Below are 227,950 nucleotides of genomic sequence, written 5' to 3' on the forward strand. Positions count from 1 at the left end.
TGCTGGAAATGTTGCAGGCGATGAATACCGGTCATGACGGTTCCATGGCCACGATACACGCGAATACGCCACGGGAATGTCTGCACCGGATAGAGATGCTGGCCGGCTTTGCAGGCTTCCAGGGCAGTGAATCCAGCTTGCGTCGCCAGATTGCCGGTGCGCTTGATTTTATTGTGCAAATCGGGCGCTTATCAAATGGCCGTCGCCGCATTGTCTCCATTACCGAAGTGACCGGAGTCGGCGACAACATCATCACGACTCAGGAACTGTATCGCCATGAAAGTTACAGCGGTCCGGATGGCGAGGAAAAAGATCGCTGGGTTTCTCTGGGTATACAGCCGCATTCACCGAAGCTGCAAAAACGCCGGCCGCAGACGCCTGGTGGCAGCAATTCACAAAAGAGAAATTAATCATGCCTGTGTTCGCTTTATGGATGATTGCTGTGGCGATACTGCTGCTCGCCGGCGGGATTGTCTTATGGCACAACGCTCAATTGCATCAACAACAGGATGCGACATCGGCATTTGTTGATCATCAGATTCGGAGCATGGAGCAGTCGCAGGCAATCACGGCGGAAGACATAGAACAGCAGGCAGGACTGCAGTTTCGTATTGAGTCCAATGTCTGGCGCAAATTTTTATTGCGGGCAGGGGTAGTAGAAACGCCGCTTTTTTACGCGATTCTGGTCGGTCCAGGAATCTTGTTTACGCTACTGGCCGCGTATTTTGGCGGAGTGTTGTCGGTGATCGGCACGATATTTTTATACGTGACCCTGTCCTATTTTCGTCTATGGATGAAAGCAGTTCGTCGGCATCAAAAAATGGTACGGCAATTACCGGCATTTCTGGACACCATGGTTCGCCTGACTATTGTTGGCAACAGTCTGGAGTCGGCTTTTCAGGCAACTGTGCTGACGACGGAAGCGCCTTTGCGCGAATTGCTGGATCGTAGTAACCGCCTGGTGCAGGCTGGTATGGATCTGGAGCATGCGTTGCTGCAAAAGGCACGGGTATTTCAAGTGTTGGAACTTGAGCTGATCGCCGCAGTGATCGGTGTCGCTTTGCGTTTCGGCGGGCGGGCTGACATGGTATTGGAGCGGATGGCTGCGTTTATGCGGGATCGCGAATATGCGCAGAACGAACTCGTTGCCTTATCGGCGGAAACCAGGCTTTCTGGCTGGGTGTTGGGCTTGCTGCCTATCGGTTTAGGTGTCTTTATGGTGATTTTCAACAACCAGATGTTCGTCACGATGCTGGAGGATCCGATAGGTAAAAATCTTTTGATTTTTGCCGCGACCCTGGAAGTGCTTGGTGCCTACTGGTTATATCGTTTAGCTAAATCGGTGTGAGAGAAAAATGAGCCAGCATGTCCTGCAGATTCTATCCATCTTGCTATTTGCGGCAGCGGCTTTGTTGGTCGGCAGTGTTTTGCTACGTCAACTTTGGCAATTCATGCGTAGTGAAAAAATGCTGGAAGAAATGATTGATGTGCAAGAGCATCCAGGGCAGGAAAAGTTGCCGCAAGGACCATTGCTGCGGCGCTGGCTGGATGGCTTCCTCGCATACATGGCGCACTGGGTCGATACCCCATTAGGCAAGCAACTGGTGGCGCAAGAGGACAGAACATTATTGGATCAGTGTGGTGTCAATGATAGTCGTGGAAAAACACTATTTTTTGCGACCCGGGTATTACTCGGCATCGGCTTGCCGATTCTTGCATGGATCATTTTTTCTGATAAATCAAGAACGATCTGGCTGATTGCCGGTTTCATGGGATTTGCGCTTGGTTATATGGGATTTGCGCTTGGTTATATGGGGCCGAAATGGGTGATGCAAATCAGGGCGAAAGAACGGAGGCAGAAAGCGGCGGAAGAGCTGCCGCTACTGATCGATCTTTTGCGCTTGCTGCAAGGGGTAGGGATGTCTATCGATCAGAGTTTGCATGTGGTGGAGAACGAGTTCTCCCGCTCACTTCCGATATTAAGCAAGGAGCTGCAAATGGCAGCGCAGCAGTATATGAACGGACGCACACGCGAACAATCATTACGTCGTTTTTCGACCGTTTTTGAAAACGAAGATATGAGTGCCGTAGCACGCCTGATTGCTCAGGTTGATCGTTATGGCGGCGCAGTCCAGCAGCCGTTGCAACAGTTTAGCGACAGGTTGAGGGAGCAGCGCAAACTGGATATGAAAGAAAAAGTAGGCAAGCTGACGGTCAAGATGACTGGTGTGATGGTGCTGGCTTTGTTGCCTGCTTTATTAATAATTACAGGCGGCGCGGGTTTCCTGGCGATCGTTCGTGTTTTGTCAAAAATGGGAGGCGCCACATGAAAAATAGATTGCACCAAGGCGTGTTCTGCGCGTTGATCGTTCTGCTGTCGTGTAATGGTTGCGCCAGTTTCAACGCTTCTTCCAATGAATATGCGATGCGCAATGAGGAAGCCTCGCAGCGACAACAGGTTGAGCTGGACAGACCTGCTTTGGACAATAAACAGGTCTATCTGGATATGATCAAAAAAATGCAGGAACGCTCCTTGTATTTTGCTTCTATCGCGCACATAGATTCCTATCAAAAAACCTACGGCACTTCGCCTGAAGTGCAGCGCCTTTATGCTGACGCTTTGCGCGCAACAGGACAGGATGACTCTGCCGAGAAGCAGTACAGAGCGCTGCTGAATGGAACGGAAGCTGCGGCTGCATGGCACGGTCTGGGACTATTGGAGGCGCAACGAGGCAGTTCTGCCAAGGCAATTTCAAACTTGCGCGTATCGAGTCGGCTCGATCCGACCAATGCGCTGGTATTGAGCGATTTGAGTTATGCCTTGCTGGCTGACGGAGACAACAATGCTGCACGCATACCTTTGATGCAAGCAGTTGAGCTTGCGCCTGGCAACCGTAAGGTCATCAGTAATCTGGCTCTGTTCTTTATGTTGTCAGGGGATGAGGCGAAAGCGGAAGCCTTGATGAAAGAAGCGAAGATGTCATCAGAGGTTCGGGCTGAAATACTTAAGCGTCAGGAATCGATAACAAAAGGCAAGCCGAAATCAGCCAGCACACAGGATGCCAGGAGCCGCATTATGCCGGTAGTCGCCAGCGGAAGCGGGATGCAATTACAGCTGCAAATGCAGCTTCTGTCGCCACAGTCCGGCGTATCCGCTCGCAGCGAGTAATCAGGGGGATTTATGAAACAACCTTTCTTGAAACAGGCACCAGTTACGCGGTGTATTGCATTGACAGTATTTGTATCGGTCAATCTTGGATCACTGTGTCACGCGCAGAATCCCGTAGTCTCGCAAGAACCCGTCATACAAGAAAGAGTTGCTTCCCGTCAGATAGGGGACGCTACCTCTTCCTTATTGCAGATGCAGGTCAGCGGCAGCATGGCCGGTCCTGCGCTGCCTATGTTGGGGGCGACCAGCTCACTCAGTTGGGAGCGCTACAAGGATAGTTTTAAACACAAAATCCCGGAGTCATTTGAGAGAGCTGTCAGTAAAAGTAATACTGGCGGCCAGTAAGTAACGTTGATCGGCGATGTATGAAAATCCTATTGCGATCTTTCTCTCGAAGCGAGGCCGCGCATACTGGCGGAGTGGCGGCATCGACCCAGCGCGGGTCGATTGTCGTCGTCGCCGCAATCGTCATCTCTACAGTCGTTATTGCATTAGCTTCCGTCGATATCGGTTATCTGTTTTTTCAGAAGCGTGATTTACAAAAAGTTGCGGACCTGGCGGCACTGGCGGGTGCGCAGCAATTAGCCAGATCTTCAGCTGCGCCGAATCCCTGCGCATTAGCACTAAGCTCTGCTAAGTCGAATGCGGACATGCAGGTTACGCAAGGTTTTACGACAACAGAATTTGTGGCTTCCTGTGGCAGATGGGATCCGGCGGTGGTTGCTGACGCGCCGCATTATGAGGCGTATGCGGGGGGAGTGGCGCCGGCTGGCCGGCCGGCCGCAACAGCTGTAAATGTCTGGATTACCCGTTCCTTCCGCACCTTCTTTGGAGGTACGCGGGAGGTTGCTGCGATGGCAGTTGCAACGGCTGAGGCGCAGATTGCCGTGTTTTCGGTGGGTTCCAGATTGCTGCGGGTAAATGGTGGCGTGGTGCCAGGCATATTGAGCCGGCTGGGGGTTGATATCAGTGGCACTGCATTGGTTTCTTATAATGGTCTGGCCAATGTCAACGTGACGCCAGGTGGATTGTTGGCGCAGCTAGGCTTCCCGATTCCAGTCAATGCTGACGTCGGCACGATCAAGCAAGCCGTGATGGCAGACGTAAGTGGTTGCAACAATGGAGTTTGCACACTGGAGGCTTTAATTGGTGCCGTTTCCATCGTCGCGGGGCAGCAGAATCTGCTCAGTGCGCTTGGTCTGAGCGCGACGCAATTGAAGTTGCCCGTGCAACTCTTTTCCGACGCGACTGGACGTGGCGGCATATTTGCTTTGGTGAATACGGCGAGTGGGCAGGCGGCGTTGACGGCCAACGTGAATGCACTCGAGTTGCTGACCGCGATGATAGGTGTGGCCAATGGTCACCGCTTTGCTGATGTGCCCTTGAGCGCAAGTGTTCCCGGTGTGCTTAACTCGCAGATAAAAGTGGGCATAGTGGAACCTCCTTCTATAGGTATCGGTGGCGTAGGAGCGACTGCATTTACTTCCCAGGTGCGCCTGTTCAGCCGGATCCAGGCGCCGGCACCGCCGGTTTCTGCTGCGCTCTCTAGTTTGCTGAGTGTCGATTTACCGATGGCGATTGATGTCGTCAATGGCCAGGGCACTATCACGGCGATGTGCAACGGACCGGATGCGAGTGGAAACCAGACTGCAACGATCGCGGTGACTGCACCTATCTTGCAGGCTTGTATCGGCAATATCGACGCTGCCACGGCCTTTTCTACGAACACATCTTGCGAGGTGGGTTTGCAGAACAAACAGATGCTGAGCATCCTGGGCGGTGCATTAAGCATCAACGATCAGGTCGTGCTCAGGGCATTGGATAGCAACGGCAGCGTTACCCTAAGCAAGGGACAGACGGCGACCGTAGGCAATAACAATCTGCCGATCGGGACGACTGTCACCAACTTAACGAATGCAATATTGGTCACCTTACTTGGAAAATTGCTAAACAATAAGCAAGGTCCTGTTAACGACAATAATCTCGCAACAGCCCTTTTGAGTGCGGATGGAAACGTGTTGCAGACGACACTGAACACGCTCAAGGGTTCTTTGTCTTCGCTGCAGACTTTTGTCAACAGCCTGAATACTGACGTCAAGACGATAGCCGGTGGTTCATTGGGTTCAGGCGTGGTGAATCTGCTGGGTAGTGTAGGTGGACTGGTGAATGGACTGCTGACCGGTGTGGGCAACTTGCTGAACAGTGTCGTCGGTGGTTTGTTGAATCTGCTCTTCTGTAACTCTCATTGCCAGGTGCAGAACCAGTTAAGCGGCAATAGCAGCAATTCTGCTGTTAGCAATGTATTGCTGGCCTTGCTTGGATTAGTGGAAAAATTGCTGGAGCCCGTCCTGAACGGTCTTGGTTCCCAGATCGCCAGTTTGCTCAATAATTTATTGGGCATAGGCCTGGGGCAGGTCGATGTCACCTTGATCGATTTGAAATGTGGCGGCGGTGATAACGTCAGACTGGCTCACTAAATGTCTTACAACGACTCTCGATATTTGCCCATGAAAAATAAATCCTCGTTTGGAAAGTGGTTCGGCTATCTCGGTTTTGATCATTTCATTGCGCCGTTTCTGATCAAGCTGATCTATTGGGTAGGTGTACTCGTCATCGTGAGTGCGGGCATCGGCGGTTTCTTCGCTACGTTTGATATGCCGCAGCGTGGGCTGGGCGGTGTGCTGCTGGCCTTGATTGCGACGGTGCTGTCCTTATTGCTCTGGCGCCTGATGTGCGAGTTGTTGATACTGGCTTTTAATATTTATGCGCGGCTGGTCGAGATACGCAATTTGCTATCGAGTCGGCAGGAACGTATGGATGCATACCGCAAAGTGCCGAACGTGCGTGCCTTGAATAACGAATGACGGAAACTGTGTAAGCAAAGAATGCTAAAAAATAAAGCACCGCAAGAAAATATCGACATTTACGTGTGGGAAGGTAAATCGGATATTTACGATCGTATCGTCCGCTGTCTGGTGAGTTCAGAAGTGGATGTGATGCGTGCCGATCATATGGATTTGATGTCGGATCAGTCGAGGGTGTCGCCAGCGATCGCGATTATTTCCGTGACCATGATAGATAGCGGTCGCTTCAATGCCGATGACTGGCAGAAGGCGCATGGTATGCCTGTCATCTGGGTCGCCGAAGCACCGCGTGCTTTCGATTCGCGCGTCTACCCGCCTGAGTATTCTCACATTCTGATGCTGGACTTCACGTGTGCCGAATTACGTCGCTTGGTGTTTGGTTTGGCGGGTGAGTTGAATGGTGGGATCAAGTCCACGCAGGAACGTGATCCGCTGATTGCCGAATCTGATGTGATGAAGACCTTGCTCAAGGAGACCGTGGCTTTTGCCGATTGCGATTCGAATGTATTGATAGCCGGTGAAACCGGTGTCGGCAAAGAGCGCATCGCGCGCTTGTTACATGAGAATAATCAACGGTATAGCAAGGGGCCGTTTGTCGCCGTCAACTGTGGTGCGATCCCGGACGGTTTGTTTGAGTCGCATTTCTTTGGTCATGCAAAGGGGGCGTTTACCGGGGCGATGCTGGCGCACAAAGGCTACTTCGAGCAGGCAGATAACGGCACTTTGTTCCTGGATGAGATCGGCGATCTGCCTTTGTATCAACAGGTCAAATTGTTGCGCGTGCTGGAGCAAAGCAAGGTGACGCGGCTCGGTTCCGCTGTCGAGATCGATGTTGAGTTCCGCCTGGTCGCGGCGACCAATCGTAATTTGCGCGAGTTGGTAAAGCAGGAAATGTTTCGTTCCGATCTGTATTACCGGATGGCGGTAATAGAGCTGCGCGTGCCTAGTCTGGAGGAGCGCGGTGAGGTTGATAAGATTGCGATCTTCAGTGGCATCGTGAATCAGATCTTCAAAAGTGCTGCGCGCGATTCTGCGCCATTGCCGGAAGTTCCGGAATGGCTATTACGCCTGGTGGCGAATACGCGCTTCCGCGGTAATGTAAGGGAGCTGCGCAATATTGCCGAGCGCATCACGATTATTCATCGTCAGCTTGGCGACTGGGACCGGGGAGCGATAGATCGTGTGTTCCATGCCTTGCAGGAATTGAAAGTGGACGTCGAGCATGAAGATCAGACCGGCGTGCGCAAGAAATGGGATGCGGCTGATCGCAATCGCATTATTGAGGCGCTGGATGCGCATAACTGGCGCAGGCAGGATACGGCGAATCATTTGAAGATGAGTCGTAAGGTCTTATGGGAAAAAATGCGCAAGTTCCAGATCATAGATGGTGATCCGGAACCGGGCGAGATAGAGCCTTGAAGAAAAAAGCCATGCCGGATTAACCGGCATGGCTGCTTACCCCTACATATTCAACTACTTTTATTCAGCACGCGCGGGGATTTGCGCAAAGCGTCCACTGTTGAAGTCGTCTATCGCTTGCACGATTTCTTCATGGGTATTCATGACAAACGGACCATGGCCAACGATAGCTTCCTCGATGGGTTCGCCAGCGATCAGCAACACGACGGCATCGTTGTTGGCTTCTATGGTGATGCCACTGCCTGCGCGATCCAGCAATACCATTTGCGCATCACGTGCGATCGCATCACCATTCACCGAAACCGTACCGCGCAGCACGATGAGGGCGGCATTCCAGCCGTCCGGTACCGGCAATTCGCTGATGCTGCCCTGATTCAGCCGTACATCCAATACGTGCATAGGCGTAAAGGTATGCGCTGGTCCGGTATGGCCCAGATACTCGCCGGCAATCACACGCACCGTGCCCGCACCGTCCGGCATCGCGACCGCAGGTATGTCATGGTCGACGATGGCCTGATAGCCCGGCGCAGTCATTTTGTCCCTGGCTGGCAGGTTGACCCAAAGTTGCACCATTTCCAGCGCGCCGCCGGAGCGGGTGAATGCTTCCGAGTGGAATTCTTCATGCAGGATGCCGGCCCCGGCCGTCATCCATTGCACGTCGCCGGGGCCGATCACGCCGCCCTGGCCGGTCGAATCCCGATGCTCAACCTCACCTTTGTAGACGATGGTGACGGTTTCAAAGCCGCGATGCGGATGCGAGCCGACGCCAGGCGGACGTTGTGCCGGGCTGAATTCAGCAGGGCCAGCATAGTCCAGCAGCAGGAAGGGGCTGAGTTGCTTGCCATGGCTTTGATACGAAAACATGGAGCGCACAGGAAAGCCGTCGCCTACCCAATGCGGGCGAGGAGCGCTGTAGACGCCAATGATGTTTTTCATGATTGCTTCCTTTCGGGTGCGAGATTATTTAACAGGATTAAGGATAGTGCAGGGACGATGGCTTGAGTAGGCAGTAAAATCGGCCATGAGTGTCCTATTTGGTGAACGATGGAGCTGCAATGCAGGATTTGAATGACCTTTATTTTTTCGTCCAGGTGGTCGATCACGGCGGCTTTGCGCCGGCCGGACGTGCTTTGGGCATCCCGAAATCCAAACTGAGCCGTCGCATTGCGCTATTGGAAGAAAGATTGGGCGTGCGCCTGATTCAGCGCACAACGCGGCAATTCTCGGTGACAGAGATAGGGCAAACCTATTACGAGCACTGCAAGGCCATGCTGGTAGAGGCGGAGGCGGCGCAGGATGTGATCGATGTGACACGGGCAGAGCCGCGCGGCGTGGTGCGGCTGTCCTGTCCGATTACCTTGCTGCATGCGCATGTCAGCGGCATGCTGGCCGATTTCATGGCTTTAAATCCGCATGTGACCGTGCATCTGGAGGCAACCAACAGGCGTGTCGATGTGGTGGCGGAAGCGATGGATATCGCGATTCGGGTGCGGCCACCGCCGATCCAGGATAGTGACCTGGTCATGCGGGTGCTGTCTGATCGCGGGCAATGCCTGGTCGGCAGTCCGGCTTTGTTTAATAAGCAGGAGCGGCCACATTCGCCGGCCGATATCGCGGACTGGCCGAGCCTGGCTCTGGGTTCGCCGCAGCAGACGCATGTGTGGAATTTGTTCGGGCCGGACGGCGCGCATGTCTCGCTGCATCATCACCCGCGATTTGTGACTGGCGACATGATGGCTCTGCGTGATGCAGCGCTCGCCGGGGTCGGTATTGTGCAGTTGCCGCGCATGATGATACGGGAGCAACTGGCTGCCGGAACCTTGATTAGTTTGCTGCCGGATTGGGCGCCACGGCGCGAAATCGTTCACGCGGTATTTCCTTCGCGACGTGGTGTATTGCCATCGGTGCGGGCGTTGATCGACTATCTGGCCGAGCGTTTTCAGGCTCTGAATGAAGATTGACAGGTTTTTTTCGCACGAATATGTACGTAAATGAGGTCAATACAGTCTCGAATGACGGAAGTGTTGTTTGCAAGCTAAGGAATATGCCGGGCATGGCGTTTTGGTGACGGGTGTTATCTTGTTCGTAACGGATGCCGAAAAGAGTTAAAAACCACGAATTCTGGGGATAACGTGTATTTCCTTGAGGGGCGTTGTTGACACTTGAAAAACGTACTATTTGCGAAAAATCATTAAATGCACATTTTTGTTTTTTTGCTGCAATCTTTTCTATTCTTTTCGTTTTCGCTGCATTAAGATTTGAGAGTTACGTTTTGATGTTTTTACATTTCCACGCAGAAAATTTACATTTTGTCAGCGCGGAGTTGGAATAAATTGTCATAAAAATAACCGGGGCTGTTTTTAAAGCGATCCAGTCCCGGCCCATTAATACTCTAGCCGTTCAAGCATGTCCCTAAAGCGTAACGATTCATCCGATAACCAGCTATCCAGCTTGATGGAGATTGCTGGTGAGCTTGTGCTGCGACTTAATACGCGCGGAGAGATTCTCCACGTCAGCAAACGTACCGACGCCTTGATCGGTCACGGGTCGCCATTGGCCGGGATGAAACTGTTTGAATTGGTGCGCTTATCTGACAGGCATGCAATCGAAGCAGCATTAAGACAGGCGATTGCCTCGCGCGAGGTGACGCGCGTCAGTGTGCAAATGGCTACGCGTGCCGTATTGCGCTGGTATGAGCTGCAAATGATTGCCTACGATGACGACACCGAAGCCGCCGTGCTGGTGGTCGGTCACGATATTTCAGGTCAGCAAGCCACAGAAGAGCGCTTGCGCCATATGGCGACGCACGATGAATTAACCGGCTTGCCGAACCGCTCCTTGTTGTCAGATCGTTTGCGCATGGCGATTGCGCAGTCGCGTCGCACCGACCGCGGCTTTGCAGTGGTGGCACTGGATCTCGACGGTTTCAAAAAAGTAAACGATGCACTTGGCCATCCGGTCGGCGATGCCTTGTTGCGTGTAGCGGCTGCACGTTTGCGCGAAACCTTGCGCGACGTTGATACGCTGGCTCGCGTTGGTGGTGATGAATTCGTTGCCGTCTTGCATGGCGCGGTAGACGAAGTAGAGATACACAATGTGGCGCGCAGGATGATTGCGGCCATCCAGTTGCCGTTTGAAATTGATGGCAATGCGCTCTATGTCAGCACTTCAATCGGCGTTGCGATTTATCCGGCGCATGGTGAGACCGATGTTAAATTGCTGGCGCACGCCGATAGCGCTATGTATCGCGCGAAAGAAACCGGTAAAGCGCGCTGCATCATATATAACCACCTGAGTTTCAATCAGGTCGAGCACGATGTGACGATGGAAGCGGCGATGTTTGAGGCGGTGCGGAATGGTGAATTCCTGCTGCACTACCAGCCTATCGTCGATGCACATACGCGCCAGATCATGGGCTTTGAAGCGCTGATGCGCTGGATGCGCCCGGATATCGGCCTGGTGCCGCCGAATCAATTCATCCCGATGGCAGAAAATAACGGCCTCATCAATTTGCTGGGTGCCTGGGCGCTGAAGTCTGCGTGCGTGCAATTGAAAAGGTTTGAAGAGGCTGCCGGACGCCAGCTATACGTCTCGGTTAACGTTAGCCCACGCCAGTTCCGCAGTGATCAGTTCATCAGCATGATGGATGATGCGCTCAAGTTGTCCGGCCTGGAAGGCGATCAGTTAATGCTGGAAATTACCGAAGGCATCCTGATGTCTGATCCTGAGCATGCGGAAGCCGTACTTGCCAAGATCACTGCACGTGGTGTGCGCATTGCGATTGATGATTTCGGTACCGGTTATTCGTCACTGGTTTACCTCAAGCGCTTTCCGATTGCTGCGCTCAAAATTGATCGTACCTTCATCAAGGATTTACCAGACTCCATCAAGGATGCGGCGATTTGTAACGTGGTTCTCAGCCTGGCCAATCACCTTAGTCTGATGACGGTGGCAGAAGGCGTGGAGAATGAGCGACAAATGGAATTTTTATCTGCACAGGGTTGTTCACTGATCCAGGGCTTCCATACCGGCTTCCCATTACTGCCGGATGCACTGATCGATATACTGAAAGCAGATGCCTTGGCTCTGCAAAATTAACCCGCCAAGTCAAAAGACATCGATTCATGACGAACCAAATTAGCCCAGCAATTAATCCTGAAAGAACACTGGATTTACTGTGGACACGCGTACGCCAGCGCGGTGATTTACCCGGGTTCTCAAAAGTAGTGACCGCCATCGTCGGCGCCATGCAAGGTGAAGACGACCGTGAATTCAATATGACACGGACAGTCTTGTCCGATCCGACGCTGACGCAGCGTGTACTGCGCCTCGCCAATAGTGCGATGTATTCCGCGTTCGGACAAAGTATCAATACCGTTTCCAAAGCAGTCATCGTTCTTGGTACCGAAACCATAGGTCATCTGGCATTGGGTTTGAAGCTGATAGATGGCTTATCGGCGGCTTCGCTTGGTAGTTCCGATACGCGCAGCGAAATGGAACGTGCCGTGATGGCGGGGCAGATTGCACGCCAGGTCGCATCGTCGACCACGCGGCGCGATACCGAAGAAGTGGTCGTGTGTTCCATCCTACATTCGCTGGGGCGCCTGATGGTGTCCTTCTACCTGCCGGAGCAATGGGCGGAAGTGCAGATGCGTGCCATCAGTAACGATATTTCAGAGAATGAAGCCGCGCGTGACGTGCTGGGACTGGAGCTGGACGAAATCGGTCGCCTCATCGGTAAGCGCTGGGGTTTGCCGAGTGGTCTGGTTGCGAGCCTGAAGGAAATGCCGCCACGTATAGATAGCGACGCCAGTCACGAGCCACTCGAACACTCGGAATGGCTGGCTGCTGTCTCTACCATGTCGACACGCTGTGCCGGGGTCTTGTGTGAAGATGATGCGGCATCTGCTGAAGTGGATCTGGCTGAAATTGCCGAAAACTACGCGGAAATGCTGGGGCTGGATTCTGCAGTGGTGCTGTCTGCGGTGGATGCTGCACAAAAGGCTTCGGAAGATGAATCGCTGGCGCACCATGGTAAGCAAGCCGACGAGCCGGAAGCGCAAATGTCCTTGCCGCTGGGGAAACCGTTGGATTCGGTCAATATTCTTAAGCGCGGCGTCGGCGATATGCATGACGAAGTGGCGACTGCCAGTACCGGGCAGGTGATGACAGTGGCGCTGGAAACAGTCTATCAGGGCCTGGGTCTGAGTCGTGCGGTGGCCTTCCTGCGCAATCACGACGAAGGTAAATATGTTGCGCGCATGTGTTTCGGTGAGTGCACCGAAGAAATGCTGGCGCGTTTGAATTTCAAGGATGCGTATCAGCCGGACGTGTTCCATGCCGCACTCGCAAACGACAAAATGATCTTCGTCGAAGATGCGCAAGCGCCTGCTTTCCTCAGCAAATTGCCGCGCTGGTGGCGCGACGAATTATCGACGGCACGCAGCTTTGTCATCCTGCCGCTGATGCTGAATTTCCATCCGGTCGGTTTCATGTATGGTGACTGGGATGCTTCGGTGCCGCCGTCCAAAATTTCGCAGCAGGAAGTGGTCTTGCTGGATGAATTGCGCGCGCTGGTGGTCAAAGCGATCGGTTATCGGAATAAAAGCGACGAACCTTCCTGGACACGTACCATGCGTTGATGATGTGTCCTTGCCGGTACGGCAGGGGTATAGAAATGCTGTAATTGGGGTCAGAGTTGATTTAATATGCAATAAATCAACTGGAGTGCAAAGCCATGGCCCGACTTCCCAGGCTGGTTGTTCCCAATCAGCCCCATCACATTACCCAGAGCGGCAATGACCGCCAACTGGTGTTCCGCGAAACTGCCGACTATCTGGAATTCCTGGCGCGCCTGCGCGAGGCGGCCAGGCAGTTCAAGGTGTCCATCCACGCCTATGTGCTCATGCCCGATCACTTGCATTTGCTGGCGACGCCGGTCGATCAGGACGGTTTATCACGCATGGTGCAATGGCTGGGCCGCCATTACGTACCTTATTTCAACCGCAAATATGAACGTAGCGGCACCTTATGGCAGGGACGCTATAAGGCAACCGTGGTGGATGCCGAGGGCTACCTGATGACTTGCTGTCGCTATATCGAAACCAATCCGGTGCGTACTGGCCTGGTGGCTGCTGCGGGAGATTACCCCTGGTCCAGTTATCCGCATCATATCGGTCTGAAATCCGACCCTATTATCACCGACCATCCGTTGTACTGGGCTTTGGGCAATACCCCGTTTGAGCGGGAGGCGGCGTACAAGGCATGGATCGAACAGGGTTTGAGTGCTGCTGAAGTAGCGGCCGTCAGCGACGCCACCATGAAAGGCTGGGCCTTGGGTAGTGAGCAGTATAAGTTGTCATTGGAGAAACAAACTCAACGTCGTATACGCCAGGTTAAGCGAGGCAGACCAGCGCGCCAAAATGCGGAGTCGCGCACTAAAAGCTCTTGATTTTAATGCGCTTTTGAACCATTTTGGTGCAAAAAGGAATTACTCTGTCCCCATTTAAAATTTGACACAAGAGTAGGGAAAATTTAATTGACACTGACCCTATTTTTTGAGGTTGAAATTGAGATTGCTCTGCACTATCCTTCAGGCTCATTGAAAAGTAGTGGAGAAGGCTATGCATGCGCAAGGTTTGTACGATCCGGCTAATGAACATGATGCTTGTGGCGTAGGTTTTGTCGCCCACATCAAAGGCAAGAAGAGCCATTCTATCGTTGAGCAAGGTTTGCTCATCCTCAAAAATATCGACCATCGCGGCGCTGTAGGTGCTGACAAGCTGATGGGCGACGGTGCCGGTATTCTGATTCAGATCCCGGACCAGTACTACCGCGAAGAAATGGCCAAGCAAGGCGTAACCCTGCCACCAGCAGGGGAATACGGCGTCGGCATGGTCTTCCTGCCTAAGGAAAACGCTTCCCGCATCGCGTGCGAACAGGAACTGGAACGCTCGGTTCTGGCTGAAGGCCAGGTCGTGCTGGGCTGGCGCGATGTGCTGGTCGACAAAGAGATGCCTATGTCGCCGACCGTGCGTGACAAAGAACCAGTGATCCGTCAGATTTTCATCGGCCGCGGCCAGGACATCATGGTGACCGACGCGCTGGAACGCAAACTGTACGTCATCCGCAAGGCTTCCGGTCACGCGATTCAGGCACTGCACCTGTTGCACGGCCAGGAATTCTTCGTGCCGTCGATGTCGGCACGTACCGTGGTCTACAAAGGCCTGCTGCTGGCTGATCAGGTCGGTGAGTACTATAAAGACCTGCAGGATCCACGTTGCGTCTCCGCACTGGCGCTGGTGCATCAACGCTTCTCGACCAACACCTTCCCTGAATGGCCGCTGGCTCACCCGTACCGCCTGCTGGCGCACAACGGCGAGATCAACACAGTTAAAGGCAACTTCAACTGGATGCGCGCACGCGAAGGCGTGATGAAATCGGCCGTGCTGGGCGATGACCTGAAAAAACTGTTCCCGCTGATCTATGAAGGTCAGTCGGATACCGCATGCTTCGACAACGCGCTCGAACTGCTGGTCATGGCTGGTTACCCGATCGCACAAGCGATGATGATGATGATTCCGGAAGCGTGGGAAAACCACACCACCATGGATGACAACCGTCGTGCGTTCTACGAATACCATGCTGCAATGATGGAGCCATGGGATGGCCCGGCAGCAATGGCATTTACCGATGGTCGCCATATCGGCGGTACTCTGGATCGTAACGGCTTGCGTCCAGCACGTTACATCGTGACCGACGACGACCTGGTCGTCATGGCATCGGAATCCGGTGTCTTGCCTATCCCTGAATCCAAGATCATCCAGAAATGGCGCCTGCAACCAGGCAAAATGTTCCTGATCGATCTGGATGCAGGTCGCATCATCGACGACAAAGAACTGAAAGATACCTACGCTAACGCCAAGCCATACAAACAATGGATTGAGTCGGTACGTATCAAACTGAACGAACTGAACAAAGAAGCAGCGGAAGCCAAATCGGCTACTGCGTTGCTCGATTTGCAGCAGGCATTCGGCTACACCCAGGAAGATTTGAAATTCCTGATGTCGCCTATGGCAACCACCGCGGAAGAAGCGACCGGCTCCATGGGTAACGATTCGCCGCTGGCTGTCATGTCGAATAAAGACAAGACGCTGTACAACTACTTCCGTCAGTTGTTTGCGCAAGTCACCAACCCGCCTATCGATCCGATTCGTGAAGCAATGGTGATGTCGCTGGTGTCCTTCATTGGTCCTAAGCCTAACCTGCTCGACACCAACAACATCAACCCGCCTATGCGTCTTGAAGTGTCGCAGCCTGTGCTCGACTATGCGGATATCGCAAAGTTGCGCAACATCGGTGCACACACCGGCGGCAAGTTCAAATCGCATGAGCTGAACATTTGCTATCCGACCGCATGGGGCAAGGAAGGCATAGAAGCGCGTCTGGCTTCGCTGTGCGCGCAGGCAGTGGATGCGGTGCAATCCGGCCACAACATCCTGATCATCTCCGATCGCAAGATCGATGAAAACCACGTTGCCATTCCAGCGCTGCTGGCGACTTCGGCTATCCACTTGCACCTGGTCAGCAAAGGTATGCGTACCTCGACCGGTCTGGTTGTGGAAACCGGTTCGGCACGTGAGACACATCACTTCGCTCTGCTCGCAGGTTACGGTGCGGAAGCGATCCATCCATACCTCGCGATGGATACCGTCAGCGAAATGGCGAAAGGCTTGCCAGGTGATTTGTCGCCAGAAAAAGCAATCGCCAACTTCCAGAAGGCAGTCGGCAAAGGCTTGATGAAAGTCATGTCGAAAATGGGTATCTCTACCTATATGTCGTACTGCGGCGCGCAGATTTTTGAAGCCATCGGCCTCAACAAATCGCTGATCCAGAAATACTTCAAAGGTACTTCGTCCAACGTGGAAGGTATCGGCGTATTTGAAGTGGCGGAAGAGGCACTGCGTTTGCACCGTGCAGCATTCAGCGCTGACCCGGTGCTGGCGCACGCGCTCGACGCTGGTGGTGAGTACGCATACCGTACCCGCGGTGAAGAACACATGTGGACACCGGACGCGATTGCTAAATTGCAGCACTCGACCCGTGCCAACAACTTCAGCACCTATAAAGAATACGCGCAGATCATCAACGATCAATCGAAGCGTCACATGACACTGCGTGGCTTGTTCGAATTCAAATTCGATCCGGCCAGCGCGATTCCACTGGATGAAGTTGAGCCAGCCAAGGAAATCGTCAAACGTTTCGCTACCGGCGCGATGTCGCTGGGTTCGATCTCGACCGAAGCGCACGCAACCCTCGCGATTGCGATGAACCGCATCGGCGGTAAATCGAACACCGGTGAAGGCGGCGAAGATACCAAGCGTTATCGCTCGGAACTGCGCGGCATTCCTATCAAGGATGGTTCGACCCTGTCGTCGGTCATCGGTAAAGACGTGGTTGAAGTCGACATGCCTTTGATGCCAGGCGATTCGCTGCGCTCGAAGATCAAGCAAGTTGCTTCGGGTCGTTTCGGTGTCACCACCGAATACCTGACTTCGGCAGAGCAAATCCAGATCAAAATGGCGCAAGGTGCGAAACCAGGCGAAGGCGGTCAGTTGCCGGGCCATAAAGTATCCGAGTACATCGCACGCCTGCGTTTCTCGGTGCCTGGCGTAGGTTTGATCTCGCCACCACCGCATCACGATATTTACTCGATCGAAGATCTGGCACAGCTGATCCATGATCTGAAAAACGTCAATCCAAGCGCATCGATCTCGGTCAAGCTGGTAGCGGAAGTCGGCGTCGGTACAGTTGCTACCGGTGTTGCCAAAGCGAAGGCTGATCACGTTGTGATCGCAGGCCATGACGGCGGCACCGGCGCATCGCCATTGTCGTCGGTTAAATTCGCTGGTTCGCCATGGGAACTGGGTCTGGCTGAAACACAGCAAACCCTGATCCTGAACGGCTTGCGTACACGTATCCGCGTACAGGCTGACGGTCAGATGAAAACCGGCCGTGACGTCGTCATCGCTGCTTTGCTGGGCGCAGATGAAATGGGCTTCTCGACTGCACCACTGGTGGTTGAGGGTTGCATCATGATGCGTAAGTGCCATCTGAATACCTGCCCGGTCGGCGTTGCGACACAAGATCCGGTCTTGCGTGCCAAGTTCTCCGGCAAGCCAGAACACGTGGTTAACTACTTCTTCTTCATCGCAGAAGAAGCACGTCAAATCATGGCGCAACTGGGTATCCGTACATTCGACGAACTGATCGGACGTGCTGACCTGCTCGACAAATCGAAAGCAATCTCGCACTGGAAAGCCAAGGGTCTGGATTTCAGCCGCATGTTCTACCAACCTGCAGTCGCGGAAGGCGTTGCTCGCTACCACGTTGAAGGCCAGGATCATGCGCTGGAAAAAGCACTGGATAACAAGTTGATCGCGCAAGCCAAAGCGGCAATCGAGAACGGTGAGAAAGTCTCGTTCATCTCGACCATCAAGAACGTCAACCGTACCGTCGGTGCAATGTTGTCGGGTCAGGTCGCGAAGAAATACGGCCATGAAGGTTTGCCTGACGACACCATCCATATCCAGTTGCAAGGTACCGCAGGCCAATCGGCTGGCGCCTTCCTCGCACACGGCATCACGCTGGATCTGGTCGGCGAAGGTAACGATTACGTCGGTAAAGGTTTGTCGGGTGGTCGCATCATCGTGCGTCCTAACACCGAATTCCGCGGTCGCGCAGTAGAGAACATCATTAGCGGCAACACCTTGCTGTACGGTGCGGTGGCTGGTGAGGCGTTCTTCAACGGCGTAGCGGGCGAACGTTTCGCAGTGCGTAACTCGGGTGCGATTGCAGTGGTCGAAGGTACTGGTGATCACGGTTGCGAATACATGACCGGCGGTACCGTGGTTGTGCTGGGTGATACCGGCCGTAACTTTGCTGCCGGTATGTCGGGTGGTATTGCTTATGTCTACGATCCTAAAGGTGATTTCGCCAGCAAGTGCAATATGGCGATGGTTGCCTTGCACTCTGTGGAATCGGCTTCTGAACAGGAAAACAAGGCTGAACACGCTTCCTGGCATAGCCATGTGCGCGGCGCGGATGCGCAAACCGATGAGGCTATCCTCAAAGGTTTGATCGAGCGTCACTTCAAATACACCGGCAGCACACGTGCACGTGCCTTGCTGGATGAGTGGAGCACCGCACGCAGCAAGTTCGTTAAGGTATTCCCGTCGGAATACAAACGCGCATTGGCCGAGATGCACGCAGCCAAAGCTGAGCAGTCCGTGTCAACCAAGGTCGCGGTTTAACAGTTGCTGATAGGGCTGTAAGCAGCACTGTCCACAAACGATGTCATGGCCCGATCATCAGATGATCGGGCCGAAACGAATGGTTTAGAAGGCGAGAGAAACATGGGAAAGATTACCGGCTTTATGGAATTCCAGCGTTTGCGCGAAGCAAGCGAGGAGCCGCAAAAACGTACCGCGCATTACAAAGAATTCACCATGCATCTGAGCGATGCAGATTCCAAAGTACAGGCAGCACGCTGCATGGATTGCGGTATCCCGTTTTGCAATAACGGTTGCCCGGTCAACAACATCATTCCTGACTGGAATGATCTGGTATATAGCGGCGCTTACAAGCAAGCGCTCGATACCCTGCACTCAACCAACAACTTCCCGGAATTCACGGGTCGTATTTGCCCGGCGCCATGCGAATCCGCATGCACACTGGGTATCAATGAAGATCCGGTCGGTATCAAATCGATTGAGCACTTCATCATCGACAAGGGTTGGGATAACGGCTGGGTCGTGCCACAAGTGCCTGGCGTCAAAACCGGAAAAAAAATCGCGGTAGTCGGCTCCGGTCCTGCCGGTATGGCAGCAGCGCAGCAATTGGCGCGCGTCGGTCACGATGTCACCGTGTTTGAAAAAAATGATCGCGTCGGCGGTTTGCTGCGTTATGGCATCCCTGACTTCAAAATGGAAAAAAACCACATCGATTTGCGCGTCAAGCAAATGGAAGCAGAAGGCGTGACCTTCCGCACCGGCGTGCTGGTTGGTAAGGATTTCCCTGCGAACATCATCAACTGGGCGAAAGAAACCATCTCGCCTGAGCAAATCAATCAAGACTTCGATGCAGTCATCATCGCTGGTGGTGCAGAACAGCCACGCGACCTGCCTGTCCCTGGCCGTGAATTGAAGGGCGTGCATTTCGCAATGGAATTCCTGCCTTTGCAAAACAAGGTCAATGCAGGCGACAAGGTCAAAGACCAGTTGATGGCAACCGGCAAGCACGTGGTTGTGATCGGCGGCGGTGATACCGGTTCCGATTGTGTCGGTACCTCGAACCGTCACGGTGCCGCATCGGTAGCGCAGTTTGAGTTGTTGCCGCAACCACCGGAAGAAGAAAACAAGCCGCTGGTGTGGCCTTACTGGCCAACCAAGCTGCGCACCTCTTCGTCGCACGAAGAAGGCTGTGAGCGTGACTGGGCGGTTGCAACCAAGCGCCTGGAAGGCAAAAACGGCAAAGTCGAGAAACTGATCGCTGCCCGCGTTGAGTGGAAAGACGGCCGCATGCAAGAAGTGCCAAACTCGGAATTCGAAATGAAAGCCGACCTGGTGCTGCTGGCCATGGGCTTTGTTTCGCCAGTACAGCAAGTGCTGGACGCCTTCGGCGTCGACAAGGATGCACGTGGTAATGCCAAGGCGACTACCGATGGTGAAGGCTGCTACCGTACTTCGGTCGATAAAGTGTTTGCCGCTGGCGATATGCGTCGTGGTCAGTCGCTGGTGGTCTGGGCGATCCGTGAAGGCCGTCAGTGCGCACGCGAGGTTGATGCGTTCCTGATGGGCGAATCGGTCCTGCCGCGCTAAGCAAAAAAGTTTCTATACAGAAAACCCACCGAGTCGCAAGACCGGTGGGTTTTTTTACAACGTTTGGTGTATGTAAGCTGCTCAAAAGAAATGGCCTTGGGAGAGATTTCGTTTTCTGCACTACAATTATGACATTGCAAAAGAAATACTCCCCTAGTGCCTAATCTTGTAGAAATCCGCGATCTCCATTTTGGTTATGGTGAGCGTCCGATCCTGTCGGGGCTCAACATGGACTTCCCGCGTGGCAAAGTCATTGCCGTTATGGGTGGTTCCGGCTCAGGTAAAACCACGGTTTTACGCCTGATAGGTGGGCAGTTGAGTCCGCAAGCAGGGCATGTCGCAGTTGACGGTCAGGTAGTGCATCAGCTCGACACCAAGGCTTTATATAAATTGCGTCGCAAGATGGGAATGCTGTTTCAGCACGGCGCCTTGTTCACTGATATCTCGGTGTTCGAGAACGTTGCCTTCCCGTTGCGCGAACATACAGACTTATCCGAAGAGTTAATCCGCGACTTAGTGTTGATGAAGCTGCACACTGTCGGCTTGCGTAACGCAGCCCAGTTGATGCCTTCGGAAATTTCCGGTGGGATGGCGCGACGTGTTGCGCTGGCGCGTTCGATTGCGCTTGATCCGCAACTGATTATGTATGACGAGCCGTTTGCCGGCCTCGATCCGATTTCGATGGGCATGACGGCCAACCTGATCCGCAAGCTGAATGATGCGCTCGGTTCGACCACCATCCTGGTTTCGCACGACGTGCACGAATCGTTTTCCATCGCCGACTATGTGTATTTCCTGTCCAAAGGCAGCATCGTTGCGCAAGGTACGCCGGCCGAGATGATGGCTTCCAGCGATCCGTACGTGAAACAGTTCGTGAATGCCGAGCCGGATGGCCCTGTTCCTTTCCATTATCCGGGTAAGTCGCTGGCTGATGATTTGGGGCTGGAGGCGCGCTCATGATCTGGTTGTTGGAGACGCTGGGACGCCTGGTTCGCGAGTTCGTAGTCAATATCGGTTTTGCTACCCGTACATTTTTCGGCATCATCGGCGCGTCCGGTGGCTTGTGGCGTCGTTTTCGCCTGATCACCAGCCAGATCCACTTCATCGGCAATTATTCGCTGGTGCTGATTGCGGTGTCCGGTTTGTTTGTCGGCTTTGTGCTGGGTTTGCAGGGTTATTACACACTCAATAAGTACGGCTCCGAACAGGCGCTGGGCTTGCTGGTCGCCTTGTCGCTCACGCGTGAATTAGGTCCTGTGGTGACAGCATTGCTGTTTGCCGGACGCGCCGGGACTTCACTGACGGCCGAAATCGGCCTGATGAAAGCCGGTGAGCAATTGTCTGCGATGGAAATGATGGCGGTGAATCCGCTGCAACGCGTGCTGGCACCGCGTTTCTGGGCCGGCGTGATTGCGATGCCTATTCTTGCTGCGATCTTTAGCGCGGTCGGTATTCTCGGCGGCTACATCGTCGGCGTGCAATTGATAGGTGTCGATGAAGGCGCTTTCTGGTCGCAGATGCAGGGCGGCGTGGATGTCTGGAACGACATCGTCAACGGCGTCATTAAAAGTATTGTGTTTGGCTTCGCAGTAACCTTCGTGGCCTTGTATCAGGGTTATGAAGCCCAGCCGACGCCGGAAGGCGTGGCACGCGCAACGACGCGCACGGTGGTGATTGCGTCCTTGTCCGTGTTGTGGCTGGATTTCCTGTTGACGGCGCTGATGTTCAGCTAAGTTTCAAATAAAGGGGCGCGGAGCGGCGCATGCACTTTTGGATTAAAATGTGCGCCCCTCCGACGCTTTGTTCGTTTGATGGATGAGACACTATTTTTGATAAATAGCGATTTCTCCCATATTTGAGGTATCTGTTTATGCAACGAAAATCATTAGACTTATGGGTTGGCCTGTTTGTGCTGCTGGGCGCTGCCGCACTGTTCTTTTTGGCGATGAAAGCCGGGAACATGGGATCGGTGATGTCCTTCGAACAGGTTTATCCGGTCGTGACAAGATTCGATAATATTGGCGGACTGAAGCCGCGCGCACCGGTCAAGAGCGCTGGCGTGGTGGTGGGACGCGTAGCCGATATCTCCTTCGACGATAAAAGCTATCAGGCGACTGTTACCCTGAATATTGAAAGTCGTTATGTTTTCCCGAAAGACTCGTCGGCCAAGATTTTGACCTCGGGCTTGCTGGGTGAGCAATATATAGGTTTGGAACCAGGTGGCGATAGCGTCAACCTGGTAGCAGGTGACAGAATTACAATGACACAATCGGCCATGGTGCTGGAGAACTTGATCAGTCAATTTCTCTTTAGCAAAGCAACCGAAGGGAAAGAAGACCAAAAATGAAAAATACCAGCAAAACGCTCCTGTTAGCTTCTGCATTGTTGCTTGGCGGATGCGCCAGCAGCACCGCCACCAATCAGTCGGACCCGCTCGAAGGCTTTAATCGTGCGATGTTCAGCTTCAACGATACAGTTGATCGTGTTGCACTGAAACCAGCCGCGACTGCTTACCAGGACGTACTGCCTTCATTTGTACAGACCGGCGTCAGTAACTTCTTCGGCAACATTGGCGACGTCTGGACCATGGTCAATAATTTCCTGCAAGGAAAAGGCGAAGCGGGTCTGTCCGACGTGATGCGCGTTGCAGTCAATAGCACATTCGGTTTCGGCGGCATCCTGGATATCGCATCTGAAGCAGGTATTCAGAAGCACAAGGAAGATTTTGGCCAGACCCTGGGTAAATGGGGTGTAGGTTCCGGCCCGTACGTGGTTCTGCCTATGTTCGGTCCTTCGACCTTGCGTGATACCGCCGCCTTGCCAGTTGATATCTACGGCGACCTGTGGACTTATGCGACGCCTGTTGATGTGCGTAACGTAGGTGCAGTGGTGCGTGTCATCGACATGCGTGCGTCGGCATTGAACGCAACCAACTTGCTCGAAGACGTCGCGCTGGATCGTTACACCTTCATCCGCGGTGCTTATTTGCAACGTCGTGAAAGCCAGGTGCGCGACGGTGCGGATGCCAAGCCGACCAATGAAAAGGCAATTGGCCCGCAAAGTTAAGTAGCCGGTTGCGTCCTGTTACAGATTCGTTGACAGATGCAAGCACCATGGTTGAACCACATGTGCTGAAAACAGTCGAATCGCATGCAAACGAGCCGGTTGCACGCATGATGGTGTAATCCGGTGATCGCGGCATGTGTTTATTCCTGGTAATGCGCCATGTCGCTCAACCGGTCAGAAATTGAGTTAGGGAAATATGAATATATTGAAGAAATTATCGCTCGCTGTTGCCGCTCTGTTGTTCGCCGGCTATGCCGCAGCACAGGAAGCTCCGGACGTATTGATCAAGCGCATCAGCGAAGATGTGATGGCGACTGCCAAGTCCGACAAGGAAATCCAGGGCGGTAATCCACGTCGCATCCAGCAAGTTGTTGATGAAAAAATCCTGCCGTATGTTGATTTTCAACGTATGACATCGCTGGCTGCCGGCCGCTACTGGCGTGATGCAACGCCGGATCAGCAAAAACAGCTGACCCATGAATTCCGCAGCTTGCTGATGTACACCTATTCGGGTGCGATCTCGCAAATCCGCGACCAGAAACTCGAATATCGCCCACTGCGTGCGGATCCTGCTGACACCGAAGTAATTGTGAATACGCAAGTTATTCAACAACGTGGTGAGCCTATCCAGCTGAGCTATCGTTTGGCTAAATCGCCAGCTGGCTGGAAGATTTATGACGTTAATGTACTCGGCGCATGGCTGGTCGAAACCTACAAAGGTAGCTTTGCGGCAGAAATCAGCAAATCCGGTATCGACGGCCTGATCAAGACCCTGGCCGACAAAAACAAGAAGCTTGCCGCCAGCACGGCAAAAACAGCCAAGGCTTCCTGATAATGTTCCAGCCCGGTACATCGCTCACTTTCGACAATGCTAAAACGGCATTGAGCGCTGGTTTGCAGGCGATTGCTGCCGGGCAGACGGAATTTGATTTTGCCAAAGTGGAAACTGTTGATTCAGCGGCAGTTGCCACCATGCTGGCCTGGCGTCGTAGCGCCAGTGCCCGCGCAGTTTCCCTCAGTTTCAACAACTTGCCGGGGAATCTGCGCAGCCTGATTTCCCTCTATGACGTGGCCGAATTGATCGGTTCCAGCTCCGCGCGCACCGATTTGCCCCATCATTGACCCCGTCGTCAATTTCCTGCGTACTACGTTTCACAGCCCCTCGTGCAGGGGTTCAAGGTGAAAATCCAATATAATCAAAGGTTTTCGCATCCGGTAGCGTGAAATGCGCGGCCGTCAGCGTTCCATTCTTGCGTAAAGTGTTCTGAGCCACCATGGCTGCAATTCAAATTAATAACGTCGAAAAAAGCTATCGCACGCTAAAAGCGTTGAATGGCGTTTCACTTTCTATCGAAGAAGGGGAATTTTTCGGCTTGCTCGGCCCGAACGGGGCGGGTAAAACCACGCTCATTTCCATCATCGCCGGCCTGAATCGTGCCGACTCAGGTAACGTCACCATTCAGGGACACGATGTCGTCAGCGATTACCGCAAGGCGCGTCAGTTGCTCGGCGTAGTGCCGCAGGAATTGGTGTTCGATCCCTTCTTTACCGTGCGTGAGACTTTGCGCATGCAGTCCGGTTACTACGGCCTGAAAAATAACGATGCATGGATAGATGAAGTCATGCATAACCTGGACCTGACTAACAAGGCCGACGCGAACATGCGCGCACTGTCCGGCGGCATGAAGCGTCGCGTGCTGGTCGCGCAGGCGCTGGTGCACAAACCACCGGTGATCGTGCTGGATGAGCCGACCGCCGGCGTCGATGTCGAGTTGCGCCAAACCTTGTGGAAATTCATTTCACGCCTGAATCGTGAAGGTCACACCGTCGTGCTGACCACGCACTACCTGGAAGAAGCGCAGGCGCTGTGCAATCGCGTTGCCATGTTGAAGGGCGGGCAGGTTGTCGCGCTGGATACAACATCCACGCTGATCAAGCGTATCTCCGGTTCGCAACTGGTGGTGAAGCTGGCTACGGGCAGTTTGCCGGACGAACTGAAGGAATTGGTCTCGCATCCGGAAGAGCTGGCCTTTGGTAACAAGTACACTTTGCGCGTCAACGATTACAACGATGTCGAGCCGATACTGGCGAAGCTGCGTCAGGCCGGTGTGACGATAGAGGATATGCAATTGCAGCAGGCCGATCTGGAAGATGTTTTCATACAGATCATGGAAGGTGAGAAATGATAGGCTTCCAGACACTGTTTTATAAAGAAATGCTGCGTTTCTGGAAGGTGGCGACGCAGACCGTGGCGGCACCTATCCTGACGGCAGTCTTGTATCTGTTGATCTTCGGCCACGTGCTGGAAGACCATGTGCAGGTTTATCCCGGCGTGAAATACACGGCCTTCCTGATCCCTGGCCTGGTCATGATGAGCGTCTTGCAAAATGCATTCGCCAATTCATCGTCGTCGCTGATCCAGTCCAAAATTACCGGCAATCTGGTTTTTGTCCTGTTGCCACCGTTGTCGCACTGGGAGTTGTTCAGTGCGTACGTCATGGCGGCTGTCGTGCGCGGGCTGGTGGTTGGTAGTGGCGTGTTTATCGTGACAGCCTGGTTTGCCGATATGTCTTTCGTCGCGCCATGGTGGATCGTGATCTTTGCTGTGCTGGGCGCGGCTATGCTGGGCACCATGGGCTTGATTGCGGGGATCTGGGCGGAGAAGTTTGACCAGCTCGCGGCATTCCAGAACTTCCTGATCATGCCCGCTACTTTCTTGTCCGGCGTATTCTATTCGGTGCATTCCTTGCCGCCGTTCTGGCAAACCGTGTCGCATATGAACCCGTTCTTTTACATGATAGACGGCTTCCGTTATGGCTTCTTTGGTCAGTCAGATGTGAACCCTCTGGTCAGCTCTACCGTTGTTGCATTTTTCCTGGTGCTGTTGGCAGGCGTTGGCATGTCGCTGCTGAAGAGCGGTTATAAGTTGCGCCATTAATAGTCCGGACTGACACGCATACACCTTATTTATTCATCCCATCATCACCATATTAGATAAAGGCAGAATCATGTTGCCCACACCAGAATTAGTTAAAAGTTATATCGCAGCAGGCTTGAATTGTTCGCACCTGGAAGTCAGCGGCGATGGCGCGCATTTCGAAGCAGTGATTGTGTCGGAAGCATTTGCAGGCAAGCGCCTGATCCAGCGTCATCAAATAGTGTATGCAGCATTGGGCGATCGCATGCGTGAAGAAATCCATGCCTTGTCGATGAAGACACTGACGCCTGAAGAGTTCCAGAAGTAAGCAACGCTATATTTGAACGGCCCAACTTTGATTGGGCTAGCTATGAAATGGATAAACTTTTAAATGGATAAGCTTTTAATTCGGGGCGGGAATCGTCTCTCCGGCGAGATCACTGTTTCCGGTGCAAAGAATGCAGCGCTGCCTATCTTGTGCGCGGGCTTGCTGACAGCCGATACGGTGCAACTGAGCAATGTGCCTAATCTGCAGGACGTAACGACCATCTTGCGCCTGCTGCGCCAGATGGGTTTGCAGGCAGAGCAGGACGGCGACAAAGTCACTCTCAATGGCAGCGCCATCGATAAGCTGGAAGCGCCGTACGAAATGGTGAAAACCATGCGTGCATCCATCCTGGTGCTGGGACCTTTGCTGGCACGCTTCGGCGAAGCCCGGGTCTCCTTGCCCGGCGGTTGCGCGATCGGTTCGCGCCCGGTAGACCAGCATATCAAGGGTTTGCAGGCGATGGGTGCCGAGGTCACGATAGAGGCCGGTTACATTCATGCCAAAGCCAAGAAGCTCAAAGGTACGCGTATCGTGACCGATATGATTACCGTCACCGGTACCGAAAACCTGCTGATGGCAGCGACGCTGGCAGAAGGCGAAACCATACTCGAAAACGCGGCACGCGAACCGGAAGTGACCGACCTGGCCAATCTGCTGGTGGCGATGGGTGCGAAGATCGAGGGCATAGGCACTGATCGCCTGGTGATTCAGGGTGTTGAGAGTCTGCACGGTGCCAGCCATGCGGTGATCGCGGATCGTATCGAGACCGCGACCTTTATGTGCGCGGTGGCGACTGTCGGTGGCGATGTCACCTTGCGTAATGTCCGTACAGACACGCTGGATGTGGCTTTCGACAAACTGCGTGAAGCAGGCGCGATCCTGACGTCTGGTGACGACTGGATACGTGTCCAAATGGCTTCGCGTCCGAAAGCCGTCAGTTTCCGTACTACCGAATACCCGGGTTTTCCGACCGACATGCAGGCGCAATTCATGGCGATGAACTGTGTCGCTGAAGGCAGCAGCCGTGTAATCGAAACAATTTTCGAAAATCGCTTCATGCACGTGCAGGAAATGAACCGCCTCGGCGCTGCGATTACCATCGAAGGCCATACCGCGATCATCAATGGCGTGGATAAACTGGTCGGCGCACCGGTCATGGCAACTGATTTGCGCGCTTCAGCTTCGCTGGTCATTGCAGCACTGGCAGCAGAAGGTGAAACACTGATAGATCGCATTTACCACCTGGATCGCGGTTACGATCGTATGGAAGTCAAACTGTCCGCCGTCGGCGCAGACATACAGCGAGTGAAATAATGACGCAAGAGACCCAACAACTGACGCTGGCGCTTTCCAAAGGCCGCATTTTCGAAGAAACCCTGCCGCTGCTGGAAGCTGCCGGCATCAAGGTCACCGAAGATCCGGAAACTTCGCGCAAGCTGATCCTGCAAACCAATGATGCGAATGTGCGCGTGATCATCGTGCGCGCATCCGATGTGCCGACCTATGTGCAATACGGCGCTGCCGACTTTGGCGTGGCGGGTAAAGATGTTTTGCTCGAGCATGGCGGCGAAGGCCTGTACCAGCCTATCGATCTGAACATAGCGAATTGCCGCATGTCGGTCGCAGTCAAGGATGGCTTCGATTACGAAAGCGCTGTGCAACAAGGTGCACGCCTGCGTGTCGTGACCAAGTATGTACAGACTGCACGTGAACACTTTGCTGCCAAAGGCGTGCACGTAGATCTGATCAAGCTATATGGTTCGATGGAACTGGGCCCCTTGGTAGGCCTGGCTGACGCCATCGTCGATCTGGTCAGCACCGGTAGCACCCTGCGCGCCAATCATCTGGTTGAAGTGGAACGCATCATGGACATCTCATCGCGCCTGGTCGTCAACAAGGCAGCGCTGAAGCTGAAACGTGAGCGCCTGCAACCGATATTGGAAGCGTTTGAACAAGCGTCGAAACGTCAGTCTTGATGTCGGCAGTATTTCATTCCTACATGGCCTGATTGAGGAAAATGATGTCCATACAGATACGCAAATTTGATTCCACCCATCCCGACTTCAAGCAGCAGCTTGCGGATGTACTGGCTTTCGAGGCCAGTGAAGATGAAGCGATTGATCGGTCCGTGCAGCGCATCCTGGAGGATGTGAAGAAGCGCGGCGATGTCGCGGTACTTGAATACACCAAACAGTTCGACCATGTCGAAGCTGGCAGCATGCAGGCGCTGGAAATCAGCAGCGATGCATTGCAAGCAGCGCTGGCGCAATTGTCGCCGGTACGCCGTGCTGCCTTGCAGACCGCAGCGGATCGTGTGCGCGTGTATCACGAACGGCAAAAAGCCGAGATCGGTTCCAGCGGCTTCAGCTACACCGAAGCGGATGGCACCATCCTCGGGCAAAAAGTAACACCGCTGGATCGCGTCGGCATTTATGTGCCGGGCGGTAAAGCAGCGTATCCATCATCGGTATTGATGAATGCGATTCCTGCCAAGGTTGCAGGTGTGCAGGAAGTCATCATGGTGGTGCCGACCCCGAACGGCGTGAAGAATGAGCTGGTACTGGCTGCTGCTGCGATGTCCGGTGTGGACCGTGTATTCACCATCGGCGGTGCACAAGCTGTGGCCGCGCTGGCATATGGCACGGCGACTATCCCGCAGGTAGACAAGATCGTGGGGCCGGGCAACGCCTATGTTGCTGCCGCCAAGCGTCGCGTGTTCGGTACCGTGGGTATCGATATGATCGCGGGCCCGTCGGAAATCCTGGTGGTATGCGACGGTACGACCGATCCGGACTGGATCGCGATGGACTTGTTCTCACAAGCCGAGCATGACGAACTGGCGCAATCCATCCTGATCTGCCCGGACGCGGCTTATCTGGATGCGGTGGCGGCAAGTATCAACCGTCAATTGGCAGACATGCCGCGCAAGGAAGTGATCACTACTTCGCTGACTAATCGCGGTGCGATGATCAAAGTGCGTGATATGGATGAAGCGTGCGAGATCGCCAATATGATTGCAGCCGAACACCTGGAAATCTCAACCGAGAATCCGCAGCAATGGGCGGACAAAATTCGCCACGCCGGCGCGATGTTCCTCGGTCGCTTTTCTTCCGAGTCGCTGGGTGATTATTGCGCCGGTCCTAACCACGTGCTGCCGACTTCGCGTACGGCGCGTTTCTCTTCGCCGCTGGGTGTGTATGACTTCCAGAAGCGTTCCAGCATGCTGCAGGTCAGCCAGGGCGGGGCGCAGACGCTTGGCAAGGTTGCCGCTGAACTGGCGTACGGCGAAGGTTTGCAAGCCCATGCCCGTTCTGCAGAATATCGCCTGAAATGAGATTGTTCCAGGCTCAGTCATGACGGATTGGCGTGATCGCATATTCTGTGAAGATGCGCTGGCTGGGCTGGCGCGGATACCTGATGGCGCGATTGACCTGATCATTGCCGATCCGCCGTATGGGCTGGGCAAGGACTACGGCAACGATTCCGACAAGCTGGATGCCGATGCTTACCTGCACTGGATGGAGCAGTGGATAGATGCCGCATTGCCCAAGCTCAAGTCGAATGGCTGCCTGTATATTTTTCTGACCTGGCGTTATTCGCCGGAAGTATTCGTCATGCTGAAGAAGCGCATGACGATGCTCAATGAAATTATCTGGGACCGGCGTGTGCCCTCCATGGGCGGCGGTACCCGCAAGTTTTCATCGGTGCATGACACCATCGGTTTCTTTGCCAAAGCCAGGGATTACTATTTTGATCTGGACGCGGTGCGTATTCCTTACGACGCGGAAACCAAGAAAGCACGTTCGCGTTCTATTTTCGTCGGCGCCAAATGGCTGGAGATGGGCTACAACCCGAAAGATGTCTGGAGCGTGTCGCGCTTGCACAAAGAGCATCGCGAGCGGGCCGACCATCCAACCCAGAAGCCGCTGGAAGTGATCGAACGCATGTTGAAGGCATCGTGTCCGCCGGGCGGTGTGGTGCTGGATCCTTTTATGGGCAGTGGCACCACGGCAGCAGCGGCCAAACGCTGCGGGCGCCATTTCGTTGGTTTTGAGCTGAATGCCGAATATTGCGAAATGATAGAAAAGCGTCTGCGGTTGCTGACGCCGCAGGAAGACGCGGCAAGTCCGGTTGCAAGCGGGCACGAGCAAAAATCGGCTTCGGAAGAAATCTGATTAATTTCGATGTGGAATTGGCAAGCATTCCTGCTTTTGTACGGATTTCTTCGATTCCCGGGCTAAAAAGGCGTGTATCTGGTGATTCAGGTGCCCGAAGCTAAAGTCCTCATTGAAAATATGGGTAAAATGGATGTATTGCCATAAACTTGGCCAGGCTTTGCCTCTGAAGTGGCAAAGTGATTTAAATCTCGATGCTGTACGAGCATCACTCTCTTCGTCATAACTGGTTGTTAATTGAATATGTCTACGCCACGCACTGCAGAAATCACGCGCAATACCAACGAGACGCAAATCCGCGTTGCGATCAATATCGATGGTACCGGTCAGCAAAAACTGAATACCGGCGTGCCTTTCCTTGACCATATGCTGGATCAGATCGCCCGTCACGGCCTGATCGATCTGGATATCGAAGCCAAAGGTGATCTGCATATCGATGCCCACCATACGGTGGAAGACGTCGGCATCACACTGGGCCAGGCTTTTGCCAAAGCGATAGGCGACAAAAAAGGCATCCGTCGTTACGGTCACTCCTATGTGCCGCTGGATGAAGCATTGTCGCGCGTCGTCATCGACTTCTCGGGTCGTCCGGGACTGGAATTCCATGTCCCGTTTACCCGTTCGATGATAGGCACGTTTGATGTCGATCTGACACATGAATTCTTCCAGGGCTTTGTTAATCACGCGCTGGTATCTTTGCATATCGACAATTTGCGTGGTGCGAATGCCCACCATCAGTGCGAAACCGTATTCAAGGCCTTCGGCCGTGCATTGCGCATGGCAGCAGAACTGGATCCGCGTTCCGTTGGTACGATTCCATCGACCAAAGGCAGCCTGTAAGCTGCTCGCGGCCTGCAAGAGAATTTCAATACACTGAAATCTGAATCAACCGGTATGAACAAAATTGTTGTAGTGGATTACGGCGTGGGCAACCTGCGCTCGGTCGCCCAGGCTTTGCGTAAAGTGGCTCCGGAAGCGGATGTTCGCATTTCGGGTGAGCTAAATGATATCCATACGGCGGACCGTCTGGTCTTGCCGGGGCAGGGTGCGATCCCGGATTGCATGCGTTCCCTGCAGGAATCCGGTTTGCAGGAAGCCCTGCTCAATGCCGCGCGTAACAAGCCTTTATTCGGCGTCTGTGTCGGCGAGCAACTGATGTTCGACTGGAGCGAAGAAGGCGATACGGCCGGCCTCGGCTTGTTCCCCGGCAAGGTCATCAAATTCCGCCTCGACCAGCAATTGCAGGAAGACGGTTCGCGCTTTAAAGTCCCGCAAATGGGCTGGAACCGTGTGCGTCAGGCGCAGTCACACCCGCTGTGGAACGAGATTGCTGACGACAGCTACTTCTATTTCGTGCATAGTTATTACGCGGTCCCGGCTGATCTCGCCCATATGGTAGGTGAAACACCCTACGGCGCGCCGTTCTGCAGCGCGATTGCACGCGATAACATCTTTGCGACGCAGTTCCATCCGGAGAAAAGCGCTACGGCCGGACTGCAGCTATACAAGAACTTTGTTCACTGGAATCCGTAAGCCTTATTCTTTATCGCTTTCTTTTCTACTTACAACCTCACACTCCAATCGTATCCATGCTGCTAATACCTGCCATCGATCTCAAAGACGGTCACTGCGTTCGCCTGAAACAAGGCGATATGGACCAGGCCACTGTATTTTCCGAAGACCCTGCCGAAATGGCGCGTCACTGGTTACTGCAAGGTGCGCGCCGACTGCATCTGGTTGATTTGAACGGCGCGTTTGCCGGCAAGCCGAAGAATGAGTCGGCCGTCAAATCGATTTTGCAGGCAGTGCGTGAATACGCTGAGCAAAACGGCATCGAAGAAATCCCGGTGCAACTGGGCGGCGGGATTCGCGATCTCGATACGATAGAGCGCTATCTGGATGACGGCCTGAGCTACATCATTATTGGCACAGCTGCGGTCAAGAACCCAGGATTCCTGCACGACGCTTGTAGCGCCTTCCCGGGGCAGATCATCGTTGGTCTGGACGCCAAGGACGGCAAAGTCGCAACCGATGGCTGGAGCAAGCTGAGCGGTCACGAAGTGATCGACCTGGCGAAGAAATTCGAAGATTACGGCTGTGAATCCATCATTTACACCGACATCGGCCGCGACGGCATGATGGGCGGCGTGAATATCGAGGCAACGGTCAAGCTGGCGCAAAGCATGACGATCCCGGTGATCGCATCCGGCGGCGTGCACAACATCAAGGATGTGGAAGCACTGTGCGCGGTACAGGATGAAGGTATCGAAGGCGTGATTTGCGGCCGCTCGATTTACGAAGGTACGCTGGACTTGCGCTCGGCGCAGGACAGAGCGGATGAATTGACGGACGAAGCACCGGAAGCGGACGCATGACACTGGCAAAACGCATTATTCCCTGTCTTGATGTGACCGCCGGTCGCGTTGTGAAGGGTGTTAATTTTCTCGAGTTGCGCGATGCCGGCGACCCGATAGAAATCGCGCGCCGTTATGACGAGCAGGGTGCAGACGAAATTACGTTTCTCGACATCACCGCGACTTCGGATGGTCGTGACCTGATTCTCGACATTATCGAGTCGGTCGCTTCACAAGTATTTATTCCATTGACGGTAGGCGGTGGTGTGCGCGCGGTGGACGATGTGCGCCGTTTGCTCAATGCCGGTGCGGACAAGGTTGGTATCAACAGCTCGGCCATCAGCAACCCGCAACTGGTCTTCGATGCGTCGCAGAAGTACGGCTCGCAATGCATAGTTGTGGCCATTGATGCGAAGAAGGCATCCGATGGTCGCTGGGAAGTATATACACACGGTGGTCGCAAGGCGACCGGGCTGGATGCAGTCGAGTGGGCGAAGAAAATGCAAAGTCTGGGTGCCGGTGAAATCCTGCTGACCAGCATGGATAGAGACGGTACCAAGATAGGTTTCGATCTGGACCTGACGCGTGCGGTCTCGGATGCAATCAGCATCCCGGTGATCGCATCCGGCGGTGTCGGTGGTTTGCAGGATCTGGCCGATGGCGTCAAAGTCGGCCGTGCCGATGCGGTACTGGCGGCCAGCATCTTCCACTATGGCCAGCATACGGTGCAGGAAGCCAAGCGTTTCATGTCAGATCAAGGTATTCCAATGAGGTTGGTATGAGCAGCAATGCAAAATGGCTGAATAAAGTGAAGTGGGATGAGCACGGCCTGGTGCCGGTCATCGCACAGGAAGTCGGCACCAATGATGTGCTGATGTTTGCGTGGATGAACCGTGATGCGCTGGCCAAGACCATCGAGTCGGGCGAAGCGATCTACTGGAGCCGCTCGCGCAAAAAACTATGGCACAAGGGCGAAGAGTCCGGTCATACGCAAAAAGTGCACGAAGTACGACTCGATTGCGATGAAGACGTGGTCTTGCTCAAGGTTGAGCAAGTCGGCGCGATCGCCTGCCATACCGGACGTCATTCCTGCTTCTTCCAGAAGTTTGAGGGTGGCGCCAAGGACGGCGACTGGGAAACGGTCGAGCCTGTGTTGAAGAATCCGGAAACGATTTACAAATAAAGGCAGAGTCGCATGAGTGAAACCCTGAAGCGCCTGGCGGCTGTGATTGAATCACGTAAACCGGCGAATGGCGGCGATCCTGAGAAATCGTATGTGGCGCGGTTGTTCAAGAAGGGCGACGACGCGATTTTGAAAAAAATCGGCGAAGAAGCGACTGAGCTCGTGATGGCAGCCAAGGATGCGCGCGTCAGTGCCGATAAATCCAAGGTGCTGTACGAGTGTGCCGACCTGTGGTTCCACTCTGCGGTCTTGCTGGCGCAATTCGATTTGACCCCGCAGGATGTGCTGAATGAATTGGCGCGGCGCGAGGGCATTTCCGGAATTGAAGAAAAAGCTGCGCGCAAAGCAGACTAATTATCACCACATCTGATACGCTGGCGTTGAGAACCAACCACGATGGAGTTTCATTTGGATAATTGTATTTTTTGTAAAATTGCCGCGAAACAAATTCCCGCGCAGATTATTTATGAAGATGACGATCTGCTCGCATTCAACGATATCAATCCTGCTGCGCCAGTCCATTTCCTGATCGTTCCAAAAAAACATGTGGCGACCCTGGCTGATTGCACGGCTGAGGACGCTGCGTTGTTGGGTAAAATATCTTTGCTCGCGCCGAAGCTGGCGCAAGAGCAGGGCGTTGGTTACCAGGCAGATGGTAATGGCCCGGGTACGGGTGGTTTTAAAACGCTGTTCAATACCGGGCCGGATGGTGGGCAAGAGGTGTACCATCTGCATATGCACGTGATAGGCGGACCGCGTCCGTGGCGCAGATCACTGGCTTAAAACAATAATTCTAGAATTAGGGCGGCGACGCTTAACAAGGAGAAAATGATGGGTTCATTTAGCATCTGGCACTGGTTGATTGTACTGGTCATCGTGATGCTGGTATTCGGCACCAAGAAACTCGGCAATATGGGTTCGGACGTCGGCAAGGCAGTCAAAGGTTTTAAAGACGGCATGAAGGGCGAAGACGACAAACCTGCTGCCCAGAACGCTGCGCCATCGCAGGTTGCTGACAAAGGCACCGTCGATGTTGAAGTGAAAGAAAAGTCGAACAGCTGATCATCTTGCGGGCAAGGCGGCCATCCGGCCTGAGCTTGCTCGCACTATGTACAGCCTATCGCTAATCATATGATCGATATCGCCTTCTCCAAGCTCGCGATCATTGGTGTTGCGGCACTGGTTTTCATCGGCCCGGAAAAATTGCCGAAAGTGGCGCGCATGGCCGGTACTTTGTTCGGCCGTGCGCAGCGCTATATCAATGACGTCAAATCTGAAGTGAGCCGCGAGATGGAGCTCGACGAGTTGCGCAAGATGCACCAGGAGGTGCAGTCTGCTGCCAGCGATGTCGAACGTTCGATTACGCAGGGCGTGTCGCATGCCGAAAGCTCCCTCAACTCGGCATGGGACGACGTGGCGTCGGCTGATATGGAGCTCAATCCGTTGATGGAGCCGCCGACCTACGACGAGACCGCGGCCAAATCCAAAACTTTCCGTAAAAAGAAACTCGCGCATACCTCGGCGATCCCGTCCTGGTACAAGCGTCAAAGCGGCCAAAAATCGCGCGTTATTTCCGGCGCAGCCCGCATGGCGAAGCATACGCCTGCGCATGCCCGTAAATCATCGCCTTTCTTTCATTAATGACCGGGCCAAATGCGCAACTGAGTGCAGCGGTTTTGATGCCTCCCCGGATACCTGAGATGAATGCCGTCGCGCCATAATGAATGAAGAAAAGAAAATGACTGGTACCGAAGACTCATTCATTTCGCATCTGATCGAACTGCGCAGCAGGCTGATGAAGGCTTCGCTCGTGGTGATCGTGATTTTCCTGTGTCTGATGCCATGGGCCGGCGATATTTACGATGTGCTGGCCCGTCCTATGATGCTGGCGCTGCCGGAAGGCAGCAAGATGATTGCAACAGGCGTCATCACGCCGTTCCTGATCCCGGTCAAGGTAACCATGCTGGTCGCCTTCCTGCTGTCGCTGCCGTGGGTCTTGTACCAATTGTGGGCGTTCATCGCACCTGGCCTGTATGCGCATGAAAAGAAACTGATCGCACCATTAGTCATCTCGTCATCGGCGCTGTTTGTGGTCGGTGTGGCGTTCTGTTACTTCTTTGTATTCGGCGTGATTTTCCACTTCATCAATAACTTCGCGCCTAAATCGATTTCGGTTGCGCCGGATATCGATAGCTACTTCGGCTTTGTCATGACCATGTTCATCGCGTTCGGCCTGACCTTCGAGGTGCCGGTGATCGTTATTGTGCTGGTGCGTATGGGCCTGGTTACTGTCGAGAAGCTCAAGCAAATCCGTCCGTATGTGATCGTAGGCGCGTTTGTAATTGCGGCCATCGTTACGCCGCCGGACGTCATGAGCCAGTTGCTGCTGGCGGTGCCACTGTGCTTGCTGTACGAGGTGGGTTTGTTGCTGGCGCCGCTGTTCGTAAAAATTACGCAGGCACCAAAAGAATTTGAATCGATGTAATTCCGCGCAGGCACTCAGCCTGCGCCTGATGTGATGCCTTAAGCCTGGCGTAGCCAGGTAATCAGTGGGTAAGCATCCTTGAAGTCAGATGCCAGCATTTTCCCCAGATCTGCTACTTTCCTGACCTCGACTTCATGCCAGACGATGAAGTTCTTCAGCTTGATGTATTCCAGATGCGGTACATCGGCGTCAAAGCCCTTAGGTGGGCGGCTCAGTTTGCCTTCTTCCTGTAACTCACCGTAAGTCTCTTTCAACTTCTTGTTCTTCAGCAGTTTGGTGAAACCGGCTGCATCGTTAATCACGTGCTGGCGGATCGCGCGCAGGCGGTCCGGTGGCGGCATCCATTCACCGGCTGCGATCAGCAAGGTGCCGGTTTCGTTGATATGGAAGTAGTAGGTCGGGCCGCCACCCTGATGCGGTCTTTTCAGGCCGCTGGCATTGATCGCTGCGGAAAAATGCGTTTTGTACGGGATTTTTTCTTTGGAAAAGCGCATGTCGCGGTTAATGCGAAACAGCGCTTTCTTCGGATTACAGCCAGCAACCGCAGGATCGAACTTGCTGAGGTCTGTAATTAACTGCGTTACCAGTTCCAGGAACTCTGCGCGCAGGATGTCGTAGCGCGGTTTGTTCATGACGAACCATGCACGATTATTGTTCTCGGACAGCTCGGCCAGAAATTGGGTGAGATCGCGTATATGCATGGTCGTCTTGCCTGTTGTTACTCGGAGCGTTGTGCTGCTCTCGGTCGTTTGCCGACCGTGATATTCAAATTGGTTTCCTGGTTGCGGCGCAATACCACTACCTTGGCTTTGGTGCCTGGCGAGAGTTGTGCGATCTGGTTCAGCATGTCGGCCATATCGGTGATGTTTTTGCCTTCTACCGATACCAGGATGTCGCCAGGCTGCATGCCGGCCTTATCTGCCGGGCCGCCTTTCAATACGCCGGCAATGATGGCGCCGGTGCTTTTCTTCAGGCCGAAGCTCTCGGCCAGTTCAGGTGTGATGTCCTGTGGCTCAACGCCGATATAGCCGCGCACCACGTGACCGTTTTTGATAATGCCATCCATCACGGATTTGACGGTTGTCACCGGAATCGCGAAACCGATGCCCAGCGAGCCGCCGCTGCGTGAATAGATAGCCGTGTTGATACCCAGCAGGTTACCGTTGGCATCGATCAATGCACCGCCGGAGTTGCCCGGATTGATCGCAGCATCGGTCTGGATGAAGTTTTCGAATGCGTCCAGGATGCCGAGGTGGTTACGCCCCAGAGCGGAGATGATGCCCATGGTCACGGTCTGGCCGACGCCGAACGGATTGCCGATCGCCAGCACGACGTCGCCGACGCGTGCTTCCTCAACCCGGCCCAGGGTGATCGCAGGCAGGTTGTCGAGATTGATTTTAATCACGGCCAGATCGGTTTCCGGATCGGAGCCGACTACCTTCGCAATTGCTTTGCGGCCGTCTGTCAGTGCCACTTCAATTTCATCCGCGGCTTCGACTACGTGGTTATTGGTGAGGATGTAGCCTTCAGCGCTGACAATGACGCCGGAGCCGAGGCTGACTTGTTTTTCCTGTTGCTCATCGAAGCGGTCACCGAAGAACTTCCGGAAAAACGGATCGTCCATGAACGGATTTTGTGATGGGGTGGCGGTTTTGCTGGTGAAGATATTCACGACTGACGGCATCGCAAGTTTGGCTGCATCGCGGAATGAGCCTTGCGTCGGCGCCGTATTGGGCGGTGCTTCCAGCATGGAAACCGAGGTCGAGCTGCGCACCTTTTGCGCGCCGCCCAGTACGCCGCTCGCCCATTCAGGCTTCAAGGTCGTTACAATGAATAAAATTGCCAAACCGACGGTTACGGTTTGTGCAAACAACAGCCAAAGACGTCGCATAAAAGGTAGGAAAAATGGGTCAGGGAACGATAGATAGGGATGAATTAGCCAAATATCTAGCGAGAACGCTTGATATTACCCGTTTTCGAGATTTTTGCCCAAACGGCTTGCAAGTCGAAGGGCGCAAACAAATCAAAACATTGGTTAGTGGTGTCACCGCCAGCATGGCCTTGCTGCAAGCGGCAGTGGAAAAAGATGCGGATGCCATTCTCGTGCATCACGGTTATTTCTGGCGTGGCGAAGACATGCGCGTGATCGGGCAAAAGCATCAACGCCTGAAAACTTTGCTGACACATGATGTGAATTTATTTGCCTATCACCTGCCGCTGGATATGCATGCAGAGTTCGGCAATAACGCGCAACTGGCGGCACGTCTCGGGCTGCAAGCCGAATCACGTTTTGCGGAAGATGATCTGGGCTGGTTGGGCAAGAGCACGAATCCTGCTGTAACGACAGTCGGCGAGCTCGCGCTGGAAATCGAAAAGCGCTTGCAACGCAAACCTTTGCTGATCGGTGATCCGGCGCAAAAGCTGGGCGCGATAGGCTGGTGTACCGGCGCGGCGCAAGGCTTCCTCGGCGATGCGATTGCCGCCGGTGCGCAAGTTTATCTGAGCGGCGAAATTTCTGAGCCTACCGTGCACCTGGCGCGCGAAAGTGGCGTCGCCTACCTTGCGTGCGGACATCATGCGACCGAACGCTATGGCGTGCAGGCTTTGGGTGCACACATCGCGCGCACCTTTGGTATCGAGCATCATTTCATCGATATCGATAATCCCGTCTGATGCATTTTCAGAATTTGCATGCAGACATATATGCATGTCATGCGTAATCATGCTGCATGGCAATTTGCTACTATGGTATAACTACAAATATTGGCAAAAAATACAGGCGCGTTTTTGTTCGCGTGTCGGGCACGGAGAGGAGTACGGATCAATGCAGGAACCGGTAGCCGATGGGCCGATTACAGTCTTAGTCGTCGAGGATGATGCGCTTACGCGCCGCACCTTGGGTCTTGCAATTGAGAAGGCGCCGTCGCTGAAGTTGCTGGCGGCGCTCAGCGATGTCAAATCCGCGTTGGACTGGCTGGAACAGCAGTCGGTGGAACTCTTGCTGGTCGACCTGGGTTTGCCGGATGGTTCCGGTATCGACGTCATCCGTTATTGTGCGCATCGCCATCCTGCCTGCAACATCATGGTCATCACGACGTCCAGTGATCAGGATAATGTGCTCGACAGCATAGAAGCCGGCGCTTCCGGTTATGTGCTGAAAGATGCTGATCGTCTCGATATCGTTAGTGCCTTGCTGGACTTGCATGCTGGTGGTTCGCCTATGAGTCCTTCGATTGCGCGCAAGGTATTGGGGCGCATACGTTACGGTAAGCGATCGGTTGATGCAGCCGCGGCCGAGGAGGCGGCGGAACAAGTGGCGCTGACCAAGCGCGAATCGACTATTCTGGATTTGATTGCGCGTGGCGATAGCTATGGTGAAGTGGCGCGACAGCTGTCTTTGTCGGTCGGTACCATACAGACGCATATCAAAAACATCTACGATAAGTTATCCGTACACTCGCGCGGTGAGGCCGTGTATGAAGCGAATCGCCGCGGCTTGCTTCAGATGGATCAGTTGAAGTCCAAGCGCTAAGGAATACGTAGTTGCAAATAAAAAAGGCCGCCTGATGGGCGGCCTTTTTGTTTATTTTTTCAGCGAATCGCGAATTTCACGCAAGAGCACGATGTCTTCCGGTGTTGCTGCTTCCGGTTCCGGAGCGGCTGGTCCGGTTCTTTTCAGTTTGTTCAGCAGACGGACCATTTGGAAAATGATGAAGGCAAGTATGATGAAGTTAAGCGCAATTGTGATGAAATTGCCGTAGGCGAGGACTGCGCCCAGTTTTTTTGCCTCGATCAGGGTCAGATGCGGGTCCTGGTTGTTCAGTGCAATATAGTAATTGCTGAAGTCCAGACCGCCGAAGACCTTGCCGACTACCGGCATGATGACATCCTGCACCAGCGAATCGACGATCTTGCCGAAAGCCGCGCCAATAATGACGGCGACCGCTAAATCGACCACATTCCCCTTGACCGCAAATTCCTTGAATTCCTGCATCATGCCCATGGCAATCCTCCGTTTAACTTGTTTGTAAAAATGCAATGCGCCAACGTATCCTAGTTATAGGCGCAAAAAACGTCAAATTAAATTTCCTCAAATTTTGTCAATTTCGATGGATAATGCGTCCCAAATAAAATAATTACATGTTGCCGTATTGCTCAAAAGTTCCGCAAAATTATCTTGAAGCATGCTATTTGCTTTAAAACAAACGTTGGCTCCGTTATAATCTAAGGTTGCTAGAAGTTTCGTACAGATTTCGCATTTTGACTGATTGGGGTTGGTATGAGTAACGAAAAGCAGGTCGATTCCGGTCGGCGAGGCTTGCTCGTCGCCACATGTGCGGCGGGTGGCGTAGCTGGCTTAGCCACAACTGGAGTATTAGTCTCTACGTTTCAGCCATCGGAGCGCGCAAAAGCCGCTGGTGCGCCTGTCGAAGTCGATATTTCTAGCCTCGTTCCAGGCGAGATGAAAACCGTCGAATGGCGCGGCAATCCAGTCTGGATTCTGAAGCGCACACCGGAGCAGGTCGCTGCTCTGGGCAAGTCGGATAATGAACTTGCCGATCCTGCTTCTTCCCGTACTCAATTCTCTACCACCCCGGAATACGCCATGAATGAATGGCGTTCCCGACAAAAAGACCTGTTGGTCGTGGTCGGTATCTGTCCTCACCTGGGTTGCTCCCCGACCGCCAAATTCCAGACCGGTGCACAGCCATCGTTACCGGATGACTGGCACGGCGGTTTCCTGTGCCCATGCCATGGTTCCACTTTCGATCTGGCCGGTCGGGTTTATAAAAACAAGCCTTCGCCAGACAACCTGCAGGTCCCGCCGTATATGTTCGAGGGCGACACCAAACTGGTCATCGGTAAAGATGAGAAAGGCGAGGCGTAATCATGGCATTCCACGAAAAGCAGCTCCCTGCCGATGCACCTATCGCTGACAAGGCACTGAACTGGGTTGACGCCCGTTTCCCGCTGTCATCGACCTGGAAGGCACATCTCTCCGAATACTACGCTCCAAAGAATTTCAACTTCCTCTACGTTTTTGGCTCGCTCGCACTGCTGGTGCTGGTGATCCAGATCGTGACCGGCATTTTCCTCGTCATGCATTACAAACCGGACGCAAACCTGGCGTTTGCTTCGGTGGAGTACATCATGCGCGATGTGCCTTGGGGCTGGCTGGTGCGTTATATGCACTCGACCGGCGCTTCGGCATTCTTCGTCGTGGTCTACATCCATATGCTGCGTGGCCTGCTGTACGGTTCGTATCGCAAACCGCGTGAACTGGTCTGGTTGTTCGGCGTTGCGATTTTCCTGTGTCTGATGGCGGAAGCCTTCTTTGGCTACCTGCTGCCATGGGGCCAGATGTCGTACTGGGGCGCACAAGTTATCGTGAATCTGTTCGGCGCGATTCCATTCATCGGCCCTGATCTGTCGTTGTGGATCCGTGGCGATTATGTGGTTTCCGATGCAACCCTGAACCGCTTCTTTGCATTCCACGTCATTGCGATTCCGCTGGTTCTGATCGGCCTGGTCGTCGCGCATATCGTTGCGTTGCACGAAGTGGGCTCGAGCAATCCGGACGGTGTTGAAATCAAGGAAAAAGTCGATGAAAAAGGCGTCCCGCTGGACGGCATTCCTTTCCATCCTTACTACTCGGTACACGATATTTTCATCGTGACCATCTTCCTGTTCGTGTTCACCGCAGTGGTGTTCTTCGCGCCGGAAATGGGTGGCTACTTCCTCGAGTACAACAACTTCATTCCGGCTGATCCGCTGAAAACACCGCCGCACATTGCGCCGGTCTGGTACTTCACGCCGTTCTATTCGATTCTGCGTGCAACCACTTCGGATTTCATGATCTGGCTGGCAGCGGGTGTTGCGGCTTATGTCGCGCTGATCATCCTGAAGACCCGCCTTGCCAGCAAGTTCAAGATCGCTGCTGCAGTGATCGGTCTGGCAGCTATCGCCGGCATGTTCGTTTTTGATGCGAAATTCTGGGGTGTAGTGTTGATGGGTGTGTCCGTCATGATCATGTTTGGCCTGCCATGGCTGGACGTGTCGCCGGTCAAATCGATACGCTATCGTCCTAGCTGGCACAAATACGTGTACATGCTGTTTTGTTTCGTTTTTGTCGTTCTCGGTTATCTGGGTGTGCAGCCGCCGACCGCAGTCGGTACTGCAATCGCACAGGTAGGTACCTTCATCTACTTCGGCTTCTTCCTCCTGATGCCTTGGTGGAGTTCCATGGGTACCTTCAAGCCTGTACCGGATCGTGTTGTTTTCCATCCGCACTAAGCCAAGGGATAACAGAATCATGACATTGCTGAAAAAACTGATTGCGTCACTGGTGCTGTTGCCAGGCCTGGTACTGGCGGCAGAAAGTAATTTCCCGCTGGACCATGCGCCTGACCGTACCAAAGACCTGGCATCCCTGCAAAATGGTGCGCGCCTGTTCGTGAACTACTGCCTGAGCTGCCACGCTGCTTCATCGCTGCGCTACAACAAGTTGCAAGATCTCGGCCTGACCGAAGAGCAGATCAAGAACAACCTGCTGTTCACTTCGGACAAGGTCGGCGGCATGATGACCATCGCGATGGCGCCGAAAGATGCGAAAGACTGGTTTGGTTCTGTGCCGCCAGACTTGTCTGTCATCGCCCGAGCCAAAGCATCCGGCGCGGGTAGTGGTCCCGACTGGTTGTATACTTACCTGCGTTCGTACTACAAGGACGACACCCGGGCGACCGGCTGGAACAATATGGTCTTCCCTAACGTCGGCATGCCGCACGTGTTGTGGGAGTTGCAAGGCATCCGCGATGCCAAGTTTGTTGACGAAAAAGATCCGCATGACGCTAGCAAGGTCGTGCACAAGTTTGCTGGCTTTGAACAAGTTACTCCTGGTCTTCTGACCCCGCTGGAGTACGACAAAGCTGTTGCCGATTTGGTGTCATTCATGACCTGGATGGCCGAACCGGCGCAAAATACCCGTAAACGCCTAGGCGTTTGGGTATTGCTGTTCCTGGGTGTATTCATCGTAATCACCTGGCGCTTGAATGCTTCCTATTGGAAAGATATCAAGTAATTTTCTTGCCCGCAGTGTGCGGGGTTTGTTTTAGGGTGAGCCGTAAAACGTCTCACCCTTTTGTTTCTAAGGAACTATAAAAATGATGGTTCTCTATTCGGGTACAACCTGCCCATTCTCTCAACGTTGCCGTCTGGTTCTGTTTGAAAAAGGCATGGACTTTGAAGTCCGCGATGTAGATTTGTTTAACAAGCCGGAAGATATTTCGACTATGAATCCGTACGGCCAGGTACCTATCCTGGTTGAGCGCGATCTGATTTTGTATGAATCGAACATCATCAACGAATACATCGATGAGCGCTTCCCGCATCCGCAATTGATGCCGGCAGATCCGTTGATGCGCGCGCGTGCGCGTCTGATGCTCTTCAATTTTGAAAAAGAATTGTTCATCCACGTACACACGCTGGAAAACGACAAAGGTCGCAGCGGTGAAAAGGTCCAGGAAAAAGCACGGAATGAAATCCGTGACCGCCTGACCACGCTGGCTCCGTTGTTCCTCAAGAACAAATACATGCTGGGCGATGAATTCTCGATGCTGGACGTAGCAATTGCTCCGTTGTTGTGGCGTCTGGATCATTACGGCATCGAGTTGTCGAAAACCGCTGCACCGCTGATGAAATACGCTGAACGCATCTTCTCGCGTCCTGCCTATATCGAAGCACTGACGCCTTCTGAAAAGGTCATGCGCCGTTAAAAAACTGCGCTGTGGGGTTCCCGGTCGTGTCCTTGTATGAAACCTTATGTTTCAATCAACGACATCGCCGGGGTTTCATGGCACACTTTTTAGCCGTGTAGAGCTGATCGCCATCATGTCTGAAACTTCAACCAAACCATATTTGCTGCGTGCCATTTACGAGTGGTGCACTGACAACGGCTATACCCCTTATATGGCTGCCGTCGTCGACGGTGCCACACGGGTCCCGATGGAATTCGTCAAAAACGGCGAAATCGTTCTGAACATCAGCTTCAGCGCCACCAGTGGCCTGAAGATGGAAAATGATCTGATCCGCTTCAGTGCCCGCTTCGGCGGGGTTTCCCGCGATATCACGGTACCTGTCGATAATGTGGTCGCCATCTATGCGCGTGAGAACGGGCAGGGCATGGCTTTCGAAGCCACGAACAAGGCCGATGCGGAAGCAGCAGAGGAGGAAGGCGAGGATACAACTGCGGAAGATGTGGCGCCAGCCCATACTGCGCCTGCGTTAAGCTCGGTTCCGACGGCACCGCACAAGCCTGAAGATCGTGATGCAGATGGTGACGGGAATGACGATGTGCCGGATCCGCCGAAAAAAGGTGGAAGACCTACACTCACACGCATCAAATAGAGTATAATACTGCTCTGCAAAAGTTTAGCCGACTTAGCTCATTTGGTAGAGCAGTTGATTTGTAATCATCAGGTGGCCAGTTCGAAACCGGCAGTCGGCACCAAATAAAAACCCCTTATAGCCTCGCTATGAGGGGTTTTTTCTTATATGTTCGCTTTTCATCCATGCTCAGTAGTTTTGCATGGTTCAGTCCCGGCACTATCTGCGGCTAGAATGGGGGCTATTCATCTCACCTTTCTTTTCTCAGTAGTTTTGCATGGTTCAGTCCCGGCACTATCTGCGGCTAGAATGGGGGCTATTCATCTCACCTTTCTTTTTAGTGCCCATGAAATCTAGTTCTTTCTTCATTGCTCCCTTGTTGGTTTCTGCCGCTACGCTGGTTCAGGCGCAGGACGTACAGACCGTCAAAATAGGTCTGGCCGCGCCGCTGACCGGACCGCAGGCTTTTTACGGCAAGGACAGCCAGAATGGTGCGCGCCTGGCCATAGATGAACTGAACGAAAAGAAAATCATCGTCGGTGGCAAGCAACTGCGATTTGAGCTGTTGTCCGAAGACGATGCTGCAGATCCGAAACAGGGGGCGGCAGTTGCGCAGCGCTTTTGCGATTTGCATGTGAACGCAGTGATCGGCCATACCAACTCCGGTACGGCAATACCAGCTGCGCGGATTTACCATCAGTGCGGCTTGCCTAACCTGTCGCCATCGGCCACCAGCCCCGAGCTGACGAAGTCTGCCTACAACACCACTTTCCGCATGCTGGCGAATGACAGCACGCTGGCGCAGGCCCTCGCTGCATATACGGTGAATGTGCTGAAGCTAAAGACGATAGCCGTGGTCGATGACCGCAGCGCGTATGGGCAGGGACTGGCCGACGCATTCCGGACAGCGCTGCGCAACACGCCGGTGACAGTCGTCACCCAGCAATATACCAATGACAAAGCAGTCGATTTCAGCGCGATCCTGACTGCGATCAAGGGACGCAATCCGGATGCTGTCTTCTTCGGCGGCATGGACCCGCAAGGCAGTGCGATGTTGCGTCAGATGGAGCAGCTCGGTCTGACGCGCCAGAAATTTATCGGCGGTGACGGCATTTGTACACAGGGTATGGAGCAGCGTACTGAGGGTATGAAGATACAGGACAACCTGGTGTGCGCGCATAGCGGCATCGCGCTTGATCGCACCGCAGCCAGCCGTGCCTGGAAGAAGCGCTATGACGATAAATTCCCTGGCCAGTTCCAGATGCATGGCCCGTACTCGTATGACGCAGTGCTGGCAGTCGCCAAGGCCATGCAGAGCGCCAACAGCATAGAGCCGCAGAAATATTTGCCGGCGATGGCTAAAGTGCATTTTGCGGGGGTGATGTCGAACGTGCAGTTCGACCAGCGCGGCGAGATCAAGAATCCGACCATTTCTATCTACACCTACCAGGACGGCAAACGACGTCTGGCGAACTGAGCGGGTAGAACGGATTTAGTCTTTCAAGCCATTCCAGCGCGGCGTCAGGCTGTGCTGGATATCAAACAAATCCAGTACGCGACCTGTCGTGTGGTCGACCATCTCTGCGATTGAAGCAGGGCGGTGATAAAAGCCGGGTAGCGGCGGGAAGATGATGCCGCCCATTTCGGTAACAGCTGTCATATTGCGCAGATGCGCGAGATTGAATGGCGTTTCACGCACCATCAGCACCAGGCGGCGACGTTCTTTCAGTACTACATCGGCAGCGCGTGAAATCAGATTGTCGGAGAAGCCGTGTGCCACGGCCGCCAGCGTTTTCATCGAGCAAGGCGCAATGACCATGCCGTCGGATTGAAACGAGCCGCTCGCAATCGCAGCGCCCACATCGCGCACGTTATGCACGACATCAGCCAGCGCTTCGACATCCTTGCGCTTCATATCAAGTTCTTGATGGAGATTCAGCACACCTGCTTCGGATATCAGCAAGTGTGTTTCCACACTTGCGATATCGCGTAGTACTTGCAGCAGGCGTATGCCGTAGATGACGCCGGTAGCACCGGTGATGGCGATAATTAATCGCTTCCGATGCGGCGTCGGAGTAGCGTCAGCAGACGCTGTCACATCAGGCTTTCAGCAATGTTTGCAGTTCGCCGGATTCAAACATCTCATTCATGATGTCGGAGCCGCCGATGAACTCGCCTTTAACGTACAACTGCGGTACGGTTGGCCAATTCGAGAAGTCCTTGATGCCCTGGCGTACTTCAGCATCGTCCAGCACGTTAACCGTGACCAGATCCTGCACGCCACTTTCTTTTAGCAATTGAATTGCCTTGCCGGAAAAGCCGCACTGTGGAAATTGTGCTGTGCCTTTCATGAATAAAACGACTGGATTTTGGGTTACGGTTTCCTTGATCCAGGATTGTACGTCGTCGCTCATTGCCGCCTCACTATGGGTTAATCTGACATTATAAGAAAATCCGGGAAAACTTGCTGCTTATCCCTTCAGTTTGGCGAACGCTGCTGCCATCGCGCTGCCGGCATCCGGCTGGCGGCTTTGCTGGTTTTGGTGCTGCGAGAGGCGACGGCTGTCATTACGGTCACCGCGCTGCTCCGGTTTGCTGCCGGCGACCGGTGCAGAGTCAGACAAACGCATTGTCAAAGCGATACGTTTGCGCTTTTCATCGACTTCCAGCACTTTCACTTTGACAACTTGTCCGGCCTTGACCACGGTGTGCGGATCCTTGACGAAGGTGTTGGACAGCGCGGAAATGTGTACCAGGCCATCCTGGTGTACACCGATGTCAACAAACGCGCCAAAGGCGGCGACGTTGGTGACTACGCCTTCGAGAATCATGTCCGGACGCAAGTCCTTGATTTCCTCGACACCATCCTTGAAGGTTGCGGTGGTGAATTCCGGACGCGGATCGCGGCCGGGTTTTTCCAGTTCTTTCAGGATGTCGGTGATGGTCGGGATACCGAATTTTTCATCTGCGTACTTGGCCGGGCTCAGCGATTTCAGGACTTTTTCATCGCCAATGATGCTTTTCACATCCTTTTTGATATCAGCCAGGATTTTCTCCACCAGCGGATAGGATTCAGGATGGACCGCCGACGCATCCAGCGGGTTCTCGCCGGACATCACGCGCAGGAAGCCTGCCGCTTGTTCAAAGGTCTTGTCGCCCAGGCGCGGTACCGCGCGCAGATCGGCGCGTGAGGTGAACATGCCCTTCATATCGCGATAGCTGACGATGCTTTGTGCGACGCTGTTGTTGAGGCCGGAGACACGTGCCAGCAGCGGTGCAGAGGCGGTGTTGACGTCGACGCCTACCGCATTCACGCAATCCTCGACCACGGCGTCCAGCGAGCGCGCCAATTGGGACTGGCCGACATCATGCTGATACTGACCAACGCCGATGGATTTCGGATCGATCTTCACCAGTTCGGCCAAAGGATCTTGCAAACGACGTGCGATGGAGACCGCGCCACGGATGGAGACGTCCATATCCGGTAATTCGCGCGAAGCGAATTCGGATGCCGAGTAGACCGATGCGCCTGCTTCAGACACGACGATCTTGGTCAGTTTCAGTTCAGGACGCATCTTGATCAGGTCTTGCGCCAGCTTGTCTGTTTCACGTGAGGCGGTGCCGTTGCCGATGGAGATCAGTGCGACTTGGTGTTTCTCTGCCAGTTGCGCCAGCGTATGCAGTGTGCCGTCCCAGTCGTTACGTGGTTGATGCGGATAAACGGTGGCGGTATCGACTACCTTCCCGGTCGCGTCAACGACTGCAACCTTGACGCCGGTACGCAAGCCCGGATCCAGACCCATGGTGGCGCGTGGGCCGGCTGGTGCTGCCAGCAACAGGGCTTTCAGGTTCAGTGCAAAGACATTGATCGCTTCAACTTCGGCTTTTTCGCGCAGATTGGTCATCAGCTCTGTTTCCAGATGCATGAAGACTTTGACGCGCCAGGTCCAGCGTACGGTATCGAATAACCATTTGTCCGCCGGACGACCCTGGTTGCTGATGCCGAAGCGCGATGCGATACGGCCTTCGCATGGGTTATGCGGAGCATCCCATTTCGGTTTTTCTTCTTCGCTGTCGAGGCGCAGATTGACGTTCAGCATCTCTTCACGGCGACCGCGGAACATGGCCAGTGCGCGGTGCGACGGGATAGTGCCTATGGTTTCCGAGTAGTCGAAGTAATCGGCGAACTTCGCACCTGCATCTTCCTTGCCTTCAACGACCTTGGATTCAACAATGCCGTGTTCTGTCAGGTATTCGCGCAATGCTTGCAGCAGGGTCGCATCTTCAGCGAAGCGTTCCATCAGGATTTGACGTGCGCCATCTAGCGCGGCTTTTGTGTCCGCTACACCCGGATTCTCCACACCTTCTACGGTGAAAGCGGGCTTCAGGTATTTGGCGGCTTCTTCTTCCGGATTCAGTGCCGGGTTTTCCAGCAATGCATCTGCCAGTGGCGTGAGTCCTGCTTCGACCGCGATTTGTGCCTTGGTGCGGCGTTTTTGTTTATACGGCAGGTATAAATCTTCCAGACGGGTCTTGTCTTCTGCATGCATGATTGCTTCGAGCAAGGCTGGCGTCATTTTCTTTTGCTCTTCAATCGAAGCGACGATAGCGGCGCGACGGTCTTCGAGTTCGCGCAGATAGCGCAGGCGCTCTTCCAGCAGGCGCAATTGCGTATCGTCCAGGCCGCCGGTCACTTCCTTACGGTAGCGGGCGATAAACGGGACGGTTGCGCCTTCATCCAGCAAGGCGACAGCAGCAGCGATTTGGTTGGGTTTGGCGACGAGTTCGGCGGCGAGACGTTGTTCGATTGAAGGCAGCATGAATGATCAGAATGAAAAATGAGTGCAACGAGCGGTAGATGATACGCAATTAATGCGAATGCGCCAGTCTTGACAGCAGAGAAAAATGCCCGCGCATAGCCGGATGTTTTCTCTCTTGCAACTGTTGCGGTGGAATGCCTGCGATGCTTACTCAGCATCGCAGGCGTGGTTGGAATTTACTTCAATGAAAAATCTACCCGGCTGGCTTTAGCGCTGGCAGTTCCTTCTTTTGCAGCACCAGCACCGGATTTGGAGGCCAGGATGAAGAGGCGGTCTTCCGGGACTTTGCCGGTTTGCAGCAGCCAGTCCTTGACCACTTGTGCGCGACGATTCGCCAATGCGGTCAGGTCATCGTCGCTGACGGTGGTATTGGTCACCATCAGTTTTTCCATTTCGTCGACTGGCAAATCTTTTTGCAGACCGATCATATTGCGTGGTTTCGGAAACTTCTCTGCACTGTAGACACGCTTCAACAAGGCCGGATATTCCTGCGGTGTAATCGTCAGGCTGTCGAGGTCGCCGGATTGTCCGCGCGACACCATATCTTTCAGTTTCAGTGCGCGTACTTTGCGATCGATCGACGCCTGTTTCAAACCTTCACGATCAGTTTCAGGATCGCTGCGGCCAGTGATTTCCAGTTTCAGTGCAGGGCGATCGGTCAGCATCTTCGCCATGCTTTTGAGTTTGCTTTCTCCGGTGTCGTCGATATTCGCCCGGCCAACGGCGAACTCCAGGTTCGAGAGTTCTTCGCCGCCACCAAACAGTGAGCCGATCAGCGCGAATGGCGCAGTCACCGCTTTGGTAATCAGATTGACGATGACCTTGACGATGATGCCGCCTATCGAGAATTGCAGATCATCGAGCGAGCCACCGATAGGCAGATTGATGTCGATCACGCCGTTGCGATCACGCAGCAAGGCCAGCGCAAAGTTGACTGGCAGGTCGCCTGCGGTTGAATTCTCTATCTTGTTGCCTAGTGTCAGCTGTTCCAGGATCAGACGATTTTGCGCGCTGAGTACGCGATCCTGAATTTTGTAGGCGACTTCAAAGGACAGCTTGCCCTTCTCTATGCCGTAACCGATGTAGCGGCCGGAGTATGGTGACAGCGGTGCCAGTTCCATGCCGTGTACTTCTGCTTTCAAGTCCAGCGTCAGGTCACCTTTCAGCGGATTGACGCTGCCGGCGATAGCGAGTGGCGCGCTGTTGACCTGGCCTTTCAGGTCGACATTCGCATTGCTATTCGGATCTGATGACAAGCCGCTGACGGTGCCGCCGAATTTCATCAGGTTGGCAGTGTAGTTTGGTTTGATGAAGTTATCGGTAAAACGTATCTGCCCGCCTTGCAGCGTCAGTTTTTTAATCTTGATCGGCGGTATGTCGCTGGCCGCTTTGGTCGGCGGTGGCAGTACCACCGTTTTGGATGAGGCTAGCGGCGGGTTCGGCGTCGCTGGCTTGGTTTCTTCGGTCACGCTTTTCTGGCCGACGGTCTCACTGCGTTTGACGTCTTGCAGATTGATACGGCCGGTCGGGTCGATGATGATACGTGCGAAGAAGTCACTCAGCGAGACTTGATCGATGCTCAGTGCAAACGGTGCGAGGCGCACATCCATGCCGCCAAAATAAAGCGATTTCCAGCGCAGGAAGTCGTTGCTGCTCAGCTTGTCTATGGTGGCGAGATTGCCTACCGTCAGATCACCCTTGAAGCCACCGATCAATGCATCACCCTTACCCTGATCGATCTGTAGCTTGCCTTTGCCGGATACATCGGCGCGGGTCAGCAGGATGTTAACCTGATCAGTGAAGTAAGGCTGCAGTTGCATGATATCGACGCTCTTGAAGTCGAGCGCGAGATCAGTGTGTAAAGGCGTCATGCCGACACTGCCGTTGACTGAGAGTTGGCCGTTTTTGTTGACGGCTGCTTTCAAGTCAAGCTGACCACGTGCATTCGCTTTGGTCGAGAGGTTTTGCAGCGAGAGCGTCAAAGGATCAATGGTGGTGATCGCTGTTTTTGGCAGGCTGCGATCTTCCAGACGTGCCGACCAGTTGCTGATAGCGATCTTGCTGATGTCTACCGTGTACGGTGCATCGTTGGCTTTGCTTGCGGCTTTGGCCGGTGTGTCGGTACCGGTGGTTTTCTTTGCAGGCGCTGCATTGCTGCGTGGCTTGCCTTGCTGCAAATCGAAACCGGCCTGGTTGGATGACACTTCCTCAATCGTGACTGCTTTCTTGCCGGTGTCGACTTCGACTTTGCTGACGGCCAGATTGAATTTTTCTATGCTGGCGTTCACCGGACGTTCGCCTTGCGCGTCGCTATAGCGTAGTGCAGCGTCGTTGATGGTGAGTTCGCCCAGTGCCAGTGTAAATGCCGCTGGTGTTTTGGGCTGTGTTTTGGCAGGTGCCGCTGCGCTCGCTGTCGTTGAATCTGGTGCTGGTGTGCTAGCGGCAGCTTTTTCTGTTGTCTCTGTCGATGCCGGGACTGGTGCGGCAGGTGCACTGTCAGGCTTATTGGCTGCTGCAGTTTTGGACGGCGCAGGTGGTGTCAGCAAATTGTCGAAGTTGAACTGGCCGTTTGCATTACGCGCAATGTCGGCTTCCACGCCATTGATTTCCAGTTTGGCGATTTCAAAGCGTTCGCTCAGAACCTTGGCTTCGTTCAGGGTAACGGCCAGCTCCGGTAACTTGACTATTGATTTGTCGTTCTGATCGTTGAGTTGCAGTGCTTTCAGTTTGATGCTGCCGCTGATCAGCAAGGCCGGGGCTTTTTCCTTTTCCTGCCGGAAGTCGGCGGTCAGGTGTACATCGAGCTTGGCGCTCGGCAGTTTGAAGTGCGGTGTACCCGGTACGTACTTAAGGTAATCGGTCAGGTCTACATCATCCAGGTTCAGGTCGACCACGGCGTTGACCGGATCGGCAAACGGATGCGCCTTGCCTTTGATCAGCATAGGCGAGCCGTTGACGTTCGCACTCAGCAAGGGTTCTACATAGACTTCTACTTGTGATGGCAGCGACGAGATGAACGGTACACCCAGTTTCAGATCGGTGATTTCATGTTTGGTTTGTGCCGTCTTGTCATCGAGCTCGATGTGTCCTTTATCGATTTCGATATTGAAGGCCGAGAAACGGGCAGGTTCCGGTGAAGGCGGCTGGCTGCTGATCAGTTCGATGATGTCATCGATGTTGGTGCTGGCCGCATCCTTGCGTACCAGGTGCACGTACGGTGTGCTGAGCTGGACTTGTTCGATGACAGGTGCAAAGCGCAGCAGCGATTTGTACGAAACATTGACCATCAGCTTTTCAAAGCTGGCAAAGGTAACGTCGCCTTCCGGCTCCATCAGCTTCATGTCATGTATGGTCAGTCGCATCGCGTACGGATTGACCTCGACTTTGCCGATGGTGGTCTGGCGGTGCAACTTTTCCGTAATGATTTGTTCTGCCTGCGATTTGATGATGCCCGGCAACGCAAAGAAGCCGAACAAGCCAAGCAGGACGATGAATGCAAGCAAGCCGATCAGGGTGCGTCGCACGACAGGTTTGCCCGAGAATGTGCGAACGGATTGCGTCAGCTGCTCAGTGCGGAGGTTAGCCATGGGAGTTCAGCATAAGCCGGGAGTGGTGGGTAGTTAATTCTACCAGCGGCCAGATAGCAATGTTGCTGATTTGAATACGTAATTATGTGAGTTTATGCAAACGCCGGAACGGTGTTAACACAGCGTTAACACTGGTGGTTGACGACTGTAAAGCAGCAGGGGAAGCAGGGAGCCGGGTGCAGTGCGCACCCGGGCGGAAGGAGGGCCTACTCTTTTTCCGGAAAGGTGTAGACCGCGCCGGCATCGGCTCCGGCATTACGCTTGCCGGCACGCAGGTCGCGGTAGACGGCGGCGCGCATGATGAGCATGGCGACCACTGGTGCCGTCATCAGGATGAAGGCCGAGATGATCAGTTCATGGATCACCAGGCGCGATTGCAGCACGGTGAAGTACAGCATGGACGCCAGCAGCAGACAGCCGGCTCCCAATGTCACCGTAATGGCCGGACCGTGGATGCGCTGGTAGAAGCTGGGCAGGCGCAGCAGGCCAAGTGCGCCGATCAGAATGACAGCGCCGCCTATGATCAGCAATATTGCCACCGGCAATGCGGCCCAGGCTGGCAAGGTTTCAAATCCGTTCATTCTATGATCTCCCCGCGCATCAGGAATTTGGTGAGGGCGATGGTCGAAACGAAGCCCAGCAGGGCTATCATCATCGCCGCTTCAAAGTAAATCAGGTCGCCGAAGCGTATGCCCAGCATCAGGGCCAGCAGCATCGCGCACATCCACAAGGTATCCAGCGCCAGCACACGATCATGCGCGGTCGGGCCTATCAGCAGGCGTATCGTGCAGCACAGCATCGCCAGGATGATGCAGAGGAAGGCGAACTTGACTGACAGTTCCAGCAGTAGCGTCATGTCACATTCTCCTGTTCAAAAACTTCTATCAAGGGACGCTCATACTGCGTCTTGATGGTGTCTATCCACCATTGCTCGTCGTGCAGATCGAATACGTGCAGCGCGAGTTCATGCGTGTCCGGCAGGATCTCGACCCATACTGTACCCGGTGTGGAATTGATCAGGCAGGACAGCATTGCGAGGCCGTAGGGATTACGGATATCCAGCGGGATGCGGATGAACTGCGAATTCAGTTTGCTGCGCGGAGTAAACAAAATCAGACGGCTCACGTTGATGCAGGAGCGCACGATTTCGATCAGCGCCATGCCGAGCAAACGGAACAGAGTCAGCGGCTTGGAAATGCGCGGGAAGCCCAGCGGCTGCAAAGGTTGCGTCAGCAGCGGTATCGCAATTGCCAGGATCGCGCCCAGCAGCAAAGCAGATGCTTCCAGGCTTTCATTGAGCAACAGCCAGAACAGCAGCAGGATGAAGGACATCAGCGGTGAGGGTAGCCAGCGCTTCATGGGCGACCTCCGGATACAGATGCATTCGGTACCGCAGGCTCGGAAATAACCCGGTCTATATATTGCGATGGTCTATGCAGATCATGGCTGGTGCGTTCCAGATAGGCGAATACCGGTCCTGCTTGCAGAGTCAGGATTACGCACAGCAGGAGCAGCGCGCTGATCGGCAGTACTTCGCTCAGGTGCAGGCGTGGCGATGCAATCGCGCCGGACGCCCAGAATGTACGCACACCAAAACGCATGAGGGAAATAATCGCCGCGAGGCCGGACAGCACGATCAGCGTCATCAGGGCCCAGGTGGTCGAGCTGATGAGGATGTTGCTGGCGTCCGGATGCAGCAGCGCGTGGAACAGGCCGAATTTGGCGACAAAACCGGACAGCGGCGGCAAGCCGGCAATGATCAGCGCACAACCGGCAAAAGCGAGGCCGAGGAATGCCAGTGCGCCCGGGATGCCGACACCCGCGGTTTCTTCAGGCTTCTCTTCAATTGCAAACGCTTCCATCGTCAGTGCCAGCATGTTGGCGCCCGGTGAGCGTATCCGTTCCACCAGTTCGATCAGCAGCACAAAGGCCGCCATCGCCATGGTCGAGCCGAGCAGGTAATACAAGCCTGCCGTGACCAGCGAAGCCTGGCCGTAACCGATCACGGCCAGCAAGGTACCGGATGACACGATAGCGCCGTATCCGGCCATGCGGCCGAGACCTTCACTGGCGAGCATGCCTGCTGCGCCGAATACGATGGTCGCCATACCGCCCCACAGCAGCGCGTCATAGCCATAACCTGCTACCGCACCGGCGTCCGGCGAGAAGATTAACAGCCACAAACGCAGGATGACGTAAGCACCTACTTTGGTCATCAGCACCAGCATCGCAGCGACTGGTGGCGAGGCGGCAGAGTAAGTAGTCGGCAGCCAGAAGCCGAGCGGCCACATCGCACTCTTCACGAGGAAAGCGATGGCGAGCACGGCGACACCGATTTTCAGGAACACCAGATCATTTGCGCCGACCTGCGGTATGCGAGCCGCGAGATCGGCCATGTTCAGCGTACCTGTGCTGGCGTAGATCAGTGCGACACCAATCAGGAACAAGAGCGATGCTGCCAGGTTGATGGCGATGTATTGCATGCCGGCGCGGATGCGCGCGGTATTGTAGCCGTGCAGTACCAGGCCGTAGGAAGCGGCCAGCATGACTTCGAAGAACACAAACAGATTGAACAGATCGTGCGTCAGGAAAGCACCGTTAATCCCCATCAGCAGGAACTGGAACAAGGTGTGGAAGTGCACACCGATACGGCTCCAGCGCATCATCGAGTACAGCAAGGCTGCGGTTGCGAGTATTGCGGTCAGCAAGAGCATCATTGCAGCCAGGCGATCTGCGACCAGTGCAATACCGAAAGGTGCTGACCAGTTGGCGGCGAGGTACACGCCTATGCCATCCATCCAGTCGCCGTTGTCGGTCAGCCTGATGAGGACGATCGCCAGTGCGAGTTGCAGCAAGACAGAAGTCAGGTTCACGAAGAACTTGAATTGATGTCGGCTTTCATTCACCAGTATCAGCAGCGCGCCGCACAGCAGCGGCAGCAGTACCGGCAGAACGATCAAATGTTGTATCCACTCCAGCTTCATCAATCGGTCTCCTCGCCGTCTACGTGATCGGTGCCGGTCAGGCCGCGCGAACCAATCATGACAACCAGGTAGAGTGCTGTGGTCGCAAAGCCGATCACGATCGCGGTCAGCACCAGTGCTTGCGGCACCGGATCGGTGAACTGTGCCGGATCAGGAATGGCGTCACCCAGGGTCAGCGGCGGACGATTGACCCACAACCGGCCCATGATGAAGATGAAAAGATTGACCGCATAAGACATCAGCATCAGACCGGTCAACACCTGGAAACTACGCGGGCGTAGTATCAGCCAGATGCCGGAGCCAAACAGGACACCGATGGCGAGAGAGATAACAATTTCCATCAGACGATCCCTCGCTTGTTGGTGGTAGACGCTTCGGCAGTGCTACCTTGTTGCGGACGACGACTACGTATCGATTGGTGGGCCAGTGCAACCAGGATCAGCATGGTGGCACCGACCACGACGACGAATACGCCGAGGTCAAAGAAGAAGGCACTCGGGACATGGACTTCGCCGAGTACAGGCAAATGCAGGTGTGCCGTGTGGCTGGTCAGGAACGGGTAGCCGAGCAGGAAGGCGCCCAGGCCGGTCAGGCAGGCGGTCACCAGGCCGAACGATAGCCAGCGCAGTGGTCGCAGGTGCAAATGGGTTTCCACCCAGGTGGTACCTGCCAGCATGTATTGCACGATGATGGCCACCGCAAAGATCAGGCCTGCGACAAAGCCGCCACCCGGCAGGTTATGGCCGCGCATGAAGAAGTACACCACGATCATCGCCATGAAAGGCAGCAGGAAGCGCAAGTAAACGCCTGGCACCATCAGGTAACCAACCTCGACTTGTTCGGCCGGGGTTTGCCGTGCCGCCAGGTCGATATTGCTGATTTGCTGTTCCGGTGGTGCCATGCTTTCCGGTGCCGGACGGAAGCGACGCAGCAGTGCGTAGACCGTCAGTGCGACGATGGCGAGCACTGTGATTTCACCCATGGTATCGAAGCCGCGGAAGTCGACCAGCAAGACATTCACCACGTTTGAACCGCCACCTTCGGACAAGGCGCGCAACAGGAAGAAGTCGCCGATGCTGGCTGGTTGCGGATGGGTCAGTACCGCATAGCTGACTGCTGCGATGCTGACGCCGCCGATGATGGCCAGAACCAAATCGCGGGAACGACGCAGCCAGACCGTGCGCGGGATTTGCATATTCAGTTCGCGCGGTACCAGGCGACGCGGCAACCAGCGCAAGCCGAGCAGGATCAGCACGGCGGTCACGGTTTCCACCATCATTTGCGTCAGCGCCAGATCAGGTGCCGACAGCCACAGGAAGGTCATGCTGACGACCACACCGGTGCCGCCGACCAGGATCAATGCTGCCAGGCGGTGATACTTCGCCTGCCATGCACCCGCGAGTGCACAGACGCAACCGATGACCCACATCAGGGCAAACAACGGATCAACGTTGGCAAAGGAGGCGGCATTCAGTACCGGCAATGGCCTGACCATCAATAACGGCACGCCTATCATGGCGACCATCATCAGGAATAGTTGCGGTTGCAAACGACGTGTACCCAGCCATTTCACCAGCAGCGCAGCGCTGGCCGAGATGCGCAACATCGTTGATTCATACGCTTGTGCGCCGCTCAGTCTATGCAGGATAGGCACGTTTTCGCGCGATGCTAGGTAGAAGTAACGACGCAGAATGATGTAGAAAACGATGCCGCCGGCGAGGGCGATAAAACTCATCAGCAGCGGCAGATTGAAACCATGCCACATGCCCAGATCGTATTCCGGGGTTTGTGTGCCCAGTACCGACACCACAGCGCTGCCGAGAAAGGGTTTGACGCTGAGGCCCGGGGCTATGCCGACGATCAGGCACAACAGGACCAGAAGTTCGACTGGAAAGCGCATCCAGCGTGGCGGCTCATGCGGTGTCTTGGGTAGGTCTTTCGGCAACTGACCGAAGAAGACGCTGATGAAACGCAGCGAGTAAGCGACGCTGAATATACCCATCGCCACCGCCGCATACGACATCCACCAGTTCTCGGTGCCACCCACATGCAAGGTTTCGGCGAAGAACATTTCCTTGGACAGGAAGCCGTTGAGCAAGGGGACGCCTGCCATCGACGCACTGGCGACGATCGCCAGCGTTGCGGTAATCGGGATCGCATGGCGCAGGCCGCGCAGCACGCGCATGTCGCGGGTGCCGGTTTCATGGTCGATGATGCCTGCAGCCATGAACAGCGATGCTTTGAAAATTGCGTGATTCAGCGTGTGGAAAATGGCTGCGACCACGCCCAGCGGCGAGCCTATGCCCAGCAACACGGTGATCAGGCCCAGATGGCTGATGGTGGAGTAAGCCAGCAAACCCTTCAGGTCATGCTGGAAAATCGCGATGAAGGAACCGATCAGCAAGGTACATACGCCCGCACCTGCGATCAGCCAGGTCCATTCTTCGGTGCCGGATAAGGCAGGCCAGAAGCGGATCAGCAGGAATACCCCGGCTTTCACCATCGTGGCCGAGTGCAGGTAGGACGAAACCGGGGTTGGCGCCGCCATCGCATGTGGCAGCCAGAAGTGGAAAGGGAATTGCGCGCTCTTGGTCAGTGCGCCCAGTGCGACCAGTACCAATGCTGCGACATACCAGTGATGGGCGCGGATTTTGTCGCCAGCTGCTAACACGATGTCCATATCGTAGCTGCCGACGATATGACCGAGAATCAGCACGCCGCACAGCAGGCACAAGCCACCGGCAGCGGTGACGGTAAACGCCATACGCGCGCCGCGACGGGCGTCAATGCGATGGTGCCAGTAACCGATGAGCAGAAATGAAGTGAGGCTGGTCAGCTCCCAGAATACGACCAGCTGGATCAGATTGCCGGAGAGGACGACGCCCAGCATCGAGCCCATAAAGGCGAGCAGAAAGGCGAAGAAACGCGGGACCGGATCTTCCGGTGACATGTAATAACGTGCATACAACACCACCAGCAAACCGACGCCCAGTACCAGCATGACAAACAACCACGCCAGTCCATCCATCCTGAGTACAAAGTCCACGCCCTGCATAGGCAGCCACGCTGCCTGGTAGCGCACGATTTCACCGGAGCCGACTTCTTGATAAAGGAATGCAGAGACCAACAGGCCATACAGGGCGACACCGCCAGCCAGCAAGGATTCGCGGTTACGCGCATTTGCAGGCATACAGGCGGCGATTACGCAGCCTATGAAGGGAACGATGACGAGGGAGAGTAACAGTAAGGATTCTGGAATAAGTCTATACATGCGCAGGAAAACAATCAGGAGAAATGGCGAGTCGGGTTACATCAGCGACCGTCGACCGGATGAGTTCAGGATGTGTATGTCATAGAGGTGTATTCCTTTAGTTTGATAAAAAATCAGTGTCTCAATCTGCACCTTGCTGCCGAGTGCCGACCGAAGTCGCTCAGACCTCCATCCTCTGGCGCAAATTGACATGTCACTTGCGCGTCAATTCGCCCGGCACGGGAACGCAAGCGGAAATTGAAAGTTTCATTTTCAGCTCGCACCCGGTCACACCATCTATATAGAAGACGAACGGGCTTATCAAAATTCAATGCAAAAGAAAGGCATCGCGTACTTGCTGCATTAGCAAAATTCCTGCCCGCTATTGCAGCGCACACCGCCGGCTCAGCCTCGCACGCTTGCAGCGAGCAAGTGCAGCTTGTATTTCTTCCTTGAACATCCTGAACGTATCTGGATACACATGGCGTTGTACCGACGGATGGTCGCCATTGGCCCATCTGGTACTGACCGGAGGTCAGCATGTCTAAACGTGCGCGCGCATGTTGCGCACTGCTTATAAAATCCTGTTGCCGATTTTTTCAGCCCGTCAATAATAACAGACTTGCTTTGTATGCTCGCCTGCAACTTTTTAAAATTGATGCGAACGCTTTATTTTGGCCGTGTTACGGGGAGTTGATGCGGAATATATTTGTCAGATGAGGAAGGCTTGCTGCCCGCGTAGCGGTGCTGCTCGCGAAAATGACAATTCATGTATGCTGTACGGCATGGAATACTTCTGTTGCAGAAACATTCCATGCGCGGACTGAGTTATTTACAGCAGCATAGGTCCCAGCGTACCGATGACTATCGTCACCAATCCGAGTATCAAGTTGATTCCCACCAGTTTGCGGATAGTCGCCATCGCGGCACCGCCGACTTTCCATTCCTGTGCTGCAACTGCACGCAGCAGACGACGGTAGGGTGCGAAGAAGATATGTCCAAAAATCAGCATCATGATGATGCCGATGACAGACATCAGGGTGACGTACATCGGCGGTTTGCCCATCAGGGCCATCATATACAGCCCGCTGCCCAGTATCAGTGCGACCGAGATCCAGACCCAGACGAAGAATTTGCTGAATACCCCCGCCAGCAAAGTCAGGCGTTGCGGTGGCTCCAGCACAGTGGCTGCAGTCGGGCGCAGCGCATTGTGCGCGAAAAACATGCCGCCGACCCAGACCGTGAAGCCGAGGATGTGTAGGAGTTTCGCAATGATCATGGGGCGTCCTCTGGGAGAAATGAATAAGAGAGCCATAGGGTAGCCGAAGGTCCGCGGATTACAAAGAAAATTGCATGAAGATCGTCACACGCGCGTTGTGACCTTCGCAGCCTGATCTGATCCGGCTAATTTGGAGAAATGAATGTTTGTCTGGTTTGAAAAATTGTTGCACCCGTATCAGGAAGAGGTGCCTGCTACACCACCAAACGGATTTATCGCCTTTGTCTGGGCGTGTACCAAAGGCGCGCGTCGTTACATCGCGGCCATGACATTGTTGACGGCTGCTATCGGTGTATTCGAAGCACTGCTGTTTGCCATGATGGGGCGCATCGTCGACTGGCTAAGCACAGTGCAGCCGGCGCTGTTATGGACGCAGGAACGTCAGAGCCTGCTCTTGCTGGCCGGGGTGCTGATACTCAGTGTGATCCTGGTTGCCTTGCAAACCTTGTTCAAGCACCAGGCACTGGCAGGTAACTTCCCGATGCAGCTGCGCTGGAACTTCCATCGTCTGATGCTGAACCAGAGCATGGGTTTTTATCAGGATGAATTTGCCGGGCGGGTTGCTGCCAAGGTGATGCAGACCGCACTCGCGGTGCGTGACGTGTGCATGATCATGGGCGACATCCTGGTGTTCGTGCTGATTTACTTCGTCACGCTGGTGAGTGTGGTCGGCACCTTCGATCTGTGGATGCTGGCGCCTTTCATGAGCTGGGCCGCCTTGTATGGGGTCGCCTTGCGTTACTTTGTGCCGCGCCTGAGCAAGGTGTCGCGGCGCCAGGCCGATGCGCGTTCGCTGATGACCGGACGCATCACCGATGCATATACCAACATCGGTACGGTGAAATTGTTTTCGCATGCCGGACGTGAAGCCAGCTATGCGCGCAATGCGATGCAGGAATTCCTGGCGGCAGTGCATAACCAGATGCGCCTGGTCAGCGGCTTTGAAGTCGTTAATCACGCATTGAGCATGTTGCTGATTCTGAGTACTGCAGGCGTCGCGCTGTGGTTGTGGACGCAAGGGCAGGTCGGCATCGGCGCGGTGGCGGCGGCGACTGCGATGGCCTTGCGCCTGAACGGTATTTCGCATTGGGTGATGTGGGAAATGGCCAGCCTGTTCGAGCAAGTCGGTACCGTACAGGACGGCATCAATACTTTGTCGCGTGCGCATACCGTGGTCGATGCGCCGGATGCACTGCCTATACAGGTCGATAAAGGCGAGCTGGTGTTCGAAGGTGTTGGCTTCGCTTACGGTGGTACACGTTCCGTCATAGAAAAGCTGGATCTGACGATACGTCCAGGCGAGAAGGTCGGCCTGGTCGGGCGTTCCGGTGCGGGCAAGTCCACCATCGTGAATCTCTTGCTGCGTTTCTATGACATCGAACGAGGACGCATACTGATAGACGGTCAGGACATTGCACATGTGACGCAAACCAGCTTGCGTGCGCAAGTCGGCATGGTGACGCAGGATACGTCCTTGCTGCATCGTTCGGTGCGCGACAACATCCTGTATGGTCGTCCGGATGCGACTGATGACCAAATGATCGCTGCCGCCAAACGTGCAGAAGCGCATGACTTCATCCTGACCCTGAGCGATGCCAAAGGTCGCACCGGTTACGACGCGCACGTTGGTGAGCGCGGCGTGAAATTGTCCGGCGGCCAGCGCCAGCGGATAGCCATCGCACGCGTGATGTTGAAGGATGCGCCTATCCTGTTGCTGGATGAGGCGACCAGTGCGCTCGACTCCGAAGCGGAAGCAGCGATCCAGACCAGCTTGTATCAACTGATGGAAGGCAAAACCGTGGTCGCGATTGCGCATCGGCTGTCAACGATTGCGGCGATGGACAGGTTGATCGTGCTGGATAAAGGCAATATCGTGGAAGAAGGCACGCATCGCGAACTGCTGGAACGCAATGGTTTGTATGCGCGCCTGTGGGCGCATCAGAGTGGTGGCTTCCTCGGTGAAGAGGATGATGCCGAAGAAAGCTTGCCTGCGTAAGCCATTACACCTCGCATAAAAAAAGTCCGGTCAGCTGATGCTGTACCGGACTTTTTATTTGCAGACAAACCTGATCAGGAATTGCTGCCGGATGGTGTGAGTCCCGATTCTGTCATCGACTTTTGCTTGCCTACCAGCAGCAATGCCAGCAGCGTCAGCACGGTTGCGCCCGACAGGTAGTAACCGACGTAGTGCAAACCATAATTGGTCGCCAGCCAGGTCGCGGCATACGGTGCCAGTGATGCACCGACGATACCGCCGAGATTGAAGGTGAGCGAGACGCCGGTATAACGGATTTCGGTCGGGAACAGTTCCGACAGCATGGTGCCGAGCGGGCCGTAGGTCATGCCCATCAGTGCCAGACCGAGCGACAGGAACATTGTGACGCCGATTGCATCATTCGCGACAAACATAGGCGCGATCAGGAAACCGAACAGTACGATGGCGATCGAGACCAGAATCATGGTGATGCGACGGCCATATTTATCTGCCAGCAGCGCAGAGATCGGGATGGTCAGCGCAAAGAAGACAACTGCAAACAATTGCAGGATGAGGAATTCCTTGCGGGTGTAACCCAGGCCGGTGGTGCCCCAGCTCAGCGCAAACACGGTCATCAGGTAGAACAGTACAAAGGTCGCGGTAGCGATGATGGTACCCAGTACCAGCAGGCGGCTGTGTTCACTGAAGATGGTGGCGATAGGCACTTTGACGCGTTCGTTTTTATCGATCACCTTCTGGAAAACTGGTGTTTCTGTAATTTTCAGACGCACATACAGGCCGACCAGTACCAGCACCGCACTGGCGATGAAAGGAATGCGCCAGCCGTAGCTGAAGAATTGTTCATTGGTCAGGGTTTCGCTCAATAGCAGGAAGATGCCGCCGGAGAGGAAGAAGCCGAGTGGTGCGCCCAGTTGCGGGAAGCAGCCATACCAGGCGATCTTGCCCGGTGGTGCGTTTTCAGTTGCAAGCAATACTGCACCCCCCCATTCACCACCCAGGCCCAGGCCCTGGCCGAAGCGGCATAAAGCCAGCAGCAGCGGAGCGAGTGTGCCGATTGCTTCATAGGTCGGCAGCAAACCAATCACGACCGTAGAAATACCCATGGTCAGCAAAGCGGCGACCAGCGTCGCCTTGCGTCCGATGCGATCACCGTAGTGACCGAACACGGCGGAACCGACAGGGCGGGCAAAGAAGGCAATCGCGAACGTCGCCAGCGATTGCAGCATGCCGGCGGTGGGATTCGATGAAGGGAAGAAGAGGGTGGGAAAAACCAGGACTGCTGCAGTGGCGTAAATATAGAAATCGAAAAATTCGATGGTGGTGCCGATCAGACTGGCGAATAAAACGGTGGCTGGCGAATTTTTCTTTTCGCTACCCGCGTGTCGGTCATTCATTGTTACTGTCCTTCTTCCCTGATATTTAACCGCGTTGCGGGTTGCTGAGTTATTTCGATTTACTTGTTAACGACATCGTTGAGTGCAGTGGTCACGCCATGTGCCTGCTGGTCGGCGTGGTAGGAGCTGCGTACCATTGCGCCGACGGCTGCATGTGCGAAGCCCATTTTGTAGGCTTCTTCTTCATACATTTTGAAGGTGTCAGGGTGCACATAACGGCGCACTGGCAAGTGGTCGCCGCTAGGCATCAGGTACTGGCCGATGGTCAGCATGTCGACATCGTGCGCACGCATATCGCGCATGACTTGCAAGACTTCTTCGTCGGTTTCACCGAGGCCGACCATGATGCCGGATTTGGTAGGGGTGTTCGGATGCTGTGCCTTGAAGCGTTTCAACAAGTTCAGCGAGTATTCGTAATCGGAACCCGGACGTGCTTCCTTGTACAGGCGCGGTGCGGTTTCGAGGTTGTGGTTCATCACATCCGGTGGTGCTGCATTGAGGATTTCCAGCGCACGGTCCATGCGGCCACGGAAGTCCGGTACCAGGATTTCAATACGGGTGCTTGGCGACAGTTCACGCACACGGCGTATGCATTCGGCAAAGTGACCGGCGCCGCCATCGCGCAAATCGTCGCGGTCGACAGATGTAATCACAACGTAATTCAGGCGCAGCGCAGCGATGGTCTTCGCCAGGTTCTCTGGTTCATTGACGTCGAGCGGGTCAGGGCGGCCGTGGCCGACGTCGCAGAACGGGCAGCGACGAGTGCACTTGTCACCCATGATCATGAAGGTCGCGGTGCCTTTGCCGAAGCATTCGCCGATGTTCGGGCAGCTGGCTTCCTCGCATACGGTGACGAGGTTGTTGGCGCGCAGGATGTCTTTGATTTCGTAGAAGCGGGTGGACGGCGAAGCAGCTTTGACACGTATCCAGTCGGGCTTGGGCAGGCGCTCCATGGGTATCACCTTGATCGGGATACGGATGGTTTTGGCGGCCCCCTTTTGTTTTTCGCTAGGGTTGTAGGCAGGCGTTACGGCTGGATTTGTCTCGGTAGTCATCAGGCTGGTCGCTTTATGTCAGTCGCCCTTATGTCAGCGCCGGGTAACAGTGCTGGCTAAGAACGCGTGGCGCCGACGTTCGTCATTGCCACGATGAAAATAATGGTATTACGGGTAGTGCTATTGCTGCCGGTCTATCGTGACAGGCTTTTGCTTAATTTGTCTGCCAGTGCATTTTGCACTTCAGATAATGTCGCCTGCGCGCCCAGGCTTTGCATATCGATGGTAGCCAGGTCTTCATAACCGCAGGGATTGATCCAGGTAAACGGGGTCAGATCCATCGCAACATTGAGCGAGACGCCGTGATACGTGCAACCGTTGCCACGTATCTTCAGGCCCAGTGCAGCGATTTTGGCGCCTTGCGCCGATCCGTCCGACATATAAATGCCGGGCGCGCCGGGTTTGCGCTCGCAGGCAAGATTATACGCCGCCAGCGTATCGATCACAGCCTGTTCGATTTTATTCACCAGTTCCCGGGCAAACAGGCGGGCATCCGCCTTGTGACGACGCAAATCCAGTAGCAAATAGATAACAGCCTGGCCCGGGCCGTGATAGGTGACTTCGCCACCGCGGTCGGTTTCCACAACGGGGATGTTGTGCGGATCCAGCACATGCGAGGGATCAGCGGCCAGGCCGAGGGTAAAGACGGGCGGGTGCTCGACGATCCATAGTTCGTCGGCGGTCGCCGCCGTACGCGCATCGGTAAATGCGCGCATGGCGTCGAATGTGGTCGCGTAAGCTTCCAGCCCGCGTTGCAGGACCAGGGGCTGGCTTGGCACGGACAGATCCACGGTATTACAGGACGTACTTCACCATCGGGTGCGACGACAGGGCGCGATACAGATTGTCGAGTTGTTCACGGCTGGTGGCGCGCACGGTAATCGTCAGCGACAGATAGTTGCCCGCCGAAGAAGGGCGCTGCGTGACGCGGCCTTCGTGGAATTCCGGATCGTGCACGGTGACTACTTCAATAATGGTAGGGACGAACTGATCGTGCGACAGGCCCATGACTTTGATGGGGAAGTCGCTCGGATAGTCGATCAGGTTTTCCATCGGATCGACCGCGTCGCTTGGTTTGTTTGCTTCTGTCATAGTAGGCTGCTTTTGAAAGTTATCATTTGTGCCAGCAGTTCGCTGGCTGCCGGACTGCATGTCAGGTAAATTCAGGCCGATTTGGCGTCCTGATATGCCTTATATAGTTGTTTATAAATGGGGCCGGGCTGCCCGTTTCCAATGGTCTGGCCGTCTATGGAGATGACAGGCAAGACTTCCTTGGACGCCGACGACAAGAGCACTTCGTCAGCAGTAAATACTTCATCACGGCTGATGCGACGCGACGCGAACGGAATGTTGTTCGCTGCACACAACTCTTCCATCAAGCCGTAACGTATGCCTTCCAGGATCAAATTATCCCTGGGCGGACCCGACAGTATACCTTGCCTGACTATCCAGACATTGGATGCCGATCCCTCTGTCAAAAATCCATCGCGGAACTGGATGGATTCATTGGCGTCGTGTTCTGCTGCATTTTGTGCCGCCAATACATTGCCGAGCAGCGAGATGGATTTGATTTCGCAATGCAGCCAGCGTTTATCTTCCATCGAAACACAGGCAACGCCATGTGTGCGGACGTGCTCGGGTGGTGGCGTGAGCGGATTCGCCATGATGAAGACCGTAGGCGTCAACTCCACGTTCGGGAAGGCGTGCGCGCGCTTCGCTACGCCGCGCGTCACCTGTATATACGCCAGTTGATCCGGCACGGCTGCGGCTGCGGCTACGCGCGTCACCAGCTCCAGCCACTCTTGCTCGGTATGTGGATTATTGATGCCGATGGCGGCCAGGCCGCGGAACAGACGGGCCAGATGTTGTTGTGGCCGGAATGGCTTGCGGGCGTAGATCGGAATGACTTCATAGATGCCGTCGCCAAAAATAAAGCCGCGGTCCAATACAGAAATTTTGGCTTCGGAGAGCGGCGTCATACTGCCGTTCAGGTAGACGAGGGGATCGTGGTCCATGTCACCATTCCTTCAGTGGGAGAGTCCCAATTCTGGCACAAAGGCCGGCAGGCTGGTGCGTGTGCTACAGATGTTGACAGGCGGCATCCTTGTACCAAGTAAAAACGGCAGGATCAACCGTAGTTGAGCCTGCCGTTTTTTGTGCGGTGAGCTGGCACCGCGTACTTATATTTCTAGCGGATTAATGTATCCACAAGCGGATCGAGTCCAGCGCACGACCGAAGAGGCCAGCTTGTCCGACTTGTTCCAGCGCGAGGACTGGCAATTCGGAAACTACTTTGCCGTCAGCCGACATTACTTTGATGGTGCCGACCTGGCTGTTTTTGTCGATAGGTGCGACCAGTGGATCTTTACGCGCCAGTACTGGTTTCATCGAGTTGGCTACGCCTTTTGGTACGGTCACATAGACGTCACGGGTGAAACCGATCTTGACGGTGTTTTGTGTGCCTTTCCAGACATTAGGTGTCGCGATAGGTTCGTTCTTCGCATACAGCTTGACGGTGTCGAAGTTCAGGAAGCCCCAGTTCAGCAGCTTTTGGCTTTCCTGTGCACGCGCCTGGTCGGAAACCGTACCGAGCACGACCGAGATCAGGCGACGTTCGCCAGTGCCGTTAGGGCGTTTGGCGGTCGAAATCAGGCAGTAACCAGCGCCCTGGGTGTAACCGGTTTTCATGCCGTCTACGGTCGGGTCCAGCCACAGCAGGCGGTTGCGGTTAGGTTGCTTGATGTTGTTGTAGGTATATTCTTTGGTCGAATAAATTTTATAGAACTCTGGATGATCGCTGATCAGGTGCGATGCCAGTACCGACAGGTCACGTGCGGTCGAGTAATTGCTGGCGCTAGGCAAGCCGTGCGGATTGGCGAAGTGCGTGGACTTCATGCCCATGCGTTCTGCTTCGCGGTTCATCAGTGCGACGAACGCATCTTCGGTACCGGCCACTGCTTCGGCGATCGCTACTGCCGCGTCATTGCCGGATTGCACGATCAGACCGTACAGCAAGTCATTCACTTTGACTGGTACGCGCGGTTCGATAAACATTTTCGAGCTGCTCGGATCGACTTTCCACGCATTGGTGGAAATCGTGATCATTTGGTTCAGGTCCAGTTTTTTGTCCTGGATTGCGGTGAAGGCTACATACGCGGTCATCAATTTGGTCAGCGAAGCCGGTTCGATACGCATATCAGGTTCATTCGATGCCAGTACCTGGTTGCTGGTTGCATCCAGCAGTAACCATGATTTGGCGGCGATGGTAGGCGATGGAACACTTTGGGCAAAAGCGGATGAAAGCGATAGGACGGTAGCAGCGATGGCCGCAAGTAATTTTTTCATTGGACTCTGTGGTGGATGCCCGCGTACTGATGCGGGCGTCGATTTGGAAAAGTTATCGGATTATAGCGCTGCGCGGTGCTGCAGACTGATGAAACAAGATGAATGTTTATCAACGCGGCAGCTTAGCGCGGCCACACTTCGACAACGTGATTCTTGATATGTTGCAGTTTGCGATTAAAAAAATGATCGCAGCCGGGAACCACCAGCACCGGCAGGTCTTGCGGGCGCGCCCACTCGAATACATTCGTCAGCGGGATCGTTTCATCCTGTTCGCCATGGATCAGGATAGTCCCGGCCGGAACCGTAGGCAGCGGCCATTTGCCCGCTGCGGTGCCTACCAGTACCAGGCGCTCGGCTGAGCGGCCTTGCTCTTCCAGGCGTTTTTGCAATTGCGCCTGCACGAAGGTGCCAAAAGAAAAGCCGGACAGCGCAAACGGCAAGTCCGGATATTTTTCTTGTGCATACGCTAACAGTTGTGTCATGTCGTCGGTTTCGCCGGCGCCACCGTCGTGTACGCCGCCGGATGCACCGACGCCGCGGAAATTCATGCGGAAGGCAGCGTAGCCCAGCGTGACGAAAGAACGCACCAGTGTATGCACAACCTTGTTATCCATGGTGCCGCCATACAGCGGGTGTGGATGGGCGACCAGTGCGAAGCCGCGTGGTGTATCGCTGGCAGGCAGGTCAAGTGCGCATTCCAGCGTACCGGCGACGCCTTCCAGGGAGAAATATTGTGTTTGTGCGTTCATGAGGTGGGGCGTATGAATGGGAAGAAGACGGCTGCGCAGATGTCGCGCAGAGCGTCGGGTTTCAGATTTTCAGACGATCAACAACTTTGCCGCCGACCAGATGGACGTCGATGATTTCATCGAGGTCTTCATTATCGACATAGGTGTACCAGGTGCCTTGCGGGTAGATCACGATGACCGGGCCTTCTTCACAGCGACCGAGGCAACCGGCCTGGTTGACGCGGACTTCACCGCTGCGGCTCAGGCCCAGCTCCTTGACGCGTGCCTTCAGGTGTTTTTGCGCAGCGTGCGCACCGCGTTCGGCGCAGCATTCGCGGCCATCATCGCGCTGGTTCATGCAAATGAATAAATGTTGGCCAAAAAACTGTTTATCTTCAGACATGAGGTGAGGGGAAGTTTGATCTGCGTTAAAGACCCAGATGATACACCCGTGTCATTTTCGCTTCACGCGATGGCTGGAATGCAGCAGGAACCACAAGGCGGCAAACGGCCAGAACAGCGACAGGAATTGTGCCGCGCCGTTGAAGTTCAGAAATTTTCCCTGCACCCAGGTTTCCAGCGTGGCAATGAAGTAAGGATTGGCAGGTGCGATATTGACCACGATCAGGCCCGCTATCAGCAAGCCGGCTGCGGCGCGTCGCTGATGGGTACGCGACAGGAAGGCGAGGCCGGTCAGCAGTGCCAGTCCCATCATCAAGCCGCCTTGCGCGCCCGGGGTCATCCAGGCAAAGGCGGCGTCCGGGCTGAAGAAGATGGCGGTAGCGAGCCCCTTGACCGCCAGTGCTGCCAGCAACAGGAGTAGCAGCAGGATCAGGCGCGGCGCCTTGTCGCGCAACATGCAGGCGAGCGCCAGCAAGGCGCCGGCAACACCGCAGGCGGTAATCACGGCTTCGGTCAGCCAGTACTGCTCGACGGTGAGCTGTACGCCGTTGCGCAAAAAGGCGCCGAGGTCGATGGGCGTTGCCAGCCATTCCGACAGCCAGTCGGAAAGGATGGGGAAGAGCTGGCCCTGGCCGAATAAATAGCTTTGCGGATAAATTTGCGCCAGTGGCCACAGCGCAAAAATAGTCAGGCCGCGGCTGGCTTCGGGCGTGAGCCAGCGCTGCCGGATATGGCGCAGGCGACTGCGTTCCAGCACCAGATGGCTGGAGGCGATGCCGATGATGGCGCCTATCAGGGCACCGCAACTATTGGTCAGCAAATCCAGGTTGGAGGCGACGCGGCTGGGCAAATAAGCCTGAGTCGCTTCCATTGCACCTGACAATACGAAGCCGAGCAGGAAAGCGAGCAGCAGCGCGCCGAAGCGACGCACCCGCGGATACAGTGCGTATACCGCCAGGATGCCGAGCGGGATATAGCCGAGGATATTGGTCAGCAGGTCGAACCCGGTCCAGTAACGTGGCGGGATGGTCGCCAGCAAATAGGTTTGCAGCGGTATGCCGACATCCTGCCAGCCGGTGAATGGAAACAGGCTGGCATAAACGATCAGGAATAGATAAGCCAGCAAGCCACCGCGTGAAAACGTCGATGCTTGCGGTAGTGGCTGTTGTGCCTGGATTATTTTTTCGTTGCTACTGTTGATAACCATGCCGCTATTTCATTAATGATTCCATCGCTGGCTGTCGCCAGTGCTGCGGCACCGCCTTGCGCGTTTGGGCTGGCGCTTGGCAATTGCCGGCTGAAGGTTTTTTGTGCCCGCAAAGTGCGGCCGTCAAACAGGGACGCGCGCATCGCAATCGAGATGGTGCTGTGCTGTGCACTGTCAAATGACTGGGAAAAGTCGTCGAGTTCGATACGCAGTATCGGCAAATTAGCCGCGCCATTATCGGCCGGAACCACGATGCCACCCGCTTGCGACAAACGGACTTTCAGTCTTTGTTCGAGTAACTCAGCCGGTGGCATCGCCCATTGGCTGCCTGCGTAGGGACGTGGTTGCTGGCCGTTAGCGTAATTCAGACGATAAAACATCATCGGCGTATCGAGCCAGCTCGGTGCCACTACATCGGCAACGCTGATGGCTGGCAGCTTGGCGTTTTGTGTTGCGTGTGCCGGCAGCGGGCCGAGGTCATACAGCACTGGTGCCGACGCATTGCCGGCGCAACCAGTGAGCACGGCACTACCGGCCAGTGCCAGTGTTAACAGTAGTCTGCGAGTGAGCTTCATCTTGGCTATCCTGGACAGTGATCTTATGGTGCCGGGGCACTGAAACCGGCTTCACCTGGTCCGGGCGGGGTGCGGCCTGGACCAAACAGTATGCCTTGTGGCCGTTGGTTAAATGATTCCAGCGCGCGATTCAGTGAGCGCATCGAGGTGCGTGTTTCATCAATCAGTGGTGACGCCTGGTATTCCACCGTCGAGGCGGCAGAGCCGACCTTGTTAATGGTATCGCTGAAGCTGTCTATCGGGCCATCTTTCGCGTTCAGTTTGGCCGTAATGTGCGAGGCTTCATCAGAGAAGCGATTGATCGAGTTGAGGGCGTTGTCAGCTTTATTTGCGAGTGCCGGTAATTTATCCAGCGTCGGTTGCAACTGTTGCGGGATTTTTTCTATCTTGTTGGCGGCAGCGCTGACATCGCTGAATGCACCGAGTATGGTTTTCTGGTTTTGTTCAGACAGCATCAGATTGACTTTCGATGCCAGCTCTTCGGTTTGTTTCAGGATCGCCAGTCCGCGCAATTGCAGGGTGTCGAGCAGGCTGGCACGCAGGGTGATGCGTGCCACCTTGTTTTTCGATGACGGCAGCAGCACAGGTTGTGAGCCATCGTCATCCAGTTGCACATAAGCCAGGCCGGTGACGCCCTGATAGCTGAGAGTGGCGAAAGTCGAATGGGTGATGGGCGTGTCCTTGGAGACGCTGAAACGGATCAGGATCTGTCCGGGCTTTTGCGGGTCGAACAATACCGCATCGACGCGACCGACATCAAGCCCGCGATAGCGGACGCCGGCTTGCGGGTTCAGGCCGGGCACGGACAGGGTGGTGGCGATTTCGTAAGGTACGCGTTCCACGCGATCACGATTGAACCAGAGTGCGATCAGCACAGCGGCGATCAGCAGGACGATCGTGAAAATGCCGGCCATTAATGCATGCGCTTTATTTTCCATAATTGATCTTTAGAGTGATGACGACTCTCCTCCCTGGTTCTGCCCTGATTTTTCGGGTAATGCTTCAAATGCGCGTTGTCCGCGCTCGCCACGGAAAAATGTTTCGATAAACGGATGCTTGAACTCGACTACTTTATCCGGCCTGCAATAGGCAATGATGTGTTTGTCTGCCAGCACTGCCACGCGTGACGACAACGCAAACAAGGTGTCGAGATCATGCGTCACCATGACCACGGTCAGATGCATCTCGTCGTGTAATTCCCGTATCAGGTTGACGAAACTTTCTGACGCGTTCGGGTCCAGTCCGGCGGTAGGCTCATCCAGGAACAGCAGTTCCGGTTCCAGCGCCAGCGCACGTGCCAGCGCTACGCGCTTGATCATGCCGCCGGATAAATCAGCCGGCATTTTCAGTGCATGTTCCGGACCTATGCCTGCCATTTGCAACTTCAGCAAAGCGGCGTCGCGTATCAATTGTCTGGGTAAGACGCGTAATTCGCGCATAGGTTGCGCGACATTATCAAAAACGGTCAGCGCCGAGAACAATGCACCTTGCTGGAACAGCATACCCCAGCGATTGCGCAATTGCTGCAGATGCTCTGGGGCTATGCGATTAATGTCTTCACCAAACACGCGCACACTGCCGCTGGCTGGCTGATTCAGACCCAGCATCTGGCGCAGCAGCACGGTTTTGCCGGAGCCTGAGCCGCCCACCAGTGAAACGATTTCGCCCTGATTGATTTTCAGGCTCAGGTTTTCGTGCACCACCACATCGCCGAAGCGCGTGCTCAGATTATCGATTTCTATCATCGTTTGCGGATTATCCGCATGGTCGTCGGTGCATGCGGACATGCTGTGGTCTATGTCGGGCAGCATCAGAATCCCACTCCGCTAAAGACAATCGCAAACACGGCATCCGCCAGGATCACAACAGTAATCGCCGTCACTACCGAGATCGTTGTCCCTGCACCCAGGCTTTCCGTATTGGGCTTGATGCGCAAGCCAAAGTGACAGGCCACCAGCGCAATCAGGCTGCCGAAGACGACGCCTTTGCCGAGACCTATCCAGTAATTGGACAGGGGCACGGCATCCGGCAACTCACGTATGAAATATTTGAAAGATAGTCCCAGCTCCGCACTCGCCGCCACCATGCCGCCCAGCAGCGCCATCGCATCGGTCCAGACCACCAGCAATGGCATCGATATCGCGAGCGCGATGACCTTGGGCATGATGAGGCGATAACCATGCGGCAAGCCCATCACCAGCATCGCATCCAGTTCTTCCGTCACCCGCATGACGCCGAGCTGTGCCGTAATCGACGAGCCGGAGCGACCAGCGACCAGGATGGCTGCCAGCAAGGGACCGAGTTCGCGGATGACGCTCATGCCGAGGATGTTGACGAGGAAAATATCACCGCCGAACTGATGCAATTGTTGTGCCGACAAATAAGACAGCACGATGCCGATCAGGAAGCCGACCAGTGCGGTAATACCCAGCGCCTGATAACCGGTATGAAAAATATTGGCCGAGATTTCCTTCCACGGACCGCGTTGCGGTTGTCGCAGGAAGCGCCCGAGGTCCATGACCAGTTGCCCGATCAGCGTGATAAAGCCGAGCATGTGATCTGCCATCCGCAATTTGAATTGCAGATAGGCGGAGAAGGTGTACCAGCGATGTTGTGGCGGTTTCTTTACCTGCAGGGTGCCGGTTTGTTCCAGTCGCTGGAAAAAGGTTTCGTGTTGCGGGGCCAGGGTGAGCCGGGCCGGGCGTTTCTTGCCCCAGGCATTCCACAGCAATTGCGCGCCTATGTAATCGAGGGCTTCGATTTGTGACAAATTCCAGTACGCCTCATCGACCTTGCGCACCCCGCGCAGGGTGGCGCTGATTTTTTCCATCACACCAGGATGCGCCGGATCGGCCAGCGCACGCACCTGCCATGAGCCGGCTGCGATGACAGTGGCCTGATCGTTCTGCGTATAACTCAGGGTGGGTGACGCGTAGTTATGCATGCAGGCAAGTGTAAGGGAGAATAGAATTTGCGTCACGCCGACACTGCAGACGCAGATATGGGTAGCCATCAGTTTCGCCGCGGCAAGCATCCCGCTACAATGCGCACATGACCGCACTCCCATCACCACAACGACTGGCCAGCCTGTGCGCACCCGCTACGCAAGGCATCGCGCTGGAGATCGTGGCGGAAACCGGCTCGACCAATGCCGATTTGCTGGCGCGTGCACCGCAGCTGCAGCAAGCGACATTGTTATGGGCGCAACGACAAACCGCGGGTAAGGGGCGCGCCGGTCGTGCCTGGCACACACCGCCCGGATCTGCACTGACGTTTTCTCTGGCCTGGAAATTCAACTTGCCGCTGCAAGGCTTGCTGGGCTTGCCGCTGGCGGTCGGCGTTGTGATTGCTGAAGCCTTGCGGACTTTCGGTGTCGAAGCGCACCTGAAATGGCCTAACGATATATTAAAAGATGAGGGCAAGCTGGCTGGCATCCTGATCGAAACGGTCGTCGAAAAGTCCGGGCCAACAGCGACATGGGCGGTGATAGGCGTCGGCATTAATATTGCGCAAGCGTCTGCCTTGAGTGCGCAAGCCGGTCGTGCGGTAGTAGCCGCAAGCGAGCTGGCGCATGAGCCTGAGCGCGTCATGGCGGCTTTGCTGGATGGCTTTGCGCAAGCTTTGCCGGTATTCGAGCAGCGCGGTTTTGCCGCGTTTGTCGAGACGTGGAATGCACTGGATGCGTATGCCGGACAGGCGGTGAATATTCTTGATCAGGGCAAAGTACTGCATAGTGGTCAGGCTGCCGGAGTAGATGACAGCGGGCGTTTGTTGCTCGATACCGTGCAGGGGCGCATCACGATAGCTGCAGGCGATGTGTCGTTGCGTATCAGGGAGGATTAAACGATGTTGTTATTGGTCGATGCAGGGAATACACGGATCAAATGGGCGCTGGTGGATCGCTCACTGCCGGCACAGACGCCGGGTAAGTGGCTGCAACATGGCAGCGTTGCGCGTGCCGAAGCCGGTGCTTTGGTCGATGCATGGCGTGGTTTCAGCATAGGTCGGGTCATGTTGTCGAATGTGGCGGGGCATGAATTGCGCGGTGAGCTGGAGCGTGCGGTATTGCACACACTGGGAACCAGGCCGGTGGCATTGGAATGGTTTGCCTCGGCAGCCGAGCTGGGCGGAGTGAAGAATCGTTACCTGAATCCGGCGCAACTGGGCGCTGACCGTTTTGCCGCTGCGATCGGTGCGCATGCCTTGTTTCCTGCAGGGCCGCTGGTGGTCGCCACCTGCGGTACGGCGACTACGGTCGATGCACTGAGTGCTGAAGGTGAATTCATAGGCGGCATGATTTTGCCCGGACTCGGCCTGATGGCCTCGTCGCTGGCGAAGAATACTGCGCAATTGCCGCAAGTCGCATTGCAAAGCACCTTGACGCACCCGTTTGCCGACAACACGGATGCCGCGATAGTCAGTGGTTGCCTGGCGGCGCAGGCGGGTGCGATAGAGCGCGCGGTGGCAGCGCAAATGCGCAGCTATCCGAACTTGCCGGTTCCTTGCATACTGGCAGGCGGTGCGGCAGACTTGATTGCGCCGCACCTTACGATAGATTACACACGCGTCGATAACCTGGTTTTAATCGGTTTGCACACAGTAGCGATACAACATACTTCCCCATGTTAAAAATCCTGTTCGGCTTATTGTTAGTGATCAACGGCGGCTTGTACGCGTTTGAACATGGCTATTTGAATAGCCTGATCCCGCCCAGCCACGATCCTTTGCGCCTGAAGCAGCAATTGAACCCTGATCTGCTGAAACTGGTGCCGCTGGATAAGGAGAAGGCTGAAGCCGGAAAGGCGGAAAAAGTAGCTGCCGTCGAACCGGAAAAGATTCCGCAAGCTGTCGAGCAACCAGTAGAAAAGCCGGTAGAGAAGCCGGCTGAGAAAGCTGCCGAAGTACTGGCTTGCACCGAAATCGGTAATTTTGATGCCGCCGAGGCGAAGAATTTTGAAGCGAAGCTGACTACGCTGGCTTTGGGTGAGCGCCTGTCGCGTCGCCAGATACAGGAAAATGCGCGCTTTATCGTCTACATCCCGCCTCTCGCTAACAAGGAAGTGGCGGATAAAAAGGGCGGTGAGCTGAAGCGCCTGGGTGTCGATGATTTCTTTGTTATCACCGAGCACACTGCTTTGCAATGGGGCATCTCGCTGGGAATTTTTAAATCGGAAGAAGCGGCACGCAACCATCTCGCGGCCTTGAATCAGAAGGGCGTGCGTAGCGCCAGGGTTGGTCCGCATAACAATGTCGCGCCCAAGCTGGCTTTCCAGTTCCGGCGCCTGGATGCAGCGACCAGGGCTAATCTGGATAAGATCCGTGCCACTTTCCCGCGCCAGGAAGCACGCGCCTGCATCTGAGTTGGCTTAAGACTCAGGCGCTGAGTTTGCTGCGGCCAGCCGACGGGCGCGCAAGGCTGACAGGCAATCCGGGCACATACAGGTTTTGGCCTTGCCATCCGCATCACGCACCAGTTCACCTTTGGGCGTAGTGGGCAGTGCGGTACACCAGCATGCTTCTGCCGTCGTTGTGTCCACCATGCCGCAGGAGAAGGTGGCTTCGCATTGCGAACAACTACTCATTTTGATTCCGTTTTCTTTCCCTGGTATTGCCGCGCGACAAATGGCGCGCAGCACGTGTGACAGCTGTCACAGGCCGGCAAATGAGCCCGCATACCCGTCGGTTTTGTCGTTTGGGCAAGACAGCTGCCGAATATTCGTGGCATTTACGGCAAAGAGCCAAGAAATGAATTGGCATTCGCTGTAAAATCGCGGTCATCCATTTTTCAGAACCACTTCTACCCAACTTGACCGATATGAACGCTGATCTTACTGTAGTTTCGCCACAAATACAGGCGCAAATTCTGGCCGAGGCGCTGCCGTATATCCGCAAATTTCACGGCAAGACCATTGTCGTCAAATACGGCGGCAATGCAATGACCGAAGAGCGCCTGAAGCACGGCTTTGCGCGCGACGTGATTTTATTGAAACTGGTCGGCATGAACCCGGTCGTGGTGCACGGTGGCGGTCCGCAAATCGATAACGCGCTGAAAAAAATCGGCAAGCAAGGCACGTTCGTGCAAGGCATGCGTATCACCGATGAAGAAACCATGGAAGTTGTGGAATGGGTGCTGGGCGGTGAAGTGCAGCAGGACATCGTAATGCTGATCAATCACTACGGCGGCCAGGCAGTCGGTCTGACCGGCAAGGATGGCGGCCTGATTCGTGCACGCAAGATGCAGATGCCGGACAAGGAACGTCCGGGCGAATTCCTCGATATCGGTTTTGTCGGCGACATCGAAGCGATCAATCCGGCGGTCGTGAAGGCCTTGCAGGACGATGCTTTCATTCCTATCATTTCGCCTATCGGCTTCGGCGACGATGGGCAGGCTTACAACATCAACGCTGACGTCGTTGCAGGAAAAATCGCCGAAATCCTGAAAGCTGAAAAGCTGATCATGATGACGAATATCGCCGGTGTGCAAGACAAGCAAGGCAATTTGCTGACCGATTTGTCGGCACGTGAAATCGATGAAATGTTTGAAGACGGCACGATCTCCGGCGGTATGTTGCCGAAGATTTCATCGGCACTGGATGCTGCCAAGTCCGGCGTCAACACCGTACACATTATCGATGGCCGTATTGAACACTCATTGTTGCTGGAAGTGCTGACCGAACAAGCTTTCGGAACCATGATCCGTTCACACTGATACAGATTCAGCTCAATAAAAAAGCGTAAGGGCCGGATGGTCCTTACGCTTTTTTTATGTGCGTGACGCGCTTCGGGGGCGTCATATTTGTTTTGTGAACTTATGTAGGGGCGATAAAGTTTGTGGCGGGTATTGGGAGTGCCATTTCTCGAATTCCGCTGCTGGCAGCGGCCGCGAAATCATAAAACCCTGCGCGATATCGCATCCCAGGCCAGCCAGTAATGTATACGCGTTTTGTTCTTCCACGCCTTCGGCGATGGTTCGCATGCCCATCTTGTGCGCCAGCGTGATAGCTGCTTCGACGATATGCACTGCACCCTTGTCATCCGGCAGGCGTCGTACGAAAGACTGGTCGATTTTGATCAGCGAAATGGGCAGTTGATGCAGGTACTGCAGTGACGAGTAACCAGTGCCGAAGTCATCAATGGAAATCGTGATCTTGGCCTCGGCGAGGCGGCTTAACTCAACGATGGTGCGTGCGATGTCGTGCATCAACGCGCCTTCCGTGACCTCCAGCTCCAGTGACTGGCCGCTCACTTCGTAGCGCTGCAATAAGGACAGTACCAGGTCGGAGAAGCCGGGCTGCAGTAAATTGCGTGGGGAGATGTTGACTGCTATCGGCAGGTGTAAGCCTTGCTGGCGCCAGGATACGATTTGCTTCATCGCCTGCTCCAGTGCGAACTCCGTGATCAGATTGATCAGCGTACTTTGTTCGGCGCGCGGAATGAAAATGCCGGGAGGAATATTACCTCGTTCCGGATGGTTCCAGCGCATCAGCGCTTCTACGCTATGTATTGCGCCGGTACGGAAGCAAATTTTGGGCTGGTAGTGCAACGATAACTGACCTTCCTTGATGGCGCTCATCAGGCTGCCGAGTATCGATAGATTTTCTTTTGCGAAGTTGCTGGTTTCCGGACTGTAGGCAACGCAGTCCAGTGCTTCTTCATCGGCGGAGATCAGTGCTGATTCGGCCCGTTGCAGGTAAAAATCGGGTGACTGTATGACGTTGCTGAAGGTCGCATAGCCGAGGCGGGAATCGGCGTGGATGGGAATGTCATTGAACTGGTAGGGCTGTCGTGCGCCCCTGACTAAATCTGCAAGCAGGAAGTTGATGGTTTGGGCATCCCGATCCCGGATCAGGATGCCTAATTGCTCTGGGTCGATACGGTACACCTGAACTTTACCCCGCAGGATGTTGGTGTAGCGGGCAGCCGATTGTTGCGCAACTTCCTTGATGACCTCAAAACCAAATGCCGACTTCAGTTCCATCGCATTTTGCAGTGAGACCACCACCAGCACATGCAGGTTGGCATTACTTTTTACTTTGGGTAATTTCGCCAGTGCGCCGAGCAAAGCACTGCGATTGGGCAATTGGGTGGCCTGATCATGACGGGCGATCCATTGCAGATGCTTCAGGTAGGACCGGACGCTATCACTGGCAACGCCGCAGGCAAATCCGACCAGCATAAAAAATCCGGTGCGGTAGAGCCAATTGAGTGTGGCTTGCTGTTCACCGGTAATGACATCGATGGGCATGACCGGCCCGAGTGCTATGCCGCCGATCAAGCCGACGACCAGGCCGCCACGCATGCCGAAGACAAAGCCGGCCAACATGATGGGCAGATACATCGAATGGGAATATACGAATTTGATGCCGCCGGTCACATAGACCAGCATATAGACAGCACAGACCGAAATGATGAGTGTGGGTACCATGACAATCCGTATCGCACGGATATGCACGCCTAGCCATTCAAACAATCGGGTAGTGTTCATCAGACATTCCTTTGTGAGGCAACATCAGCTGGTACTTAATTTTGCTAGATGGCGCTCACAAGACGAGATGACGAGATGGCTACCCGGGGATAGCGAAGAGCCATTTCATACGTTTTTTTTCATGGGCGATTTCTTGAAAGCATCTTGCCATGGCGCAAAAAAATGCGCAAATAATATTTCCTTTTTGAAATGTTTTGCGGAAAGCAGGGCGTTGAACCGGGTGAAATCTGTGGAATTAATATAGTTTTTGAACCGTATAGCCACGTTGCTGCAATAAGCCCGGTACGCCTTTGGCGCCCAGCAAATGCAGTGCGCCGACGGCGACGAAACTGGTTTTGTCGGTCTTGAGCAATGCTTCCACCTGTTGCGCCATGGCTGGATTACGTCGATCCAGCAAGACTTTCTGCAGGAAGCGATCAGAGGCGTTTTCACCTTTTTGCATTTCCAGCAGGGCGGCATCCAGGGCCTTTGCATCTGCGGTTTGCCAGGCCTTGATCAGATCCAGCGCTTTTTGCATGGCGACGCCGCTGGCCAATTCAGTCAGATTCTCAACCAGATATTCCTCTTGCTCTGCATCGCTCATGCTATCGAATAGTGATAGCTGATAATCCGCCGTTTCCAGTTCCAGCACGGTTTTCTTTTGTTTTTCTGCCAGCGACAGGAAGTGCAGTTCTATGCCCTGTTCGGTCGGGAAGCCCTGGCGTGCCATTTCCTGCACCAGCAAGAGATTGGCCACCATCCACGGTTTCATGCGGGAGATGCTTTCAAATGAGGTGCCGTAGCGACGCAAGGCCTGGCGTAATTGTGCGCTGGCATCTGCCGACAAATGCTGGTTGATGGTTTGTCCGGCGGGATAGATGCCGTGGCGCATAATGGCGAGTCGCATCGCATCGGTGTTGCGGATGTCAACTTCGATGACGAGCTTCTTCGAGGCCGAGAAGGCGCGTGTCACTTCCGGTTCGAGTGGGTAAAATGCAGTCTTGCCGACATGCACGGTACCGAACAGATAGCTGGTATTGCCGCGATACGTGACGCGATACAGCGTGCCGCGCTGGGGTGTGCTTTGTGCGGTGGCGGCGGGTTTGCTTGCGGCCGGGTTGTCAGCTTGTACGCCAGTGTTGAACAAGCCGAATAGCAAGGTGAAAACAAAAACGGTGGTACGACGCATGCAACTCCCTCTATTGATTTAAATACCCGACGAATATAAACGATGCCCAAGCTGACCTGGCTGTTCGACCTGGATAACACGCTGCATAACGCATCGCATGCGATCTTCCCCGCGATACATCTCAATATGAATACCTACATTGCCCAGGTACTGCATCAGGGCGGGCACGCTTCGGATGAGGCGGCGGTGAATGCCGCACGCCTTACTTATTGGCAGCGCTACGGTGCGACTTTGCTCGGTATGGTAAATCATCATCAGGTAAGGCCTGAGGATTTCTTGCGTGAAGCACATCGTTTTGATGACTTGTCGACGATGATACGTGCAGAACGGGGACTGGGGCGCTTGCTGCGTCGCCTGCCGGGACGCAAGATATTGCTGACGAATGCGCCACGTCGTTATTCACGCGACGTATTGCGCCACCTGGGCTTGCATAAGCATTTTGCCCGGCATATTCCGATTGAAGCGATGCGGGTACACGGGCGTTTGCGCCCCAAGCCGTCGAAACAAATGTTACGTCAATTGCTGGCGCGGGAAAAAATCAGTGCCCGGCATTGTGTGCTGGTTGAGGACACAGTGGCGCATCTGAAAGGCGCCAAAGAACTCGGAATGGCAACTGCGTGGATCACGCAATATCTGGCCAGCGATTCGAACAAGCAGGCTTCAACTGGCGAGCGCGCAACAGTCACATACACAAAACGCCCAATTTATGTCGATGTCAAAGTAAAATCCGTAGGGCAACTATTCAGGCAGTTGCACCGATTGCGCTAGTGGAGCTTTGCTTGCCGCTATCCGCAGGTTGAGTTTTAGATTGCTAACTTACCTATAAAAACATTATGGCAACTACAAAACCAGGTGAACGCAAGCTGCAGATACTCCAGACACTGGCCACCATGCTGGAGCAGCCCAAAGGGGAAAAAATTACTACGGCAGCACTGGCGGCACGTCTCGACGTGTCCGAAGCAGCGCTGTACCGGCATTTCGCCAGCAAGGCGCAAATGTTTGAAGGCCTGATCGAATTCATCGAATCGACCGTCTTTGGCCTGATCAATAAAATCACCGAGCAACAAGAGAATGGTTTGTCGCAAGTACAGGCAGTGGTTCTCATGCTGCTCAACTTTGCTGAACGCAATCCCGGCATGACGCGCGTGATGATAGGCGATGCGCTGGTGAACGAGGATGAGCGCCTGCAGACGCGGATGAATCAATTCATAGATAGGATCGAGTTAGCATTGAAGCAATCATTGCGTATTGCGGCGACGCAAGGGCAGGCCAACGAGGCCGAAGTTGCCGTGCGTGCCAACCTGATTGCCAATACCGTGCTCGGACACTGGCAGCGTTATGCCAAGACCGGCTTCAAGCAAAACCCGTCCGAACATGCGTCGGCACAGATAGCGATGCTGCTGGCCTGATAGCGGGGCACTCTTTTGATCGTTCCCGACTGGGCAGGTGGGGCGCAGACAGATTACTCTGAAAAACTCCGGAGCCGCTTGGTCGTACAATAGCGACTTGCCGCGTACTCACGGCCTGACTTACGCCCCTGTTTTATGTCTCTCTTTACCCCTGCTGTTACTGCTGAAGCCTGTTTTGCCCTGCTCGACGATATAGACGCGAGTGCGGCAGATGCACGCTCACGTCTGTACACAGGTTATCTGGGTGTGCTGTCGTGCCAGCACGCGTCGCAACTTCCTGCGCTATTGGATGAGATGCAGCAGGCTCTGAGGCAAGGGAAATTTGCCGTCAGCCTCTTCAGCTATGAACTGGGCGCGGCCTTGCACAACATCGCCCCCCATGCAGGCGAACAGCCTTTGGCTGAAATCCTTTTATTCGAACACTGCGAACACCTGGCATCAGCACAAGTAGAAGCATGGCTGGCAGCACAAGCTTCGTCTGTTGCCGCGGCCGGTATCGCGCAGGTAGTGGCAGATACCGATGAGGGTGCATTCAGTGCAGCGATAGCGCGCATACATGACTACATCGCCGCCGGTGATACCTATCAGGTGAACTACACCTATCGTCTGCGCTTCGATGCCTACGGTTCGGTGCACGCCTTGTATCGCCGTTTGCGTGAACGTCAGCCAGTGCCCTACGGTGCGTTGATCGGTTTGCCTGACGGTCGTGCCGCTCTATCGCTGTCGCCGGAATTGTTCGTGCGTCACGATGATGGCGTGCTGACTGTGCGACCGATGAAGGGCACTGCTGCTGCCAGCGGTGATGCGCAGCAGGATCGGCTTGCCGCGAACGCCCTGGCGGCCGATACCAAGAATCGCGCCGAGAACCTGATGATAGTGGACCTTTTGCGTAATGACCTGGGACGTGTCGCGCAGACGGGCTCGGTCAAGGTTGATAAATTATTCGATGTGCAGCGCTTTAGCAGCGTGCTGCAGATGACTTCCACCGTGCATGCGCAATTGCATGGGGCGGCGGGTTTGCCCGAGATATTTGATGCGCTGTATCCATGTGGTTCGATTACCGGTGCACCCAAGCATCGCACCATGCAAATCATCCGTGAGCTGGAAACCAATCCGCGTGGTTTATACACAGGTGCGATCGGTTACTTTGATCCGCCGCGAGCAGCGCAAGCCCTGGGTAATTTCTGTCTGTCTGTACCGATACGTACCTTGCAATTGCAGGTGCCGAATCAGGATGGCATACGCAAGGGTGAAATGGGTGTGGGCGCCGGGATCGTGCATGACAGCGTAGCGGCAGATGAATATGAAGAGTGCCGCCTGAAGGCGCGTTTCCTGATCGGTATGCAGGCAGAGTTTGAATTATTCGAAACCATGTATGCGACGCGCGCCGATGGCGTGCGCCATCTGGACAGGCACTTGCAACGCCTCGCCGCATCTGCGACTTACTTCAGCTTTTCCTATGACGAAGAAAAAATCCGTGCCGCACTGCATGCGGCATGCGCGACATTCGATGATGCATCAGCACGCAGGTTGCGCTTTGCCCTGAAACAGGATGGCAGTCATACGATACAAAGTGCAGTTCTGACGCCGCTGGTCGAGCCGGTGAAAATACTGCTGGCAGAGCAGGCAGTGGATGCCAGTGATCTCTTCCTGCGGCACAAAACCACGATACGGACTGCCTACGACGCCGCATGGCGTGCAGCAGAACAGCAAGGTGCCTTCGATCAATTGTTTTGCAATACGCTGGGACAGGTGACCGAAGGCGGACGTAGCACGCTCTTCGTCAAATTGCAGGGTCGATGGTATACGCCGCCACTCAGTAGCGGTTTGCTGCCCGGCGTGATGCGTGCAGCTGTGCTGGATGATCCGGTGTGGAGTGCGCAGGAACGCATCCTGACGCTGGAGGACTTACGCAATGCAGAGCAAATTTTTGTTTGCAATGCATTGCGTGGCGTTGTGCCGGCTGTGGTCGTCTGGTCGTAACGAAGGAATCAGATCTTTACGCTGGCAGCGTAACTGTGAAGCAGCTGCCACCACCTGCGCGTCCGCTGCAGACCACTTCACCGCCATGCGCACGCGCTATCTGTTGTACCAGGCTCAGGCCCAGGCCGACGCCGCCTTCACGTTCACTTGCACCCGGCAGACGATAGAACGGCGCGAAGATATTTTCGCGTTCGGCTTCCGGCACACCGGGGCCGCCATCGCATACCTGTAATACGACCTTGTTGCCTGTCTTCTTCAGGCTGACATCTATCGGCGTACCGTTGCCATAGCGTCGTGCGTTCTCCAGCAGGTTACGCACCAGGCGGCGCAGCAAGCGTGCATCACCGGGAGTTTCTACCGATTCGGTTTCCAGTTGCGCATCTATGCGTGCGCATTCCTCTGCGACCAAAGCGGTTAAATCGATCGGTTCAAATACCTGTACCGTATCAGCGGTCGCATCGAGGCGACTGGCGAGCAGGATTTCATCGATCAACTGATCGAGTTCGCCGATATTGCGTTTGAGTTCATTGCGCATCTCCGGCTGTGCATCGGGAGCCATCAATTCGACTGCCATGCGTATGCGCGCCAGTGGCGAACGCAATTCATGCGAGGCATTTGCCAGCAGTGCTTTTTGCGCATCGACCAGGGCTTCGATACGCGCTGCAGAGCGGTTGAAACTGGTCGCGAGGCGTCCGACCTCATCTTTGCCTTCGACCGCGATACGCGTCGATAGCTGGCCTGCGCCCAGTGCTTCGACACTGGTTTGCAGTCGCTCCAGACGACGCGTCAGGCGACGCACGATAGGGTAAGCACCTATACCCATCGCGAGGCCGATGATGACCAGCGTGGTAAAGAAACTGAACGGTGGTTTGCGCCGCCCCGGATGTTGGCCTACCAGCCAGCGGTCATCCGGCAATCTGACTGCGAATACCGGTGGTCCGCCGCCCAGCCAGCCGCTCGTGGTCTGGGTTTCATCCAGCGGTGGCAGTTCGCGGCCTATCGAGGCGATCTTTTCGCGCTTGGCGGAGTACAGCGTGAGGTCGGCGCGCATGCGCTGACGCCAGCGGTTCAATGCTTCCTGCTGTTCCTCATTGCTGGCATCGGCTGGTGGCAAGACGTCGGCAGCAATCGCAGCAAACGATTCCAGGCTAGGCCCGATCTGGCGTGATTCGGTATTAATGCGCCAGGCCGACGCGAACAATATGCCCGCGATCGTCAGGCTGATCAGCATGGCGAGGTAGATGCGGATGTAGAGCCGGTGCGACCAGCTGAAACGTCCTGGTGTTGCTGCGTCAGACATCCTGCGCCTTTGCAAATACATAGCCGGCACCACGCACGGTGATGATGCGTTTCGGCTGTTTGGGGTCATCTTCTATCGCCGCGCGCAAACGACCGATATGTACGTCGATGGAGCGATCAAAAGCCTCTAGCGGCTCGCCTTTGACTACGTCCATTAACTGTTCGCGCGAGAGTACACGTCCGGCGCGATCAGCCATCGCTGCCAGCAAATTGAATTGATACGAGGTGACTGGTTTTTCCTGATCGTCGAGCCGGATTACACGCGCATCCAGATCGATCTCGAGGCGGCCGAAGCGCAAGACGCGCTCATTGTTGGCAGCCACGCCTTGCTGGCGTCGTAATACGGCCCGCAGCCGCGCCAGCAACTCGCGCGGTTCAAACGGTTTTGGTATGTAATCATCTGCGCCAAGTTCCAGCCCCACTACGCGATCCATAGGGTCACCCTTGGCGGTCAGCATGACGATGGGCATCGATGCCAGCGGTTGTGCCTGGCCGCGGATTTGTCGACAGACGTCAAGGCCGTCCGCATCCGGCAGCATCAGGTCGAGCAGCACGATAGAGAAAGCTTGCGTGGCGGCAGCTTGCTGCAATTGCAGCAGACCTTCGCTCGCAGTACCGCTATGCGTGACCTCGAACCCGTTCTGGTTCAGGTAAGTGGCGACCATGCTGGCTAAGCGCTGGTCGTCTTCTATCATCAGTAGGCGTTGTGTCATGGGGCTAGAACTCATTTCATAAATATCCGCGAGTGCGAACGCGGCTATTTGGGAGGTAGTGCAAGGCGTGTCGCGCGGCCAAGGGTGGTCCCCTTGGCAAGCGGCGCAACGCAGCAATACGCCCAAATAGCCCGTTCCCTTCGGGTTCTTACCAAAAGCGGCGCTGGCCGCGTTGCGCTCCTTGCGCATAGGTTACTATGCGACGCGTCGCACGCCTTGCCAGCACCGCTTTTGGTAAGAACGCATCTCACGGATATTTATGAAATGAGTTCTAGTGTAACGCGTAGTGCCCCGCTTTGACTCTCAGTGACGCGCGCTAGCGTCCAAATTAATGGAGGCTGGCGCGGTCATGCTACGTGGTTTAGCTTACTGGGCAGCTGGTGCTGCTGGCGGTGGACCTTTGCGACCGTGGTCGCGGTCATGACCTTCAGGGCCAAAGCGGTGACCGAAACCACCACGGTGTTTGCTCAGTTGTTCAACTGCTTTCACACGTTGTGCCGGGGTCAGTACTTCGGCTGCATCAGCAAATGCCTGGGTCATGCGGCGCGAACGCTGATCAGCCAGTTTTTGCTCGGTCTGACGTACTTGTTCCAGTGCCTTGCGGTCGATTGTTGGTTGCGCCAGCAGTTTCAGGCCTTGTTCATGCGCTGCACGGTTTTGTTCCATGATGGGACGCAGGTCGTTGAAAGCCGACTTGGCGATTGCGCCGAGTTTGGTTTTTTGCTCCGGTGTGGCATCCGGTACTACGCGTTTGAGCATGTGGTCAAAGCGCTTCTCGGCACGTTCAGGATTCATTTTGCCGTGTGGCCCACCTTGTTTCTGTTGCTGGGTAGCTTGTGGCGCCTGGCCTTCTTGTGCGTGGCTGATGCCGACGATGGAGAGGGCGCTGAAGATCGCGGCAGTAGCGCCTACCATCATCAGGCGACGTGCACGACCGGCAGCAGGTACGACGGCTATGGTATTGCGTGTTTGTTGGCTATTCATTCTAAGCTCCTAGTTTGGCTATGGTGCCTGCTGTGTGATGCAGGCATGTTGGTACTTTAGGAGTTCACTGTTGCGGATTCGCTTGTGAGCCGTAAAGTTATGTAAAGGCCTGACAAGGGTGGAGAAAGGCCTGACTTGGTGCATCTGGTCCGGCGCTATTCTGGTGAATAACGCTATTTGCACTGCTTTGGGTTGCGCCAGACACGGATAGCAGGGCGATGCTTGGCATAGCTTTTGCACCATGGCAATGGTGTCTGTGATCACAGATAGCAGCCTGACGATAATAAGGAATAACAATGAAACGGCGCCATTTTCTCCAGGCCAGCTTGCTGGCAACTCCAGCATTGATGCTCGTGTGCCAGACGCAAGCAGCCGATACACGAATTGCGCATATCAACGACGCAATCAATAAATCCGGACGTCAGCGCATGTTGTCGCAACGGCTGGCGAAATGTTATTTACAGATCGGTCAGGCGATTGATATGCCGCGCTCACAAAAGCTATTCAATGCGTCGCTGACAGTATTTGAAAAACAATTGGGCGAGCTGGAATTGTTTGCGCCGAATGCAGAAAATAAGGCAACGCTGGCGAGTCTGAAAAAGACCTGGGGCGCTTATAAAACTGCGTTGCAGGGCAAGATGCCCAACCAGCAAGATGCAAAGGCTGTGATACGACTCAGTGAAGAGGTGCTGGCGCTGGCACATACATCCACGCTGCAACTGGAAAAAATTTCCGATACTGCGGTCGGTCATCTGGTGAATATCGCCGGACGTCAACGCATGTTGTCGCAACGCATGGCGAAGTTTTATCAGGCGATCAATTGGGGAGTGGCGTCATCCGAAGCATTGCCGGGCCTGATCAAGGCGCGTGATGAATTCCTGGCTGCGATGGCGGAGTTGTCATCGTCACCCAAGAATACGACACCTATCAAACAGGACATCCTGCTGGCGCAGCAGCAATGGTTCTTCTTTGATCAGGCCCTGAAGAGCAATGCGATCAACGAAGACACCAGGCTGCGTTTCGCCACCAATGTAGCGACCAGCAGTGAACGCATACTGGAAACGATGGACCGGATTACCGGTATGTATGAACAGCTGGGTTAGTCGTTCAGCATGTGCTTAGTGTGCTTGTCCGCACACCACGCATTTGGCATTGCGTCTGATCTTGATGCTGCTCCATTCCATGGTGCGTGCATCCAGCATTAGCAAACGTCCGGCGAGTGACTCACCGATGCCGACGATGAGCTTCAATGCCTCGGCCGCCTGCATGCTGCCGACGATGCCGACCAGCGGCGCGAAGACACCCATGGTGCCGCAATTCACATCTTCAAATTCCTGGTCTTGCGGGAACAGGCAGGAGTAGCACGGAGCGTGTTCGTCGCGCTGATCGAACACGCTGATCTGCCCGTCGAATTTGATGGCGGCGCCGGATACCAGCGGTACTTTGTTGGCGACGCAGGCGCGATTGACGGCGTGGCGTGTCGCAAAGTTATCGCAGCAGTCGAGCACCACGGTTGCACTGCGTACCAGTTCGTCCAGGCGCTCGCCGGAAACACGTTCCTGCAATGCCACTACTTCGATGGTCGGATTGATTTCTTCCAGTGTCTGTTTGCCGGAAGCAGCTTTGGCCTGTCCGACGCGTTGCGTGGTGTGCAGGATTTGTCGCTGCAGGTTGGTCAGATCTACCGTATCGTCATCAACCAGCGTGATCGTGCCTACACCAGCAGAAGCCAGGTAATAAGCAGCAGGCGAGCCGAGTCCGCCGGCACCTATGATCAGGACGTGGGCCGCCAACAGTTTTTCCTGTCCTTCGATATCGATTTCATCGAGCAGGATGTGGCGTGAGTAGCGCAGTAGTTGCTGGTCGTTCATAAGTAATCCGTATCGCGTGGCACAGCGTAAAAGCCGTCGGGACAATCAAAAAAAGCCGCATCGCTGCGGCCTTTTTTGTTAGCGGTCACGACTATTTTTTGTCGCCGTTTTTCGGTTCTGCTTTAGGGTCTGTCTTGGGCTTGTTGATGCCGGGTTCTTCTTTCTTCGGCTCAGGTTTCGCTTTGGACAGCACCACAGGCAAACCTTTCAGGTGGTTCAGGGCTTGTGCCAACTGGAAGTCATCCTTGCTGCCGAATTCCAGTGGTTTGCGTTTTTTCTCCAGTGCAGCCAGGCGTTGCTCTTCTTCCAGCTCATCGACAGCGGCGTGTACTTCAGGGCCTTTGTCTTTGTCGTTGGTCAAATGCTTTTGCAAGTCTGCTTCGCGCAGGCGCAGGCCGTTCAGGCCGTCACCGTCTGCGGTTTCATCCACCATCAGATCAGGCACGATACCTTTGGCCTGGATCGAGCGACCGTTCGGTGTGTAGTAACGCGCGGTGGTCAGTTTGACTGCGGTATCGGCAGACAATTGACGTATCGTTTGTACTGAGCCTTTACCGAAGGTCTGGGTGCCCATGATGGTGGCGCGCTTGTAATCCTGCAAGGCGCCGGCCACGATTTCAGATGCGGATGCGGAACCGGAGTTGACCAGTACGACCATCGGGATTTTTTTCAATGCTTCCGGCAATTTGGCCAGCGGATCACCGACTGAACGGCTTGCATAGAATTCGCGGCGCGCATAGAAGCTGGCTTTGGAGTCCGGCAATTGACCATTGGTCGAAGTCACGACGACGTCTTTCGGCAGGAAGGCTGCAGAAACACCGATTGCACCCGGCAATACACCGCCCGGATCATTGCGCAGATCCAGTACCAGACCTTTGAGGTTAGGATCTTGTGCATACAGGGCAGCGATTTTCTTCGCCATATCGTCTACGGTCGGCTCCTGGAATTGCGAGACGCGCAGCCATGCATAGCCTGGCTCAACGATTTTTGCCTTGACGCTTTGTACGCGGATTTCCTGGCGCGTGATCGTGACGATGATCGGTTTATCTTCATCCTTGCGCGCGATGGTCAGCGTGATCTTGGTGTTTGGTTCGCCACGCATACGCTTGACTGCTTCGTCCAGCGTCATGCCTTTGACCGGAGTTGAATCCAGACGTGTGATCAGATCGCCTGCCTTGATGCCAGCGCGATATGCAGGGGAATCTTCGATAGGGGAAATGACTTTGACGTAGCCGTCTTCCATTCCGACTTCGATGCCGAGGCCGACAAACTTGCCTTGCGTACCTTCACGCAATTCCTTGAAGGCTTTTTTGTCGAGGTAGGCTGAGTGCGGATCCAGCGATGACACCATGCCGGAAATTGCTTCTGTCAGGAGTTTCTTGTCGTCGACAGGTTCGACGTAGTCCGATTTGATGAGTCCGAATACTTCGGACAATTGGCGCAATTCTTCCAGAGGTAATGGCGTACCGGCAGCATTTTTCTGCGCCATCGCATCCAATTGTGTCCCCATCGCGATCACGCCGGCAACCATGCCTAAACCGACCAGTCCGATATTCTTGAGTTTCGTTCCCATGTTCACCTAATAGTTACCCAACTGAGCGGGTCAAACGCACGGCCTTGGTGCCGCATTTCAAAGTATAAACCTGATTGCTCATTGCCGCCGCTATTACCTGTGCTGGCAATCACATCGCCGGATTTGACGGCGTCGCCAGCGTGTTTTAGCACGGATTGATTATTGCCGTAAATCGTCATGTATTGGCCGCCGTGGTCAACAATGATTAAATTGCCAAATCCGCGCAGCCATTCGGCAAAAACCACGCGGCCAGCCGCCACCGCCTTGACTTCGCTGCCTTCCTCGGCGCGTATGAACAAGCCTTTCCAGCTTGGCCCGTCGCCGCGCTTGCTGCCGAATTTGGCGACCAGATCGCCGCGTACCGGCAGGCGTAAACGCCCGCGCAATGCTGCGAACGCTCCGTCTTGGACGCCGGCATCAGGGGTGAGTTCATTGCGAGCGAGTGTTTTACTTGGTGGTTCGTCGTCCTCAATGGCGTCCGGATTGCTGATTTTGCCATTGGCGGTGCGGTCAGGCGTATTGCGGGTTTTGGCCTGCGCCTGGCGTTTTTCACGTTCTGCCTGGGCGCGTGCGATGCGCTCCTGGCGGCGTTTTTCGGCTGCCGCGGCTTCTGCTTTGCGCTGTTCCTGGATCAGGACCGCCAGTTTGTCGACCAGGCTGGAAAGGCGGCGTTCATCACGTTCGATATTGCCGACTTCCTTGCGCTGCGCCGTCAATTTGCTGGAAAGCTGCGCCAGCAGGGCCGAGCGCTGGGCTTTTTCCTTTTGCAGGATGGCATGCTGTTCACGTGCCTCGGTCGCGATTTCATCCAGTTCCTGCTTGGCGTTCTGCACTTCTGCCTGATTTTCCTCGATCGCAGCCAGATTGGCGCGCAGCGACTCGATCAGGGTTGCCTGCGCACGCGAGACATAGCCCATGTATTGCAGTTCGCGGTTGATGCGGTTCGGGTTATCACCTGAAAGCAGCAATTTGATGCGGTCTTCATTGCCCGCCACGTATTGTTCGCGCAGCAGCTTGGCGAGCTGGCTTTGCTGGGCTTCGACGATTTTCTGCAGGGCGGCTTGCTGTTTCGATAATTCGCCGAGCTTGGCTTCGGTTTGCCTTTGCTCCTGCGCCAGGTCGTTCAGATTGCGTTTGGCGTCGGAAATGGCTTCTTCCGACTGGGCCAGGGCGTCTGCAGCGTAGCTTTTGGCGGTTTCGGTCTTGTCTATGCTGCGTTTTAGCGTACTGAGCTTTTGTCGCAGGTCGGCGCGTTCTGTTTCGGCTATCTTTTTTTGCTTGCTGCGGTCAGTCGTCTTTTGCGCGTAGGCAGAACCCAGCAGGCTGAAAGACAGCACGATAGCGGTGACGGCGGCAAAAACGCGCATGCCCGTGCGGCCTGGCTGGTGCGGGCTGACGGGCATGGCGGGCTTGCTGTTAATGCGTGTTGGCAATGAAATGGGCACTGCGCTTACTTGCTTTGTCCATGACTGGCGGCGGCCTGGACTGCTGCCTGCAGTGATTCCTGGTCGCCAAGGTAGTAATGTCGTATCGGTTTCAGGTTTTCATCCAATTCATAGACGATAGGACGGCCGTTGGGGATACTGAGCGAAACAATGTCCTGATCGCTGATATCGTCCAGAATCTTGATCAGTGCGCGCAGGCTGTTGCCGTGGGCTGAAATAATGATTTGCTTGCCGGCACGTATCGACGGCACGATAGTTTCGTTCCAGTACGGTTCTACGCGCAGCAAAGTGTCTTTCAGGCATTCGCCCAGCGGGATTTGCTCGCGTTGCAGATGGGCGTAGCGCGGATCGTCAAACATGGTACGTGGATCGTCTTGCGCCAGGTGTTTAGGCGGGATGTCGTAGCTGCGACGCCATTGCAAAACCTGATCGGCACCGTATTTTTCAGCTGTTTCGGCCTTGTTCATGCCTTGCAGCGCACCGTAGTGACGTTCGTTCAGATGCCAGTCGCAGACCACAGGTATCCACATCAAATCCATCTCGTCGAGTGCGATCCAGAGAGTGCGAATAGCCCGTTTGAGCACGGAGGAATAGGCCAGATCAAACGTAAAGCCTGCCTCACGCAGCAATTCGCCAGCATGTTTGGCTTCGTTGCGACCTTTTTCCGTCAAATCGACATCGGCCCAGCCGGTGAAGCGGTTATCGAGGTTCCATGTGGACTCGCCGTGGCGCATCAATACGATTTTGTACATGGTTCAATTAGATAATTAATGGTTTTTTGATGCAAAATGCCGAATCCGAATTGTATTCGGTCTTCTATTTTATAATGCGAACACTCTTTCAACTAATTGGATCACCGTGAAATTCTTCCTTGATAACATTTTCCTCATCGGTATTATCATTTTGTCCGGCGGCGCTTTGGTCATGCACACTCTGCAACGTGTAGGCGCAAAAGTTACTGCATTGCAAGCAACCCAGATCATTAATCAGGGAAAAACGCTGATTCTTGACGTGCGTCCCGCAGCTGATTTTGCTGCTGGCCACATCCGCGACGCGAAAAATATCCCATTGAAAGAATTGAAAGGCCGTGTGGCGGAATTGGAAAAATTCAAGGACCGCCCGGTAATCGTCGTTTGCAACAAGGGCTTGCAATCGAACAAAGCAACCACACTTTTGAAAAAAGAGGGTTACACCGAAGCCGTTAGTTTACTCGGTGGGCAGGATGCTTGGCAATCGCAAGGCCTGCCGGTCACAAAGTAAGAAGGAATATTTATGACTGCGCATGTAGTGATGTATAGCACAGGGGTTTGTCCTTATTGCACGATGGCAGAGCGTCTGCTGACGGCCAAAGGCATCTCCAATATCGAAAAAATCCGTGTTGACCTCGATCCGGCGCAACGTGCTGCGATGATGGAAAAGACCGGACGCCGTACGGTGCCGCAAATTTATGTGGGGACAACCCATGTTGGCGGTTTTGACGATTTGAACGCGCTGGAGCGCCAAGGCAAGCTGGATGCCTTGCTGCAAAGCGCGTAAGCGTATAAATTCTTTTATTTGCAAGTAAGCAGGAGGGCAGTGCCCTCCTTATCCAATCTTATTGAAAGTGCTTCATGGCTGACGAAAATCTGCAACCTTTATTCCAGATCCAACGTGTTTACCTGAAAGATCTGTCGCTCGAACAACCGAATTCCCCAGCCATCTTCCTGGAACAGGAACAGCCAAATATTGAAGTCGCCGTAGATGTAGGCGCACAGCCGCTGGCCGAAGGCATCTTCGAGTCGACCGTGACGATTACCGTTACCGCGAAAATTGCAGACAAGACCGCATTCCTGGTTGAAGGCAAACAAGCTGGTATTTTCGAAATCCGCAACATCCCTGACGAACAACTGGATCCGCTGCTCGGCATCGGTTGCCCGAACGTGATCTACCCGTACCTGCGTGCGAATATCGCTGATGTGATTACCCGTGCCGGTTTCCCGCCAGTACACCTGAGCGAAATCAATTTCGAAGCGTTTTACCAGCAACGTCTGGAAGCCCTGGCCAAGCAACAAGCTGAAAGCAGCCCTGGCATCGTAATGGCAGACGGTTCGGCAGCAAGACACTAAGTTTTCAATCTGCCTGCAGTGTGCGTTGCCGAACGCGCCTGCAGCGCGTCAGACTATCCCTAAGGTGATTTATGAAATGGTCCGCCCCGTTTATTCCTGTTTTGCTGGTGACCATGCTGGGTACAAGCGCCGCGCATGCGGTTGAGTACAAATCCGTAGGGAGTAATCCCGCCGTGTTGTACAACGCCCCGACCGAGAAAGGCCGCAAGGTATTTGTCGCACCGCGTGGCATGCCGGTAGAAGTGGTGTTGACGCAGACCGGCTGGAGCAAGGTGCGTGATGTTGCCGGCGATCTGGCCTGGATAGAAGCCAAGGCCTTGAGTGCGAAACGCAATGTCATCGTAACCGCTGCCAATATCAAGCTGCATACGACGGCAGAAGATGCGTCGGCCGTGGTTGCCACCGCTGATAAGGGCGTGTTGCTGGAACTGGTGGCCCCACCTGCTGCCGGCTGGGTCAAGCTGAAGCATCGCGATGGCCAGACCGGCTATGCCAAATCCAGTGAAGTGTGGGGCGAGTAAGCGTCACAACTGTTGGTCGCTGCACGATAGCTTGAGCGCGGCCTGATCGCGCTGTAGTGTAGCCTGTTAGTATTCTCTCCATCTTCTACACACATCCACCGCATGAATATTTCTATACTAGGCGCAGGCGCATGGGGTACGGCTTTGGCGATGTCGCTGGCCGAACGTCACAGCGTCATGCTGTGGGGCCGTGATGCAAACGTGATGCAGGCGGCGCAACAGGCGCGTGAGAATGCGGCTTATCTGCCCGGCTTTCGTTTCCCTGACAGTCTCTTGCTCAGCTCCGATCTGGATGCGGCGATTCAGCATGTAGGCAGCGACGGCCTGTTGATCGTTGCCACTTCGCTGGCCGGCTTGCGACCGCTGACTACACAACTGCAGGCGTATGCAATTCCGAACCTGGTCTGGTTGTGCAAGGGTTTCGAAGAAAAAACACATTTATTGCCGCATCAAATCGTGCATGAAATCCTCGGTGATGCGATTCCTGCTGGTGCCTTGTCCGGCCCTTCGTTTGCGCAGGAAGTGGCGCGCGGTTTGCCGTGCGCACTGGCGATTGCATCGGACAGCGCAGCCTTGCGTGAGCGCGTGGTGAATGTGGTGCATGGCCCGGCGATACGCATATACGCGACCGATGATTTGACAGGCGTCGAAGTCGGTGGCGCAGTAAAGAATATCCTGGCAATTGCCACCGGTATTATCGATGGTCTCGGTCTTGGCCTGAATGCACGGGCGGCTTTGATCACCCGCGGTTTGGCGGAAATCACGCGCCTCGGTGTGGCGCTGGGCGGAAGAGCCGAAACGTTTAATGGCCTGGCCGGAATGGGCGATTTAATCCTGACCTGTACCGGTGATTTATCGCGCAATCGTAAAGTTGGTCTTGGCCTTGCCGAGGGCAAGAAGCTGGCGCAGATCGTGACGGAGCTTGGTCATGTGGCAGAGGGTGTCCGTTGTGCGCAGGCAGTGCGTGAACTGGCACTTGAACACAGCGTTGATATGCCGATAGCGGATGCGGTCGCCGCCGTACTGTTTGATGGTGACTCACCGCGTGATACGGTCAAGCGTTTGCTGTCCCGCGATCCACGCGATGAAGTAGCCTGAGAGTGTAGTTAATCCTGCGGCAGTGCCGTCCGGCGCTGCCCGCTTGCCATCAATGCTGCAATAGCAGCGTCAATAAAACCGACGAGTCTTCCAGCGCGTGCAGCGAATGTTTCTCGCCGCCTGCCAGGTACACCAGTTCACCGGCGCGCAGGGTTTGCGTGGATTGATGTGCGTGCAGTTCAATCGCACCTTCCAGGCATTGAATCGTGACAGCACCGGGCACTGAATGCTCGGGCATGCCTTTGCCGCATGGCAGAACCAGGCGCATCAATTCAAGTTGCGGGGTTTTGAACAAGGCGTTCGAGACGGAGCTGGAGATGCGTGTGCCGAGTGGGCGTATGTCGATCAACTGGCCGGATGTTGCATGCGGTAGAGCCATTATGTTCTCCTCTAGCTGTTGTCACGTGCACTACGAGTAACGAGCGTCCCGCATTTGTTATAACAAACAAAACGGGCAGGAGCAATCGGCAATGCGATTGTCGATAAATTCAGTCGGGTATTTGGTGCTGCCGGCGGATGGTTGCCTGCTTACTTCTCTTCCGGTTCTGACAACTTGGTTTTCAGCAAACGTTTCAATTCTTGTCGTTGTCCGGAAACGGATTTTTGATGTGCACCACCGACACGTTGTTTGGCGGCGAGCGCGACGTAATTGCGCGGCTTCAGCGCTTTTTGCGAAGGCTCTATGCGTATCGTGAGCTTTTGTCGTTTAGCGAGTGCTTTATTGGCCATGATCTGAATAAGACCCGCATGGTCAGACCATGCGGGTCGTCAACTTACAAGACGTAACGTGACAGATCCTCATTCACTGACAAGGCGCCTAGTCTTTCGTCGACATAGGCAGCATTGATCGCCAGCGTTTGTTCCGGGCTGTCGGTCGCGGAAAACGAAATTTCTTCCAGTAATTTTTCCATGACGGTGTACAGGCGGCGTGCGCCTATGTTTTCCGTTTTTTCGTTAACCGAGTAGGCGATTTCTGCCATGCGCTTGATGCCGTCCGGTGCGAATTCTATCTTCACGCCTTCGGTGCCGAGCAATGCTTCGTACTGCTTGGTCAGGCAGGCATCGGTGCTGGTCAGGATACGTTCAAAGTCGGCGATCGACAACGATTCCAGTTCGACGCGGATAGGAAAACGTCCCTGCAGTTCAGGGATCAGGTCCGATGGTTTGGCCAGATGGAATGCGCCGGAAGCGATGAACAGTATGTGATCGGTTTTGATCATGCCGTACTTGGTGTTGACCGTCGTGCCTTCGACCAGCGGCAGCAAGTCGCGCTGCACACCGGCACGCGAAACATCCGCGCCGCCGCTTTCCGAACGGGTCGCGATCTTGTCGATTTCATCAAGGAAGACGATGCCGTTTTGTTCAACGTTGGTGATGGCTTTTTGCTTGAGCTCATCTTCGTTGACCAGCTTGCCGGCTTCTTCTTCAATCAGCAGCTTCATTGCTTCCTTGATTTTGACCTTGCGCGCTTTTTTGCGCGTGCCGCCTACACCGGAAAACATGGATTTGATTTGCTCCGTCATTTCTTCCATGCCCGGTGGCGCCATGATTTCCATGCTGGGGCCAGCTTCGGCCAGCTCAATTTCGATCTCGGTATCGTCCAGCGTGCCTTCACGCAAGCGCTTGCGGAAAGTCTGGCGGGTAGCGTTGCCGCTGGCATTGCTGTCCGGTGTGCTGCCCGACGACGGGTGAAAGCCAAAGTCGCGTGCCGGCGGTACCAAAATATCGATGATGCGGTCTTCCGCGGCATCTTCGGCGCGTGCGCGTACCTTGCGGGTTTCTGCTTCGCGGGTTTGCTTGATGCCGATGTCGATCAGGTCGCGGATGATGGTGTCCACGTCGCGGCCGACATAACCGACTTCAGTGAATTTGGTCGCTTCGATTTTGATGAAAGGCGCATCGGCCAGTTTGGCCAGGCGGCGCGCGATTTCAGTTTTACCGACGCCGGTCGGGCCTATCATCAGGATATTTTTTGGGGTGATTTCGTGACGCAAAGGCTCGGCAACCTGTTGGCGACGCCAGCGGTTACGCAGTGCGATAGCAACGGCGCGCTTGGCGCGGCCTTGTCCGACTACATGTTTGTCGAGCTCTGAAACGATTTCCTTCGGTGTCATATTCATGATGTTCTTCGCAAAATTTACAGGGTGCGTATTAAGGCAGGCGCTATGCAGTGCGGCTATTCATCCAGCGTTTCGATGATGTGCGACAGATTGGTGTAGATGCAGAGTTCACCAGCGATGGTCAGTGATTTTTTGACGATGTCTGCTGGCGACAAGTCGGTGTTTTCCTGCAAGGCCTTGGCGGCCGATTGTGCGTAAGTACCGCCGGAGCCGATCGCGCCTATGCCGTCGTTCGGTTCGAGCACGTCGCCATTGCCGGTGATGATCAGGGTGGTTTCTTTATCGGCAACCAGCAGCATTGCTTCCAGTCGGCGCAGCATGCGATCAGTACGCCAGTCTTTGGCCAGTTCAACCGAGGCGCGCATCAGGTGGCCCTGATGCTTTTCCAGCTTGCTTTCAAAGCGTTCCAGCAGGGTGAAGGCATCTGCCGTGCCGCCGGCGAAGCCGACCAGTACTTTGCCGTTATAGACCTTGCGCACTTTGCGCGCAGTGCCTTTCATGACGATATTGCCTAATGTGACCTGGCCATCGCCGCCGAGTGCAACAATGTTGCCGCGACGTACTGACAGGATGGTGGTGCCGTGAAATTGTTCCATGCTTGCCTCTGAAGTGAAGTGCCGAGCTGATGAATAATCGCGCCTGGCGCGGAGATTCATGAAAAAGTGGGGGCGGCCTGAGCGATTACAAGTCGAAATTGTGCCGCATGCGGACACGGATTTCAGTTTTTACGGGGGACGATGCGTACGCTGTCGGTCATGCCCATGACATTACACAATGCAACGATGAAGTGATTCGGGCTATGCAATTCTATGGTTTTGCCGCTGCTGATCAGTGGCATCAGGTCACCGAACAGGCGTCCGGCGGCATTGAAATCCATGCGCGTCAGCTGGGAGCAGTCGAGGATAACCGGATTATGCGTATGTGCATAAGCGGCAATATTTTGTCCCAATGTATCGCTGCGGGCATCGATCAGTATCGGCATCATGAAGTGATCGGCATCGGTCTCGTCTGTCGTTGCAGATTCTTCGTGATCCGTTGTCACTTTGTCTTGCGGCGATACAAAGGCGGGTGGTGACACTTCAAAGGTGATGCAGTAATCGATGCTGCGTTCTTCAAAATCGCTTTCGCGGTTCAGCAGGCGCAATACTTCCAGCAGGAGCAGCCATGGCGCTTCGGTTTCATCGCGCCGGCCGACTTGCAGGATACTCTGGATCTTTTCTGCCAGCTCAGGTGCGCCGACCAGGATTAGCTTGTGCCCGGATTTTTGCAGGCGCTTCAGTATATTAAGCAGCAGGCCGCAACCGACCGGATCGACTAGCGTGACACGTGCAAATTCCAGTTTGAGCACCGGGCTCATCTCGGCCAGGTTTTTGATGCGTTCCAGTTGTTTGATAATGCCAGCGTCGAGTTTGGCCGGGAAGGCGATGCTCGGGATAGTGCCATTGCGTGCTGCGGGTGTCTGGCCGGTTTCAGCGCTGCCACCTTCACGCCAGGCGGGCGGCGACATTTCGAACTTGTTGGCAAATTCTATCGACAGGTTTTCAAACGAACTGCGTTGACCTGTGACCTGGTACAGGTCGAACAGCATGCCCCATACGGTCAACAGCGCGTTGCCTGGTGCGTCTTCTGCGATGGCATTGCGCAGCACAGGCTCTATCAGGTCAGTCTGGCCGTTGGCAAACAGGATGGCTGCTTCTTCTATGACCAGCGGCGCTTCTGATTTGGAGATGGCGACCGGACCGATGACTGTTTCTGCGCTGAGCAGGAAGGCGGTGCTGGCACCCATGATGTCAGGCAGCATCGATGGCTGGCCCAACTGGGTTGCGGTGTCGGGTGCTTTGGTGGCTTGCGTGTCGGGCGCGCGTACATTGGTATTGAGGAATTGGCTGGCTGGCCCGGGCATGGTGTTGCCGCTGAACGGTAGCGGCTTGACGAATTCCGAAGACATTTCCGATTCGATGGCGTCGATCTTCAGTGCGGTGGCGTGTGCCGCCATGCGCTGTACGTAGTCGTTTTCGCTTTTTGCATGGACGCGCTGGTCTTCGCGTTTTTTTTGCGAAGATTCCGCCTCAGTCGGCTTGCGAGCTGGCTGTTTATCTTTCTTGCCAAAGAGCGAGAAAATCCCCACGTCTATCCTGGTAAGCAATGGCGTGCAATTTTAATAGCACGCCAAGTTGTAATGCGCCTCTTGCGAGGCGGCGCCAAAAATCCGCTTAAAGGTAACACAAAGCGACCTGCCTACAAAGGCAGGTCGGACTCATCACCCACATATTTATGGGATGCGTTCTAGTGTAGCCAAAAATCCGGCTTCAGCGACACAAAACAGCTTAAAAACTGGTGCGTACACCAACAATCAGGCTGCGGCCGGACAGTGGTGCCACTTCACGCAACACCGAGGTTGACAGGCGTATATCTTCATTCAACAGGTTCTTCGCGATGGCGAACCAGGTGACAGGTGTCGATTTGAAGTTTTGGGTATAAGACAGATTGGCGTCGACCTGGGTATAGGACGGTGCGGCATAGGTCTCAAAACTGGCCAGGCGGTTTTGTTTTTCCGCGTGCAAAACCTTCAGGCCGGAGCGCCAGTTGCCTTCGCGGTAGCCGATTTCCCCGCCAAAGCGGGTGGTCGGCTGCAAGGGCAGGTTGCCGGCACCGCTCAGAGTGCCGCGCGAAGTGTCGGCAAAGCCGCGCCATGAGAAGCCATTACCACGCAGGTTGTAGCTGACTTCGGCTTCGATGCCACGGATGGTGGCATCGTTTTGCGACCAGAAGCGCTGGAGGAATTCGCCGCTAGGATCCGGATCACCGTGGTCATCCACCATGGTGCCGTCGGTGCGGCCATAGACATAGTTCTTCACACGATTCTGGTAGACATTGGTTTTCCAGCGCAGCAGGCCTTCGGTCTTTTGCAGGCTCAGTTCGATATTGCGTGAGGTTTCCTTGCGCAGATTGGAGTCGCCAATATCAAAGGTGGCAGTCGATTCATGCGGGCCGTTCGAGTACAGCTCTTCGATAGCCGGTGCACGTTGTGCTACCGATGCGGTCAGGCCGAGGCCGTAACCCTGGGTAAAGCTCCACAAGCCGCCGAGCGAATAGGAGCCGAGGTTGAAGTCACGCTGTACCAGACCGGACGCTGCATCCGGACGACGTTTGACGGATTCGATACGGGCACCCGCGCTGGCGCGGAAGGGGCCGAAATCGCGCTCTTCCACCAGGAAGGCGGCGACCGACTGGCTCTTGGTAACAGGAACCGTGGCGTGGCTGTGGCCGTGACCATCGTCTACCGGTAAGGCCGAGAATTCCGAGTTTTCGGTTTGCAGGCCGAAAGTACCGCGCCAGCCGGCCAGCGGCTTATGCGTCAATTCCCAGCGTGTTTCGTTGGCCTTGTTTTTGAACTCCGTTGCAGGTGTGCCGTCTTCCAGGTTTTCCGTGTGCTTGTAGTCGGTGTAGCCTAGTTTGAAGCGGAAGGATTCAAAGTTTTCAAATGGATTCTTGATCAGGCCAGCAACGTCGTAGCGGGTTTGCTTTTGCGTAATGTAGGATTTCTCAGCAGTTGGTATGCCGTAACGGTTGTCGTCCGCGCCGACTGATGCACCGATGTAGCCCCAGCTCTGGATGTAGGAAGCACCAAAGCCTACGCTGTTGGAACGCACATACGAATTTGGTAAACGTCCCGAACCCTGGCTAGCATCGCTGGCATTGGCGTAGCCGGGGATCTTGTAGTCATCGGCATCGCGCGCATTGCCATCGACATGCAAACCGATAGCGCCAGCTGCACCGTCGACCGAGAAAGATCCATTCTTCATTTTGTCGGCGCTGCCAAAACGGAGTTCTGCATCGCCGGTCGGTTTGCTGTTGAGTATGGTCGGGATACGGTCATTTACGATATTGACCACGCCGCCGATGGCACCCGAGCCGTATAGCAATGCTGCCGGGCCGCGCAGGATTTCAATCTGGCGTGCGGTAGCTGATTCACCGACTACTGCGTGGTCATTCGACAGGCTGGATGCATCCATGACCGACATACCGTTTTGCAGGATTTTGACGCGCGGGCCTTCCATGCCGCGGATGATAGGGCGCGAAGCGCCGGCACCGAAAGCCGAGGCCGATACGCCGAGTTCTTGCGACAGGGTGTCGCCTAATGAGTTGCCGAGTTTTTCACGCAGCTCATTGCCATACAGAACTTTGGCGGGCGCCATGATTTGTGCACTTTCTTCATTGCTGAAAGGCGAGGCGGTCACGACGACTGCCGGTAAGACTTTTTCCTGCTCTTGTGCAAGGGCGGAGTTGGATAGGGAGGCGAGCGCAGATAGAACGGCGCTGGCCAACAGGGTGCGTTGGGCGATCATGTTACTTCCTTGAAAACGAATGTATGCGAGTGCTAGTCAGACGACGTCTGATTGCAGCAGGAGATGGTGTCGTTTAGGCCGCTGGTGGTGCGCGGGAAGAGAAGTGACAGAGGAGTGGTGCGTCCCACGAGATGTAGGCTGCCCACAGCGCGAGTACGCGTACGCTGGTTTGCAGTACGGGAGAGAAAGGAAGCAGTGGAGCGCCATCAGCCAGCGCCATGCCGTCGAACAGAATACAGGAGTGTGACTTATCGCCTGCGTACTCCAGCTCGGCCACCGCAGTGCCGTGCTCTTCCATCTGATGGTGCTGGATACTGCCCCAATCCGCGTGTTCTATCCGGTGCCGCAAGCCCATCCATTGCGCAAACAGCACGAGCGCAACCAGCAGTGCGGCGAAGCACAGGCGGCGAGTCGTAGTAGCAGATGGCGGGTAAATGGATTTCACGTGGAGTCTTATTTATTCGAAGCCAGTGTTGCGTTATTCATGCGGTAGTACAAGCCCATAGGATCGTCTTTCATGACTTCCATTTTTCCGGAAACGATGATGGGTTCCAGTGTGTATTTGACCGGAGTTTTGGACTTCACTTCCACCACGCCTTCCGGTCCGGCCGGCAGGCAAAAGCTGCAGCTTTGCGGTACCAGCGAAATCAGGAAATGCTTTTGTTTCTCACCTGGTTCCAGCGGCATCATAAAGCCTTGTACCTTGATTTCCTGATTGTTCAGCGCCGCGATCTCTTTGCTGAATTCAGGCAGGATGCGATTCTTTACTTTCACCTGTTTCACTTTTGCCAGCGTGTTCCACGAAGTCACACCCTGGATGTCGTACAGCACCGGCATTTGTCCAGGCGTGTTGCCGACGCCGGGTGGCGCGACGTGTTGCTGGCCTTGCGCTGGTGCTGAGCCTGCGCCGGCGGCGATTGCAAATGCCGGTGCCAGCAAAGCAAACAACAGGATACTGGTAGCAGGGCGCATGATCATTCCGTCAAGTAATCGTAAAGAGTGGTTAGGCATTGTACCGGGCGTATAGCGCTGCCTGGCAAGTGATACTTAATGTACATGCCTAGTGGACATGTTTCATCCCGCATAGTTTGCCTAATGCGAGACCTTTACAGGCGTTGGCAAGTTCCGCATGGCAAGCTTTTTCATCCTTGCCCTTGCTGATGCAACGCGCTGCCGCATAGTGCGCCGCCGCGATTGCCTGATGCTGGGCAATGGTTTCTTTCTTGTGTTCGCTCTCACTGTCTTTCGCTTGCGCAGAAAAGGCCAAGAGCGCGGCGCAAGTGATCAGTAAATATTTCATGTCGGCTCCATTCTGATTTAGTGTGCCAGCGTGCTGGCGATATCGGTGCGATAAGCACGCAGGGCGGGTAGCGCTGCAGCGAGCAGGCCGGTACCCAGCGCGACCAGTAATAACCATGCTTCATCCGCGCTGAACATAAAGCCGGACAATGACAGATTCTGGTCTGCACTCAGTATGCGGCCCAATATCTCAACCGCAAGATGGCCGAGCAACCAGCCGACCGCTGCCCCTATCAATGCCAGCAAGATACCTTCTGTCAGCAGCAAGATAAATAGTTTGGCTGGTGTCGCGCCCAGGGTGCGCAGGATCGCGAGATCGGTTTTACGTTCTTCCAGCGCGTTATACAGCGCGACGAACATGGACAGCGCTGCAGATAGCAATACGATGACAGCAATGCCGCGCAAGACATCGATGCCGACACCGAGCAGGCGGAACAGTTTGGCCGCTTCCAGTGCAGGTTGTGCTGCCTGCAGTTCGCTCTGACTATTGATGAAGCGCGGCATGGTGACAGCTGCCAGCGGCGATGCATATTGCACCAGCAGTGCAGTCAATTCACGCGACTCATCCATGACTTCTTTTTCCTGCGGATCGTTGGCATCCAGCCCGTGTGTTTTGTCGTGCACTTGCCAGACTGACGCAACCGGCGTCAGGATCAGGCGGTCCAGTACGGTACCGGTAGGTTGCAGGATGCCGACCACTTTAAAGGGAGCGTCTTCGTGTACTTCCGCTGCGCCAGCCAGGCCATGCGAGCCAAAGAAGTTTGCGCCGGGCTGTGCACCGGTACGTTGTGCAGCCTGCGCGCCGAATACGGCTTGCATAGGCGCGTCAAACATTTTGCCTTGCGCCAGCGTGCCTTTGTAATGCGTGATGTAGTCGGCATTGGTGCCGACGATGCGGAAGCCGTGATAGCTGTCACCCAGGGCCAGCGGCATGACGGCTTTCACCATACGGTTCTGTTTTAACAGCTCTTCAGCTGCGAGCGGGATATTGCCGGTCGGCGTATCGACGTGATAGATGGACGACAGTATCAATTGCAGCGGTGACCCTTTGGCACCGACGACCAGATCGATACCCTCGGCATCACGCAAGGCGTTGTCGGCAAGTTGCGTGGAAGCGGACAAGACAAACGTCATCATCGCAATGCCGATCGCCATCAATAGCACATTAAGAATCGTGGCCAGCGGTTTGTGTCGCAGTGACTGCAGTGCCAGCGTAAAAGCGTTGAGCGTCATCAGATCGATGCTCCTGCTGCGTGTGCCTGCAGACGCAATACTTTGCCTTGCGGCAGTGCTTGCAATACGCGCGCATCGTGCGTCGAAAGGACCAGGGACGCGCCGATTTCATTGGCCTGTGCCAGCAATAAAGCGATGGCGCTGTGGCAGGACGCATCGTCCAGATTGGCGGTCGGTTCATCAGCCAGCAATAGTTGCGGGCGATTGAACATGGCGCGCGCCAAAGCCACGCGCTGCTTTTGCCCCTGGCTTAATTGATGTGGTCTGGCTGTCGCTTTCTCACTCAGCCCTAGTGCGCTGAGCAAGGCGTCGGCGCGGCTGCTGTCGCTAACCTGACCGCTGGCATAAGCGGCGAGCAAGATGTTGTCGCGTGCATTCAGGCTGGGAATCAAAGCCAGCTTTTGCGGCAGGAAGCCGATATGCCGGCCGCGCCACAGATCTGCAGCGCGCGGCGTCAAGGTTGCAATAGATGTATCCGCGACTGTGATATCGCCACTCTGCGGCGTCAGGATGGCGGCGATCAGGTGCAGCAAGGTGGATTTGCCGCTGCCGGATGGCCCGATGACGATCGCGTGCTCGCCCTGTGCCAGGGTAAAAGCCGGTACATGGAGTTGGGGAGTGTGCGCACCAGGATAGCGATGCGTCAGCTTGGATATTTGCAACATGGTTGCATTCTACAAAAAAACAAAGCGCGCGGATAGTGTGCCGCGCGCTTTCTTTTACAGCAGGACAGAGAGCAGGATCAGGCGATCCCGCCATATATCAGTCGCCGTACAGTTTTTGTTTCAGTTCACGACGTTGTTGCGCTTCCAGCGACAAGGTCGCGGTCGGACGAGCCAGCAGACGTGGAACGCCGATAGGTTCGCCGGTTTCTTCGCACCAGCCATATTCGCCGGAATCGATGCTGAGCAGCGATTGCTGGACTTTTTTCAGCAACTTGCGTTCGCGGTCACGGGTACGCAACTCCAGAGCATGTTCTTCTTCTATGGTTGCGCGATCAGCCGGATCAGGGACCAGCACGGTTTCGCGCAGATGCTCGGTGGTTTCATCGGCGTTTTTCAATAACTCTTTTTCGAGTTGCTGCAGACGATCTCTGAAAAATGCGAGTTGCGCGTCATTCATGTATTCCTTTTCGCCCATCTTGAGGATTTGCGCTTCGGTTAACAATGTGGTGTCGCCTGCGACGGATGTTGATTTGCTTGATTTGGTTGCCACTTCGCTTGCCTTCAAAACTACGGGTTTTTCAATTTTATCTGCGACCTTGGCGGCAGTCCTGGAACTGCTTGCCGTTGCTGATCGAGATGCGTCTTTAATCGGTTTTGCTGTCACGGTGGCCGCTTTGCCGGCGGCAGCCGTGGCTTTTGTTGCTGGGCTCGCTTTGACGGCCGGCTTTGCTGCCGGTTTAGCCAATGGTTTTGCGCTTTTGACGGCGCTTGATTTTACTGCGCTTGCTTTTGCTGCTGTAACTTTTGTTTTGACAGCGGCTGTCGGCGATTTTACCGCACTCTTAGCCGGTGTTTTCTTTGCTGCTTTCGCTGCGGGTTTGGCGACCGGTTTAGCCGCTTTGCTGGCGGGTTTAACGGCCTTGCCTGCGACTGGTTTCGCCGGTGATTTTTTGGCGGGTGCCTTGCTAACAGGCTTTGCACGCGTAGTCGCAGCAGCCTTCTTCGGGGCAATTTTTTTTGCGCTTTTTGCAGATTTTGTGACGGTTGCGTTCATAGTCCCTTGTCCTCAATGAACTTTCCCACACTCGGATCTTATCGTGCCCTGCGTGCGAGACTCACACCTTTAGCAACACCCAGGTAACCATACCCTGAGCTCAAAACCACGGTAGTTTATACCAAACATTGTTCCAATCCGAAAATAAACGTTTCTTTCGGGAGATTCTGCCCGATAAACACCATTTTGTTAGAGCGGACTTCGTTTTCGCCCCATTTGGCGCCGATGTCGGTACCCATGATCTGGTGCACACCCTGGAACACAACCTTGCGATCCGCGCCATCCATCCAGAGTACGCCTTTGTAGCGCAACATGCGCGGACCAAAGACCTGCACCAGGCTACCAAGGAATTCATCCAGTTTTTCAGTGTTGAAAGGGCGGTCGCTTTTGAATACAAAGGCCGCAATATTGTCGCTGTGATGGCCGTGATGATGATCGTGATGATGATCGTGATGATGATCGTGATGATCGTGTTCGCAATGTGCATCGCAAGTGTGATCGTGCTCATGATCATGCTTGTGCTCATGTGCATGTTCTTCCGCCGCGATGAAATCCGGATCGATTTCCAGTTTGTCGTTGAGGTTAAAGCCGCGCAAGTCGAGCACATCAGCAATCGCCACACTACCAAAGTTAGTCGTGCTGACAGGCGCGCGCGGATTGATACGCTTGATGCGCTCCGTCAATACTTTCAATTCATCAGCGCTGACCAGATCCGTTTTGGACATCAATAATTTATCTGCGAAACCAACCTGGCGTTGCGCTTCCTCATAGCTGTCTAGCTGATGCATCGCATGCCTGGCATCGACCACGGTGATGATTGCGTCGACCAGGTATTCGGATGCGACTTCTTCATCGACAAAGAAGGTTTGTGCCACCGGACCCGGATTCGCGAGGCCGGTGGTTTCAATCACGACGTGATCAAACTGCAGCTCACCGGCATTGCGTTTTTGCGCCAGTGACGTGAGTGCGATGATGAGATCGCCGCGCACAGTGCAGCAGATGCAGCCGTTGTTCATTTCAACGATCTGTTCGGTGCCGTCCTGCACCAGGATTTCATTGTCGATATTTTCCTGGCCGAATTCATTTTCGATGACCGCGATCTTGAAGCCGTGCGGTTCTTGCAGGATGCGGTTGAGCAGGGTGGTTTTCCCGGCGCCGAGGAAACCGGTCAGGATGGTGGTAGGGATCAGTGCCATATGAATTAAACCTGGTGGGCGCAATCTGCACACCATCCTTTGATGGTGAGTTCGATTTCGTGACTTTGGAAACCTTTGCCCAGCGTCGCCTGCAATACATTCTGCAATTGCTGACGCAGGGTAGCGGTCGGTGATTTGCTGTTGGCCTTGTTGTCAGCAGCAAACAATTGTTCGTCGACATTGTCGATACAAAATACTTTGGCGCAGCGCGTACATTTGAAATGGCCGTGCTGATGCTGGGGCGATGCATGATGACCGCCCGCTTCCTTGTGCTCGGCGCCCGCGTTGTAACGGAACACGCGGTCGTCACCGGCGATCTTGTGCGCGAGTCCGGCGTCGGTCAGGCAATCGAGTGCGCGGTACAAGGTAACGCGGTCCATCTCTGTCAGCTTGTCCTGCACATCCTGGTGCGACAGCGCATAAGGCGCGCCCAGCAAGGCTGCCAAGACCTTGATGCGGGCATCGGTAGCGCGCACCGAGGTTTCGCGTAACTGACTCTCGGCCAGCGCCGGGTAATCCGGAGAAGAAGATTTTTTCATGATGAGGCGGCTTCGATGGGTGGTGGCTAGATTATGCCGCAAATTTGCAATTCAGTTGCAAATTTGCGTGTGTGGGAGATAGATAGCTGCGCTGCAAAGTCATGCAGCAGCATATTCAGGCGGGTTTTTTCTTGGCGCGCGGATGGGCTGCATCGTATACCTGGGCCAGGCGCTGGAAGTCGAGCGAGGTATAAATTTGCGTGGCCGCGATGGAGGCGTGTCCCAGCATTTCCTGTACCGCGCGCAGATCGCCGGACGATTGCAAGACGTGCGAAGCAAAGGAGTGGCGCAAGACGTGCGGATGCACATCGGTCGGCAAACCTATCGCCTGGCCATGTGCTTTCAGGCGTAACTGCACAACGCGTGCCGAGACACGGGTGCCGCGTTCGCTGAGGAAAAGTGGATGCGGATCCAGCTTGACCAGGGTGTTGCGCACTGCCAGCCACGCAGTGAGTGCGTCCATTGCGGCCTGGCCGATCGGAACGCTGCGCATCTTGTTGCCTTTACCGGTCACCATCACTTCATGCGCATCGAAATCTATCCAGCCCGCCGAGGTATAGCGTGCTTCCTGCGCATAGCGCAGATCCAGTCCCACCAGTTCGGAGACGCGCAAGCCGCTTGAATACAGCAATTCAAACATCGCGTGATTGCAGAGCTGCATCGCAGAGTCGGCATTCCTGCCGGGAGCAGGTTCTGCGACCAGTCGTACCGCATCATCTGCCGCCAGCGCTTTGGGCAGCGGTTTGTTGCGCTTTGGTGCCTTGATGCCATCGACCGGATTGGAGGTGATGGCGTTTTGCTCGGAGAGCCAATTGAAGAAGCCGCGCCAGGCTGAAAGTTTGCGTGCGATGGAGCGCGCATTCAAACCTTGTGCGTGTAGTTGCGCGGCAAACTTACGGATCTGGAAGTGCGTGACGCCGGTCAGCGTCGCCTTGCTGTCATTGGCCGTCGTGTAAGCGATCAATTCGAGCAAATCGCGACGGTAGCTGACGGTGGTCAGTGTCGCCAGCTGGCGCTGGCTGATCAGGTTATCGAGATAACCGTCAAGGTAAGCCTGATTGGTGACTAGGCTCACGATGCTGTTTAATCGAGCATGCCCGACAAGGCGGCGCTGGCAGTCTGACCGATATTAGTCAGGAAGTCGGTGGCCATGTCGGATGTGAAGCGATGCGGATCAGGCGAGCCGAGTACCAGCAGGCCGAAAGCTTCAGTCGCATCGTCCAGGCGCAGCGGCAGCAGGGCGACCGACTGGATAGCTGGTGCGTCTTCCAGCCATGACGCTGCTTCAAAATCGTTATTGCTGCCGCAGAACGGCGTGGTCAAACCATTTGCGAACAGATGTGAATCGGCGGAAACCGGTGCGGCGAACCAGGTGTGTGCAAACGCTTCCGATACACCCCACAGACGCAGTGTGACATGCGGCACCGAGAATGCGCTTTGCAAGCCGGTGGTCAGCGTGTGCGGCAGATCGACGTCATTGCGTGCCTGCAACAGGGCGCGCGTCCAGGTATGGAATTTATGTGTGATCTGGTCGTTTTCCTGACCTATGCGCATCAGTTCGGCGAGGCGCAGCTCCATAGCCTTGAGCTTTTCGCGCAAGACATCCATTTGACGCTCTTGCAGCGACAGGGTGCGGCCACCGAGTGCGCTCGACAGTTTGATTCTGGACAGTAACTCGGCATGTTCTTCAAAGAATTGCGGGTTATCCAGCAAATAATCGGCAACGGTATTGGAGTCCAGAGGAGAAGTCATGTGTCGTATGTGTGAGTGTAGTTAGAAAGCGCGTCACCTGTGCGACGCGGCCTTGCTTTAATTGGCAATGATTTTAACCGACAACCGGGCGCGCAAAACAATTCCGCGCTGTGCCGTTAAATCTCGATTTCGCCTTCGAATACGGTCACGGCCGGGCCGGTCATCATGACTGGTGCATCATGGCCGCCCCAGGCGATGACTAATTCACCACCGCGGGTTTGTACCTTGACCGGAGATGTCAGCAAACCGCGCCGGATACCGGCGACAACTGCAGCGCACGCGCCAGTACCGCAAGCCAGGGTTTCGCCTGCGCCACGTTCGAATACACGCAACTTGATGTGATGCTGATCCAGGATTTGCATGAAGCCGGCGTTGACGCGCTTCGGAAAGCGCGGATGGTGTTCTATCAGTACGCCGTCTTCCCGCACTGGCGCCGTTTCGACGTCGGCAACGACTTGCACCGCATGCGGATTGCCCATCGATACGACGGAAATCCAGTTGGTTTCGCCTTTGATGTCGAGCGGCCACAAGGTGTCCTCACCTTCGGCTTTGCACAGCAGATCAGTCGCGTCGAACGGTACATCTTCCGGCGTCAGGATGGGCGCGCCCATGTCTACCGTGATTTGTCCGTTCGCTTCGAGGCGTGGTTCTATGATGCCCGACATGGTTTCGACCTTGATCGCATGTTTGTCGGTCAGTTTTTTGTCGGTAACAAAGCGGACGAACGCGCGCGCGCCGTTGCCACATTGTTCGACTTCGCCGCCATCGGCGTTATAGATGCGGTAACGGAAGTCCACGCCCGCTGCCTGCGGCTTTTCGACCACCAGCATTTGATCGGCACCAACGCCAAAGCGGCGATCCGCCAGGTATTGCCATTGCGCAGGGGTGAAGTCGATAGCCTGATTGATCGCATCAATCACGACGAAATCGTTGCCTGCGCCATGCATTTTTGTGAATTTGAGTTTCATATTGCGATTATAGCCGTGGCTGGCAAGTGCGTATTGCCTGCCGTAGGATTAGTAAGCAGGCGGTGTTTCGTCGGTATTGTTGTTGGCGTAGAAGCTGGGTTCGCCGGCCGGGCGCGTTTTGAAGCGCTTGTGGGTCCAGAAGTATTCGGACGGCGTTTCACGCGCACGCTCTTCGATGAAGGCATTCATGTAGCGGGTGGCGGCGGTGATGTCATCGCCCGGATAGTTTTCCCATGCCGGATAGAAAGTCACCTTCCAGCCGCGATAGCCGGGCAGGTAAGTTGCAATCACCGGGATCACTTTGGCATTGGTGGCGGCAGCGATGCGCGCCGGTGCCGTCAGCGTGGCGGCGGGGACGCCGAAGAAGGGCACGAATTCAGCATCCTTTTCACCAAAATCCATATCCGGCAACATGAAGAAGGGCAGGCCGTCGCGCATCGCGCGGATGATGGGTTTGATGCCGTCGTTGCGGGAAAACAGTTTGACCGGGCGGAAGCGCGAGCGCCCTTTGCGCAGGACTTCATCGAAGACCGGATTCAGTTGCTGCGTGTAGATCGAGCACAACGACGATTCCAGCATGACGGCCACACCGGCCACGTCCAGGCTGACGAAGTGCGGGCACAGCAGGATGGTCGGGCTGGCCTTGATGGCTTCTACCGGTACGCCCGGTTCCACCACGATTAATCTGCGCAGGCGGGCTTCCGAACCCCACCACAGGATGCCGCGTTCCAGCACGCTGCGAGCGTAGTTCTGGAAGTGTTTTCTTGCGATCGCCTCACGTTCCTGTTCTGACTTTTCCGGGAAGCACAGCGCAAGATTGATCAGGGTAATGCGGCGACGTGATTTTTTGTAGGCATATAGCAAATTGCCTATGATTTCACCCAGGCGCGCAATGACAGGCAGTGGCAGCCAGTGCAGGCACCACATCAGGGCAACGAGGAATCTCATCGGGTACTTCCGCTCTCGGCGCTCTCTGTTACTTCGGCGCGTTGCGGTGCTGCGACGCCAGCCGGGATTTTGTAATGGTTGTAACTCCAGAAGTATTGCGCCGGGCACAATGCTATCAATTGTTCCATGGCGGCATTGATTGCACGTACCTGTGCTTCCTGAGTCAGACCTTCGGGGATGCTGAATTGCTGCAAGTGCAAGACATAACCTTTGCCATAAGGCAGGCGCTCGGCAAACGCGAGGATCATGGCGGCGCCGGTCATGCCCAGCATTTTGGCGGGCAGGGTCATGGTGTATGCCGGTTTGCCGAAGAAATCAGCCCACACGCCTTCGCCGTTTTGCGGTACCTGATCCGGCAGCAAGCCGATCGCGCCATTGCGTTTCAGTACTTTAAATAAGGTGCGTACGCCGCTCAGGTTGGCTGGTGCCAGCGACAGATTGTGCCGTGCGCGTGCGCCTTCTATCAATGGCTTCAGCGCTGCTTGCCGCGGTGGTCTGTACAGTACGGTAATCGGCAGTTGAGCCGCGGCAACCTGGGCCGCAATTTCAAAACAACCGAGGTGTGGCGTCAGGAATATGAGGCCCTTGCCGGCGGCGGCAGCCTGATCGACCACATTCCAGTTTTCTATACGGATAGAGCGCAGTACCCGTTCCGGTGAAGCGCACCAGATGAAGGGTAGCTCCAGCATGTTTTTGCCGGCTTCGCCGACGGCTTTGTGCAGATGCTGGTCAAAGCCGGCCAGCTTGATATTTTCCTTGAGGCGACGGCGATAGGAGCCGGACGCCAGATACACCGCCCAGCCGATCACAAGCCCGATCGCATGCAGTATCGGCAAGGGCAGAAAAGACAACAGGCGGAAGAGAAGAACAAGCATGCGGGTCGTGCATCGTGCTCTTATAACAAGAGACTTTGCCGATTTTTTTCAAGAGGCGTAAAATAGCACAAAGTAGCAACCGCCGAGTTAATGACAACTTGCGAGGCGGTATATAAATTTCGCTAAAGCGTCGCAGGTTCATTAGGTTGACCGCGACATCAAGCCAACTTAAATAAGTGTACTAAGGAACCTGTAATGGCAAATGAATACCTGTTTACCTCTGAATCCGTCTCCGAAGGCCACCCGGACAAAGTAGCGGATCAAATCTCTGACGCGATCCTCGACGCGATTTTCCAGCAAGATCCAAAAGCACGCGTTGCTGCAGAAACACTGTGCAACACTGGTCTGGTTGTTCTGGCCGGTGAAATCACCACCTTCGCTAACGTTGACTACATCGAAGTAGCACGTCAAACCATCAAACGCATCGGTTACGACAATGCCGATTACGGTATCGACTACAAGAGCTGTGCCGTGCTGGTTGCATACGACAAGCAATCGCCGGACATCGCGCAAGGCGTGGATGAAGGCGCGGGTATCGACCTCGACCAGGGTGCTGGTGACCAGGGCCTGATGTTTGGTTACGCTTGTGATGAAACGCCTGAACTGATGCCTGCTGCGATTCACTACGCGCACCGCATCGTTGAGCGTCAATCGGAATTGCGCAAAGACGGTCGTCTGCCTTGGCTGCGTCCGGATGCGAAATCGCAAGTCACATTGCGCTATGTTGACGGCCGTCCTGTTTCCATCGACACCATCGTGTTGTCGACCCAGCATGCGCCGGAAATGCAGCACAAAGAGATCGAAGAAGCCGTCATCGAAAGCATCATCAAACCAGTCGTACCAGCAGAATGGCTGAAAGACACGCGCTTCCTGGTTAACCCGACAGGTCGTTTCGTCATTGGTGGTCCGCAAGGCGATTGCGGTCTGACTGGTCGTAAGATCATCGTTGATACCTACGGTGGCGCTGCGCCGCACGGCGGCGGCGCATTCTCCGGTAAAGATCCGTCGAAAGTGGATCGTTCCGCAGCATACGCAGGTCGTTACGTTGCGAAAAACATCGTGGCAGCTGGCCTGGCTGAACGCGCACAAATCCAGATTTCGTACGCAATCGGCGTGGCGAAACCAACTTCGGTCATGGTCACCACTTTTGGTACCGGCAAAATCAGCGATGAAAAAATTGCGCAACTGGTGCTCGAGCACTTTGATCTGCGTCCAAAAGGCATCGTGCAAATGCTGGATCTGCTGCGTCCTATCTACCAAAAAACCGCAGCATACGGCCACTTTGGTCGCGAAGAGCCAGAGTTCAGCTGGGAACGTACGGACAAAGCCGCAGCGCTGCGTGCAGCGGCCGGACTGTAAAGGCCGGGTTCGCCGGATGGCGAACCTTCGGATTTGGGGCGGAACTCATATCCGCGCAGCGGGTGTGAGAGTAGACCACAAGGCAGCAGCGCTGCGCGCAGCAGCCGGTTTGTAATAATTAGTCTGTAGTGTTGTTCGATGGTCGGATAGAATTCTGCAAAGAATTAATCCGACCATTTTTGTTTTCAGAGGCGCTGATGCATATCGCACCCCTAGCCAGGCATATCCTCCGTATTTCCATCCTGCTGCCGCTACTCGCCGGGTTCAATCTGCCTGCCAGCGCCAGCAATGCTTCCGCTACACCCCTTGTACATCCTGCTGACTGGTGTAAACGCCTGGTCGTGCGCATGCCGGGTGTATCCAATGCGATGTGCCTGCAGAGTGAACTATTGCCGACCGGTGTCAATTCGCTGCAAGGCTTCCCCTTGCTGGCGCGCCAGATCCCGGCAAAAAAAACCAAACGCAATCAGGCGCCGTTACGCGTGTTGCTCATGGGTGGGATCCACGGTGATGAGTTGACCTCGGTCTCGGTGGTATTCCGCTGGCTGCAATGGATGCCGACTGCGGCCGCGCAGCAATTTGAATGGAGCGTAGTGCCGGTGGTGAATCCGGATGGCTTTCTGGCACCCAAAGCCAAACGTGTGAATGCGAATGGTGTGGATCTGAATCGCAACTTCCCGACGCCGGGCTGGCAACAGGACGCGCCGCGTTACTGGGCGACCCGGACCAAGAAGGATCCGCGTCGTTTCCCTGGTTCCGCGCCGTTATCCGAGCCTGAAAGCAAATGGGTGCACGATGAAATGCTGCGTTTCCGGCCTGACGTGATTATTTCCGTCCATGCGCCGTTTGGCGTGCTGGATTTTGACGGTCCGGCGCAACCGCCGCGCCGTTTTGGCCGCTTGTTGCTGAACCGGGTTGGCGTCTATCCGGGTTCTTTGGGTAATTACAGCGGGGTACACAAAAATGTACCGGTGATTACCATCGAGTTGCCGAATGCACAAAAAATGCCGTCAGACGCCGAAGTGAAGCGCATCTGGCTCGATATGTTGCGCTGGATCACTGAAAACGTGGAGTCCCAGTCCGAGCTGGCCAAGGTGCATTCGGTCTCCCTGCCTAGCTCAGAGCCGTTGAAGAAATAAGCATCGTTAGCGACCGGAGGTGGTCGTGGGCGTTTTTTTCGATTAAAATGGCACCCGCATCAAGGAGCGTTGCGACAGGTCGTTCGATCTGCCAGGCTTGATGCGGTCAGTACATGCAACTGCGCTCACGTTTCTTTTTTTCTAACGAAAGGAGGGCGTGATGAACGCCGCAGTAATGACTTCCTCTACCAATTTTTCCGACTACGTTATCGCCGATCTGTCCTTGTCCGCCTGGGGCGACAAGGAAATCCGTATTGCTGAAACCGAAATGCCAGGCCTGATGGCCATCCGCGAAGAATTCGCGGCCGCGCAACCTTTGAAGGGCGCACGCATCACCGGTTCCATCCACATGACGATCCAGACCGCAGTACTGATCCAGACGCTGGAAGCGCTGGGTGCAAAAGTACGTTGGGCATCGTGCAATATCTATTCGACACAAGATCACGCAGCTGCTGCAATCGCTGCAGCCGGTACACCAGTATTTGCAGTTAAAGGCGAAACACTGGACGACTACTGGGAATACACCCACCGCATTTTCGAATGGCCGAACGACGACAAAGGCGCGCCGGTTTATTCGAACATGATTCTGGATGACGGCGGCGACGCAACCCTGTTGCTCCATCTCGGTACCCGTGCTGAAAAAGACGCGTCGGTATTGAACAACCCAGGTTCGGAAGAAGAAATCTGCCTGTTCAATTCGATCAAAAAACACCTGGCTGTGGATGCGACCTGGTACTCGAAACGCCTGCCGCAAATCCTCGGCGTGACCGAAGAAACCACCACCGGCGTGCATCGTTTGTACCAAATGCACAAGGAAGGCAAACTGGCTTTCCCTGCGATCAACGTTAACGACTCCGTTACCAAATCCAAGTTCGACAATCTGTACGGCTGCCGCGAATCGCTGGTAGATGGTATCAAGCGCGCGACCGACGTCATGATCGCCGGTAAGATCGCTGTCATCGCTGGTTATGGTGACGTCGGCAAAGGTTCGGCACAAGCAATGCGTGCCCTGTCCGCACAAGTATGGGTAACCGAAATCGATCCTATCTGCGCATTGCAGGCTGCGATGGAAGGCTACCGCGTCGTGACCATGGAATACGCGGCAGAACACGGCGACATCTTCGTTACCTGTACCGGTAACTACCATGTGATCACCCACGAACACATGAAGAAGATGAAAGACCAGGCGATTGTCTGCAACATCGGTCACTTCGACAATGAAATCGAAGTCGCTGCGTTGAAACAATACACATGGGAAAACATCAAGCCGCAAGTCGACCACATCATCTTCCCTGACGGCAAACGCATCATCCTGCTGGCTGAAGGTCGTCTGGTTAACCTCGGTTGCGGTACCGGTCACCCGTCGTATGTGATGAGCTCGTCGTTCGCGAACCAGACGATTGCACAAATCGAACTGTACGCAAACACCAAAAACTACCCGGTCGGTGTTTACACCCTGCCTAAACATCTGGATGAAAAAGTCGCACGCCTGCAATTGAAGAAACTCAATGCGCAGTTGACGACTCTGACCACAGAACAGGCGAACTACATCGGCGTGCAGCAAGCTGGTCCTTACAAGCCAGAGCACTATCGCTACTAAGCACTTGCAGTAGTAGGTAATAGTCGTTCAGTGTTTTGCCTGAGCTGCCCCATATTGAATATGGGGCAGCGATTTCCTGACGTTCAGTATTGAAAAAAGGAGAAATCGTATGCGCATCATCCTCATCTGGGCAATCAATGCAGCGGCACTTTTTGCGCTTCCCTTCCTGATGTCATCCATCAGGGTCGATAGTGTCGGCACGGCCATCATCGCCGCCCTGATACTGGGCCTGGTGAATACCCTGATACGTCCGATCCTGGTGTTGCTGACCCTGCCCGTCACTTTGCTGACATTGGGCTTGTTCATCTTCGTCATCAACGGTCTGATGTTCTGGGCGGTCTCGCAACTGGTAGGTGGTTTCCATGTCGCCGGTTTCTGGTCGGCGGTAGGCGGAGCGATCCTGTACAGCATTATTTCGTGGATATTGTCCGCGCTTTTACTACAAGAAAAATGAAAGAACAGAATTTCAGCATAGAGTTTTTCCCGCCCAAGACACCTGTGGGTGTGGAAAAGCTGCGCGTCACTTGCGCCAAACTGTCTGAGTTGAATCCCAAGTATTTCTCGGTCACGTTTGGTGCCGGTGGCTCGACGCAACAAGGCACACTGGAAACAGTGCTGGAAATCCGTGCTGCCGGTCAGGACGCGGCACCGCACTTGTCCTGCCTCGGTAGCTCACGTGAAAGCTTGCGTGCGATCCTGGCCGAATACAAATCGCATGGCATCAAGCGCATCGTTGCTCTGCGCGGCGATTTGCCGAGTGGTTACGGTTCGATGGATATGTCGTCTAGTGAATTTCACTATGCAAATGAGCTGGTGGAATTCATCCGTACTGAAACCGGCGACTGGTTCCATATAGAAGTCGGCGCTTATCCTGAAATGCATCCGCAAGCGAAATCACCGCAAGACGATATCGCCAACTTTGTACGCAAGGCCAACGCAGGTGCCGATTCTGCGATCACGCAGTATTTCTACAACGCGGATGCTTATTTCCGTTTCGTCGAGGACGCGCGCAAGGCGGGTGCGAATATACCGGTGATTGCAGGCATCATGCCGATCACCAATAACTCGCAATTGATGCGTTTTTCTGATGCGTGTGGCGCTGAAATCCCGCGCTGGATACGCCTCAAACTGGCTAGTTACGGTGATGATGCAGAATCGATACGCGCTTTCGGTCTGGATGTGGTGACGGATCTGTGTGAGCGTTTGCTGGCAGGTGGTGCGCCTGGTTTGCATTTCTATTCACTGAACCAGGCTGTGGCGACGCAAACTATCTGGACACGTCTGAATCTGTCGCAGAAATAATTAATTAGTAAGAGCCGCTGTAAAAATGCCCTGTGCCGGAAACGGCCCGGGCATTTTTTATTTCAACGGCCGCGGAAGGTCGCTTCTTCCGTTACTACGGCATCCAGTGAGATGTCGTACACCTCAGCGGTAAAATCGACTTCGCCGAACGCATAAGCCACACCCAGCGTGCGTGGTCGTGGTTCTGTTGCCAGTGTCCTGTCGTAAAAGCCGCCGCCGTAGCCAAGGCGGAAACAGTCGGCATTAAAGCCGAGGCAGGGTATCAGCAGTGCTTGTGGCTGTATCAATGGATTGTCCGCCACCGGGATGTCGGTGCCTAACCTGTCCTTGCGCAAAGCTTCGCCTGGCGTCCACGCCACGAATTGCAAGGGAACGTTGTCACCGACGATCAGCGGCAAAGCCAGTTGTACGCCTGTTGCGTTCAATTCTGCATAGGCCTGATGTAAATCGGGCTCACCACGCATGGGCCAGTACACGCCTATGCTGGCGGGTTTTTCGGTACGCCACCATTGCAATATCTTGTCACCCAGGCGACGGTCAAAAAGGGCACGTTGATCCGCGGCAAGTGCGTTACGCTTTGAGAGCAGGGTGCGACGTAAATCGAGCTTATTTTGCATGGGTACGGGAAGAGAATCGCGTGCTATTCTAGGTGCCAGAGATGGGAACTCATTTTATAGCTATCCGGCCTGGTATCCACATGCGCATCCGTGGATATTTATCAAATAAGTTCCAGTATAAGCAGGATAAAAATAGGGGTCACGACATTCATGTTTTCGCATAAATTATTCGCGCGCGTCATGTTGCTGGCGGCATCCGCCGTGTTTCTTGTGCCGGCGGCGCATGCGCAAAAGCGCGCTGCGGGCTTCGCCAGCGATGATGATGCATTTTTAGCATTGCGTGATGCATCGCGACGCGGCGATGCCGTGCGTGCTGCCGATATTGCATCAAGGCTCGGTAATTACGCTATTCCTTCGTATGTTGATTATTACCAGCTCAGGCCGCGTATCAAGGATGCCAGTCCGACTGAAATTCTGGCTTTTCTGAATAAATATAGCGGCAGTGCAATCGCTGATCGCTTGCGCAACGACTGGTTGCTTGAGATCGGCAAACGCCGCGACTGGGTAACCTTCGACGAACAGTATCCGCAATTCGAGCTGAATGACGATACTCAATTGAAATGCTATGCGCTGATGTCGAAGGCACAGAAAGGCATGAATGTCGCGGTTGATGCGCGTGCCTTGTTGACCGTGCCGAAAAATTACGGTGAAGGTTGCGTTGCGCTGATCGGCATGCTGATGGAAAACAGCCAGTTCAATGAAGATGATTTGTGGGCCCAGATACGTCTGGCAGCAGAGACCGGTTCTACGGATTTTGTGCGTCGCCTGGTGCCGTTCACCGGTATAGATGATGGTTCGCTGGTGACAGCGATGGAAAAGCCGGCGCTGATCACTTCCAAGGGCGTAGGTTTCCGTCGTGTGAAGCATGAAGTCTTCATCGTTGCCCTGGGTCGCATCGCAAAAGGCAATCCGGCACAAGCGGCGGATATCTTGTCCAGCAATACCCTGTTGCTGAACAAGAAGCAGGAAGCACAAGGCTGGGCGCAAATCGCTTTGCAGGCTTCGATGAAGCTGGCGCCGGAAGCGGCAGACTACTGGCGCAAGGCAGGTAACGCACCGTTGTCGCTGGAAGGCCATCAATGGAAAATTCGCGCCGCGCTGCGTGCCGGCGACTGGAAGCTGGTCAAACAAGGGGTGGAAGCAATGCCGGCTGCGTTGCGTGACGATGCAACCTGGACCTATTGGCTGGCGCGTGCAGTGCGCGAAGAAGGCAAGCGGGATGAGGCCAATGCACTGATGCAGTCGATTGCATCGCAAACCAATTTCTACGGTCAGCTGGCACTGGAAGAACTCGGCCAGAAAATCACGATACCACCGCGTGCGGTACCGGTAACGGAAGAAGAGATCGCACCGATGGCTGCCAACCAGGGTTTCCGTCGTGCCTTTAAATTCTTTGACCTGGGTTTGCGTTTTGAAGGTTACCGTGAATGGAACTGGGAACTGCGCAGGATGAACGAGCGCCAGCATCTGGCTGCCGCTGAATTTGCGCGCCGCAGTGAAGTACTGGATCGCATGGTCAATACTTCGGACCGGACCAAGATAGAAGTGGATTTCACGCAGCGTTTCCCCTCGCCTTATCGCGATGTCATGCGCTCGGCCACGCAAAAGCTGGGTCTGGAAATGGCCTGGGTGTATGGGCTGATCCGTCAGGAATCACGCTTCATCATGGATGCGCGTTCACACGTGGGCGCATCCGGTCTCATGCAATTGATGCCGGCCACTGCGCGCCATGTTGCCAAGAAAATAGGCATGACTGATTTCGCGCATAGTCAGGTCAACGAAATCGAAACCAATATCCTGCTCGGCACCAATTACCTGAATATGGTCCTGAACGATCTGGGTGGTTCGCAAACGTTGGCAACAGCTGCTTACAACGCTGGTCCGGGACGTCCGCGCGCCTGGCGTTCGACCTTGACGCGTCCGGTCGAAGGAGCGATTTTTGCAGAATCGATTCCGTTTTCGGAAACCCGCGACTATGTAAAAAAAGTGCTCTCCAATGCGACTTACTACGCAGCCATGTTCGAGAGCAAACCGCAATCATTAAAGGACCGCCTGGGTAACGTCGCACCGACGGCATTTGTGCCTACGGATCTGCCGTAAAACAGCGACATACAAGAATTTTATTGTTACGGACACTATGCAAACTACAGAACTCGATCCGACCTTGTCGCAAACGCTGGGTAACGCAGAAAAGAACGGCTTGAAGCTGGTGATCGCGAACAAGAATTACTCTTCGTGGTCGATGCGTCCCTGGGTGGCGATGACGGCTTTCAATATTCCGTTCCAGGAAATTTCAGTCTTGCTGGATCGTTCGGATACGACGGCGCAGATCGCGCATTATTCGGCAGCGGGCAGGGTGCCGGTATTGCTGGCCGGGGAAACCGTAATCTGGGATTCGCTGGCGATATGCGAATACCTGGCAGAGCAATTTCCGGAAAAGAAAATGTGGCCGGAAGACGTCGCTGCACGCGCGCTGGCACGTTCGATCTGCGCCGAGATGCATTCAGGTTTTACTGGCGTTCGCTCTGCTATGTGGATGAATATACGTGCCAAATTCCCGGGCAAAGGGCGTACGCTGGATGCACAGGCGGATATCGGCCGCATCAGCGAGATCTGGGAAAACTGTCTGGCCTTGTCCGGTCCCAGCCAGTATCTGTTTGGCGAATTCTCGATAGCTGATGCTTACTTTGCACCCGTGGTCATGCGCTTCCGTACCTACGATGTTGTGCTGGCACCGGCGCTGGACGCGTATGTCGAACGGGTCGCGGCCCACCCGGCAGTCGCGCAATGGATAGCAGGTGCACTGGCCGAGACCGACCACATCGAAAAGTACGACAGCTACCCCGATTGAACTGATATGAAGACTTACATCGTTGGCGGTGCAGTGCGCGATGAATTACTGGGCGTGGCCGTCAAGGATCGCGATTACGTGGTGGTTGGTGCAACGCCCGAAACCATGATTGCGCAAGGTTATACCCCGGTCGGTAAAGACTTCCCTGTCTTCCTGCATCCGAAGACGCACGCCGAGTACGCACTGGCGCGTACCGAGCGCAAGACTGAGCCCGGTTACAAGGGCTTCGTCTTTCATACCGATGCCAGCGTGACGCTGGAAGAAGATTTAATCCGCCGCGACCTCACCATCAATGCGATGGCGCAGGATGAAGACGGCAGTATCGTCGATCCCTTTGGTGGCCAGCGCGACCTCAAACAACGCATCTTCCGCCATGTGTCCCCGGCCTTCGCCGAAGATCCGGTGCGCATATTACGCATCGCACGCTTTGCCGCACGCTTTCCTGAATTTACGGTAGCGCCGGAAACCAATGCACTGATGCAGGGTATGGTGGTGGCAGGTGAAGTCGATGCGCTGGTGCCGGAGCGGGTGTGGCAGGAACTGGCGCGTGGCCTGATGGAAGTGCGTCCGTCACGGATGTTCGCCGTGCTGCGCGATTGCGGCGCCCTGAAGCGCATATTGCCGGAGCTGGATGCATTGTGGGGTGTGCCGCAACCGGCGCTCTATCATCCGGAAATCGATACCGGTGCGCACATCATGCTGGTGATTGATTATGCTGCCAGCATCCAGGCCGATTTGCCTACCCGTTGCGCAGCGCTGTTGCACGACCTTGGCAAGGGCGTCACACCGCCCGAGATGTGGCCGCGTCATCACGGCCACGAGATGCATAGTGCGAAACTGGTGGATGCGGTTTGCAAGCGCCTGAAAATACCGAATGACTGTCGTGACCTGGCACTCATGACTGCGCGTGAGCATGGCAATGTCGGACGTGCGCTGGAATTGCGTGCGAAGACAATAGTGAACTTGCTGGAGCGTTGCGATGCTTTCCGCAAGCCGCAACGTTTTCTCGATATGCTGGTGGCGTCAGAGTGTGATCATCGCGGACGTACCGGTTTTACAGAGAAACCGTTTCCACAAAGGCCTTATCTGCAGGCAGCGTTGACTGCGGCCCTGACGGTGAATGGTGGTGAAATTGCCGAGCTGACGCGGCAACGATATCCGGATCAGGCACAACGCATACCGGAAGCTATTCATGAAGCACGCGTGCGGGCAGTCGCCGCTGCGATCAAGGAAGTGGTGCCTGAAGAATAACTGCAATACGCATGCAGTCTTCAGGCTGGCCTGTTTCAGGTCATCGGGACGTTGCGGCGGGTAGATAGCACATATGCACGCAACTCATTGCGCGTGACGATGCCATCATTATTGGCGTCGATGCGTTCGAAGTTCTCGACGATCAGCGCCATATTTGCGGCCTGTGCTTCGGATTTGGTAATGCTCTGTACCGGTGCCTTGGTGGACGCTACTTTGTCCTGCGCATGTTTGCTTCTATAGGCTTCGGCGGACAGTTGTGCGGCGGTGGCGTTGACGACGACCAGTGCTATCGTCAGTGCGATTAGCTTTTTCTTCATGTTCACTCCCCTTTACAAGCACGAAACCGTGTTTGAAGTTCTCATTGAAAGATTATTCGGGGTAATTCGCCAACGCATTTACGCCTTGTTACATTTAGAACGCATCTCACGGATGTTTATGAAATGAGTTCTAATACAAAGCAATATTCGTTTTCCGTATAAGGGTCGAACAAAGACTTCGTTGGAAAGTTGACGTGCGCCGTCTAAGCTGGTGACAGCCGTAACGGATGGTCCGGCACGGCTGTTCACCACTTATATGCGGGGTCTGAACGTGGACTTACTTGATACCATCACGGCAGTTTCGGCGGCAGCAGTCGTGCTGGCCGCACTCATCTGCCGCCTGTAAAGCCGCACTAATATCTAGAATTTCGGGATGTGCAAAGTCTTGCTGATCATCAAGGTGCCGGAAAGCGCAAACAGCAATGCCAACGGATGCAATTCCCACGGCCCGACTTGCCATACGCCACCGTAAATGGCTGCGCCCACGCTGCCGATAGATGCCAGCCAGGCCAGAATACCGGTAATGATGACGCTGGTCGGTATCGGTGTACCTTCAAAGTAAGCTACCTTGTCTGCGCCTTCCGACAGGCTTTCTGCGGTGACGTTGTAACGTGCCAGGCGGCTGACGCCGCAACAGACGAAGTAAATCATCGCAACCCAGTCCCAGCCGCCGGTCAGACCCGCCGCAAAACCCAGTGTAACCGGTGCCAGACCGAAAGAAATCACGTCGGCCAGCGAATCCAGCTCACGTCCCATCGCCGAATGCTGGCGGCGCCAGCGCGCAATACGACCATCGAGCACATCGAATATAAAGGCGGCAGGTGCCATCGCTGCAGCAGCATAGAAGTGATGTAGCGACTGGCTCGCCATATACAGCATGGCAAAAAATACGGCGGCTACGCCGCAGGCTGCATTACCAAGCGTAAAAAAATCCGCCAGGTGAAAGCCGCGCAACATGGAAAAATGCTTGCGGGGCGCTTTGGATGGGGGCATTACTGTCTCTCTTGAATAATCTATTTTTAGTTGCCAGCCGGAACCGATGTGTGCCGGATCAACCGTATCGTAGCGGCAAGTATGTCATTGAATTAAATGATTGTGCAGGGAAATAGCCAGGTTTTTCATTGTCGTCCCCCGCTGGTGCGCCAGCTTGTTATGATGTTGTTGCAAGCTGGTATAAGTCGGTTACCGTACATACGATAGAAAATCGGGGTTTTAGACTGAAACTTTCCTTCATTGGAGGCTGCCATGCGATTGAATAAAAATGCCATGTATAAGGCACTGGGTTTTTCTCTGTGTGCTTTGAATCTCACTTTTGCTGCGAGTCTGGCTTCGGCTGCCGACACTGCGGCCAGCACGTATAAGCAGGACAGAGCTGATTGTATGGACGGCAGGTCGACACAAGACCGGGCAACATGTTTGCGCGATGTCGGTGCCGCGCTGAATGAAGCGCGGCACGGTAAATTGAAAGATGACGATGCATCGGTGTATCAGAAAAATGCACGGATACGCTGCAATGCCTTGCCGGACGCTGACAGGCAGGATTGTCTGTTACGTATGAGCGGGCGCGATACGACCATCACCGGCAGTGTCAGTGGCGGCGGTATCTTGCGTGAGACCACAACCACCATCCCTGAGCCACCACCGCCTGCAGCGCCTGCACCGGAACCCATGTATCCGAACATGCCAGCGCCGCGCTAAAGCAGAATGTGCCGAATAACAAAAAAGGCCCCATAGCGGGGCCTTTTTGCTGTGCGTTGTTTTGCCAGTGTTACTGAACAACCATCAATGTGAATGGAATCACATAGGCTTGCAGCGTGACCAGGAAGCCGACCAGGATGGCCAGCGCAATCGAATGGAAGAAAACGTAACGCAAAATGTCGCCCTCGTGTCCATACCATTTGGTCGCAGTCGATGCCACCACAATGGATTGTGCATCGATCATTTTTCCCATGACGCCGCCCGAGCTGTTCGCCGAGGCCATCAGGACTGGCGGCAGGCCCAGTTGTTCTGCAGTGGTTTTTTGCAAGCTGCCGAACAGCACGTTGGCCGCTGTATCCGAACCCGTCAAAGCCACGCCCAGCCAGCCGAGCAAAGTGCCGAACATCGGATAGAACACGCCGGTATGTGCAAATGCCAGGCCTAGTGTGGCGTCGAGACCCGAGTACTTGGTCAGGTAGCCGACACCGAACATCGCGCAAATCGTCAACAGGGAATAACGCACCAGTTTGATGGTTTGCCAGTATTCCTGCAGCAGGCGTTTGAACGAATAACCCATCAGGACACCGGCCACAATCGCCGATACAAAAATCCCGGTACCTGCCATCGACAGCACGTTGAAGTTAAATACCGCAGCTTCGAGGAAAGGCTCCTTGGCTACCGGCGGCATCTTCATGACCATCTTGTCGAGGCCAGGAATCGCGTACTTCCACGACCAGATCGCATCGATTGCTTTCTTGAAGAATGGAGTGCCCCAGACAAAGACGAAGACCGACAGAATCACCCAAGGCATCCACGATTTCGCGACGCTGATATTGGCGAGTACTGGTTTCTCTGCAGATTCCGGTTCTGGTTTGATGTCGTCCTTGGAGTTGTCATTGCGATTGCGCAGAGCCGTCGAGGTCCAGATTTTCTTAGGCTGCCATACCTTGAGGAACAAGGTCAGTGAACCCATCGACACAATCGCGGCGATCACGTCTACCAGCCAAGGGCCGTGGTAGTTCGATACGACAAATTGCGGGATCGCAAACGATACGCCGGCGACCAGGATCGCAGGCCAGATTTCGCGCATGCCGCGGAAGCCGGCAAATGCCCAGATCAGCCAGAACGGAACCAGAACCGAGAAGAACGGCAACTGGCGACCGATCATCGACGACAGGTGCAATAAATCGATGCCAGTGACAGCCGACAGTGCAATCACCGGTGCGCCGAGTGCGCCGTAAGCGACGGGTGCGGTGTTGGCGATCAGTGCCAGGCCGGATGCTGCCAGTGGTGAAAAGCCGAGACCGATCAGGATCGCACCAGTCACTGCAACAGGTGTGCCGAAACCTGCCGCACCTTCAAAGAATGCGCCGAAGCAGAATGCGACCAACAGCAATTGCAAACGTCGGTCTTCAGTGATGCCGCTGATACTGTTTTGCAGCACCTTGAAGTAACCGTTCAGTGTCGTCAGTCGGTGCAGGAAAATAATATTCAGCACAATCCAGCCGATAGGGAACAGGCCGGCGGCGATGCCGTAGCCTGCTGCTTTACCCGCCATTGCGACCGGCATGCCGAATACGAAGGCGGCAATGACGATGCCGACAACCAGTGCCAGGCCCGCCGCGAGGTGGGCTTTCATGTGGAAAAATGCGAGTGCTGCGAGAAGTACTGCAACCGGTATGCCGGCGGCGATAGTGGAGAAGCCGAAGCTGTTAAGCGGATCGTAAATCTGTTGCCATATCATGGTCGTGTCCTTTGATTGGGTAACTATAGTTTTTAACCCTCGCTGATCGTTGCAGCGCAGGGGCACGCCACCATATCAGCCACTCATAAGCACATTGATGCATAAATTTAACTCATCGATGCAATATTTTGATACCTCTGTTTGATGAAGATTCTGAGACTTCTTTTGCGGAGTTGCGCCGCTGCAAATTTCCAGGCGTGAGTGAACCGGTGTGTGGCGGTGTGTGAGAGAGGCGACGCGCCGATCTGGCGCGTCTGGTCTGCGGACTTACAGAGGAATGCGAAGGGATGAGGGCTCAGATGTTTCTTGCTGCGAGCATGGCAGGCGGAGTTTATGACTGTTGTAATTTAACGTTTAATTAATGTGTCTTACAACATGCTTACTTTGTTGGCGCAATAAAATTCGCATAACCTCGCGCACGTAATTCACAGGCCGGACATTTGCCGCAGCCATAGCCCCAGTCATGCAAGGCACCACGTTCGCCGAGATAGCAGGTATGGGTGCCGGCGCGTATCAGGTCGACCAGCGTATTGCCACCCAGGTCTTGCGCCAGTTGCCAGGTCTCAGCCTTGTCTATCCACATCAGCGGTGTTTCCAGCTTGAGACGGGTAGCCATGCCGAGGTTGAGTGCTACTTGCAGCGCTTTCATGGTGTCATCGCGGCAATCCGGATAACCGGAGAAGTCGGTTTCGCACATGCCTCCGACCAGTACATCGAGTCCGCGACGATAAGCGACGGTCGCAGCGACGGTCATGAACAGTAAATTGCGCCCGGGTACAAAGGTATTCGGCAAGCCGTTTTCCATCATGGTGATTTCTACGTCTTGCGTCATCGCGGTATCGGATATTTTTGAGATGAGCGACAGATCGATCATATGATCTTCGCCCAGCTTTTTGTCCCATTCCGGATTAATGCCGCGCAAGGATTGCAGCACGCCCGGACGCACTTCCAGTTCGACGGCATGACGCTGGCCGTAATCGAAACCGATGGTTTCAACCCTGGCGTAACGCTTCAGCGCCCATGCGACGCAAGTCGTGGAGTCTTGTCCTCCGCTGAACAAGACCAGCGCACCATCTGCAGAACTCATAATTTCTTTCAGTAACAATCAACAGCAAATATCTATCGCCGGCAATAGTTTACATCGCCGCGCCTGGCGGGATTATATGCTCAGGTGAACTTTCATTACGTCCGCTGCTTATACCGGGTCGACTTTGGTGAGAGTTTGTTCGATGAAGTCGCCTTCAGGTTCGGTGATGCGTACGCGTGCCGGATACCATTCCATAGACGGTGCGAACCAGATATCCAGTTTTTGTCCATTGTCGCCATCCTTGATGACGCGGCTGACTTTTACTGTGTTCAGGTCGCCGGTGGCAGTTTTGATTTTCTCGGCCTTATTGACTTTGAAGATCCACGCATCCGCATCTTTTTGTCCGACCACGGTTACTGGAATGCTGGCACCGGCTTTGAATTTGTTCGGTGTACTACGTGCGATGGTCGCGAGTTGCCAGACTATGCTATTGCGATCCTGTTCACCGCCCTTGATCGGATAGCTGGCATCGGACGCACTGAAGGTGATGGTCTTGGCGTCGCGATTAAAAGTCGCGGTGGTTGGATCCTTGCGATAGCGTTTTTCTGTCGAGGTCGAGGGTGCCAGGCCATAGGCATCGATAGTACCTTCGCTTTTTGCTTCCAGTATCTTGCCCAGCAGCATGGCACGGGTTTCAGTTGTAATCGAGTAAGTTGCCTTGTCCGTTTTCCAGTGGATGATGGCAGTACCGTTCAGTGGCAAACCACGCTGGTTGGCATTGATTGCATAGTTCAGGTCGGCCGATGGTGGCAGGTTGAAACTGCGTTTGGCGGGCGTTTGAGCCAGTGTGGCGCTCGCTGAGGTAGCGATCACAGTGGCGAGCAGCATGGATTCCAGATTACGGTAAAGATTACGCTTCATGGGGACACCAAAAAAGTATTGTTAAGATTATATGACTAGTGAGGGGCGGAAACGTTCAGCTTGCTTAAGGACATATCAAGATAATCGCCATTGGCTTCCGTATAGCGCAGGCGTACCGGATACCAGTTTAATTGCGGCGCGAGCCAGATATCCAGTTTTTGGTCGTAGGAGCCGCGTCTTGGCGCGCGCGCTACATGCCATGCGCTGATGGTGGTGCCATCAACCACGATGTCTTCCTGGCCGATCACCAGTATGTGCCATGTTTCTGCATCGCGTGTGCCGGCGACAAATAAATCGATGCTGGCTCCGGCGACGAATTTTTCACTATCGCCGCGACCTATGCCTGCCAGTTGCCAGATGATGCTGGCGCGATCTTGTTCGCCACCAGTACGCGGATAGGATTTGGTTGAGGCAGAAAAGCTGATTAGTGCCGGATCGCGCTGGAAGTGGGTATTGGTTTCGGAGCGGCGAAAACGTTTTTCGCTATAGAGCTCGGGCACGATGCCTATATCCGTGATGCTGCCGCTGCTTTTGAAGCGCAAGGCGGTAATAAAGAGCACCCCGAAGTCACCATCTACCGTGTACTGATGGCCATCGGTATGCCAGCTGATAGTGCCGCTGCCATAGGTAGGCGATCCTTCCTTCGGGATTTTCTGGATGTCGTATTTCAGGTTGGCTGAGGGCGGCAGATCGATTTTGTAGGCGATGCCTTCTTCTGCTTCCGGTGTTGCTGGTTCCGGCGTTTCTTCTGCCGCGACTTTGTTGTCGCCAGTGCTTGCCGTCGGTGTCTCATGTTCCGCAGGGCTGAGCGTCTCGGTTGCAGGCGCAGTGGGGGCCGCTACCGGAGCGGGAGCCGGTGGCCGCGGCCGTGGTTTGGGCTTGGCGGCGACTATTTTCGGTTTAGGAATGACGGGCGGTTCGCTTTCCAGCGTCGCGGCGACGATCATGGTGTCGTCTGGTGGTTGGCCTGATGGCAGTGTGATCAGGCCGCGCGCCCAGGAAATGATGATCAGGTGCAGCAACAGGGACGTCAGCAAAACCAATAGCCCGCCCACGTATAGCCGTTTGCGCGGCTGGGCGTGCGGGGATGGCGGTATCTCTGTCGTCATGGCGCTAGTGTAAACGCAAGGGCCGCGATTCGGTGCACAAGCGGGCAGGCATGTGGCCGCGTAAAATGGCCGTTTTAAGAAAGTCCTGCATTGAAAATTCAAGTAAAAAATATACTGGCTACCGTCCTGTTGTGCGCCTGTGTCGTGGCGCAAGCGGCTGAGCCCATCCGTATAGGCATGATAGATGGCATGTCTGGTGCCTTTGCGAATGCGGGCGAAGCAGTCGTGCGTAACCTGCAACTGGCGATAGACAAGGTCAATGCGCGCGGTGGCGTAAAACTGCCGGATGGTGCACATCCGCTGGCGCTGGAAATTTTTGATAACAAACTGGGCGTGGAAGAATCACTGCTCGAGTTCAAACGACTGACCGACCAGCGCATACCCTTTATGGTGCAGGGAAATAGCTCTGCGGTTGCAGCCGTCTTGCTGGATGCCGTCAACAAGCACAATCAGCGGCTGCCGGATAATCGTGTGCTTTTCCTGAATTACTCGGCGGTCGATCCGGCGTTGACGAATGAAAAGTGCAGCTACTGGCATTTTCGTTTTGATGCGAATGCTGATATGCGCATGAACGCATTAACCGAAGTCATCAAGCGCGATACCCGCGCCAAGCGTATTTATCTGATCGGGCAGGATTACAGTTTCGGCCGTCTGGTCGCGCAGGCGGCGCGCGTGCAACTGGCCGCGAAGCGGCCGGATATCCAGATCGTCGGTGATGAATTGCATCCTATCGGCAAGATTAAGGATTTCGCGCCTTACATTGCAAAGATCAAGGCCAGTGGCGCCGATGCCGTGATTACCGGTAACTGGGGAAATGATCTGACGCTGCTGGTGAAAGCGGCAAAAGAGTTTGGCCTTCATACCAAGTTCTATACCTTCTATGGCAACGGCCTGGGTGCTCCGGCTGCTATCGGTGACGCTGGCGTGGATCGGGTACGCGCGGTGGCGGAATGGCATCCGAATGTGGGCGACGGCGCCAGGGATGGTGCCAGTGACCGGTTTTATCATGCCTTCCGCCAGCGTTACCCACAGCCTAAGGATGACTACGTACATTTGCGCATGCACATTATGATAGAGATGCTGGTGACGGCAATAGAGAAAGCAAAATCGACCGAAGCACTGGCCGTAGCGCAGGCATTGGAAGGGGCGCATTATCAGAATGCATTCCATGATGCGACCATGCGTGCCGCCGATCATCAGTTGATCCAGCCTTTATACGTATCGGTGATGCGCAAGAAATCCGAAGGCGGCATGCGTTTCGACAACGAAGGAAGTGGCTACGGTTTCAAGACCGAGTTGTATCTGCCTGCGGCCAGCACTTCCTTGCCGACCAGTTGCAAGATGCAGCGTCCATTGCGCTAAACAGGGCGCTTTATCTGCTACGCTTAGGGTACTTTGTCGTGTAACTGCATCCAGGAGCTTCGTCATGACCCAGCCCAATATGCCCAATCTCCCTGGCTTCGATGCCATGGCCGACACGATGGAATTCGTCAAGAATATGTGGGGTGGGATGAAGCCACCAGCCAGTGCGATTCCAGGGATGGTGATGCCGACCTTATCGGTGGAAGAAATCAACAAGCAGATCGCTGATTTAAAAGCGGTCGAAGTCTGGCTGACTGCGAATATGAATATGTTGCGCGGGACGATACAGGCGCTGGAAGTCCAAAGTGCGACGCTGAGTACCTTGCACAGCATGGGACAGACTTTCGCTGCCGAGCCTAAAGTTGAAGCTGCCGTCGAACCACCTGTTGCTACGGCTGCCGATCCTTTGCATAGCAGTGCCGCTCAAGCGAACCCCGCGGCATGGTGGAATATGTTGCAGGATCAATTCAATCAGGCAGTCAGCAGCGTCATGTCAGAAGAAGCTGCACGGCAAAAGAATGCCGCCAAGTCCGCTGCAAAGAAAAGCACCTCGACCAAAAAGCCCGCAGCGAAATCAACTACCGCCAAGCCAGCTAGGAAACGTCCGCCTGCTGCAAAAACCTGAGCTTCTTAAGCTGCAGGCTTGCTGCTGGCGGCGGGGTCCGGCGGTATGCGTAAGTGATGCGCCAGCCAGATAGTCACGATGCCGCACGCTACCGCGAGATAACCGACGGTGTCGTAATGCTCGATCTGGCCGCCAGGCGTACGCGTAATGATCAGGCCGGCAATCAGCGTTGCCAGGCCGGATGACAACATCTGCACCGATGAAATCAGGGTCATAAAGGTGCCGCGTACATGCGCCTCCGGCACTGCACTCACCATCGCCATGCCAGGCACCATGCGCCCCGGCACCAGGATGAAGAATATCGTCGAGTTGATCAGCACCAGCCACCATGCAATCGGCACCAGGTGGGTAGTGATCAGCAAGGGGATGAATGAGGCGATCGCCACAATTCTGTACATCTTCAGCTTGCCGTACTTATCCGCCATCCGGCCTATCAGTTGCGAAGTAAAGAAGGTCGCCGCACCACCGCACAGATACACCACGGTAATGAACGATTCAGGCAAGCCCACATTCGTCGTCATGTACAAGGCGATGTATGGAATGACGGTGAAGCCGGCCATCATGATCATCGCAATAAAGGCAAAGGCGGTTAAATGTCGCGGTTCTTTAGCGACCGCAAAGATACGCTGGAAGATATTGCCGACAGGTTTGTTATGCAAATGCGCGGTCAGGTTAGGCAGCAGCTTGTAACCGATCACCCAGAAAATACCCGACAGCAGCACGATGAAAAAGAAGGGCGCACGCCATCCCAGCGCAGGGAAGGTAGATGCCAGTAACAAGCCCAGCGGCACGCCGGCCACGGTAGAAATGGAAAATGCTGCCATCACCGTACCGAGTGCTTTACCGCGACGTTCAAATGGAATCACATCTGCAATCATGGTTTGCACCAGGCCGCCGAGGATGCCGCCAAACGCGCCTGCCAGCGCACGTGCGATGAGCAGGAAGGTAAAGTTGGGTGCAAGTCCGCAGCACAGCGTTGCGATGATGAAGCACGCATACAGCACCAGCAGCAGTTTACGTCTATCAAAGCGATCGATGTAGGTCGCTGCCAGCAGGCTGGATGCGGCGGCGGTAAATGTGTAGGACGACAGCAGCAGGCCGAACTGATGTGTATCGATGTGCAGCAGCCTGATCAGTTGCGGACCAAGCGGCATCATGATCATGAAATCAAGAATGTGCGTGAACTGTATGCCGGCGATGGTCAGCAAGAACAGGCGTTCATTTTTGATGACGGGTGTATGTGTAGAGGAGTGCAATAGAACCTGCTGAGTAAATATAGCGTGAGACTGACTGATAAGACTTGAATCTGGACTGGTGCGTAAGCCGGACACCGGTGCTGGATGCGCGCGGATACATGGCGCGAGAATTTGAATTCTTTTAAGCGGTGACCAGATGTATGGAGATTCTGCGTACGCTTAGTCTAATGCTTTTTGCAAAGTGATGCCGGACGGGGCATAGAGTCAGAAATATAGACGGATGGATGTGCCCTATTGTATGTAAAAACTGCGCTGTTGTTATGGCGGCAGGCGTATATATCTGTTGCAGCTAATGAATAATCCATCTTCATTAATGCAAAAGTGATGTCAGGTGCTTACCGAAAAATTGTTAGTGTCCTAGCGGCTGATGCTGCTAAAGTTCGCTGATAAAAAATAATCACAAGGGTGCGGGCATGGTCTGGTTTCTTGCGTATGTATTGGCAGGTGCATTTGTCGGTGTCTTGGCCGGTTTGCTGGGCATAGGTGGCGGCATGACACTGGTACCCATCATGGCGGCCTTGTTCGCAGCACAGCACTTTGCTCCTGACCACGTCGTGCATCTGGCGCTGGGTACCTGCATGGCTTCCATTGTGTTTACCTCCGGCTCCAGCGTACGTGAGCATCTGAAGTTCGATGGTGTCGATTTCAATATCGTCAAGCGTATGTCCCCCGGGCTGGTAGTAGGCAGCTTGCTGGCTACTTCTGTGTCAGCGTGGATACCGCAACGTCATCTGGCATTGAGTTTTGCCGTGATCGTGTTCTTCGGTGCGACGCAAATCCTATTGAATAAAAAGCCCAAAGCAGCGCGCACTTTGCCTTCCGCCGGCCCCTTGTTTGGCGTTGGTTTGATCATCGGCATCATCGGCGGGCTGGTATCAGCGGGCGGTGCATTCCTGACGATTCCATTCATGCTGTGGTGTGGTGTGCCGATGAAGAAAACCATCGGTACCGGCGCGATGATGGGTATACCTCTGGCCATCGTCGGAACCATAGGTTATGTGATTTCCGGCTGGAGTGTGCCGGACTTGCCGGATGACGCGGTGGGCTTTATTTCCATCATCGCGCTGGCAGGTATCGTCTGCGGCAGTGTCTTTACTGCACCTTTCGGTGCGCGGCTCGCACATCGCCTGCCGGTGCCGGTATTAAAACGCATCTTCGCCTGCCTGCTGTATGTGCTGGCGGCGAAGATGTTGTGGACTTACTGGTAGTGGAGAGAGCTTGCCTGCAGGCTTGCAGGCAAGTCAGGACATCAGTTTTTGCGCGAGAATTTCTCTGCTAACTGGGTCAGTTTTTCTGCACGCAGGCGTTCTGCTTCTTCTGCTTCACGCAGTTTTGCTGCGGCCTTGCGCTGGGTTTCTTCGGCCTGACGCTGTGCCTTGCGGTGTTCCGCGTTCTTTTTGAAGCGTTCTTTCAGCGTAGTCGTCGCATGTGTGCGATGTACTTCCGTAACCTCATCCGCATTGCTGCCGTCCAGGTTGAAGCGTACGGTCGCTTTCTCCATGCCTTTCAGGTAACGCAGGGAATTGGTGTGTATGCCGAGCGCGGTGCGCAGCGATTTACGGCTGACATCCGGGATTTGCGCGATCAATTGCTTGTCGATGCCGATGGCTAAAGGCAGGAATTCGCCGAACACGGTAAATTTTTCCTGTAGTTCCTTGAGCAAGGTACGGGCGGATTGAATTGGGTTAGGCGTAGTTTCGGTAGTCGTCATTAACAGCGGTTCAGCAATAGAGGATCCAGGGTGCGCAGGATAGCACGATGCAGGAAGATTGCCTGCAGTTGTGTGTTTTTTGTCTACACTCATGCTACCGAATCTTCGTACTCGGTGTACAGTGCCGCATGCCTTATCTATACAAAAATGAAACGTGATGATGTACGAAGACGACGAAAATGCACAGGATCAGTCGCTTGCGCGGCCGTGGATAGTCCTGAAGACCACTTATGACGTGGAAGCATGGATAGACCATCAGAACCGCAATATCCAGTATCTGATTAAAGGCAATAAGAACAGCGGCTGGGGAATTTGTTTCGAATTGACCGAAGGCGGTGAGATTTATTTGCATACGACCTCGGAAGGCGACGTACTGCTGGATGTGACGCCGGATGCGGAATGGGTCGCACCCTTGATCACTGCGGTGACGCAGGTGGAGGCACCGCGTACACAGATCTGGGCTTTGCCCGGGGATAAATTAACCCAGCTGGTGCTGGGCTTGAGTCCTTTGCTGGCAACGACGCGGCTGGTGACAGATCACAGTTTCAATCTGAAAAAATACTAAAACAGTACGTTTCATTAAGCATAAAAAAGGGCGAACCAGCTATGCTGGTTCGCCCTTTTTGTTTGCAGCCGTCGTCGAGCGACGACGGTGTGCAGCTTATTAAGCGGTTGCTTCTGTTTTGTGGTGACGTTTGCCGAGGTAGGTGCCGACGATGACGACGCCGATAGCCAGTACCAGACCTGGAATGCTCAGGTGGCTGCTGCCGAACAAACCGATTTCGTGGTGCGGCATGTTTGCTGCGATCCAAGGTGTGACTGCCGTGTCAGAGAACAGCATTTCACCAGCCAGGTAACCCAGCAGTGCTGCGCCCAGTGTGATGATGATAGGGAATTTTTCCATCAACTTCAGTACCAGTGCGCTACCGAACACGATCAGCGGAACGCTGATGGCCAGGCCGATGATCAGCAGTACGACATTGCCGTTTGCTGCTGCAGCGACGCCGAGGACGTTGTCCAGGCTCATGACCAGATCGGCGATCAGGATGGTTTTGATGGCGCCCCACAGGTTGGAGTGGCCTTCAATGTTTTCTTCGCCGCCGTCTTCGGCCAGCAATTGCACGCCGATGTAGAACAACAGAATCGCGCCTACCAGTTTGAGGTAAGGCAGGGTCAGTAATTGCAGCGCGAAAATGGTCAGGACGATACGCAGGATAATGGCGGCAGCACTACCGTAGATGACGGCCATTTTCTTTTGTTTTGGCGGCAGGGATTTCGCGGCCAATGCAATGACGACTGCATTATCGCCGGACAGCACGATGTTAATCAGGATGATGTTGCCGAGTGCGGCCCAGAATGCTGGAGTTCCTAGTAAGTCCATGTCTTCCTCAAAGTTTATTGAATATAAGCGGCAGTCGGCGTACGACCATGTTGTTGTCTGTCCGTGGAAACCACGGCCATCTTTTGGCCACTACTTGCTAACGTGTGCAAATTTTCTACTAATCAATACGTATGAGCTTAAGTCCAGTATAGAGACAAAAACCCAGACCGGAAGGGACGGTTTCTTACAGTTGCGAACGTCCCCTACGCAGGCGCAGGTTAGCTCGGCAGAACTCAAATTAACGTGATATTAGCGTTATTTTTTCGTTAAAACAGATTGGAAGTGGATGCGGAAAATACTACCCCCTTGCGGCCTGTCGTCGTGCTCAAGTCTGGCGCCCAGGTATTCGCAAATGCGGATGGCGAGGGCCAGGCCGAGACCGGAGCCGGCCGAGCCTATGAGTGCGGGTTGGGTGGGGTCATTTTTCAGGCGCGCGCGGATGATGTCCGGCACACCGGGGCCGGTGTCTTCGACCAGTACGCTGTGATCCTGTATGGATACGACGACCGAGCCTTCATCTGTGTATTCGCAGGCATTGCGGATCAGGTTGCCGATCGCGGATGAGAGTAGCTCCTTGCGTCCGAATACCGAGAAATCCTTGCCTTCCTGGAAGTGCAGGCTGATGGGGCGGTCCCGTACCAGCGGCTGGCCGCGTTCTATCTCGGCCCGGATGACTTCTGAAATCGAGGTGAGCGGCCGGTCTATGGTGTCCGGACGGCGGGCCAGCAGCAAGAGCACGCTGACGCAATCGGTGGCTTCCTTCGCAGCGCGCATGATGCGCAGTGCAGGTGCCTGCACTGCTGGTTGATCGCTGGTCTGCTCAACCAGCAGTTCGGCGGCGCCGATGATGATCGTGAGCGGGGTGCGCAGTTCATGGCTGACGTCGCCAGTGAAGAAGCGTTCGCGGGCGAGGAATTGCTTGAGTTCTGCAGTATGTTCGGCGAAGGCGCGCGCCAGTACGCCCAGTTCATCCTGATGGTTTAGCAACGGAAGTTCGGCGTTGGTTTTTTTATCCATCACCGCATTCGCGAGCGTGATGATGGGATCGACGAAGCCACGTGCGATGAAGCTGCCGAGGAAGAGCGAAAGCGCCACGAAGCCGAGGAAACCTGCGCCCAGCATCGCAAATATGACGTGCTCGATATTTTTGTATTCGCTGGCGCGGTCGATCACGACGTAAGGGCCGGCGGCATCCTGGCCTACCAGCAAGTGCACGTACTGATCTTCGAATACACGTTTGGCAACGCCATAGGGCAGCTTGTGTAACTCAGGCGGGATGGCGGCTCCATGGTAGAAGCTGACGTCGGACGGCATTTCTACCGGCATGCCGGCAGCATGGCGTGGCGAAGCCCACGCAGCGATGCTGCGCAGGTGTTCATCAACCAGCAAATCTTCTATGCCGACAATGGCAACAGAGGCGACGACACCGACGAAGGTACAAACCGCCAGTGCGAAGAAAAGATAGGCTACAACGATGCGGCGGCGCAGCGTACTAGGGCGCTTCATCCGCATCTACCAGGCGATAACCTATGCCTTGTACCGTACGCAACATGGCAAACGGATGCGCCTTATCGAGTGCCTGACGCAAGGCGTGGATATGGGTGCGCAGTGCATCACTATCTGGCGGGTGGTCGCCCCAGACTTCAAGTTCCAGTGTTTCGCGCGAGACGACTTTCGGCGCTTCCTTCATCAGGCAGGTCAGGATCTTGAAGCCGGTCTTGGTCAGTGAGATAGGAATGCCGTCACGTTTAACCTGATAGGTCGAGGTATCGAATACCAGATTGCCCACGCTCAGGAAGTTGGTGCCCTGGTTCTTGCCGCGCGCGCGGCGTACCAGTGCTTTCAGTCGGACTTCCACTTCCAGCAGCGAGAATGGTTTGACCAGGTAATCGTCGGCACCGCTATCGAAGCCGGCGACTTTGTCGTCCAGCGTATCGCGTGCGGTCAGCATCAGCACCGGTGTGTCTTTTTGCAGTTCATCGCGCATCTTGCGGCACAGGGTCAGGCCGTCTATGCCGGGCAGTTTGATGTCGAGGATGACGGCATCGTAGTCATGTTGTGCTGCGAGCGCGAAGCCTGCATATCCGTTGGCAGCGGAATCGAGTACGTAGCCGCGCGGCTCAAGGAAAGCGTACAGATTCGCGACGATATCGGCATTGTCTTCAATAATCAGAATGCGCATGGTAGTGATGGCGATTGCTCGCCTCTTTATCTATGTAATGTAGATCGTGTCTGAAAAATCACTCAGTTTTATGGCCCGAGAGATGGCTAGTGCATCGGCCGGAATAACAGCCGGATGCGAGCATTGTCATTATGCCTGTGCGTGCCACGTCTTGCAGAAAATCCGCATTGCACCGTTGTTGTTCGGCGATTGAATGTGGTTCTGCTTGCTGTCGGCATTGTTCTATTTTTGCGCCAATGCTTTTTCTATATCCGCCACCAGTTTTTTGTCAGCAGGCGTCACTTTCGATGGATAGTTTTCGATGACTTTGCCGCTACGATCCAGCAGGATTTTGTGGAAATTCCATTTGGGCGCTTGTCCGCCGTTCGCCATCAGTGATTTATAGAAGGGATTGATGTTGGGGCCTATCACCGAGCTTTTGGCAAACATCGGGAATTTCACACCATAAGTATTGTGGCAAAACTCGGCGATTTCCTTGTTCGCCCCCGGTTCTTGCTGGCCGAAATCGTTGGAGGCAAAGCCGAGTATCACCAGGCCACGGTCTTTATATTTCGCATACAGCTGTTCCAGGCCTTCATATTGTCCGGTAAAGCCGCAGTAACTGGCAGTGTTGACGGCCAGAATCACTTTGCCTGCGTATTGGCAAAGGTTCTGCGGTGCCTCATCTTGCAGTCGGGCAACCGTGTAATTCAGGTTGGCCGGGCAGGCTGCCGGGCTGCTGGTCTGGGCGTAGGCTTGTGTGCCGAAGCCAAGGCCGGCCAGGAGAGTGACGTGTGCGAGCAGGTTGATGAATTGTTTTGTCATGATGGTGGGTGGTGGGACAGATAAGTTGGACTCATATTGCACGAAGACTGTCGGTTTGTCATGGCGTGGAAAAAATAATCCTTTATGCTGAAAGAAAAGCAAAAAAACGATGAAATTCAGGTGCTGTATGCTTAATTTTTTAGCGGGGAATGAGATTTTTTTGCATTAAGCCCTTGTGTTAAGAAAACATTAAAAAAGCAAGTAACGGCGCGGGATAGGCGTGTTTTCGATACTTGAAAAGAATCGAATCAGACGTGCTTTTTTCAAGGAAATCCGCTTATCTTTAGCTGCTGAGGCTGGGTGGGCGCTGAATTTCTTGGTAGAATCAAGGACTTAACTCAATTTTTAAGGCGCGTATGCTGTACCCAGAATTGTTTAAATCGCTAGAGCAGGTTCGCTGGAACATGGAAAAAGACATTCCGTGGGATCAGTTCGACGGCTCCAAACTGACCGATGAGCAGGCACAAACCATACGCATGAATGCGATTACAGAGTGGTCTGCTTTGCCTGCAACCGAAATGTTCTTGCGTGACAATCGCGGTGACAGTGACTTTTCCGCTTTCATGTCGGTATGGTTCTTTGAAGAACAAAAGCACTCGCTGGTACTGATGGAGTACCTGCGTCGCTTCCGCCCGGAATACGTTCCGACCGAAGAAGAGCTGCATAACGTACGTTTCGAATTCGATCCGGCGCCTGCGTTGGAAACATTGATGATGCACTTCTGCGGCGAAATCCGTCTGAACCACTGGTATCGTTGCGCCTCTGACTGGCACACCGAACCTGTCATCAAGCAAATTTACAAAATCATCAGCCAGGATGAAGCACGCCACGGCGGCGCTTACCTGCGCTACATGAAGAAAGCATTGGTCGAAGTAGGCGATAGCGCACGTGCTGCGTTTGCCAAGATCGGCGTATTGATGGCATCGGCCCGTCGTACTGAAAAACCGCTGCACCCGACCAATCTGCACGTGAACCAATCCTTGTTCCCTAACGATACGGTGCAATCGCGTTTGCCGGATCCTGAGTGGCTGGAGCGCTGGCTCGATGGCCAGATCAAGTTCGACAGCGAATGGGAAAAGAAAGTTGTCGATCGTATCCTGCACAATATGTCGCTGCTGTTTGAGCGTACCTTTGGCACCGTGCAGGAATTGAACCGCTATCGCAAAGAAATCGTTACGCGCATGGCGGCTGCACAACCAGCCTGATTTTGCTCAGCTAAAAATCCGAAAAGCCGCAAGCCTGTTTGCGGCTTTTTGTTTATTGGAAAGGACTCATCATGCAAAGACGTACCGTATTAAGTGCTTTGGCGCTGGCAGGTGTGTTGCCGGGCTTTGCACTTGCCAAGGCGCAGCCGGTGATCAATGTATATAAGAGTGCGACCTGCGGTTGCTGCACCGAGTGGATCACGCATCTGGAACAGAACGGTTTCAAGGTGAATGCGCACAATGTGCCGAACACTGCGGCCTATCGCACCAAATATGGCGTGCCGTCGGCGCTGGGTAGCTGTCATACAGGCATCATCGATGGATACGCACTGGAAGGCCATGTGCCAGCCGCGGATATCAAGCGTTTGCTGGCAGAGAAGCCAAAAGCTAAAGGCCTTGCCGTACCAGGCATGCCTATGGGATCGCCGGGCATGGAAGTAGAGGGGCAGCCATCCGATGCGTATGACGTTTTGTTGTTCCAGGCCGATGGTAAGACCCGGGTCTATCGCCATTACGCAGCAAAGTAAGTCTGGTATCGCCAATAAAAAAGGACGTTTTTAAACGTCCTTTTTTATTTGTCTTGAGTAATGCAGATCAATGATGGTGATGTTCCATCTTGTCGGCTTTTTTAGCGCCTTCTTCAACCACGATAGCCGCTTCTATCTTTCCTGCCTTCTTGAAAGTCAGTGTCAGCGGTAATTTATCGCCAGCCTTGAGCGCGGCCTTCAGGCCGATCAGCATGATGTGATAACCATCGCCCGGCTGCATGGTGATTTTTTCCTTGGCCTTGATATCCAGGTTGCCGACTTCGCGCATGCGCATGACGTTGTCAGCTGTCATCGACATGGTGTGGATTTCGACTGAGCTGGCAGCGGGGGAGCTGGCGGATACCAGTGTGTCTGCGCTATTGCCTTTGTTTTCCAGCGTCAGGTAAGCGCCGCCGCTGGTTTGTCCGGCGACGGTCGCGCGGGCATATGGATGGACAATATAAATGTCGCCGCCGCGATAGTCATGTGCCATGCTGCTGGCACTGATGCAAAGAGTAAAGGCGGCGAAAGTAAGCTGGCGCAAATTCATGAGAGTCCTCGGTTGACGGGATGCAGGCGATCAAGCTAAAAGAGCCCTTATCCTAACGTAAAAGTAAAAGGCAGTGATGCTCGGCAGCGATTACTGACCACCGGCAAAACCATTTTGTCGCCACGCTTCATACACCACGACCGCGACGGTATTTGATAAGTTCAGACTGCGGTTATCGGGGCGCATCGGCAGGCGTATGCGTTGCGACGGCGGAAATGATTCGCGCAAGCTGGTTTCCAATCCCCTGGTTTCCGAGCCGAACACAAATACGTCACCGGGCTGGAAAGCCATGCTGGCAAATGGCGTCGAGCCATGCGTGGTGAGTGCGAACATGCGCTCGGTGTTTAATGGCTGTTCCGGCGGAAATGAGTTGAGGAAGGTTTGCCAGTCAGCATGTACCTTCATTTGCGCGTAGTCGTGATAATCGAGTCCGGCGCGGCGCATCTTGGCGTCATCCAGCGGGAACCCGAGTGGCTCAATCAAATGCAGCTGAGCACCAGTGTTGGCGCATAAGCGGATGATGTTGCCGGTATTGGGTGGGATTTCTGGTTCGACCAGTACTACATGAAACAAAGTGCTTCTCCTTATCGGGCAGGCCGTCAGTTTATTGCGAAAGCGAGCGGCAAGTTAGGATTTTTTACAGCGGCTTTAGCGTGGCGGCGTTCTGGCAAAGACGAAGTTGGTCACGCGCGCGGCACCATAGCGCTTCAGTAAGGCCGCGATTTCATTCAGCGTCACGCCCGTAGTCACGACGTCATCAACGATGGCGATATGTTGTCCGCGTACCAATTCGGCAGCTTGCGGGCCCAGCACAAAGGCATCGCGCATATTGTGTAGGCGTGCGTCCGGTGTCAGGCTGGATTGCATGAACGTTTCGCGACTGCGCAAAATGAGCTGCGGTGCCAATGGGATGGCGATGGCCCTGGATAAAGGTTTGGCAATTTCCAGCGCCTGGTTAAAGCCACGTTCGGCCAGACGCTGTTCGCCGAGCGGAACGGCTGCCATGATGGTCGGCATCGCAAAAGCACGCTCCCGCAATAGCGCATCGACGATTAACCGGGCAAACAAGGGTGCCAGCGCCAGTTGATTGCCGAATTTGAGTGCGAGTACCAGGTGGTCTATCGGCGCGCTGTAATCGCTGGCGACGATGGTCGCATCAAAGGCGCGCGGGGTACGCAAGCAGTTGCCGCACAAGGATGGCGCCTGTTCGCCCGCTGTCAGCGGATGAGCACATTGTGTGCAGCGTGGCGGGCGGTGGCTGAAGAATTGCGTATGGCAGGGCGCGCACAAGGCTGCTGCGCCAGCGATGCCGCACAGGGCGCAGGACGAGGGCAGGCCGGCGGGCAAACGCCGGGCCAAACGACGGGACCAGTCAATTAAACGATAAAGCATCGCGCACACTCAGCTCCATGCGTGTAAACTTGCTCGCATTATCTCATTAGCCCGATTGCATTATTCGTGTCTTCCCTGCCGCCACAATCCGACTCCAAATTAAGTGCCCCGATAGACCTGAACCGGGTCCGTGATCTGTTCAGCGATCCTGTTCGTACGCTGGAATCAGGCTTTTTGCGGCGTGAAGTGGCGACGCGCATGCATGAGCGTCTGGCATTGGTGAAAATTGCACCGGCCCATGTGCTGGATGCCGGTTGCGGCGAGGGCGCCGACCTGACCACCTTGCAAAAACGTTTCCCGCAGGCAGCCATGCTCGGTCTGGATGCCTCCAGCGCCATGCTGGCAGCTGCGCAGGAGAGCCAGGTAGCGGGCTTGTCATCGATGAACCGTCTGCTGCAACAATGGCTGCCTGCGGTGATGGGCCGAGACGCGGGTGCCAGCCTGATATGTGGAAACTTTGCGCAACTGCCTCTGGGCCTCAATGCAGTCGATCTGGTATGGTCTAACCTTGCCTTGCACTGGCATCCGCAGCCGGATCAGGTGTTCGTGGAGTGGCGACGCGTATTGCGCCAGGACGGCTTGCTGATGTTTTCCTGCTTCGGGCCGGATACCTTCAGGGAGTTGAGGGCGGCGTTCGCCGCAGCAGATGCCGAACCCCATGTGTTGCCTTTTGTTGACATGCATGACTTCGGCGATATGTTGGTGAATGCCGGTTTTTCGACGCCGGTAATGGATATGGAAACCCTGACCGTTACTTATGGTTCGGTGGAAAAGCTGATGGCAGATGTGCGTGCGATGGGCGGCAACCCGCTGGATACGCGCCGCCGCGGTTTGTTGGGCAAGCAGGCATGGCAGCGCGCGATGGATGTGCTGGAACAAAGTCGTCGCGCCGATGGCAAGATTCCGCTCACATTCGAGGTAATCTATGGTCATGCGTTCCGGCCGGCGCCGCGAGCGACGGCAAGCGGGGAGTCGATTATTCGTTTCGACCCGCCGAGGAAGTAAGAAAAGTTATTAAATAATTATTAAAAATGTACGCGGGAGACAAGCAAAATTATGATCGCGGCAACTAAAAACAACACGTCGCACATGCGTTTCCGGGGTATGCGAAGGTAGTAAAAAGTACTGAAAATGAGAGCTGTTGTCATTTGTTTTTATACTTGATAACAAAACCCTTTCCGACTTATACTTCGACGGTTTTGCGCGAGTGCAGCTTGCTCATGTGAAACGTTCAGGCGGTGTGCTTATGGCCAACCGAGAATGGTTATTGAAACGTAATTGTTCGATATCACCACGGCAACTGATGCAGGCTTATTCAGTGTTGTGCGTGGTTTCCCTGGCAATCGCGTTTTCCTTCACCTGGCGCGGGGCGTGGTACATCTTAGGTTTTGCAGTAATTGAATTAGCGGCTGTAGGGTGCGCTTTTCTTTGTTATGCACGCCATGCTACCGATTGCGAACACATAGTCCTCACCGACGATCTGTTGGTAATACATCTAATTCAAGCCGACCAAGCTCGGCACTTTAAGCTAATACGACATTGCACGAAAGTTGATCCGCCAGCGAAGCGGCATCGATTGATAGGTCTGGAGTCCTCCGGTACGCGTGTTGAAGTGGGGCGATTCCTGACAGAATACAAGAGGCGTGAGTTCATCCGTGAGCTGCGTCAGGAGCTGGGGTCTGCAGTTATGCCTGGTTGTTAAAAGAATTCTTAATTATGGGCTTTTGAGGAAATCATGAAACATGCGAAGCGCCTTCAATCTTTGATGCTTGGTGCGTCGTTCCTGGCGGCTGGTATGCCGTCTTGGGCGGTGACCGATAGTCCGGGCGGACCTGCAGTGCGTCAGCTCAATTTTCACGAACCTGTAACGCAGATCGCGGAACAAATCTATTCACTGCACACCCTGATGCTGATCATTTGTCTGGTGATTTTCGTCGCAGTGTTTGGCGTTATGTTCTACTCCATCTTCAAGCATCGCAAGTCGCTCGGCCATAAATCGGCTACCTTCCACGAAAGCACCGCAGTTGAAATCGCATGGACTGTGGTTCCTTTCCTCATCGTGATCGGGATGGCGCTGCCAGCGACCAAAACCGTGGTGGCGATGAAAGACACCTCAAATGCAGATATCACCATTAAAGCCACCGGCATGCAGTGGAAATGGGGATACAACTACCTCAACGGCGAAGGCGAGGGCATCAACTTCCTGTCCAACCTGTCTACTCCACGTGAGCAGATCGTCGACAGCACCATCGCCAAAAACGAAAATTATCTGATCGAAGTCGATAATCCAGTCGTCGTACCGGTCAATAAAAAAATCCGTATCGTGTTGACAGCCAATGACGTGATCCACGCATGGATGATTCCTGCGTTCGGCGTCAAGCAGGATGCGATTCCGGGTTTCGTTCGTGATACCTGGTTCAAGGCTGAAAAAATCGGTACCTATCGCGGCCAGTGCGCCGAGTTGTGCGGTAAGGATCACGCCTTCATGCCTATCGTTGTGAATGTCGTCAGCGATGAAGACTACAAGGCGTGGGTAGACGGCAAGAAAAAAGAAATGGCAGCGAATGCCGACGACCCGACCAAAACATGGACCGTGGATGAGCTCGTACAGCGCGGCGAGAAAGTCTATACCGCCAACTGTATCGCCTGCCATCAGGCTAACGGCAAAGGTGTACCTGGCAGCTTCCCGGCGCTGGATGCATCGCCTATCGTGACCGGACCGAAAGCCGCCAACATCCATATGGTGATGGAAGGTAAGGGCGCGATGCCGGCCTGGAAGCCGGTATTGTCGGATACCGAAATCGCCGCGGTGATTACTTATACCCGCAACCATTGGTCGAATAAGGCCTCGGAAAACATAGTCCAACCAGCCGAAGTGCTGGCTGCGCGTAAGTAATAGAATCGGGAGACAGAGATGAGTACAACTGCAGTCGATCACGCACACGATCACGCACACGCGCATGACCATGATCACGCGCACGATCATCCGCACGGCTGGCGTCGCTGGGTATTTGCGACTAACCACAAGGATATCGGTACGCTTTACCTTTGGTTCTCGTTTGTTATGTTGCTGTCCGGCGGTTTCCTGGCGATGTTGATCCGCGCCGAGCTGTTCCAGCCTGGCCTGCAATTGATGCAGCCTGAGTTTTTCAATCAGTTGACCACCATGCACGGCATCATGATGGTGTTCGGCGCGATCATGCCGGCTTTCGTTGGTTTCGCTAACTGGATGGTGCCGCTGCAAATCGGCGCATCCGATATGGCGTTTGCCCGCATGAACAACTTCTCGTTCTGGTTGTTGCCACCGGCGGCTATCCTGCTGGCTGTTTCCTTCCTGGTTCCAGGCGGCGCGACTGCAGCAGGCTGGACCCTGTATGCACCGCTGTCGACCCAAATGGGCCCAGGCATGGACATGGCGATTTTTGCGCTGCATATCATGGGTGCATCGTCGATCATGGGTTCGATCAACATCATCGTGACCATCCTGAACATGCGCGCTCCTGGCATGACCCTGATGAAGCTGCCGATGTTTTGCTGGACCTGGCTGATTACTGCTTACCTGCTGATCGCTGTGATGCCGGTGCTGGCTGGTGCGATCACCATGACGCTGACCGACCGTCACTTCGGCACCTCGTTCTTTAACGCGGCTGGCGGTGGCGATCCTGTCATGTATCAACACATCTTCTGGTTCTTCGGACATCCAGAGGTGTACATCATGATCTTGCCGGCGTTCGGCATCATCTCGCACATCATCCCGACCTTCGCGCGCAAACAATTGTTTGGTTACGCATCGATGGTGTATGCAACCGCGTCGATTGCGATCCTGTCCTTCATGGTCTGGGCGCATCACATGTTCACCACCGGTATGCCGGTGACTGCGCAGTTGTTCTTCATGTACGCGACCATGCTGATCGCGGTGCCGACCGGCGTGAAGATTTTCAACTGGGTCGCAACCATGTGGAGAGGCTCGATGACATTCGAGACGCCTATGCTGTTTGCGATTGGCTTCATCTTCGTGTTCACGATGGGCGGCTTCACCGGTCTGATCCTGGCAGTGACACCTATCGATATCCAGTTGCAGGATACCTACTACGTAGTGGCGCACTTCCACTACGTGCTGGTGGCGGGTTCCCTGTTTGCCCTGTTCGCCGGTTTCTACTACTGGGGTCCGAAGTGGACGGGTTACATGTACAACGAAACCCGCGGCAAAATCCATTTCTGGGGCTCGCTGATTTTGTTCAACATCACCTTCTTCCCTATGCACTTCCTGGGGTTGGCCGGTATGCCACGTCGTTACGCTGATTACCCGGCGCAATTCACCGACTTCAACATGATCGCGTCGATTGGTGGTTTGGGCTTCGGTTTGATGCAGGTGTACTTCCTGTTCGCTGTTGTCATCCCTTCGATCAAAGGTGGCGTAGCAGCAGAAGCGAAACCGTGGGATGGCGCAGAAGGTCTGGAATGGACTGTTCCTAGCCCGGCTCCTTTCCATACGTTTGAAGTTCCTCCAACAGTTAAATAAACGGAGTGGCGGGCGTAAGCCCGCTACCTTGCGATGTCGGATTTAAAGACGGAACAAAAAAGACGTAATTTGCGTACCGCCCTGATACTTGGGGTCATTGCTGCGATGTTTATGTTCGGTGTCATCGCAAAACGCTTATGGTTTGTTTAGGGTAGAGATGGAAAACCAGACAGAAGACAACACGCACAGTAAGTTAAATGCCCAGATGTTTGGCAAGCTGGTTGTTATTGCTGTGATGATGTTTGGTTTTGGTTACCTGCTGGTACCGATCTACAAGCAGATTTGTGAAATTACAGGCGTCAATATCCTGACCTCGCCAGAGATGAAGGTAAAGCCGATTGATAATTCGCAGGTCGATAAGAGCAGGACGATTACGGTTGAGTTTGATGCGAATACGCAAGGACCATTCCGTTTCCGTCCTACGGTAAATAGCATGCAAGTGCATCCGGGTGAAATGGCCCAGATCGTGTATGAAGTAGTGAATACACAGGCACGTAGCGTAGAAGCACAGGCGATTCCGAGTTATGCGCCACAGCAGGCGGCAGCGCACTTCAAGAAAGTGGAGTGTTTCTGTTTCCAGCAGCAAACTCTGGAAGCCAGCCAGGCGAAGCAGATGCCGGTAGTGTTTTACCTGGATCCGGCTTTACCGAAGGATGTAAAGACAATTACCTTGTCCTATACTTTCTTTGAGATCGCAGGGCGTGAGAAGAAGGCAGAATTGAAGCAGCCAGCAGTAGCAGCGGAAGTGGCAGGATAATTTAATAGTAAAAAAAGAAGTCGGCCAGGCAGTACAAGCCGATAAATCGAAATGAAATTTATCACGTTGTTTGTGGCAGCCAAGGGGCCGACAGCGTCACTATTTGAATTTTGTATTGGGAGATGGAGATGAGTGCTCAACACGCGAATGCGCCTTACTATTTCGTGCCTGGCCCGTCCAAATGGCCGGCGATAGCGGGAACGTCGCTGCTCGTGATGATGCTGGGTGCGTCGGGCTGGGTGAATGATGCGAGCTGGGGAGCGTACGCAACAATCGCCGGTTTGCTTGGTTTCCTGGTGGTGCTGTATTACTGGTTCGGTGACGCGATTGCTGAGTCGGAAGGCGGCATGTACAGCAAGCGCATCGATGCTTCGTTCCGCTGGAGCATGAGCTGGTTCATTTTCTCCGAAGTGATGTTCTTTGCGGCATTCTTTGGCGCGCTGTTTTATGCACGCAGCATTGCGATGCCATGGCTGGGCGACTTGGACAATAAAATCCTGTGGCCAGACTTCGCGGCGCACTGGGGCAATGTCGGTCCTGCTGGTACGGTAGAACCGTTCACCACCATGGGCCCATTCTGGATCCCTACCATCAATACCGCTTTGCTCCTGTTGTCAGGTGTGACACTGACCATTTCGCATCACGCGATTCGTGAAAACCATCGCGGCAAGACTGCATTCTGGCTGGCAGCAACCATCCTGCTCGGTGCGATCTTCATGGGCTTCCAGGTATATGAATACATTCATGCCTACACAGAACTGAACCTGAAACTGACGTCGGGTGTATATGGTTCGACCTTCTTCCTGCTGACCGGCTTCCACGGTTTCCACGTGACCCTCGGTGCGATTATGTTGAGCGTCGTCTTGTATCGTGTACTGAAAGGTCACTTTACAGCTGACAACCATTTCGCGTTCGAAGGCGCTGCCTGGTACTGGCACTTTGTGGACGTGGTCTGGCTCGGTTTGTATGTTGTGGTCTATTGGCTGTAAGTCACGCGGGCAGTAAGCGCGTGCAATAAGCATGAGACAGGAAAAAGCCGCACTTCGGTGCGGCTTTTTTGCGATTGGGGCGACGTGTTATGCAAGATGCAAGCGCCTGGAAGAAGAGTCCCTGGTTTTATCAGCGTATGCCGGTAGGCTGGATCAGGCCAAATTTGTAGGCGAGCAGGATCAGGATAAACAGCGTGATTGAAAATCCCACGCGCATCGTCAATGCCTTGACCGTCCGATTGCTCTTACCCTTGTCCTTCATTAGGTAGAAGAGCGCGGAGGCCAGACTGCCGAGTATCAGCAGGAAAGCAATGGCGACGATGATTTTCATGGTTTTAAGGGTGAGCTTGCCGGATCGCGGGAAGCGCCGTCATCCGACGCATATTGGTTTAATAAAGTGACATTGTAATGCGATTCACCTTTCGATTTAGGCTCGTTCCATTTGTTGCTGCAGCGATTGCGGTGGCGATAGGTCTGTCGCTGGGACAATGGCAAACCAGGCGCGCCGCCGAGAAAATTGCCATTGAACAAAAGCTCAATGAGCGACAAGCTGCAGCGGCGATGCAATTCAATCAGCTCAGTGGCTCCGCATTGAATCCCGATGACATCGAGTATCGCCGCCTGCTGCTTAAAGGCGAGTTCCTGCGCGATTGGCCGGTTTATCTGGATAATCGCCCGCATAATGGCGTGGCCGGTTTCTACCTGCTGATGCCGTTCAAGCTGGCCGATAGTCCTTTACATGTATTGGTGGCGCGCGGCTGGATTCCGCGCAATGTGGCAGACCGCACTAAAATGCCGGCTATTGTGACGCCGGGCGGCGAAATACAAATTGAAGGTGTGGCGCGACGCGATATCGGTCATGTGATGCAACTGGGTGAGGTTGACCCGCCGCGTCCGCACGCGATAGTGCAAAACCTTGATGTGGCCGGCTTCGCTGCTGCCAGCGGTTTGCAGATATCACCTGTCGTGCTGGAGCAACTGACAGACACCGGCGATGGTCTGGTGCGTGACTGGCCGGTGCCATCGACCGGAGTAGATAAACATCGCGGCTATGCATTTCAGTGGTACGGCCTCGCTGCGATGGCTTTCATTTTTTTTGTTGTGACAGGAATTCGACGTGGAACCAAATAAAAACAAGGGACGCTGGAAATTATTGGCCGTGATTCTGGTGTGCGCGGCACCCATCATCCTGTCTTACTTTACTTACTATGTAATCAAGCCACAAAGCCGTACCAACTACGGCACCATCCTTGATCCGCGCAATTACCCTATGCCCAGGCTGGATGCGGTAACGCTGGATAAAAAGCCCGCCAGCCTGGAAAACTACCAGGGTAAATGGGTGATGCTGCAAGTCAGTGGTGCCGAGTGCGAAGCTTCGTGCGAAAAGAAATTACACGATATGCGTCAGTTGCGCCTGGCGCAGGGTAAGGAAATGGAACGCATAGAGCGCGTATGGCTGATTACTGATGACAAACCTATCGATACCATCCTGATTCGTGAGTTCGATGGCACAGAGATGTTGCGCATCAAGGCAGATGCCGTGCGTGCGTGGTTGCCGGTGGATGAAGGCACAGATGTGACTGATCACATTTACATGATCGATCCGCTCGGCCATTTGATGATGCGTTTCCCGAAAGATGCTGATCCGAACAAGATCAAAAAAGATTTGTACAAATTATTAAAGGCTTCCGCAATTGGTTGATTCAGGCACCTTGTTCCAACTGGGCAGCAAGGGCGTATTCGTCGCCTTGCTGGCTTTTGTCATCGTCTGGTCGTCGAAAGATCCGGATAAATATCGCAAGCTGGTGTGGGTCACCTTATTCCTGACCTTTGACGTGATTATGTTTGGTGCTTTCACCCGTCTCACTGATTCCGGCCTCGGTTGCCCTGACTGGCCGGGCTGCTATGGTCACGCCAATCCGCTGCAAGCGATGGAGCATATCCGCGCTGCTGAAGCTTTGATGCCGGATGGCCCGGTGACGGTGATGAAAGCCTGGGTCGAGATGATCCATCGTTATCTGGCGATGGGCATAGGCGTGCTAATCATTGCCATCGTCGTCATTTCGTGGCGCTTCTGGTTGCAGAGCGGTCGCACTGTACATAAATTTTCCCCGCATTTCCCGGTCGCCTTGCTGATCTTCGTCTGCATCCAGGGCGCGTTCGGTGCATGGACCGTAACGATGAAACTGCAGCCCATCATTGTGACTATCCATCTCTTGCTCGGCATGACCTTGCTGGGCATGCTGACCTGGGTCGGTGCGCGGCAGAAGGAACATCCGCCGGTCGCTGATCGTGCCTACGCCTTGCGCATTCCCGCCTTGATCGCGCTGATCCTGCTGACCTTCCAGATTGCTTTGGGCGGCTGGGTCAGTACCAATTACGCGGCGTTGGCTTGCAGCGATTTTCCGCTGTGTCATGGTGCGGTGATTCCGCAAATGGATTTTGACAATGGCTTTACGCTGTGGCGCAGCCTGGGCATGACGGCTGACGGCGAGTACCTGCCGTTCCCGGCGCTGACGGCGATCCACTGGACGCACCGGATGTTTGCCTTTGTGGTGGCGGCTTATATCGCCTGGGTTTGTTACAAGGCTTATCAGATCGAGGGTTTGCGTACGACTGCGCGTGGCGTGCTAGGTGCGCTCGCCTTGCAGATCACGATAGGTATTGCCACAGTGTCATTGAAATGGCCGTTGGCGCTGGCGGTTGCGCACAATGGTTGTGCAGCGCTGCTTGTCCTCTTGCTGGTCATGTTAAACTACAAGGCTAGAATCCCTGGTACTGCCGGGGTAAATCGTGGGCTCGCATCTAGCTGAGATACGATGATATGAGCCTACAGGCTGTACCCAACGACTACGCATGACTACTCTGACTGCCTCTCCGAACCGTATCGCCCAGTATTGGGCCCTGACCAAGCCGCGTGTAACGCAGCTGGCAGTTTTTTGCGCCGTGATCGGCATGTTCCTGGCGACACCTGAGTTGCCTGACTGGAAGATAGTCGTGGCGGCAACGATCGGTATCTGGTTGCTGGCGGGTGCAGCATTCGCGATCAACTGTCTGGTCGAGCGTGAGATCGATTCGCGCATGGCGCGCACTGCACGCCGTCCGATGGCGCGCGGTGAAATTACCGTACTGCAAACATTGGTGTTTTCAGGTGTGATCGGCGGCGCAGGTATGTGGGTGCTGTATAACTTCGTGAATCCTTTGACGATGTGGCTGACCTTTGCCACCTTTGTCGGTTACGCGGTGATTTACACCATCATCCTGAAACCGGCGACGCCGCAGAATATCGTGATCGGTGGCTTGTCCGGTGCGATGCCGCCGGCATTGGGCTGGGCTGCGGTGGCCAATGATTTGCCTATGCAAGCCTGGATCCTGGTACTCATTATCTTCATCTGGACGCCGCCGCACTTCTGGGCGCTGGCCTTGTACCGCCGCGATGAATATGCGAAATCGGGTTTGCCGATGTTGCCGGTCACGCATGGTACCGAGTTCACCCAATTCCATATCTGGCTGTACACGATTGCTCTGGTTGCCACCACCATGTTGCCGTTTGCGGTCGGCATGAGCGGCCTGATCTACCTGGTGTCGGTCGCTATTCTGGATGCTATTTTCGTTTGGTATGCATGGCAGGTTTATCGCCATTACACCGATATGATTGCGCGCAAGATGTTCGCTTATTCGATCATCTATCTGTCCCTGCTGTTTGCGGCCCTGCTGGTCGATCACTATCTGAGATTCTGAAAACATGCGCTTCCGTTCCCTCCTGGTAATTTGTGCCGCGTTATTTGCTTTGACTGCTTGCAGCGATAAACCCAAGCAAGTTTTTAATAACACCGACCTGACTGGCCTGGGTTATGCGAAGGAATTTTCGCTGCATGACCATAACGGTAAGCTGCGTACGCTGGCCGATTTCAAGGGCAAGGCTGTCGTCGTGTTCTTTGGCTTCACGCAATGTCCTGACGTGTGTCCGACCACCATGATGGAAATGTCTAACGTGATGAAGGCGCTGGGTCCGGATGCGGATCGCGTACAGGTACTGTTTGTCACGGTTGATCCTGAACGCGATACGGCGGCCTTGCTGGCGCAATATGTACCGGCTTTCGACCCGCGTTTCCTCGGCTTGCGTGGTGATCTGGCCGAGACCGAGAAGGTCGCGAAGGAATTCAAAGTGTTTTACCAAAAGGTGCCGGGCAAGACGCCGGGCAGCTATACCGTCGATCACACTGCGGGCAGCTATGTGTTTGATCCGCAAGGCCGCATCCGTTTGTTCATCCGTCACGGGCAGGGCATAGATCCTATCGTGCAGGATTTGAAGACTTTGCTGGCAGACAAGACGTAAAGACCAGACATAAAAAAAGGCGCTCCGAGGAGCGCCTTTTTTGTTTGCTGCTGATGACTACTTAAGCGTAAGCAGTCAGCGAGCCTTTCATTTTCTTCAATGCGACTGCTTCGATCTGACGGATACGTTCAGCCGATACGCCGAACTCATCTGCCAATTCATGCAGCGTTGCACCTGAACCATCATCGTTCGCAAGCCAGCGCGCTTCGACGATGCGACGCGAACGCGCATCCAGTTTGCCCAGTGCATTCGACAAGCCTTCGGTTTGCAGGCGATCAAATTGCTGCGATTCCAGCACTTTGGTTGGCTCCTGCATATCGGAGGACAGGTAAGCGATAGGCGCAAACTTGTCGTCTTCGTCGTCGGTCGGTGCTTCCAGAGCGATATCGCGTCCGGACAGACGGGTTTCCATCTCGATGACTTCTTCCCGTTTGACGTTCAGCGTTTTCGCCAGCTCGTCGACTTGATCCGGTGTCATCGAATCCAGACCGGTTTTATGGCTGCGCAGATTGAAGAACAATTTGCGTTGCGCTTTGGTCGTCGCGACTTTCACCAGGCGCCAGTTTTTCAGGATGTATTCATGCATTTCTGCCTTGATCCAATGCATCGAATACGAAACCAGACGTACGCCCTGATCCGGGTCGAAACGTTTCACGGCTTTCATCAAACCGATATTGCCTTCCTGGATCAAGTCTGCGTGCGGCAGGCCATAGCCCAGATAGCCGCGGGCGATCGAGACGACCAGACGCAGATGCGAGAGCACCAGTTTTTGCGCTGCGCCGAGATCGTTCTCGTCGCGCAGGCGACGCGCCAAAGACATTTCTTCTTCGTGCGTGAGCATAGGGAGGCGATTGACCGCCGAGATGTAAGCGTCAATATTGCCCAGCGCACCAGAGAAACCCAATGCCAGCATGTTGCTGTTGGGAACTAATGCGGTTGATGCAGATACTGCTTTCATGCGTTCTCCTTGCTAAGTTTCAGTCAGAAACCAATTTGTTTCTGTGAACTAAACTGCTTTTGAATAGCTATATTAGCACTCTCTTGAAATGAGTGCTAATGAGCGGTTTTTATTGAAGCGATAGCTTAAACACTATTGCTTTTTTAATCATTATTGCTCTTTTCTTACAGGGATTAGAGAGGATTCTTACCCAGAAGTTGCGTGTGTAAGGCAATTTTGACGAAGATTTTCATTTCTTTGGAGAAATAAAAAAGGACCTGTACAGGTCCTTTTTTATTTGCGATGTAGCACAGGCGCATATGCGGGTCAGTGTGTGCTCACATGGCCCTTAATGCAGTCGTGCCAGATGTCTCTGTACGGAAAGCAGGGCACCTAACAAGCCTAGGAAAGCACTGGCAGCCAACAAAATCAGCGTCGGCACCAGATCCAGCGGGGCGAGCCGGAATTCCGAAGCGTAGAGACGGGCGAAATCAGCGATAGCCGTGTTCAGCGGATTCAGGGCCAGCGCTACCGCGATCAATGCCACGCCACCGGCGATCAGGCCGAGCAAGGCACCGGTGTAATAGAACGGACGGCAGATGAATGAGTCGGTGGCGCCAACCAGACGCGACACTTCGATTTCTTCGCGTTGCGTCATGACTTGCAGGCGGATGGTATTGAATACGACTGCGACCACCACTACGCCCAGCGTCGTCGCCAGGAATATCAGGATCAGACGCATGACTTGCAGCAGGGCCGCCAGGCGTTCAACCCAGGCCGAATCCATTTGTACGTATTCGACGCCATTGATGGCTTGCAGTTTGCCGACTATGGTTTTGATTTTCTTCGCATCGTCATCGTTCTGGAAACCGGTCATTTTGACGACATAGGCATCTGGCAATGGATTGGCACCCAGCGTCGAGATGGCATCGTCCAGTCCGGTTTTGTTCTTCAGAGTACTAAGTGCTTTTTCACGCGGAATGAATTCCAGTTTGACCGGATGCTTGGCATCCTGCGCGATACGACGGATTTCCGGGGCGATGGCAGTGGCGCGTTCACGCGAGGTATCCATCGCCATGAAGACGCTGATTTCCGGTTCTACCGCCAATTGCTCTGATACCGGACGCACGTTTTCCAGCAAGGTCATGCCGGCAAACGGCAAGGCCAGGGCGATCGATACGACCAGTACATTCAGCAGGAAATTGCCCGGGGTTTTGAACAAGTGACGGAAGGCGTCGCCAAGCGCGAAGCCATGATGTCTGAGCCAGCTATTCATGCAGGCTCCTGTGCTGCTGTGCGGCGCCAGCTTTCAATAATTCGGCCATGATCGAGATAAATCACGCGGGTCGCGGTATCGAGGAATTGTTCATCGTGAGTGGAGATCAGGCAGGTGACGCCGACCGAGTGGAAGGCTTTCAGCGCATCCAGTACCTTGTTCGCGGCGGCGCGATCCAGGTTGGCGGTCGGTTCGTCGGCCAGGATGATTTGCGGACGGTTGACGATGGCGCGTGCGATCGCCACGCGTTGCTGTTCACCACCGGACAGGGTAAGCGGCCCGGAATTGGCCATATCCAGCAAACCGACCTTATCCAGCGCGGCGCGGGCACGGCGCTCGGCGTCCGGCTTTGACGCGCCGCAGACGATCAGCGGCAACATGACATTGGCCAGTACGCTGCGATCTGCCAGCAGGCGTTGCTGCTGGAAAATCAGGCCGAGGTTACGGCGCAAATAGGGCAGGCCGGAGGTCTTGATGTGGCTGATGTCGTGACCGCTGACGATGACCGAACCCTGGGTCGGGCGTTCCATCGCGGCGATTAGTTTCAGCAGTGTCGATTTGCCTGCGCCGGATGGGCCGGCGAGGAAGACCAGCTCACCTTTACCAACCGACAGGCTGATGTCAGCCAGTGCGGTGACGTTTTGCGTATATTTTTTTGATACTTGGCGGAATTCAATCATCGATGTGTTTAGCCCAAGAGAGCTTCTACAAATTCCTGTGCATTGAAAGGTTGTAAATCTTCGATCTGTTCGCCGACGCCGATGAAGTAGACCGGGATAGGGCGGGCTCGTGCAATTGCGGCCAGTACGCCGCCTTTTGCCGTGCCGTCGAGTTTGGTGACAACCAGACCGGTCAGGCCGAGCGCATCGTCGAAGGCTTTGACCTGCGTCAGCGCATTTTGTCCTGTGTTGCCATCGATGATGAGCAGGATTTCATGTGGTGCTGTAGCCATACCTTTGGCCATCACGCGTTTGATCTTCTTCAGCTCTTCCATCAGGTGGAGCTGGGTAGGCAGGCGACCGGCGGTATCGACCATAACCACATTGGTGCCGCGCGCCTGCGCCGAATGCACGGCGTCGAAAGCTACGGCGGCCGGATCGCCGGACTCCTGCGCGATGACGGTAACGTTGTTGCGCTGGCCCCATACCGTCAGTTGTTCGCGCGCTGCGGCGCGGAATGTGTCGCCGGCGGCCAGCAGTACCGATTGATTGTGTGCTTGCAAATGCTTGGCCAGTTTGCCTATGGTGGTGGTCTTGCCGGCACCGTTGACGCCTGTGATCATCATGACCAGCGGCTGGTGCTGGCCCAGTACCAGTGGTTTTTGCAACGGAGTCAGCATTTCCAGCAGCAGACTGCGCAAGGCGGTTTTCACCTGCTCGGCTTCGGTCAGCTTTTCATTCTTGACCTTGCGTTTGAGAGCGTCCAGCAAAAAATGCGTCGCATCTACGCCGGCGTCTGATACCAGCAAGGCCGATTCCAGCTCTTCGTACAGGTCGTCATCAATCTTGGCGCCGACGAACAGGGTGGTCAGGTTGGACGAAGTTTTGGACAGGCCGACTTTGAGGCGCGCCATCCACGATTGCTTTTGCTCGACCGGCGTGACGGCGGCAACGATTTCAGCCGGTACTTCCGCGACAGGGGCGGCTTCCTGTGGCGCCGGGACGGGAACGACTGCTTCTACGCTCGCCGGGGTGGCCGGCGCTTGCGGAGCGGGTGCGGGTTCTTGCGGTTTTTTCTTAAAGAAACTAAACATCTCGAGTGGAGTCAGAACAGCGGTCAGAGGCGCTTGCCGGTATGTTGCAGGTAAGCGGATACAATCGTCGTATTCTATCAGAGCGAAGGTCATGAAATTGAGTATCAGAACATTGCTGTTGGCGGCTTCCGTCGTTTTGACCCCCTTGTGGGCAAATGCCGCACAAACTGAAGAGTTCACGCTGAAAAATGGCATGAAGATCATCGTCAATGAAGATCATCGGGCACCGACGGTTGCCCATATGGTCTGGTACCGGGTCGGTTCGGTGGATGAGCGTAATGGCGTGACCGGCGTCGCCCATGCGCTGGAACACATGATGTTCAAAGGCACGAAGAAGCTGAAGCCGGGCGAGTTCAGCAAACGCGTCGCTCAGCTGGGCGGCCGCGAAAATGCCTTTACCAGCAAGGATTACACCGCTTATTTCCAGCAAATCGAGAAATCCAAGCTGGAAGCCGTGATGGCGCTGGAAGCGGATCGCATGGCGAACCTGGTGGTGGATAAGAATGAATTCGCCAAGGAAATCCGCGTTGTGATGGAAGAGCGCCGCCTGCGCACCGACGACCAGCCGACCTCCAAATTATATGAAGCCTTGTCGGCTACAACCTATGCCGTCCATCCTTACCGTAATCCCATCATAGGCTGGATGGACGATCTGCAGAATATGACCGCGCATGATGTCAAAGCCTGGCACGACACCTGGTATGCACCGAACAATGCAACGATGGTGGTCTCAGGTGATGTCGAGCCGAAGAAGGTATTCGCTTTGGCAGAAAAGTATTTCGGCTCCTATCCGGCCAAAACACTGACCCGTACCCGTCCGCAAAACGAGCCACCGCAAGAGGGCATCAAGCGCGTGACAGTCAAGGCGCCAGCGGAAAATCCATATGTGGTGCTGGCGTTCAAGGTACCTGCCTTGCGGGATATTGCGAAGGACGACGATGCATATGCGCTGGATGTACTGTCAGCCGTGCTTGATGGCTATGACAACGCACGCCTGAGCGCGAAGCTGGTACGTACTGATCGGGTAGCGAATGATGTGGGCGCGTCGTACTCGGGAATCTCGCGTGGCCCGGTGCTGTTCATCCTCGATGGCACACCTGCGCAAGGTACTACGACGGAACAATTGGAAAAACTCTTGCGTGCCGAAGTTGAGCGCGTCGCTAATGAAGGCGTTTCGGAAGCCGAGTTGAAACGCGTGAAAACCCAATTGATCGCGAGCCAGATTTACAAGCGTGATTCTGTCTTCGGTCAGGCGATGGAAATCGGCGTGATGGAAATGTCCGGCTTCTCTTATAAAGATACCGATCGTGTGATTGAAAAATTACGCGCGGTGACACCGCAGCAGGTGCAGGCGGTGGCGCAGAAATATTTTGGCGATGATGCGTTGACGGTAGGCACGCTGGTGCCGTTGCCGGTGACTGAGAAAAAACCAGCCGCTGCGCCTGCTGGTTTGCGTCACTAAGTATGCAAGCTATCTACCTATAGAAATCCGGAGTCTAGATGTTAAAAATTATTAGCAGCGTTGTACTGTGTGTCGCGTGCAATGCTTCGTATGCCGCCTTGCAGATACAGTCGTGGACCTTGAGCAATGGTGCGCGCGTCCTCTTTGTCGAAAACCACACGATACCGATGCTGGATGTCAGTGTCGATTTTGACGCCGGTTCCCGTCGTGATCCGGCCGGTAAATCCGGTACCGCCGCGTTGACCAGTGCCATGCTGGCGCGCGGCATACATGCAGCGCCGACGGGCAATGAAGCGGCCCTGAATGAGGCGCAAATTTCCGATGCTTTCGCCGATACTGCGGCACAACGCGGTGGTCGCCTCGACGATGACCGGGCGGGTGCGACTTTGCGTACGCTGGTGACGGAGCGTGAGACGGCGGTGTCCTTGCTGGCTCGCGTACTGGCCTATCCGAGCTTCCCTGAAGAAATCCTGACGCGTGACAAGGCACGTACCATTGCCGCCATCAAGGAAAGCCTGACCAAGCCGGAAGCCATTGCCGGCAAGGCCTTCAGCAAACGTCTGTATGGCAACCATCCATATGGACAGCAGCCTGATGTTGCCTCGATAGCAGCGATTACGCGTGACGACTTGCTGGCTTTTCATCGGCAATACTATGTCGCTAATCGTGCAGTTGTTGCCCTGATCGGCGATGTGACGCGCGCCGAGGCTGATCAGATCGCGCAGCAACTGACACAGCGTTTGCCGCAAGGTGCGCCGTTGCCAGCTTTGCCGCCGGTAGTGATCGCGCCGGGGCAGGAAGAGCGGATTGCGCATCAGGCGACACAGGCGCATATTCTGATCGGCATGCCTGGGATGGCACGGCACGATCCTGATCATTTCGCGTTAACGGTTGGCAACTATGTATTGGGTGGCGGCGGTTTTGTTTCGCGTCTGATGCAGCAAGTGCGTGAACAGCGCGGCCTGACATATGGCGTCAGCAGCTACTTCATTCCTATGGCGCAGCCTGGTCCGTTCCAGATTTCCCTGCAGACCAAGAAAGAACAGGCGAATGAAGCTTTGCAAGTGGTGCGTTCTACGGTTGCCGACTACTTGCGCGACGGCCCGACGCCTGCAGAGCTGAAGGCAGCCAAAGATAATCTGGTGGGTGGCTTTGCATTGCGTATCGACAGCAACAAAAAGATATTGGAAAACATAGCCGCGATCGGTTTTTACGACTTGCCGCTGGATTACCTGGATACCTGGACCGACAAGGTCAGCAAGGTGACGGCAGCTGAAATCAAGGCCGCTTTCCAGCGCAAGATACAGTTGGATAAATTGGCAACAGTTGTAGTCGGTGCTGCCGATAAATAAGCCTCCGGCAGCAAACGTACTGGCGCGCGTGGGTTGTACTCATTACAATCCACGCTGCAAATACTTTTCCACGGCCGATCCCGCCCGCCGTTGCCCGCCATGCCCAAGAAGCCTAGTTCCAAACCAGCACCTAAAAAACCTGCGCACAAGCCACGCCCGACCATGACGCACCAGGTGCGCATCATAGGCGGGCAGTGGAAACGCACACCCTTGCCAGTGCTGGATGTAGAGGGTTTGCGCCCGACGCCGGACCGTGTACGGGAAACAGTATTCAACTGGATTAATCACCTGATAGATGGCAGCTGGAGTCGCATGAAGTGCCTGGATCTGTTTGCCGGCACAGGTGTACTGGGTTTTGAGGCTGCCAGCCGCGGTGCGGCGCAAGTTGTCATGGTGGAAATGCATACCCCGGCGGTACGGCAACTGGAAGCAACCAAAGAAAAACTGCGTGCCGAACAACTCAGCATAGTGCGCGGTGATGCATTAATGGCAACGCAAGGTATGGCGCGCAATGCGGCCAAATTCGACCTGATCTTCCTGGATCCGCCTTACCACCAGAACTGGCTGGAAAAAATGCTGCCTGGCTGCGCGCAACTGCTGGCTAAAGACGGCATCGTTTACGTCGAATCCGAGGAATCCCTGGTCACGGATACGCCGCCGGCATGGCTGGCGGATTGGGAAATTATCCGGGCCGATAATGCCGGCATGGTTTTTTACCATCTTTTGCAATCAAAAAAATTGCCCGAAGTTCAGGCATAATGCGCTTTCAGTTATTTGCGGTGTCCATAACGCCCTGGCGCGTTGTGTAGAAACTAGCAGCAAAACATCACTCTTTGCTACTCATCCGGCGCATGCGCCGCGTGCTTTCCGCGAGCTGAGAACCAAGCCACCCTACGGAGCCAAAATGGTTACAGCCATCTATCCTGGAACATTCGATCCACTGACGCGCGGTCATGAAGACCTGGTACGTCGTGCATCGGGTCTGTTTGATAAGTTGATCGTCGGTGTTGCCGACAGCCGCAACAAGAAACCTTTCTTTTCGCTCGAAGAGCGCCTGACGATTTCCAATGAAGTCCTCGGCCACTATCCGAATGTGCATGTCGAAAGTTTTTCCGGTTTGCTGAAAGATTTCGTGCGTCGTCATGATGCGCGTGTGATTGTGCGTGGTTTGCGTGCGGTCTCTGACTTTGAATATGAATTCCAGATGGCAGGCATGAATCGCTACTTGCTGCCAGACGTGGAAACCCTGTTCCTGACCCCGTCCGATCAGTATCAGTTCATCTCTGGTACGATAGTGCGTGAGATCGCCACCCTCGGCGGTGATGTGTCGAAGTTTGTTTTCCCGTCGGTCGATAAATGGCTGAAAGAGAAAATCGCGTCACAGCGTTAATCAGGAATTAAGTTTGTTATGGCTCTGCTGATTACTGATGAGTGTATTAATTGCGACGTATGCGAGCCTGAGTGCCCGAACGATGCGATTTACATGGGGCAGGAGATCTACGAGATCGATCCTACCAAATGTACTGAATGCGTCGGTCACTTCGACGAGCCGCAATGTCAGCAGGTTTGCCCGGTCAGCTGCATTCCGTTCAATCCGGAATGGCGCGAGAGCAAGGAAGAGTTGCAGGCCAAATACGAACGTTTGCAGGCGGAACTTAAAACCGCTTCCTGATAAAACGAAGGGACCTTACGGTCCCTTTTTTATTCTTGTTTGTTCAGTCTGTACTCATGACTTTGTTACGTCCGGCTTTCTTGGCCTGATACAGCGCGAGATCGGCCTTGGCGAGTAATTGCTGGGCGACAGCGGAGCTTTCCTGTTTATCCGCCGTATTTACACTGGCCACGCCTATTGAGACGGTGGCGTGCAGTTCCTCCCCACTGTTGAGCGCGATAGGGCGGCCGTTCACACTGGCGCGTATGCGCTCGGCCACCACCAGCGCCGCATCCAGCGGTGCATCTATCAGCAGCACGACAAATTCTTCGCCACCGAAACGACCAAGTGCATCGCTCAGGCGCAATTCAGCCTTGATGCGGTTCGCCACCTCGCACAAGACTTCATCGCCACCCTGATGTCCGAAGTTGTCGTTCACTTTCTTGAAGTGGTCGAGGTCGATATACATGGCGGACAAGGCGTAGCCATGTCTTTGCGTGCGCCCGACTTCTTCCAGCAGGCGGCGTTCCACATAGCGCCGGTTGTTGACGCCGGTTAACGGGTCGGTCAGACCTATGTGCTGCAGGCGTTCGTTGTTAATGACGTTTTCTACACAGATGGCGACGATGGATGCGCGATGCTGCAAGAAATCGCTCGCCATATTCGCAGTGAAGCGCGTCGGGTCGAGGCTGCCCAGGCTGAGCCAGCCGATCAGGGTGTTACGGCGTATCAACGGCAGAATGGCAACGCTGGCCGGCTTCAGTACCGTATCCGGAAACAGGCGGCGGTGTTGCATGGTGTTGTACGGTCCGAGCGATGGCTTGCGGGCCGGATGCGCGATCTCACCGACGCCATCCTTTTCTTCGACGAACAATAGGTTTGGATAGTCGCTGATATCGATGCGCAGGTCACTCAGGATGCGGCGGATTTCCGCCGCAGGATCGATCAGCGAGAGCGTGATTACATCGAGCTCCGATGCTTCGGTCAGCGTGTCAAAGACACTGTCTATCAATTCCTGGAAGGTATTCGCGCCGATGAACTTCAGGTCGAATTCCTGATAGCGCTGCATGATTTGCTGATTGCGATGCGCCTGCTCCAGCAACAATTTCAGTTGGGTGCGCAACTGCGAATTTTCAGTAACCAGCTTGTTAGACATCGATGTCAGGTCAGGGCGGCGGTAGGGAAGTAGTAATCAGGACGCAGTAATAACGTGCTGCATACTACCTTGATGCTTACTTCATAGCAATTTTTGTGCGCGTCAGAAAACCGGATCGACGCTCACATTTTGGCCGACGCGCAAAACCGTACCTGCACCGTTGAGCACGACGGCATTCATGCCGAAGGTAATGCTGCCATCGACTTTTGGGTTGGCGCGGTAAGTGCCGAGGATATCCAGCGGGTCTGGGCCAAATTCACCAGTGGCCTGATCGACCGATGGTAACGGGCAGCGCGGACAAGGCTTGACCGGTTTCAGGGCAGCGGCGGTAAATTGGTAAACCTCGGCCAGGTCTTCTTCAAACGGTGCGATGTCGCTGAACACCAGATTCGGGCGGAAGCGGTTCATCGGAACCGGGTTGCGACCTTGTGCGACCAGCTTTTCATTCAGGTCTTCGAGTGAACCTGTGCCGATGACCAGCATCGGGTAACCGTCGGAGAACAGTACCGGTACTTCGGCGTCATTCGTCCATTTTTTGCTCGAATAACGTGTTGCATCCGGATGAAAACGTACCAGGCGGCATTTCACACCGAGTGCGTTCGAGAACCACAGCGCGGTGGTGTCATCGCAATCATAGGCTTCAAGCTGGTCGTCCCAGACTTGTACACGGATGCGTTTTTCGTCTTCCGGATCGGGCAGACCGAGCGGTACTTCCAGGCGCAGCATGCCGGGTGCGCGTAATTCCAGCGTATCGGCCTTGATGCGTGGAGCGATCAAGGCCATCTTTGGATATTCGCGCTGCGTCAGTGCATCGCCGTTTTCATCGACGATCATCCATTCACGGTCATAAATCTGTTCGCTCATCAAACCTGCTTCTGTGAGCGTTGCTTCGCGCAGCGAAATACCGGCGCAGGATTTGATGGGGTAGAGATTCAGTTCGGTGAGGATGGGCATGGATCAGTAGGGTATAGGGAGATGTGTCGCCAGTTCCGGCGAATGGCGAGACATGATCCTGAGCAAATGTGGGAGCTATTAGGTGTCAGCTATGTGGCAATTGTGTGATTCTTGCTTAATGCAGAAATTCTAGCATGCCTGCAACGGAGCGATATCGGGACATTTGCAGGTGTTTCCATTAGGTGACGGTTTTCAGTGCCCACCATTGACGAGCAGTGGTCTAAAGCTTTTACGCATGGGCTGGTTCATGGCTGCCTGTTTAGCTGCCTTATTCAAAGCTCGCCGTCGTGAGCTCATCGGTGGTGGGGCGGAGTAATCTCTCTTTAAGTTTATCTTTCCATGTGTCTGGTGACCTTTGTGAGTGCCCGGTACATGGGGAGTATGCATTTTTTAAAACTCCATTCCAAAGGTAGATAGTCCTTCCGCAAAAGCATCCTAGCCAGAAGTAGAATTTTCTCGTTGAAGAGCTCTATAGCATGATGAAGCCGCGATGCACAGACAGCCAGACTATTTCAGCCATCGAACGCGGTTGTGCAAGATGCACGTCGAGACTAGCTCAAAGCTGCGAAAGAAATTGCTGCAAAAGCAGTCAAGGCAGGTAATCCACCAAGTATTCCACTTCTTGGATTATTAGAAGTTCAAGGAGTTATGACGGCATTCGCCATAACTAATCTGGAATGGATAGTGCCAATAGGACAAAATAATGCGAGGAAAGAAACAGATGCCCATCTCTTTTGGGCATGGATGCGCGGTCAGTGATGATATTTTTTGTGTCGCTTCGTTCTTGGATGAGTTTGATCCTGATACTGAATTTACGAGGATATTCATCCTAAACTTGTCATCCAAAATGCTTTGGATGCATCATGACATTGCTGATCGCACGATTATTTCGATGGCACTTAGACCCGGATCAGACGGTCTTGCTAGAGCATGCGGCGCCCTGAGTGACTACGGAAAATTCCAATTATTCAACTCGACGGAAATAATAGAAGAAGAAATTCCGGCATATGGGGCTGAGGATAATCGAGATGATGGCTTAACTTTCGCGGCCATTAGCCATATAGGCAATAGAGTGTATGCGTGTGGTGCAGTGGGTCGTATCTATCGACGCGACGATGGCGGTTGGGTGCAAATTGCTACGGAGATTTTCAGCGCCGCCTTACAAAATCTTCGATCCTTTATTGGCTCTGAGGCGCAAGAGCAGCCTCAAGATATTTTAAATTTAACAAAAAGAATAAGTGCAATTTGTAACTTTGAGCACATCGCTGGAGTGTCCGAGAACGATATATATGTCTGCGGTAATAATGGAAAAATTGTTCATTGGGATGGTAAATCTTGGCATGATTTAAGTGCCCCAACCCGACAACACCTACACTACATACATTGCCATTCTCCAGATGAGGTCTACGTTTGCGGTCATAGCGGAACACTTTTGATGGGGAATGCCAGGGATGGATTTCGTCACTTCGCAATTGGGCGAAACGATCTGAATTTTTGGACCGTTCAAAAATTCAATGGGGCTGTTTACGTAGGAACGGCTGTGGGATTATTTCAGGCAGAGGAGTCGAAGATAAGGAGTGTGGACTTTGGGTTGCCTGAATTGCCCCATTATTTCACTGTACAGGCGCTAGATTCTAGCAAGCGGGTGTTTTGGGTTGTGGCGGATAAATTTCTGCTCAGACTTGATGGTGGAGTTTGGAAAAAAATAGACCACCCAGATAACACTCTTTAGCATCTCATGGCGAAAGCCAATGCCGCATTCTGTCAGTAGGTTCTCGGACATCTCTCGTCGCTCGAGTGAGGGTAAAAACTGCTGCACTCTTGAACTTGGTATCCCCAACCTGTCCCCGTTTTTGGAATTCGGCAAACAATAGGAATGCTCGATGCTTCCTGTTGTTTGCCGCAACTCTATGAGGCGGCGGAGTTTTATGGCCCAGTAAACTTTTACAAGTTTCACTGGGATTTGAGCAGCAGCCGTTAAACGTTGAACAGGAAGTTCAGTACATCGCCATCCTTGACGATGTATTCCTTGCCTTCAGCGCGCATTTTGCCAGCTTCTTTCGCACCGTTTTCACCCTTGTAGGTGATGTAGTCTTCGTAGGAAATGGTTTGCGCACGGATGAAGCCGCGTTCGAAATCGGTGTGGATGACGCCTGCAGCTTGCGGTGCAGTGGCGCCGACCGGGATGGTCCAGGCGCGTACTTCCTTCACGCCTGCGGTGAAGTAGCTTTGTAAGCCCAACAGTTTGAAGCCAGCGCGGATCAGGCGATCCAGGCCAGGTTCTTCCATGCCCATGTCGGCCAGGAATTCTTTTTTGTCGGCTTCGTCCAGGTCGGCGATTTCGGATTCGATCGCAGCGCAAATCGCGACAACGGGTGCATTCTGCGACTTGGCGTAGGCGGTCAGTGCGTCCAGCAGCGGATTGTCGGTGAAGCCGGAGTCCGACACGTTGCCGACGTACATCGCTGGCTTGGCGGTGATCAGGCACAGTGGCTTGATCAATTCCATTTCTTCCTTGTCCAGGCCCATGGCGCGCACTGGTTTGGCTTCGTCCAGGTGCGGCATGATGCGTTCCAGCAGGGCGACCAGTTTGGACGCATCCTTGTCGCCGGAGCGTGCTTTTTTGTTTTCGCGATGGATGGCTTTTTCGACGGTGCCCATGTCGGCCAGCGCCAGTTCGGTCTGAATGACTTCGATGTCGTCGAGTGGATTGATCTTGCCTGCGACGTGAATCACGTTGTCGTCTTCAAAGCAGCGTACGACATTGACGATGGCATCGGTTTCGCGGATGTGCGCGAGGAATTGATTGCCCAGGCCTTCGCCTTTGGATGCGCCGGCGACCAGACCTGCGATGTCGACGAATTCGACGGTGGCAGGGAGGATGCGTTCAGGTTTCACGATTTCTGCCAGAGCCTGCAGACGCGGGTCAGGTACTTCGACCATGCCGACGTTAGGCTCGATGGTGCAGAACGGATAGTTCTCAGCAGGGATGCCGGCTTTCGTGAGGGCATTGAAAAGGGTGGATTTGCCGACGTTAGGCAGGCCGACGATGCCGCATTTGAGACTCATGATATGTGCTTTGCTGAGATGTGAATTAACCCGCTATTTTACCGTACCGGCACCGCTTGCCGGGATTTAAGACTTGCGCTGCCGGACGGCGTGTTGCGGAATTACTTGTTGGTATGCAGTTGCATGGTGGCTGCTTCGAATTTTCCTTCGCACAGCATGGGGATGATATCCAGGCTTTTGGCAATGGCTTCGTCGATCAGCGGCTGTTCTTCCTTGCGTGGGCGGTGCAATACGAAGTCCACCACGGCTTGTTGCAGGTTCAGGGTGCGCGGGTGGCCTATGCCTATGCGCAAGCGCCAGTAATCCTGTGTGCCGAGTGCGGCGGTAATGTCTTTCAGACCATTATGTCCGCCCGATGAGCCGCCTTTCTTGAGTTTGGCGACGCCAGGCGGCAGGTCCAGTTCATCGTGTGCGACCAGAACTTCATCCGGCAGGATTTTGTAGAAGCGTGCGAGTGCGCCGACCGACTGGCCGGAGCGGTTCATGAAGGTTTGCGGTTCCAGCAGCCAGACTTCCTGGCCGGCGATCACGGTTTTGGCGGCGAGCGCATTGTATTTACTTTCGCGCGACAAATTGCAGCGCGGCGTATTACGCGCCAATTGATCGACCAGCCAGAAGCCGGCGTTGTGGCGGGTTTGTTCGTATTCCTGGCCTGGGTTGCCGAGACCGACGATAAGGCGAATGGGCATGGCGTCGTGAAAATTGGAAAACCTGATTATCGGGGATGTAGCTTGCTTGTGTCCGCTTTATCGCAAAAAGCGCGTAAAAAAGCGCGCAAAACAAGCGTAAAAAAACCCGCCACAAGGACGGGTTTTTTATTGTCCGACCAAAGCCGGACAAGTATTTGCTGATTACTTCTTGTCGTCAGCTGCTGGAGCCGCTGCGGCAGCAGCTTCTGCTTCGACTTTACCGGCAGGAACCGAAGCGGTAGCGATAGTCGGGTTGTCTTCACCACCGTGGATCACTGCAGCAACGCCTTTAGGCAATTTGATGTCAGCCAGATGGATCGAGTGACCAACTTCCAGCTTAGCCAGGTCAACTTCAACGAATTCTGGCAGTGCGCCTGGCAAGCAGGTGATGTCCAGTTCGGTAGCAACGTGGCTGATGATGCCGCCGTGCAGTTTAACTGCTGGCGATGTTTCTGCATTGATGAAGTGCAGAGGCACTTTTACGTGGATCTTTTGTTTAGCATCGACGCGTTGGAAGTCAGCGTGCAAAACGAGTTGTTTGTATGCGTGGACTTGGAAGTCGCGCAACAGAACTTGTTCTACTTTGCCATCTACTTCCAGGTCGAGGATCGACGAGTGGAAAGCTTCTTTTTTCAATGCATGGTACAGAGCATTGTGGTCGAGCGAGATATTTACTGGTGCTGCGGTACCGCCGTAGACGATACCAGGGGTCAGGCCTGCATTGCGCTGGCGGCGGCTCGCTCCGGTCCCCAGATCTTTGCGTGCAAATGCGATTACTTTCATGGTGAAACTCCAAATATGCAGGATGACAAATCATCTTGCGGTTAAATCCCCCGCGACCAGGGGATTTTAAAAGCGGGCAGTGAACCTGCCCCGGTTTCGGATATCAGCATGAAACGCAACGCTGACATCCAGCCTGTGTCTTGCGACACAGCTTAAACGTTCTTAGTCGGCAAACATCGACATCACGGAATCACCGGTGCTGATGCGCTTGAAGGTTTCTGCCAGTAATTCAGCGCAGGACAGCACGCGAATTTTTGGGCAGGCACGAGCAGCTTCTGTCAGCGGGATGGTGTCGGTGACGACCAGTTCATCCAGCGGCGAGGTCGTGATGCGCTCAATCGCAGGGCCGGACAGAACCGGGTGCGTACAGTAAGCGATAACTTTCTTCGCGCCGCGTTCTTTCAATACTTCTGCTGCCTTGGTCAAGGTGCCTGCGGTGTCGACCATGTCATCCATGATCACGCAGTTGCGGCCTTCGACTTCGCCGATGATGTTCATCACTTCGGAAACGTTCGCTTTAGGGCGGCGTTTGTCGATGATGGCCAGATCGCAGTTCAGGCGTTTTGCCAGGGCGCGGGCGCGAACTACGCCGCCGACGTCCGGGGAAACAACCAGCAGGTCTTCATGATTCTTGGTAACCAGGTCACGCAACAGGATAGGCGATGCGTAAATGTTATCAACCGGGATGTCGAAGAAGCCCTGGATTTGATCAGCGTGCAGATCCATGATCAGTACGCGTTCAACACCAGCTTCCTGCAACATATTGGCGACGACCTTGGCCGAAATCGCAACACGCGCCGAGCGTGGGCGGCGATCCTGGCGTGCATAACCGTAGTACGGGATGGCGGCGGTGATACGGCCAGCCGATGCACGTTTCAGGGCGTCTACCATCAACATGATTTCCATCAGGTTGTCATTGGTCGGCGCGCAGGTCGATTGCAATACAAATACGTCTTTGCCGCGTACGTTCTCGTTGATTTCAACAACGATTTCGCCATCGGAAAATTTGGAAACAACAGCTTTGCCGAGCGGGAGGCCGAGTTGCTTGGCAACGCCCAAAGCCAGATCCGGATTCGCGTTACCGGTAAAAACCATTAGGTTTTCGAGTGCCATGGAAATCTCTGCTTGCAGTCGTTAGAAAGGTGGAAAGCCGCCAAAACTCGACAATGGTGTCTTGTGTTGGCGGCTTGCTTGTATGTCACTTGCTCTTGAATGTAATGGCAGGGGAAGAAGGATTCGAACCTTCGAATGCTGGAATCAAAATCCAGTGCCTTAACCAACTTGGCGATTCCCCTACGCAACCTTGTGTTTGCCGTTGCATCTTCGCTATCAAAGCGGCGGATGCTGCGTCAAACTAATCTGGTGTCACGACTGCTGCAAATAAGCGAGCGGATGATGCTTGATCGCTTTGGCTTTCCAGGCTTTCCAGTGTGTCGGTACTGTTGCCAGTACTGCATCAGCTTGCTGTTCTTGCTCAAACGGGCAAAACACACAAGCGCCGGATCCTGTCATTCTTGCATCTCCGTATTGTCTCAGCCATTTGATGGCTTCGGCAACAGGTGGAAACAATTTTTCAGCCACGACTTGCAGGTCGTTTTTACCGAAGCAATCCTGAGCTCCGGAAAAGTCCGATATTTTGACGGGTTTCGTATCCCGCGTCAACTCACTTGATGAAAATATCTGCTGAGTTGGTACAGAAACCCCGGGTTCGATGACAACAAACCAGCGATCCGGCGTTTCCAGCGCGACCAAAGCCTCGCCTATACCCTCGGCAAACGCGTTTTGGCCGAAGATAAAAAACGGGACGTCGGCTCCCAGTTGCAGGCCCAGAGCCATTAATTCTGCGCGTGTCAGGCCGACTTGCCACAGATGATTGAGTGCCAGCAGCGTGGTGGCTGCATCGGACGAGCCGCCGCCGAGTCCGCCACCCATGGGCAGGTTTTTTTCGACAGCGATATCTGCGCCAAAAGTTTTATTCAGATTTCTCTCTGCTGCGACCGTTTGCAATAATTTCGCTGCACGTACGACCAGATCGCTTTCTTCAGGCACGCCGGCGAGTTCGGTGCTGCGCCTGATTTGAGCATCATCTCGCGTCGCGAAGTGCAGTACATCGCCGCGATCTATTAATTGGAATGCGGTTTGCAGCAAATGGTAACCATCTGCGCGTCGTCCGGTGACGTGCAGGAACAGGTTCAGTTTTGCCGGCGCCGGGCAGTTGTTGAGTGTGAGCGTCATGGAGTGTTGCTTGCTATGGGTCAGGGAGTTTGCCAGCTATCGAGCACGATGCGTATCGCAACCTTGCCCGCCTGCTCGGTCTGGCGCTCCAGGTCTATGCGTTTGGGACGTTCTTGTGCTGGTGTTTGCTGATTGCTTTCCCAGGTCGGGTACTGGATATTCCAGCCGTCGCGGGTGGTGACTTTGTTGTTGTTTGCTGTTGCCATGAATTCCTTGTTGCTGCTGCCGTTGGCAAAGCCTTGCAGCCAGCTACGCAAGCCGGAAACCGGCAGCGGCCATCCCAGTGTTTGCTTCACCAGCAGGTCGACATCAGCAGCGCTGCGTGGTGCCTGTCCGGACTGGATCAGCGTTGCGTTATCAGGTGTCACTTCTATGGTCGCCAATATTTGTCCGAGCGGCGACAGGATGGCGATAGAACTGCGATCCTTGTTTTGTTTCCAGGTGAAACTGCCGTGTATCGCTTCATCCTTATCGTCTTTTTGATATTGCACCGACAAGCGACCTGCCAGCGTAATCGCTTCCTGATACTTGCGCGCGGCGCTGGCTTGCTCATTGGCAGTTTCAGTTTGCGGTGCAATGCTGGCGCAAGCGCCTAGCAAGGCGGTGGACAGGATGAGGATAGCGGTCAGTTTACGCGGCATAGGCAATGTTTTGTACGTGATCACCAGCCTCAGTGCAGGCTGGTGTGTGAACTACGAATGGGCGATGCAAACGCACCGATTGTAGACGAGCCGGGGATGGCAGGGCTTGCAAGTTATGGTTGCAAGCTACAGTTGATGGATTACACGGTTGGACAGCGCGGGCTGTCCAACCGTTCACATCATAATTGCGCGCGCAGACGTGCCAGCGTGCTTTTCAATAAATCACTCTGTGGATCTTTCTGGCTGGCATCGCGCCACAGTTTTTGCGCATCGGCTTTCTGCCCTTTGACCCAGAGTACTTCGCCGAGATGCACGCCGATCTCTACGTCAGGGCGTATCGCATAAGCGCGGCGCAGATATTGTTCTGCTTCCTGCAGGCGACCCAGGCGGAATTGTACCCAGCCCATGCTGTCCATAATGAATGGATCTTCCGGTGCGATCTTCAGCGCTTTTTCGATCAGTGCCAATGCTTCCTGCAAATGGATATTGCGATCAGCAAAGGAATAGCCGAGTGCGTTATAAGCGTGCTGATTGTCCGGCGCGAGGCGGATAATCTTGCGCAGCGCGGTTTCCATCACATCCATTTTGTTGGCTTTTTCAGCCAGCATCGCGTAGTCGTACAGCAGGCCGGTATCATCCGGGTAACGCTTCAAGCCATTGCTGAGTACCGTCATTGCTTCCGGTACGCGGTTGGCGTCGCGCAGCAATTGTGCATCGGCGACGATGACCTGGATTTGCTCACGCTGACCTTGTGGCTTCAGGTGGCTGAGCAGATTGCGTGCGCCATTCAGGTCGCCGCCGATTGCCATTAACTGCGCGCTTCTGATTTGTGCTGCCATGTAGGCTGGACCGGGTTCGACTTGAGCCAGCCATTTCAGTGCGGTCGGGTAATCCTTTCTGTCCTCCGCAATCTGCGACATGATCAGCAGGGCTTGTACCGGATCGCGGTTTTCGTCGGGATTGTCTTCCAGCGCCTGCAAGTAAGCGCCCAGATATTTTTCTGCAGCAGGAATGTCATTGGTCTGGGCCCCGAGTATGCCCATTGCATACAGGATGGTCAGATCTTTCGGGTCCTCCTTCAGCAGCCGTTCGAATTGTTCACGCGCCTGATCGTATTGTTTGTCATCAATCAGGATTTTTGCGTAAGCGACGCGCACTTCGCGGGATTTTGGGTTGGCTTTCAGGAAGTCGGCCAGGATTTGCAGCGCTTGCCCGCGCTCCCGTGTCGATTGCGCCACCATCAGCACGGCAAGTTCCAGATCCGGTTTGATTTTCAAGGCAATTTGCGCCTCGCTGTTGGCGCGCACGATGTCATTCTTGATGAAAGCACTTTGCGCCAGTGCAAGGTGCGTTTCGACCAGATCCTGATACGGAGTAGTCACTTCTTCCAGCAGTGCAAAAGCGGCAGCTTTATCCTTGGTATTGGCCAGCAGGCGTTGTATTTGCAGGATCAGCAAGCCGCGTCCTTGTGGCGTCGCCTGACGCAGGCGTTCGATAAAAATCGGGCGTGCTTCCTTCAGGTTGTCGCCAAGTACGATCAGGCCGAGATAAAACTGATTGGCTTCATCCGAACTTGGTGCGAGGTCATGCCACAGACGTACCGCGGACAAGGCTTCGCTGACCTGTTTCGCATTCAGCGCGATTTCTGCCGCCCGTCGCGCCAGACGCGGGTCGCGGGTTTCCTGTGCCGCAACCAGATTGGAAACATAAGCCAGCTGCCAGTCACCGCGCTGATAAGCCAGTTCGGCGCGCAATAATTTATACAGCAGCGGTGCCGTAAGTTGTACTGAGGGCAGGGATTCATCGGTTTTGCCGGGGGCTGCTTTTTTGCTGCTGGCAGGTTTGGCCGGAACCGGAGTCGGGCTTTCCTGAGTCGCAGCAGCGGAGGTATCGGACACCTGCGGTTGGGCCTGTATGTAGCCAGCAGCCGTTAACAGGGTAGACAGCGTTACAATGACGAGGGCATTTTTCAATTGAAGTCCATGCAAATCGAGCGAGGTTTTATTCTACGCTCAACCGCCCGGCAATGCGCTACCTTGGTAGCATCGTTTAAATCATCCCGGAAATCGCAGTTCCCATGCCTGAATTACCTGAAGTCGAAGTAACCCGTCGCGGTGTAGCGCCCCATCTGGAAGGGCAAGTCGTCACTGGCGTGACCTTGCGCCATACCGGTTTGCGCTGGCCTTTTCCTGCCGGCCTGGCGCAGACGCTGGTCGGGCATACCGTACGCAGTACCGGGCGGCGCGGCAAATATCTGCTGATCAATTTTGATCATGGCACGCTGATCATACATTTGGGTATGTCCGGACATTTGCGTATCCTGCCTTCGGATGTGCTGCCGAAGAAGCATGATCACTTTGACCTGCAAACCGGAAGTCAGTTATTGCGCCTGAGTGATCCACGCCGTTTTGGCGCGGTGCTGTGGCATGCTGCGGAAGACGGCTCGGTAGAAAACCATTTGTTGTTACGCACGCTGGGTGTAGAGCCGCTGGAAGCCGCATTCAGTGCGCAATGGTTGTATCAGCAAACACGCAAGCGCAGCTCGGCGATCAAGCAAGTGTTGCTGGCGGGCGACATTGTCGTTGGCGTCGGTAATATCTATGCGTCGGAGAGTTTGTTTCAGGCACGTATCAATCCGAAGACGCCAGCGCATCGCATCGGGCTGGCACGCTATGAGCGGCTGGCAGAGGCGATACGCCAAATACTGGCGGCGGCGATAGAGCAGGGCGGCAGCACCCTGAAAGACTTTATAGGTGTTAACGGTCAGTCCGGATACTTCCAGCAGAATTACTTTACCTATGCGCGCGCAGGTGAACCTTGCCGTATTTGCAAGACGCCGATACGCCAGATCATACAGGGTCAGCGTTCGACCTTTTACTGTCCAAATTGTCAAAAGTAGGCAGCGGTGCTAGTGTCGCTCTGGGATGCAGGGTTTAAACCGAACAAAAGAGGCTTACGTGAGTAATCTGGTGCAAAAGTTTCAGGAGTACAGCAGCTGGCGCAATGACGTCAAACTTGCGCTGGAGCGTTATCGCGAGTGCCTGAGCGCCGGCGATCTGGCCGATGCCGCCAGCGATCAGCGCTTCCTGCAAACACTGGCGCGCCTGAATGAAGATAAATTATCGATCGCCTTCGTCGCTGAGTTTTCGCGTGGCAAATCGGAATTGATCAATGCGATCTTCTTTGCAGATTATGGTCAGCGTATTTTGCCGACGTCGGCTGGTCGTACTACCATGTGTCCGACCGAATTGATGTATGACGAAACTTTCCCGCCGTCGATACGTCTGCTGCCGATAGAAACACGCGCAGAAGCGCAATCAACCAGCGATTTCAAATCACAGAGTCAGGTATGGACCGTGTTGCCGCTGGATACTTCATCCGCAGACGGCATGCTGGAAGCCTTCAAGCAAGTCAGTCTGACCAAGCGTGTGCCGATGGAAGAAGCTGCGCGGTACGGGCTTTATGATGAAACCGATCTCGATATGGTCCTCGCAGTGGATGAGGACGGCATGGTTGAGGTGTCGCAATGGCGGCATGCCATCGTCAACTTCCCGCATCCTTTATTGCAGCAAGGTTTGGTGATCATCGATACGCCGGGTCTGAATGCAATCGGCACTGAGCCTGAGCTGACGCTGAACCTGATCCCGAATGCGCATGCGGTGCTATTCATCCTGGCAGCCGATACTGGCGTGACCAAGAGCGATATCGATATCTGGCGCAACCACATAGGTGGTACCGGTGCGGGACGCATGGTCGTGCTGAATAAAATAGACAGCATGTGGGATGAATTGCGTAGCCCCGCCGAAGTTGAACAGCAAATCCGCAAGCAGCACGCAAGCGTGGCGCAAACGCTGGACTTGCCGGAGCGACAGGTATTCCCGGTATCGGCGCAAAAAGGTCTGGTCGGCAAAATCAATCGCGATGCACCGCTGTTGGCGAAAAGTCGTTTGCCTGCATTGGAAAGTGCATTGTCCAGCGAATTATTACCGGCCAAGCAAGACATCATCCGTACCCAGTTGATGGCAGAAGTGAATGAACTCACTTCCGCCAAACAGGCCTTGCTGTCATCGCGCGTACGCAATGTCGTCGAACAATTGATAGAACTCAAAAGTCTGCGCGGCAAGAATCAAACGATTCTGCAGCACATGATGAAGCGCATCGATATGGAAAAGACAGAGTTCGATGGCAGCCTGTTCAAGCTGCAGGCAACGCGCTCGGTCTTCGCCCGCCTGTCGACAGAAGTGTTTACTCATCTTGGCATGGGCGTCCTGAAGGACAACATCAACAAGACGCGTGATGCGATGGAGCGCAGCAAGTTTTCTTCCGGCCTGCGCCAGGCGGTAAAGGAATTCTTCGCTGAAGCGCTGGACAATCTCGAGCTGTCCTCGACCAAGACCGATGAGATCGGTGAAATGATGTCCGTTATGTACCGCAAATTTTCTACCGAACATGGCCTGGCATTGTCGACGCCTATGCCATTCTCGCTGGATAAGTACACCAAGGAAATCGTGATGATAGAACAGCTGTACCACAAGCAATTTGGTGCAGCGACCATCCTGACTACGCCGCAGGTCGTGTTGATGCAGAAGTTCTTTGATTCGATTGCTTCACGTGTCAAGCAAAGTTTCCTGCAAGCCAATCGCGATGTCGAAGCCTGGCTGAAAGTGGTGATGGCGCCGCTCGAAGCACAGATAGGTGAACACAAGGTACAACTCAAGCGTCGCAAGAAGTCGATAGAAAAAATCCATTTGGCGACGGACAGCCTGGAAGAAAAAGTGCTCGCTTTTGAACAAATGCAATTTGAGCTGGATACCCAGCGCGCCTTGTTGACGCGCCTGGAAAATGAATTGAAGACTGCGATCATGGCGCAGCTGGATTCCTATAAAGCGGCGGCCTGAATTTAGATGAAACGTGTAGTCAGTGACACCCGTAGCAAGGCAGCTCCTTCCGCTAAATCCTCCAAGGCTGATGCTCCGGCATTAGCCGACCCATCCTTCTCCGCTGATGTGATCGCCTGGCAAAAGCAGCATGGACGCCATGCCTTGCCGTGGCAAAACACGCGTGATGCATATCGCGTCTGGCTTTCGGAAATCATGTTGCAGCAGACTCAGGTTGCTGCAGTGATTCCGTACTACCTGCGCTTCCTCGACACTTTCCCGACCGTCGCGTCATTGGCGGCGGCTCCATCGGAAGAAGTGATGGCGCACTGGAGCGGACTTGGCTATTACTCGCGCGCACGGAACCTGCATAAATGCGCGCAGACGATAGTCGCCCGGTACGACGGTGTATTCCCGAGTGATCCGGATTTATTGGAGCAATTGCCCGGCATCGGTCGTTCTACCGCCGCTGCCATCTCTGCGTTTTCGTACGGCACCCGCGCCGCCATCCTCGACGGCAACGTCAAACGTGTTTTTGCACGCGTGTTCGGAGTAGAGCGCTATCCCGGCGAAAAGGTGGTCGAAAATGAGCTGTGGTTGCGTGCGGTTGCCTTGCTGCCTGAGAGCGGTGTGGAAGCCTATACACAAGGTTTGATGGATCTGGGGGCGACGTTGTGCACCCGCAATCGTCCTTCCTGCCAGCGTTGTCCGCTGGCGCATCGCTGTGTTGCTTATGCGACCGGCCGTACCAATGAGCTGCCGGTACGCAAGCCGAAAAAAGCAGTGCCGGAAAAACAAACGACCATGCTGCTCATCGTTGATAAGGACGAAGTGTTGCTGGAACAGCGTCCTGACAAAGGTATCTGGGGTGGTTTGTTATCGTTGCCGGAGATCACAGTTGCCGCCGATGACGCCGGATTCGAGACTGCGCTGGCGCAGGCGGTGGCACGCTTTGGCGTCGCCGCAGAGCAGGAAGAGTTGCCGATGTTTACGCATGTATTCACGCATTTCAAACTGCATATCACGCCGTATCACATCGCTTTGAAACAGCGCCTGCAGCGTGCCGGGGAAGATGCGTACGGCTGGTATCCAATCGCAAGGATGGCTGATGCGCCTTTGCCTGCGCCCGTCAAAAAATTATTGCTGGCGGTATTTCGTGCACCGGATTTGCTGACGCACTAGCTCCGGTCGTTTCAGATAATTTCGTGCTGCTGCAGGTATTGCTGGATGATGGTCAGGCGGGTTTGTGCATCATCGACTTCCAGCAATTTTTGCCTGGCTTTCAATGGTATGGGCAGGATTTCACACCAGCGGTTGGCCACCCAGCCGGCATCGTCCAGATGCAGGGTTTCAGTAAACGGACTTTCAAATTCAGCGCCTATTTCGGCACGTCCTTTGGTATTGATGTCGTGTATCACCAGCCCGAGCGTGTTGGCGCAACCTTCATGTTCCTTCGTCAGATTGCTGGGCCCGCCGTGTCCCAGGATTTGTACGCGTGCTTCCAGATGCTGATCCTTGTGCACACGTGTTTCCAGAATGCGGAAACGTGTACCGCCTTCCGTGCGTAGCAAGAGCACGCCGAGTTGCGGTGCATCCCAGTCGACAATATGTGCCATGCAACCGACATCTTCCGGTTCTGCGGCGACGCCGATTTCCTGTCCCGATTTGATCAGGACCACACCGAACGGCAATTCGCGCTTCATGCAATCGCGCACCATGTCGATATAGCGCGTTTCAAAAACCTTAAGGGGAAGTATGCCGCCCGGGAATAGCACGGTATTGAGGGGGAAGAGCGGAAGCCAGTATTCGTTTGCAGGCATGGGTAATGGGTGTTCGGTGTAGAGGCTGAGACCGCTTGGACAGAAATATGTTTAGTCGAGTTCGCGATGTCTGAGGATGACGTGTTCGTGCGCGCGGAAATGGGCTGCCAATTGCTCGACCATGTACACCGAGCGATGCTGGCCGCCGGTACAGCCGATGGCGACGGTCAGATAGCTGCGATTGTCTTTTTTGAAGGCAGGCAGCCATTTTTCGACGAAGCTGCGGATATCTGCCAGCAAGGCAGTGGCATCCGGCTGCGCTTGCAAGAACGCCTGTACCGGCGCATCTCGTCCTGTCAGCGGGCGTAATTGCGTGTCGTAGTGGGGATTCGGCAGCATACGCACATCAAATACCAGGTCGGCATCCAGCGGTACGCCGAATTTGAAAGCGAAAGATTCAAACAATACGGTCAGCGGTGAGTGGTCACTTTCGATCAGCGCCTTGATCCAGCCGCGCAATTTATTCGCGCTCATGCCGGAGGTATCGATGACGTGGCTGATTTCTTCGACGCCGGACAGCATTTCGCGTTCTTCGCGTATGCATTCAGTCAGCGTGCGGCGATCTTCGGCTGCGGTGCTGCTGAAGCCGCGGTGCGACAGCGGGTGGCTGCGGCGGGTTTCGGAAAAACGCGCAATCAGTGAATCGGTCTTCGCGGTGAGGAACAGGACTTTGACTTCATGCCCCTGGTTTTGCAGCCATGATATATCTGCCGGCAAACCCATCAGGGAGCTGGCGCTGCGTGCATCCATCGCGACGGCGAGTTTGTCCGCGTGTTCTTCCTGGCGTGTAGCAACCAGCGCCCGCAACAGGGTAGGCGGGAGGTTATCGACACAGAAATAACCAGCGTCTTCGAGGGAGGTCAGTCCGACTGATTTGCCGGATCCGGAGATTCCGGTGATGAGAATAATGCGCATAGGATGATGATACCCCAAGCACAAGACTAAGGTGCCGTTGCGAAAATTTCGCTTGGGCCGGACCTAGTATTTACTCGTCGCTTTCCATCGCTTTTTGCTGGCGCACCATGAAATCTTTCAGGGTGTCTATGCCGCGCAATTGCAGGATGGTATTGCGTACCGCCGCTTCCAGCAGTACCGCCAGATTTCGGCCGGCTTCGACCGGGATCACGACTTTGCGTATCGAGAGGCCGAGAATTTCTTCGCTTTGCGACGGCAGCGGCAGGCGTTCATAGCTTTCTTCCAGCGTACTGCGACGAACCAGATGCACGATCAGCTTCAGACGCATCTTCCGGCGCACTGCGGTTTCACCGAATATGGTGCGGATATCGAGCAGGCCGAGACCGCGTACTTCCAGCAGATTTTGCAGTAGCGGCGGGCAGCGGCCTTCTATCATGTGCGGTGCGATGCGTGCGAATTCGACTGCGTCATCGGCCACCAGGCCATGATTGCGTGAAATCAGTTCCAGGCCCAGTTCGCTTTTGCCCAGACCAGACTCACCGGTGATCAGCACACCTACACCCAGCACGTCCATGAATACGCCGTGCATGGTGATGCGTTGCGCCAGTTTCTTCGATAGATAGACACGCAGGAAATCGATGACCTGTGCTGCCGGCAGCGGAGTCGAGAACAAAGGGATGTTCTTTTCATCGCAGATCGCCATGATGTCGGCAGGTGTTTCCAGGCCTTGCGCGATGATGAAAGCAGGCGGTTCGCCAGCCACCAGTTCGGCGGTGTGATGCGCCCGTCCACCTTGCGACAGGCGTTGGTAGTACTCCACTTCCTGATGACCAAAAACCTGGATACGACCGGGGTGGATCAGGTTCAAGTGACCGACCTGGTCTGCAGCCGAAGTCGCATCGCCGGAAATCAGGCGCTCGCCACCGGGGAACCCGGCGAACCATCCGAGTTGCAGTGATTCACGGTTGTCGTCGTAGATTTGCTGAACGGAGAGCGGTGTCGATAGTGGCATGTTGTGGATGCTGACAGGACAGGATGCGCGCCGTGGAAAAGGCGCGGCGGATTAGTTGGTGCTTTGCAGACTAGGCTGCCAGGTAATCAGGCGCGCATGGACTGCCGCCGGATCTTCTGTGCTGGCCAGCAAATTACGGAACGCTTCATCGGAAAACATTTCTGCCAGTTCGGACAGGATTTCCAGATGCTGTTGCGTCACGTGATCCGGGATCAACAGGAAAATCAAGAGATTCACCGGTTGTCCGTCAGGCGACTCAAACGGGATCGGCTGCGCCAGGCGCACGAAAGCAGCCAATGGTGCTTTCAGGCCCTTGATACGACCGTGAGGCACGGCAACGCCATGACCGAGACCGGTCGAACCGAGTCGTTCGCGCGCGAACAGATTGTCGGAGACGACGGAACGGGCAATGCCACAGTTGTTTTCGAAAATTAAACCTACCTGTTCGAACGTACGTTTTTTGCTGGAGACATCCAGATCAAGTACTACGTTGGCAGGGGGGAGAATCTGACTTAAATGGTTCATGGTGCGACGCACAAAAAAAGGACTCTGCGAGGAATTATAGGCCTATTCGATGGCGATAGGGCCTGAATCGGGAAAGCTGGGCCGGTGCCGACCCGTCTGTTGCAGATAAGACGCACCTTTTAATGCGACTTGCCATAGCTATTGCTGTTTTCTGATAGATCGATTAGACCACAAGCGAACCGATTCGTTAAGCCCGGGATGAAGCTTATAAGCAAGCTTCATCCATGGAACTTACATCGTGCTTACTGCCTTGCGTTACGAGCGTTTGACGGCGGTTTGCCAGTGCTGAAGTTGCTGCGCCACGGGTTGATGTCGAGGCCGCCGCGACGCGTGTAGCGTGCATAAACAGCAAGTTTTTGTGGTTTGCACTGACGCAATATGTCCATAAAGATACGTTCTACGCATTGCTCATGGAATTCGTTGTGTTCACGGAAACCTATCAGGTAATGCAGCAAGCTGGCCTGATTAATCTGCGGTCCTACATAATGGATCTGTACGCTGCCCCAGTCCGGCTGGCCGGTTACCAGGCAATTCGATTTCAGCAAATTGGAGAGCAGGGTTTCTTCTACCGGCGCTTCATCGTGCGCAGCCTGCAGCAAGGATGGATCAGGCGTGTAGTCGTTGACTTCGATGTCCAGTCTATCCAGCAACATGCCGTCGAGCTCGCCGATACTGATCTTGGCAAAGTCTTCCGGTAGCGTCAGCGAAATTTGCACAGGTGCGCCAAAACCTGCGGACAAATCTGCGCGCAGCAATTCCAGCAAGGCATCGGTACCGCCCAGCTTGGTTTGGTTGAACGAATTCAGATAAAGCTTGAACGATTTCGATTCGATGATGTTGGGTGAGTCAGCCGGCGCCATGATACGTGCGATCGCGACTTGCGGCTTGCCGCGCATATTCAGCCACGACAATTCATAGGCATTCCAGATATCGACGCCGAAGAAGGGCAGGTCGCCGGTAAGGCCCAGTTCATCACGCTTGCCCTGGCGCGGAATCGGAAACAGCAGGGATGGATCGTACTGGGTCTGGTAAACCGAAGGCTTGCCCAGTGGCGATGCGTCCGGCGTAGATGACGTGGTCATGGCAATAGCTTTTACAAAAACAATTTATAGACAGGGTTGACGCTCTCATCCCAATGGCGATAGCCCAGGCCTGCGAGTGAAGTACGGAAGGCTTTCATTTCTTTCTTCGGTACTTGCAAGCCGACCAGGATGCGGCCTACATCACCGCCCTGATTGCGGTAATGGAACAGGCTGATATTCCAGTTCGGCGCCACGCTGTCGAGGAAGCGCATGAGTGCACCCGGACGCTCCGGGAATTCAAAGCGATACAGGATTTCATCTTGCGTGAGCTCACTCTTGCCGCCGACCAGGTGACGGATATGGCCTTTGGCCAGTTCGTCATGCGTCAGGTCCAGTGTTTTGAAGCCGTGCTTCTCAAACAGCTTGGTGATTTTTCCGGCTTCATCGCGGTCTGCGATTTGCATGCCGACGAAGATGTGCGCCAGTTTGTCATCGCTGATGCGGTAGTTGAATTCGGTCACGTTGCGCGGGCCTATCAATTCGCAGAAGCGCTTGAAGCTGCCACGCTCTTCAGGGATGGTGACGGCGAATACGCCTTCGCGCGCAGTACCGACGTCAGCCATTTCAGCGACGAAGCGCAGGCGGTCGAAATTCATGTTGGCACCGCTGGCAACCGTGACCAGGGTTTCATTCTTCAACGGTTTCTTGCTGGCGCGGGCCCGTTCTATATAGGCCTTGGCACCGGCTACGGCGAGCGCGCCGGACGGTTCGAGGATGCTGCGCGTATCCTGGAATACATCCTTGATCGCGGTGCATACTTCATTGGTATCGACCACGATGACTTCATCCACATACTGTTTCGCCAGGCGGAAGGTTTCTTCGCCGACCAGTTTGACCGCGGTGCCGTCGGCGAACAGGCCGACATCCGGCAGCGTGATGCGGCGTCCGGCTTGCAGGCTGCGTGCCATCGCATCGGAATCCGAGGTTTGTACGCCGATGACTTTAATTTCAGGACGTACTGCCTTGACGTAAGCCGCGACACCGGCGATCAGGCCACCGCCGCCGATAGGGACGAAAATTGCATGGATAGGCCCGGCGTGTTGACGCAGGATTTCCATACCGATCGTGCCTTGCCCGGCGATCACGTCCGGGTCGTCGAATGGGTGGACGAAGGTCAGCTTGAGTTTTTTCTCCAGTGTCAGTGCATGCTGGTAAGCGTCGGAATACGAATCGCCGAACAGCACGACTTCACCACCGCGCGCCTTGACTGCTTCAACCTTGACCGACGGGGTAGTGGTCGGCATCACAATCACGGCACGGCAACCGAGTTTGGTGGCTGACAGCGCTACACCCTGGGCATGATTGCCGGCCGAAGCGCAAATCACGCCGCGCTTCATTTGTGCTGGCGGCAGGTGCGCCATCTTGTTGTATGCGCCGCGCAGCTTGAAGCTGAACACGCTTTGAATATCTTCACGTTTGAAGTAAATCTGATTGCCCACACGCTGCGACAGCGTTGGTGCCAGCTCGAGCGGGGATTCCACGGCGACATCGTAGACGCGCGCGGTTAAAACTTTCTTCAAATAGTCGGTAGTCATAGGATTCAATATCATGGGCGCGCGTGAAAACAGGGTTTGTTTTCGTGCGGCGCAGCACATCATTATAATGGACGACGTTTAAGAACTCATTTCACAAATATCAGCGAAATGCGTTCTAGCTGTATCAGCATGCTGATACAGCTTTCCTCCACTCAATATGAATGAGCCTGCGATTTGAATTTATTACCCTTGAATTTGCCGATACGCGTGACGCATGGTTGAAACCGCCGTCCAGTGGGTGTTGACGACGCTGGCTGCGCCTGAAGTCGGCCTGCTTTCAGTCTTTCTCATCAGTTTTGTTTCCGCGACGCTGTTGCCGCTGGGCTCGGAGCCGGCCGTGTTTGCGGTCGTCAAGGCGAATATAGCCCTGTTCTGGCCAGCTTTACTGGTCGCTACCGCCGGGAATACCCTGGGCGGGGTGGTCAATTATTGGATGGGACGAGGTGCGAAGCAGGTCTTCGCCAAGGAAAGGGAAACACGCTGGTTTGGCTGGCTGCAGCGTTTTGGTGCCAAAACCATGTTGCTGGCCTGGCTGCCGGGCATAGGCGACCCGCTGTGCTTGCTGGCCGGATGGCTCAAATTACCGTTCTGGCCATGCGTTTTTTACATGGCGATAGGTAAATTCCTGCGTTACCTGACCATGACCTGGCTGTTGCTCTATATACCTGATGGTTTTTGGCATTATTTGGCGAATGTGTTTTAAAACGCCGGATTTTGCGTTTTTTACCTCTGCCTATCCGGATCAGCCCATCATTTTTCCTTTTTCTGCCATGCACGTCTGTCGGGCGTGTTGCAGCGCAATCAGCTAAAATGCGTATTTAGCGTTAATTCAATTGACCCACTGATGAACGCCCCAGTACAAATTCAGAACCTTCTGGCGGATGGCCCTGGCGGTGCCGTGCCTACCCGCTTGCGTGAAATTCCCTATAACTACACTTCATTCTCCGACCGCGAAATCGTGATTCGGCTGTTGGGTGAGGATGCCTGGCTGCTGCTCGACCAGTTGCGCGGGGCACGCCAGACCGGTCGTTCCGCACGGATGCTGTATGAAGTGTTGGGCGACATCTGGGTCGTGCAACGCAATCCTTATCTGCAGGACGACCTGCTGGACAATCCCAAGCGTCGCCAGGCATTGATCGATGCCTTGCATCACCGCCTGGTTGAAGTCGAGAAGCGCCGCAGCACGGATCTGGCTACCTCGACCGATGAAAACGCAGCGCGTCGCAGTGCTGCGGTGGAAGCATTGCTGAAATCGGCGCGCAAGGCAGTCACTGCCTTTGGCGAGGAATTCCGTCGCACCTACGATTTACGCAAACGCGCGAACCGGGTGCTGGGTCGCTACACCGAAAAAGACAATATCAAGTTCGATGGCTTGTCGCGTGTCTCGCACGTGACTGACGCGACCGACTGGCGCGTTGAATACCCGTTTGTGGTGTTGACGCCTGACAGCGAAGATGAAATGGCCGGCCTGGTCAAAGCCTGTATCGAACTCGGCCTGACTATCATCCCGCGCGGCGGCGGTACCGGCTATACCGGTGGCGCAGTGCCGCTGACGCCGATGTCGGCTGTCATCAATACCGAAAAACTGGAAGCGCTGGGCGCGGTTGAAATGACCATGTTGCCAGGCGTTGACCGTGAATACGCTACCATCTATTCGGGTGCTGGCGTCGTGACCAAACGGGTTTCCGATGCCGCAGAAAAAGCCGGCTTCGTCTTTGCTGTCGATCCGACTTCGGCCGAAGCTTCGTGCATAGGCGGCAATATCGCGATGAACGCAGGCGGCAAGAAAGCCGTGTTGTGGGGTACTGCGCTCGACAACCTCGCCAGCTGGCGCATGGTAGACCCGAACGGCGACTGGCTGGAAGTTACGCGCCTGGAGCACAACCTCGGCAAAATCCATGATGCGCCGGTCGCCAAGTTCAAGCTGGAATGGACGCATCCGGCCGAGAAGGGCCGCGTCAATCAGCCTTTCAAGACCGAGACGCTGGAAATTGCCGGCCGCACCTTCCGCAAAGAAGGCCTGGGCAAAGACGTTACCGATAAATTCCTGTCCGGTTTGCCGGGCGTGCAAAAAGAAGGGTGCGACGGCTTGATTACGTCGGCGCGCTGGATCCTGCACAAGATGCCCAAGCATACGCGTACCGTGTGTCTGGAATTCTTCGGTCATTCGCGCGATGCGATCCCATCCATTGTCGAGATCAAGGATTTCCTTGATGCTGAAACCAAAAAAGGCGGCGCTATTCTGGCTGGTCTTGAGCATCTGGATGAACGCTATCTGCGCGCAGTCGGTTATGCGACCAAATCCAAACGCGGCATCTTGCCGAAGATGGCTTTGTTTGGCGACATCGTCGGCGACGATGAAAACGCCGTGGCGCAAGCTGCATCCGAAGTCGTACGCCTGGCGAATACTCGCGTCGGCGAAGGCTTTGTTGCGGTCAGCCCGGAAGCACGTAAGAAATTCTGGCTCGATCGTGCGCGTACCGCTGCGATTTCCAAACATACCAACGCCTTCAAAATCAATGAAGACGTCGTGATCCCGCTGGATCGCATGGGTGAATATTCGGACGGTATAGAACGCATTAACGTTGAGCTATCGATAGGCAACAAGCTGCAATTGCTGGAAGAGCTGCACACCTTCTTCACCAAAGGCAATCTGCCACTGGGCAAGAGCGATGATGCAGAAGGCGATGACATTCCTGCTGCCGAATTGCTGGAAGATCGCGTGCATCAGGCGGAGGCGCTGATCGCTGCTGCCACCGCACGCTGGACTTATATGCTGGATAACCTTGACCAGCCTTTGCGTAATGCGAAGGATGAGTTGAGTGCGCTGGGTCTGGAAAAACTCTTGCCTGTATTTGAAGATCGTTTGCAGGTGCAACCGGACGCGACCGTATTCGATGTGATCCAGGATCGCACCATCCGTGTGTCGTGGAAGACGGAAATCCGTGCGCAGCTGCGCCAGATTTTCAGCGGCGCATCGTTTCGCCTGATTCTGGATGAAGCAACGGCTATCCACAAACGTGTATTGCGTGGTCGCGTCTTCGTGGCGCTGCATATGCACGCCGGTGACGGTAACGTCCACACCAACATCCCGGTCAATTCCGATCACTACCAGATGCTGCAGGATGCGCACGCAGCCGTGGCGCGCATCATGGCGCTGGCACGTTCGCTGAATGGCGTGATTTCCGGTGAGCATGGTATCGGCATTACCAAACTCGAATTCCTGACTGAAGCAGAGCTGGCCGATTTCCGTTCGTACAAACGACGCATAGATCCGGAAGGTCACTTCAACAAAGGCAAGCTGATGGACATGTCTGAGCTGAGCGCAGATTTGCGCAATGCTTACACACCATCTTTCGGCCTGATGGGTCATGAATCGCTGATCATGCAACAAAGCGATATCGGTGCGATTGCCAATAGCGTCAAGGATTGCCTGCGCTGCGGTAAATGCAAACCGGTATGTGCGACGCATGTGCCGCGTGCCAATTTGCTGTATTCGCCGCGTAATAAGATTCTTGCGACTTCATTGCTGGTGGAAGCCTTCCTGTATGAAGAGCAGACCCGTCGCGGCATCTCGATCAAGCATTGGGAAGAGTTCGAAGACGTCGCCGATCACTGCACGGTTTGCCATAAATGTCTGACGCCTTGCCCGGTCGATATCGACTTCGGCGATGTATCGATGAATATGCGCAACCTGCTGCGCAAGATGAACAAGAAGTCCTTTAATCCGGGCACTGCGGCATCCATGTTCTTCCTGAATGCTACTGATCCGGCGACCATCAATGCGACGCGTCAGGTCATGATAGCTTGGGGCTACAAGGCGCAGCGTTTTGGTCATGATGTTCTGAAAAAGCTGGCGAAGAAACAGACTTCCGCACCGCGTGCGACGGTCGGCAAGCCACCTATCAAGGAACAGGTCATCCACTTTATCAATAAGAAGATGCCTGGCAATCTGCCGAAGAAAACCGCGCGCGCCTTGCTGGATATCGAAGACGATAAAGTCGTGCCTATCATTCGTGATCCGAAGACCACGACGATGGATACTGAAGCCGTGTTTTATTTCCCGGGTTGCGGTTCCGAGCGTTTGTTCTCGCAGGTAGGTCTGGCGACACAGGCGATGTTGTGGAACGTAGGCGTGCAAACTGTCTTGCCACCGGGTTACCTGTGCTGCGGTTATCCGCAACGCGGCTCCGGCAATTACGACAAGGCGGAAAAAATCATCACTGATAATCGCGTGCTGTTCCATCGCATGGCGAATACGCTGAATTATCTGGATATCAAAACCGTCATCGTTTCTTGCGGTACCTGCTACGATCAGTTGCAAGGCTATGAATTCGAGAAGATTTTCCCGGGTTGCCGCATCGTCGATATCCATGAATATCTGATGGAAAAAGGCGTGAAGCTGGAAGGCGTGAATGGCGTGCGCTACATGTACCACGACCCTTGCCACAGCCCGATGAAATTGCAGGATCCGCTGAAAACGGTAAATGCCTTGATCACGACTGTTGACGATCAGAAGATAGAAAAAAATGAACGTTGCTGTGGCGAGTCCGGCACTTTGGCGGTGACGCGTCCTGATATCTCGACCCAGGTGCGCTTCCGCAAGGAAGAGGAAATGACCAAAGGCGCGGATAAATTGCGCGGCGATGGTTTCACCGGTGACATCAAGATCCTGACTTCGTGCCCGTCCTGCCTGCAAGGTTTGTCGCGTTACAACGAAGACTCGGACACCACTGCCGATTACATCGTGGTCGAAATGGCCAAGCACTTGCTCGGACCTAACTGGTTGCCTGAGTACGTCGATCGCGCCAATAACGGCGGTATCGAACGCGTGCTGGTGTAACGATGGCGGCTTGTGAGTTATGTGAAGAAGGTGGCGGGGAAGTATTGTTCCGCAATGAACAATTGCGCATCGTGCTGGTTGACGATGCGCAGTACCCCGGCTTTTGTCGCGTGATCTGGAACGCACATGTGGCAGAAATGACGGATCTGCAGCCGGAACAACGTTCGGTGTTGATGCGGACCGTCTGCCAGGTTGAAACTGCCTTGCGTGAAGTCATGCAGCCGGAAAAAATCAATCTGGCCAGCCTTGGCAACATGGTGCCGCATCTGCACTGGCACCTGATTCCACGCTTTAGCGATGATGCGCATTTCCCGAGTCCCGTCTGGGCCGCAGTACAACGCCAGACTGCGGACGATATACTGGCGCAGCGTCGCGCCTTGCTGCCTGCATTGCGTACGGCTATCGTGCGCAACGCAAACTGCAGCGCCTGAGTAACTACAGCACAGAACAATCAATCGGCGGTATGCTTGCCGCCTGCACTCACCCTGAACGAGAGACGATCATGGCTGGTTCCAAACAAACACCTCCTGCGCCGCAACCCACCGGATTGACGGTGCGCAAACAATCGCGCGTACTGGAAATCGAATTCGATGATGGCGCGACTTTTTCGCTGCCATTTGAACTGATGCGCGTCTGGTCGCCGTCGGCCGAAGTACGTGGCCATGGCCCGGGGCAGGAAACCCTGCAGACCGGCCAGCGCAATGTAGAAATCACCGGCGTCGAACCGGTTGGCAACTACGCGATCAAACCATCATTCTCCGACGGTCACGATACCGGCATCTTTTCGTGGGAGTATTTGTACCATCTAGGTACCGATAAAGATGCCTTGTGGGAAGATTATCTGCGTCGCCTCGAAGCGGCCGGGTTTACGCGTGAAAGCGGACGTGATGCGGCCATGAGCAAAGCTGTGGTCGGCGGTTCCGGTTGCGGAAGTCATTGATTTGACAGGGTTTGCGAATAAATTCCGGTCTGAATTTATTGTGCGATCAGCAAGTAAAAAATAATTTTTAACGTTTTCTTCACATCTCAATAACGCTTGTATAATGTAATTGGCTAGCTATGACAAATTCCACACATTTCGGTTATCAGACCGTCGCTGAAGAAGAGAAAGTCCACAAGGTTGCGGAAGTGTTTCACTCCGTTGCCGCCAAGTACGACGTGATGAACGATTTCATGTCGGCGGGTCTGCATCGTATATGGAAGACATTTACGATTGCGCAGGCTGGTGTGCGCCCCGGTTTCAAAGTGCTTGATATTGCCGGTGGCACGGGTGACCTGGCCAAGGCGTTTGCGCGCCAGGCAGGCAGTACCGGTGAAGTCTGGCTTACAGATATTAATGAGTCGATGTTGCGTGTCGGGCGCGATCGACTGTTGAATAAAGGCTTGATTACCCCAACATCCTTGTGTGATGCGGAGAAATTGCCTTTCCCCGATAACTATTTTGATCGCGTCAGTGTCGCTTTTGGTTTGCGCAATATGACGCACAAGGATGTGGCGCTGGCAGAAATGCGGCGTGTATTGAAGCCCGGCGGCAAGTTGCTGGTGCTGGAGTTCTCGAAAGTATGGGAGCCATTACAAAAACCGTATGACGTTTATTCGTTTTCAGTGTTGCCGTGGTTGGGCAAGCGTATTGCAAATGATGCCGAGAGTTACCGGTATCTGGCTGAATCGATCCGCATGCATCCGGATCAGGAAACGCTGAAAAAAATGATGCAGGATGCTGGACTCGAAAGAGTCGAGTATTTTAATTTGACAGCCGGCGTGGCGGCATTGCACACCGGGATTAAACTCTAGGAGACGAGCATTATGAAGAAATTACTTTTGGCAATCGCAGTGATGGTCAGTTCGATGACCTTCATCGCTGTAGAAGCGGAAGCCAAGCGTATGGGCGGCGGCGGTTCTTTCGGTAAGCAATCGCAAAGCTTCCAGCGTCCGGCTCCGGCTCAATCTTCGTCGGCAAGCAATGCTTCCAAACCTGCAGCAGCACCAGCTGCGGCTGGCGCGGGCGCAGCTGCAGCAGCTAAACCTAGCATGATGAAAAGCATCCTCGGCGGCGCATTGCTCGGCCTGGGTCTGGGTGCATTGTTGTCGCACCTGGGTATCGGCGGCGCATTCGCAAGCATGATCAGCACCATCCTGATGGTCGCCCTGTTCGCCTTCGCAGCGATGTTCATCTACCGCATGATCAAAGGCAAAAACGCTGGCAACGGTGCACAACCTTCGTTCGCGAACGGTTACTCGGCAAAAAACAGCACACCTGATATCGGTTCGGGCCTGAATCAAAACCAGCCTTCGGCACTGCAATCGGCAGCGCCTATGGCGTCCGGTGCTGCTTATGGCGCGGCTAATGATCTGCCAGCTGATTTCGATGTGGAATCGTTTATCCGCAATGCAAAAACCTACTTCATCCGTCTGCAAGCTGCATGGGATAAAGCTGATATCAACGATATCCGTGAATTCACCACGCCTGAAATGTTTGCAGAACTGAAATTGCAATTGCAGGAACGTGGTGCGACCGCGAACGTGACTGACGTTGTGACCCTGGATGCAGAGTTCTACGGTGTAGAGACAGTTGGCAACGATTACGTCGCCAGCATCAAGTTCAGCGGTCTGATCCGTGAAGCTGATTACGCTCCGACCGAGCCATTCACCGAAGCATGGAACCTGTCCAAGCCAGTTACTGGCAATGGCGGTTGGGTACTGGCTGGTATTCAGCAATTGCCGCAATAAGTACAGTAATAAATACCGCAGCAAAAGCGGGGAATTGCGCTATCCGGCAGTCAGTCAGTTTCGACTTGCCATGTAGATAGTTAGCGACGCCACGCAGCAAACTGCTAAACTTGAAGCCGCCCGTGAATGGTTCACTGGCGGCTTTGTTTTTTTGACGATGACATCTCTTTCCCCTGCCCACATTTTCCCTGCCGCGATTAACCACCTGCTTGCGCAGGAAGCGTGGGCCCGTGCCAAACTAATGCCGCATGCCGGCAAGGTGGCGGTGCTGGACGGTGGTGTGCTGGCAGTGCGCCTGAAGGTCAGTGCTGATGGCATGGTAGAGACGGCAGGTGCGGATGACCTGCCGACCGTGACGATACGCATGCAACCATCTGACTTGCCGCTGATCATGCAGAATCGCGAACGTGCGTTTTCCTATGTGAAGATAGAAGGCGATGCCGATTTCGCCAACACCATTTCGCAACTGAGCCAGTCCCTGCGCTGGGAAGCGGAAGATGATTTGAGCAAGGTGGTGGGTGATATTGCCGCCACGCGTATCGTCGCTGGTGCCCATAAAGCCGTAAACACGGCCAAATCGCTTCATCAGTCCGTCACCGAAAACATCGCCGAATACTTTCTGGAAGAAAATCCCCTATTAATCCGTCCGCAGGCAGTCACAGGCTTTACAGCAGAAGTGACCAAATTGCGTGACGATGTGGCACGACTCGCGAAGCGGATCGAAAAGCTGAAGGGCAGTAAGCAATGATATTGAAATTTCTTCGCGTCTTGAAAATCATCCGTGTCGCCTTGCGTTACGGACTCGATGAAATAGCCATCTCCGGCCTGGCGATTCCACGTACCGCCAAATTCATCAATCAAGTCATGTTCTGGCGCGACCTGTCGGCGCCGCGTGCGATCCGTTTGCGTCGTGCACTGGAAGATCTCGGCCCTATCTTCGTTAAATTCGGTCAGGTGCTATCGACCCGCCGCGACCTGATGCCTATCGATATCGCCGATGAGCTGGCGCGCCTGCAGGATCGCGTGCCGCCGTTCTCATCCGAGCTGGCGATTGCGCAGATCATTAAATCACTGGGCGCGCATCCGGATGTCCTGTTTGCCGATTTCGATCCGGTACCGGTCGCGTCTGCGTCGATCGCGCAAGTGCATTTCGGACGACTGAAAAGCGGCAAGGATGTTGCCATCAAAGTCCTGCGTCCCGGCATCAAGAAGTCCATCGATGAAGACGTCGCGCTGATGCATATACTGGCTGGCCTGGTAGAGCGTATGTGGGCAGACGGCAAACGTCTAAAGCCGAAAGAAGTCGTGGCCGAATTCGATAAATACCTGCACGACGAACTCGACCTCATGCGCGAAGCAGCCAATGGCAGTCAGTTGCGTCGTAACTTCGCTGACTCCAAGTTGCTGGTCGTGCCGGAAATGTTTTGGGATTACTGCTCGACTTCGGTGATCGTGATGGAGCGCATGGTCGGTATCCCGATCTCGCAAACCGACAGACTGATAGCCGCCGGTGTCGACCTGAAAAAACTTTCACGTGATGGCGTTGAAATCTTCTTCACTCAAGTTTTCCGCGATGGTTTCTTTCACGCCGATATGCATCCGGGGAATATTCAGGTCTCGGTAGAGCCTGCAACTTTCGGTAGCTATATCGCACTGGACTTTGGCATTGTCGGTACGCTGAATGACTTCGACAAGGATTACCTGTCGCAGAACTTCCTTGCCTTCTTCCGTCGTGATTACAAGCGTGTGGCGGAAGCGCATATTGAATCGGGCTGGGCACCGAAAGATACACGTGTAGACGAACTGGAATCGGCAGTGCGCGCATGTTGCGAACCTATTTTTGACCGCCCGCTGAGCGAAATTTCATTTGGTCAGGTTTTGTTGCGTCTGTTCCAGACTTCACGTCGTTTCAATGTCGAAGTGCAGCCGCAACTGGTGCTGCTGCAAAAAACCTTGCTCAACGTTGAAGGACTGGGCCGTCAGCTCGATCCGGAACTGGATTTGTGGAAAACCGCCAAGCCGTATCTGGAAAACTGGATGAACGAGCAGGTCGGCTGGCGTGGTTTGTGGGAAAACCTGAAAGCCGAAGCCCCGCGTTACAGCAAGCTGCTGCCGCAATTGCCGCGGCTGGCACACCAGGCTTTGACCCAGGCTTCGCAGCCGCAGCATGACAATACAGAACTGATCAGACGCTTGCTGGAAGAACAGAAACGAACCAATCTTTTATTGGGCGTTGCGGTTTACTTCGGTGGCGGCCTGGTTGCCGGCGGGATTCTGACCCTGGTGTTCTTTACTTTTGTGGGGTGATCGACATTTCAGACCTCTCTTGCGCATAGTCGATCAATAGCAATTGCTTGGAGTTGTATAGTAATTCCACACATTGTTTAGACCTATGACAGGAGAGGAAAAATGTCGGAAGTGCAGAATGCGTTGGAGATCGCTTTTATGCAAGCGGTCAGGGAGCCTGCCAGCAGGCCTGGGTTTTACAAGTTGCTGTTGGAATCTGATATTTACATCATCGGGAAAACCGACGCAGAAGGTCAGGGCGAGACCGTGCTTCAGCCTGACGTTCAATTATCTATTTTTAATTGGAAGCGGCAGGATGGAACGCCGGTTATTCCATTTTTTTCCAGTCTGCCCATGTTGCAAAAAACATTGCAGCAAGAGTCGGGATACGTCGCATTGTCAGCTAAAGCCATGTTTGAAATGACGCGTGGTACGGCGCTGATATTCAATCCCGGTTCAGATTACCCGAAGGAATTTGAGCCAGGAGAAATTGATGCGTTGCTGGAGACTGGTGTGAACCATGTGGCACAGCAGAGGGTAGTGCAAAAGCCGACACAAGTGATGCTCGGTCAGCCTGCCAAGTATCCGTCGCAGATGATGGATGCCCTAAGTACCTTGTTGGCCAGGCATGCATCGGTTAAAGCGGCCTACCTCGGCTTGATGCATGATCGGGAACATGATGCAGCACCGACATTAATCATCGGCTTTCTGGGTGACGGAGATGTGGAAATAGCCATGAAAGAAGCCGGTTCCGTTGCTGCAGATACCGCGCCTGAGGGGGTGCCGGTTGATTTTATGTGTATAGCTAAAGGTGAAGGTGGGGTAAGTGATTATTTCCTGCAGTCCGTTAAACCCTTTTATGAGCGCTCCCTGGGTGCTAAATTGAGGGGGTTGTTTGGCTCCAGGGCTTAAATAAATCTATTCCCGCGTATGGGAAATCATTTCAACCATGCTTTTAAATATAACGATGCCTACTGTCTATCGTTCCAAGGTTGATATCTGGCTGTTCGTCGTGCTCGCCTTCGCCGCGCTGGTTGCCTTATATTCAGCCGGGCAGACGATGGCGGCAGGGACGACCAGCGCGATTCTGGTGGCGCTGCTGGTCGCCGTGGTCGGTGTCGGACTGCCGCTATGGCTGCTGCTTTCCACCCGCTACACATTACAGACTTCCCATTTGCTGGTGCAGAGCGGCCCATTCAAGTGGTTGGTGCCATTGGCTGATATCAAAAGCATCACGCCCAGCAATAACCCACTTTCCAGTCCGGCGCTGTCGCTGGATCGCCTGCGCATCGATTACGGCAAAGGGCGGATGTTGCTGATTTCGCCGCGCGATAAAGAGCAATTCCTGAGCGATATCGAGGCAGCCCGTCGCGCTGCAGGCTGATTCTGCACTGGCAATCTCGCGCTGGCTGGCTTAGCCAGCATGGCTGTCAGCCGCGACAGTCTTGATTCTGATACGCCATTTTTGAGAAATCGGGCCCGCTATTTGCTACAATTGCCCCGGTTTTTGTATCTATCCCTTGCACCTCGGCCCAGGACAAGATGGCGCTCCTCGAAATTCGCAATCTCATTCGTCGCTTCGGCGACAACACCGTAGTCGACAACATCAGTCTCTCGATAGAGGCAGGTGAGTTCTTTACTTTGCTCGGACCTTCCGGCTGCGGTAAGACGACACTCTTGCGTATGATCGCAGGCTTCGATATGCCTGACGCAGGGCAGATCTTGCTCGATGGTGTTGATCTGACCGGTGTGCCGCCTGAGCAGCGTCCGGTGCGTACCGTATTCCAGAACTACGCCTTGTTTCCGCACATGACGGTGGGTGGCAATATTGCCTTCCCGCTGGAAATGGCGAATACGCCGAAAGCCGAGATCCAGAAAAAAGTCGAAGAGGCGCTGGAAGATGTGCGCCTCACCGGTTTCGCTGCGCGTTATCCGCACGAATTGTCTGGCGGCCAGCGTCAACGGGTATCAATCGCACGCGCACTGGTGACGCGTCCCAAGTTGCTGTTGCTGGATGAACCCTTGTCGGCACTCGACGCGCAGCTGCGCGAACAGATGCAGATCGAGTTGATCAACCTGCAAAAAGAAGTCGGCATTACCTTTATCTACGTCACACATGACCAGGCTGAAGCGCTGGCTTTGTCGCACCGGATTGCGGTGATGAATAAAGGTCAGGTCGAGCAGCTCGACGAACCTACCCGTATATATAGCTACCCGCGCAGCCGTTTCGTGGCGGACTTTATCGGCACTTGTAATTTGTTTGATGGCGTCGTGACCAGGATCAATGGCGACATGATGTGGCTGGATGTGCCGGGCATGGGTGAGGTCAAGGCCTTTACTTCGCCGGGTGTGACAGTCGGCAGCAAAGGCACGATCGCCTTGCGCCCCGAAAAAACCCAGGTCAGCGCCGAAATAGTGCGTGGCGTGGCGGACGAGAACCATTTTGATGGTTACGTCAAAGAGCTGCTGTATATGGGTGGCGTCACTGTTTATATCGTTGAGACTGAAGGCGGCGTGCGTATAGAAACCATGCTGGCGAATTCGGCTATCGGTCGTCCGCGCTTCTTTGAAGTCGGCGATGCGGTCGATGTGGCGTGGCGTGTCGATGCCGGGCATTTCCTGCCGGAAGCGGCTCATGTCTGACGCAGTGGCTACACCTGCAGCGAGCAAGCCGGTAAGCGGCAAGGGTGGTCTGGCGCGCTGGCTGATCAGCGGGCCGCCGCTGCTCTACCTGATCTTCTTCTTTGCGGTGCCGACACTGATCATGGTGTTTGCCTCGTTTCGCTTTCCGGGCGATTACGGTGGCCTGGCGCCCCTGTTTGATGCAGGCGGTGCACTCAATCTGACACTGGAAAACTTCGAACCGTTTTTCACCAGTTTTATCTATACCTGGGTTTTCCTGAAGTCGTTTTTATATGCCATTGTGACGACGCTGGCGTGTCTGGTGATGGCGTATCCGGTGGCGCTGCTGATTGCGCGCAGCCCGAAAAAATGGCGCAACCTGCTGATCCTGTTGGTGATTCTGCCGTTCTGGAGTAACTTCCTGATCCGCATCTATGCGTGGATGATTTTGCTGGGTCCGCAATCGCTGATTACGCGTGGCCTGAATGCCGTGCTGGACGTATTCGGTTTCGAACCTGTGACCTTGTTGTATAGCGGCTTCGCAGTGATCGTCGGGCTGGTGTATGTGCATTTGCCGTTCATGGTCTTGCCTCTGTATGCGAATCTGGAGAAGCACGATCCGGCCTTGCTGGATGCGGCGCAAGACCTGGGCGCAGGCAAGTGGCAGATCTTTTGGCGCGTGACTTTCCCGCTTTCCTTGCCGGGTGTGTATGCCGGTGCGGCGCTGGTGTTTATCCCTGCGCTGGGTATCTTTGCGGTGTCCGATATCCTCGGTGGTACCGGCGGCCTGATGATAGGTAATGTCATCAAGCAGCAATTCCTCGAGTCGCGGGACTGGCCGTTCGGCAGCGTGCTGTCCATCATGCTGACACTGGCCGCATTGGCGGCGGCTGGTCTCGCTGCATTGCTGGCACGTCCGCGGAGGAAGCATGCATAAGACGCGTCCTCATTCGATAGTCCTGACGCTGATCGTCGTGCTGGTCTATGCCTTCCTGTATGTGCCGCTGGCAATCGTGGTGGTGTATTCGTTTAACGATTCCCGTCTGAATGCGGAGTGGGTCGGATTTACGCTGGACTGGTATCGCACCTTGTTCGCCAACAAGGAAATGCTGCAGGCCGCGGGCAACTCACTGATCATTGCATTGGTTTCCAGTCTGGTCTCGACTGTATTGGGCACGATGGCGGGTTTTGCGTTGCATCGTTACAAGAGTCGTGTATTGCAGGTGCTGGTGCTGACGCCGATAGCGATACCTGAGATTCTGGTTGGCGTGTCCTTGCTGATTTTCTTTGTGCTGCTAAACCTGACATTGGGTATGTTGTCGGTGACGCTGGCGCATATCGCTTTCAGCATGGGCTTTGTTGCCATCGTCGTGCGTTCGCGCCTGAGCGGCATGGATGAGAGCCTGACCGAAGCGGCGCGCGATTGTGGTGCGACGCCGTTGCAGGCTTTTCGTCGTGTGACTTTGCCGCTGATCATGCCGGGGGTGCTGGCGGGGGCGTTGATGGCGTTCACTTTGTCTATCGACGATTTTGTGATTACCTTCTTTACCGCTGGTGCGAATACCTCGACCTTGCCGCTGCAAATTTATTCGATGATCAAGATTGCGGTGACGCCGGAAGTGAATGCGGTTTCCACCCTGTTAATGGCTTTGACCTTGTTCCTGATCGTGATTGCTTCCAAGTTGTCGCCGAGCGCCTTCCGCTCCTGATTCTGCTCCTGATTTTTACCCGGGACCGCCATGAAAAAACTATTCACGACCCTGCTGCTTGCTCTCGTTGCCGTATCAGCGCAGGCGCAAGGCAAGCTCCATCTGTATAACTGGAACAATTACATTTCGGATGAAACGGTGCGCCGTTTTGAAACCGCCTGTAAATGCCAGCTGGTGCAAAGTTACTATGGCGACAATGAAGAGATGCTGGCGAAGCTGGCGGCCGGTGCCAAGGGTTATGACCTCATCGTGCCGACCGGTAATGCGCTGCAGTCGCTGATCCGCCAGGGCGCGTTGCAACCGCTGGACAAGAGCAAGCTGCCGAATCTCAAGAACCTCAATCCGCAATACCTGAATACCGAGTTCGATAAAGGTAACCAGTACTCGGTTCCTTATGCGTACACCATCACCATGCTCGGCTATAACGAGCAGAAGATGAAAGAGCTGGGTATCAAGGTCGATAGCTGGGCGGCGATTTTTGATCCTGCCATCCTCGCCAAGATCAAGGGCAAGGTCACCGTGCTTGATTCAGCCAATGAGTTGATGGCGGCAGCTTTGAAATACCTCGGCTATTCCATCAATGACACCGATGAAAAGCATTGGGACGAAGCCAAGAACATGATCCTGAAAGCCAAGCCATACTGGGCTGCTTTCAATGGCACCAGCTACATCAAAGGTTTGACGGTGGGCGATATCTGGTTGGTACATGGTTACTCCAGCGATATCTTTCAGGCTGATCTGGATGCACAAAGTGCAGGACGTAAATTCCGTATCCGCCATGCTTTGCCGAAGGAAGGTGCGGCGATGTCGCTCGACAGCCTGGTGATCCCGAAAGATGCGCCACGGCCTGACCTCGCTCATCTATTCATCAACCTGGTACTGGATGGCAAAAATTCGGCGGAATTGACCAATATGCTGGGTACTGGCAACCCGAACAAGGCGGCGCTGCCGTTCATCAATCCGGAAATTGCCGGGAATAAGGAAATATTCCCCGACAAGGCAGAAAGTGCCAAGCTGGAAATGCTGAAAGATTTGAATAGCAAGCAGCGTCGTGCACTGAATCGGGTCTGGACCGAAATCCGTGTCCGCTAAGTTACTGCCTATATGCTGAAAGTCATCGCGCAGGATTTCATCCGGCCGGAATACATAGTAACGGTGCGTCCCTGGTACGAAGAATTGGTCGCCAAAACGCGTCTTGAAAAAGACTGTATTTCCTACCATCTATACACCGATCAAAAGGATCCGGGCCATTTTGTCTTCATAGAAGAGTGGCCAGATCGACAAGCTTTGGACGCTCATTGCCAAACTGAACACTTCCGCCGCCTGGTTCCGCTGATCGATGCCTGCCAGCGTCAGCCCGGGACTTTCCTGCTGATGGACGCTTTTTAGGCTGTAGTGAGGCCAGCGGCGGCATTTGAGTTGCAAGTCGCCGGTAAAACCGGGTGGAAAACCTTTATAATTCAGGGTTTTGGATGATTTTTGCGGGAATTTTTTCATGCCGATTTATGCGTATCGCTGCGAAGCGTGTGGTTTTGCCAAAGATGTATTGCAAAAGATATCTGATCCGGTGCTGACCGATTGCCCGACTTGCGGCAAGGCGACCTTCAAAAAACAACTGACTGCGGCTGGTTTCCAGCTCAAGGGTACTGGCTGGTATGTAACGGATTTCCGTGGCGGCCAGGGCGGTACGACTGCGCCTGCAGTATCCACCAGCGCGGCTGATACTGCGGCAGCACCAGCGGCTCCGGCACCTGCCGCGCCGGCAGCAAGTGCTGCAACAGGCAGCTCCGATTCCTGATAATTATTTCGTCGGGCCGCATCATTGCGGCGCGATACTTACGGTAGAAAATCATGCGTAAATATTTTGTTACCGGTTTATTGATCCTGGTTCCGCTCGCAATTACCTTGTGGGTATTAAACCTGATCGTCGGTACGATGGATCAGTCGCTGCTCTTGCTGCCGGCACGCTGGCGTCCGGAAGCATTGTTCGGTTTTGCGATCCCTGGCCTGGGCACGATACTGACCTTGCTGGTCATTTTCCTGACCGGTCTGGCGACCCGTAACTTCATCGGTAATCGCGTCGTCGCCTTGTGGGAATCCATTCTGCATCGCATTCCTGTCTTCAACACGATCTACTCCAGCGTCAAGCAAGTCTCGGATACGCTGTTTTCTTCGTCCGGCAATGCATTCCGCAAAGCCTTGCTGATCGAGTATCCACGCAAGGGCGCCTGGACCATCGCTTTCCTGACCGGTGCGCCGGGCGGTGACGTGCGTAACCATCTGGTGGGCGACTATGTCAGCGTCTATGTACCGACCACACCTAACCCGACTTCGGGTTTCTTCCTGATGATCCCGCGCGAAGACACGGTAGAGCTCGATATGAGTGTCGATGAAGCGTTGAAATACATCGTCTCCATGGGTGTTGTGACGCCGGAACACCAGGAAAAGAAACTCATTGTTGATCCGAATCAAACGCAAGCGAACGATACACCACAATAATTAACGATCGCGTACTACAGCGATTGCATCACCTGAAACTGGAAATTCACTATGTCTATGCGAACTCATTACTGCGGCCTTACCTCTGAAGCGCTGCTCGACCAAACTGTCAGCCTGTGCGGCTGGGTACATCGTCGTCGTGACCACGGCGGCGTGATCTTCATCGACTTGCGCGATCGCGAAGGTCTGGTGCAGGTCGTATGTGATCCTGATCGCGTCGATGTATTCAAGGCAGCGGAAGCCGTCCGTAATGAATTCTGCCTGCGCATCACCGGCGTAGTACGCAGCCGTCCAGAAGGCACCAGTAATGCCAACCTGACTTCGGGCAAGATCGAAGTACTGGCGCACGAACTGGAAGTATTGAACGCGTCGGTCACGCCACCGTTCCAGCTGGATGACGACAACCTGTCGGAAACCACACGCCTGACACATCGCGTACTGGATCTGCGTCGTCCGCAAATGCAAAACAACCTGCGCCTGCGTTACAAGGTCACGATGGAAGTGCGTAAATTCCTCGATGCACAAGGCTTCATCGACATCGAAACGCCGATGCTGACCAAGTCGACCCCTGAAGGTGCGCGCGATTACCTGGTGCCATCGCGTGTTAACGCTGGTCACTTCTTCGCGTTGCCGCAATCGCCGCAGTTGTTCAAACAATTGCTGATGGTTGCCAACTTCGACCGTTACTATCAAATCACCAAATGCTTCCGCGACGAAGATCTGCGCGCTGATCGTCAGCCTGAATTTACCCAGATCGATTGTGAAACATCGTTCATGAACGAACAGGAAATTCGTGACCTGTTTGAAAACATGATCCGTCTGGTCTTCAAAAACGCACTCAACGTCGACTTGCCTAACCCATTCCCGGTAATGGATTACGCAACCGCGATGGGCTTGTATGGTTCCGATAAGCCGGACATGCGCGTCAAGCTCGCATTCACCGACCTGACCGACATCATGAAAGATGTCGAATTCAAAGTGTTCTCCGGTGCGGCCAATATGGAAGGCGGCCGCGTAGTCGGTCTGCGCGTTCCCGGCGGCGGCGCGATGCCACGTTCCGAGATCGATGCTTACACCCAATTCGTTGCGATCTACGGTGCAAAGGGCCTGGCTTACATCAAGGTCAATGAAAAAGCCAAAGGCCGTGACGGCCTGCAATCGCCTATCGTCAAAAACATCCACGACGAAGCATTGGTAAAAATCATTGAAGCAACCGGCGCGCAAGACGGCGATCTGATTTTCTTCGGCGCCGACAAGGCAAAGGTCGTCAACGATGCAATCGGCGCACTGCGTGTCAAAGTCGGTCACAGCGATTTCGGCAAGAAGAGCGGTTTGTTCGACGATGAATGGCGTCCATTGTGGGTGGTCGATTTCCCGATGTTTGAATTCGACGAAGAAAACCAGCGCTGGTCGGCGACCCATCATCCGTTCACCGCACCAAAAGACGGCCATGAAGATTTGATGGAAACCGATCCGGGCAAATGTATCGCCAAGGCCTACGATATGGTCCTCAACGGTTGGGAACTGGGCGGCGGTTCGGTTCGTATCCACCGTGCTGACGTACAAAGCAAAGTGTTCCGTGCATTGAAGATCGGTGCAGAAGAAGCGCAACTGAAATTCGGCTTCCTGCTGGATGCCTTGCAATACGGCGCGCCACCGCATGGTGGTCTGGCTTTCGGTCTGGATCGTATCGTCACCATGATGACCGGTGCAGAATCGATCCGCGACGTGATCGCTTTCCCGAAAACCCAGCGTGCGCAATGTCTGTTGACACAAGCGCCGTCGGAAGTGGACGAGAAGCAATTGCGCGAATTGCACATCCGCCTGCGCAATGTCGAACCTGCAGTCAAAGCGTAAACACGTTTTTACGGCATAATAAAAAGGCGCGGGATTCCGCGCCTTTTTTGCATCTTTTTTATCTTTCTTCGTTTGCCGTCCGAAAGTAGTGATTTGTAATGACTGCGCAATACAAAATCCCCGAGTCAGTACTGGTGGTCATCCATACCGCCGAGATGGAAGTCTTGCTGATAGAGCGCGCTGACCGTCCGGGTTTCTGGCAATCGGTGACCGGCTCCAAGGATGCGCCAGACGAACTCTTGCTGGAAACCGCTGTCAGAGAAGTGGCTGAGGAAACGGGTATTGTTGTGCAGAATCTATCTGAGCCTGCGCTGATGACTGCCGCATCTGCCATCGTTCCCCTGGAAAATTTACAGGACTGGCAACTTTCCAACGTTTATGAAATCTATCCTGTGTGGCGCCATCGCTATGCACCAGGCGTGACGCGTAATACCGAGCATGTGTTTGGATTGCGGGTTCCGCGTGCGATACCGATAGTGCTGGCACCGCGCGAGCATCTGAATTTTATTTGGTTGCCGCATCGAGAGGCTGCTGACAGGTGTTTCTCTTCGTCGAATGCCGAAGCGATTTTGCAACTCCCCATGCACATGAATATTTAAGCGGATATATTTTCATCTGATGGGTTTTTGTTTTTAACTTACGTTTAAGACTTAGGCCATACAACAGCATGCAATTACGTATCACGACGTACAACATACACAAGGGCGTGTCTTCCTTCGGCAGTCGCCCGCGCATACACGCACTCAAGCAGGCGATTAATGCGATGAAGTCGGACGTGTTATTCCTGCAGGAAGTGCAGGGGCGGCATGATCTGCATGCACTCAAACATGCGACCGACTGGCCGGAGTTATCGCAGCAGGATTTCCTCGCAGGCGATTCGCATGAATGTGCGTACGGCATGAATGCGGTCTACGACCACGGCCATCACGGCAATGCCTTGCTGAGCTGCTATCCGATCCTGTCGTCGCGCAATCAAAATATCTCCGATCATCGCTATGAATCGCGCGGCATCCTGCACTGCGTAGTGCGCGCACCAGAGGCGGAAGTGCATTGCTTCGTGATCCACCTGGGTCTGTTCGCAGGTAGCCGCAAGCGCCAGACCGAAGCGCTGATAGAGGCCGTGACCAATTCGGCCAAGCCGGGCGATCCTCTCATCATCGCGGGTGACTTCAATGACTGGAGCAACGATTTGAGCGAAGAGCTGCGCGCGCGCCTGGGTGTGAACGAGGTCTATGATGAAAACCTCGTCAAACGCGGTTTTGGTACGTATATCCGTCAACTGGCTGGTCGTGGTCCGAAGATACAGCCGGCACGTACTTTTCCTGCGGCTATGCCCTTTTTACAACTGGACCGGATTTATGTGCGCGGTTTCAAAGTAGAATCAGCGGAAGTCTTGCATGGAGCGATATGGGCGAAGCTGTCTGATCACGCGCCTCTGGTTGCTACCCTGCGCCTGAAATGAGTTCTAGTTAGACCGGCCGCCGACAGAGCGGCGGCGCATACAGTCATGCGCTTATAAAACAGCTGGCAAGGGGCTGCCTGTGCATTCCTGCCTGTATTTCAGCCCGCATCCCGATTCACCATTCATTGCAAGGCATTCCTGCTTATGCGTTCAGTCAGCTTCATCGGCAATAACGATATCCAGCTCCTGCATTGTGGCGGTGAATACTTTCCTGCATTGATCAAGGCTTTTGATAGTGCGACACAGGAAATCTATCTCGAAACTTACATCTTCGCCGATGATGCGACGGCGAATCTGATCAAGGATGCCTTGATACGTGCTGCGCAACGTGGCGTGATCGTGAATGTACTGACCGACTGGCTGGGTACCGGCAACAAGGAGTCGGCCTTGCTGCACCGGGAATTCCAAAAGCATGGCGTCGGCCATCGCATCTTTAATCCACTCTTTATACGCGGCATCGCCCGCATGCATCGCAAGGTATGTGTGGTTGATCGCGTGGAAGCCTTCCTCGGTGGTCTGAATATCGTCGACGACATGCATGACGACGGCGATGTGCATATTGCTTTGCCGGCACCTCGATGGGATTTTGCGGTGCGTGTAACGGGACCCCTGGTGGCGAATATACATTGGGAAGTCGCCGTACATTGGGCACGCCTCGGCAGCCTGAGCTGGCGTACACGCTGGGCGACGTTTAAAGAGCTGCGCCAGAATATGCCCAGCGATGCCCGTGAGCCCATGATAGCGGGGCTGGTCATGCGCGATAACTTGCGGCATCGTCGTACGATACAGACGGCTTATCTGAAGGCGCTGGGGACGGCGCGTCATTCAGCCTTGCTGGCCAATCCTTACTTTGCCCCGGGACGTCGTTTGCGTAACGGCCTGGCGCAGGCGGCACGACGCGGGGTCGATGTCACGCTTTTGCTGGGCATCGGTCACTACCGTTTCCAGGATGTGGTGGCGCGCTCTTTCTATCGCGGTTTGCTGAAGGCAGGCGTCAAGATAGTTGAATATCGCAAGACGCATTTGCACGGCAAGGTCGCGGTGATTGATGACACCTGGTCGACCGTCGGCTCCAGCAACTGCGATGGTTTCAGCCTGTTCCTGAACCAGGAGGCGAATGTGGTGGTGCTCGATACCGATTTTGCGCAAAAACTGCGGGTACAAATAGAGCAGGGCATCGCCGACGGCGTAGTGATGAACTGGGAAGAGTACGCCAACATCCCGCTGTACAAACGTGTCTTCTATCGCTTCTCTTACTTCATCTATAAAAACATGATGCGTGTCATGACCTGGGGCAAGTCGAACGAGTAGTTATCGCTTGGTCACCATCATCACTTCCCAGCGCTGCCTTCTATAGACAGCAGATTTCAGGCCACCTCCGACGCATAAATCAAAATAGATTTAAACTACGTTCTGTAAGATGGCGCTGATATACATTGAATATATGATCAATGTGGTCGGCGCCACTATTCTTTAGACTGCCGATTAATGGGTTAGAGCGATATGTCCACGCAGAGTAGTGCAGCAGCGCAGCAGGAAGTGACGGAACAGGACGGCTTGCCGGAACACGAAAGGCGCTGGGCCATCGTTTCGGTCGCGATCGGGGTCGGCATGGCGTCGCTGGATACCGCGATTGCAAATACCGCTTTACCATCTATGGCCTTGCAACTGAATGCGACGCCGGCTGATTCGGTCTGGATCGTGAATATTTACCAGTTGGCGATGGTGGCGACTTTGCTGCCCTTCGCGGCGCTGGGCGAGATCCTCGGTTATCGTCGCATTGCGATTTTTGGTTTGCTGCTGTTTACCGCGGCTTCTCTGGCTTGTGCCTATGCCTGGTCCTTGCCGACCCTGGTGATTGCGCGTTTCTTCCAGGGTGTAGGCGCCAGCGCGATCATGGGCGTGAATACCGCCTTGTTGCGCTCCATCTATCCGGCGCGCATGCTGGGTCGCGGTCTGGGTACTAATGCATTGGTGGTGGCAGTGGCTTTTGCCGTCGGCCCGACTACGGCTTCGCTGATTCTGTCGGTCTGGTCATGGCCGTGGCTGTTTGCAGTCAATGTACCGCTGGGTTTGTTTGCCTACTTCCTGGCGCGCAAGGTATTGCCGCATACGCGTCGTGCCACGCATAAATTCGATGCACTGACTGCCGTCTATAACGTCGGTGCGTTTGGTTTGCTCATCCTCGCTATCGGCGAAGGTGCGCATCTCAGCGATGCCAAAACCGTGGCGCTGGAATTATTCGGGGCGCTGGTTTTCTTCATTCTTCTGTTACGTCGACAAAAAGGGCATGCCGCACCCATGCTGCCGGTGGATTTGTTCCGTCGTCCGCTATTTACTTTGTCGGCGTTGACGGCTGTCTGTACTTTCGCGACGCAAAGCCTGGCCTTCGTTTCGCTGCCGTTTTATTTTGAATCCGTGCTCGGCCGTTCGGCGATAGAAACGGGATTCCTGATTACGCCGTGGGCCGTCCTGGTCGGCATCATGGCCCCGATAGCAGGGCGTCTGAGCGATCACTATCCGCCCGGCTTGTTGGGCGGTATCGGTTTGTCTGTGCTGTCGGCGGGTATGGTTTCGCTGATACTGATGTCGCCTGATGTATCTGTGTTCGGCATTTGCTGGCGCATGGCGATATGCGGCATAGGGTTCGGCTTCTTCCAGGCTCCTAATTTGCGTGCCATCATGAGTAGTGCGCCGCCTGAGCGTGGCGGTAGTGCCAGTGGTGTGGTGGCTACTTCGCGCTTGTTGGGTCAGGCATCCGGCGCAGCCCTGGTCGCATTTTGTTTCATCATCTCGACGCAGCACGGCGAAACGCTGGCCTTAGGGTTGGGGGCGGTTTTTGCAGCGATCGCCAGCATTGCGAGTTTCATGCGTTTGTTTGTGCAGCAAACCAAATAAAAAAGCGGGCCGCATGACGAGGCCCGCTTTTTTTATATCACTAAGTCGTCTGACTTAGATGTTAAGCCATGCACCTTTGAAGACGACAGGCCCGGTCGGACCATTCGGGTTCGGCGAACCACCTTTTGGTTCCAGTGTGACTGCCAGCAAAGGAATCGAGTCAGGTGAGGAGCCTGCCGGCATAGGCAATGTCACCGTGCCGTCGGCTGCGATCAGACCGAGTGAACGCGGTGCACCGTCTTTCGGCACGGCCCACAATTCCAGGCTTTTATCTTCAGCTACTGCCTGGCGTGTCACCACCTTGATGACCATTTTGTGATTATGCGCATCGCCGGTCACCAGCGCGATAGGCTGTGCCTGCTCGTTGGTCAGTGTGGCGACAAACATCGGTGCCTGCGGTACCGCGACTTCTGGCTGACGGGTCAGCAAGACTGCGATCAGCACAGTGGCCAGCGCCGTCGAGGTCATGCCCAGGCCGCGCCAGAAGCTCAAGTCTTCGCGCAGGTTCAGCCAGAACGATTTACGGCTTTGCTGCTCCGCTTTTTTCAAGCCTATCTGTTTCGAGATGGCACGCCACACTTCCGGTGACGGTTGCTCAGGCGTTGCGAATTCGGACATGGGATTGAGCCTGTCCTGCCATTCGCTGATGGCGAACCGGAGGGCCGCATCATCTGCCAGCCACGATTCCAGGCGTCTACGTGCACCGCCCTTGAGGGTGCCGAGTGCGTACTCGGCTGCCAGCATTTCCCTTAAGGTCGCATTTTGTCGGACGTTTTGCCGTATGGTCATACGCCCTCCAGTTTAGTCAGGCACAGGCGCAGCTTTTCCAGTCCGCGTCGTACCCAGGTTTTGACGGTGCCTATCGGCAGTGCCAATTGTTCGGCGACTTCGCTGTGCGAGAGGTCGTGGTAAAAAGCCAGTGCAATGGCTTGCCGGTGCAGGCTTTCCAGCTTGGCAAAGCAACGTGCCAGAGCTTTGGATTCGTCCGAGATCTGCAATGCTTCGATCGGGGTCGGATCTACACTTTCCAATGCGTCCATGACTTCCTTGTCAAAGTTATCGGCATCGATTTCCACTGCGCCATCGAGCCGGCGCAAGGTATCGAATGCCTTGTTGCGCACTATGGTTGTCATCCAGGTCATCGGAGCAGCCAGACCAGCCTGATAGCTGGCTGCGTTGTTCCAGATGCTGACAAAACTTTCCTGTAAGACTTCTTCCGCCAGTTCGCGCTTAACTAATATACGCAGCGCGAAGCCAAACAGTTTCGAAGAAGTTGCATCGTAGAGCTGGCGGAAGGCTTCGCCGTCCTTGCGGGCGGTGGCGGCGAGCCAGGTTTTGAGTTGGCGGGTATCAGTTGTCAATTTTCAGTCCGTTTCAAAGTAGGCTGGCGTAAGTGCTTGATTGATAACATTGCTGTGCCGTATTTTTATTCTTGCAATGCGCAGATTACCTCATGCCAGGGACAAAAAATATGCTTTTTTAACAATCTGCGCCCTTACAGCGAGGCCTGTGCCACTTCCTTTTCATAGCTGGCTACAATGAGGCTTTACTGACAGACAGGTACGGAAGCACGATGGCGACAGAGAATGTGCGTTTGGATAAGTGGTTATGGGCGGCCCGTTTCTTCAAGACCCGGACGCTGGCGACCGACGCTGTTGACAAGGGTAAAGTGAAGCTGGAGCAGGAACGGATCAAGCCGGCGCGTATCGTCAAATGCGGCGACCTGCTGCAGATCGATAACGGTTCGACCGATTGGGAAGTCGTCGTGCAGGCTTTATCCGATGTCCGCGGTTCGGCCGAAATGGCGCAGAGGCTCTATACGGAAACAGAGCAAAGCCTTGTACAGCGCCAGCAGGAAGCGGATCAGCGTAAATTCTTCAAGGAACCCGGTCTCGGTATCAAGGGGCGGCCGACCAAGCGTGACCGGCGTTTGCTGGATAAAACAAATCAATAAGATGGCAGCGCGGCGCAGTCAAAGTCGCTGTCATGCGCTAGTATTCAACTAGCAATTTAATAAATCAGTAAATCAGCCGCGAGGAGACGTTTATGGGTCAATACATTGCACCGTTGCGCGATATGCAATTTGTGCTGCACGAATTACTACATGTTGCAGATGAATTGAAGGTTTTACCCAAGCATGCTGAGATCGACGCCGACATCATCAACCAGGTGCTGGAAGAAGGCGGCAAATTCACCTCTGAAGTTCTGTTCCCGCTGAATCATAGTGGCGACCGCGAAGGTTGCAAACTGGATAGCGCCACACACGAAGTTACTCCCCCCAAAGGTTTCAAGGCCGCCTATGAGCAATATGTTGCTGCGGGCTGGCCATCGCTGACCTGCGATCCGGAATACGGCGGCCAGGGTTTGCCTATGGTGTTACAGAATTCTTTTTATGAAATGCTGAATTCGTCGAACCAGGCCTGGACCATGTATCCGGGTTTGTCGCACGGTGCTTACGAGTGCCTGTATGCGCATGGTACCGAACAGCAAAAAGCCCTGTACCTGCCGAAACTGGTTTCCGGCGAGTGGACCGGCACCATGTGTCTGACCGAAGCGCAGTGCGGCACCGATCTCGGCCTGCTGCGCTCGAAAGCCGAACCGCAGGCAGACGGCTCGTACAAAATCACAGGCAGCAAGATCTTCATTTCCGCTGGCGAGCACGACATGGCGGCCAACATCCTGCACCTGGTGCTGGCACGTTTGCCGAATGCACCGGAAGGCACCAAAGGTATCTCATTGTTCATCGTGCCTAAATTTTTGCCGGATGCAGATGGCAAACTGGGTGCGCGCAATCCTATTTTCTGTGGCGCACTGGAAGAGAAGATGGGCATCCATGGCAATGCGACCTGCCAGATGAATATCGACGGCGCGACCGGCTGGCTGATAGGCGAACCGAACAAGGGTTTGAACGCGATGTTCGTGATGATGAATGCGGCACGCCTCGGTGTTGGTATGCAATCGCTGGGCCTGACCGAAGTGGCTTACCAGAATGCCCTGGTCTACGCCAAAGACCGCCTGCAAATGCGTAGTCTGACCGGGCCGAAAGCAAGCGACAAACCAGCTGATCCCATCATCGTGCATCCCGATGTACGTCGCATGCTGCTGACGGCGAAAGCGTATGCCGAAGGTGGTCGCGCTTTCAGTTCCTACGTCGCGCTGCAGATAGACAAGGAATTGAATCATCCGGATGAGGCAGTGCGTGCCGAAGCGGTCGATGAAGTCGCGTTGCTCACACCTATCATCAAGGCCTTCCTCACCGACAATGGCTGGATCTCGACCTCGGAAGCGATGCAGGTGTATGGCGGTCACGGCTTCATCTCTGAATGGGGCATGGAGCAATACGTGCGCGACTCGCGCATCAATATGATTTACGAAGGTACCAACACCATCCAGTCGCTGGATTTGCTGGGCCGCAAAATCCTGCTGGATAACGGTGCCAAGCTGCGTAAATTCGGTGCCAAGATACAAGCCTTCATCGAAGAAAACGGCACTGACGAAGCGATGTCTGAATTCATCACGCCCCTGGCCGACCTCGCAGACAAGGTCACCAAGCTGACGATGGAAATCGGCATGAAAGCCTTCCAGAATCCGGATGAAGTCGGCGCTGCTGCGGTACCTTATCTGCGCGTGGCCGGGCATCTGGTGTATGCCTACTTCTTTGCGCAAATGGCGAAGATCGCGTTGGCCAAGCAGGATGACGGCGATCCATTCTATAAATCCAAGCTGGCGACAGCGCGCTTCTACTTCGCACGTCTGCTGCCGGAGACCGCGATGCTGATCCGCCAGGCACGCGCTGGTTCAGCCAGCCTGATGGCGCTGGATGCCGAATTGTTTTGAACATCAGGCCAGCTCGTTACGATAGAAAAATACGCATTACTCATTGAGAGGTTCAGGCATGTCAAATTTCATCGTCAGGAAAGTCGCCGTATTGGGCGCGGGCGTGATGGGCGCGCAAATTGCCGCGCATTGCGTGAATGCCAAAGTGCCGGTCATATTGTTCGACCTGCCAGCCAAGGACGGCCCGAAAAACGGCATCGTCTTGCGCGCGATAGAGAACCTTAAAAAACTCAGTCCGGCGCCATTGGCGAATGTTGATCACGCGCCTTTGATCGAAGTGGCGAACTATGAAGATGACCTGGAAAAGCTGAAGGATTGCGACCTGATCATCGAAGCCATCGCCGAGCGCATGGACTGGAAGCACGACCTGTATAAAAAGGTTGCGCCGCATATAGCAGCCAACACCATCTTTGCGTCGAATACTTCGGGCCTCTCCATCACCGCATTGTCCGAAGGCTTTGCTGCAGATCTGAAAGCACGCTTCTGTGGTGTGCACTTCTTCAATCCGCCGCGCTATATGCATCTGGTCGAATTAATCCCGACCGCTGCGACCAAGGCAGAAATCCTCGATCAGCTGGAAGGCTTCCTCACCTCGACCCTGGGCAAGGGTGTGGTGCGTGCTTACGATACACCTAACTTCATTGCCAATCGCGTCGGTATTTTCGGCATGCTGGCAACCATGCACGAAGCGGAGAAATTCGGTCTCACCGTGGATGTGGTGGATGACCTGACCGGCAGCAAGCTGGGACGCGCCAAATCCGGTACCTTCCGTACCGCTGACGTGGTCGGTCTCGACACCATGGCGCATGTGATCACCACCATGCAAAACACATTGCAGGACGATCCCTTCTTCCCGGTATATAAAACACCAGACATCCTTACCAAGCTAATCGGTGGTGGCGCACTCGGACAAAAAGCCGGTGCCGGTTTCTATAAAAAAGTAGGCAAGGACATCCTGCGCATCGATCCGGCCAAAGCGGATTACGTTGCAGGTGGCGGCAAGGCAGATGACCTGGTCGGCCGCATCCTGAAAGAAAAAGATCCTGCCAAGCGTATGAAAGCGCTGCATGACTCTACCAATCCGCAAGCACAATTCCTGTGGGCCATCTTCCGCGATGCCTTCCACTACATCGCCGTACATCTGGAAATCATCGCCGACAACGCGCGTGATGTCGACTTCGCTTTGCGCTGGGGCTTTGGCTGGAACAACGGTCCGTTCGAAACATGGCAGGCCGCAGGCTGGCAACAGATAGCGACATGGGTCAAGGAAGACATCGATGCAGGCAAGGCGCTCAGCAATGCGCCGTTGCCGGCCTGGGTATTCGATGGCCGTAATGGCGTGCATGCACCGGATGGTTCATGGTCGCCGAAGCAAAAGAAAAATATCCCGCGTTCCAGTCTCCCGGTCTATCAACGTCAGGCTTTCCGCGCTGCATTGGTCGGCGACAACGGCGCGAATGGCCATACTGCTGGCACTACGGTATTCGAAGACGAATCAGTACGCATCTGGCATCAGGATGATGAAGTCCTCATCCTGTCCTTCAAAACAAAAATGCACGTCATCGGTGCCGGCGTCACCGCAGGCATCAAGCGCGCGATAGAAGAAGCAGAACAAAACTACAAAGGCCTGGTCATCTGGCACGCGGACGCGGCCGAAGGTGGCGCGTTCTCGGCGGGTGCTGACTTGCAATCGATGTTGCCGCTCTTCATGTCCGGTGGTGTGAAAGCGATAGAACCGGAAGTCGTCAAACTGCAGCAGGCGCACCAGGCATTGAAATATGCGAATGTGCCGGTAGTTGCCGCGGTCGCCGGACTGGCTTTGGGCGGCGGTTGCGAATTGCTCCTGCATGCAGCCAAACGTGTGGCGTCGATAGAGTCCTACATCGGCTTGGTTGAAGTCGGCGTCGGCCTGATCCCTGCCGGTGGTGGCTTGAAAGAAGCAGCGGCACGTGCGGCCAGCGATGCGCGCGGTAACGACATCCTGCAGTTCCTGAAAAACTACTACATGAATGCGGCCACGGCTGCCGTCTCGCGTTCCGCACTGGAAGCGCAAAGCATGGGTTACCTGAAGAGCGATGACATCATCGTCTTCAATGCATATGAGTTGCTGCACATCGCGAAAACGCAGGCACGCGCCATGTTCGACGCAGGCTATCGTGCACCACGCAAAGCGCTGGTGCCATTGACTGGTAAATACGGTCTGGCAACGATAGGAGCGCAGCTTTTGAACATGCGTGACGGTGGTTTTATCTCGGCCCACGATTACAAGCTCGGCATGATGATCGCCGAAGTTGTCAGCGGCGGTGACATCGAACAGGGTAGCCTGGTTGATGAGCAATGGCTGCTCGATCATGAGCGCAAAGCCTTTATGGAATTACTGAACAACCCTAAAACGCAGGAACGCATCATGGGCATGATGCAAACCGGTAAACCAGTGCGTAATTAAAGGGGCGATTAAGCTACTGCGCAAACCAATCTCGACGCTGTGATGCTCGCTGTACCAACGTACAGCTGCGCTTCTCGCGCCGACCTTGATTCGCTCGCTACGCGTACTCACCCCTTCATATACTTAAAAAAGCGAAGTTCCCTTAGGAGCATAAGATGAGCAAACAACTTCAAGATGCCTACATCGTTGCCGCGACGCGTACACCTATCGGCAAGGCACCACGCGGGATGTTCAAGAACACGCGGCCGGATGATTTGCTGGTGCATGCTTTGCAATCAGCTTTGGCGCAAGTGCCTTCACTGGATCCGAACCTGATTGAAGATGCCATCGTCGGCTGTTCTTTCCCGGAAGCAGAGCAGGGCTTGAACATGGCGCGCATGGGCGTGCTACTGGCAGGTTTGCCGAAGACCGTCGGCGGCGTCACCGTGAATCGTTACTGCGCGTCAGGCCTGACCGCGATTGCAATGGCGGCTGACCGCATCCGCGTGGGTGAGGCAGACGTCATGATCGCGGCCGGTGCCGAGTCCATGTCCATGGTGCCTATGATGGGCCATCATCCTTCGATGAACATGGGCATCTTCAAGGAAGAGAACATCGGCATGGCCTACGGCATGGGCCTGACTGCGGAGAAAGTTGCGACGCAATGGAAAGTCAGCCGCGAAGCACAGGATCAGTTCGCACTGAATTCACACCTGAAAGCATTGGCGGCGCAGCAAAGCGGCGAATTCAATAATGAAATGACGGCGGTGGAAATCGTCGAGCGCTTCCCGAATCTGTCGACTGGCCAGATAGATATCAGCACCCGCATCGTGAACATGGATGAAGGTGCACGTGCCGACACCAACCTCGAAGCACTCGGCAAACTGCGCCCGGTATTTTCGCCGAAAGGTTCAGTCACCGCAGGCAACAGCTCGCAAACGTCGGATGGCGCAGGCGCGCTCATCCTGGTCAGCGAAAAAATCCTCAAGCAATTCAACCTGACCCCACTGGCGCGTTTCGTCTCCTTCGCCGTGCGCGGCGTACCGCCCGAGATCATGGGCATAGGGCCGAAGGAAGCGATACCTGCCGCCTTGCGTGCCGCGGGCCTGAAGCAGGATCAGATGGACTGGATAGAACTGAACGAAGCCTTTGCCGCACAAGCTCTGGCCGTCATCCAGGATCTGGGCCTCGATCCGGCCAAGGTCAATCCTATGGGCGGCGCGATTGCGCTGGGGCATCCATTGGGTGCGACCGGCGCGATCCGGGCAGCTACCGTGGTGCATGCACTGCGCCGCAAAAACCTGAAGTATGGGATGGTGACGATGTGCGTGGGTACGGGTATGGGCGCTGCGGGGATTTTTGAAAAGATGTAAGGCGATACCGCCTGATAAAAAAGCACAGGATTTATACCCTGTGCTTTCATTGCATTGCTGGCGTTGAATGTGCCGGCTTGGCTGAATGAACCGACAGCATTGGTCTGGTAGTCACAGAGCTGGCTGGGTATCTTTCTCATGATTTGCGGAATCGGCGTAGGACTCTCCGGAATTCGCGATGTATGCGCGAATCGGACCACTGCAATTGACAACATTCGGGAGCTAACAATGACAGCTATCCGTTTTTCCGATCAGCGACAGCACGTACTTATAACCGGTGCGACTGGTTTTGTTGGACAGTTACTGGTGCGCGCATTGCTCGCTGATGGCCACGTAGTGACAGTGCTGACGCGTAATCCGAAGAAGGCGGCATGGATGTTCAATGGGGCAGTACGCTGTATCGAGCGTCTGAATGAGATAGCGCCGACAGAACATGTCGATGTGATTATTAATCTGGCTGGCGCGCGCATTCTTGGACCGCGCTGGACTGCAGCGCGTCAGCAAGTGCTACGCGACAGTCGGGTGGCATTTACTGAGAGATTGGTTGAGTGGATAGGGGGCATGCAGCATAAGCCGCGCTTGATGCTGTCGGCCTCTGCAATCGGTTATTACGGCGTGCAGGAGCAAGGTGATTTGAGCGTGTTGAGTGAGGATGCACCACCGCAAGCGATATTCATGTCGCAGCTATGTCAGGACTGGGAACACGCGGCACAGGGGGCGCGACGCTATGGTGTCGAAGCGATTTGTATGCGCTTCGGTCTGGTACTTGGCAAGGGCGGTGCGTTTCCGATGATGGCTTTGCCAATAAAACTAGGACTAGGTGGGCCGCTGGGAGGTGGCCGGCAAATCCTGTCGTGGATACATGTACACGATCTGTTGCGCGGTATTGCACATTTAATGAATCGTCCGGATGCAGTGAGCCGACCTGCAAGTTATAACTTCACCGCACCTGAACAGCCCACACAAGCACAGTTCTCTCAGGCAGCGGCTCGTAGGCTGGGGCGGCCATCATTTTTCCCGACACCGGCCATGCCGATGCGGTTTCTGCTGGGCGAGCAATCCGACTTGTTACTGAAAGGGCAGCGTGTGGCACCGCGGGCTTTACTTAACGAGGGATTTGTTTTCGACTATCCGACGGTGGAGAGTGCAATGAAGGCCTTACTGTAAGCCGGACGCAGATTTAATCGCGAGGATTTTGCGTCCAACCAGTGTCCGCTTTGAATCGAAAGCGGACATTTAAATGTCTCACGAAGTTATTCTTTATCTCAGTTCTATTCTCTATTTGCGCTGACACTACCAGTGCCACGCACCCAAGCAGTGCACTAACGCACCACAGCGACCCCCTCCGCCTGCATCCGGCGCAATCCCCCGTCTCTCTCTGAACACAGTCAGCAATTTGTCGACTATTTGTCGGGAAATCTTAGTGGCACAGACTTTGCTATGACGTAGTTAAGCTTGTACACAAGAAGGTATTCTAATTACCGATCTGGTGTTGGCAGGCCGAATGCGCGCTTACTCGTCAACTTAATAAGGATCAGCCATGCACCCACGCAGAAAATTTATTGCCTCCCTGATTGCAGCATCGTTTGTCTGTGCCGCCGCATCTACATCAGCACTGGCAGCGGATCAGGTGATCCGTGTCGGTACACTTAAACTGATGCATGGCATCACGCCTTACTTCTACGATAAGTTCACCCCGCCGGGCTACAAGATAGAAGTGATCCCGTTTGAAACACCGACCGACGGCAAGAATGCGGTCGTGACCAGGTCGGTTGATTTTGGTACTTACGGCCTGGCAGCAGCGACGCTGGGTGCGGCAGCAGGTGAACCGGTCGTGATCGTCGCCGCACAGTGCAATCGCGGCATGGCAGTGGTTGCACGTGCTGACAGCAAGATCGCATCCATCAAGGACTTGAAAGGCCAGCGCGTCGGCATCCTGCCAGGTTCGACACAGGAAGTGGTGATCCTCGATCGCCTGAAACAGGAAGGCATGACCGTCAAGGATATCAAGCCTGTGCGCGTCTCTTTCAGTGAAATGGCTTCCGCTCTGGAGCGTAATGATATCGATGCCTTCGTCGGTGCAGAACCCGGCCCATCCATCAGCGTCAGCCGCGGCATAGGCAAGATAGTTGAGTACCCGTATTCGACTCCGACCGGCACCGTGAATATGGTCATGACCACGCATGCAGACAATCTGAAAAACAAGCAGGAACTGATCAAGGTTTTCCTGAAGGTCCATCGTCAGGCTACCGAGTACGCGATGGCGAATCGCGGCGCCTTCGTCGAGATGTCGGAGCAAAAGCTGGGCTTGCCTGCCAAGGTTGTGGAACTGGCTGCACCTAACGTCGAACTGACCTGGAAACTCGATGATGAATGGATCAAGCGCGCCAAGTACTACGGTTCGCAAATGCTGGATAAAAAGCAAATCCGCCAGTTGCCCGATTACGGCAAGTTCATTGATGCCAGCTTCAATCAACAAGTGAAGTAAGCATTACGTATAGCGGCAGCAAGTATCTAGCTTAGTTTTATCTGGAAGGATTTATCGTGGAACAAACCGTCGAGTTACCGATGAAAGTTGTCAGGCCCGAGTTGTGGCCGCGTATCAAGCGTAGCCTGACACCGTTGATAGTGCCCTTGTTGTTGCTGTTGGGCTGGCATGTGGGTGTCAAGGCGTCAGGTACGCAGTTGATTCCGCTGCCCAAGGACGTCGGCCTGATGTTGTATGACTTCGCGTTCGGCGGTATCTACGATGATGCCTTCAGCGAAACCTTGCCGCTGCATTTGTGGAAATCGGTCACGCGCGTCTACGGTGGTTTCTTCGCCGCCGCGCTGGTCGGTATTCCACTTGGCTTGCTGATCGGCCGTATCAAGGTAATCCGTGAGTTGCTGGATCCGACCTTGCAGTTGCTGCGTCCGGTACCGGTGACTGCATGGTTGCCGCTGTCGATGATTTTCTTTGGCATCGGCCCCAACGCAGCGATCTTTCTGGTGTTCCTCGGTGCGTTTTACCCGATTGTTTTTAATACGACTTTTGGCGTGAAGGCAGTTGATAACCGTTTGTTTGAAGCTGCGCTGATGCTGGGCTGTAACGGCTCATCGCTGTTCCGCCAGGTAGTGCTGCCTGCTGCGATGCCGTCCATCCTGAATGGTTTGCGTCTGGGTCATGGTTTTGCGTGGATCCTGATCGTGGTCGGTGAGATGACAGGTGTGCCTGAAGGTCTGGGCGCGGTGATTATGGATGGTCGCATGTTGTCGCGTACCGATCTGGTGATTGCCGGCATGGTCGTGATCGGCATTGTTGGTTACAGCACGGATCGCATCCTGGTCGCGATCAACAATTATTTACTCAAATGGAGCCCGCAACATCATGTCTGATACTTACTCCGAACGCCGTCCTTTACCGGCGATAGATATCAAAGGCGTCAGCAAGGTTTTTTCGATAGGCGGACAAACCGTGCAGGCTTTGCGTGAAGTCAACCTGACCATTAACAAGGGTGAGTTCGTGTGCCTGATCGGTGCTTCCGGTTGCGGTAAATCGACGCTGTTGCGCATCATGGCAGGATTTGAAACGACTTCTTCCGGTAGCGCGAATATGTATGGCATGCCCATCGACGGACCGAGTCCGGAGCGCGGCATGGTGTTCCAGGATTACGGCTTGTTCCCGTGGCTGACCGTGAAGGAAAACATAGGCTTCGGTCAGCGCCAGCGCAACCTGCCCAAGGCCAAACTGGAAGAGTTATCGGCCTACTACACCGATATGGTGGGCCTGACCAAGTTTGCCAATTACTATCCGGGGCAGTTGTCCGGCGGTATGAAGCAGCGTGTGGCGATTGCTCGTGTGTTGGCGAACGATTGTGAAGTCTTGCTGATGGATGAACCGTTTGGCGCACTGGATGCGTTGACACGTGAAAAGCTGCAACAGGATTTGCTGGAAATCTGGGAACGTACCAAGGTGACGGTCGTGTTTGTCACGCATGCGGTGGAGGAGGCTGTGATGCTGTCGGATCGCGTGGTGGTGATGACTGCAGGTCCGGGCCGTATCGAAGAAGACATCAAGCTGGAGCTGGCGCGTCCACGTGATATTACTGCGGTTGAGTTTAATGAAATCCGGCGCGATATTACCCAGTATTTGACCAGTCACGTGTCGACCAAAATCGCAGCCTGATATTGGCAGCAAAATAGTCGTAAAGGCGGAAATTCGCGCTACCATGGCACAGGATTTCCGCCTATGCGGAAAAGTAGCCAAATACAATAAAAACGTGACTCCGCTATGCATTCGATATATCACGGCATGGATCAGGCCGCCCTGGACGCCGGTTACAACAACTCGCTGGCAGTCAAGGACAGTCCGGCCATATTGAAAGATTTTGATCAGCGCAGTGCGGCCCTGCGTGCCGAGTACGGGCAGCGACTGGACTTGCGCTATGGGCCGGCCGAGCGCAATCGTATCGATTACTTTGCAGGCAGCAAGCCGGGGCCGTTGCTGGTGTTTATCCATGGCGGTTACTGGCAAATGCGGGCCAAGGAAACGTTCAGCTTCCTTGCTGCGGGACCATTGGCGCATGGCATGCATGTCGCGCTGGTCGGTTATACGCTGGCACCGGATGCGACGCTGACGCAAATTGTGACGGAGGTAAGGGCTGGTATCGCCTGGTTGCGGCAGCATGCCGGAGAGTTTGGCGGCGACGTTGAACGCATCGTCGTATCCGGCTGGTCTGCAGGCGGACACCTGACTGCCTTATGCGTTGACGAACCCGGCGTGATCGGTGGTGTAGCCATCAGCGGCATTTATGATCTGGAGCCGATACGTCTGTGCTACCTGAATAATAAATTGCAACTGAGTGCGGCGGAAGAGAAGGAACTTAGTCCTTTGTTGCTGCCGCTCAGTCCGCGCCCGTTGACGCTGATGTATGGCTCGGACGAGTTAGCCGAGTTGCAGCGTCAGTCCGAGCAGTTCGGTGCGGCGCGCAATGCCTTGCCGGGTGCGCTGGTGCCGCTGGCGCAGCGCAATCACTTTACTATCCTCAATGAACTGGCTGCGAAAGATGGGGCGATTACGCGTGAAGTATGCGCCATCGCCGGAGTCGCTTAATTCGCTGTGCCTGCCATCGTTGCGTCGGAGTGGAAGTGCTGGCGGTAGTCGCTCGGTCCTATGCCCAGTCGTTTCGAGAAGATGCGGCGCAGCGTAGCTGCATTCGTCAGTCCGCAGCGACGGGCGATTTCACTCAGGCCGAGATCGGTTGATTCCAGATAACGACGTGCCGCATCGATGCGCGCATCGTTGACGAAGTTCATCAGTGTTAAGCCGGTTTCCTGTTTGAACACGCGCGAAAGATTACGCGCACTCATTTGCATTTCATCAGCGATGCTGAGCAAGGTGTGTTCAACGTTGAGATTGTTGAGTACATAGTTCTGTACTGCGGCAACCGGTGAGTCGTTCTTTACCTGGACTTCCAGCAGCGGGCTGAATTGTGATTGCCCGCCAGCGCGGCGCAGGTAAACGATCAGGTACTTGGCGACATCCAGTGCCATTTGTTTGCCGAAATCTTCTTCTATTAACGCCAGCGACAAATCGATGCCCGCTGTTACGCCAGCCGTGGTGTAGAGGCTGTCATCTTTCACATAAATCCGGTCGGGTTCTACCGTCGCCTTGCGGAACATGGCCGCCAGGCGTGCCGCATCCATCCAGTGCGTGGTGACGGTTTTGCCATTGATCATGCCTGCCGCACCGAGTGCGAATACCCCGTTGCAGATCGCGCCTATACGACGGCAGCTTTCGCCTTGCGCTGCCAGCCAGTCGGTCAGGGTGGTGTCTTCCAGGATATCGAATACTCCGAGTCCGCCCGGCACGATCAGCGTATCGAAGTGTGGACAGGGGTCGAAGATGGTGCGATCCGGCATGACGGTCAGGCCGCTGGAAGACTGGATAGGCCCGCGCGTAGTGGCGATGGTCAGGATTTCATATTCGCATTCACCATTGCTGAGTACTTTGACCTCGGCGAAGGCGTCGCCGGGCGCAGCGATGTCCAGCATCTGGAAGCGGGGGAAGACGACGAGGCCTATGGTGATTTTGCGCATGAAAAGTGTCGGGCAGGAAAATTCGGGATGAGTAAAAATCTGTGCAAATCATACCTGATGCCGGCCGCCAGTTGCATATAGACAGATCCGGTGCCCAGGCGCTGCTTTGGCAGGATAGCCGCCATGTTTGGCGGATTAAGACCGCAGACGATGGTTTTGCTTTTTGCTCTTGCTTTGCATACTGGATACGGGTTCAGCGCACCTCATTTCGGGGTGTGCGACTTCTTATTCAATCAGGAGAGCAAGATGGAAGCAGCAATGTCCAGTGCCGAGCGCGTAGGCCCGGCTTTTTCAGTCGACGGCATGTTGCAGGCGCGTGCCAAAACACGGGAGGCGATACGCACCATCGCCGCGCTGGTGCGACCGGGTATGGTGGAAGAAGATGCGGTCGATATGGCCAAGCGCACGCTGATCGCTTCCGGCCTGGATCTGACCTGGCATCCGACGCGCATACGCTTTGGCCGGAATACCATGAAGGCGATGAAACAGGCTTCCGAGCCGGGCATCGTGCTACAGGAAAACGATATTTTCTTTATCGATATGGCGCCGCGTTTTGCCGCATGGGAAGGCGACGGCGGTGCATCCTTCGTAGTTGGTCAGAACGCAGAGTACGCACGTTGTGCAGCTGATGCCGAAGAAATTTTTCATGCCGTGCGCAAGGTCTGGCTGACGGAACAAGCGAGCGGGCAAGAACTGTATCGCTACGCTGAACAGCAAGCGCGGCAGCGTGGCTGGGAATTGAACTTCGACCTGCCTGGTCACCGTGTATCAGATTTTCCGCATGCAGCCATACACACGGGTTCACTGGCTGATTTTGACGCGACCCCATCCGCCATGCGCTGGATACTGGAAATCCATATTCGTCATCCCGAAAAGCAGTTTGGCGCCTTTTTTGAAGACATGCTGCTGGATGACAGCAGTTATCAAACCTAAGCCGACCGCTGCTTCATCTTCAACTTCACGCCGAGAGTTGCGCTGCCAGTCGCGCCTGATGCAACATCTGTATCGTGATTTTCTTCACTTCGGATTGACTCAGGGCGATGTGGGCGCGCAGCAGGTCTTTGGCCTGACAGGTGCGCTTTTCGATGATGGCACGCAGGATGTGCGCATGCTCGGTATAGGTGACTTCTATGCGCATTTCCTTGGTGAACTCGAGACGACGGATGACGCGTATGCGTTCGGTGATTTCATGATGTATGCGTGCCATCTCGATGTTGCCACTGGCTTCCACCAATTGTTCGTGGAAGCGTTCATCATGTACCGAGAGGGTAGGTACATCAGTAATGCGTTCATGTTCCGGTACGAACCAGAGCGCCGCCAGTTCCTGCAATAGGGGCGGTGTTTCCGGCATTGCGCACAATTGTTCGACAGCAGCACATTCGAGCACGCTGCGCACGTCGTACAGTTGCTCAAACATCTGGAAGTCGAAGGGCCGGATTTGCCAGCCTGCCTTGTGCAGCACTTCCACATAGCCTTCACGCTGCAAACGAAATAATGCTTCGCGTACCGGCGTACGGCTCATTTGCAGGCGCTCACTCATTTCGTTTTCGCTGAAGCGGTCACCGGGCAGGAAGTGGAAATCAAAGATATCCGCTTTCAGCCGGGTGTAGGCTTGCGAGGCGAGGCTGTCCGGCAGGACTTTGGCAAATTTAAGCTTGGGGATCATGGTGCATTCCAAAAGTCAGTTCAGGCTGCCTTGTTGCAATATGCGCGCCAGCCACCGTATGCGGTAATGTCTTGCGCACTCTCCAGTGCATAGGGTTCACAGATGAAACCTTTCACCAGTCTGCCATCTGCCAGTTCCAGCGTACCTATACCCAGCGGTGACGGTACGCCCGCGACAAAGGAGCCGAAAGCGGTGAGCGGGATATCCCATAGCTCCACCGTAATTGCCGCGCCATCCTTGCTGCGCGCCAGGCCGGGTTTGGGTGGCACGGTTTGCGCCAGTGCATACAGGCGATAGTTGCTGGCGGTTAGGGTGCTTTCCACCAGCATGGCTTTGCGTTCAGTCAGCTCACGATTCAGCGGCATGCCGGTCAGGTGAGCGCCGACGACGGCGATGCGCAGATGGCCTGCGGGTACTTCGTCCTTGGTCGGTGTCGCAGCTTCTGCGCTGTGGTAAGGCAGGCCGGTAGCACCGCGTGGCAAGCCGGTTTGCGCCTGCCAGCGTTTGCCGTATGCAGCCAATGCGTGATCTGACCAGGCCGGGCCTATCAGCGTCAGTCCGAACGGCAGGCCGTCGCTGCGCAGATTGGCCGGTACTGCCAGCGCGCACCAGTTCAGCAGATTGACGTAGTTGGTGTACTTGCCCATGTGGCTGTTGAGGCGCACCGGATCGGCTGCGACATCGGCGATTTTGTAATGCGTCGGCGCGGTCGGTACCAGCAAGGCATCGACCGAGGCCATGATTTTGTCGGCAGCGCGCTTGAGGTCGGCCAGCTTGTATTGCGCATTGAAGGTATCGGTCGCCGAGAATTCCCGGGCGCGGAAGATGATGTTGCGTACGACCGGGTGGATGGCATCCGCATGTTCTTCGGCAAAGGCTGCGATGGCCGCATAGCGTTCGGCTACCCATGGCCCATCATAGAGCAGGGCGGTAACCTGATCGAATAGCGAGAAGTCGAGCGGGATACATTCCGCGCCGCTGGCGCGTACCGCATCCAGTGCTTTCGCATAAGCGGCTTCGGCGACGGCATCGCCATAAAACTCAGGTACAGCCGGGATGCCGAAACGCGGTTTGGTCGGCAGCGTTGTTGCCACTTGTTCCGGACGCGCACGTGAATAAGCATCTGCGTCATCGTAGCCCGCGGCCTGCGAGTAGACCAGTTCCGCATCGGCGACGGTGGTCGCGAAGATGGAAACGCAATCCAGTGTGCGGCATGCAGGTACCACGCCGCGGCCGCTGAGTGAGCCTACCGTCGGCTTTAGTCCCACGATATTGTTGAGACCTGCCGGTACACGACCCGAACCTGCGGTGTCGGTGCCGAGTGAAAACGGTACCAGGCCGCGCGCGACTACTGATGCTGAACCGGAGCTGGAGCCGCCGGAAACATATTCTGCATCGAAGGTATTCGGCACTACGCCGTAAGGGGAGCGGATACCGACCAGGCCGGTAGCAAACTGATCGAGATTGGTTTTGCCGATGACGATCGCACCTGCATCCAGCAGGCGCTGCACCACGGTCGCATGTTGTTCTGCGATGTAGGCAAATTCGGGGCAGGCTGCAGTGGTGCGTATGCCTGCCACATCGATATTGTCCTTGGCTGCAAACGGCACGCCGTACAGAGGCAGCTTGCTCAACTCCGGATCGGCTGCACGCCTGGCTTCCAGCGCCTGTAATTGTGTTGCCAGATAGGGCTGATCTATCAGCGTGATCCAGGCGACATCATCCTGCGCCATGCTAGCCAGCAAGCCCGGCAGTAGAGATGCCGGTGTTGCGCCGTCGCGGTAAGCGTTTTGCCAATCAACTATAGTCCATCCCAACATTTTGAATACCCTCATGTATACAAGTTTGTATTTGTTATAGCATGAGTCATGCCAGACAAAATTGGCAAGCTTTTGCTCATGGCAGGGCAGATGTATGTACTCTTCCATGTGGCCTGATTCGCCTTGGTGCGGGCGCGCACTTTTCGAGTGCGTTTGTGTGTTGCGTACGATAAGCGTGCGCCTTTTCTTCGCAATTTTCCTCCCGATATTCACGGCAAATTTCTTTGTTGTTTTTGCTGATCGTCGCGTCACGAAACACATCACTTCTCATAGCAAATTTCATTTTGCTTCACATCGGATTGCATCCTTTTCACGCCTTCGCCGGAATCAGCTATGACAGAATTTGCGTCGCTGTTCAGCTATAAAAATCAATTAAAAAAATGACGTCGGCTTCATGCCTGCTAACGATTACCCCCATTTCCTGGGAGACTAAATGATGTGGTCACACGTGTACGATCCTTTCAACAACGCGCTACTTTCAACGCTGGCGGCAGCAGTCCCTGTCGTCGTGATGTTGTCAGCGTTGGCTTTCTTTCATATCAGGGCACATATTGCCGCGCTGCTCGGTCTGGGCTCGGCTATCGTGGTCGCGATATTCTGTTTCACCATGCCGGCGTCGAGTGCGCTGTCATCAGCCGCTTACGGAGCCGCCAACGGTCTGATGCCTATCGGCTGGATCATCCTGAACGTGATTTTTCTGTATCAACTCACTGAACGTAAAGGCTACTTCAAGGTGCTGCAGGAAAGCATCACCGGCATTACGACGGACCGACGGCTGCAACTGTTGCTGGTGGCGTTTTCCTTCGGCGCATTCTTTGAAGGTGCGGGTGGCTTCGGTACACCGGTAGCGGTGACCGGTGCCATGCTGATCGGACTCGGCTTTGCGCCTTTGGCGGCTTCCGGTTTGTCGCTGATTGCGAACACTGCGCCAGTAGCGTTCGGCGCATTGGGTACACCTATCATCGCGCTGGCTGGTGTGACCGGACTCGATATGTTGCAACTGTCGGGCATGGTCGGTCGTCAGTTACCGGTGTTCTCTATGCTGGTGCCGTTCTGGCTGATCTGGGCCTTCTGTGGTTTCCGCGGCATGCTGGCCGTGTGGCCCGCAATTCTGGTGGCGGCTGCTGCGTTCGCGGTACCGCAATACCTGATTTCAAATTTCCACGGACCGTGGTTGGTGGACGTCGGCGCAGCGATCTCGTCGATGGTCTTGCTGACCCTGTTTCTGCGTGTATGGAAGCCTGCAACTATCTGGACTTCGGCCGCAGGCAAGTTCAAGGCTGCGCCGCAACAGCAGCAGGCATCGGTCATCCATACGCATACACGTGAAGCAGTGATACGTGCCTGGTTGCCGTGGTTCATTTTGTCGGTGCTGGTGTTTCTGTGGGGCATACCGGGCTGGAAGAAGATGCTGGATGGCATCTCGGTACTGCGTTTCGAGTGGCCGTGGTTGCATATGTTGACGCAGAAGATGCCGCCGGTCGCTTTGCATCCTCATGTGGAAGCCGCCATCTTTAACCTGAACTGGCTGTCTGCAACTGGTACAGGGATCTTCATTGCATCGATGATTTCTGGCCTGGTGATGGGCTATCGCTTCAAGCAATTGTTTGTCGTGTATTGGGACACGCTGAAGATACTGCGTCATTCGCTGATTGCGATTGCTGCCATGCTCGCGCTCGGTTACATCACACGTTACTCCGGCATGGATTCGACCCTGGGCCTGGCGTTTGCGCACACCGGCGCGTTCTATCCTTTCTTCGGCACCCTGCTGGGCTGGATGGGCGTCGCGCTGACTGGCTCCGATACCGCAGCGAATGTCCTGTTCGGCGGCTTGCAAAAAACCACGGCAGAGCAACTCGGCCTGAACCCTGTGTTGATGGCGTCAGCCAATTCATCGGGTGGCGTGATGGGCAAGATGATCGATGCGCAATCCATCGTAGTGGCTGCAACAGCAACCAAGTGGTATGGCCATGAAGGCGAGATCTTGCGCTATGTCTTCTTCCATTCAATCGCGCTGGCTTGCCTGGTTGGTTTGTTCGTCACGCTGCAGGCTTACGTCTTCCCGTTCACCCTGATGGTCTGGTAACGGCTCTGGCATGAGGGATGCAGTTTTCCTGCATCCCGGATGCAAATCATTTCAATCTGTAAAGCGCTCTTTTTTCGCTATACCCCGCCTATAGTGGCACGTGACTTCCGGACGCAGTATCCGGACTCAAAACATATTTTAGGAGAGTAGTAATGAAGGAATATCCAAAATTCAAGGCAGCAGCATGTCATGCAGCGCCTATCTATTTCGACACCCCTGCCACCATCGATAAAGCTTGCGACCTGATTGCGGAAGCTGCGCGCAATGGCGCTTCGCTGATTGCATTCCCTGAAGCGTTTGTCTCTGCATTCCCGATCTGGTGTGGTGTATGGGCACCGGTAGAAACGCATGAATTCTTTTTCAAACTGGCGTCGTCGGCGATAACAATCAATGGCCCGGAAGTAGCGCAGTTGCGCGAAGCAGCACGTCGTCATGGCGTGTTTGTTTCGATGGGTATCAATGAAGGCACACCTGTCAGCATGGGTTGCGTCTGGGATACCAACATACTGATCGGCGACGACGGCAGCATCCTGAATCGTCATCGAAAACTGATCGCCACCCATTGGGAAAAGCTGGCATGGGCCAGCGGCGATGGCAGTGGCTTGCGCGTAGTCGATACACGCATCGGCCGCATCGGCGCACTGGTGTGCGGTGAAAACACAAACGCACTGGCGCGCTTCTCGCTGATGGCGCAAGGCGAAAACGTGCACATTTCCGCCTACTCACCACGCTGGCCTACCCATCCGTCCGGTGAAGTCGCGTATGACCTGGAAGCATCGATCCGCCTGCGTGCCGGAGCCGCTGCGTTTGAAGGCAAGATGTTCAACATCGTTGCCTCCGGCTTCCTGCCGCCAGAAGCGATCGATATGATTAGCCGCAACGATCCGCGTGTACGTCGCCTGATGGAAGAAGCATCGAAGAGCGTCTCCATGATCATGGGGCCGGACGGCATGCCGATCAGCGATACCCTGCAGGATGAAGAAGGCATTGTGTATGCCGATATCGATCTCGCCAAATGTGTCGTACCTAAACAGTTCCAGGACGTGGTCGGTTACTACAATCGCTTCGATGTATTCGAATTGAAGGTCAATCGTCGAGCGCTGACGCCGGTCGAGTTCAATGATGCGGCAGCGGAAGCGGAGCGCGCGCAGTTTGCTGCCGAGCTCGGGCCTTTACCTGCACTGTCACGCGCACCTGACGGTAGCGACCGTTTGCAATAAGCAGGAGCAAGACGAATTATGTCTTTACCCCTAATCACAGAAATGCGTGTACGCGCATTGATCGTACCGCTGTCGCAACCGTTGAAGACGGCAAGCGGGACGGTACATGCAGCACCCATGCTGTTGCTGGATGTGCAGACCGATGCCGGTGTCTGCGGTCATGCGTATATCTTCACTTACACGCCGCTGGTACTGGGCGCAGTCAAACAACTGGCGACTGACCTGACCTTGTTGCTCGAAGGTCAGCCGCTGGACCCGCTGGGTTTGACACAGAACCTGCGCAGTCGCTTCATGTTGATCGGTACCTATGGTTTGCTGGATATGGTGCTGGCCGGTATCGATATGGCGGTGTGGGATGCGCATGCGAAGTTTCTTCAGCTGCCGCTGGTACGTGCGCTGGGTGGCAGTGTCGGCAGTGGTACTGCAGCTGACGGTATCCCCGCGTATGCCAGTTTCGGTATGGATGGGCTGGCCGATGCAGTCAAGCATGTGGCCGCTGCAGTGGAGCGTGGTTTCAAGGCGATCAAGATCAAGATCGGTTATCCGACCCTGCAGGAAGATATCGCGGTGGTGCGTGCAGCGATCAAGGCAACGGAAGGTGCGGCGCGCCTGATGGTCGATTACAACCAGAGCCTGGATGTAGCCGAAGCGATGGTGCGTTGTTCGGCGCTGGATGATCAAGGCTTGCTGTGGATAGAGGAACCGACCCGTTACGACGATAACTGTGGTCATGCGCAAATTGCCGCTGCCATCAAAACACCATTGCAATTAGGCGAGAACCTGT

General features: G+C 54.6%; 228 protein-coding genes, 2 tRNA genes and 1 riboswitch (1 of these 231 only partly in view). Of the genes, 131 read left to right on the forward strand and 99 right to left on the reverse strand.

Annotation, left to right across the window (positions count from 1 at the left end):
• The 8 genes from DBR37_RS17285 to DBR37_RS09775 all read left to right on the forward strand — a co-directional run.
• Window positions 1-410 (forward strand): ATPase, T2SS/T4P/T4SS family (locus DBR37_RS17285; protein ID WP_233588337.1); only part of this gene is annotated, 410 nt, incomplete at its 5' end.
• A gap of 2 nt (window positions 411-412) precedes the next feature.
• Window positions 413-1,348, forward strand: coding sequence for a type II secretion system F family protein (locus DBR37_RS09745; RefSeq protein ID WP_124574284.1), 936 nt, complete (start codon window positions 413-415; stop codon window positions 1,346-1,348).
• Between the two features lie 7 nt (window positions 1,349-1,355).
• Window positions 1,356-2,330 (forward strand): type II secretion system F family protein, encoded by a 975-nt coding sequence (locus tag DBR37_RS09750; protein WP_124574285.1) that lies wholly within the window; start codon window positions 1,356-1,358, stop codon window positions 2,328-2,330.
• Window positions 2,327-3,169: a pilus assembly protein gene (locus DBR37_RS09755; protein WP_124574286.1), complete on the forward strand. Its 843-nt coding sequence runs from the start codon at window positions 2,327-2,329 to the stop codon at window positions 3,167-3,169. Before DBR37_RS09750 ends, DBR37_RS09755 begins: the two co-directional genes overlap by 4 nt.
• A gap of 12 nt (window positions 3,170-3,181) precedes the next feature.
• Window positions 3,182-3,514 carry a DUF3613 domain-containing protein gene (locus DBR37_RS09760; RefSeq protein ID WP_124574287.1) on the forward strand — a complete coding sequence of 111 codons (333 nt, stop codon included), beginning with the start codon at window positions 3,182-3,184 and terminating at the stop codon, window positions 3,512-3,514.
• A gap of 20 nt (window positions 3,515-3,534) precedes the next feature.
• Window positions 3,535-5,646, forward strand: coding sequence for a pilus assembly protein TadG-related protein (locus tag DBR37_RS09765; RefSeq protein WP_124574288.1), 2,112 nt, complete (start codon window positions 3,535-3,537; stop codon window positions 5,644-5,646).
• A 30-nt stretch (window positions 5,647-5,676) separates the two neighbouring features.
• Window positions 5,677-6,033 (forward strand): DUF4282 domain-containing protein, encoded by a 357-nt coding sequence (locus DBR37_RS09770; protein ID WP_158610246.1) that lies wholly within the window; start codon window positions 5,677-5,679, stop codon window positions 6,031-6,033.
• 21 nt (window positions 6,034-6,054) lie between these two features.
• The gene (locus DBR37_RS09775; protein WP_124574290.1) at window positions 6,055-7,452 is read left to right on the forward strand and encodes a sigma 54-interacting transcriptional regulator; all 1,398 of its coding nucleotides are present in this window, start codon (window positions 6,055-6,057) and stop codon (window positions 7,450-7,452) included.
• A gap of 60 nt (window positions 7,453-7,512) precedes the next feature.
• Here the strand turns inward: DBR37_RS09775 and DBR37_RS09780 are convergent, their stop codons facing one another.
• The gene (locus DBR37_RS09780) at window positions 7,513-8,388 is read right to left on the reverse strand and encodes a pirin family protein (RefSeq protein ID WP_124574291.1); all 876 of its coding nucleotides are present in this window, start codon (window positions 8,386-8,388) and stop codon (window positions 7,513-7,515) included.
• Window positions 8,389-8,507: 119 nt separating this feature from the next.
• On the opposite strand from DBR37_RS09780, the gene DBR37_RS09785 reads away from it, so the two are divergent.
• The 29 genes from DBR37_RS09785 to tatC all read left to right on the forward strand — a co-directional run bounded on the left by DBR37_RS09785 (window position 8,508) and on the right by tatC (window position 36,838).
• Window positions 8,508-9,413, forward strand: coding sequence for a LysR family transcriptional regulator (locus DBR37_RS09785; protein ID WP_124574292.1), 906 nt, complete (start codon window positions 8,508-8,510; stop codon window positions 9,411-9,413).
• A gap of 445 nt (window positions 9,414-9,858) precedes the next feature.
• On the forward strand, window positions 9,859-11,550 hold the full coding sequence (locus DBR37_RS09790) for a bifunctional diguanylate cyclase/phosphodiesterase (RefSeq protein ID WP_124574293.1): 1,692 nt from the start codon (window positions 9,859-9,861) through the stop codon (window positions 11,548-11,550).
• A gap of 26 nt (window positions 11,551-11,576) precedes the next feature.
• Window positions 11,577-13,094, forward strand: coding sequence for an HDOD domain-containing protein (locus DBR37_RS09795; RefSeq protein ID WP_124574294.1), 1,518 nt, complete (start codon window positions 11,577-11,579; stop codon window positions 13,092-13,094).
• A gap of 95 nt (window positions 13,095-13,189) precedes the next feature.
• Window positions 13,190-13,903, forward strand: coding sequence for a transposase (locus tag DBR37_RS09800; protein ID WP_124574295.1), 714 nt, complete (start codon window positions 13,190-13,192; stop codon window positions 13,901-13,903).
• A gap of 172 nt (window positions 13,904-14,075) precedes the next feature.
• On the forward strand, window positions 14,076-18,764 hold the full coding sequence (locus DBR37_RS09805; protein WP_124574296.1) for a glutamate synthase-related protein: 4,689 nt from the start codon (window positions 14,076-14,078) through the stop codon (window positions 18,762-18,764).
• A gap of 102 nt (window positions 18,765-18,866) precedes the next feature.
• Window positions 18,867-20,330 carry a glutamate synthase subunit beta gene (locus tag DBR37_RS09810; protein WP_124574297.1) on the forward strand — a complete coding sequence of 488 codons (1,464 nt, stop codon included), beginning with the start codon at window positions 18,867-18,869 and terminating at the stop codon, window positions 20,328-20,330.
• Between the two features lie 156 nt (window positions 20,331-20,486).
• A complete protein-coding gene (locus DBR37_RS09815; RefSeq protein ID WP_124574298.1) occupies window positions 20,487-21,290 on the forward strand; it encodes an ABC transporter ATP-binding protein in 804 nt (267 codons plus the stop codon).
• A complete protein-coding gene (mlaE, locus tag DBR37_RS09820) occupies window positions 21,287-22,063 on the forward strand; it encodes a lipid asymmetry maintenance ABC transporter permease subunit MlaE (protein ID WP_124574299.1) in 777 nt (258 codons plus the stop codon). Before DBR37_RS09815 ends, mlaE begins: the two co-directional genes overlap by 4 nt.
• Before the next feature lie 137 nt (window positions 22,064-22,200).
• Window positions 22,201-22,677, forward strand: a complete 477-nt coding sequence (gene mlaD / locus DBR37_RS09825; RefSeq protein ID WP_124574300.1) for an outer membrane lipid asymmetry maintenance protein MlaD — start codon at window positions 22,201-22,203, stop codon at window positions 22,675-22,677.
• Window positions 22,674-23,396, forward strand: a complete 723-nt coding sequence (locus DBR37_RS09830) for a VacJ family lipoprotein (RefSeq protein ID WP_124574301.1) — start codon at window positions 22,674-22,676, stop codon at window positions 23,394-23,396. The genes mlaD and DBR37_RS09830 overlap by 4 nt, the downstream gene beginning before the upstream one ends.
• A 196-nt stretch (window positions 23,397-23,592) precedes the next feature.
• On the forward strand, window positions 23,593-24,228 hold the full coding sequence (locus DBR37_RS09835; protein WP_124574302.1) for a phospholipid-binding protein MlaC: 636 nt from the start codon (window positions 23,593-23,595) through the stop codon (window positions 24,226-24,228).
• A gap of 2 nt (window positions 24,229-24,230) precedes the next feature.
• Window positions 24,231-24,518: a lipid asymmetry maintenance protein MlaB gene (locus tag DBR37_RS09840; RefSeq protein ID WP_124574303.1), complete on the forward strand. Its 288-nt coding sequence runs from the start codon at window positions 24,231-24,233 to the stop codon at window positions 24,516-24,518.
• Between the two features lie 152 nt (window positions 24,519-24,670).
• A complete protein-coding gene (locus DBR37_RS09845; RefSeq protein ID WP_124574304.1) occupies window positions 24,671-25,582 on the forward strand; it encodes an ABC transporter ATP-binding protein in 912 nt (303 codons plus the stop codon).
• Window positions 25,579-26,334: an ABC transporter permease gene (locus DBR37_RS09850; protein WP_124574305.1), complete on the forward strand. Its 756-nt coding sequence runs from the start codon at window positions 25,579-25,581 to the stop codon at window positions 26,332-26,334. The genes DBR37_RS09845 and DBR37_RS09850 overlap by 4 nt, the downstream gene beginning before the upstream one ends.
• A 70-nt stretch (window positions 26,335-26,404) precedes the next feature.
• Complete coding sequence (locus tag DBR37_RS09855; protein ID WP_124574306.1) at window positions 26,405-26,641, forward strand: BolA family protein; 237 nt, start codon at window positions 26,405-26,407, stop codon at window positions 26,639-26,641.
• Between the two features lie 63 nt (window positions 26,642-26,704).
• Window positions 26,705-27,955: a UDP-N-acetylglucosamine 1-carboxyvinyltransferase gene (murA, locus tag DBR37_RS09860; protein WP_124574307.1), complete on the forward strand. Its 1,251-nt coding sequence runs from the start codon at window positions 26,705-26,707 to the stop codon at window positions 27,953-27,955.
• A complete protein-coding gene (gene hisG, locus DBR37_RS09865; protein WP_124574308.1) occupies window positions 27,955-28,617 on the forward strand; it encodes an ATP phosphoribosyltransferase in 663 nt (220 codons plus the stop codon). Before murA ends, hisG begins: the two co-directional genes overlap by 1 nt.
• Window positions 28,618-28,661: 44 nt before the next feature.
• Window positions 28,662-29,975: a histidinol dehydrogenase gene (gene hisD, locus DBR37_RS09870; RefSeq protein WP_124574638.1), complete on the forward strand. Its 1,314-nt coding sequence runs from the start codon at window positions 28,662-28,664 to the stop codon at window positions 29,973-29,975.
• 19 nt (window positions 29,976-29,994) lie between these two features.
• Window positions 29,995-30,816, forward strand: a complete 822-nt coding sequence (locus DBR37_RS09875; RefSeq protein WP_124574309.1) for a site-specific DNA-methyltransferase — start codon at window positions 29,995-29,997, stop codon at window positions 30,814-30,816.
• 243 nt (window positions 30,817-31,059) lie between these two features.
• Window positions 31,060-31,656, forward strand: a complete 597-nt coding sequence (gene hisB / locus DBR37_RS09880) for an imidazoleglycerol-phosphate dehydratase HisB (protein ID WP_012081129.1) — start codon at window positions 31,060-31,062, stop codon at window positions 31,654-31,656.
• A gap of 54 nt (window positions 31,657-31,710) precedes the next feature.
• Window positions 31,711-32,349, forward strand: coding sequence for an imidazole glycerol phosphate synthase subunit HisH (gene hisH / locus DBR37_RS09885; protein WP_124574310.1), 639 nt, complete (start codon window positions 31,711-31,713; stop codon window positions 32,347-32,349).
• Between the two features lie 56 nt (window positions 32,350-32,405).
• On the forward strand, window positions 32,406-33,191 hold the full coding sequence (gene hisA / locus DBR37_RS09890; protein WP_124574311.1) for a 1-(5-phosphoribosyl)-5-[(5-phosphoribosylamino)methylideneamino]imidazole-4-carboxamide isomerase: 786 nt from the start codon (window positions 32,406-32,408) through the stop codon (window positions 33,189-33,191).
• Window positions 33,188-33,952, forward strand: coding sequence for an imidazole glycerol phosphate synthase subunit HisF (gene hisF, locus DBR37_RS09895; protein WP_124574312.1), 765 nt, complete (start codon window positions 33,188-33,190; stop codon window positions 33,950-33,952). Before hisA ends, hisF begins: the two co-directional genes overlap by 4 nt.
• A complete protein-coding gene (gene hisI / locus DBR37_RS09900; RefSeq protein ID WP_124574313.1) occupies window positions 33,949-34,353 on the forward strand; it encodes a phosphoribosyl-AMP cyclohydrolase in 405 nt (134 codons plus the stop codon). Before hisF ends, hisI begins: the two co-directional genes overlap by 4 nt.
• Before the next feature lie 12 nt (window positions 34,354-34,365).
• The gene (locus tag DBR37_RS09905) at window positions 34,366-34,707 is read left to right on the forward strand and encodes a phosphoribosyl-ATP diphosphatase (RefSeq protein ID WP_124574314.1); all 342 of its coding nucleotides are present in this window, start codon (window positions 34,366-34,368) and stop codon (window positions 34,705-34,707) included.
• A 54-nt stretch (window positions 34,708-34,761) separates the two neighbouring features.
• Complete coding sequence (locus tag DBR37_RS09910; protein WP_124574315.1) at window positions 34,762-35,136, forward strand: histidine triad nucleotide-binding protein; 375 nt, start codon at window positions 34,762-34,764, stop codon at window positions 35,134-35,136.
• 48 nt (window positions 35,137-35,184) lie between these two features.
• Window positions 35,185-35,415: a Sec-independent protein translocase subunit TatA gene (gene tatA / locus DBR37_RS09915; protein ID WP_076593136.1), complete on the forward strand. Its 231-nt coding sequence runs from the start codon at window positions 35,185-35,187 to the stop codon at window positions 35,413-35,415.
• A 69-nt stretch (window positions 35,416-35,484) separates the two neighbouring features.
• Entirely contained in the window at window positions 35,485-35,994 is a 510-nt protein-coding gene (gene tatB, locus DBR37_RS09920; protein WP_124574316.1) for a Sec-independent protein translocase protein TatB, read from the forward strand.
• 79 nt (window positions 35,995-36,073) lie between these two features.
• Complete coding sequence (gene tatC / locus DBR37_RS09925) at window positions 36,074-36,838, forward strand: twin-arginine translocase subunit TatC (RefSeq protein ID WP_199739095.1); 765 nt, start codon at window positions 36,074-36,076, stop codon at window positions 36,836-36,838.
• A 38-nt stretch (window positions 36,839-36,876) separates the two neighbouring features.
• Here tatC and DBR37_RS09930 read toward each other — a convergent pair whose 3' ends face one another.
• Complete coding sequence (locus tag DBR37_RS09930; RefSeq protein ID WP_124574318.1) at window positions 36,877-37,539, reverse strand: DUF2461 domain-containing protein; 663 nt, start codon at window positions 37,537-37,539, stop codon at window positions 36,877-36,879.
• Between the two features lie 17 nt (window positions 37,540-37,556).
• Window positions 37,557-38,729, reverse strand: coding sequence for a Do family serine endopeptidase (locus tag DBR37_RS09935; RefSeq protein WP_124574319.1), 1,173 nt, complete (start codon window positions 38,727-38,729; stop codon window positions 37,557-37,559).
• 14 nt (window positions 38,730-38,743) lie between these two features.
• On the opposite strand from DBR37_RS09935, the gene DBR37_RS09940 reads away from it, so the two are divergent.
• Together DBR37_RS09940 and DBR37_RS09945 are read left to right on the forward strand one after the other, a co-directional pair.
• The gene (locus tag DBR37_RS09940) at window positions 38,744-39,511 is read left to right on the forward strand and encodes a Nif3-like dinuclear metal center hexameric protein (protein ID WP_124574320.1); all 768 of its coding nucleotides are present in this window, start codon (window positions 38,744-38,746) and stop codon (window positions 39,509-39,511) included.
• A gap of 151 nt (window positions 39,512-39,662) precedes the next feature.
• Window positions 39,663-40,370, forward strand: a complete 708-nt coding sequence (locus DBR37_RS09945; RefSeq protein ID WP_233588338.1) for a response regulator transcription factor — start codon at window positions 39,663-39,665, stop codon at window positions 40,368-40,370.
• 51 nt (window positions 40,371-40,421) lie between these two features.
• On the opposite strand, the gene mscL is transcribed toward DBR37_RS09945, so the two are convergent.
• Window positions 40,422-40,841 (reverse strand): large conductance mechanosensitive channel protein MscL, encoded by a 420-nt coding sequence (mscL, locus tag DBR37_RS09950; protein WP_124574322.1) that lies wholly within the window; start codon window positions 40,839-40,841, stop codon window positions 40,422-40,424.
• A 276-nt stretch (window positions 40,842-41,117) separates the two neighbouring features.
• On the opposite strand from mscL, the gene petA reads away from it, so the two are divergent.
• From petA to DBR37_RS09985, 7 genes are all read left to right on the forward strand, one after another.
• Entirely contained in the window at window positions 41,118-41,726 is a 609-nt protein-coding gene (petA, locus tag DBR37_RS09955; RefSeq protein ID WP_124574323.1) for a ubiquinol-cytochrome c reductase iron-sulfur subunit, read from the forward strand.
• Window positions 41,726-43,132 carry a cytochrome bc complex cytochrome b subunit gene (locus DBR37_RS09960; RefSeq protein WP_199739103.1) on the forward strand — a complete coding sequence of 469 codons (1,407 nt, stop codon included), beginning with the start codon at window positions 41,726-41,728 and terminating at the stop codon, window positions 43,130-43,132. Before petA ends, DBR37_RS09960 begins: the two co-directional genes overlap by 1 nt.
• A 19-nt stretch (window positions 43,133-43,151) precedes the next feature.
• On the forward strand, window positions 43,152-43,916 hold the full coding sequence (locus DBR37_RS09965) for a cytochrome c1 (RefSeq protein ID WP_124574325.1): 765 nt from the start codon (window positions 43,152-43,154) through the stop codon (window positions 43,914-43,916).
• A gap of 82 nt (window positions 43,917-43,998) precedes the next feature.
• Complete coding sequence (locus DBR37_RS09970) at window positions 43,999-44,610, forward strand: glutathione S-transferase N-terminal domain-containing protein (RefSeq protein ID WP_124574326.1); 612 nt, start codon at window positions 43,999-44,001, stop codon at window positions 44,608-44,610.
• Between the two features lie 115 nt (window positions 44,611-44,725).
• A complete protein-coding gene (locus DBR37_RS09975; RefSeq protein WP_124574327.1) occupies window positions 44,726-45,241 on the forward strand; it encodes a ClpXP protease specificity-enhancing factor in 516 nt (171 codons plus the stop codon).
• A 27-nt stretch (window positions 45,242-45,268) separates the two neighbouring features.
• Window positions 45,269-45,344, forward strand: a tRNA-Thr gene (locus tag DBR37_RS09980).
• A gap of 222 nt (window positions 45,345-45,566) precedes the next feature.
• The gene (locus DBR37_RS09985) at window positions 45,567-46,697 is read left to right on the forward strand and encodes a branched-chain amino acid ABC transporter substrate-binding protein (RefSeq protein ID WP_124574328.1); all 1,131 of its coding nucleotides are present in this window, start codon (window positions 45,567-45,569) and stop codon (window positions 46,695-46,697) included.
• Window positions 46,698-46,712: 15 nt separating this feature from the next.
• Here the strand turns inward: DBR37_RS09985 and DBR37_RS09990 are convergent, their stop codons facing one another.
• From DBR37_RS09990 to DBR37_RS10040, 11 genes are all read right to left on the reverse strand, one after another.
• Window positions 46,713-47,318 (reverse strand): UbiX family flavin prenyltransferase, encoded by a 606-nt coding sequence (locus tag DBR37_RS09990; RefSeq protein WP_124574329.1) that lies wholly within the window; start codon window positions 47,316-47,318, stop codon window positions 46,713-46,715.
• 1 nt (window position 47,319) lies between these two features.
• Window positions 47,320-47,634, reverse strand: coding sequence for a Grx4 family monothiol glutaredoxin (gene grxD, locus DBR37_RS09995; RefSeq protein WP_124574330.1), 315 nt, complete (start codon window positions 47,632-47,634; stop codon window positions 47,320-47,322).
• A 57-nt stretch (window positions 47,635-47,691) separates the two neighbouring features.
• Window positions 47,692-50,040: a Tex family protein gene (locus DBR37_RS10000; RefSeq protein WP_124574331.1), complete on the reverse strand. Its 2,349-nt coding sequence runs from the start codon at window positions 50,038-50,040 to the stop codon at window positions 47,692-47,694.
• 176 nt (window positions 50,041-50,216) lie between these two features.
• Window positions 50,217-53,627: a DUF748 domain-containing protein gene (locus tag DBR37_RS10005; RefSeq protein ID WP_124574332.1), complete on the reverse strand. Its 3,411-nt coding sequence runs from the start codon at window positions 53,625-53,627 to the stop codon at window positions 50,217-50,219.
• 206 nt (window positions 53,628-53,833) lie between these two features.
• Entirely contained in the window at window positions 53,834-54,208 is a 375-nt protein-coding gene (gene mnhG / locus DBR37_RS10010; protein ID WP_124574333.1) for a monovalent cation/H(+) antiporter subunit G, read from the reverse strand.
• Window positions 54,205-54,483 (reverse strand): K+/H+ antiporter subunit F, encoded by a 279-nt coding sequence (locus DBR37_RS10015; RefSeq protein WP_124574334.1) that lies wholly within the window; start codon window positions 54,481-54,483, stop codon window positions 54,205-54,207. Before DBR37_RS10015 ends, mnhG begins: the two co-directional genes overlap by 4 nt.
• Complete coding sequence (locus DBR37_RS10020) at window positions 54,480-54,986, reverse strand: Na+/H+ antiporter subunit E (RefSeq protein WP_124574335.1); 507 nt, start codon at window positions 54,984-54,986, stop codon at window positions 54,480-54,482. Before DBR37_RS10020 ends, DBR37_RS10015 begins: the two co-directional genes overlap by 4 nt.
• Window positions 54,983-56,611 carry a monovalent cation/H+ antiporter subunit D gene (locus DBR37_RS10025; protein ID WP_124574639.1) on the reverse strand — a complete coding sequence of 543 codons (1,629 nt, stop codon included), beginning with the start codon at window positions 56,609-56,611 and terminating at the stop codon, window positions 54,983-54,985. The genes DBR37_RS10020 and DBR37_RS10025 overlap by 4 nt, the downstream gene beginning before the upstream one ends.
• Window positions 56,611-56,952 carry a Na+/H+ antiporter subunit C gene (locus DBR37_RS10030; RefSeq protein ID WP_124574336.1) on the reverse strand — a complete coding sequence of 114 codons (342 nt, stop codon included), beginning with the start codon at window positions 56,950-56,952 and terminating at the stop codon, window positions 56,611-56,613. Before DBR37_RS10030 ends, DBR37_RS10025 begins: the two co-directional genes overlap by 1 nt.
• Complete coding sequence (locus tag DBR37_RS10035; protein ID WP_370454245.1) at window positions 56,952-59,801, reverse strand: monovalent cation/H+ antiporter subunit A; 2,850 nt, start codon at window positions 59,799-59,801, stop codon at window positions 56,952-56,954. The genes DBR37_RS10030 and DBR37_RS10035 overlap by 1 nt, the downstream gene beginning before the upstream one ends.
• 892 nt (window positions 59,802-60,693) lie before the next feature.
• Window positions 60,694-61,140, reverse strand: coding sequence for a CopD family protein (locus tag DBR37_RS10040; RefSeq protein WP_124574338.1), 447 nt, complete (start codon window positions 61,138-61,140; stop codon window positions 60,694-60,696).
• Between the two features lie 142 nt (window positions 61,141-61,282).
• Here DBR37_RS10040 and DBR37_RS10045 point away from each other — a divergent pair, with 142 nt between their 5' ends.
• Window positions 61,283-63,136: an ABC transporter ATP-binding protein gene (locus DBR37_RS10045; RefSeq protein ID WP_124574339.1), complete on the forward strand. Its 1,854-nt coding sequence runs from the start codon at window positions 61,283-61,285 to the stop codon at window positions 63,134-63,136.
• 74 nt (window positions 63,137-63,210) lie between these two features.
• Here DBR37_RS10045 and DBR37_RS10050 read toward each other — a convergent pair whose 3' ends face one another.
• From DBR37_RS10050 to DBR37_RS10110, 13 genes are all read right to left on the reverse strand, one after another.
• Complete coding sequence (locus DBR37_RS10050; protein WP_124574340.1) at window positions 63,211-64,530, reverse strand: MFS transporter; 1,320 nt, start codon at window positions 64,528-64,530, stop codon at window positions 63,211-63,213.
• 59 nt (window positions 64,531-64,589) lie between these two features.
• A complete protein-coding gene (gene lipA / locus DBR37_RS10055; RefSeq protein WP_124574341.1) occupies window positions 64,590-65,585 on the reverse strand; it encodes a lipoyl synthase in 996 nt (331 codons plus the stop codon).
• A 134-nt stretch (window positions 65,586-65,719) separates the two neighbouring features.
• The gene (gene lipB, locus DBR37_RS10060; RefSeq protein WP_124574640.1) at window positions 65,720-66,370 is read right to left on the reverse strand and encodes a lipoyl(octanoyl) transferase LipB; all 651 of its coding nucleotides are present in this window, start codon (window positions 66,368-66,370) and stop codon (window positions 65,720-65,722) included.
• 10 nt (window positions 66,371-66,380) lie between these two features.
• Window positions 66,381-66,677, reverse strand: a complete 297-nt coding sequence (locus tag DBR37_RS10065) for a DUF493 family protein (RefSeq protein ID WP_124574342.1) — start codon at window positions 66,675-66,677, stop codon at window positions 66,381-66,383.
• 71 nt (window positions 66,678-66,748) lie between these two features.
• A complete protein-coding gene (locus tag DBR37_RS10070; RefSeq protein ID WP_124574343.1) occupies window positions 66,749-67,600 on the reverse strand; it encodes a D-amino acid aminotransferase in 852 nt (283 codons plus the stop codon).
• A gap of 181 nt (window positions 67,601-67,781) precedes the next feature.
• Window positions 67,782-68,930, reverse strand: a complete 1,149-nt coding sequence (locus DBR37_RS10075) for a D-alanyl-D-alanine carboxypeptidase family protein (RefSeq protein WP_124574344.1) — start codon at window positions 68,928-68,930, stop codon at window positions 67,782-67,784.
• 122 nt (window positions 68,931-69,052) lie between these two features.
• Window positions 69,053-69,679, reverse strand: coding sequence for an alpha/beta hydrolase (locus DBR37_RS10080; protein ID WP_124574345.1), 627 nt, complete (start codon window positions 69,677-69,679; stop codon window positions 69,053-69,055).
• Window positions 69,680-69,740: 61 nt separating this feature from the next.
• A complete protein-coding gene (locus DBR37_RS10085) occupies window positions 69,741-70,061 on the reverse strand; it encodes a ferredoxin (protein WP_124574346.1) in 321 nt (106 codons plus the stop codon).
• A 51-nt stretch (window positions 70,062-70,112) separates the two neighbouring features.
• The gene (locus DBR37_RS10090; protein ID WP_124574347.1) at window positions 70,113-71,267 is read right to left on the reverse strand and encodes a VanZ family protein; all 1,155 of its coding nucleotides are present in this window, start codon (window positions 71,265-71,267) and stop codon (window positions 70,113-70,115) included.
• Window positions 71,237-71,842, reverse strand: coding sequence for an ABC-type transport auxiliary lipoprotein family protein (locus tag DBR37_RS10095; RefSeq protein WP_124574348.1), 606 nt, complete (start codon window positions 71,840-71,842; stop codon window positions 71,237-71,239). The genes DBR37_RS10090 and DBR37_RS10095 overlap by 31 nt, the downstream gene beginning before the upstream one ends.
• A 23-nt stretch (window positions 71,843-71,865) precedes the next feature.
• Window positions 71,866-72,780, reverse strand: a complete 915-nt coding sequence (locus DBR37_RS10100) for an MlaD family protein (RefSeq protein WP_124574349.1) — start codon at window positions 72,778-72,780, stop codon at window positions 71,866-71,868.
• A 9-nt stretch (window positions 72,781-72,789) separates the two neighbouring features.
• Window positions 72,790-73,629, reverse strand: coding sequence for an ABC transporter ATP-binding protein (locus tag DBR37_RS10105; protein WP_124574350.1), 840 nt, complete (start codon window positions 73,627-73,629; stop codon window positions 72,790-72,792).
• Window positions 73,630-73,652: 23 nt separating this feature from the next.
• Window positions 73,653-74,786, reverse strand: a complete 1,134-nt coding sequence (locus DBR37_RS10110) for an ABC transporter permease (protein WP_124574641.1) — start codon at window positions 74,784-74,786, stop codon at window positions 73,653-73,655.
• Window positions 74,787-74,893: 107 nt separating this feature from the next.
• Here DBR37_RS10110 and DBR37_RS10115 point away from each other — a divergent pair, with 107 nt between their 5' ends.
• The 3 genes from DBR37_RS10115 to DBR37_RS10125 are packed head-to-tail and all read left to right on the forward strand — an operon-like array spanning window position 74,894 to window position 77,202.
• Window positions 74,894-75,685, forward strand: a complete 792-nt coding sequence (locus tag DBR37_RS10115) for a biotin--[acetyl-CoA-carboxylase] ligase (protein WP_124574351.1) — start codon at window positions 74,894-74,896, stop codon at window positions 75,683-75,685.
• A 3-nt stretch (window positions 75,686-75,688) separates the two neighbouring features.
• Window positions 75,689-76,471, forward strand: coding sequence for a type III pantothenate kinase (locus DBR37_RS10120; RefSeq protein WP_124574352.1), 783 nt, complete (start codon window positions 75,689-75,691; stop codon window positions 76,469-76,471).
• Window positions 76,465-77,202: an SPOR domain-containing protein gene (locus DBR37_RS10125; RefSeq protein WP_124574353.1), complete on the forward strand. Its 738-nt coding sequence runs from the start codon at window positions 76,465-76,467 to the stop codon at window positions 77,200-77,202. The genes DBR37_RS10120 and DBR37_RS10125 overlap by 7 nt, the downstream gene beginning before the upstream one ends.
• Before the next feature lie 6 nt (window positions 77,203-77,208).
• On the opposite strand, the gene DBR37_RS10130 is transcribed toward DBR37_RS10125, so the two are convergent.
• Window positions 77,209-77,424: a cysteine-rich CWC family protein gene (locus DBR37_RS10130; RefSeq protein ID WP_124574354.1), complete on the reverse strand. Its 216-nt coding sequence runs from the start codon at window positions 77,422-77,424 to the stop codon at window positions 77,209-77,211.
• A 233-nt stretch (window positions 77,425-77,657) separates the two neighbouring features.
• Here DBR37_RS10130 and argB point away from each other — a divergent pair, with 233 nt between their 5' ends.
• A complete protein-coding gene (argB, locus tag DBR37_RS10135; protein WP_124574355.1) occupies window positions 77,658-78,551 on the forward strand; it encodes an acetylglutamate kinase in 894 nt (297 codons plus the stop codon).
• An 81-nt stretch (window positions 78,552-78,632) separates the two neighbouring features.
• Here the strand turns inward: argB and DBR37_RS10140 are convergent, their stop codons facing one another.
• Both DBR37_RS10140 and DBR37_RS10145 read right to left on the reverse strand, forming a co-directional pair.
• A complete protein-coding gene (locus tag DBR37_RS10140; RefSeq protein WP_124574356.1) occupies window positions 78,633-80,327 on the reverse strand; it encodes a bifunctional diguanylate cyclase/phosphodiesterase in 1,695 nt (564 codons plus the stop codon).
• A 235-nt stretch (window positions 80,328-80,562) separates the two neighbouring features.
• Window positions 80,563-81,495 (reverse strand): TraB/GumN family protein, encoded by a 933-nt coding sequence (locus tag DBR37_RS10145; protein WP_124574357.1) that lies wholly within the window; start codon window positions 81,493-81,495, stop codon window positions 80,563-80,565.
• Between the two features lie 42 nt (window positions 81,496-81,537).
• Between DBR37_RS10145 and DBR37_RS10150 the strand changes: the two genes are divergently transcribed.
• The 3 genes from DBR37_RS10150 to pabB all read left to right on the forward strand — a co-directional run bounded on the left by DBR37_RS10150 (window position 81,538) and on the right by pabB (window position 84,887).
• A complete protein-coding gene (locus DBR37_RS10150) occupies window positions 81,538-82,263 on the forward strand; it encodes an HAD-IA family hydrolase (RefSeq protein WP_124574358.1) in 726 nt (241 codons plus the stop codon).
• A 65-nt stretch (window positions 82,264-82,328) separates the two neighbouring features.
• A complete protein-coding gene (slmA, locus tag DBR37_RS10155) occupies window positions 82,329-82,904 on the forward strand; it encodes a nucleoid occlusion factor SlmA (RefSeq protein WP_124574359.1) in 576 nt (191 codons plus the stop codon).
• A gap of 135 nt (window positions 82,905-83,039) precedes the next feature.
• A complete protein-coding gene (pabB, locus tag DBR37_RS10160) occupies window positions 83,040-84,887 on the forward strand; it encodes an aminodeoxychorismate synthase component I (protein ID WP_124574360.1) in 1,848 nt (615 codons plus the stop codon).
• Between the two features lie 16 nt (window positions 84,888-84,903).
• Here pabB and DBR37_RS10165 read toward each other — a convergent pair whose 3' ends face one another.
• The 3 genes from DBR37_RS10165 to DBR37_RS10175 all read right to left on the reverse strand — a co-directional run bounded on the left by DBR37_RS10165 (window position 84,904) and on the right by DBR37_RS10175 (window position 87,883).
• The gene (locus DBR37_RS10165) at window positions 84,904-86,187 is read right to left on the reverse strand and encodes a HAMP domain-containing sensor histidine kinase (RefSeq protein ID WP_124574361.1); all 1,284 of its coding nucleotides are present in this window, start codon (window positions 86,185-86,187) and stop codon (window positions 84,904-84,906) included.
• Window positions 86,180-86,881, reverse strand: a complete 702-nt coding sequence (locus DBR37_RS10170; protein ID WP_124574642.1) for a response regulator — start codon at window positions 86,879-86,881, stop codon at window positions 86,180-86,182. Before DBR37_RS10170 ends, DBR37_RS10165 begins: the two co-directional genes overlap by 8 nt.
• 384 nt (window positions 86,882-87,265) lie before the next feature.
• Window positions 87,266-87,883, reverse strand: a complete 618-nt coding sequence (locus DBR37_RS10175) for a Spy/CpxP family protein refolding chaperone (protein WP_124574362.1) — start codon at window positions 87,881-87,883, stop codon at window positions 87,266-87,268.
• Window positions 87,884-88,179: 296 nt separating this feature from the next.
• Between DBR37_RS10175 and DBR37_RS10180 the strand changes: the two genes are divergently transcribed.
• Window positions 88,180-88,986: a type IV pili methyl-accepting chemotaxis transducer N-terminal domain-containing protein gene (locus tag DBR37_RS10180; RefSeq protein ID WP_124574363.1), complete on the forward strand. Its 807-nt coding sequence runs from the start codon at window positions 88,180-88,182 to the stop codon at window positions 88,984-88,986.
• Between the two features lie 15 nt (window positions 88,987-89,001).
• Here the strand turns inward: DBR37_RS10180 and DBR37_RS10185 are convergent, their stop codons facing one another.
• From DBR37_RS10185 to gpmA, 4 genes are all read right to left on the reverse strand, one after another.
• Window positions 89,002-89,754 carry a HesA/MoeB/ThiF family protein gene (locus DBR37_RS10185; RefSeq protein ID WP_124574364.1) on the reverse strand — a complete coding sequence of 251 codons (753 nt, stop codon included), beginning with the start codon at window positions 89,752-89,754 and terminating at the stop codon, window positions 89,002-89,004.
• A gap of 91 nt (window positions 89,755-89,845) precedes the next feature.
• Window positions 89,846-91,327 carry a S41 family peptidase gene (locus DBR37_RS10190; protein WP_124574365.1) on the reverse strand — a complete coding sequence of 494 codons (1,482 nt, stop codon included), beginning with the start codon at window positions 91,325-91,327 and terminating at the stop codon, window positions 89,846-89,848.
• A 2-nt stretch (window positions 91,328-91,329) separates the two neighbouring features.
• Entirely contained in the window at window positions 91,330-92,694 is a 1,365-nt protein-coding gene (locus DBR37_RS10195) for a murein hydrolase activator EnvC (RefSeq protein ID WP_124574643.1), read from the reverse strand.
• 83 nt (window positions 92,695-92,777) lie between these two features.
• A complete protein-coding gene (gene gpmA / locus DBR37_RS10200) occupies window positions 92,778-93,524 on the reverse strand; it encodes a 2,3-diphosphoglycerate-dependent phosphoglycerate mutase (protein WP_124574366.1) in 747 nt (248 codons plus the stop codon).
• A gap of 106 nt (window positions 93,525-93,630) precedes the next feature.
• On the opposite strand from gpmA, the gene DBR37_RS10205 reads away from it, so the two are divergent.
• The 5 genes from DBR37_RS10205 (at window position 93,631) to DBR37_RS10225 (ending at window position 96,496) form a co-directional block, all read left to right on the forward strand.
• Window positions 93,631-94,032: a rhodanese-like domain-containing protein gene (locus DBR37_RS10205; protein WP_124574367.1), complete on the forward strand. Its 402-nt coding sequence runs from the start codon at window positions 93,631-93,633 to the stop codon at window positions 94,030-94,032.
• Window positions 94,033-94,044: 12 nt separating this feature from the next.
• Entirely contained in the window at window positions 94,045-94,308 is a 264-nt protein-coding gene (gene grxC / locus DBR37_RS10210) for a glutaredoxin 3 (RefSeq protein WP_124574368.1), read from the forward strand.
• Window positions 94,309-94,382: 74 nt separating this feature from the next.
• Complete coding sequence (gene secB, locus DBR37_RS10215) at window positions 94,383-94,877, forward strand: protein-export chaperone SecB (RefSeq protein WP_124574369.1); 495 nt, start codon at window positions 94,383-94,385, stop codon at window positions 94,875-94,877.
• A 71-nt stretch (window positions 94,878-94,948) separates the two neighbouring features.
• Window positions 94,949-95,398 (forward strand): SH3 domain-containing protein, encoded by a 450-nt coding sequence (locus DBR37_RS10220; protein ID WP_124574370.1) that lies wholly within the window; start codon window positions 94,949-94,951, stop codon window positions 95,396-95,398.
• A gap of 102 nt (window positions 95,399-95,500) precedes the next feature.
• Complete coding sequence (locus DBR37_RS10225; RefSeq protein WP_124574371.1) at window positions 95,501-96,496, forward strand: NAD(P)H-dependent glycerol-3-phosphate dehydrogenase; 996 nt, start codon at window positions 95,501-95,503, stop codon at window positions 96,494-96,496.
• Between the two features lie 49 nt (window positions 96,497-96,545).
• Here the strand turns inward: DBR37_RS10225 and DBR37_RS10230 are convergent, their stop codons facing one another.
• The 12 genes from DBR37_RS10230 to dksA form a co-directional block, all read right to left on the reverse strand.
• Window positions 96,546-96,875: a cupin domain-containing protein gene (locus DBR37_RS10230; protein ID WP_124574372.1), complete on the reverse strand. Its 330-nt coding sequence runs from the start codon at window positions 96,873-96,875 to the stop codon at window positions 96,546-96,548.
• A gap of 149 nt (window positions 96,876-97,024) precedes the next feature.
• The gene (locus tag DBR37_RS10235) at window positions 97,025-97,225 is read right to left on the reverse strand and encodes a hypothetical protein (RefSeq protein WP_124574373.1); all 201 of its coding nucleotides are present in this window, start codon (window positions 97,223-97,225) and stop codon (window positions 97,025-97,027) included.
• A 44-nt stretch (window positions 97,226-97,269) separates the two neighbouring features.
• Window positions 97,270-98,616, reverse strand: a complete 1,347-nt coding sequence (gene hslU / locus DBR37_RS10240) for an ATP-dependent protease ATPase subunit HslU (RefSeq protein WP_124574374.1) — start codon at window positions 98,614-98,616, stop codon at window positions 97,270-97,272.
• Between the two features lie 56 nt (window positions 98,617-98,672).
• Window positions 98,673-99,212: an ATP-dependent protease subunit HslV gene (gene hslV / locus DBR37_RS10245; RefSeq protein ID WP_124574375.1), complete on the reverse strand. Its 540-nt coding sequence runs from the start codon at window positions 99,210-99,212 to the stop codon at window positions 98,673-98,675.
• A gap of 122 nt (window positions 99,213-99,334) precedes the next feature.
• Window positions 99,335-100,744 (reverse strand): hypothetical protein, encoded by a 1,410-nt coding sequence (locus DBR37_RS10250; protein WP_233588340.1) that lies wholly within the window; start codon window positions 100,742-100,744, stop codon window positions 99,335-99,337.
• Between the two features lie 199 nt (window positions 100,745-100,943).
• Window positions 100,944-102,965 carry a TonB-dependent receptor gene (locus DBR37_RS10255; RefSeq protein WP_124574377.1) on the reverse strand — a complete coding sequence of 674 codons (2,022 nt, stop codon included), beginning with the start codon at window positions 102,963-102,965 and terminating at the stop codon, window positions 100,944-100,946.
• 73 nt (window positions 102,966-103,038) lie between these two features.
• Complete coding sequence (locus tag DBR37_RS10260; protein ID WP_124574378.1) at window positions 103,039-103,410, reverse strand: hypothetical protein; 372 nt, start codon at window positions 103,408-103,410, stop codon at window positions 103,039-103,041.
• Between the two features lie 8 nt (window positions 103,411-103,418).
• Window positions 103,419-103,937, reverse strand: coding sequence for a DUF3299 domain-containing protein (locus DBR37_RS10265; RefSeq protein ID WP_124574379.1), 519 nt, complete (start codon window positions 103,935-103,937; stop codon window positions 103,419-103,421).
• An 88-nt stretch (window positions 103,938-104,025) separates the two neighbouring features.
• The gene (locus DBR37_RS10270) at window positions 104,026-104,265 is read right to left on the reverse strand and encodes a hypothetical protein (protein ID WP_124574380.1); all 240 of its coding nucleotides are present in this window, start codon (window positions 104,263-104,265) and stop codon (window positions 104,026-104,028) included.
• Between the two features lie 17 nt (window positions 104,266-104,282).
• Entirely contained in the window at window positions 104,283-105,497 is a 1,215-nt protein-coding gene (locus tag DBR37_RS10275; protein WP_124574381.1) for an FtsX-like permease family protein, read from the reverse strand.
• Window positions 105,497-106,162 (reverse strand): ABC transporter ATP-binding protein, encoded by a 666-nt coding sequence (locus DBR37_RS10280; RefSeq protein WP_124574382.1) that lies wholly within the window; start codon window positions 106,160-106,162, stop codon window positions 105,497-105,499. The genes DBR37_RS10275 and DBR37_RS10280 overlap by 1 nt, the downstream gene beginning before the upstream one ends.
• Window positions 106,163-106,259: 97 nt before the next feature.
• Window positions 106,260-106,712 (reverse strand): RNA polymerase-binding protein DksA, encoded by a 453-nt coding sequence (dksA, locus tag DBR37_RS17290; protein ID WP_233588341.1) that lies wholly within the window; start codon window positions 106,710-106,712, stop codon window positions 106,260-106,262.
• On the opposite strand from dksA, the gene DBR37_RS17295 reads away from it, so the two are divergent.
• Window positions 106,693-107,235: a hypothetical protein gene (locus tag DBR37_RS17295; protein WP_233588342.1), complete on the forward strand. Its 543-nt coding sequence runs from the start codon at window positions 106,693-106,695 to the stop codon at window positions 107,233-107,235. The genes dksA and DBR37_RS17295 overlap by 20 nt on opposite strands.
• 97 nt (window positions 107,236-107,332) lie before the next feature.
• Here DBR37_RS17295 and DBR37_RS10295 read toward each other — a convergent pair whose 3' ends face one another.
• The 7 genes from DBR37_RS10295 to DBR37_RS10325 all read right to left on the reverse strand — a co-directional run bounded on the left by DBR37_RS10295 (window position 107,333) and on the right by DBR37_RS10325 (window position 113,518).
• Window positions 107,333-108,412 carry a GTP-binding protein gene (locus DBR37_RS10295; protein WP_124574384.1) on the reverse strand — a complete coding sequence of 360 codons (1,080 nt, stop codon included), beginning with the start codon at window positions 108,410-108,412 and terminating at the stop codon, window positions 107,333-107,335.
• Between the two features lie 5 nt (window positions 108,413-108,417).
• Window positions 108,418-108,951 carry a Fur family transcriptional regulator gene (locus tag DBR37_RS10300; RefSeq protein ID WP_124574385.1) on the reverse strand — a complete coding sequence of 178 codons (534 nt, stop codon included), beginning with the start codon at window positions 108,949-108,951 and terminating at the stop codon, window positions 108,418-108,420.
• A gap of 115 nt (window positions 108,952-109,066) precedes the next feature.
• Entirely contained in the window at window positions 109,067-110,026 is a 960-nt protein-coding gene (gene xerC, locus DBR37_RS10305; protein WP_124574386.1) for a tyrosine recombinase XerC, read from the reverse strand.
• An 8-nt stretch (window positions 110,027-110,034) separates the two neighbouring features.
• Window positions 110,035-110,703, reverse strand: coding sequence for a DUF484 family protein (locus tag DBR37_RS10310; RefSeq protein WP_124574387.1), 669 nt, complete (start codon window positions 110,701-110,703; stop codon window positions 110,035-110,037).
• Between the two features lie 116 nt (window positions 110,704-110,819).
• Window positions 110,820-111,671, reverse strand: a complete 852-nt coding sequence (dapF, locus tag DBR37_RS10315) for a diaminopimelate epimerase (protein ID WP_124574388.1) — start codon at window positions 111,669-111,671, stop codon at window positions 110,820-110,822.
• 48 nt (window positions 111,672-111,719) lie between these two features.
• On the reverse strand, window positions 111,720-112,619 hold the full coding sequence (locus DBR37_RS10320; protein WP_124574389.1) for a lipid A biosynthesis acyltransferase: 900 nt from the start codon (window positions 112,617-112,619) through the stop codon (window positions 111,720-111,722).
• The gene (locus tag DBR37_RS10325) at window positions 112,616-113,518 is read right to left on the reverse strand and encodes a lysophospholipid acyltransferase family protein (protein ID WP_304999919.1); all 903 of its coding nucleotides are present in this window, start codon (window positions 113,516-113,518) and stop codon (window positions 112,616-112,618) included. The genes DBR37_RS10320 and DBR37_RS10325 overlap by 4 nt, the downstream gene beginning before the upstream one ends.
• Window positions 113,519-113,689: 171 nt before the next feature.
• Here DBR37_RS10325 and metK point away from each other — a divergent pair, with 171 nt between their 5' ends.
• The 5 genes from metK (at window position 113,690) to metF (ending at window position 118,894) form a co-directional block, all read left to right on the forward strand.
• On the forward strand, window positions 113,690-114,853 hold the full coding sequence (gene metK, locus DBR37_RS10330) for a methionine adenosyltransferase (protein WP_124574391.1): 1,164 nt from the start codon (window positions 113,690-113,692) through the stop codon (window positions 114,851-114,853).
• 197 nt (window positions 114,854-115,050) lie between these two features.
• The gene (locus DBR37_RS10335; RefSeq protein ID WP_124574392.1) at window positions 115,051-115,992 is read left to right on the forward strand and encodes a DUF2817 domain-containing protein; all 942 of its coding nucleotides are present in this window, start codon (window positions 115,051-115,053) and stop codon (window positions 115,990-115,992) included.
• Window positions 115,993-116,047: 55 nt separating this feature from the next.
• Window positions 116,048-116,126, forward strand: a riboswitch (S-adenosyl-L-homocysteine riboswitch).
• A 26-nt stretch (window positions 116,127-116,152) separates the two neighbouring features.
• Window positions 116,153-117,592, forward strand: a complete 1,440-nt coding sequence (gene ahcY / locus DBR37_RS10340; RefSeq protein WP_124574393.1) for an adenosylhomocysteinase — start codon at window positions 116,153-116,155, stop codon at window positions 117,590-117,592.
• Window positions 117,593-117,701: 109 nt separating this feature from the next.
• Entirely contained in the window at window positions 117,702-118,046 is a 345-nt protein-coding gene (locus tag DBR37_RS10345; RefSeq protein ID WP_124574394.1) for a phage holin family protein, read from the forward strand.
• Window positions 118,043-118,894 (forward strand): methylenetetrahydrofolate reductase [NAD(P)H], encoded by an 852-nt coding sequence (gene metF, locus DBR37_RS10350; RefSeq protein ID WP_124574395.1) that lies wholly within the window; start codon window positions 118,043-118,045, stop codon window positions 118,892-118,894. Before DBR37_RS10345 ends, metF begins: the two co-directional genes overlap by 4 nt.
• Before the next feature lie 62 nt (window positions 118,895-118,956).
• Here metF and DBR37_RS10355 read toward each other — a convergent pair whose 3' ends face one another.
• Window positions 118,957-119,511, reverse strand: coding sequence for a 5-formyltetrahydrofolate cyclo-ligase (locus DBR37_RS10355; protein ID WP_124574396.1), 555 nt, complete (start codon window positions 119,509-119,511; stop codon window positions 118,957-118,959).
• Between the two features lie 150 nt (window positions 119,512-119,661).
• Here DBR37_RS10355 and DBR37_RS10360 point away from each other — a divergent pair, with 150 nt between their 5' ends.
• From DBR37_RS10360 to DBR37_RS10370, 3 genes are read left to right on the forward strand one after another with little or no spacing between them, the layout of a single operon-like run.
• Window positions 119,662-121,611 (forward strand): lytic transglycosylase domain-containing protein, encoded by a 1,950-nt coding sequence (locus DBR37_RS10360; protein ID WP_124574397.1) that lies wholly within the window; start codon window positions 119,662-119,664, stop codon window positions 121,609-121,611.
• Window positions 121,612-121,648: 37 nt separating this feature from the next.
• Entirely contained in the window at window positions 121,649-122,362 is a 714-nt protein-coding gene (locus tag DBR37_RS10365) for a glutathione S-transferase family protein (RefSeq protein ID WP_124574398.1), read from the forward strand.
• A gap of 6 nt (window positions 122,363-122,368) precedes the next feature.
• Window positions 122,369-123,613 carry a multifunctional CCA addition/repair protein gene (locus tag DBR37_RS10370; protein ID WP_124574399.1) on the forward strand — a complete coding sequence of 415 codons (1,245 nt, stop codon included), beginning with the start codon at window positions 122,369-122,371 and terminating at the stop codon, window positions 123,611-123,613.
• A 35-nt stretch (window positions 123,614-123,648) separates the two neighbouring features.
• Here the strand turns inward: DBR37_RS10370 and DBR37_RS10375 are convergent, their stop codons facing one another.
• Both DBR37_RS10375 and DBR37_RS10380 read right to left on the reverse strand, forming a co-directional pair.
• Entirely contained in the window at window positions 123,649-123,930 is a 282-nt protein-coding gene (locus DBR37_RS10375) for a hypothetical protein (RefSeq protein WP_124574400.1), read from the reverse strand.
• Window positions 123,931-124,290: 360 nt separating this feature from the next.
• Window positions 124,291-124,923, reverse strand: a complete 633-nt coding sequence (locus tag DBR37_RS10380) for a phosphatidylcholine/phosphatidylserine synthase (protein ID WP_124574401.1) — start codon at window positions 124,921-124,923, stop codon at window positions 124,291-124,293.
• A gap of 252 nt (window positions 124,924-125,175) precedes the next feature.
• Here DBR37_RS10380 and DBR37_RS10385 point away from each other — a divergent pair, with 252 nt between their 5' ends.
• Entirely contained in the window at window positions 125,176-125,628 is a 453-nt protein-coding gene (locus DBR37_RS10385; RefSeq protein ID WP_124574402.1) for a hypothetical protein, read from the forward strand.
• Between the two features lie 70 nt (window positions 125,629-125,698).
• Here DBR37_RS10385 and DBR37_RS10390 read toward each other — a convergent pair whose 3' ends face one another.
• The 4 genes from DBR37_RS10390 to DBR37_RS10405 form a co-directional block, all read right to left on the reverse strand.
• Entirely contained in the window at window positions 125,699-127,369 is a 1,671-nt protein-coding gene (locus DBR37_RS10390) for an L-lactate permease (RefSeq protein ID WP_199739104.1), read from the reverse strand.
• Window positions 127,370-127,751: 382 nt separating this feature from the next.
• Window positions 127,752-128,459, reverse strand: a complete 708-nt coding sequence (gene queC, locus DBR37_RS10395; RefSeq protein WP_124574404.1) for a 7-cyano-7-deazaguanine synthase QueC — start codon at window positions 128,457-128,459, stop codon at window positions 127,752-127,754.
• A gap of 108 nt (window positions 128,460-128,567) precedes the next feature.
• Window positions 128,568-129,320: a DUF3108 domain-containing protein gene (locus tag DBR37_RS10400; protein WP_124574405.1), complete on the reverse strand. Its 753-nt coding sequence runs from the start codon at window positions 129,318-129,320 to the stop codon at window positions 128,568-128,570.
• Between the two features lie 35 nt (window positions 129,321-129,355).
• Window positions 129,356-130,429: a DUF3108 domain-containing protein gene (locus DBR37_RS10405; protein WP_124574406.1), complete on the reverse strand. Its 1,074-nt coding sequence runs from the start codon at window positions 130,427-130,429 to the stop codon at window positions 129,356-129,358.
• Between the two features lie 90 nt (window positions 130,430-130,519).
• On the opposite strand from DBR37_RS10405, the gene DBR37_RS10410 reads away from it, so the two are divergent.
• Both DBR37_RS10410 and DBR37_RS10415 read left to right on the forward strand, forming a co-directional pair.
• Window positions 130,520-131,791 (forward strand): branched-chain amino acid ABC transporter substrate-binding protein, encoded by a 1,272-nt coding sequence (locus DBR37_RS10410; protein WP_124574407.1) that lies wholly within the window; start codon window positions 130,520-130,522, stop codon window positions 131,789-131,791.
• Window positions 131,792-131,855: 64 nt separating this feature from the next.
• On the forward strand, window positions 131,856-132,416 hold the full coding sequence (locus DBR37_RS10415) for a PhaM family polyhydroxyalkanoate granule multifunctional regulatory protein (RefSeq protein ID WP_124574408.1): 561 nt from the start codon (window positions 131,856-131,858) through the stop codon (window positions 132,414-132,416).
• Window positions 132,417-132,421: 5 nt separating this feature from the next.
• Here the strand turns inward: DBR37_RS10415 and DBR37_RS10420 are convergent, their stop codons facing one another.
• Entirely contained in the window at window positions 132,422-133,672 is a 1,251-nt protein-coding gene (locus DBR37_RS10420) for an MFS transporter (RefSeq protein ID WP_124574409.1), read from the reverse strand.
• Between the two features lie 413 nt (window positions 133,673-134,085).
• Between DBR37_RS10420 and DBR37_RS10425 the strand changes: the two genes are divergently transcribed.
• On the forward strand, window positions 134,086-134,880 hold the full coding sequence (locus tag DBR37_RS10425) for a sulfite exporter TauE/SafE family protein (protein WP_124574410.1): 795 nt from the start codon (window positions 134,086-134,088) through the stop codon (window positions 134,878-134,880).
• A gap of 41 nt (window positions 134,881-134,921) precedes the next feature.
• Here the strand turns inward: DBR37_RS10425 and DBR37_RS10430 are convergent, their stop codons facing one another.
• On the reverse strand, window positions 134,922-135,383 hold the full coding sequence (locus tag DBR37_RS10430) for a ProQ/FINO family protein (protein ID WP_124574411.1): 462 nt from the start codon (window positions 135,381-135,383) through the stop codon (window positions 134,922-134,924).
• A gap of 157 nt (window positions 135,384-135,540) precedes the next feature.
• Between DBR37_RS10430 and DBR37_RS10435 the strand changes: the two genes are divergently transcribed.
• A complete protein-coding gene (locus tag DBR37_RS10435) occupies window positions 135,541-135,948 on the forward strand; it encodes a hypothetical protein (protein WP_124574412.1) in 408 nt (135 codons plus the stop codon).
• A 99-nt stretch (window positions 135,949-136,047) separates the two neighbouring features.
• Here the strand turns inward: DBR37_RS10435 and DBR37_RS10440 are convergent, their stop codons facing one another.
• The 4 genes from DBR37_RS10440 to DBR37_RS10455 all read right to left on the reverse strand — a co-directional run bounded on the left by DBR37_RS10440 (window position 136,048) and on the right by DBR37_RS10455 (window position 139,750).
• Window positions 136,048-136,764: a TerC family protein gene (locus DBR37_RS10440; RefSeq protein WP_124574413.1), complete on the reverse strand. Its 717-nt coding sequence runs from the start codon at window positions 136,762-136,764 to the stop codon at window positions 136,048-136,050.
• Between the two features lie 255 nt (window positions 136,765-137,019).
• Complete coding sequence (locus DBR37_RS10445; RefSeq protein ID WP_124574414.1) at window positions 137,020-138,270, reverse strand: sensor histidine kinase KdpD; 1,251 nt, start codon at window positions 138,268-138,270, stop codon at window positions 137,020-137,022.
• Window positions 138,257-138,946 carry a response regulator transcription factor gene (locus DBR37_RS10450; protein WP_012081018.1) on the reverse strand — a complete coding sequence of 230 codons (690 nt, stop codon included), beginning with the start codon at window positions 138,944-138,946 and terminating at the stop codon, window positions 138,257-138,259. Before DBR37_RS10450 ends, DBR37_RS10445 begins: the two co-directional genes overlap by 14 nt.
• Window positions 138,947-139,168: 222 nt before the next feature.
• The gene (locus DBR37_RS10455) at window positions 139,169-139,750 is read right to left on the reverse strand and encodes a glutathione peroxidase (RefSeq protein ID WP_124574415.1); all 582 of its coding nucleotides are present in this window, start codon (window positions 139,748-139,750) and stop codon (window positions 139,169-139,171) included.
• 356 nt (window positions 139,751-140,106) lie between these two features.
• On the opposite strand from DBR37_RS10455, the gene DBR37_RS10460 reads away from it, so the two are divergent.
• Window positions 140,107-140,955 carry a ferritin-like domain-containing protein gene (locus tag DBR37_RS10460; RefSeq protein ID WP_124574416.1) on the forward strand — a complete coding sequence of 283 codons (849 nt, stop codon included), beginning with the start codon at window positions 140,107-140,109 and terminating at the stop codon, window positions 140,953-140,955.
• A gap of 71 nt (window positions 140,956-141,026) precedes the next feature.
• On the forward strand, window positions 141,027-141,482 hold the full coding sequence (locus DBR37_RS10465) for a DUF411 domain-containing protein (protein ID WP_124574417.1): 456 nt from the start codon (window positions 141,027-141,029) through the stop codon (window positions 141,480-141,482).
• Window positions 141,483-141,549: 67 nt separating this feature from the next.
• On the opposite strand, the gene DBR37_RS10470 is transcribed toward DBR37_RS10465, so the two are convergent.
• The 3 genes from DBR37_RS10470 to DBR37_RS10480 all read right to left on the reverse strand — a co-directional run bounded on the left by DBR37_RS10470 (window position 141,550) and on the right by DBR37_RS10480 (window position 143,424).
• Complete coding sequence (locus DBR37_RS10470) at window positions 141,550-142,032, reverse strand: copper chaperone PCu(A)C (RefSeq protein WP_124574418.1); 483 nt, start codon at window positions 142,030-142,032, stop codon at window positions 141,550-141,552.
• Between the two features lie 90 nt (window positions 142,033-142,122).
• Window positions 142,123-142,605, reverse strand: a complete 483-nt coding sequence (gene trmL, locus DBR37_RS10475; protein WP_124574419.1) for a tRNA (uridine(34)/cytosine(34)/5-carboxymethylaminomethyluridine(34)-2'-O)-methyltransferase TrmL — start codon at window positions 142,603-142,605, stop codon at window positions 142,123-142,125.
• Window positions 142,606-142,680: 75 nt separating this feature from the next.
• Complete coding sequence (locus DBR37_RS10480) at window positions 142,681-143,424, reverse strand: phosphoribosyltransferase family protein (RefSeq protein WP_124574420.1); 744 nt, start codon at window positions 143,422-143,424, stop codon at window positions 142,681-142,683.
• A 66-nt stretch (window positions 143,425-143,490) separates the two neighbouring features.
• Between DBR37_RS10480 and DBR37_RS10485 the strand changes: the two genes are divergently transcribed.
• The 6 genes from DBR37_RS10485 (at window position 143,491) to DBR37_RS10510 (ending at window position 149,692) form a co-directional block, all read left to right on the forward strand.
• Window positions 143,491-144,429, forward strand: a complete 939-nt coding sequence (locus tag DBR37_RS10485; protein WP_124574421.1) for a methyltransferase domain-containing protein — start codon at window positions 143,491-143,493, stop codon at window positions 144,427-144,429.
• Window positions 144,430-144,565: 136 nt separating this feature from the next.
• Entirely contained in the window at window positions 144,566-145,126 is a 561-nt protein-coding gene (locus DBR37_RS10490) for a DUF2244 domain-containing protein (RefSeq protein WP_370454247.1), read from the forward strand.
• 33 nt (window positions 145,127-145,159) lie between these two features.
• Complete coding sequence (coxB, locus tag DBR37_RS10495; RefSeq protein WP_124574422.1) at window positions 145,160-146,320, forward strand: cytochrome c oxidase subunit II; 1,161 nt, start codon at window positions 145,160-145,162, stop codon at window positions 146,318-146,320.
• 18 nt (window positions 146,321-146,338) lie between these two features.
• A complete protein-coding gene (gene ctaD / locus DBR37_RS10500; RefSeq protein WP_124574423.1) occupies window positions 146,339-147,946 on the forward strand; it encodes a cytochrome c oxidase subunit I in 1,608 nt (535 codons plus the stop codon).
• Window positions 147,947-148,103: 157 nt separating this feature from the next.
• Window positions 148,104-148,703, forward strand: a complete 600-nt coding sequence (locus DBR37_RS10505; protein ID WP_124574424.1) for a cytochrome c oxidase assembly protein — start codon at window positions 148,104-148,106, stop codon at window positions 148,701-148,703.
• Between the two features lie 128 nt (window positions 148,704-148,831).
• Complete coding sequence (locus tag DBR37_RS10510) at window positions 148,832-149,692, forward strand: cytochrome c oxidase subunit 3 (RefSeq protein ID WP_124574425.1); 861 nt, start codon at window positions 148,832-148,834, stop codon at window positions 149,690-149,692.
• A 130-nt stretch (window positions 149,693-149,822) separates the two neighbouring features.
• Here the strand turns inward: DBR37_RS10510 and DBR37_RS10515 are convergent, their stop codons facing one another.
• Window positions 149,823-150,023 carry a twin transmembrane helix small protein gene (locus tag DBR37_RS10515; protein WP_124574426.1) on the reverse strand — a complete coding sequence of 67 codons (201 nt, stop codon included), beginning with the start codon at window positions 150,021-150,023 and terminating at the stop codon, window positions 149,823-149,825.
• Window positions 150,024-150,100: 77 nt separating this feature from the next.
• Here DBR37_RS10515 and DBR37_RS10520 point away from each other — a divergent pair, with 77 nt between their 5' ends.
• From DBR37_RS10520 to DBR37_RS10540, 5 genes are read left to right on the forward strand one after another with little or no spacing between them, the layout of a single operon-like run.
• On the forward strand, window positions 150,101-150,823 hold the full coding sequence (locus tag DBR37_RS10520; RefSeq protein ID WP_124574427.1) for an SURF1 family protein: 723 nt from the start codon (window positions 150,101-150,103) through the stop codon (window positions 150,821-150,823).
• On the forward strand, window positions 150,810-151,394 hold the full coding sequence (locus DBR37_RS10525) for a cytochrome C oxidase subunit I (protein WP_124574428.1): 585 nt from the start codon (window positions 150,810-150,812) through the stop codon (window positions 151,392-151,394). The genes DBR37_RS10520 and DBR37_RS10525 overlap by 14 nt, the downstream gene beginning before the upstream one ends.
• A complete protein-coding gene (locus tag DBR37_RS10530) occupies window positions 151,387-152,505 on the forward strand; it encodes a heme A synthase (RefSeq protein ID WP_124574429.1) in 1,119 nt (372 codons plus the stop codon). The genes DBR37_RS10525 and DBR37_RS10530 overlap by 8 nt, the downstream gene beginning before the upstream one ends.
• 43 nt (window positions 152,506-152,548) lie before the next feature.
• Window positions 152,549-153,433 (forward strand): heme o synthase, encoded by an 885-nt coding sequence (cyoE, locus tag DBR37_RS10535; protein WP_124574430.1) that lies wholly within the window; start codon window positions 152,549-152,551, stop codon window positions 153,431-153,433.
• 4 nt (window positions 153,434-153,437) lie between these two features.
• Entirely contained in the window at window positions 153,438-154,031 is a 594-nt protein-coding gene (locus tag DBR37_RS10540) for an SCO family protein (protein ID WP_124574431.1), read from the forward strand.
• A 61-nt stretch (window positions 154,032-154,092) separates the two neighbouring features.
• Here DBR37_RS10540 and rpoH read toward each other — a convergent pair whose 3' ends face one another.
• From rpoH to ftsY, 4 genes are all read right to left on the reverse strand, one after another.
• Window positions 154,093-154,989, reverse strand: coding sequence for an RNA polymerase sigma factor RpoH (gene rpoH, locus DBR37_RS10545; RefSeq protein WP_124574432.1), 897 nt, complete (start codon window positions 154,987-154,989; stop codon window positions 154,093-154,095).
• 328 nt (window positions 154,990-155,317) lie between these two features.
• On the reverse strand, window positions 155,318-156,244 hold the full coding sequence (gene ftsX / locus DBR37_RS10550) for a permease-like cell division protein FtsX (RefSeq protein ID WP_124574433.1): 927 nt from the start codon (window positions 156,242-156,244) through the stop codon (window positions 155,318-155,320).
• Entirely contained in the window at window positions 156,241-156,924 is a 684-nt protein-coding gene (locus DBR37_RS10555; RefSeq protein WP_124574434.1) for a cell division ATP-binding protein FtsE, read from the reverse strand. Before DBR37_RS10555 ends, ftsX begins: the two co-directional genes overlap by 4 nt.
• Before the next feature lie 8 nt (window positions 156,925-156,932).
• Entirely contained in the window at window positions 156,933-157,997 is a 1,065-nt protein-coding gene (gene ftsY, locus DBR37_RS10560) for a signal recognition particle-docking protein FtsY (RefSeq protein ID WP_124574435.1), read from the reverse strand.
• A 91-nt stretch (window positions 157,998-158,088) separates the two neighbouring features.
• Here ftsY and DBR37_RS10565 point away from each other — a divergent pair, with 91 nt between their 5' ends.
• The 5 genes from DBR37_RS10565 (at window position 158,089) to DBR37_RS10585 (ending at window position 162,483) form a co-directional block, all read left to right on the forward strand.
• Window positions 158,089-159,459 carry a pitrilysin family protein gene (locus DBR37_RS10565; RefSeq protein ID WP_124574436.1) on the forward strand — a complete coding sequence of 457 codons (1,371 nt, stop codon included), beginning with the start codon at window positions 158,089-158,091 and terminating at the stop codon, window positions 159,457-159,459.
• A gap of 38 nt (window positions 159,460-159,497) precedes the next feature.
• A complete protein-coding gene (locus DBR37_RS10570) occupies window positions 159,498-160,811 on the forward strand; it encodes a pitrilysin family protein (protein ID WP_124574437.1) in 1,314 nt (437 codons plus the stop codon).
• Between the two features lie 99 nt (window positions 160,812-160,910).
• On the forward strand, window positions 160,911-161,570 hold the full coding sequence (gene rsmD, locus DBR37_RS10575; protein ID WP_233588343.1) for a 16S rRNA (guanine(966)-N(2))-methyltransferase RsmD: 660 nt from the start codon (window positions 160,911-160,913) through the stop codon (window positions 161,568-161,570).
• Window positions 161,571-161,715: 145 nt separating this feature from the next.
• Entirely contained in the window at window positions 161,716-162,201 is a 486-nt protein-coding gene (gene coaD / locus DBR37_RS10580; protein ID WP_124574438.1) for a pantetheine-phosphate adenylyltransferase, read from the forward strand.
• Window positions 162,202-162,219: 18 nt separating this feature from the next.
• A complete protein-coding gene (locus DBR37_RS10585; RefSeq protein ID WP_124574439.1) occupies window positions 162,220-162,483 on the forward strand; it encodes a YfhL family 4Fe-4S dicluster ferredoxin in 264 nt (87 codons plus the stop codon).
• Window positions 162,484-162,526: 43 nt separating this feature from the next.
• Here the strand turns inward: DBR37_RS10585 and DBR37_RS10590 are convergent, their stop codons facing one another.
• Both DBR37_RS10590 and DBR37_RS10595 read right to left on the reverse strand, forming a co-directional pair.
• Window positions 162,527-163,618: a sensor domain-containing diguanylate cyclase gene (locus tag DBR37_RS10590; protein WP_199739097.1), complete on the reverse strand. Its 1,092-nt coding sequence runs from the start codon at window positions 163,616-163,618 to the stop codon at window positions 162,527-162,529.
• Window positions 163,619-163,720: 102 nt separating this feature from the next.
• The gene (locus tag DBR37_RS10595) at window positions 163,721-164,572 is read right to left on the reverse strand and encodes an MOSC domain-containing protein (RefSeq protein WP_124574440.1); all 852 of its coding nucleotides are present in this window, start codon (window positions 164,570-164,572) and stop codon (window positions 163,721-163,723) included.
• 721 nt (window positions 164,573-165,293) lie between these two features.
• Here DBR37_RS10595 and DBR37_RS10600 point away from each other — a divergent pair.
• Window positions 165,294-166,304 carry a hypothetical protein gene (locus DBR37_RS10600; protein ID WP_124574441.1) on the forward strand — a complete coding sequence of 337 codons (1,011 nt, stop codon included), beginning with the start codon at window positions 165,294-165,296 and terminating at the stop codon, window positions 166,302-166,304.
• 245 nt (window positions 166,305-166,549) lie between these two features.
• Here the strand turns inward: DBR37_RS10600 and ychF are convergent, their stop codons facing one another.
• The 8 genes from ychF to DBR37_RS10640 all read right to left on the reverse strand — a co-directional run bounded on the left by ychF (window position 166,550) and on the right by DBR37_RS10640 (window position 173,962).
• Window positions 166,550-167,641: a redox-regulated ATPase YchF gene (gene ychF / locus DBR37_RS10605; protein WP_124574442.1), complete on the reverse strand. Its 1,092-nt coding sequence runs from the start codon at window positions 167,639-167,641 to the stop codon at window positions 166,550-166,552.
• A gap of 101 nt (window positions 167,642-167,742) precedes the next feature.
• Window positions 167,743-168,330 carry an aminoacyl-tRNA hydrolase gene (pth, locus tag DBR37_RS10610; RefSeq protein ID WP_124574443.1) on the reverse strand — a complete coding sequence of 196 codons (588 nt, stop codon included), beginning with the start codon at window positions 168,328-168,330 and terminating at the stop codon, window positions 167,743-167,745.
• 162 nt (window positions 168,331-168,492) lie between these two features.
• Window positions 168,493-169,113, reverse strand: coding sequence for a 50S ribosomal protein L25/general stress protein Ctc (locus tag DBR37_RS10615; RefSeq protein ID WP_124574444.1), 621 nt, complete (start codon window positions 169,111-169,113; stop codon window positions 168,493-168,495).
• Between the two features lie 162 nt (window positions 169,114-169,275).
• The gene (locus tag DBR37_RS10620; protein ID WP_124574445.1) at window positions 169,276-170,226 is read right to left on the reverse strand and encodes a ribose-phosphate pyrophosphokinase; all 951 of its coding nucleotides are present in this window, start codon (window positions 170,224-170,226) and stop codon (window positions 169,276-169,278) included.
• A gap of 105 nt (window positions 170,227-170,331) precedes the next feature.
• Window positions 170,332-170,408 (reverse strand) — tRNA-Gln (locus tag DBR37_RS10625).
• Between the two features lie 70 nt (window positions 170,409-170,478).
• On the reverse strand, window positions 170,479-171,348 hold the full coding sequence (gene ispE / locus DBR37_RS10630) for a 4-(cytidine 5'-diphospho)-2-C-methyl-D-erythritol kinase (RefSeq protein ID WP_124574446.1): 870 nt from the start codon (window positions 171,346-171,348) through the stop codon (window positions 170,479-170,481).
• A 20-nt stretch (window positions 171,349-171,368) separates the two neighbouring features.
• The gene (gene lolB, locus DBR37_RS10635; RefSeq protein ID WP_124574447.1) at window positions 171,369-171,989 is read right to left on the reverse strand and encodes a lipoprotein insertase outer membrane protein LolB; all 621 of its coding nucleotides are present in this window, start codon (window positions 171,987-171,989) and stop codon (window positions 171,369-171,371) included.
• 179 nt (window positions 171,990-172,168) lie between these two features.
• Window positions 172,169-173,962, reverse strand: coding sequence for a tetratricopeptide repeat protein (locus tag DBR37_RS10640; RefSeq protein WP_124574448.1), 1,794 nt, complete (start codon window positions 173,960-173,962; stop codon window positions 172,169-172,171).
• A gap of 104 nt (window positions 173,963-174,066) precedes the next feature.
• On the opposite strand from DBR37_RS10640, the gene mutM reads away from it, so the two are divergent.
• From mutM to mutY, 3 genes are read left to right on the forward strand one after another with little or no spacing between them, the layout of a single operon-like run.
• Window positions 174,067-174,888 carry a bifunctional DNA-formamidopyrimidine glycosylase/DNA-(apurinic or apyrimidinic site) lyase gene (gene mutM, locus DBR37_RS10645; protein WP_124574449.1) on the forward strand — a complete coding sequence of 274 codons (822 nt, stop codon included), beginning with the start codon at window positions 174,067-174,069 and terminating at the stop codon, window positions 174,886-174,888.
• Window positions 174,889-174,946: 58 nt separating this feature from the next.
• Window positions 174,947-176,887 (forward strand): dynamin family protein, encoded by a 1,941-nt coding sequence (locus DBR37_RS10650; protein ID WP_199739098.1) that lies wholly within the window; start codon window positions 174,947-174,949, stop codon window positions 176,885-176,887.
• A 6-nt stretch (window positions 176,888-176,893) separates the two neighbouring features.
• Window positions 176,894-178,048, forward strand: a complete 1,155-nt coding sequence (mutY, locus tag DBR37_RS10655; protein WP_124574450.1) for an A/G-specific adenine glycosylase — start codon at window positions 176,894-176,896, stop codon at window positions 178,046-178,048.
• 11 nt (window positions 178,049-178,059) lie between these two features.
• Here mutY and DBR37_RS10660 read toward each other — a convergent pair whose 3' ends face one another.
• The 6 genes from DBR37_RS10660 to ilvA all read right to left on the reverse strand — a co-directional run bounded on the left by DBR37_RS10660 (window position 178,060) and on the right by ilvA (window position 183,755).
• Window positions 178,060-178,686 carry an LON peptidase substrate-binding domain-containing protein gene (locus DBR37_RS10660; RefSeq protein WP_124574451.1) on the reverse strand — a complete coding sequence of 209 codons (627 nt, stop codon included), beginning with the start codon at window positions 178,684-178,686 and terminating at the stop codon, window positions 178,060-178,062.
• 51 nt (window positions 178,687-178,737) lie between these two features.
• The gene (gene rapZ, locus DBR37_RS10665) at window positions 178,738-179,601 is read right to left on the reverse strand and encodes an RNase adapter RapZ (protein WP_124574452.1); all 864 of its coding nucleotides are present in this window, start codon (window positions 179,599-179,601) and stop codon (window positions 178,738-178,740) included.
• 70 nt (window positions 179,602-179,671) lie between these two features.
• Window positions 179,672-180,613: an HPr(Ser) kinase/phosphatase gene (gene hprK / locus DBR37_RS10670; RefSeq protein ID WP_124574453.1), complete on the reverse strand. Its 942-nt coding sequence runs from the start codon at window positions 180,611-180,613 to the stop codon at window positions 179,672-179,674.
• A 51-nt stretch (window positions 180,614-180,664) separates the two neighbouring features.
• On the reverse strand, window positions 180,665-181,138 hold the full coding sequence (locus tag DBR37_RS10675; protein ID WP_012080961.1) for a PTS sugar transporter subunit IIA: 474 nt from the start codon (window positions 181,136-181,138) through the stop codon (window positions 180,665-180,667).
• A gap of 242 nt (window positions 181,139-181,380) precedes the next feature.
• Entirely contained in the window at window positions 181,381-182,220 is an 840-nt protein-coding gene (gene queF / locus DBR37_RS10680) for an NADPH-dependent 7-cyano-7-deazaguanine reductase QueF (RefSeq protein WP_124574454.1), read from the reverse strand.
• An 11-nt stretch (window positions 182,221-182,231) separates the two neighbouring features.
• A complete protein-coding gene (gene ilvA / locus DBR37_RS10685) occupies window positions 182,232-183,755 on the reverse strand; it encodes a threonine ammonia-lyase, biosynthetic (protein ID WP_124574649.1) in 1,524 nt (507 codons plus the stop codon).
• A 214-nt stretch (window positions 183,756-183,969) separates the two neighbouring features.
• On the opposite strand from ilvA, the gene DBR37_RS10690 reads away from it, so the two are divergent.
• The 22 genes from DBR37_RS10690 (at window position 183,970) to DBR37_RS10795 (ending at window position 206,661) form a co-directional block, all read left to right on the forward strand.
• Window positions 183,970-184,458, forward strand: coding sequence for a YqaA family protein (locus tag DBR37_RS10690; protein ID WP_124574455.1), 489 nt, complete (start codon window positions 183,970-183,972; stop codon window positions 184,456-184,458).
• Window positions 184,459-184,599: 141 nt separating this feature from the next.
• Window positions 184,600-188,598 (forward strand): FAD/FMN-binding oxidoreductase, encoded by a 3,999-nt coding sequence (locus DBR37_RS10695; protein WP_124574456.1) that lies wholly within the window; start codon window positions 184,600-184,602, stop codon window positions 188,596-188,598.
• A 2-nt stretch (window positions 188,599-188,600) separates the two neighbouring features.
• Window positions 188,601-189,029: an HIT family protein gene (locus tag DBR37_RS10700; RefSeq protein ID WP_124574457.1), complete on the forward strand. Its 429-nt coding sequence runs from the start codon at window positions 188,601-188,603 to the stop codon at window positions 189,027-189,029.
• Between the two features lie 71 nt (window positions 189,030-189,100).
• Complete coding sequence (locus DBR37_RS10705; RefSeq protein ID WP_124574458.1) at window positions 189,101-189,538, forward strand: gamma-butyrobetaine hydroxylase-like domain-containing protein; 438 nt, start codon at window positions 189,101-189,103, stop codon at window positions 189,536-189,538.
• A gap of 119 nt (window positions 189,539-189,657) precedes the next feature.
• Window positions 189,658-190,392, forward strand: a complete 735-nt coding sequence (gene ubiE, locus DBR37_RS10710; protein WP_124574459.1) for a bifunctional demethylmenaquinone methyltransferase/2-methoxy-6-polyprenyl-1,4-benzoquinol methylase UbiE — start codon at window positions 189,658-189,660, stop codon at window positions 190,390-190,392.
• Between the two features lie 12 nt (window positions 190,393-190,404).
• Complete coding sequence (locus DBR37_RS10715) at window positions 190,405-191,328, forward strand: Tim44 domain-containing protein (protein WP_124574460.1); 924 nt, start codon at window positions 190,405-190,407, stop codon at window positions 191,326-191,328.
• Window positions 191,329-191,485: 157 nt separating this feature from the next.
• Window positions 191,486-192,076 (forward strand): SCP2 domain-containing protein, encoded by a 591-nt coding sequence (locus DBR37_RS10720; RefSeq protein WP_124574461.1) that lies wholly within the window; start codon window positions 191,486-191,488, stop codon window positions 192,074-192,076.
• Window positions 192,073-193,635: a ubiquinone biosynthesis regulatory protein kinase UbiB gene (gene ubiB, locus DBR37_RS10725; protein ID WP_124574462.1), complete on the forward strand. Its 1,563-nt coding sequence runs from the start codon at window positions 192,073-192,075 to the stop codon at window positions 193,633-193,635. The genes DBR37_RS10720 and ubiB overlap by 4 nt, the downstream gene beginning before the upstream one ends.
• A 102-nt stretch (window positions 193,636-193,737) precedes the next feature.
• Window positions 193,738-194,526, forward strand: a complete 789-nt coding sequence (locus tag DBR37_RS10730) for an enhanced serine sensitivity protein SseB C-terminal domain-containing protein (RefSeq protein ID WP_124574463.1) — start codon at window positions 193,738-193,740, stop codon at window positions 194,524-194,526.
• A gap of 55 nt (window positions 194,527-194,581) precedes the next feature.
• Window positions 194,582-194,998 (forward strand): PH domain-containing protein, encoded by a 417-nt coding sequence (locus DBR37_RS10735; RefSeq protein ID WP_124574464.1) that lies wholly within the window; start codon window positions 194,582-194,584, stop codon window positions 194,996-194,998.
• 158 nt (window positions 194,999-195,156) lie between these two features.
• Entirely contained in the window at window positions 195,157-196,257 is a 1,101-nt protein-coding gene (locus tag DBR37_RS10740; RefSeq protein ID WP_124574465.1) for an ABC transporter ATP-binding protein, read from the forward strand.
• Window positions 196,250-197,173 carry an ABC transporter permease gene (locus DBR37_RS10745; protein WP_233588344.1) on the forward strand — a complete coding sequence of 308 codons (924 nt, stop codon included), beginning with the start codon at window positions 196,250-196,252 and terminating at the stop codon, window positions 197,171-197,173. Before DBR37_RS10740 ends, DBR37_RS10745 begins: the two co-directional genes overlap by 8 nt.
• Window positions 197,166-197,945 (forward strand): ABC transporter permease, encoded by a 780-nt coding sequence (locus DBR37_RS10750; protein ID WP_124574466.1) that lies wholly within the window; start codon window positions 197,166-197,168, stop codon window positions 197,943-197,945. The genes DBR37_RS10745 and DBR37_RS10750 overlap by 8 nt, the downstream gene beginning before the upstream one ends.
• 30 nt (window positions 197,946-197,975) lie before the next feature.
• On the forward strand, window positions 197,976-199,037 hold the full coding sequence (locus tag DBR37_RS10755; RefSeq protein ID WP_124574467.1) for a PotD/PotF family extracellular solute-binding protein: 1,062 nt from the start codon (window positions 197,976-197,978) through the stop codon (window positions 199,035-199,037).
• Between the two features lie 12 nt (window positions 199,038-199,049).
• On the forward strand, window positions 199,050-199,334 hold the full coding sequence (locus DBR37_RS10760) for a putative quinol monooxygenase (protein ID WP_124574468.1): 285 nt from the start codon (window positions 199,050-199,052) through the stop codon (window positions 199,332-199,334).
• Between the two features lie 106 nt (window positions 199,335-199,440).
• The gene (locus DBR37_RS10765) at window positions 199,441-199,743 is read left to right on the forward strand and encodes an FmdB family zinc ribbon protein (RefSeq protein ID WP_124574469.1); all 303 of its coding nucleotides are present in this window, start codon (window positions 199,441-199,443) and stop codon (window positions 199,741-199,743) included.
• 53 nt (window positions 199,744-199,796) lie between these two features.
• Complete coding sequence (locus DBR37_RS10770) at window positions 199,797-200,444, forward strand: DUF502 domain-containing protein (RefSeq protein ID WP_124574470.1); 648 nt, start codon at window positions 199,797-199,799, stop codon at window positions 200,442-200,444.
• Between the two features lie 51 nt (window positions 200,445-200,495).
• On the forward strand, window positions 200,496-202,301 hold the full coding sequence (aspS, locus tag DBR37_RS10775) for an aspartate--tRNA ligase (protein ID WP_124574471.1): 1,806 nt from the start codon (window positions 200,496-200,498) through the stop codon (window positions 202,299-202,301).
• 98 nt (window positions 202,302-202,399) lie between these two features.
• On the forward strand, window positions 202,400-202,900 hold the full coding sequence (gene nudB / locus DBR37_RS10780) for a dihydroneopterin triphosphate diphosphatase (RefSeq protein ID WP_124574472.1): 501 nt from the start codon (window positions 202,400-202,402) through the stop codon (window positions 202,898-202,900).
• A 68-nt stretch (window positions 202,901-202,968) separates the two neighbouring features.
• A complete protein-coding gene (locus DBR37_RS10785; RefSeq protein WP_124574473.1) occupies window positions 202,969-203,763 on the forward strand; it encodes an endonuclease/exonuclease/phosphatase family protein in 795 nt (264 codons plus the stop codon).
• A gap of 144 nt (window positions 203,764-203,907) precedes the next feature.
• On the forward strand, window positions 203,908-205,074 hold the full coding sequence (locus DBR37_RS10790) for a phosphatidylserine/phosphatidylglycerophosphate/cardiolipin synthase family protein (RefSeq protein WP_124574474.1): 1,167 nt from the start codon (window positions 203,908-203,910) through the stop codon (window positions 205,072-205,074).
• A 192-nt stretch (window positions 205,075-205,266) separates the two neighbouring features.
• Window positions 205,267-206,661 (forward strand): MFS transporter, encoded by a 1,395-nt coding sequence (locus DBR37_RS10795; RefSeq protein WP_124574475.1) that lies wholly within the window; start codon window positions 205,267-205,269, stop codon window positions 206,659-206,661.
• A 54-nt stretch (window positions 206,662-206,715) separates the two neighbouring features.
• Here the strand turns inward: DBR37_RS10795 and DBR37_RS10800 are convergent, their stop codons facing one another.
• Together DBR37_RS10800 and DBR37_RS10805 are read right to left on the reverse strand one after the other, a co-directional pair.
• Complete coding sequence (locus DBR37_RS10800) at window positions 206,716-207,450, reverse strand: anti-sigma factor domain-containing protein (protein ID WP_124574476.1); 735 nt, start codon at window positions 207,448-207,450, stop codon at window positions 206,716-206,718.
• Complete coding sequence (locus DBR37_RS10805) at window positions 207,447-208,022, reverse strand: sigma-70 family RNA polymerase sigma factor (protein WP_124574477.1); 576 nt, start codon at window positions 208,020-208,022, stop codon at window positions 207,447-207,449. Before DBR37_RS10805 ends, DBR37_RS10800 begins: the two co-directional genes overlap by 4 nt.
• Window positions 208,023-208,234: 212 nt before the next feature.
• On the opposite strand from DBR37_RS10805, the gene DBR37_RS10810 reads away from it, so the two are divergent.
• From DBR37_RS10810 to DBR37_RS10850, 9 genes are all read left to right on the forward strand, one after another.
• Window positions 208,235-208,615, forward strand: coding sequence for an RNA-binding S4 domain-containing protein (locus DBR37_RS10810; RefSeq protein WP_124574478.1), 381 nt, complete (start codon window positions 208,235-208,237; stop codon window positions 208,613-208,615).
• 92 nt (window positions 208,616-208,707) lie between these two features.
• Entirely contained in the window at window positions 208,708-210,498 is a 1,791-nt protein-coding gene (locus tag DBR37_RS10815) for an acyl-CoA dehydrogenase C-terminal domain-containing protein (protein WP_124574479.1), read from the forward strand.
• A gap of 58 nt (window positions 210,499-210,556) precedes the next feature.
• Complete coding sequence (locus DBR37_RS10820) at window positions 210,557-212,944, forward strand: 3-hydroxyacyl-CoA dehydrogenase/enoyl-CoA hydratase family protein (protein ID WP_124574480.1); 2,388 nt, start codon at window positions 210,557-210,559, stop codon at window positions 212,942-212,944.
• Between the two features lie 155 nt (window positions 212,945-213,099).
• Entirely contained in the window at window positions 213,100-214,296 is a 1,197-nt protein-coding gene (locus tag DBR37_RS10825) for an acetyl-CoA C-acyltransferase (RefSeq protein ID WP_124574481.1), read from the forward strand.
• A gap of 228 nt (window positions 214,297-214,524) precedes the next feature.
• Window positions 214,525-215,463, forward strand: a complete 939-nt coding sequence (locus DBR37_RS10830) for a TIGR01777 family oxidoreductase (protein WP_124574482.1) — start codon at window positions 214,525-214,527, stop codon at window positions 215,461-215,463.
• 373 nt (window positions 215,464-215,836) lie between these two features.
• Window positions 215,837-216,784 (forward strand): ABC transporter substrate-binding protein, encoded by a 948-nt coding sequence (locus DBR37_RS10835; protein WP_124574483.1) that lies wholly within the window; start codon window positions 215,837-215,839, stop codon window positions 216,782-216,784.
• Between the two features lie 56 nt (window positions 216,785-216,840).
• Window positions 216,841-217,671, forward strand: a complete 831-nt coding sequence (locus DBR37_RS10840) for an ABC transporter permease (protein ID WP_233588345.1) — start codon at window positions 216,841-216,843, stop codon at window positions 217,669-217,671.
• A complete protein-coding gene (locus DBR37_RS10845) occupies window positions 217,664-218,461 on the forward strand; it encodes an ABC transporter ATP-binding protein (protein WP_124574484.1) in 798 nt (265 codons plus the stop codon). The genes DBR37_RS10840 and DBR37_RS10845 overlap by 8 nt, the downstream gene beginning before the upstream one ends.
• 105 nt (window positions 218,462-218,566) lie before the next feature.
• Window positions 218,567-219,388 (forward strand): alpha/beta hydrolase, encoded by an 822-nt coding sequence (locus DBR37_RS10850; protein WP_124574485.1) that lies wholly within the window; start codon window positions 218,567-218,569, stop codon window positions 219,386-219,388.
• Here DBR37_RS10850 and DBR37_RS10855 read toward each other — a convergent pair.
• Window positions 219,385-220,374, reverse strand: coding sequence for a GlxA family transcriptional regulator (locus DBR37_RS10855; RefSeq protein ID WP_124574486.1), 990 nt, complete (start codon window positions 220,372-220,374; stop codon window positions 219,385-219,387). The genes DBR37_RS10850 and DBR37_RS10855 overlap by 4 nt on opposite strands.
• A gap of 246 nt (window positions 220,375-220,620) precedes the next feature.
• Here DBR37_RS10855 and DBR37_RS10860 point away from each other — a divergent pair, with 246 nt between their 5' ends.
• On the forward strand, window positions 220,621-221,307 hold the full coding sequence (locus tag DBR37_RS10860; protein WP_124574487.1) for a M24 family metallopeptidase: 687 nt from the start codon (window positions 220,621-220,623) through the stop codon (window positions 221,305-221,307).
• 25 nt (window positions 221,308-221,332) lie between these two features.
• On the opposite strand, the gene DBR37_RS10865 is transcribed toward DBR37_RS10860, so the two are convergent.
• Both DBR37_RS10865 and atzF read right to left on the reverse strand, forming a co-directional pair.
• The gene (locus tag DBR37_RS10865; protein ID WP_124574488.1) at window positions 221,333-222,040 is read right to left on the reverse strand and encodes a GntR family transcriptional regulator; all 708 of its coding nucleotides are present in this window, start codon (window positions 222,038-222,040) and stop codon (window positions 221,333-221,335) included.
• A gap of 20 nt (window positions 222,041-222,060) precedes the next feature.
• Window positions 222,061-223,860, reverse strand: coding sequence for an allophanate hydrolase (gene atzF / locus DBR37_RS10870; protein ID WP_124574489.1), 1,800 nt, complete (start codon window positions 223,858-223,860; stop codon window positions 222,061-222,063).
• A gap of 436 nt (window positions 223,861-224,296) precedes the next feature.
• Here atzF and DBR37_RS10875 point away from each other — a divergent pair, with 436 nt between their 5' ends.
• From DBR37_RS10875 to DBR37_RS10885, 3 genes are all read left to right on the forward strand, one after another.
• Complete coding sequence (locus DBR37_RS10875) at window positions 224,297-225,946, forward strand: L-lactate permease (protein ID WP_199739105.1); 1,650 nt, start codon at window positions 224,297-224,299, stop codon at window positions 225,944-225,946.
• A gap of 152 nt (window positions 225,947-226,098) precedes the next feature.
• Entirely contained in the window at window positions 226,099-227,166 is a 1,068-nt protein-coding gene (locus DBR37_RS10880; RefSeq protein ID WP_124574491.1) for a carbon-nitrogen hydrolase family protein, read from the forward strand.
• 18 nt (window positions 227,167-227,184) lie between these two features.
• Window positions 227,185-227,950, forward strand: partial view of an enolase C-terminal domain-like protein gene (locus tag DBR37_RS10885; protein ID WP_124574492.1) — the 5' portion only. The gene runs 332 nt beyond the window's last position; only the first 766 of its 1,098 coding nucleotides appear in the window; it begins with the start codon at window positions 227,185-227,187; its stop codon lies off the right edge, out of view.

The organism is Herminiimonas sp. KBW02, from assembly GCF_003852535.1.
Taxonomy (GTDB): Bacteria; Pseudomonadota; Gammaproteobacteria; order Burkholderiales; family Burkholderiaceae_D; genus Oxalicibacterium.

Bases quoted from the DNA above. Each gene is read 5' to 3' on its own strand.
- DBR37_RS09745 (WP_124574284.1), top strand. From the start codon at position 413: ATGCCTGTGTTCGCTTTATGGATGATTGCTGTGGCGATACTGCTGCTC.
- DBR37_RS09750 (WP_124574285.1), top strand. From the start codon at position 1,356: ATGAGCCAGCATGTCCTGCAGATTCTATCCATCTTGCTATTTGCGGCA.
- DBR37_RS09755 (WP_124574286.1), top strand. From the start codon at position 2,327: ATGAAAAATAGATTGCACCAAGGCGTGTTCTGCGCGTTGATCGTTCTG.
- DBR37_RS09760 (WP_124574287.1), top strand. From the start codon at position 3,182: ATGAAACAACCTTTCTTGAAACAGGCACCAGTTACGCGGTGTATTGCA.
- DBR37_RS09765 (WP_124574288.1), top strand. From the start codon at position 3,535: ATGAAAATCCTATTGCGATCTTTCTCTCGAAGCGAGGCCGCGCATACT.
- DBR37_RS09770 (WP_158610246.1), top strand. From the start codon at position 5,677: ATGAAAAATAAATCCTCGTTTGGAAAGTGGTTCGGCTATCTCGGTTTT.
- DBR37_RS09775 (WP_124574290.1), top strand. From the start codon at position 6,055: ATGCTAAAAAATAAAGCACCGCAAGAAAATATCGACATTTACGTGTGG.
- DBR37_RS09780 (WP_124574291.1), bottom strand. From the start codon at position 8,388: ATGAAAAACATCATTGGCGTCTACAGCGCTCCTCGCCCGCATTGGGTA.
- DBR37_RS09785 (WP_124574292.1), top strand. From the start codon at position 8,508: ATGCAGGATTTGAATGACCTTTATTTTTTCGTCCAGGTGGTCGATCAC.
- DBR37_RS09790 (WP_124574293.1), top strand. From the start codon at position 9,859: ATGTCCCTAAAGCGTAACGATTCATCCGATAACCAGCTATCCAGCTTG.
- DBR37_RS09795 (WP_124574294.1), top strand. From the start codon at position 11,577: ATGACGAACCAAATTAGCCCAGCAATTAATCCTGAAAGAACACTGGAT.
- DBR37_RS09800 (WP_124574295.1), top strand. From the start codon at position 13,190: ATGGCCCGACTTCCCAGGCTGGTTGTTCCCAATCAGCCCCATCACATT.
- DBR37_RS09805 (WP_124574296.1), top strand. From the start codon at position 14,076: ATGCATGCGCAAGGTTTGTACGATCCGGCTAATGAACATGATGCTTGT.
- DBR37_RS09810 (WP_124574297.1), top strand. From the start codon at position 18,867: ATGGGAAAGATTACCGGCTTTATGGAATTCCAGCGTTTGCGCGAAGCA.
- mlaE (WP_124574299.1), top strand. From the start codon at position 21,287: ATGATCTGGTTGTTGGAGACGCTGGGACGCCTGGTTCGCGAGTTCGTA.
- mlaD (WP_124574300.1), top strand. From the start codon at position 22,201: ATGCAACGAAAATCATTAGACTTATGGGTTGGCCTGTTTGTGCTGCTG.
- DBR37_RS09830 (WP_124574301.1), top strand. From the start codon at position 22,674: ATGAAAAATACCAGCAAAACGCTCCTGTTAGCTTCTGCATTGTTGCTT.
- DBR37_RS09835 (WP_124574302.1), top strand. From the start codon at position 23,593: ATGAATATATTGAAGAAATTATCGCTCGCTGTTGCCGCTCTGTTGTTC.
- DBR37_RS09840 (WP_124574303.1), top strand. From the start codon at position 24,231: ATGTTCCAGCCCGGTACATCGCTCACTTTCGACAATGCTAAAACGGCA.
- DBR37_RS09845 (WP_124574304.1), top strand. From the start codon at position 24,671: ATGGCTGCAATTCAAATTAATAACGTCGAAAAAAGCTATCGCACGCTA.
- DBR37_RS09850 (WP_124574305.1), top strand. From the start codon at position 25,579: ATGATAGGCTTCCAGACACTGTTTTATAAAGAAATGCTGCGTTTCTGG.
- DBR37_RS09855 (WP_124574306.1), top strand. From the start codon at position 26,405: ATGTTGCCCACACCAGAATTAGTTAAAAGTTATATCGCAGCAGGCTTG.
- murA (WP_124574307.1), top strand. From the start codon at position 26,705: ATGGATAAGCTTTTAATTCGGGGCGGGAATCGTCTCTCCGGCGAGATC.
- hisG (WP_124574308.1), top strand. From the start codon at position 27,955: ATGACGCAAGAGACCCAACAACTGACGCTGGCGCTTTCCAAAGGCCGC.
- hisD (WP_124574638.1), top strand. From the start codon at position 28,662: ATGTCCATACAGATACGCAAATTTGATTCCACCCATCCCGACTTCAAG.
- DBR37_RS09875 (WP_124574309.1), top strand. From the start codon at position 29,995: ATGACGGATTGGCGTGATCGCATATTCTGTGAAGATGCGCTGGCTGGG.
- hisB (WP_012081129.1), top strand. From the start codon at position 31,060: ATGTCTACGCCACGCACTGCAGAAATCACGCGCAATACCAACGAGACG.
- hisH (WP_124574310.1), top strand. From the start codon at position 31,711: ATGAACAAAATTGTTGTAGTGGATTACGGCGTGGGCAACCTGCGCTCG.
- hisA (WP_124574311.1), top strand. From the start codon at position 32,406: ATGCTGCTAATACCTGCCATCGATCTCAAAGACGGTCACTGCGTTCGC.
- hisF (WP_124574312.1), top strand. From the start codon at position 33,188: ATGACACTGGCAAAACGCATTATTCCCTGTCTTGATGTGACCGCCGGT.
- hisI (WP_124574313.1), top strand. From the start codon at position 33,949: ATGAGCAGCAATGCAAAATGGCTGAATAAAGTGAAGTGGGATGAGCAC.
- DBR37_RS09905 (WP_124574314.1), top strand. From the start codon at position 34,366: ATGAGTGAAACCCTGAAGCGCCTGGCGGCTGTGATTGAATCACGTAAA.
- tatA (WP_076593136.1), top strand. From the start codon at position 35,185: ATGGGTTCATTTAGCATCTGGCACTGGTTGATTGTACTGGTCATCGTG.
- tatB (WP_124574316.1), top strand. From the start codon at position 35,485: ATGATCGATATCGCCTTCTCCAAGCTCGCGATCATTGGTGTTGCGGCA.
- tatC (WP_199739095.1), top strand. From the start codon at position 36,074: ATGAATGAAGAAAAGAAAATGACTGGTACCGAAGACTCATTCATTTCG.
- DBR37_RS09930 (WP_124574318.1), bottom strand. From the start codon at position 37,539: ATGCATATACGCGATCTCACCCAATTTCTGGCCGAGCTGTCCGAGAAC.
- DBR37_RS09935 (WP_124574319.1), bottom strand. From the start codon at position 38,729: ATGCGACGTCTTTGGCTGTTGTTTGCACAAACCGTAACCGTCGGTTTG.
- DBR37_RS09940 (WP_124574320.1), top strand. From the start codon at position 38,744: ATGGGTCAGGGAACGATAGATAGGGATGAATTAGCCAAATATCTAGCG.
- DBR37_RS09945 (WP_233588338.1), top strand. From the start codon at position 39,663: ATGCAGGAACCGGTAGCCGATGGGCCGATTACAGTCTTAGTCGTCGAG.
- mscL (WP_124574322.1), bottom strand. From the start codon at position 40,841: ATGGGCATGATGCAGGAATTCAAGGAATTTGCGGTCAAGGGGAATGTG.
- petA (WP_124574323.1), top strand. From the start codon at position 41,118: ATGAGTAACGAAAAGCAGGTCGATTCCGGTCGGCGAGGCTTGCTCGTC.
- DBR37_RS09965 (WP_124574325.1), top strand. From the start codon at position 43,152: ATGACATTGCTGAAAAAACTGATTGCGTCACTGGTGCTGTTGCCAGGC.
- DBR37_RS09970 (WP_124574326.1), top strand. From the start codon at position 43,999: ATGATGGTTCTCTATTCGGGTACAACCTGCCCATTCTCTCAACGTTGC.
- DBR37_RS09975 (WP_124574327.1), top strand. From the start codon at position 44,726: ATGTCTGAAACTTCAACCAAACCATATTTGCTGCGTGCCATTTACGAG.
- DBR37_RS09985 (WP_124574328.1), top strand. From the start codon at position 45,567: ATGAAATCTAGTTCTTTCTTCATTGCTCCCTTGTTGGTTTCTGCCGCT.
- grxD (WP_124574330.1), bottom strand. From the start codon at position 47,634: ATGAGCGACGACGTACAATCCTGGATCAAGGAAACCGTAACCCAAAAT.
- DBR37_RS10000 (WP_124574331.1), bottom strand. From the start codon at position 50,040: ATGCTGCCTTCAATCGAACAACGTCTCGCCGCCGAACTCGTCGCCAAA.
- DBR37_RS10005 (WP_124574332.1), bottom strand. From the start codon at position 53,627: ATGGCTAACCTCCGCACTGAGCAGCTGACGCAATCCGTTCGCACATTC.
- mnhG (WP_124574333.1), bottom strand. From the start codon at position 54,208: ATGAACGGATTTGAAACCTTGCCAGCCTGGGCCGCATTGCCGGTGGCA.
- DBR37_RS10015 (WP_124574334.1), bottom strand. From the start codon at position 54,483: ATGACGCTACTGCTGGAACTGTCAGTCAAGTTCGCCTTCCTCTGCATC.
- DBR37_RS10020 (WP_124574335.1), bottom strand. From the start codon at position 54,986: ATGAAGCGCTGGCTACCCTCACCGCTGATGTCCTTCATCCTGCTGCTG.
- DBR37_RS10025 (WP_124574639.1), bottom strand. From the start codon at position 56,611: ATGAAGCTGGAGTGGATACAACATTTGATCGTTCTGCCGGTACTGCTG.
- DBR37_RS10030 (WP_124574336.1), bottom strand. From the start codon at position 56,952: ATGGAAATTGTTATCTCTCTCGCCATCGGTGTCCTGTTTGGCTCCGGC.
- DBR37_RS10035 (WP_370454245.1), bottom strand. From the start codon at position 59,801: ATGCCTGCAAATGCGCGTAACCGCGAATCCTTGCTGGCTGGCGGTGTC.
- DBR37_RS10040 (WP_124574338.1), bottom strand. From the start codon at position 61,140: ATGATCATTGCGAAACTCCTACACATCCTCGGCTTCACGGTCTGGGTC.
- DBR37_RS10045 (WP_124574339.1), top strand. From the start codon at position 61,283: ATGTTTGTCTGGTTTGAAAAATTGTTGCACCCGTATCAGGAAGAGGTG.
- DBR37_RS10050 (WP_124574340.1), bottom strand. From the start codon at position 64,530: ATGAATGACCGACACGCGGGTAGCGAAAAGAAAAATTCGCCAGCCACC.
- lipA (WP_124574341.1), bottom strand. From the start codon at position 65,585: ATGACTACCGAGACAAATCCAGCCGTAACGCCTGCCTACAACCCTAGC.
- DBR37_RS10065 (WP_124574342.1), bottom strand. From the start codon at position 66,677: ATGACAGAAGCAAACAAACCAAGCGACGCGGTCGATCCGATGGAAAAC.
- DBR37_RS10070 (WP_124574343.1), bottom strand. From the start codon at position 67,600: ATGGACCACGATCCCCTCGTCTACCTGAACGGCAGTATGACGCCGCTC.
- DBR37_RS10075 (WP_124574344.1), bottom strand. From the start codon at position 68,930: ATGAAAAAATTACTTGCGGCCATCGCTGCTACCGTCCTATCGCTTTCA.
- DBR37_RS10080 (WP_124574345.1), bottom strand. From the start codon at position 69,679: ATGAACGCACAAACACAATATTTCTCCCTGGAAGGCGTCGCCGGTACG.
- DBR37_RS10085 (WP_124574346.1), bottom strand. From the start codon at position 70,061: ATGTCTGAAGATAAACAGTTTTTTGGCCAACATTTATTCATTTGCATG.
- DBR37_RS10090 (WP_124574347.1), bottom strand. From the start codon at position 71,267: ATGGTTATCAACAGTAGCAACGAAAAAATAATCCAGGCACAACAGCCA.
- DBR37_RS10095 (WP_124574348.1), bottom strand. From the start codon at position 71,842: ATGAAGCTCACTCGCAGACTACTGTTAACACTGGCACTGGCCGGTAGT.
- DBR37_RS10100 (WP_124574349.1), bottom strand. From the start codon at position 72,780: ATGGAAAATAAAGCGCATGCATTAATGGCCGGCATTTTCACGATCGTC.
- DBR37_RS10105 (WP_124574350.1), bottom strand. From the start codon at position 73,629: ATGTCCGCATGCACCGACGACCATGCGGATAATCCGCAAACGATGATA.
- DBR37_RS10110 (WP_124574641.1), bottom strand. From the start codon at position 74,786: ATGCATAACTACGCGTCACCCACCCTGAGTTATACGCAGAACGATCAG.
- DBR37_RS10115 (WP_124574351.1), top strand. From the start codon at position 74,894: ATGACCGCACTCCCATCACCACAACGACTGGCCAGCCTGTGCGCACCC.
- DBR37_RS10120 (WP_124574352.1), top strand. From the start codon at position 75,689: ATGTTGTTATTGGTCGATGCAGGGAATACACGGATCAAATGGGCGCTG.
- DBR37_RS10125 (WP_124574353.1), top strand. From the start codon at position 76,465: ATGTTAAAAATCCTGTTCGGCTTATTGTTAGTGATCAACGGCGGCTTG.
- DBR37_RS10130 (WP_124574354.1), bottom strand. From the start codon at position 77,424: ATGAGTAGTTGTTCGCAATGCGAAGCCACCTTCTCCTGCGGCATGGTG.
- argB (WP_124574355.1), top strand. From the start codon at position 77,658: ATGAACGCTGATCTTACTGTAGTTTCGCCACAAATACAGGCGCAAATT.
- DBR37_RS10140 (WP_124574356.1), bottom strand. From the start codon at position 80,327: ATGAACACTACCCGATTGTTTGAATGGCTAGGCGTGCATATCCGTGCG.
- DBR37_RS10145 (WP_124574357.1), bottom strand. From the start codon at position 81,495: ATGCGTCGTACCACCGTTTTTGTTTTCACCTTGCTATTCGGCTTGTTC.
- DBR37_RS10150 (WP_124574358.1), top strand. From the start codon at position 81,538: ATGCCCAAGCTGACCTGGCTGTTCGACCTGGATAACACGCTGCATAAC.
- slmA (WP_124574359.1), top strand. From the start codon at position 82,329: ATGGCAACTACAAAACCAGGTGAACGCAAGCTGCAGATACTCCAGACA.
- pabB (WP_124574360.1), top strand. From the start codon at position 83,040: ATGTCTCTCTTTACCCCTGCTGTTACTGCTGAAGCCTGTTTTGCCCTG.
- DBR37_RS10165 (WP_124574361.1), bottom strand. From the start codon at position 86,187: ATGTCTGACGCAGCAACACCAGGACGTTTCAGCTGGTCGCACCGGCTC.
- DBR37_RS10170 (WP_124574642.1), bottom strand. From the start codon at position 86,881: ATGATAGAAGACGACCAGCGCTTAGCCAGCATGGTCGCCACTTACCTG.
- DBR37_RS10175 (WP_124574362.1), bottom strand. From the start codon at position 87,883: ATGAATAGCCAACAAACACGCAATACCATAGCCGTCGTACCTGCTGCC.
- DBR37_RS10180 (WP_124574363.1), top strand. From the start codon at position 88,180: ATGAAACGGCGCCATTTTCTCCAGGCCAGCTTGCTGGCAACTCCAGCA.
- DBR37_RS10185 (WP_124574364.1), bottom strand. From the start codon at position 89,754: ATGAACGACCAGCAACTACTGCGCTACTCACGCCACATCCTGCTCGAT.
- DBR37_RS10190 (WP_124574365.1), bottom strand. From the start codon at position 91,327: ATGGGAACGAAACTCAAGAATATCGGACTGGTCGGTTTAGGCATGGTT.
- DBR37_RS10195 (WP_124574643.1), bottom strand. From the start codon at position 92,694: ATGCGCGTTTTTGCCGCCGTCACCGCTATCGTGCTGTCTTTCAGCCTG.
- gpmA (WP_124574366.1), bottom strand. From the start codon at position 93,524: ATGTACAAAATCGTATTGATGCGCCACGGCGAGTCCACATGGAACCTC.
- grxC (WP_124574368.1), top strand. From the start codon at position 94,045: ATGACTGCGCATGTAGTGATGTATAGCACAGGGGTTTGTCCTTATTGC.
- secB (WP_124574369.1), top strand. From the start codon at position 94,383: ATGGCTGACGAAAATCTGCAACCTTTATTCCAGATCCAACGTGTTTAC.
- DBR37_RS10220 (WP_124574370.1), top strand. From the start codon at position 94,949: ATGAAATGGTCCGCCCCGTTTATTCCTGTTTTGCTGGTGACCATGCTG.
- DBR37_RS10225 (WP_124574371.1), top strand. From the start codon at position 95,501: ATGAATATTTCTATACTAGGCGCAGGCGCATGGGGTACGGCTTTGGCG.
- DBR37_RS10230 (WP_124574372.1), bottom strand. From the start codon at position 96,875: ATGGCTCTACCGCATGCAACATCCGGCCAGTTGATCGACATACGCCCA.
- DBR37_RS10235 (WP_124574373.1), bottom strand. From the start codon at position 97,225: ATGGCCAATAAAGCACTCGCTAAACGACAAAAGCTCACGATACGCATA.
- hslU (WP_124574374.1), bottom strand. From the start codon at position 98,616: ATGAATATGACACCGAAGGAAATCGTTTCAGAGCTCGACAAACATGTA.
- hslV (WP_124574375.1), bottom strand. From the start codon at position 99,212: ATGGAACAATTTCACGGCACCACCATCCTGTCAGTACGTCGCGGCAAC.
- DBR37_RS10255 (WP_124574377.1), bottom strand. From the start codon at position 102,965: ATGATCGCCCAACGCACCCTGTTGGCCAGCGCCGTTCTATCTGCGCTC.
- DBR37_RS10265 (WP_124574379.1), bottom strand. From the start codon at position 103,937: ATGCGCCCTGCTACCAGTATCCTGTTGTTTGCTTTGCTGGCACCGGCA.
- DBR37_RS10270 (WP_124574380.1), bottom strand. From the start codon at position 104,265: ATGAAATATTTACTGATCACTTGCGCCGCGCTCTTGGCCTTTTCTGCG.
- DBR37_RS10275 (WP_124574381.1), bottom strand. From the start codon at position 105,497: ATGACGCTCAACGCTTTTACGCTGGCACTGCAGTCACTGCGACACAAA.
- DBR37_RS10280 (WP_124574382.1), bottom strand. From the start codon at position 106,162: ATGTTGCAAATATCCAAGCTGACGCATCGCTATCCTGGTGCGCACACT.
- DBR37_RS10295 (WP_124574384.1), bottom strand. From the start codon at position 108,412: ATGGCACTGATCCCTACCACCATCCTGACCGGTTTCCTCGGCGCCGGG.
- DBR37_RS10300 (WP_124574385.1), bottom strand. From the start codon at position 108,951: ATGAAAAAATCTTCTTCTCCGGATTACCCGGCGCTGGCCGAGAGTCAG.
- DBR37_RS10310 (WP_124574387.1), bottom strand. From the start codon at position 110,703: ATGACTTCTCCTCTGGACTCCAATACCGTTGCCGATTATTTGCTGGAT.
- dapF (WP_124574388.1), bottom strand. From the start codon at position 111,671: ATGAAACTCAAATTCACAAAAATGCATGGCGCAGGCAACGATTTCGTC.
- DBR37_RS10320 (WP_124574389.1), bottom strand. From the start codon at position 112,619: ATGAGATTCCTCGTTGCCCTGATGTGGTGCCTGCACTGGCTGCCACTG.
- metK (WP_124574391.1), top strand. From the start codon at position 113,690: ATGGCAAATGAATACCTGTTTACCTCTGAATCCGTCTCCGAAGGCCAC.
- DBR37_RS10335 (WP_124574392.1), top strand. From the start codon at position 115,051: ATGCATATCGCACCCCTAGCCAGGCATATCCTCCGTATTTCCATCCTG.
- ahcY (WP_124574393.1), top strand. From the start codon at position 116,153: ATGAACGCCGCAGTAATGACTTCCTCTACCAATTTTTCCGACTACGTT.
- DBR37_RS10345 (WP_124574394.1), top strand. From the start codon at position 117,702: ATGCGCATCATCCTCATCTGGGCAATCAATGCAGCGGCACTTTTTGCG.
- metF (WP_124574395.1), top strand. From the start codon at position 118,043: ATGAAAGAACAGAATTTCAGCATAGAGTTTTTCCCGCCCAAGACACCT.
- DBR37_RS10355 (WP_124574396.1), bottom strand. From the start codon at position 119,511: ATGCAAAATAAGCTCGATTTACGTCGCACCCTGCTCTCAAAGCGTAAC.
- DBR37_RS10360 (WP_124574397.1), top strand. From the start codon at position 119,662: ATGTTTTCGCATAAATTATTCGCGCGCGTCATGTTGCTGGCGGCATCC.
- DBR37_RS10365 (WP_124574398.1), top strand. From the start codon at position 121,649: ATGCAAACTACAGAACTCGATCCGACCTTGTCGCAAACGCTGGGTAAC.
- DBR37_RS10370 (WP_124574399.1), top strand. From the start codon at position 122,369: ATGAAGACTTACATCGTTGGCGGTGCAGTGCGCGATGAATTACTGGGC.
- DBR37_RS10375 (WP_124574400.1), bottom strand. From the start codon at position 123,930: ATGAAGAAAAAGCTAATCGCACTGACGATAGCACTGGTCGTCGTCAAC.
- DBR37_RS10380 (WP_124574401.1), bottom strand. From the start codon at position 124,923: ATGCCCCCATCCAAAGCGCCCCGCAAGCATTTTTCCATGTTGCGCGGC.
- DBR37_RS10385 (WP_124574402.1), top strand. From the start codon at position 125,176: ATGCGATTGAATAAAAATGCCATGTATAAGGCACTGGGTTTTTCTCTG.
- queC (WP_124574404.1), bottom strand. From the start codon at position 128,459: ATGAGTTCTGCAGATGGTGCGCTGGTCTTGTTCAGCGGAGGACAAGAC.
- DBR37_RS10400 (WP_124574405.1), bottom strand. From the start codon at position 129,320: ATGAAGCGTAATCTTTACCGTAATCTGGAATCCATGCTGCTCGCCACT.
- DBR37_RS10405 (WP_124574406.1), bottom strand. From the start codon at position 130,429: ATGACGACAGAGATACCGCCATCCCCGCACGCCCAGCCGCGCAAACGG.
- DBR37_RS10415 (WP_124574408.1), top strand. From the start codon at position 131,856: ATGACCCAGCCCAATATGCCCAATCTCCCTGGCTTCGATGCCATGGCC.
- DBR37_RS10425 (WP_124574410.1), top strand. From the start codon at position 134,086: ATGGTCTGGTTTCTTGCGTATGTATTGGCAGGTGCATTTGTCGGTGTC.
- DBR37_RS10430 (WP_124574411.1), bottom strand. From the start codon at position 135,383: ATGACGACTACCGAAACTACGCCTAACCCAATTCAATCCGCCCGTACC.
- DBR37_RS10435 (WP_124574412.1), top strand. From the start codon at position 135,541: ATGATGTACGAAGACGACGAAAATGCACAGGATCAGTCGCTTGCGCGG.
- DBR37_RS10440 (WP_124574413.1), bottom strand. From the start codon at position 136,764: ATGGACTTACTAGGAACTCCAGCATTCTGGGCCGCACTCGGCAACATC.
- DBR37_RS10445 (WP_124574414.1), bottom strand. From the start codon at position 138,270: ATGAAGCGCCCTAGTACGCTGCGCCGCCGCATCGTTGTAGCCTATCTT.
- DBR37_RS10450 (WP_012081018.1), bottom strand. From the start codon at position 138,946: ATGCGCATTCTGATTATTGAAGACAATGCCGATATCGTCGCGAATCTG.
- DBR37_RS10455 (WP_124574415.1), bottom strand. From the start codon at position 139,750: ATGACAAAACAATTCATCAACCTGCTCGCACACGTCACTCTCCTGGCC.
- DBR37_RS10460 (WP_124574416.1), top strand. From the start codon at position 140,107: ATGCTGTACCCAGAATTGTTTAAATCGCTAGAGCAGGTTCGCTGGAAC.
- DBR37_RS10465 (WP_124574417.1), top strand. From the start codon at position 141,027: ATGCAAAGACGTACCGTATTAAGTGCTTTGGCGCTGGCAGGTGTGTTG.
- DBR37_RS10470 (WP_124574418.1), bottom strand. From the start codon at position 142,032: ATGAATTTGCGCCAGCTTACTTTCGCCGCCTTTACTCTTTGCATCAGT.
- DBR37_RS10480 (WP_124574420.1), bottom strand. From the start codon at position 143,424: ATGCTTTATCGTTTAATTGACTGGTCCCGTCGTTTGGCCCGGCGTTTG.
- coxB (WP_124574422.1), top strand. From the start codon at position 145,160: ATGAAACATGCGAAGCGCCTTCAATCTTTGATGCTTGGTGCGTCGTTC.
- ctaD (WP_124574423.1), top strand. From the start codon at position 146,339: ATGAGTACAACTGCAGTCGATCACGCACACGATCACGCACACGCGCAT.
- DBR37_RS10505 (WP_124574424.1), top strand. From the start codon at position 148,104: ATGGAAAACCAGACAGAAGACAACACGCACAGTAAGTTAAATGCCCAG.
- DBR37_RS10510 (WP_124574425.1), top strand. From the start codon at position 148,832: ATGAGTGCTCAACACGCGAATGCGCCTTACTATTTCGTGCCTGGCCCG.
- DBR37_RS10515 (WP_124574426.1), bottom strand. From the start codon at position 150,023: ATGAAAATCATCGTCGCCATTGCTTTCCTGCTGATACTCGGCAGTCTG.
- DBR37_RS10520 (WP_124574427.1), top strand. From the start codon at position 150,101: ATGCGATTCACCTTTCGATTTAGGCTCGTTCCATTTGTTGCTGCAGCG.
- cyoE (WP_124574430.1), top strand. From the start codon at position 152,549: ATGACTACTCTGACTGCCTCTCCGAACCGTATCGCCCAGTATTGGGCC.
- DBR37_RS10540 (WP_124574431.1), top strand. From the start codon at position 153,438: ATGCGCTTCCGTTCCCTCCTGGTAATTTGTGCCGCGTTATTTGCTTTG.
- rpoH (WP_124574432.1), bottom strand. From the start codon at position 154,989: ATGAAAGCAGTATCTGCATCAACCGCATTAGTTCCCAACAGCAACATG.
- ftsX (WP_124574433.1), bottom strand. From the start codon at position 156,244: ATGAATAGCTGGCTCAGACATCATGGCTTCGCGCTTGGCGACGCCTTC.
- DBR37_RS10555 (WP_124574434.1), bottom strand. From the start codon at position 156,924: ATGATTGAATTCCGCCAAGTATCAAAAAAATATACGCAAAACGTCACC.
- ftsY (WP_124574435.1), bottom strand. From the start codon at position 157,997: ATGTTTAGTTTCTTTAAGAAAAAACCGCAAGAACCCGCACCCGCTCCG.
- DBR37_RS10565 (WP_124574436.1), top strand. From the start codon at position 158,089: ATGAAATTGAGTATCAGAACATTGCTGTTGGCGGCTTCCGTCGTTTTG.
- DBR37_RS10570 (WP_124574437.1), top strand. From the start codon at position 159,498: ATGTTAAAAATTATTAGCAGCGTTGTACTGTGTGTCGCGTGCAATGCT.
- rsmD (WP_233588343.1), top strand. From the start codon at position 160,911: ATGCCCAAGAAGCCTAGTTCCAAACCAGCACCTAAAAAACCTGCGCAC.
- coaD (WP_124574438.1), top strand. From the start codon at position 161,716: ATGGTTACAGCCATCTATCCTGGAACATTCGATCCACTGACGCGCGGT.
- DBR37_RS10585 (WP_124574439.1), top strand. From the start codon at position 162,220: ATGGCTCTGCTGATTACTGATGAGTGTATTAATTGCGACGTATGCGAG.
- DBR37_RS10590 (WP_199739097.1), bottom strand. From the start codon at position 163,618: ATGTCTAACAAGCTGGTTACTGAAAATTCGCAGTTGCGCACCCAACTG.
- DBR37_RS10595 (WP_124574440.1), bottom strand. From the start codon at position 164,572: ATGCCCATCCTCACCGAACTGAATCTCTACCCCATCAAATCCTGCGCC.
- DBR37_RS10600 (WP_124574441.1), top strand. From the start codon at position 165,294: ATGCCCATCTCTTTTGGGCATGGATGCGCGGTCAGTGATGATATTTTT.
- ychF (WP_124574442.1), bottom strand. From the start codon at position 167,641: ATGAGTCTCAAATGCGGCATCGTCGGCCTGCCTAACGTCGGCAAATCC.
- pth (WP_124574443.1), bottom strand. From the start codon at position 168,330: ATGCCCATTCGCCTTATCGTCGGTCTCGGCAACCCAGGCCAGGAATAC.
- DBR37_RS10615 (WP_124574444.1), bottom strand. From the start codon at position 169,113: ATGAAAGTAATCGCATTTGCACGCAAAGATCTGGGGACCGGAGCGAGC.
- DBR37_RS10620 (WP_124574445.1), bottom strand. From the start codon at position 170,226: ATGGCACTCGAAAACCTAATGGTTTTTACCGGTAACGCGAATCCGGAT.
- ispE (WP_124574446.1), bottom strand. From the start codon at position 171,348: ATGACGCTCACACTCAACAACTGCCCGGCGCCGGCAAAACTGAACCTG.
- lolB (WP_124574447.1), bottom strand. From the start codon at position 171,989: ATGCCGCGTAAACTGACCGCTATCCTCATCCTGTCCACCGCCTTGCTA.
- mutM (WP_124574449.1), top strand. From the start codon at position 174,067: ATGCCTGAATTACCTGAAGTCGAAGTAACCCGTCGCGGTGTAGCGCCC.
- mutY (WP_124574450.1), top strand. From the start codon at position 176,894: ATGAAACGTGTAGTCAGTGACACCCGTAGCAAGGCAGCTCCTTCCGCT.
- DBR37_RS10660 (WP_124574451.1), bottom strand. From the start codon at position 178,686: ATGCCTGCAAACGAATACTGGCTTCCGCTCTTCCCCCTCAATACCGTG.
- rapZ (WP_124574452.1), bottom strand. From the start codon at position 179,601: ATGCGCATTATTCTCATCACCGGAATCTCCGGATCCGGCAAATCAGTC.
- hprK (WP_124574453.1), bottom strand. From the start codon at position 180,613: ATGCCACTATCGACACCGCTCTCCGTTCAGCAAATCTACGACGACAAC.
- DBR37_RS10675 (WP_012080961.1), bottom strand. From the start codon at position 181,138: ATGAACCATTTAAGTCAGATTCTCCCCCCTGCCAACGTAGTACTTGAT.
- queF (WP_124574454.1), bottom strand. From the start codon at position 182,220: ATGACCACGTCATCTACGCCGGACGCATCGCCACTGGGCAAGCCTTCG.
- ilvA (WP_124574649.1), bottom strand. From the start codon at position 183,755: ATGACTACCGACTATTTGAAGAAAGTTTTAACCGCGCGCGTCTACGAT.
- DBR37_RS10690 (WP_124574455.1), top strand. From the start codon at position 183,970: ATGGTTGAAACCGCCGTCCAGTGGGTGTTGACGACGCTGGCTGCGCCT.
- DBR37_RS10695 (WP_124574456.1), top strand. From the start codon at position 184,600: ATGAACGCCCCAGTACAAATTCAGAACCTTCTGGCGGATGGCCCTGGC.
- DBR37_RS10700 (WP_124574457.1), top strand. From the start codon at position 188,601: ATGGCGGCTTGTGAGTTATGTGAAGAAGGTGGCGGGGAAGTATTGTTC.
- DBR37_RS10705 (WP_124574458.1), top strand. From the start codon at position 189,101: ATGGCTGGTTCCAAACAAACACCTCCTGCGCCGCAACCCACCGGATTG.
- ubiE (WP_124574459.1), top strand. From the start codon at position 189,658: ATGACAAATTCCACACATTTCGGTTATCAGACCGTCGCTGAAGAAGAG.
- DBR37_RS10715 (WP_124574460.1), top strand. From the start codon at position 190,405: ATGAAGAAATTACTTTTGGCAATCGCAGTGATGGTCAGTTCGATGACC.
- DBR37_RS10720 (WP_124574461.1), top strand. From the start codon at position 191,486: ATGACATCTCTTTCCCCTGCCCACATTTTCCCTGCCGCGATTAACCAC.
- ubiB (WP_124574462.1), top strand. From the start codon at position 192,073: ATGATATTGAAATTTCTTCGCGTCTTGAAAATCATCCGTGTCGCCTTG.
- DBR37_RS10730 (WP_124574463.1), top strand. From the start codon at position 193,738: ATGTCGGAAGTGCAGAATGCGTTGGAGATCGCTTTTATGCAAGCGGTC.
- DBR37_RS10735 (WP_124574464.1), top strand. From the start codon at position 194,582: ATGCCTACTGTCTATCGTTCCAAGGTTGATATCTGGCTGTTCGTCGTG.
- DBR37_RS10740 (WP_124574465.1), top strand. From the start codon at position 195,157: ATGGCGCTCCTCGAAATTCGCAATCTCATTCGTCGCTTCGGCGACAAC.
- DBR37_RS10745 (WP_233588344.1), top strand. From the start codon at position 196,250: ATGTCTGACGCAGTGGCTACACCTGCAGCGAGCAAGCCGGTAAGCGGC.
- DBR37_RS10750 (WP_124574466.1), top strand. From the start codon at position 197,166: ATGCATAAGACGCGTCCTCATTCGATAGTCCTGACGCTGATCGTCGTG.
- DBR37_RS10755 (WP_124574467.1), top strand. From the start codon at position 197,976: ATGAAAAAACTATTCACGACCCTGCTGCTTGCTCTCGTTGCCGTATCA.
- DBR37_RS10760 (WP_124574468.1), top strand. From the start codon at position 199,050: ATGCTGAAAGTCATCGCGCAGGATTTCATCCGGCCGGAATACATAGTA.
- DBR37_RS10765 (WP_124574469.1), top strand. From the start codon at position 199,441: ATGCCGATTTATGCGTATCGCTGCGAAGCGTGTGGTTTTGCCAAAGAT.
- DBR37_RS10770 (WP_124574470.1), top strand. From the start codon at position 199,797: ATGCGTAAATATTTTGTTACCGGTTTATTGATCCTGGTTCCGCTCGCA.
- aspS (WP_124574471.1), top strand. From the start codon at position 200,496: ATGTCTATGCGAACTCATTACTGCGGCCTTACCTCTGAAGCGCTGCTC.
- nudB (WP_124574472.1), top strand. From the start codon at position 202,400: ATGACTGCGCAATACAAAATCCCCGAGTCAGTACTGGTGGTCATCCAT.
- DBR37_RS10785 (WP_124574473.1), top strand. From the start codon at position 202,969: ATGCAATTACGTATCACGACGTACAACATACACAAGGGCGTGTCTTCC.
- DBR37_RS10790 (WP_124574474.1), top strand. From the start codon at position 203,908: ATGCGTTCAGTCAGCTTCATCGGCAATAACGATATCCAGCTCCTGCAT.
- DBR37_RS10795 (WP_124574475.1), top strand. From the start codon at position 205,267: ATGTCCACGCAGAGTAGTGCAGCAGCGCAGCAGGAAGTGACGGAACAG.
- DBR37_RS10800 (WP_124574476.1), bottom strand. From the start codon at position 207,450: ATGACCATACGGCAAAACGTCCGACAAAATGCGACCTTAAGGGAAATG.
- DBR37_RS10810 (WP_124574478.1), top strand. From the start codon at position 208,235: ATGGCGACAGAGAATGTGCGTTTGGATAAGTGGTTATGGGCGGCCCGT.
- DBR37_RS10815 (WP_124574479.1), top strand. From the start codon at position 208,708: ATGGGTCAATACATTGCACCGTTGCGCGATATGCAATTTGTGCTGCAC.
- DBR37_RS10820 (WP_124574480.1), top strand. From the start codon at position 210,557: ATGTCAAATTTCATCGTCAGGAAAGTCGCCGTATTGGGCGCGGGCGTG.
- DBR37_RS10825 (WP_124574481.1), top strand. From the start codon at position 213,100: ATGAGCAAACAACTTCAAGATGCCTACATCGTTGCCGCGACGCGTACA.
- DBR37_RS10830 (WP_124574482.1), top strand. From the start codon at position 214,525: ATGACAGCTATCCGTTTTTCCGATCAGCGACAGCACGTACTTATAACC.
- DBR37_RS10835 (WP_124574483.1), top strand. From the start codon at position 215,837: ATGCACCCACGCAGAAAATTTATTGCCTCCCTGATTGCAGCATCGTTT.
- DBR37_RS10845 (WP_124574484.1), top strand. From the start codon at position 217,664: ATGTCTGATACTTACTCCGAACGCCGTCCTTTACCGGCGATAGATATC.
- DBR37_RS10850 (WP_124574485.1), top strand. From the start codon at position 218,567: ATGCATTCGATATATCACGGCATGGATCAGGCCGCCCTGGACGCCGGT.
- DBR37_RS10855 (WP_124574486.1), bottom strand. From the start codon at position 220,374: ATGCGCAAAATCACCATAGGCCTCGTCGTCTTCCCCCGCTTCCAGATG.
- DBR37_RS10860 (WP_124574487.1), top strand. From the start codon at position 220,621: ATGGAAGCAGCAATGTCCAGTGCCGAGCGCGTAGGCCCGGCTTTTTCA.
- DBR37_RS10865 (WP_124574488.1), bottom strand. From the start codon at position 222,040: ATGATCCCCAAGCTTAAATTTGCCAAAGTCCTGCCGGACAGCCTCGCC.
- atzF (WP_124574489.1), bottom strand. From the start codon at position 223,860: ATGTTGGGATGGACTATAGTTGATTGGCAAAACGCTTACCGCGACGGC.
- DBR37_RS10875 (WP_199739105.1), top strand. From the start codon at position 224,297: ATGTGGTCACACGTGTACGATCCTTTCAACAACGCGCTACTTTCAACG.
- DBR37_RS10880 (WP_124574491.1), top strand. From the start codon at position 226,099: ATGAAGGAATATCCAAAATTCAAGGCAGCAGCATGTCATGCAGCGCCT.